Genomic DNA, 163544 nt, shown 5'->3' with positions numbered 1-163544 from the left:
TGCTGTTGTAATAACATCGGTTTTGATCTTGAAATACAACCTTAAAATACAAAAAAAAGCGAAAACAAAACTGTTTTCGCTAATCTATTTAATCAGAAAAGACTTTTTCAGTGGCCTCCAAAAAATGACCTCCTTTTTGTTATATTGAAACACTTATTTATACTTTATGCCACGTCTGCGTTTTTACCGCAATTCCCATAATGATAGCTTTAACTTTTAATGTATTACCATCCTTCTCTATTTCTGTTTTGTAACTTTTACCGTCTTTAGGGTTGGTAATAGTTCCGCCACTGAATTCGTCACCGTCTTTAGAAAGACCTCTGATGATTTCTAAACCGAGTAACGGTTTGTTTTTACGGTCGTCTTTGCATTTTACGCAGTTATTGTTTTCAGGCTTGATCAAAAGCTGAACGATTTTCCCGTAATATTTACCGTCATTTTTCTTAAAAATTTCTACGATAGATTTTGGCTTTCCGGTTTCATCGTCGATGGTTTTCCACTTTCCTTCGATCTGTGCAAAAGACATTACCCCGATAAGAGAAAACGCCAGCGTTAAAAATAATTTTTTCATATTATAAAGTTTAATTCTATTTGATAAGATTTCAAAATTGTTAATTAGTTAAAAGTATAAATTAATTTTAAACACACCAACTTTTTTGTTATCCAAAGCATAAATAGTAATACTTAACAGAATTTTCATTTTTAAACAGCTCCTGAAATCAATTGAGTTTACGGTTGATCACTCTGTTCATATAATCCTGATACCAGGCTTTTGCGACGAGCTTTCCTTTTTCAGTCTCAGGAGTTTTCAGTTTATCGATTTGGTTATTTTCAAAACCTAAATCTTCTTTAAAATAAATGCCTGTGATATCTTTACCGTCAAATCTGTACATAAAGTTTCCGTAAATAAACTGCTCTGAACTTCCGTCTGAATTTACAATTAAAGGCTGATATTGCTTTTCACTCAGCAGACTCCTCCCCCAGCTTCTGATTTTTCTGTTATAGCCAATCAAATCTGCCAGCGTTGGATAAATATCAATTTGCTGCGCCAATTCTGCATTAACGCCTTTCAACTGATAAGCAGGATTTGGCGAATAGAAAATCAGAGGAACAGCAAAACGGTTCATTAATTTCTCATATTCAGAATAAGCTGTCTGATTGGTGTGATCGCCCGTAAACACAAAGATTGTATTGTGAAACCAAGGTTGTTTTTCAGCAGTTTCAAAATACTTTTTAATCGCATAATCGGTGTATTGCATCGGCTCGTGCATTTCAATTTTTCCTTTTTTAAATTTCCCCTGATACTTTTCCGGAATTTTAAAAGGATGATGAGAAGATGCCGTAAAAACGGTTGACATAAATGGTTGTTTTTTTCCGGTGTTTTTCGCAAAATACTGCAGAAAAGGCTCGTCCCAAATTGCCCACATGCCGTCAAAATCCTTCTGGCCATTGTATTCGTTCAATCCGTAATAATTTTTAAATCCTAAAATATTTCCAAAACCTAAAAAGCCCATCGACCCGTTTGGTGCACCGTGATAGAAGGAAGTTTCGTAACCCAAATCATCACAGACAGAGACAATCGACTGTATTTTTTGATTTGAATACGGCGAACTCGTAAAAGCATCCGTCAGACTCGGAATTCCCGCCAGAATACTGCTCATCCCGTGAATCGACTGACGTCCGTTGGCAAAGGTATTCGGAAAAATCAGACTTTCATTTGCCAGACTGTCGATAAACGGCGTGTACGACACAAAATCTTTAATATTTTTATCTTTATTAAACGCACCGGAGTATTCTCGTCCAAAAGATTCTACAATGAAAATAACGATGTTGGGTTTGTTCTGAACCTGCCTGTCGTAAGTTTTATATGGAAAAATATTTTCATCAATAAATTTTTCATCCACAAAATGTACTTCCCTGAAATTGTTGCTTCCCAACGTTCTGAAAAATGAAAAAGTAGAGTTCAGAACAATATTTCCCTGAAGCGGCGTTTTCACAAATTTATTGGCATCTACCATATTGATCGGTCGTGTACTGTGCTTAAAATCGCCTCTGATTCCGCCGACAATTAAAACGGAAGAAATGCACAAAATAAGCAGTGACCAAAGAAAATAAGGAACAAGTTTTACCGGTTTTTGATATTTGATTTTAAATCTTCTGTAGAGAAAAACCCACAGAATCATCAAAACCACAAACCAGATAATCACAAACGGATGCTCTTTGCTGGATGTAGTGAAAACTTTCAGAATATTGGTTTCATGCTTAGCCACCTGAAAAGCCGCGAGCGTAAGTCTTGTCTGCGAAAACCTGTAGTAAATAAAATCGCCGAAATTCATAGCATAAGCAATTCCGTTGGTGACAAAATAGAGCCAGAAAAGAAATTTCTGGTAACCGCTTTTTGTGTTGATAACAATTGGAATTAAACTTAAAAAAATAAAAAGCATATTCACATACAGAATTGCCGTAAGGTCAAATGCAATCCCATGAAAAGCAAGATTCAGGTAATCTGAAAAGCTTTCAACCTTGATTAAATTTCTGTTGAAAAACCAGAACAAAAGTCTTGCAATCTGATAAAATACGAAAGCCAGAAAAATTCTGTAACACAAAATAAGAATTTCTTCTTTTCTCAATTCCCTGAAAAATTTCATTTCAACTAAACTGTTTTTTTAAGGGTGTAAATTTACGTTAAATTCACACTATTGTCATTTTTAGTTCATATAAATGAAGCCTGAAATCGTTAAAAAATGTAATTTTGCTGACATGAATTTCATTAAAAACAATCTTGCCAACGCCATCACATTGGGAAATCTTTTTTCAGGCTGTGTGGGTGCTGTGCATTTGATTTCGGGCGACTATCAGACGACGGCCATCTGCATTATTCTGTCTTTAGTTTTAGACTTTTTCGACGGTTTTGTTGCGAGAGCCCTGAAAGCCAATTCCAATCTCGGAGCGCAACTCGATTCTTTGGCGGACATGGTGAGTTTCGGCTTGATTCCGGGCTTGGCGATGTTTAAAATGCTCGAACCTTTTGGGAGTGAAGTTTTGGGTTTACATCTACCATTTGAAATTAAATATCTTGGATTTCTGATCACGCTTTTCTCATGTCTCAGATTGGCTATTTTTAATTTGGACGAGGACCAGAAATATTATTTTAAAGGATTGAATACGCCAAGTAATACGATTCTGATTTTTGGAATTTATCTTCTCACCCAAATTTTATTTTCTAAAAACACATTCATTCCACAGATAATTACGACGGGGGAAATGGATACTATTCATTTTTCTGCTGAAGTTTTGCTTCTTATTACAATTTTAAGCTCATGGCTTCTAATTTCACCAATCAAAATGATTGCGATGAAATTCAAATCAATGAAGCTGCAGGATAATTATCCCAAAATTGCTTTACTTATCGGAGCAGTTTTGATTTTAATAATATTTAAAACAGTCGGAATTCCTCTGATAATAATCTATTACATTATTATTTCGTTGATTTTTCAAAAGCAATTGAGATAGCATAAAATTGCATTTTCAAATTAACCCATTCTCAAATTTTCAAATTAAAATAATGAACTTAAAATTACATAAACCACTTTGCGTTTTCGACCTTGAAACTACCGGAACCAACGTGGGAAAAGACAGAATCGTTGAAATCTGCATTCTGAAAGTCAATCCTGATTCTTCAAGAGAAAGCAAAACCTGGAAAGTAAATCCCGAAATGCCAATTCCGGCAGAATCGAGCGCCGTACACGGTATTTATGATGAAGATGTAAAAGATGCGCCTACTTTCAGAGAAATTGCCTCTAAAGTAGTTGAAATGATTACCGGTGCTGATTTGGGTGGATTCAATTCCAACCGTTTTGATGTGCCTTTACTGGCCGAAGAATTACTGCGTGCTGATTATGATTTTGATTTAAGCAAATTTAAATTAGTTGATGCACAAACCATTTACCACAAAAAAGAGCCCCGAAATCTTGGTGCAGCCTACCAGTTTTACTGCGGAAAAACTCTGGAAAATGCCCATTCTGCCGAGGCTGATGTGATGGCAACATTTGAAGTTCTGGATGCTCAGGTTGGAAAATATGATGACATTCCGAATGAAATCAACGCTCTAAGCGAGTTTACGTTTCACAACAAAAATGCTGATTTGGCAGGTTTTATAGGAATTAATGATAAGAATATTCCTGTTTTTAACTTTGGAAAATACAAAGGTCAGGCTGTGAAAGATGTTTTTAATAAAGATTTAGGATATTACGGATGGCTGCAAAATGCTGATTTCCCTTTGTACACCAAGAAGGTTTTTACTAAAATTCAGTTGACGGGGAAGGTTTGATTTAACCACAAACCGAAGATTATCTCTGTACAGTCGATGAATGTTATTTCGACGAAGTCAGAAGTTACAAAAGTTTTAATTTTAGAAGTAAAGTTTAGACAGGTTTGAAAATATTTTGACACAGAAGTCACATTAGTTTTTAGTTTAAAATCTTTGTGAAGAATTAGAGCACATAAGATTGAAAATCGAAGATTTTCTTTTGATGATGTCGAAAAACTGTGGTTATATGCTTAAAAAAGTAAATTGCCACGAATCATTTTATAGGATGCATCAAAATAAAATTAGTGCACTCTTGAAAAATCTGTGGAAATCCGTGAAATCCGTGTGAACAAAACATTCGTGGCACAGAAATCTGTATAGTTTGTGGGAAACCAAAAATTAAAAAAGAATGAGTGATTTAGTTAAATTCAAATTCTACGAAACTGCTTTGGAAGCTAACCGTGACAAGCAGATTCTTGCAGAAAGTGGCATCAACAGTTTTATTGCCAACGAACAGCTGATTCAGTCGGACTGGCTGCTGTCACAGGCTGTGGGCGGAATTCAGTTGCAGGTTTTTGAAGAAGATCTGGAAAAGGCAGAGCAGGTTTTGAAAGACTATAAAGAAAACGAGGAATTTGCACTTGAAGTCGATCATACCATCGAGAATCCGGATTTCGATTTTGTCTGTCCAAAATGTGGCTCAAATCATTTATACAAAGATGACAGCTCAACAAGTTTCTTTGGAATTTCGGTTTTATCAAGCGAAAATTATGTCTGCTATTATTGCGGGAATAAGTTTAAGCATTGAGAAGTAGGAAGCTGGAAGCTGGAAGCTTGGAGTTTAAATGATTGAATGTATAAAAAATACTAAAATTTCCTCTTCAAAATAGGAGCAATAATTCCCCTCCTCTGGAGGAGTGGCGAAAAATCTTTGATTTTTTGACGGGGTGGTTTTCCACGTTTCCTGCTAAAATGATTTGAAATTTCAATTCAAAACAAAAAATTGAAAAGGATATCCCATCGTAACTAGCCCCGATTGCAGCGGCATCCTTTTTTGCTTTTGATACATTTTTCTTTTTGGATCTGAATTTCTGTAGCAAAAAAAGATACAGCGGAAAGCGGGATTAAGCTCCCAAAAATTTGGGCCATGAATAACTGGTACTAAGTAATAACTGAGGGTGAAGTGAGATTGCTTCGTTCCTCGCAATGACAAATAAATTTTATGAAAATAATCTGCATAGGAAGAAATTACAGCGAACACGCGAAAGAACTGGGAAATGCTATCCCGGATAAACCTGTAATTTTTATGAAACCCGATACAGCGGTTTTAAAAGGAAATGATTTTTACATCCCTGAGTTTTCGACTGATGTTCATTATGAACTTGAAGTGGTGGTGAAAATTTCAAAAGGCGGAAAATATATTCAGAAAGAAGCTGCCAACAAGCATTATGAAGAAATCGGTTTGGGAATTGATTTTACTGCAAGAGATCTCCAAAGTGACCTGAAATCTAAAGGCCTTCCATGGGAACTTGCGAAAGGTTTTGACGGCTCTGCTGTGGTTGGAAATTTCTTTAAAAAAGAAAATTATAATCTTGAATCCCTGAATTTTTCTCTTTTAAAAAATAAAGAAAAGGTTCAGAACGGAAATTCAAAAGATATGATTTTTACGGTCGACGACATCATTGCATTTGTTTCTCAATATTTCACGTTAAGAGTTGGTGACCTGATTTTTACGGGAACTCCTGAAGGTGTGGGGAAAGTTTCTGAGAACGATATTCTGGAAGCTTACCTTGAAGATGAGAAAGTTTTAGACCTCAGAATTCTTTAAAATTTGGGTTTCGGCATTATTTTTTGTATCTTTAAAATAACCAAAACCTCAAAATTTTAAGTTATGATCAATATAGTATTGCCTGTAGATTTCGGAGATAAAACAGAACAGCTGGTAGAAGGAGCCATAAAATTTGCCAAACAGCTTGGTGCAAAAATTAATCTAATACATGTTGCCCCAATGGAAATAGGTTTTGCCATCGGCGATATGGGTTATCAGTATTTTCCTGAGATTGAAGAAAACGAAATCAGAGAAGAACTGGTGCTTCTGAATAAAATAAATCAGAGAATTCTGTCACAGGATGTAGATTGCGAGCATCTCTTGAAACAGGGTGTTGCAAAAGACATTATTCTGGAATATGCTGATGATAAAAACGCCGACTACATCGTCATGGGATCCCACGGCAGAAGCGGAATCTATGATGTTTTCGTAGGGAGTTTAACCAAAGGAATTACGAGAGATTCTAAAATTCCGGTGCTGGTACTGCCGATACATGAATAAAAGTATAAACGTAAAAAGACCGATCAAATATAATTTGACCGGTCTTTTTCTATATAACCAATTAATTAACCTTCTTTTTTGTAAATCGTTGGATCGTAGTAAGGATGTTTTCCTTCTGTTGGAGAATAATACTCTTTGTCTTTATCGCCACCCAAGGTTACTACCAAAACATAGCACCAGTACGTGAAAAGCACGCAGCAAACGAAGAATAAGATCCAGTTTAAAACGTTTCCGAAGGTGTCGTAAAAACCGAAAGATCCTTTGAAAACTTTACTTAAGAACAGAAAGAAAGACGTCATTATTTTCCTTTTTTAAATTAACTTTGCACAAATTTATAAAAAATGTTTAAATTACTTTCAAAAGAAAGCAATATTTTTTCAATTCCTGTTTATATTGGTTTTCTTCTTTTAATTGTAATTATATTTAATATACTTGATTTCAGTACTTTAGGTGCTATCACAACGGCAATAACATTTTTGGGTGTTGCACTCGCTTATTTCTGTTTCAACAGCATTGCACTGAATTATCATACTCATTTGCCTCTTTTACTCTACACAGTTTTTATTTTTGGGCTTTATCCGGGCCATCTGGATCTTGGTGTCGCCGTGGCTTTGCTTACCAATTCTTTTCTATTGCTTTTACTGACGAGTACCAACGAAGATCTCAGAAAAAAATCCTACGTTCTGGTTGGTGCGATCATTGCGCTTAATTTTATTTTTCTTCCGACAACATGGCCAATGGCAGTTTTTGTCCTTATTCACGTGGCTGCTACTTCAGAGCGAATCGGTTTAAATATTTTCAGATTTTTGCTGGGAGTACTTTTAATTTCTTTAAGTTATTTTTCGGTGGCCTACTTTCTGAATATGAGAGAATGGAACGAAGTCTATTTTCCTTTCGGTAAATTATGGATCATTAAAGATTTCACAATACTGCTGCCGCTGATTCCAATTGCTCTGATGCTGATCTACGCAGTCTACGATCACTTTAAATATTACAATCAGAAAAGCCCCATAAGCCGATATAAGTACACCTTTTTGCTGGTTTTTTCACTGGCACAGCTGGTAACAGTAATTCTGTACATGAACAAAAATTACGAGTATCTTCTACTTCTCGCATTTCCGGTAACGATTATTCTAAGTAGAATGTTGCGTTTTATGCCTAAATACTGGATGAAAGAAGTGAGCCTTTGGATTATTATTGTAAGTCTGGTTTCTTACAGAGCTTTACTGCAGTTTAATTTGATTTAAAACTGTTTTAGAATTATTTTAATATAACAAAGACTGGTTCTAAACTAGTCTGTCTCCTTTTTTCACAATGTTTCTTTTGATACTTTTGCAGTAGAAAAAGGCTGTTTTTTTCGTTTTTACTAAATAAAAGATTATGATTCAAATAGATGATAAATTGATTTCTGAAGATATTTTTTCTGAAGAATTCGTTTGTAACCTGAGCAAATGTAAAGGTGCATGCTGCGTGGAAGGAGATGTGGGAGCGCCTTTAGATAAAGATGAACTTGAAATTTTAGACCGTATCTACGACAAAGTAAAACCTTATCTTACAGCAGAAGGTGTTAAAGCTTTAGACGAACAGGGAACCTGGACTACTGATCCACTGGATGGAATGTATGTTACCCCAATGGTAGAAAACCGCGAGTGTGCATACGTAACCTTTGATGAAAGAGGCATCACAAAATGCGGAATCGAAAAAGCCTATGAAGATGGTGCTGTTGACTGGCAAAAACCGATTTCCTGCCACCTATACCCGATCAGAATCACTGAATATTCTTCATTTTCAGCATTAAATTACCACGAATGGAAAGTCTGCAGCGATGCCTGCACTTTAGGAAAAGAACTGCAGGTTCCTGTATATAAATTTCTGAAAACTCCACTCACGAGAAAGTATGGTGAGGATTTCTACACGACGTTGAGCGATGTCGCTGAGGAGTGGAAGAAGGAATATGGTGGGTGATTGTGTGGGAGAGTTTGGGGGTTGGAGAGTCTTAGGCTTGGAGAGTTGTAGTGGTTTAGTGGTGAGATCGTGATTTCGTAGATATTAAACCTTCAAGGTTTTAAAAACCTTGAAGGTTTGGAAAGGATGAAATAAATTTGATAAATTACTGACAAAACCGCATTGGCACGAGTTTCACCAACTATTTTAAGCCATTAACTCTCTATAAAATTTAATAAAAAACAAAACCACCGCAGAAAGTTTCTGCGGTGGTTTTTTTCATTTATAATCGGACAAAAATTACTTTGCTACCGTTGCCTTTACAGCTGCCGGTGTTTCTGCTTTTGGAGCATTTTGCCATCCGTCTTCCGGCATTAGGGTTGCTACAATTCTGTTTTTAGTCAGGTATTTTTTAGCAACATCCTGAAGGTCTTTTACAGTAAGTGCTTTCACTTTTTCTGTATAGTTCATGATTTCGTATTTATCACTTCCATCAAGCTGATTTTTCGCCAGGTTGTTCATCCAGTATGAATTGTCTTTCATATTGGTTTTGTCATCATTATACTCTCCTTCCTTGTACTTGTCAAGATCTTTTTGCTCAGGGCCTTTGTCTATCAGTTTCTGAATTTCTGCAATAGCACTTTTCGTCAGTTTTTCAGCATTCTCAGGTCCACAAGGGAAATTGATGCTGAAAGAATAGCTATTGAAAGGTACTCTATTCATCGATCCTCTTGCTCCGCCACCATAGATTCCGCTCTCATCTTCTCTCAATTTTTCGATTACCTTGATGGTTGCCACTTCACCTAAAGCTTCCAAAGCCAACGCTTCTTTCTCATTGTAAGGCGCTTCACCGGAATAAGCGATGGTTACCATACTCTTAGGATCTTTTCCTTTTTTGTAGGTTTTAGAATAGTCACCCATCATTTGTCTGTAGCCGGTATCTTTATATTTGGCAGTTTTACCTGTAGAAGGTAAGCTTGCGATATACTGAAGCACTTCATTTTTAAATTTAGCCTCATCAATATTTCCTACAAAATAAAAATGGAAGTTTCCTGCATTGGCAAATTTCTCTTTGTAAACGTCATACGCTTTTTTGTAATCAGTTGCTGCCCAGTCTTTCTCCATCGGGATAATTCCGATAAATCTCGGGTTCTTCTGATTCATAAATTTAGCATGCTCACTTGAGAAATAGAATTGAGGATTAGACAACATGTTATCCAACATCGCAGACTGCTTGGTTTTGAAGGCACCAAATGCTTCAGGACTGTAATTTAAACCTGTGAAATAAGCATAAACCATTTCCATAGCAGCAGGAAGGTCTTTCTGCGTTGTTCTTCCGTTGATCCCTTCAGTAAGGTTACCGATAAAAGGATTCACACTTACCTGCTTTCCTGCAAGATAATTGGTAAGATCTCCTTTAGACAGACCATTTACACCAGCTTCAGCCAATGCAGAATAGGCAAACTGAGTCTTGTTAAAATCTGCATCATTGATTACCGAACTTCCTCCCAGACTTCTCGCCGTGAAAACAATTTCATCATCTTTGAAGTCTGTTTTCTTGAACGTTACTTTTGCTCCGTTGCTTAAAATCCAAGTTGTGGTTCCCAGTTTTGCATCAGTCTCCGTTTTAGCAATTTTACCTTCAGATTTGAAAGGTTTTACCAGATTTTTAATGGATGCTTTCTCTTCGTATGGTTTAAGATCAGCCATTTTCACATCATCAAAAGCCTTCAAAACAGCAGCTTCTGTAGGCATTGCTACATTGTCTTTTTTAGGACCTGTAACAACAATTACACGGCTGTCGTCTTTTACCATCTGCTTCATCACATCGTTGGTCTGAGCAAGAGTAACGGTTGGTAAAAATGTCTTGGTATCTTCATATTCCCAGGCAATTCCCGGCATTGGTTCTTTTTCAAGGAAGTTTCTTACGTATTCGTCCACCAGTACATCGCTTTCGGTTTTGTCGCGGTTGTTATACGTTCTTTCCATATTAGACATGATCTGAGCTTTTGCTCTGTCTAATTCTCCCTGTGTAAACCCGAATCTTTTTGCTCTTTCAGTTTCTTCCAAAAGCACTTTCAGGGCGTTGACCTGTGTACCTTCTTTCACCATCGCAAAGCCCTGTAAAGCTTCTTTGGTTCTTGCATACGTTCCGCCATGATAAACAGATCCGTAAGTGAACGGAGGATTATTTGAATTGATTAATTCTCTTAATCTGTTGTTAAGCATTGTAGTAGCAAGATTTTCTACAAGGCTCTGGTTGTACTGCTCCACAGTAACATCAGGCTGATAAGCATCAGCATCTTTCATAATGAACTGAACCATTGAGTTTGTAGCATCTGGATCAGTTTCAATAGCTACCAAAGTTTCTTTGTGGCTTGGAAGATCAAAAACCTTTCTTTCTCTTGGCTTCGAAGGATTTTTGTATTTCCCGAAGTTATCTTTAATCTTCTTTTCAACCTCATCTACATTAATATCTCCTACTACTACAATAGCCATAAGATCCGGTCTGTACCAGTCTTTGTGGAACTGTCTGATCACATCCGGTTTAAAGTTCTGAAGAACCTCTTTTGTACCGATTGGAAGTCTGTTGGCGTATTGAGATTTGTACAGCATTTTAGGAAGATATTTGTCTGACATTCTTTTGTCTGCACCTAATCCTAATCTTAATTCTTCCAGAACAACACCTCTTTCCTTGTTGATCTGCTCATCGGTAAGGGTTGCGTTGAAAGCCCAGTCTTCCATTACTTTTAAACCTGAATCAAGGTTGCCCGGTTTGTCTAATGGTACCGGAAGCATGTAAACCGTTTCGTCGAAACTTGTATAAGCATTCAAATGCTGACCGAATTTCACACCGATAGACTGTAGGAAATCTACCAGTTTGTTATCCGGGAAGTTTTTGGTTCCGTTGAAGTTCATGTGCTCCATAAAGTGAGCCAGACCTCTTTGGTTTTCGTCTTCAAGAATAGATCCGGCATTGATTGCCAGTCTGAAGTCTACTTTTTTCTCCGGTAATGTATTTTTTTTGATGTAATACTTCATTCCGTTCGGAAGAGTACCTGTTTTCACAGAAGGATCCATTGGGATGTTCTGTGCAAAAGACATAGACGACATTAGAACAACTGCCGCTACGGACGATAAAATTTTTCTCATGTTTTGAATTTTAATTCTCGTTTTGTTTAACGTGATAAAATTAAAAAAATTATTCACGCATAAAAGAAAATTGAAATCCTGATTGAGTTAAAATATAGTTAAATAAGAACCCGAAAATATTTCCGGTTCAGTATGAGCATTTTACAAAATTAAAATGAAGATTTTAATACTGTAAAACAAGTTTAGTTGATTACAAAATCAGCGTCGGAAACGCCGGAGTTTAAAACTATTTTATTCGTTTTTATAGTTACATTCTGTTTGCTGCCTTTAGCTTCAATTTCTTCAGGAAATTTGATTCCTTCCACCGTCATATAACTTTTTATCGTAGAACTGCTGCCTTCTTTGGTTTCGGATTTATAAAGAAGACCAGTGCCTGCATCAAAGAAATATCTGCCTTTAGGAGAAGTCAGAACATTGTAGTTTTTACCATCTGTTTGTTCTGATGTAACTGCTGTAAAGGTAGACGCTTCATAATTAAGAGCATCCAGCATCTTGTTACTTTTCAACTCGGCAATCTTGGTGGCTGGAATTTCCGTTTTCATTCCTTTCTGTTCCACATACCCCTTTTTACCATCAAAAATCTGACTTACCTTAGTCCCCATGATATCCTGAACTGAAATAAATTTATTTCCCATTTTCTTTGTCGTCATCGTAATCTCTGCATTTGGTGCAGATAAGGTATTCTCAATAATAACGGTCTTCACAGATTCAAGTTTAGCTCTGCCACCCAATGCTGTAATATAATTATCTATAACTTTTTGAGCGGTCATTTGAGAATTTGCAGTTGATGCTCCTGATGTAGAAGTCATCTTCTGTGCTGACAATGGTTCAGAAAACGTGAGAATCAATATAAATGAAAGAATGATTTTTTTCATTTTAAAATTAAATTTTTTGTACGGTAAAGATAGGAAATTTAAATTGGCGGACAGGAAGCTGTTTACAACCTCACATCCATCTTTCATCATTTAAAATTCCGATTGTACCAAGTCTTCATTCTTTATGCTCACCTCATTTTTTATTTTTGTTTATCGTAATTAAATTTAACCGAAATAAAATATGCTTAAATCTAAAAAATACCTGATTCTCCTGACACTTTTACTCTGTATCTTCATGCATGCTCAGGCTTCCGGATGTGCAGATTTTAAGTTTAAAGTAAAGTTTGACAAAGATATCCCTGTAGCCAAAATTGAAGTTTTACACGTCAGGAACGGTGGCAATTATTTTGAAAAAATAAATCTGAAACGAAACATCATAGCCAATGAAATTGAATTTTCAGGAAGAAATCATTATATCGTTGGGGCTCAGTTTCCCTTAATTGTATTTAGCTTTAGAGAAAGAAAGAATGATTATTACGCGCCTGAAAAAAAGATGGAAACGTTGAATTTCTTTTATCTTAAAATTGCAAGAGATAAGATTGGAGATATCGATAAAGAGATCAAATTTACCCGTATGTTTTCTGTACTGACAGTTGACTACAAATATCTAAAGGAAAAAATTGTGTATACCATTGTAGCAAAAGAATCAGATTATCTGCAGAACGAGATTCCTGTACTCAGTGAGCTGGTAAAAGTGAATGAGAATTAGAGGTTTGACAAAGCTTAAAAAAAATGTCTTTTCTGATTTATAATACATACCATAAGATTGAGGCTTTCAATTCTGTAAATAATTAAAATACAAGCCTGAATTTTAGCCTATAAAGTTTATGGGAAGTATCTTAAAATACCACTTTAGTGCTATTTTATCAATTTGCTAAATAGAATAAGTTTGTAAGAAAATAATTATAATGAAAACTAAAATTCTACTTACATTGTTCGCTTTATTCGTGATGATGACTTCTATGTCAGCACAAGAAAGTTTTAAAAGCTATGAGTTATCCATGATACAGGATATTCTAATTAATTCTTCCAAATCGTCAGTCAAGAAACTTCTGAAGAATTATGATTATAAATTTAACAGTACTGAACCGGCTGATGGTGGAACTGCTATGCATTTTCAAGGCAGCAATAATAAATTTGTTGCTGTTTTTTTTGATGAATCTGATCAGATTGACAGTGTTATTCTTTATCTCCCCACAAATTTAGTATCTATTTTAGAAGCTGACCTTAAGAACCTAAATTTTAAAAGCTCTCCAGGCGATGATTCCAATATAGTTTGGGAAAAAAGAAGTTCAGATTTATGGTGCAGCGTGCTGGAAGTAGACAGAGAAAATAAAATGAGTGCAATTACGATGTCAAGGTATTTCTAATCTACAATTCATGCCGCCAGATCCGATGTCGCGGATTTGAGATCCGTAACTTTGCATGCAATGCAAAACTAATTAAATATAATACATTCTCTTTGTAAGTTGGAAATAAGCACGGATTGCAAATCCGCGCTATCGAAATTACCGTAAGCAAGATATTTTTAAAGTATATAAATTTGTCAGCGGTCGGAATACTAAATACTGATTTCAAATCCGCACTATTGGACTCAGCACGAATTAGATTCCAATTTTATTAAAATAAATAATATCAAGAACTAATTAGACAGCCTCCACGAACAATATGAAACGGATTTTAATAGCGTTACTCTTCTCACTGACATTGTATGGTCAAAAAACCCAGCTTAAAATCATTGCGCAAAAAGACTTATCCGATTTTTGTGATTTTGAATTTCAGAAATATGAAAATGAAAAAACGCCATACAGAGCTGTATTTGTAAATGAGAATATAGGAGAATTTAAATTTTCGGCAATTCTAAAAAACAGTGGTTTAGCATTTGACCTTTCATGCAAAACGAACGACAAAATAAAGAGATTATATCAATTAAAAAAAGGAGATCACCTATTTTCCAAAGATTATCTATTGATTTACGTTGACGGAAAAAAAATTAGAGTTTCTGAAAAAATAAGTTTACTAAACATACCAAGTAATTTGATTCTTTTTAAAGATGGAAAATTCCAATTCCTTGTATTTCACATAGTGGAACTTTTTACAAATTCTAGTTATTACACAAGACCTGAAAGAACTACGATCGTTCTAAAATTTGATCAAAATAATATCTACAGAGATCAGTTTGTCTTTAAATCTTCACAATATGAATCTCTACAAAAAATACATCAACGGTATTTGAAGAAAGATAAATCGTGGAAATAAATTATCCAATGCTTTCTTCAAAACAAAGAGAAACCTTAATTATGATAACAACAAAACCCACCAAAGCGGTGGGTTCTGATATATTTAAATAGAGAAGAATTACTTCTTCAATTCTTCCAAAAACTCGTCGTGAGAGATGGCAGTTTCTTTTTTAGTCGCTTTCTCAAGGATCACGTCTTTCAACTTAGCCATAGCCACCTCAGAAGATAACTGTCTTACTTGCTCCTGGTCTTTCAACATTTCAGCAGCATATTTCTGGATTTCCTCGTCACCTAAGTGATGGATTCCGTAGATTGCCAACTGGTTTCTTACCAACTGCTCAGCCTGACCCAAAACGTCTGTGTAATCAATTTTCACATCATTTTCAGTCATTAATTTACCTTCGATGATCTGGTATTTTAACTGACTTCTTTCTGATTCAAGAATTTCTTTTGCCTGCTCTTCAGACTGGATGTTCTGGTTTGAGAATACCAACCATTTCGTTAAGAAAGTTTCAGGAAGTTTTACTTCTTCTTTCTCTGTAACCTGCTCCAACACTTTGTTTACGAAGTGTACGTCTGCATTCTGCTGGAAATATTCGTCTAACTCAGTTTTTACTTTATCTTTAAGTTCTTCCTCAGATTTAATAGCGTCTGCACCGTAAACTTTATCAAAAAGTTCCTGGTTCAGTTCAGCTAATTTCAAACTGTAGAAATCTTTTACTTTTACTTCAACTTCAGCGTGGTGCAAGTGCTCAGCTTCTTCTTTTGAGAAACCTAATTCTTTTGCAAGTTCTTCGTTTTCAGCTAAAGTTTCTTTAGATACTTTCACAGATTCGTCCATTTTCAAAGACTTCACCAATTTGAAAGCTTCTTTGTTTTCAGCGCTGATCAAAGCACTTTTTGGTGCGTGGTTGTGCTCACCTTCAGCACCTTCTTCCACTACCTGAGAGATTTCCAAAGCTACGTAAGAATCTTTACCGATCTTTTCCTGAGGCTCCTGCTCTGCGAAACGCTTCTGCATATTTTCGATGCTCTTGCTGATTTCTTTTTCTGAAGCTTCTACTTTGTAATGAGGCGCTTCATATTTAGCAAGATCGATAGAGAATTCAGGCTCGAAACCAACTTCAAAAGCCACCTCGATTTTCTCTGCGTTGTGGTTGAACTCGTTTACCGGCTGAGGAACAGGCTGACCTACCAATCTCAGTTTGTTTTCGTTTACATAATTATTAAGAGCATCAGAAACCTGCTTGTTGATTTCTTCAAAAGCAATTCCTGCTTCATATTGTCTTTTTACCATGCTCAAAGGCACTTTTCCTTTTCTGAATCCAGGAACCTGTGCATTTTTAGCATAGTTCATCAACTGCTTTTCTACTTTATCTTTGTAGTCAGATTTTTCTAATGTAACAGTAAGCAATGCACTTACATCATCATGATTTTGAGCTGTAACGTTCATTATCGATTAAAATTTTAGGTTGCAAAAATATGAATTTTTTATTAAAACAAGCGATTCCATTTGTTATAATACGTTAAAATAAAAAGACATTACCGAAATAATGTCTTTTTGTGATATTAAATTATATCCGGTTAAGATTTTAGTGCGCGTCAACTGTGATATCAACGTCAGTTTCTCCACCCTGAGTCTGCCCCAACTGGTTGGTTGCAGAAGGATAATTCTGATTAACGGCAGTAGGACCATGAACTAATTTAATATTCATTTTTCCTGTAGCCTGTGTAGAATTGATTTTCCATTCAGATTTTAAACCTAATTTTTGTCCGTCTGTTCTTACGACATCGTTTGAAGCTCTCATCACCACAATATCAGCGTTTGCCGGACCGAAAGTAATGAAATGATGATCTTTTTCTTCCACAATTTCTTCTGAAGAGTGATAATGATCGTCGTGAGCGATCTGAAAATCCAGTTCTGCCAGATAAGTATCTCCTGTATGAAGATGCAAATGACCGTCTGCCACTCCTGAAATTACGTTCACTGTCTGTACATCCGCTGCGTCGGCTTTATTGGTAAGTTTTAAAACTACTCTTCCGATTTCGTCGTGCTCGTGAACATCTTCAGGAACTGCGTCGTCGTCATTTCTACAAGAGAAAATGAATAGTGCTGCGAATAAAACCAGTGTAATATTGAATATTTTTTTCATTTTAAATTTAATTTTAAGTTTTAATAATTTGTTTAAATTTTAATTACGGACAACGCTTCGACGAGTTTGCCCGAATTTCATCAAATTAATTTCCCCGTCCCTAAAGGGCGTAATTTTGATGAAATTTTCAAGGCATTTTTCCTCCCTTTAGGGGTCGGGGTCAAGAAAAATGATTTGAAAATTTGATACGAATATTTTTTTTAATAATTTCAGATAGTTAGAAATTGTATTTAAGAGTAACCACAAAATTTCTTCCCGATTCAAACATATAATATCTGAGGCGGTTGAGATACTCGCGGTAATCTGTATTGAAAATATTGTTGATTCTGAAATTGACATTCAGATTCTTAGCCAAGTCTGCACCCACAGACGCATGAAACAGACTGAAAGCCGCCGGAGTAGAGCTGAAATCAACGATTTCACTTCTTTCCACACCATCTTTTATAAACGATACCGGAAGATTTCTGATCGGGAAACGGTTTTGCTTAAAGGTATTTTCGTTTTCCAGACTGATATAGAAATTTCTAGGTTTGTTTAAATTGAATTGAATTGAATTCCTCAGTTTCGCAGGCGTCATCAGAATCAGAGGTTCATTATTTGAAAGATCGTCACCTTTCAGAATACTGAAGCCTGATTTCCATTTTAACTGATCGGTAACCGACAATTCTGCATCGGCATCAACTCCGAAAATCCTTGCTTTGATCTGCTGATAAGACCAGACTGGAAAAACACCTCGGTTGGTATTCATAACACTGGTTGGGATCTGATTAACAAAATTATCAGACATCATCAGATACGGACTGGCTTCGATATGAAGACCTTTCAAAACATTAAATTTCGCAGCTAAAGAAAGATTGACATTATAAACAGTTTCTTTCTGAATATTTAAATTTCCTTCTTCCATAATTGCTGCAGAATGATGCAGACCGTCTGAGAAAAGCTCTGCAGGATTAGGCGTTCTTTCTGCTCTTGAAAGATTCAGTTTTAATTCTAAATTCTCAAAAGGTTTGTAATCTAAGCCAAGGTTTGCAGAGAAATTATGATAATCGAGAATTGGTCTCGTCAAAGTTCTGCTTCCCGATTCACTCACGACAAACTGAGGGAAAGTATCTGCATAATTTGCTTCCCATTTTTCTGAATCATAATATTTATAGGCATCATATCTGCTGAAATCGTATCGCACGGCTGCCTCGGCATTTAATTTAGAATTGAATCTGTATTTAAAGACCGAAAACGCTCCCGCATCATAACGGTAGTAATCAGGAATCAGACGTCTCGCTTTGGTTGCGGGATTCGGATAATTATCCTGAAAAGCTCCTGAAATTCCGCTTTCAAGACTCCAGTTTGCTCTTTCCAGAAGATGAACAAGACTGGCAGAATGCGTGATTAATCTTAAATCCATCGACGGAAGATTGCTCAGTTCACCTCTTCTGATGTCGTATTCTTTTCTTCTGTTGAGCTGAAAACTGTACTGAAAAGTGAGCTTCCCAAAATCTGCAAACCTTCTGTATGCTGAAAGTTTCGCAATGTGATGCGCCACTTCCTGCTTCGGATTGTCGATATCATAGCTGAAATTATCCAGATAATAAGACTGTCCGAAGTTCACAGCATTGTAGAAATCTTCGGGGCTAGCCAGATGTGCACCGCGGTAAATCCCAAATTCCTGATTGATGCCGCTGTATGACACATCAAACCCCTGCAGAAAACTGTGCTTCCCGAACGAGAAATTAAAAGAATTGAATTCCTGTCCGGTATTCTGCAAAGTATAGTGCGGCATGTACAGATCGCCCGTTTTTCTGTATGATCCGCCTGTTTTTACAAACCATTGGTTCTTCCATGCTTTTGCGACATTGGCACCAATCTCACCTCCTCTACCATTTGAAATTCCTGAAAGTCTGAGGCTTCCCATAATGGTATCTTTTTTGGGCAAAACTGCAGATTCCAAAACAACAACGCCACCAACTCCTTCATTTCCAAACTTCAGTGCGGAAGCACCTTTTATGACATCGATGTGCTCAAAATCGTTCACATCAATATTGGGAGCATGCTCTACTCCCCATTCCTGCTCGGCCATTCTCACACCATTGTTAATGATGGAAATACGGCTTCCGTAAAGTCCGCGGATAACGGGTTTTGTGATATTATTCCCCGTTTTCAGAGATGAAACTCCGGAAATTCTGGATAAAAGATTTCCCAGATTTTCGGTGGAATTTCTTTCTATTTCCGTTTTATCCAAAGTCGTCATAATTACGGAGCCTTTTGTTTTGTGGCTTCCGTGGATAGTGACGGTCTGAATTTCACCTTCATGATGCTCTAATATAATGGCAAGATGAATATCTCTGTCGACTCCCACATTTTCAGTATAATCATCGCAGAGCGGATGTCTGGCCACGAGCTTATAATTTCCTGCAGGAACATTTGGGAAAGAAAATTTTCCTTTTTTGTCAGTTTTAGTGGTTAAGTCCCCGATTTTAACTTCTGCATTTTCAAGCATTGTTTTATCGTGAAAATCCTGCACCGTTCCCTGAACCGTATATTTCTGCGCAGAAACCAATGTCAGTCCGAAAAAGACCAGCATTAGATTTATAATGTTTTTCATTACGTTTTTGTAAAATGTATAATGTAAAAAAGTACGTTGTACTTATGAATTTTGAATTAAATTAAGTCATGTTTTGTAACAGCGAATTGCACGCAGCCCGACTTGAACGGAGCTCTTTTTGTTATTGCGATGCTGCAACAGCTCAACAATATTACCACATCGTTCGCAATGACAAAAAAGCGGGAGTGGAAGGCGGAAAAGCTGCCCAAATCATCATTTTCACACCGACATTTCGGAGTTTCGCACCTCTTTGAAAAGGATCCGAACTTTTTCTACCAATATTTCGGAGCTTCGCACCTTGTCATAGAAAAAATGCTCTTATAACAAAATTTCGAAACTTCGCTTCTTATTTTAACTGTCGTGTTTGAATGCTGAGATTCCGGGTTCCAAAATCTGATTTGCAAGTTTGACGTTACAGTTCTACGGTTTTGAAACTTTTGTGTTACAAAAAATGGATTAAATTAATTCAGAAAAGATTTCTCAAAATTCATTGGAATATTGAGAAAAATAGAATTATGAAATTGCGGGAGGTCCGCGGAGTTGAAAGGTAAATTTAGTTTGTGACCAGATTTTTTCCTGTACAGCCAAAATCTGCTCCGCTTCATGCGTATGTTTGATCAAAGTGAAACTAAATTCCTGTGGTAAAATGGTATTTCCAGTGGCTAAAAAGTGACAGGCCAGACAGTCGCCGGCTTTTTCTTTGGCTTCTGTTTTGGAAATGGAGTTCTCTGATTTTTTGAAGTTGAAACCTGCAAAAACATCTGAAGACTCGTGACTGTGAAAGCTTGAAGAAAACAGTGCAAAAAAGTATATCCCAAACATCAGTTTGGAGATAAAACTCTTGAGTTGTCTGCTTTCCTTAAAAATCATCGCACAAAAATAAGGATAATATTTTAAAATTAAATTACAATATTATGTTAAATGAGGTTACAATGTTGCGGGAAGATTAAATTTAAAGGTAAATAATGAAAAAGATTTGCAGATGGATCACGTCTTTACAATAATTACAAGCTTTTCAGTTTTGAAAAATGAATTATCAGATCGCTCCGATGGAGCTTTAATCCATCTTAATAACGTTACTATTAACAGAAGCTCCTGTTGAGCTGTAATTTCACTATGCGTTTTTTCTACAAAGATGTTTGCTCCTCCGGAGCAATATATATTTCACAAAAAAAGATGAACCGAAGCCCATCTTTTCTTATTATTTTTTTGAAATTAATCTAACTGCGTTCCCAAATGCTCCCATTCCTGCAACGCAAGATCAAGCTCTTCTTTGGTTTTGTTGTATTTTTCCAATGTTTCTTCTGATGGATTGTCTTTTGTGAAAGAAGTTTCGTAATTTTCGATTGTCATTTCCAGTTCAGCTATCTTTTCTTCTACCTTTTTCAGTTTATTCTGAATGCTTTTCTGTTCCTTACTTACGATAACTGATGATTCTGCAGCTGCTGGTTTTTCCTCTTCCTTAGCCTTTACCTCAACCTTAGCCTCTTCTCCATGAAGTTTTGCTTTTTCAGCAGAGATTTCTCTGATCGATTCTTTCTGTCTGAATTCAAGATACTCGTTGATGTCGCCCAGGAATTCCTTCATTTTACCATCTCGGAATTCATAGATTTTATCGCAAAGTCCCTGCAAAAATTCCCTGTCGTGAGAAATTACAATTAATGTTCCTTCAAATTTCTGTAAAGCCAGTTTGATGATCTCCTTCGACTGAATATCAAGGTGATTGGTAGGCTCATCCATGATCAACGTATTGAAAGGACGTAATAATAATTTACAAAGCGCCAGACGGTTTCTTTCACCTCCGGAAAGTACTTTTGTCTTTTTATTCACCGCTTCTCCCTGAAAAAGGAAAGATCCCAATAAATCTCTAACTCTCGGTCTTGTCTCTTCGGTTGCGGAATCTTCCGCTTCCTCCTGAACGGTTTTGTTTGGCGTTAAAACTTCTTCCTGGTTTTGGGCAAAGTAACCGATATTCACATTGTGACCTAAGTTCCAGTCTCCGGAATAATCTTTAATATCTCCGGCAAGAATTTTCGCTAACGTGGTTTTTCCCTGACCGTTCTGTCCGAGAAGGGCAATTCTGTCACCCCGCTGAACGATGAAATCCACATCATCAAAAATCTGTTTCTGTCCGTAAGCTTTCCCAAGATTTTCAGCTTCGAAAATTACTTTTCCGGGAACCTGCGACTGTACGAAACGGATATTGAATTTTGAAACGTCTTCATTATCAATTTCAATACGTTCAATTTTATCTAATTTTTTGATCAAAGACTGCGCAAAAGAAGCTTTGGTAGCACTCGCACGGAATTTATTGATGTTATCTTCCATCTGCTTGATCTCCGCATCCTGATTTTTCTTGGCCTGAACCAGTTTTTCACGGCGGTCTTCACGCATCACCAGATATTTGGAATAATTGGCCTTGTAATCATCTACTTTTCTGTTGTTGACATCAAAAGTTCTGTTACAGACTGCCGTCATAAACTGCTTGTCGTGACTTACCAGAACAATTCCTCCCGGATAATCCTTCAAAAAGTTTTCGAGCCAGATGATAGATTCCATATCAAGGTGGTTGGTAGGCTCATCGAGAAGCATCAGATCGTTCTTTTGAAGAAGCAATTTTGCAAGTTCGATTCTCATTCTCCATCCTCCGGAAAATTCATCGGTGATTTTTTGGAAATCATCCGCTTTGAAACCCAGTCCAAATAATACTTTCTCAATATCTCCTTCCAGATTATATGCGTCGTGGTGCATCAAAAGGTCATTCAGATCAGTCATTCGGTTGATCAAGTCTGTGTAGCCATCGCTTTCATAATCTGTTCTAACCGTTAGTTGATGGTTGATTTCTTCTAATTCTTCTTTCCAGGCATTGATTTGCTCAAAAGCCTGCATGGTTTCGTTCCAAACTGTTCTTCCTTTAACAAAATCAAGATCCTGCTTCAGGAATCCGATGGTGATATTTCCCTCCGGAACTACATTTCCTTCGTAGAACGTAATTTCTCCGGAAAGCATTTTCAAAAGTGTGGATTTTCCGGCTCCGTTTTTACCGACCAAACCAATTTTATCATCTTTTTTGATGGTAAAATTGACGTTTTGAAATAAATAATTTCCTGAATGATGTAAGCCTAAACCTTGAACCGAAAGCATTTGAAACGAATATTAAAAAGTGAATAATGAAGATGAATCTTTTTCGGGTGCAAAAGTACGGAAAAAATAAGATTTTAATAAGAATAAAAATGAGTCGCCAAAAGACGACTCTCAAAACATTTTAACGAAACAATTAATTTTGCTGTAAAGTTGGCTCTGCATAATCTTCCGGCAACTCACTTTTTGCAAGTGTTACAATTTTTGTTACCTCAAATACCAATGGTCCCGTCTGGATAATTGCAAATCTGCTGTCGCTTGTACCAATAGAGTCATGAAAAGATTTTGCTCTGATCACTCCTTGAGGAGTCGTTACCTCTGCAGAAATATCTCTCAAGAGACAAACTCCTCTACTGGATGCGCGCCACGTTGTACCTGTAGTCACATTGTAATCGTCGTCTGAACAGAAAACACTTACATAATTTACATTACCTTTTGCATTAAAAGGTGTTGAATTGGCGATAGATACTACTGAATAAGACATAATTTTATGATTTTTGGTTATTAATTTCCTACTCTTTGGGGTTTTTCGGAATCCACCCTTGTTCATTTAATTTGAAGCTTCTGTTTTTTGAACAAGACAAAGTAACGCCACAAAAAAAACTTTTCATAGCGTATAAATTACCAAATAAAAAATTCCGCATTTCTACGGAATTACAATCTGATGTCTACGGCAAAAATATCATGAATAATAGCGTAAATCACAATGCCAATTGAGTTTTTAACCCCTAACTTTTCTATAATCCGCTGACGGTGACTTTCGACAGTTCTCGGACTGATAAATAATTTCTCAGCAATTTCTTTGTTGGTAAATTCCTGACAGATCAGCTGTACAACGTCTTTCTCACGCTCAGAAAGTTCGTCTTCTATAGTGAAAAGTGATTTCTGCTTTACCACATTATTTTTAAAGGTTGCGAGCATCTTCAGATCTTCCTCAGAAAGATAGACACCTTTGCTGTGAACACTTTTAATGGCTTCTAAAAATGTTTTCTTATCTGAGTTTTTAGGAAGAAAAGCAGAAACTCCAAGCTTGATCATGTGCCCGAACACTGAAGTTTTATAATGTGAGGAGAGAATGATTATTTTTAAATCAGGATATAGATTTTTCAGGATTTCTACCAGTTCAAAACCATCCATCGGCAACATCTGAATATCAGACAAAACGATATCAGGAAAATCTTCAGGTGAAGATTCTTCAAGCATTTTCAGAAAACCTGCACCGTCGTTTGCTGTGAAAGTTACTTTGATCTGCTTATCGCTGGAGAGCAGCATTTTTACTCCTTCCAGAATAAGTTGCTCATCGTCTACCAGTGCTAATTTTATAGTTTCATTCATTGCTGAGTGGTATTTTGATGATCAGTCTGCTGCCTTTGCCAATGACGCTTTTCCATTTGAAAGCAGCGTTGAGCGACTGTAATCTTGATTCGATATTTTTAATTCCCATTCCTTTTTTCACCAGATCATAATCAAAACCTTTTCCGTTATCTGAAATGATAACAAAAAGTTTATTTTCTGAATCTCTCAACAAAATTTTCACGTTTTCAGCTTCAGAATGTTTGATCACATTCGTGGTAAATTCCTGAATAATCCGGTAGATTTGAACTTCTGTAAAAATATTTTTAGGCTGATAAGGTTTCAGTTCAAAAAGTGATATTTCGATTTTTTTGGAAAGATTAGTAATCAGTTCTTCAACATAAAGAATAAATCCAAGTTTTTCCAAATTAACAGGATATAAATTGTGCGAGATCCTTCTTGCCGAGTCTACCAGTTCTTTGATCTGACCATTGATGACTTCAGATGCTTTTTCGTCTTCTATTTCAATATTCTGTAACCATAAAGAAAGAATATTTAAGCGATTCCCGAGGTCGTCGTGAACAGCAACAGCAATTCTTTTACGCTCCTCTTCCTGAGCTTTTACATTTTCGAGAGCCAAATCTTTCTCATGCTGAATATCTGCAAGATTTTGGGCATCTTTTTCTTTAATGATACGGTCTACAAAGGTTTTATAGGCTACCAAAATAAAGATGAGAATAACTGCGATCATCACAATTATCAAAAAGAAGAGCTTTATATTTAATGTTATTTCTTTAATTTTAAAAATGTATATAAGATTAAACTATATAAAACTGCTGCAAAAAAAGTATTGAAAATACCGATCAAAGCATAATCATCCTGCGACAGATTCTGAACCTGCTGCTGTATCACAAAATTGAATACAGAAACAGAATAATAAAAAAATATGCCTACATCTGCAAAGAAAAACCGCTCCATTTTCTCCCCGTTTCTGATCTGCGCAATTAAAAAAGTACCTGCGAGACCGATAATCAGAATGTTAGAAATTACTTTAGCGATATCCTGATTAAAATTGATTTTGAAACCAAAGATGACAATCAAAAAAACCAGAGCTAAGAGAGCGGATGTAGCGACAAAAATTTTATTTAGTTTTAATTTACTGCAAAACAAACTTGTGAGCAGAAAAAAATCTCCGGCAATATAAATTGGGTACATAAATAATGTATTTTTAAACCCTAAACCTGTGCTTAGAAACCAAACTGTCATTTCAATAAAAAAGAGGAAAAGCATATAAAAAATATAAAACTTTTCATTTTTAACAAAATAACTGTATTTTCCGAATCCTAATACTGTATTTATAAAAAGTAAGAGATAGTTTAAATATAAAAAAACTTCGTAAAAAGTATACATTGCTGTTTTTCGTTTATCCTAAATCGAATATCTGCCCATTGGGAGGACAAGGTTTTGCAAAATCAAATGTGTTTGAATCTACTGCTGTACTCTGATTGCTCAAGTTATCCGGTGCTGAGATGAAAATCAGTGCAGGGAGCTGTTTCTGGTAAATTTCTGAAAATTTCAAACCGAATACCGAGATGAACATAACCCCTTCCTGTACCTCAAATATTTTTTCTTTAGGTACATAGAATTTAGTGAAAATCTCCCTCCCTTCGTTTGCCTGCTCTGCATAAAACCAATCGAAAGCATTATTTTGCCATGATTCTATCGCATCCAAAGCTTTTTCCTGCCGTAAAACGGGTTTATTGTAAATCGGGAGAAACACATCCGAATCGCTGTCGGTCGTTCTCATACTGGTAGACAAAACAGATTTTTTCACTACCGTATAGGTCAGTTTTTCGGTAAGACAAAGATCTTCATTTAAAGTCTCAAATGAAGAATAATAATACTCACTAAGACTTACAGGATATCCTACTGCGTCCAACGGAACAGGAATCATGATCAGTTCATCGTTTTCTGTAACGCCAATCTGTACACAAAAATCATCATTATTGTTACGGTTTTTAATGATTTCAATTTGTGATTTGTAAAGATTAAAAACTGAATTTTGTTTGAAGAGCTGTTCAATTCTGATCATGTCGGGACGACAATCAGACCATCTGCTGGCAGCATCAGAGAACTGCTGCGGAGTCAATTTTTCCATGTTAAAAGTTTTGATTCGGTTTTTATCCAGTAAAAATACCTAATCTCCATTAAGTACACAAACAGCTCATATAAAAAAGAAAAATTAATAGTTTTTTACCGTCACATGAAAGCAACTTTGCTGTCTTTCTTTGATATAGTAAATGCGTCCTAAATTGTAATAGTATTTTAAAACCTTTTCCAGAGCCTCCTCCAGCTTTGGATTACTTCTGTGAACACCGTTGAAACGAATATAGGAAATATCGAATGAGTTGCCGTAATTGTGCGAACTGATCCCGAGACTTGCATTGGTATTTACTCTTCGCAGCCTGCACTGATCTTCGAGCGTTCTCGTAACAGAAGTTACTGTAAAATACGACCCACCGGTATTTTTACTGAATCTGGAACCCATTTTTTCAAGACTCTGATAAGCTTTTGAAACCAGCCAAGCCCTGCTGTAATCCAGCTTCTGAACCCTGAAACCCTTGCCTGATTTTTTTACTTTATGAAATTTTCCGTTGCTGATGTATTTCTCAACTGTAGAAGTATTCTTGAGAATTTTGATATTAAAACCTTTAGACGCATCCAAATGTGGTTTGTAAAGCATGGTAGGCTCCACTTTCATGATTTCGTTCAGGTCGTAGCAGGGCAGACTTCCTGTTTTCTTCGCCTGGCTGAAAAACAGTGTTGCAGAACTTAAAAAAACGACAAAAAACAATTTCCTCATTACGATAGTTTATCCCGGTGTACGGCAAAAATAATGCTTTTCTTTTTTATGAAATTTCAAAATGGGAACTGAAGGAGCAAAATATATTAGTTTAAAACTAAAAATAATTGAAAAAATATTTTCATTAAAACAAGAATAAATAATTATTAATAAATAAAATACCATACAAAAATCATTATGAGAATAAAATCAACAAAATAGAAATTAAAAAATATAAAAACAGACAGAATTTTGCGAATAATTAATTTTTGTACATTCGCTGCCTTAATTAAAAATACAATACTTGATGATTTCAAACACTTCAAAATTCGTTGCCGAAATGTTCGGCACCATGGTTCTCGTACTTATGGGTTGCGGAAGCGCCGTAATCGCCGGTGCAGACGGCACTACAGGCGTAGGTCTTTTAGGAATTTCCTTTGCATTTGGTCTCAGCGTTGTGGCAATGGCGTATGCAATCGGTCATATTTCAGGTTGCCATATTAATCCTGCAATATCAATCGCAATGGCTGCAGCGGGAAGAATGAAAATCAGCGAGGCAGCCCGTTACATCGTGGCACAAATTCTCGGAGCCATTATCGGAGCCGGAATTCTTTATCTGATTTTCACCAATCATCCCGGAGCGGAAATGAAAGAATGGGCTTTAGGGTCTAACGGCTGGGGAGATGGATATCTTGATGCTTACAATATGACAGCGGCTTTCGTTGCTGAATTTGTTTTCACATTTATCTTTCTGATGGTTATTTTGGGATCAACTTCCACAAAAAACATCAACGGCGGTTTTGCCGGTCTGGCCATCGGATTGGCCTTGGTTCTGATTCACATTGTTGGAATTAAAATTACTGGTGTTTCAGTAAATCCTGCTAGAAGCATCGGACCTGCGATTTTTGCAGGTGGTAAAGCAGTTTCTCAAATGTGGCTGTTTGTTGCGGCTCCGGTTTTGGGAGGTATTGCTGCAGCTTTCACTTATAATTTACTGATTGAAAAGCCTGAAGCAAAGTAATTTAACAATAATATAAAATGTAATTCCTGCTTTTTCTGGCAGGAATTTTTATTTTGGTTTCCTTATTTCGAAAGGATTTTTAAAAATAAGTTCTTCATGTTTTCCCTTGATTTCCATTTTTCTGTACAGGAGATTTAAAGCCATTTTTCTTATGAATGTATCTTTATCCGTCAGACTCCAGTAAAGGTCTTCGTGCACTTTTTGGGGTTCTCGGATGAGATAGAATTCTGTTTCCCAGGAATCGACATTGTGATAAAATTCGATAATTCCGCAATGTTCGGGAATCGTGGAATGCTCGATCATTCCCATCGGCAGTAAGAAGCTGAACGAGTTGCAGATGTAATCGCCACAGCATATTTTATCATGTTTCAGAAATTTTTCACCCGTCGAACTGTTGACATACGATTTTTTAAAATCATTTTTAAAATCACTTTTAGAAAGCTTGATTTCAATTTCATGACTGAAACCTTCGGAGTTAATAATCAAAATATCTGCTTCCCAATCTGCCTGAAAATGATTGGTCAGCACAATCTCCTTCTCAAAATCACATTGAGAATTAATGTAGGCATGAACGAGTTCTTCTATCTTTAACATGTTTGAGCGTCAGAGTGTTTTAGTGTTTTAGTGTTTTAGTGTTTTAGTGTGAAATTAAATAAAGTACTTCAGATTCAAGGAAGAAAAGTGATCATTATTGGTTTAAAATCAGATGAAAAATAAATTGGTATTAAAAAACTTAAAATTGACCGGTCTCAAACGCTCTTACTCTCAACCCTCAAACCCAATCAACTTACTAGAAGGCTGCATCCGCGGATATCAGAATGATCTATTCTTCCCAAAACCTGAAATTTATCTCCCATAATTTTTCCTAAATCCTGAGTGGCAATAAATGAACATGAATGAATATTCGCCAAATCAATTATATTGATCGCTCCCGTCCTACCCTCTTTTTCATAACTGAAAGGATCTTCCACATTTCTTACCAAAACGCGCATCCAGTTCGGACATTGATAAAGGTTTTCTCCTAAAGAATAAGCCTGCGAAAGCAGTTCTGTCATGGAATATTCTGAATAAATTTTATCGGTTTTAAAACCTTCCTGCAGAATTTTCAGCAATTCATCTTTGGTCATCTCTTCTTTTCTGCCTTTCATACCGCCGGTTTCTATCACTGTAAGAGAGTTCGAGGGTTTGAGGGTTTGAGAGTTTGAGCTGCAAAAATCCAGAAAATCTAACAGGGCGAATGAAACTCCGAAGAGAATGACTTTTTTGTCTTTCAGTTCTTGTAATAATTGAAACAAATCTTCGTGGTTGTAAAGAAAATAACCGTTTTCAGGCTTATCTGATTTTTTCATTAAAAAATCGACCATGTAAATCAGTGATGAATTTTGTTTCTCCAAATAACTTGGCAACAGACCGAGGAAAATAAAATCTTCCGGCTTGCCGATGAATTGTTCGAAGCTTCTGTAAATACTATTCTCGTACAAATCCGTATCAGCGATGAAATGTTTAGACAGATTCATCTGCGTTGTTCCCGAACTTTGAAAGTATAAATCTATGGAAACATTTTTATCTAAAATCTGATGATTTTTAAACATCTCAATCGGCAAAAACGGAATTTTTGCCACCTCATCTACATTTTCAGGACTAATTTTCAGATAGTCAACAAACTTTCTGTAGATCTCAATGTTGTCGTATTGAAATCTGAAAGTTTCGAGACAGGCTGCGACAAAATCCATGTCAGTCCTGATGTCAAATATATTTTTCAATGTATTTAAAATTTAATTTAAAGCTTAATGATTCAAAATGAAACAATTATGTTTTTAAACTTTATAATTCACATTTAATTTATCCGGAATAAGCAAAGTTGGTCGGGTATTTGCAAATCAATCCGCGGAATATGGATTAGGAATAAGGGCTGTAGAACCCTTTATTCGGAAATTACCTCTTTTAGGGGTAATTTTTTTTGTTCAGAATTTTCAAAGGTCTTCAATTCAAAATCATGCTCGAATACGCCATAGGTGAAATAGGAAATCCAGTCTCCGAGATTAACGTATTTTGAGTTATCATTTAAATTTAAAATCATTGGCAAGTGACGATGACCGTAAATAAAATAGTCGATTTTTTCTGTTTCCAATTTCTTTTTGGAGTAAATAATCAGAAATTCTTTGTCTTCGCCCAAAAACGCCTTGTCTTCATCACCGGAAATCATTTTGTTTTTCTGAGACATATGCAAAGCGATTTTCATCGCAATATCCGGATGCAGCCATCTGAAAAACCACTGCGCAATCGGGTTGGTAAAGACTTTTTTCATTCTTTTATACCCTTTATCGCCTGGCCCCAGACCATCACCGTGAGCGAGCAGAAACTGTTTTCCGCCCATTTCAAAATACTGCTTTTTATAGAAAACAGTACATCCTATTTCTTCCTCAAGATAATCTTTCATCCACAAATCGTGGTTTCCGACAAAAAAATAAACCTGAATTCCGTGGTCTTTTAATTCTGCAATTTTACCTAAAACCCGTACATAACCTTTCGGAATTACGTGATTCCATTCGTGCCAGAAATCAAATAAGTCTCCCATCAGAAATAATACCTGCGCATCTTCCTTGATCTGATTCATCCAACGGATAAATTTCTCCTCACGCAGTTTGCTTTCCTTCGGATTCGGTGCACCAAAATGCTGATCTGAAGCAAAATAAACTTTCTTTCCGGACTTGAGACTGATGGTTGTTTTAAGCACTTTTCAGAATTTAATTGAGCAAAAAAATTATTGATTGTCTTCTGCAAACCATTCTCCGTAAGAGTTTTCGGTCTCGTGAAGTTTAAGATATGCCAGAGAGATTCCTTCAGGAAGTTTGGCTTTTACTTTCGCAGCGATGGCGTACAGCATATTCTCGCAGGTTGGCTGAAAGTTGCAGTAAATCACTTTCTGGCCTTTATTTTCAAGTTCCTCTCCCATTTCCCTGTGCGGAGAAACGCCGTTAATTAAAACCGCATGATCCCAGACATCAACGATTTCAGCTTTCACGATGGTTTTTATATCTCCGAAATCCACGACCATTCCGTTCTTAGGATTCTCCAGATCGTTGATTGGTTTTCCCTTTACGGTAACGAAAAGTTTGTAGGAATGCCCGTGCATATTTTTACATTTTCCGTCATAATTGTACAAAACATGAGCAGTTTCGAATGTAAAAATTTTTGTAATACGTATCATGGTGCAAAGATAGGGAAATTCAAAATTTAAATGAATGACCTTACCCTGACTTTAAAATTTATTCCTCCCAATTAAGAGAATGCATAAAACAGCGCAGCCAACAAAAGAAAAGGAACTACAATAACACAAATGGGCAGGATCAGATTGAGAACAGCTTTCCAAACCGAAAATTTCTGTACTTCCGAAAGTCCGATCACCATAAAAACCAGCGTTGTAAGGGAAAGCACCACTTCACAAAATACTGATATCCAGAAAACAATGTCTCCGAAAGCAGTTGCAGTATCATACTCAACATCCCTGAAAACATCAACTCCGAATATTGCAATTTGCGGAATGATAAAAACCAATGCTAAGGTGGAAGGCAACAATGCATACGCCATCATTCTGAAAATGGATGTAGTATTGCCGGCACCATCCAGCCATTTACCTGTCCAGCTCGTCAGTGCAGCATAAATGAAATAGGAAATCCAGCCAAACGCTCCACCGAGTACCACACCGAAAAAAAGAATGAAGAAAAGAGAAGAATCATCACCAGTATTTTTTGTAGAAGCACGGTCTAAAGCGCGTACAACACCTGCAAAGAAAAGCAGAATATAGAAATACTTTTCGTACTGGGTATCGTTTATAAATTTAAAAACCTTTCTTGGCTGAGTCCAGATTTTTGTAAAAACGTCCTGATCAGAAAGCGCTTCGTATTTTTCGAATTCTTCAAATTGATTCTCTGTAAGTTTAGTTTCCATGGAGTTTATTAGATACGCGAAAGTAGTGATATTTATTAAAAATTACAGTAATTCGAGCCAGCCGGCATCGAGTCTTTTCACTTTTTGCGTTTCGCGGTCAATAAAAACCCAAAGCGTAAGAGAATCCACCACCAGAATATCGTTGCAGTAAAATTCCACTTTTCTTGGCTGACGGATTCCTTCAGGTGGTTTAGGATAGGTTCTGATCGTGATAACATCTCCCAGATAAACCTGTCTCTTATACTGAATGTGATGATCTAAAAGCATCCAAATGTCAAAAGGAAAACTTAAATGATCTTTCACCGTGTCCCAATGTTCCCCTGCAACTTCCTCAACCCATTTCACATACTGCACGTTGTTGACGTGATTATTGAGATCAATATGCTCTTCTGTAATTTTTATTTTCTTTTCAAAAATCAAACCCATACTCAAAGATATTGATTTTATTTTTTTTAAAATTAAACTGAAAATTTCACTTCAGGTATTTCATCTTTCGGAGAAAATTATTATTTTGGTTTCATAAAACACACAAATGATCCTGGATGTTCTTTTCCCGAACCGCTGCATTCACTGCAACCGAATTATCGACGGCAATTTACTGGTTTGCAGTCTTTGTTTTGAGCAGATTCACTTCACTCATTTTGGTTATCATTCTGAAAATAATCTGAAAGAAAAGTGCAAACTCCTCTTCCCTGTTGAAAATGCTTTTTCGCTGATGCAGTTTGAAAAGGAAAATTTAAGCCGAAAAATAATCCATGAACTGAAATACAAAAGCCGCGAAAATGCCGGAAAAGTTTTAGCTGAATGGCTCATTGACAGTCTGGAATTTAAAGAAAAGCCGGATTTACTGGTTTCCGTTCCGCTGCATCCGAAAAAACTAAAGGAAAGAGGTTATAACCAACTGCATTTGTTTACAGAATCGCTGTCGAAGTTTTATAAAATTCCTTTCAGCCATGATTTAATTAAAAGAAATCATTATTCAAAAGCTCAGGCTTTGAAAGACAAACAACACCGTCTTGAAACTCTAAATACTTTTTCTATTACAAGACCAATTTCAAATCAACATATTTTGCTGATTGATGACGTTTTTACTACCGGAAATACTTTAGCAACTGTTGCCTGGGAAATTCTGAAAGCCGGACAAAATAAAATCAGTGTTCTGGTGATGGCGATGGACGAATAAGAATGTGTAATAATTGATAGGGAATGAGTAATTATGGAAGTAAATCTGAAAGAATTATCTCTGCAACTTTTCGCCATAGCTTAAATCTCCGGCGTCGCCTAAGCCTGGTGTGATGTATCCTTTTGAAGTCAGATTTTCATCAATTGCTCCAACCCAGATTTTGGCGTTTGGATATGCTTTTTCTATGGTTTCAACGCCTTGTCTTGAAGCGATTGCTGCAACGATATGAAGTTGTGTCGGCGTTCCGTTGGTTAACAAATCCTTGATGGCTTCGATGAGAGAAGCACCAGTTGCCAGCATCGGATCTGCAACGATCAATGGTCGTCCGTCGATATTCGGACAGGTTAAATAATCCTGTTTGATTGAAAAGTAATCGTTGGCATCGTGTTTTCTGTAAGCTGCCACGAAACCGCAATCGGCTTTATCAAAATAGTTTAAAATCCCTTCAAATAAAGGAACTCCTGCTCTTAAAATGGTTGTAATGACAGGTTGTACGGCAATTTCTTTCACTCTAAGTTGATCTAAAGGAGTCTGAATTTCAACTTCCTTCGTTTCTAAATCTTTAGAAATTTCATAAGCTGCAATTTCCCCGATTCTTTCCATGTTTCTGCGGAATCTCATCCGGTCGTGCTGAACATCGACGTTTCGAAGCTCGTTGATCCATGAATTGACTAAAGAAAACTGTTGTGAAAGGATTACTGTCATAGTTTTAATTTGAAAATAAAAAATTTGAAAATGAGATAACGAATTTCGTTTCATGCAAAATAATGAATTAATTTTCAAATTAACTCATTTCCAAATTTTCAAATTAATTTATTTCTGTCTGAAATACACTTCAATCGGAACTCCGGTAAACCCGAACTGTTTTCTCAATTGGTTTTCAGTAAATCTCTTATAAGGCTCCTTTACATATTGTGGCAGGTTACAGAAAAATACAAACTGAGGAGAAGGCGTAGGAAGCTGTACACAGTATTTGATTTTGATGTACTTCCCTTTGTTTGCAGGTGGCGGCATAGCTTCAAAAATCGGAAGCATTACTTCGTTTAATTTTGAAGTTTTGATTTTCTTTTTACGGTCTTCGTAAACAATCATTGCCATTTCAACAGTCTTCAAAATTCTCTGCTTCGTTAAAGCCGAAACAAACAAAATTGGAATATCGCTGAACTGACCGATTTTATCTCTGATCGCTTTTTCGAAATCTCTTACGGTGTTTGTGTTTTTGTCTTCAACCAAATCCCATTTGTTGACAACGATCACGATTCCCTTTCTGTTTTTCTGAGCCAAACCGAAAATGTTCATATCCTGAGATTCCCATCCTATAGTAGCATCAACCATGATGATGACAACGTCAGAATATTCAATGGAACGGATAGATCTCATTACAGAATAGAACTCCAGATCTTCATTTACTTTAGATTTACGACGCATTCCGGCAGTATCTACCAACACAAACTCGTGTCCGAATTTATTGTAAAGAGTCTGAATACTGTCTCTTGTAGTTCCTGCAACGTCAGTTACGATATTTCTTTCTACATCAAGCAAAGCATTGGTCATGGTAGATTTCCCTACATTCGGACGGCCGGCAATTGTAATTTTCGGCAAACCTTCGAATGGATCTTTATAATCTGTCGTTGGGAAATCTCTTACAATATCATCCAGAATTTCTCCTGTTCCGGATCCTGTTGCAGAAGATAAAGTATAATATTTATCGATGCCTAACTGGTAAAATTCTGTTGCTGCAACTTCTTCTTTCGCAGAATCTACTTTGTTGATGACGATATAAGTCGGTTTGTTTGATCTTCTGAGCATTTCGTGGATTTCGTAATCCGTATCTGTGAGACCTTCCTCCACATTCAACATAAAAATAATCGAAGTAGCTTCGTCAATTGCAAGCTGAACCTGTTTTGAAATTTCTTCCTGAAACACGTCATCGTTATTCACATCGTAACCGCCGGTGTCGATTACAGTGAATTCTACACCATTCCAATCCGATTTACCGTAGTGACGGTCTCTGGTTACCCCTGAAGTAGAGTCTACAATAGCCTCTCTTCTTTCTAAAAAACGATTAAATAACGTGGATTTTCCTACGTTGGGACGCCCAACAATAGCAACAATATTTGACATAAAAAATGTTTAATAATCCTTCGGCAAAGCGATAGGACAAGATTATCAATGAGTTACTCCAACTTTTGGAGCTCAATTTTTTGCAAAGATAAGCTAATTTTAACTAAAAATGCTATTTAAAAAATTTCCGGCCTTGATTCTAAGATTAATTTTAAAGAATATTCTTTTAAATTCCGTAAAAATTAAATCTCTGTTTTTCAATATTTAAAGAAGATCAGACGTAAAATTTTTAAATGAAATTTTTATTTTTGAAATAAATTATATAATTTCGCACTCAGATAAAGACCTATAGTGTAACGGTAGCACTCCGGTTTTTGGTACCGTCAGTCGGGGTTCGAATCCCTGTGGGTCTACAAACCATCCTTTTTACGGGATGGTTTTGTTTTTTATCAGATTTTCCTGCAATCTTGCATTTACACCTTGTTTATTTATTTTCTAACTTTGTATTTCAAATACATCACTATGTCAATCACCAACGAAAACGAACTCGCCGGAATGCAAAATGTCAGCAAAGCTGTTGCATTAACATTGAAAGCAATGGTTGATTACGCCAAACCTGGCATGAGCACAAAGGATCTTGATGATTACGGAGCTAAAATCCTCTCAGAATATGGCGCAAAATCGGCACCCTATGTGACGTATGGCTTTCCGGGATTTACCTGCATCAGCGTAGACAACGAATTTTGTCACGGAATTCCCTCTGAAAACAGAATCCTGCAGGAAGGTGACCTCATCAACATTGATGTTTCAGCAGAACTCAATGGGTTTTGGGCAGATAACGGAAGTTCTTTTGTGGTTGGAAAAGACATTCATCAACACCAAAAACTGGTGGATGCCTCCAAGGAAATTTTAGAAAAAACCATCAGCAACATAAGTGGAGGAAAAAAGATTGCCGACATCGGACACCTAATGGAAACTGAAGCTAAAAAGAGAGGATACAAAGTTATTAAAAACCTCGGCGGTCATGGCGTTGGAAGAAGCCTTCATGAAGAACCGGATGAACTTTTGAACTACAAAAACCGTTTCGAAAACAGAAGATTTAAGAAAAATACAGTTGTTGCTATTGAAACATTTATCTCGACCGATTCAAGTATTGCCGTGGAACTGAATGATGGCTGGACGATGGTTGGAAACCGAGGCGGATACATGGCTCAGCACGAACACACCATTCTGATTACCGATGGAAGACCTGTGATTTTAACCGAAATGAACGGAATCTGGAATTAGTTTTACATTCCTTTAATAAACGCATAAATCCCAACACCAATCCCAACATAAGCTACAACAGTAATTATGTCAGCAATAGGTTGTGAGAAACGTTTTTCTGCGATCTTCTCACTATCAATCTGATCTTTATGAAATTTTAGGATTGTTTCAGGTCTTTTCACAGGATGTGCAACCAAACTGTCGCCTTGCCATTTATCTACAATAATTTTGTATGAACTTCCACCAACATTGATTCTGTAGTTTTTACCCACCGCCAGTTTTTCCTGAATATTTACCGGTAATGGTTGCGCAGGAGCTGAGCCAGGCTGCTGTCTCTGTGCCTGCATTTCAGCTGTTCCATCCGCCATTTGAACAGGTGTAGCTTCAGAATTCGCAGCACGTCTTTTTGCCTGCTCATCGCCTTGTACTGGCAACTCAACAGGTTTTTTAACCTGATAAGTGTAGCAACTTACCAAAGAAAACAACAGCGCTATGAGATAAATATTTTTTTGCATTAGCCAAATTTAAGAATTAAACGGATTATTTTGTGTTTTGTTTTGAAAGTTTTTGATTTTCAGAAAAAATCCGGCGGCTTAAAAAGACCGTTTCCTTTCAAAAACATTAAATAAAGAAGTTTGTCTTATTTTAAAAAATAAACCAAAATGCCATTATAAACACAAAGCCACCGAAACAAAATTTCAGTGGCTTTATTTTTAATGTTATTGAATTATTTTAAATCAAATCTATCCAGTTCCATTACTTTCTCCCATACTTTTACAAAGTCTTTTGCAAATTTTTCTCTGGCATCTGAAGAAGCATATACTTCAGCAATGGCTCTCAATTCAGAATTGGAACCGAAAACCAGGTCTGCACGGGTCGCCGTCCATTTTTTCTCATTTGAATTACGGTCTCTGCCCTCATACAACTCTCTGTCCTGAGACGTTGCCTTCCACTGCGTGTTCATATCAAGAAGATTCACGAAGAAATCATTACCTAAAGTTTCTGAATTCTTAGTAAAAACTCCGTGTTTTGAACCGTCAAAATTGGTATTTAAAACTCTCAAACCTCCCAGCAAAACCGTCATTTCCGGAGCTGTCAGGGTTAAAAGCTGCGCTTTATCAATTAAAAGAGATTCTGTCGAAACGTTTTTATTTCCTTTTCTGTAATTTCTGAAACCATCGGCTAAAGGCTCAAGATATCCCACAGATTCAATGTCAGTCTGATCCTGGGAAGCATCCGTTCGTCCAGCATTAAATTTTACTGAAATCTCAAAACCGCCGTTTGACGCTGCTTTTTCCACTCCCGTATTACCAGCCAGAACAATTAGATCAGCCAGTGAAACTTTTTTATTGCCGGATTGAGATTCATTGAATTTTTTCTGAATATTTTCAAGCACATCAAGAACCTTCTGAAGCTGTGAAGGATTGTTTACGGCCCAGTATTTCTGCGGAGCGAGACGAATTCGTGCACCGTTCGCGCCACCTCGCTTATCACTTCCTCTGAAAGTAGAAGCCGATGCCCAGGCAGTAGAAACCAATTCGGAAACAGATAAGCCTAAATTTAAAATTTCAGATTTCAGATTCTGAATATCATTTTCACCAATCAATTCATAATCAACTTCAGGAAGAGGATCCTGCCAAATCAACTCTTCTGACGGAACTTCCGAACCTAAATATCTTGCTTTCGGGCCCATATCTCTGTGAGTCAGTTTAAACCATGCCCTCGCGAAAGCGTCTGCAAATTCATCAGGATTTTCAAAAAACCTTCTTGAAATTTTCTCATATGCCGGATCAAGTCTCAAAGACAAATCCGTTGTCAACATTGTTGGTCTGTGTTTTTTATTGGCATCAAAAGCGTCAGGAATAATCTCCGCTCCTCCTTTTGCAACCCACTGATGAGCACCGGCAGGACTTTTCGTAAGTTCCCATTCATTTTCAAAAAGATTTTTGAAGAAATGATTGCTCCATTGCGTTGGTGTTTCCGTCCAGGTCACTTCAAGTCCGCTAGTAATGGCATCTTTTCCTTTTCCGGTATTGAAAGAGCTTTCCCATCCGAAGCCTTGAGATGCCAAATCTGCTGCCTCAGGCTCTTTTCCTACGTGGTCTGAAGGACCTGCACCATGGGTTTTTCCAAAAGTGTGTCCGCCGGCAATCAAAGCGACGGTTTCCTCATCATTCATTGCCATTCTGCCAAAGGTGTCCCTGATGTCTTTTGCCGCAGCAATCGGATCGGGATTTCCGTCCGGACCTTCAGGATTCACATAAATCAGTCCCATGTGAGCCGCTGCCAAAGGTTTTTCAAGATCTCTGCTGTGAGTTCCGCCTGTAGCATCTTCGTCGGAAGAAACTACACCGTGAGCATCCAGACCCGGTTTTCCGTCAGAATAACGTTCCTCATTTCCCAGCCAAGTGTGTTCAGAACCCCAGTATACATCCTGATCAGCCTCCCAGACATCTTCCCTACCCCCGGCAAAACCGAAAGTTTTAAAACCCATTGATTCCAACGCAACGTTTCCGGTGAGAATCAAAAGATCTGCCCACGAAATTTTATTTCCATATTTCTGTTTGATTGGCCACAGCAGCCTCCTTGCTTTATCTAAACTTACATTATCGGGCCAGCTGTTGAGCGGTGCAAATCTCTGCTGACCTCTCGCTCCGCCGCCACGACCGTCAAAAACACGGTAAGTTCCGGCACTGTGCCACGCCATTCTCACGAATAGCGGCCCGTAGTGTCCGAAATCAGCTGGCCACCAATCCTGAGAATCGGTCATTAAAGCGTGAAGATCATTTTTTAAACCCTGGTAATCTAAAGATTTGAAAGCTTCAGCATAATCAAAACTTTCATCCATCGGATCTGAGAGGTTGGAGTGCTGACGCAAAATATCAACCCTTAACTGTTTTGGCCACCAGTCGCGGTTCTCTGTTCCACCGCCTGCCACGGTCTGATTCATTTGTCCGTTGTGGAAAGGGCATTTGCTGATGTCTCCATTTTGGTTTTCCATATTTAAATTTTTAATATTTGTATTGATGTAAATTTAAGGTGTTTAAATTATAATTTTAATCTATTGATAAAATATTTATGATTTATAAAAACTATTTTCCTGTGAATTATATATTTAAAACTTTAAATGATGTTTTAAATACTATTGATTTATTTAAAATTCAAATACTTTTTCATTCTGTACTATTTAATTTTTCCAACTCATTTTTAAAATTAATAAAAAGCAGATAAAAAAACTTCCTGAATCTGAAAGTTTAACCAAAATTTAAGTTTCAGAAATAAAATTTAGATTGATTCCAATTTATAAAATGACTAATTTGTGTTTTCAAATAAATTGGTAAGAACATTGCAGTTTACTTTTCACCTTCTCAATACCCAACATTATGCTTAAAAAAATATTCGTTATCGTCCTGGTAGGATTTATCATCATCCAGTTTTTTCCGATCGATAAAACCAACCCGCCATTGGAGCCGGGCATGGATTTTTTAAGAATAAAAGACACGCCGCCGGAGATTGCCAAATTAATAAGGACATCGTGCTACGACTGTCATTCCAACGAGACGAAATATCCGTGGTATTCGAGCATTGCACCTTCATCATGGTTTGTTAAAAATCATATTAACGAAGGGAGAAAAGAATTGAATTTTTCCACTTTCGCAACGTACGAGCCATCCAGACAAATTCACAAGATGGAAGAAGCTGCAGAAATGGTTGAGAAGAAAAAAATGCCTTTAGATACTTATTTTATCGGGCATCAGGATGCAAAACTATCTGATGAAGAGCGAAAAAAACTCGCAGATTATTTTAAATTTCAAATCAAAGACACCAAAATTAAAAACAACTAAACCGTGGAAAACTGGGAAAACAAACACATTATTTTTTTTGACGGAGACTGCGGTGTATGCAATTTCTGGGTACAGTGGATTTTGCAGCGGGACAAAAAAAATCAGTTTATGTTTGCTTCTCTCCAGTCAGATTTCGGGCAGAAATTTTTAGGTGAGAGAAATTTAGACCAAAAACAGTTCAACACCCTGTATTTGTGGAAATTTGGTTCCTATTATTTAATAAAATCCAAAGCCATCATCAAAGTTTTAGACTTACTGGGCGGCTTTTACAGCATAGGAAGTTTAATCGGAAAAATATTTCCTACTTCTCTGAGTGACCGTCTGTATGACGTCATCTCAAGAAACAGAATGAAGATCAGCAATCAGAAATGCTTTTTACCGACTCCGGATGAGCGAAAGAAATTCATCGAGGTCTGAAATGCTTTAAAATATCATTAAATATTTTTAAACTTTAAAGATTTTCTGAACATTTTTTTTATTAATCCATATATTTGCAAACTATGGAATACAATACCCAAAAAACTCAGCTACTTTTGCCGGAATATGGCAGAATCATACAACAGTTGGTTGAGCGTTGCAAAGAGCTTCCTACAAAAGAAGAACGAAGCGAAATGGCAATGGCAATCATTGATTTTATGGGGCAGAGAAATCCTCACTTAAGAGACGAAGAAAACTATAAACATAAACTTTGGGATCATCTTTACATTCTGGCAGATTATAATCTGGATGCAGATTCTCCCTACCCTTTTCCTACAAGAGAAGATCTTGCGGAAAAACCTCAGAGAATGGAATATCCTAAACTTCAGGGAGATTTCAAATTTTACGGAAAAAGCATTCTTCAGCTTATCGAAAAAGCAATAGAACTGGAGCCTGGCGACGAAAAAGAAGCCCTGATCGAAGTGATTGCCAACAATATGAAGAAGTCGTACAATGTTTATAACAAAGAGCACGTAACGGATGATGTGATTTTCCGTCATTTAAAAGAACTGTCAAAAAACAGACTTGATTTAACAAATATTGAATCTCTTGAAAAAAGCAAAATCTATTACGCAACTGCCAATAGAAACAATGCTAACAAGAATAACAACAGAAATCAGGGGAATTCTAATACTAACGTCAACAAAAGAAGATTTACAAACAACAATAATAACAAGAACAGAAGGTAATGAGCGGGACTTTTCAGATAAGAGGAGGAAAAAGACTACAGGGAGAAATCACTCCACAAGGGGCAAAAAATGAGGCGCTCCAAATTTTGTGTGCAGTTTTATTAACAGATGAAGAGGTAAGAATCAAAAACATTCCCGACATTCATGATGTAAACAGACTTATTGAGATTTTAGGTGATTTTGGAGTGAAAGTCTCTAAAAATGCTCACGGAGATTACACTTTTAAGGCAGATAATGTCAATTTTGATTATATTAAATCCAACGAATTCAAAAAAGACGGTGCCAAACTGAGAGGTTCAATTATGTTGATGGGACCAATGCTTGCCCGTTATGGTGAAGCTTATATGCCAACTCCTGGCGGTGACAAAATCGGAAGAAGAAGACTGGATACGCACTTTCAGGGTTTAGTGGAACTTGGTGCGGAATTTAACTACGATGAAGAAGAATATTTCTATTCATTAAAAGCAAAAGAGCTGAACGGAAAATTCATTCTTCTGGAAGAAGCTTCTGTAACCGGAACAGCAAATATTGTGATGGCGGCGGCTCTAGCCAAAGGAAAAACCAGAATTTACAACGCAGCGTGTGAACCATACCTTCAGCAACTTTGTAAAATGCTGAACAGGATGGGTGCCAACATTTCAGGTATCGGTTCAAATTTACTGACGATTGAAGGAGTAACTCACCTGAACGGAACCGAGCACACGATGTTACCTGATATGGTAGAAATCGGTTCGTGGATTGGTCTTGCAGCCATGACGAAATCTGAAATCACCATTAAAAACGTAAACTGGAACCAACTCGGCGTTATTCCAAATACATTCAGAAAATTAGGAATTCAGCTTGAACAGAGCGGTGACGATATTTACATTCCTTCTCAGGAACATTATAAGATTCAGAAATTTATTGACGGATCTATTCTTACTGTTTCAGATGCGCCGTGGCCGGGCTTTACTCCGGATCTGCTTTCCATTATTCTGGTGGTGGCAACTCAGGCAAAAGGAAGTTTATTGGTACATCAGAAAATGTTTGAATCGAGACTGTTTTTCGTTGATAAATTAATCGATATGGGCGCTCAGATTATCCTTTGCGATCCTCACCGAGCAACAGTTATCGGTTTAAATCAGGAATCTCCGTTGAGAGGAACAACCATGGTTTCGCCAGATATCAGAGCCGGAAATGCACTTCTTATTGCAGCACTTTCTGCTGAAGGAAAGTCAATCATCCACAATATCGAGCAAATCGATAGAGGTTATGAAAACATCGATGGCAGATTAAAAGCTATTGGTGCTGATATTGAGAGAATTTAATTGAGTCGGAAGTGGGAAGATGGAAGTTTAAAACTAAATTTTTATTATTACTCATTACCAATTACTCATTACTTATACAAAACGCTTGGAAAACCTAAGCGTTTTTATGTTTAAAACAAAAACACACAACTATGAAAATTGCTATTATCGGAGCCGGAAATATGGGTCTGTCTTTCTCAAAATCATTTTTAAAGTACGAACTAATAAAACCGGAAGACCTTCATCTGATTACCCGAAATCAAAATAAAATCAACAAAATAAAAGAAGAATTTCCAAAGTCTCAAATTTCCATTTTTGAAACTGTTGATGAAATAAATGCAGATTTAATTATCATTGCCGTAAAACCTCAGGATTTCCAGCATGCAGCGGAGAATTTTAAATTTAATTTAAATGAAAACCAAATGGTTCTTTCCATCATGGCAGGAATTAAAATCGAAAAAATCCAAAGATTACTCAACCATAAAATGGTGGTAAGAGCTATGCCCAACTCGCCTACACTTTTAGGAATGGGAATCACAGGTTATACTGCTGCAGATGGCATTTCATTCAGTCAGTTAATTAATATTGAAAGATTCCTCAACTCGACCGGAAGATCAGTTTATCTGGAAAATGAAGAGCTTCTGGATGGTGTTACAGCCCTTTCAGGAAGTGGCCCGGCGTATTTTTATTATATCGTTGACGCCATGATCAAGGCGGGAACAGAAATGGGAATTGATGAAAATTTATCTAAACTCTTTGTAAAACAAACCATGCTCGGCGCTTATCACCTTATTAATAATTCCGATAAAAATCTTGAAGAACTCATCAAAGACGTTGCATCAAAAGGCGGAACAACGGAAGCTGCTTTGAAGACTTTTAATGAAAAAGATTTAAAGGAAATTTTAAAGCAAGGAATTTTAAATGCTGAAAAACGCGCTAAAGAACTAAATGGGTAAATTTTTTTTCCATAAACCTGCGAATCTGAAATCCGACAAAAACACCGAAACTGTTTAAAAGAATATCATCAATCTCGAAAATTCCGAGACGGGTAAAATACTGCATTCCTTCAACAATAAAAATGGAGGAAATAAATGCATACATTAAACTTTTAAGATCCGTCAGTTTCGGAAAAACCCAGCCCAGAAAACCAAAAGGAATAAACATCAGAACATTTCCCAGAACGATTCTCACAATATCCCACCAGCGGATTGTATTTTCAATAAAGCTCAGCGTAGAATATACCGGTTCAATCCTGATGACATTTTCATCAAACTGAAATCTGCCCATCCCCAGAAACATCAGATAAAGCAGAAATAATGTGTACGGAAAAATAGTAATTTGATAAAACTTCTTTAACATCTGCGGCAAAGATATTCATTTCAAAAAGACTAAATTTGCGTATTAAATATTTTTAATGAAACATTTACTTCTCACGCTTATTGCGGCGATGCTGCTCTCGGTTTCATGGCCTACTTACGGCGTTCCTTTCTTTATATTTATTGCTCTGGTTCCACTTTTGGTGATGGAACACGATATTTCAAAATTTTCAAAATACAGAAGAAAAAGCTGGGTGGTTTTCGGATTAACTTATATCTGTTTTGTCATCTGGAACGTAGTGACCACAGGCTGGCTTTACGGCTCAAAAAATCCTGACGGAAGCCATTCAATGATGGCGGTTCTTTTTCCGGTTCTGATCAATTCATTACTGTATTCACTCGTTTTTCAATGTTATCACTGGTATAAAAATGCGCAGGGAACGTATTGGGGGCTGGCATTTTTCGTGAGCATCTGGATGAGTTTTGAGAAATTTCACCTCAATTGGGAACTCACCTGGCCTTGGCTGAACTTAGGAAATTCTTTTTCAGAACATCCGAAACTAATTCAGTGGTACGACACACTTGGAGCCACAGGAGGAAGTTTCTGGATTCTGATTATCAATATTTTTATTTTCTATACCATCAGAATCTGGCAGGCAGGCCGTAAAAGAAAAAGTTTAATCATTAATTCATCTGTGATTGCTTTACTGATCGCTGTTCCGATGATTATTTCTATTTCGAAGTATAATAATTTTGATGAAAAACCTATCGGCGAAGTAAATGTTTTGATGCTTCAGCCTGAACTTGATCCGTACAATGAAAAATACCAGAAAGACAGCATTACCATTCAGAATGAACTCTTAGGTCTTGCCGAAGAACATTCCACCACAAAAATCGATTATTATATTGCTCCTGAAACCGCTATTCCGGGGCGGGGTTCGATTTCGGAAACCGCTTTTGAAAAGAGTCAACTATTAAATACTGTAAAATCATTTTTAACCAAACATCCAAAATCTGTTTTTGCATCAGGAATTTCTTCACATAAATATTATTTAAATTCAGAAAATCTTCCGAAAGAAGCCTACCAAACCAGTTCAGGAGCCTGGGTTGAAAGTTACAATTCGGCAGTACAGATTATTCCTAACCAAAAAGTGGAAGTCTATCACAAGGGAAAACTGGTTCCCGGTGTGGAAATATTCCCGTATATGAGTTATTTAAAGCCACTTTTGGGAGATGCAATGATTAACCTGGGAGGAACAGTAGCTTCTTTGGGAATAGACAAAGAACGGGTCGCATTTTCGAACCCTTATAACAAAGGGAAAATGGCTCCGATCATCTGCTACGAAAGCATTTACGGTGAATTTGTAACGGATTATGTAAAAAAGGGCGCCAACTTTTTTGCCATTATGACCAACGATTCCTGGTGGGGCGTTACGGAAGGGCACAGACAGCTTCTTTCTTATGCGAGAATGCGTTCTATTGAAACGAGAAGAGAGATTGCCAGAGCTGCCAACAGCGGAATTTCGGCGCATATCAATGCTTTGGGAGAGATTGAAGAAGACACTCTGTATGGCGACAAAACAGCATTGTTTGCGAAAATTAAACTGTATGAAGGCGAAACTTTTTATACCCGAACCGGAGATTTTATCTCAAGAGTCTGCATGTTTGCATTTGGGTTTTTATTGTTTTATTTAATTTTCAATCGGATTAAAACAAAAATGGATTCTAAAAAGGCTTAGGCTAAGATTTAAAGAAAGTTGTGATAAAAATTTAACAAATAATTTAATAAAAATTTGTCTGTCTAAAAAATAATCCGTTATTTTGCAACCTCAAATATTATACAAATAAGAACATCGAGATATGTCAAGAATTTGCCAGATAACAGGAAAGCGTGCAATGGTTGGTAACAACGTTTCCCACGCTAATAACAAAACGAAGCGTCGTTTTGAAATTAACTTATTGGAAAAGAAATTTTACCTTCCAGAGCAAGACAAGCACGTTACGCTGAAAGTTTCAGCTCATGGATTGAGAATCATTAACAAGATTGGAATTGAAGAGGCTATCGAAAGAGGCATCAGAGAAGGATTGATTAAAAAGAACTAAATCATGGCAAAAAAAGGAAACAGAGTTCAAGTAATTCTTGAATGTACAGAGCACAAAGAAAGCGGTATGCCAGGAATGTCAAGATACATTTCTACAAAAAACAAAAAGAACACTACAGAAAGATTGGAATTGAAAAAATACAATCCGGTTCTTAAGAGATCTACCCTTCACAAAGAAATCAAGTAATTTATAAATATAATTTACCATGGCAAAGAAAGTAGTAGCAACCCTACAAAGCGGACAGTCTAAAAAAATGACTAAAGTGGTGAAAATGGTGAAGTCTTCTAAATCAGGAGCTTACGTTTTCGAAGAGAAAGTAATGAACGCAGACGAAGTAGACGGTTTTTTGAAAAAATAATCACTTCGGTCTATCGAAATACAAAAACTATCCGGTTTTCGGGTAGTTTTTTTGTTATATTTGCTTTTCTAAGCCGGGTGCCGGATGTTGGGTGCCGGATGTCTACAAACATAAAATTTTATTTTGCAAACATCAAGATTCCAACATCCAGCTTCCGACATAATTAAAATTCCGCATTCATAAAAATGAGCTGGTTTAAAAATATTTTTAAAAAAGAAGAAAAAGAAACTCTTGACAAAGGTTTGGAAAAATCAAGTCAGGGCTTTTTCGAAAAAATGACGAAAGCCGTTGTCGGCAAAAGCAAAGTTGATGATGAAGTTCTCGATAATCTTGAGGAGATCCTAATCGCATCAGACGTAGGTGCTTCTACTACAATCAAAATCATCGGCAGAATTGAAGAGCGTGTTGCCAGAGACAAATACGTAAGTGTAGGCGAGCTCGACAAAATTTTACGTGACGAAATATCCAGCCTTTTACTGGAAAATCCACATAAGGGTACAGGAAATATTGATACCTCAAAAAAACCTTATGTCATCATGGTCGTGGGTGTAAACGGTGTCGGAAAAACTACAACGATTGGAAAACTTGCTCATCAGTTTAAATCTGAAGGTAAAAAAGTAGTTCTGGGTGCTGCAGATACCTTCCGTGCTGCAGCAGTTGATCAGTTGGTGATCTGGAGCGAAAGAGTGGGCGTACCGATCGTAAAACAGGAAATGGGATCAGATCCTGCTTCCGTTGCTTTTGACACTGTACAGAGTGCCGTAGCTCAGGATGCAGACGTGGTGATCATCGATACGGCAGGGCGACTTCATAACAAAATCAATTTAATGAACGAACTTTCTAAAATTAAGAGAGTGATGCAGAAAGTAATTCCTGATGCGCCACACGAGATTTTATTGGTTTTGGACGGTTCCACAGGTCAGAATGCTTTTGAGCAGGCAAAACAGTTTACTGCTGCTACAGAAGTGAATGCTTTGGCAGTCACCAAATTAGACGGAACAGCAAAAGGAGGCGTAGTGATCGGAATTTCAGATCAGTTTCAGATTCCTGTAAAATACATCGGCGTCGGCGAGAAAATGCACGACCTTCAGCTTTTTAATGGTACAGAGTTTGTAGATTCATTTTTCAAGAAGAGATAATTGATATCTTTCTGAACAAACACTATTAATAACATTAAAAAATTATTTTATGGGATTCATTACCTGGATTATCTTCGGGCTTTTAGCCGGAGCAATCGCTAAACTGATCATGCCTGGTAAACAAGGCGGCGGATGGCTTATCACTATCATTTTAGGAATCGTTGGTGCCTTTATCGGAGGTTTAATCGGCGTTTACGTTTTACATTGGGGAGATGTAGATTCTTTCTGGAATTTCAGAAGTTGGTTCCTTGCAATTGGTGGAGCAATCATTGTAATATGGATCTACGAAATGTTGACCAGAAAACGTTAATAACTATTCAATAAAAAAATAAATCCGGCATCTGAAATTCTGATGCCGGATTTTTTATGAAACAATATAATTTAGTCTATTCTGATCTGGAAAGGCATTTCCATTTTCACTTCAGATTTCAGCTTTTTATCTGTGAGCTGCATCAGAATCTCATAGTTTGATTTGCCGATTTTATTCTTCAGTACTCTTGCAGAAATATCGTCCTCATTCATTCCATCAAAAATCTGCTCGAAAGCAGTTTTCTCTTCAGGATAAGATTTTACTCTGTAATCTTTAAGATTTGCTTTGGCTGCGGCAAATTTCACGGCATCATTTAAAGATCCCAATTCATCTACAAGTCCGATTTCCTTGGCTCTTGTTCCGCTCCAGACTCTTCCGCCACCAACGGCATCAATCTGTTCGAAAGATTTCTTCCTGTTTTGAGTTACAAAATGCACAAATCTTTTGTAGGTACCTTCCACACTTTTTGTAATCATCGCAACACCGTGCGGACTTAAACCATTTAATGATGAATAATAAGCTGAATTGGCATTGGTCGCTACAATATCTGAGCGTACTCCATTTTTATTGGCGATTTCTTTAAAGTAAGGCAAAACTCCAAAAACACCAATAGAGCCGGTTAAGGTGTTCGGTTGGGAATAAATTTTATCCGCAGCCATTGCAATATAATAACCACCTGAAGCAGCATAATCACCGAATGAAACAATGAGTGGTTTCTTCTTTTTCAACTGCTGAAGTTCAAATAAAATCTCATCTGATGCATTAGCACTTCCTCCGGGAGAGTTAATTCTCAGAACTACCGCTTTCACTTTTTTATCTTCCTGAAGATCTTTGATATATTTTAAATATTTTTCAGAATAAATTTCATTGTATTCATCCCCGCTGTTGATTGAACCTGAGGCATAAAGTACTGCTACCCTGTCGCCAGATTTTTCTTCATTTTTGAATGAATCCACATATTTACTGAGGGAAATTTTTGACAGCTTATCTTTTTCTTTAAGGCTTAGTTTTGATCTTAGTATCTGATCATATTCTGTTTTTTGAATAAGTTTGTCAGCCAGTTTAAACTTTACACTCTCTTCCGGAATCATTCCATATAAGCTGTCTACAACAGTTTTGAATTGTGGTAGTTCAATCTTTCTTGAAGCTGCAATTTTTGAAGAAGTGCTGTTCCAGATATCATTCAAAAGTGTACTGAGCTGTTCCTTATTTTCAGGTGAAATTTCATTAGCTATAAACGGCTCAACAGCAGATTTAAACTTACCGTGCCGTATTACTTCAATTCCGATCCCGTACTTTTCAGCAAATTCTTTAAAGAAAGTCACTTCAGTAGACAGACCTTTCAGCTCGATACCACCTGAAGGATTAAGATAATACTGATCTGCTACAGAACCTAGATAATATGAAGACTGCGAAACCGTATTTCCGTAAGCGTAGACAAATTTTCCGCTCTTTTTAAAATCAGATATGGCCGCACGCAAATCGTCAATCTGGGTAATACCTGCACTAAGATCATCTGCTTCTATACTGATACCTTTAATGTTTTTATCATCCTTTGCTTTCCTGATTGCCTCTACAGCATCGTAAATAAGAATCTCTTTACTCTTATTGCTAAATGCGAAAACATCTTTTTGTACTTCTGTCGGGCTGTCTATAATCTCAGTTTTAAGATTAATAGTAAGTACCGAATTCTTCTTTACTTCTACAGACGAGCTCTCGCTGGCAGAACCCACAACAATCATTACAATAAAAAAGACGAAAAACAGGCAACATAAAATGACTACAGCCACTATATTTGCCAGAACATTTTTAAAGAAACTCTTCATAAATAATAACTTTTCCGATATGTCGCATCATAATGCCATTTTGTTACTGGGAAGTAACATTGGGAATCAAAAAAAAAATCTCGAAATTGCTTTTGAAAGCATTACCGATAAAAACATCGTTATATTACATAAAAGTAAATTTTTGTATTCTGAACCCGTGGAATTTGTCAGTTCCAATAATTTTTGTAATATTGCACTACGTATCGAAACAGATTTATCACCAATTCAGCTTCTTAACAGTTTAAAAGAAATAGAAATAAGTATGGGAAGGTTGGTAGATTCGGGTAATACCCGAAACTATTCAGACAGGGTGATGGATATTGATATTGTAAGTTATGATAATTTAGTTTTCTTGAGTAAAAGATTGGAGATCCCTCACTACAGACATCTTTACGAAAGAGAATTTTCCAGATTATTATTAGATAGTTTATTTTTAAACAGAACATAAAACATATTGTATGAAATTAGGTTTATTATTGTTGGCTGCACTTCCTATAGCTACTTACGCACAGGACAGTATTGCAATTAGTCATTCACACGAATATCCTAACACTTTTTCTTCGGGCTCTGCCAATGTGCAGACATTCACCAATACCAGTCGTAAATTTAACGATTGGTCTGTTTCAGTTGGTGGAGGTCCTGCATTCATGACATTTGCAGATGTAAAGTCATTTTACGGAGATAAAGTAAACTGGGGATGGAATGCTTATGCAAGTATTGATAAGCAAATTAACCACACCTTTGGAATTGATTTACAGTACCAAATGGGAGAAACAAAGCAACAGGCAGAATTGGCTACAAATCCAGCTGCAGGTATCGCTAATGCATGGACGAAGTACAAGCAGGTTTCATTATTAGGAGATATTAACTTTTCAAATCTATTGAGAAGAGTTGATAACAAATCACCTTACAGATGGGCACTTCACGGTTATTTAGGAGGAGGTATCATGGCTTTCAAAACGGAGCTTATTGATAACGATGCTTCAAGATGGAGCAATAACCCACCAAGAATCCCAATCAGAAACGACCAGAAATTTGAATTTTCTTCATTCTTCTACCAGGCAGCATTAGGTTTGAAATACAACGTATCAAAACTTGTAGATCTTGAAGCTAGAGTAATCTATATCAACAGTATGGATGAAGAATTTGATGGTGGTGGAGAAGGCAGATCACTCGATACACCTACAGGTGACAGAATAAACTATAACCTGATTAATGATACCTATTCAGACGGAGCGATGAGCTTTACTTTAGGTCTTTCATTTAAATTAGGTAAGCATAGTACACATCTTGCATGGCATGATCCTTTACAGGAAGTTTATGGCCGTATTTATGACCTTGAAAACACTGCAACTGAATTGGTTGTATGCGAAAAAGGAGATATGGATAACGATGGTGTATGCGACGACTGGGACAGACAACTTGATACTCCTGCAGGTGCAAGAGTCGATGGTGCTGGTGTAGCATTAGATATGGATCTTGACGGAGTTATTGATCTTTATGATAAATGTGTAACTGTAGCAGGACCACAAGAAAATAACGGTTGTCCTAAATAAAAACATCATTTACTTAGTTAAAATAATAACTGAAATGATCAAATCAAGTAATAACAAATAAAAAATACACTATGAAATTAAGTTTAGCAATTGTTGCATTTGCTTTAGCGATCCCGACACTAAACTTTGCACAGGACTCTACAGCTGTAAGTTCTGCTCAGCAATATCCAAATACATTTTCGTCCGGTTCTGCAAATGTTTCAAAATTTACTCAAGAGTCTAAAAGATTCAATGATTGGTCTATTTCTGCCGGAGTAGGCGTTCCCATGATTCAGTCTGCCGACCTTACTTCTATTAAGAATGGTAACGGTAAAAACCTTTTTGGTTACTCAATGTATGTAAGTGTTAATAAAGCAATTACACATGCGTTCGGTTTAAATTTACAGTACGACAGAGGTGAAACAAGACAAGGATGGTTCAACACAAAAGACGCTGCTCCTTCTGATGCTTCTGTTTACCAAAGAGTAGGTGCAAGAACTCAATACAACATGATCTCAATCTTAGGAGATGTTAATATATCAAATCTTCTTAGAAGAGTTGATAACAAATCTCCTTACAGATGGGCTCTTCACGGATATGGAGGTATAGGTACTTTTGGTTACAAGGCTTTTCAAAAGGATGAAAAAGGTCAGAGATTAGCTACTGAAGTTAAACCTTTCAACCTTACCAATTTATTTGCCCAGGCAGGTGCTGGTTTGAAATACAAAATCAACAGAAGACTGGATGTTGAAGGAAGATTAATGTATGTATATACAGGAGATGATGAGTTTGATGGTGGAGGTGCACAATACAGTGATATCAACAAGAGAGAAGATCAAATCTCTGATAATTTCTTTAATGCAACACTTGGTTTAACTTTAAAACTTGGTAAGCACGAATCTCACTTGATGTGGCATGACCCGTTGCAGGAAATCTACTGGAAACTTGATGTTTTAGCTGAGAAAAACCAGGAAGTTGAAGTTTGCAAAAAAGGTGACTTAGATAATGATGGAGTTTGTGACGATTGGGACAGAGAATTGAATACTCCGGCTGGTGCAAGAGTAGACGGTGCTGGTGTTGCTTTAGATGCAGACCTTGACGGTGTAATTGATCTTTACGATCAGTGTGTAACTGTTCCTGGTCCGGTTGAAAACAACGGTTGTCCTACTACACCCGTAGTTGATCCAGGTACAGTAAAAGAAGAAGAAAAGATGCTAGATGGAATCGAATTTGATTTCAATTCAGATAGAATCCTTCCAAATAATACTCCTATTCTTAACAATGCTGTAAGCTATATCAATTCTTCAACTGGTGTTTACACTGTAATCGGAGCTACTGATACCAAAGGTACTGACGAGTATAACCAAAAGCTTTCTGAAAGAAGAGCGAACAGTGTGAAAAACTACCTGATTAAAAACGGTGTTGGTAAAGAAAAAATCAACGCAGTTGGTAGAGGTGAAAAAGACCTTAAATATCCAGAATGTGAGCCAGCTGAAAAATGCCCTGAGTGGAAAAACAGAGCAAACAGAAGAGTTTACTTCGAAGCTAAATAATAAAATTTCTTATTATAAAATTTAAAGTCACGCCATGCGTGACTTTTTTTGTTTCAATACTTTCCTTACATTTACTTTATGATTTCCGCACAAGATTATAATGATTTAAAAAATAAAACCCTTAAACATTTTTGGGGACATGATCAATTCAGAGATGCTCAGGAACAGATCATTGATTCTGTGATGAACAGAAATGACACTTTGGTTCTGCTTCCCACAGGTGCCGGGAAATCATTATGTTACCAGCTTCCGGCTCTATTGAATGAAGGAACTTGTCTTGTAATTTCTCCTTTGTTGGCATTGATGAAAGATCAGGTCAATCAATTAAAATTCAGAGGGATTGAGGCGGAATATTTAAGTTCCGAACTGGATGAATTCGACGCGGAAGTTATTTACAACAGATGCAAAGAAGGTTTAACAAAACTACTATATGTTTCCCCTGAAAGACTGACCAACAAACTCTTCATTCAGCAGATGGAAGAAATTCAGTTATCGTTCATCGCGGTGGATGAAGCACATTGTATTTCAGAATGGGGACAGGATTTCAGACCAAGTTATCAGAATATAAAGGATTTCAGAAGAAATAATCCTGAAATTACATGTCTCGCTTTAACAGCTACGGCAACTCCGAAAGTTTTGGACGAAATAAAATCTAAACTGGAACTTAAAAATCCTGAGGTATTTCAGAAAAGTTTCAGAAGAGATAATATTAAAGTTTTTTCTGAAGAAATTTCAGATAAATATTCAAAGGTTTTCAATATTCTTAAATACGCTAAAGAATCAGGAATTATCTATGTGCGGACCCGAAAGGACGCGGAACTCCTTACTGAATATCTTCACAGAAATAAAATTCAGAATGTAGATTATTTTCATGCCGGGCTGACAACTAAAGAAAAGAATGAAAGACAGAATTTTTGGAACAATAGTGATCAAAATGTCTTAATTTCCACCAACGCTTTCGGGATGGGGATTGACAAAGATAATGTACGTTTCGTTATTCACTTCTCCCCTTCTCAATCGATTGAAAATTATTATCAGGAAATTGGCCGTGCGGGAAGAGACGGTAAAAAAAGTTATGCTTTCATGCTTTGGAACCAGCAGGAAATTTCAAATTTTGATCAGATTTTAAGAAATCAAATTCCCAATAAAGCAGAGTTTTTAAAAATTATAAGTTTTTTATACTCAAAATTTCAGGTAGCAGAATTTGAACTTCCGGAAAAAGTTTTTCAGTTAAATATCGCCGGAATTCAGAATTTCACTAAACTTTCAAATACAAAAATTAAAAATGTTCTTAATTTTCTTCACACTCAGGAAATTATTTACCATAACAGCAATAAAAGTCTGTCATCTCTTGAGTTGATGATTAAACCTGATGAAATCGATCAGCTTCCGGCTAAAGATGCTTATTTTATTGAATTAATGCTCAGAAGCATCTCTGGGATTACAACGCACAAAGTGATGTTCAGTGAACAGAGAGTGAGCGATAAAATTGGTGTAAGCATCCACCTGATCAAAGAAAGGTTGAAAGAACTTCAGCAAAAAAATTATCTGGAATATATTGACGGTGCTTTAGCTTCGGTAAAATTTTTGAAACCCCGTGATGAAAGGTCAAACGCCGGAACTTACTGGAAACTTTTTGAGCATATTCAGAAAAATAAAATCCAGAAATGGGAGGAAATGAAATTCTTTATTGAGGATAATCAATATTGTAAAATGAAACTGATTCTCTCGTACTTTGGTGAAAAAAACACTAAAAACTGCGGACAATGTACGGTTTGTGAGAAAAACAGACAATCTATTTTTGGAAAAAATGTTTCATCAGAAATCTTAAAGGTTTTAAGTAAAAAATCTGCGACGATTGAAGAAATTTCGGTTCAGTTACAGTTTCAGACCAAAGAAAATATTTTGGAAAATTTAATATTTCTTTTGGATTCCGGAAAAGTGAAGATGCTGAACTTCAGAACGTATGCTTTGACTTAAATTATAGGTAATAAGTAATGTGTAATTGGTAATTTTAAGTAAGGCCTCAACTCAAAACAAAAATCACTGCCTTGAATTTCTGAGTAATCATTCAAGAGTTTTATCTTTGCACCATGAAATCATTGAAAGTCGTTTTTTTAGGCACACCAGAGTTTGCAAAGACCTCACTGGAAGCCATTCATCAATCTCATCACGAAGTTGTAGGTGTTGTAACGGTTGCGGATAAAGCAAGTGGTCGCGGACAGAAAATCAATCAGTCTCCTGTAAAAATTTTTGCTGTGGAAAATAATATTCCCGTTTTGCAACCTGAAAAATTAAGAAATCCAGAATTTTTAGAAGAATTAAAAAAATTAGATGCTGATGTTTTCGTAGTCGTTGCTTTCAGAATGATGCCTAAAGTTTTGTTTGAAATGCCTGAAATGGGAACTTTCAACCTTCACGCTTCCCTACTTCCTGATTACAGAGGAGCTGCTCCAATTAATTATGCAGTCATTAACGGAGAAAAAAAAACGGGTGCCACAACATTTTTTATCAATGAAAAAATAGATGAAGGAAACATTTTATTACAGGAAGAAATTCCGGTCTTAGAAAACGAAAATGCCGGTCATCTTCACGACAGATTGATGGAAATGGGCTCAAAATTAGTTGTAAAAACTTTGAACGGATTGGCAGAAAACTCAATTATTGAAAAGCCTCAACCCGAAGTTAAACATCCGAAAAATGCTTACAAAATCTTCAAGGAAGACACCAAAATTGACTGGACAAAAACTTCGAAAGAAGTTCATCAGTTTGTTTTAGGAATGTCACCTTATCCTGCAGCTTTTACCACAATAAAAATCGGTGAAGAAGAAAAAGGACTAAAAATTTATAATGGAAAATTTGAAAATTCAGATCACGGAAAACCTGTCGAAAGTTTAGAAATTTCTAAAAATGAATTTAAAATCTATACTCAGGATGGAATTTATTATCCTCTGGAACTTCAGCTGGAAGGAAAGAAAAGAATGAATGTCAAAGATTTTCTGAACGGATTCAGAAATTTCGAAGAAATAAAAATGGCTTGAGTTGATCAAGCCATTTTTATTCTTCGAAGTTAATTGTCAAATGTGAATTAGCTACGCTGTCAATTTAATCATTTTGAAAAATTCACTTGCGAAGCAAAATTGACAATTCACAATTCATTTTTAAAGTTGAACCATCTCCGTCACCTCAACATCATAACCACCAACCTGAGGTTTTACATCAGGATTTTGAGTAATTACTCTAAATTTATTGATTCCTAAATTCTTTAAGATCTGAGTTCCGATTCCGTAATCTCTGTAATTGAATGCAGCCGTCGGATGTTTTTGCTGTCCATCCTGATAATTTAAGAACTGCTGTAATTTTCTTAAAGTATTCTCAGAATTAGAAACGTTGTTAATGAAAATAATCGCTCCTTTTCCAGCGTCATTAATCATTGAAGTTACTTTTTCCAACTGTGGTTTTTCACCGTTATTCAGTCTGGTCAAAACATCAAAGTAAGAATCTGAAGACTGAACTCTTACCAAAACAGGCTCATCAACTGTCCAAGTTCCTTTTGTTAAAGCAAAGTGAATCTGATCATTTGAAGTTTCTCTGAAAGCGCAGAAATGAAAATCACCGTACGCAGTTTTCACCTCCCTTTCCTCAATTCTCTCAATTAAGTTTCCTTTTTTAAGCTGATAATGAATCAGATCTTCGATGGAAACAATTTTCATATCATGTTTCTGAGCAAAAACCTGAAGATCCGGCAAACGCGACATAGAACCGTCTTCGTTCATGATTTCACAGATTACGCCACCTTCTTTCAGACCTGCCAGACAAGTTAAGTCGATTGCAGCTTCAGTGTGACCGGCTCTTTTCAGGACACCACCTTTTCTTGCACGTAACGGAAAAATGTGGCCCGGACGCATGAAATCTGTAGGTTTAGATTTTTCATCCATCAGAGCTAAAATCGTTTTGGCTCTGTCTCCTGCAGAAATTCCTGTAGAAGTTCCGTCACCTAAAAGGTCTACAGAAACGGTAAAAGCGGTTTCTTTAGGATCGCTGCTTCGGCTAACCATTACGTCAAGACCAAGCTCGTCACATCTTTTTTCAGGAAGCGGCATGCAGATTAAACCTCTTCCGTGAACTGCCATAAAATTGATCAACGCAGGTGTTGTAAGCTCGGCAGCACAAAGAAAATCACCTTCATTCTCTCTGTCTTCATCGTCTACCACTATGATTATTTTACCATTTTTAAGGTCTTCAATCGCCTCTGGAATAGTATTTAATTTAATATCTGACATTTTTACTTTGAATTTTCGCAAAGATACTCAATAAAATAAGCATCAACAATTATTAACTGTGGTTTATAATTTCTTTAATCTACAATAAGACTTTGACACATTAGTCACATTAGTTTAGTTGTAAATATTGAAAACATTTTAGAACACATAAGATTTGAAAATCGAAGATTTTCATTAATGACAATTGTAACAGGCTAGCCTTTAATATTAAGAAGAAATTACTTTAATTCTGTAATCTCACAAACCGAATTTAATTACTCCTGCCCAAAAAATCTTTGATTTTTCCTCTAATGCGCTCTAAAATATTTTCAAACCTGAGAAAAACTCTCTGTGACTTATGTGTTAACCAGCCAAAGAGTTTTTCGCTCTTCTAATGATTTCATAAGATTCCAATCGTTTCTGATGGTCGTAGATGTGAGAATTAATCATCAGTTCATCCACCTGATATTTTTCCTGAAAGTTTTTGATCTGCTCTGCAATTTCATTCTGGTTTCCAATAAAACTGAATTTTAATTTCTGTAAAACCATTGATTTTTCCATGGCTGACCAGATGGCATCCATATCTTCAACCGGCGCAGGAAAAGGCTTTCTGTCGTTTCTGATAATATTAATAAACGCCTGAAATAAAGTCGTGGAAAGGAAATGTGCTTCCTCAGAAGTTTCAGCCGCAACACCGTTTACACAAGCCAAAACAAAAGGTTTATCCAAATATTTCGAAGGTTCGAAATGTTCCCTGTAAATTTTAAAAGCCGTACCCATCTGTTCGGGAGCAAAATGTCCTGCAAAAGCATACGGAAGTCCGAGTTCTGCCGCCAGCCAGGCGCTGTCTGTACTCGAACCGAGAATATACATCGGAATATCCAAACCTTCTCCGGGAATCGCACGCACCAAAGCATTTGAATTTTCCGCTGAAAAATATTTTTGTAATTCTAAAATCTGTCTCGGAAACTGTTCATTGATGATCGCAGGATTTCTTCCCAAAGCCTGAGCGGTCAAACCATCGGTTCCCGGAGCCCTTCCCACACCGAGATCAATTCTTCCGGGAAAAAGTGATTCCAGTGTTCCAAACTGTTCGGCAATGACGAGCGAGCTGTGATTGGGAAGCATAATTCCGCCTGATCCAACTCTTATTTTTTTTGTTCCGTTGGCGATGTAACCGATCAGTACAGAAGTTGCAGAACTGGCAATGCTTTCCATATTGTGATGTTCGGCAAGCCAGAATCTTTTATAATTTAAATTTTCAGCAAAGTTGGCCAAGGAGAGACTGTCCTGAAAAGTATCGTGAATAGTTTTCCCCAGTTTTACCGGAGCCAAATCAAGCACTGATATATCAAAATGTTTCATTAAAATTTATTTGTACAGCAAATTTAAAATTAATAAAATTCATTAGTTACTTTTTGTAATTGATGGAATTGATTGGTATCGTGTGGCAAAAACTATGAAAAATAAAAGCTAGATATATTTCCAGGATAATATACTCTAACAATATTTCAGATCAATAATTTTTGTTTAAATGTCCCTGAAAGACACGTAATTATGATACCACATTTTACTTTAACATTTTTTAACTTTCGTTTGGCTTCATAATTGAAATTATGCTGATATAAACATTCAAATGATTTTGAATATAAAATTTGCGTTATGAAAAAGATTATAATTTCAGGTTTGTTATCAGTTTTCTTGTTCACAGCCTGTAAAAAAGATGATAAAATTGCCGAGCAAACTCTTGAACAGCAAAAACTTGAGTTCCAGGCCAGACAGTTGGATATAGAAAAGCAGAAGCTAGCTATTGAAAAAGAAAGAATGGCTTATGAGGCTCAAAAAAGAACCGACAGTCTTGCAGAAATTGAAAAACAGGAAGCAGCAGTAGCTGCTGCGGCGGCTGCAAAACCTCAGGTAATCAGAGAAACACGTACAATTTACAGAAACAGTCCATCCTCAGGATCTTCTTCAGGAGCAGTAGCCAGCAATGGTTCCGGTACTTCTTCACAGGGTACAACTCAGAAAAAAGGAATGAGTAAAGCGGCAAAAGGTACAATTATTGGTACCGTAGGTGGAGCTGCAGCAGGTGCCATCATCAGTAAGAAAAACAGAGGTCTTGGTGCTGTAATCGGCGGTGTAGTCGGTGGTGCAACAGGTTATACCATTGGTAGATCCGGAGACAGAAAAGACGGTCGTGTACAGCCAAGATAATAATACCTACCAAACACTTTTATATATTTTTTTAACTAAAGATTGCTTATTTTTAAGCAATCTTTTTTTATGCTTTTACTAATTTTATCCCTAATTCTTCTTCTACCTACGCTGATTGGATGGGGTTTGATTGCCGAGAAATCTTTTCGCTTCAATTTAACAGAAGGTATTTCAGGACTAATTTTATCGGGAATACTGTTTTTAAGTTTGATTTTAACTGTAGGTGCATTTTTTTTTGGCATCAATGTTTATGTTGAAGCAATCATTTTGTGTATCGGACTGTTATATTTTTTTAAAGAAAAATTTTATCAGAAACTATCTACTTTTTTTAAAAATGCAGGTTGGGCTTTTTATGCATCAGCAATCATTTGTGTTACCTGCGCCAGCTTCTATCCTTTCATTTTAGATCATTTTGGATATTACATTCCTACGATCAGGTGGCTCTCTGAGTTTGGTTTGATTAAAGGAATATCAAATTTAGATCTTACGCTTGGGCAAATGTCGGCATGGCATCTTTTCCAAACGGGATTTTCACATATTTCCGATCCTTTTTTGAGAATTAATTTATTGGTTACAGTCACTTATCTTATCTACATTTTCGAAAATAAAAACTGGGTTCATCTGGCATTTTTTCCAGTATTTTTATTTTTCCTCCAATCACCAAGCCCAGATCTGCCTGCGTACATTTTTTCACTTATTGTGGTTTATGAAATCTTTGCCAAACCCAAGATTAATTCAGGGTTTTTAGCTTTCAGCATTTATATTTTCAGTATTAAACCAACAATGATCTGGCTTCCTGTTTTTGTATTTTTAATTATGATTTTGAGGAAAAAAATGTCTTTGAAAATATTACTTTCAGGCACGCTTATTTTCAGTCTTTTCATCATCAAAAACATCTGGACTTTTGGCTATCCCTTTTTTCCGCTTACCATTTTCGATTTAAATATTCCATGGAAACCTAATCCTGAAATGATGAGACAAAGCTCGGAATATGCGCTTTTAAAAACGTATGATGCACAATATTCTTCAGAACAGATAAAAAATTTCAGCTTTAAGGAAAAGATCACCAACTGGCTTTTTATTTCCGGAATTAAATCAGTCTTTAACGTAGGATTGATCATTTCCCTTATTTTCTACGGAGTTTTTGCTTTTATTAAAAAAGAAAAAAAACATTATATCTTATTGGGTTCGTTACTGTTAAAATCGGCTTTAATTCTCTCATTTTCTGCCCAGTACCGTTTTTTCCTTGAAGTGTTTCCGGTGATATTCATCGCATGTTTTTACAGTGTAAATATTAAAAGGTTCTCATTCATCATATTCTCCGCCGGAAGTTTAGCCACATTAAGCTTTTTGATTCATCCTCAAATCTTAAGGTACCTCATTCCCAGTTTCAGATTGGGAAATACGATGGGACAATTTAAAATATCGCAACTGTACAAACCGGCAGAATACTTTCACACTGAATATGAAAGTTTTAAAGTGGGAAATTTAAATTATCATGTTTCAAAAAAATATCCATTTAATTACGAAACGCCTGTACCGGCCATCTCAGAAGGATTTATGTTTGACTATCAAAAACTTAGAATATTTCCACAACTCAAAAACCCTGACAGTATAAGAGAAGGATTTATCTGGAAAAAAACAGACACAAAAGAACAAAATGAATTGGATAACGCTATAAAAGTCATTAAGAACAACTATCAGCAACCTTGATCCGCCTTTTCTCATCTGAATTAATTTCGGTAATTTTGTATTATGTTTAACAGCTTAGGAAATCTTCTCAGCCTTACTTCCTTTGGGGAAAGTCACGGCGCGGCCTATGGCGGAATTATCAATAATTTTCCGGCAGGCGTAGAGATCAGTTTAGAAAAAATTCAGGCCGAACTGGATCGCAGAAAGCCAGGTCAGTCTGCAATTGTAACCCAAAGAAAAGAAAGCGATACCGTAAAATTTTTATCTGGAATTTTTGAAGGAAAATCTACAGGAACACCCATCGGCTTTACCATTGAAAACGAAAATCAAAAATCAAAAGACTACGATCATTTGGCAACAGCCTATCGTCCGAGTCATGCTGATTTTACGTACGATCAAAAATTTGGAATCAGAGATTACAGAGGCGGTGGAAAATCTTCCGCGAGGGAGACCATCAATTGGGTTGTAGCAGGAGCTTTGGCAAAACAGCTGCTGCCTGAGTTTGAAATTAATGCCTACGTTTCTTCAGTAGGAGAAATTTTCTGTGAAAAACCGTATCAGGCTTTGGACTTTTCAAAAACCGAAAGCAATGAAGTCCGTTGTCCCGATGCCGAAACTGCCGAAAAAATGATTTCAAAAATTAAAGAAATTAAAAAAGAAGGCAACACCATTGGCGGAACAATTACCTGCGTTATCAAAAATGTTCCGGCAGGAATTGGCGAGCCCGTGTTTTCAAAACTTCAGGCCGAACTGGCAAAAGCCATGCTTAACATCAATGCCTGCAAGGGTTTTGAATACGGAAGCGGTTTCTGTGGTGCAAAAATGACAGGTAAAGACCACAACGATCTTTTTAACGAAGATTTTTCAACGAAATCAAATCTTTCAGGTGGAATTCAGGGCGGGATTTCAAATGGAATGGATATTTATTTCAGAGTTGCCTTTAAACCCGTTGCTACGATCCTGCAGCCTCAGGAAAGCGTCAACAAAAACGGCGAAAAAACAACAGTTGAAGGGCGCGGAAGACATGACGCGTGCGTTCTGCCTAGAGCAGTTCCCGTGGTGGAAGCTCTGGCAGCATTCGTGCTTGCCGACCTTTATCTGATTAACAAAACAAGAAACATCAACAATTTTTAATATAAATGGTAATGAAAAATTACTGGGACAATGCCATTTCTTTCGAAGAATATGTGCAAATCGCAAAGCAAAGACTTGACAATCCTGCAAACCAACAGGAAAAAGAATACAAACAGTACTACGAACTCGGATTGCAGCGCATCGACAGGACCTGGAAAAAATATATGCCGGATGGAGATCAGCTTCACACCTTAGAATCCAAAAATTTTAAAGGAAAAATTTTGATTATCTCTGAAGCGTGGTGTGGCGATGCGAGCGCAACAGTTCCTGCTTTAGTCAAGTTTTTTGACGGAAAAAATGAGGTAAAAATCTTCCTGAGAGACAGTGATAAGAGCCTGATCAATCAATTTCTGACCAACGGCACAGAATCTATTCCGAAAGTTTTAATTTTAAATGAAGACTTTAGTGTGAAAAATTCTTGGGGACCGCGCCCGAAATTCGGACATGAACTTCTGCTTAAATTTAAAGCTGATCCTGAAGCATATCCGAGAGAAACTTTTTATAATGATCTGCAGCTTTATTACTCAAAAAACAGAGGTAAAGATGCTGTTGCAGAAATCCTCGAATTACTGTAATTTAGAGAAAAAAATATGAAAAAAAATATTATTTACATAGTCATTCTGGTAGTTCTGGGCTGTATCTTTTTTATTCCCGGCCTTCAGCTAAAACTGAAAGACGCATTTTTTCCGGTTGCTGCGATTGAAAAAGCTGTACATATCGCTCCCGAAGATTATGATGTGGAACTGAAAGGAATTAATGTGGCAAGTACCAATCTTAAAAACTTCAAAGACAGACCGATGTTTCTGAATTTTTGGGGAACCTGGTGCCCACCGTGCCGTAAAGAATGGCCATCTATTCAGAAACTGTATGACGGCAGAAAAGGCCATGTGGATTTTGTGTTGATTGCCATGAATGATCAGGAAGATGCGGTCAGAAAATTTTTAAAAGAAAACAACTATACCGTTCCTGTTTATATTGCACAAAGCCCGATTTCCGAAAAACTGCTTCCAAAAGCGTTCCCGACAACATTTTTGCTGGACAAAACCGGAAGAATTATTATAAAGGAAGATGCTGCCACAGATTGGGATGCCGAAACGGTACATCAGTTCATCGATAATATTGTTAAATAACTTTGATAATTTTCCGTTGAAAAAAGTTTTTTAATATCTAATAATGTGTATTTTAGACCCCGAATTATATCTTAACACTTTTTATTATTTGCTGGTACAGAATTTGTGAATTATAAAAGTGTTGAAATAAAAACAAACACAAAATGAAATACTCTAAACTTCATCTTGCTAAAGAAGCAATTCGCCACAAAGGCTTTATCAAAAAGATTCCGGATATTTTCCGAATGGTGAAATTCTGGAGAAAGGGAATGTATCCCATGAGATCAATTGATGTAATTTTGCCCATGCTGGGTTTACTTTACGTTATTTCTCCCATAGATTTAATTCCTGATTTTATCTTTCCTGTGGTGGGCGTAATGGATGATTTGGCGATTCTGTCGCTTGCCATTCCTAAACTGATACGTGAAGTAGATAAATTTCTGATCTGGGAAGCCGAAAGAAGACTTGGCGAAACCACAATTATCGACGCTGAGATCGTAAAATAATACCTCAGGAAAGTCATTTTCTCTAAAAAAGGAAATGACTTTTTAATTTTAAAATAAATCCTCGCGAAACTCCTTAGCTGGTCGTCATTTAAAATTCAAATCCTTAAATTTGCAGAATCTAATAGAAAATTAATGGAAAGTAAGAAAGAATTCTTTTTAGAATGCTATAAGCTGGGAATCATCAAATTTGGTAGATTTACTTTAAAAAGCGGGATTGAAAGTCCGTTTTATGTAGATTTAAGACCATTGGCTTCAGACCCGAAAATCCTTAAAAACCTCGCCAATTATCTTTTGGAAATGCTTCCGCTGGATAATTTTGATTTGATTTGTGGTGTTCCTTACGCTGCACTTCCTATGGCTACGGCGATGTCTCTTGAGAGTTATATTCCATTAATTATCAAAAGAAAAGAAGCAAAAAACTACGGTACAAAAAAACTGATCGAAGGAATTTACCAGAAAGGACAAAACTGTCTTTTGGTGGAAGATGTGATCACATCCGGAAAATCTTTAATTGAAACCATTGCAGAAGTAGAAAACGAAGACCTGAAAGTGGCCGACATTGTTGTCGTTCTGGATCGCGAGCAAGGTGGAAAACAACTTTTGGAAAGCAAAGGATTTAAAGTTCACACGCTTTTCAATATCACAGAAGTTTGTACTATTCTTCAGGAAGAAGGAGAACTTTCTGATGATGAAGTGAAAAGAATTCAGGATTTTTTAAAAGGAAATCATATTCAGTTTGATGAGAAAAAGAGACTTTCTTATCAGGAAAAATTTGAAAATGCACAGCATTCCGTATCCAAAAAATTATTGGAGACAGCTTTGGCTAAAGAATCAAATCTTATCGCCTCTGCTGATGTAACGACCACTGCCGAACTTTTGGCCTTGGCTGAAAAAGTGGGACCGCACATTATTGCATTGAAAACACACATCGACATTATTTCAGATTTCGATTACGAAAAAACCATTGTTCCATTAAAAGCTTTGGCTCAAAAACACCGTTTTCTCCTAATGGAAGACCGCAAATTTGCAGACATCGGAAACACGCAGGAACTTCAGTTTACAAGCGGTGTCTTCAAAATTACTGACTGGGCAGATTTTGTAACTTCTCAGGTTATCGGAGGTTATGAATCTCTGGACTGTTTTAAAAATGTAGGTGTTGTCGCGATTGTTGGAATGTCTTCCAAAGGAACTTTAACTACGAGTGCATACCGTGAAGAAGCTCTAAAAGTGGCAGCTTCACATCCGAACGTGATAGGTGGTGTTTCGCAAAATCAGTTGCCTGACGAAATGTTGCTTTTCACGCCAGGAGTGAATTTGGCAGACTCAGGGGATGGAAAAGGACAGCAGTACAACACGCCGGAGCACGTATTTAAAACGCTTCACACAGATTTCATCATCGTAGGAAGAGGAATTTACAAATCTGAAAATCCTGAAGAAGCTGCTTTTATCTATAAAAACGAAGGCTGGGAAGCGTATCAGAAATCTTTGTAGAAATACATTTTATATCATAAGCTCCAAATGAGCGGAATCAATAGCACAGGGTAAAGCCCTGTGTTTTTTGTATCAGTCAATTGCCAAAAAGCCCTGCAGGGGCGAGATCAAATTGCACTTTTAAAATAAATCTTTTCAACTAAACAAAATTGACTGTTACTAATAAATAACAGTTCATTTAAAGTTTAAAATAAATTTTAAATATGCTTTTTAATCACTGAATTTATATCTAAAATACATTATATTTGATGCTTTATCAGCCATTTTGAAAAAATTCAGCACCGTTATTATTTCGTTTTTAGGGTTTGTACAGATTTCTGCACAGAAAGACAGTATTTTTATTAATGCTAAGCTGTCCTCAGACCGAAAAACACTGGACGTTGAGCAAAGAATTGTTTACCATAACAACTCCCCAAAAGATCTTGACAGCCTGAAACTTCTCAACTGGATTGCTGCTTACAACAACCGCAAAACACCTTTGGTTTACAGAAAACTGGAAGACCGGAACAACAGACTTCACTTTGCCAAACAGGATGAACTGGGAAAATTGCTCGAGATAAACATTACCTCAGACAGTCAGAATTTTTTAACGGATAAAAAGGAAGCAGAAAATCTCTATTTACCGCTTGCAACTCCCCTGAAAGTTGGAGAATCGGTTGTTTTAAATTTAAAATATAAACTTCAGCTGCCCGATAAAAAATTTACAGGTTACGGAACTTCAGATATCAATACTTCCCTGAAATATTTCTTCATCGTTCCCGATCATTTTGACAAGGACAATCATCTGAACCGACATTATCTGGACATTGAAGAATCTGTCAGTTTCAATACGTTCTGGAAGATTTATTTGAGCCTTCCTGCAGAATTTCAGGCACAGGGAAACCTTGATCAGACTGCTGATAATTTATTTGAAGGTTATCTTGATTCTGATCCGGAATTTATTATATCAAAAGAAAAATTTCCGGTTATTAATGTAAATTCTGAGAGTTTTAAAACAGAAATTAAACTCGGATACAATATCAGTGAGCAGGAAAAGGAAAATCTTGAGTTTTTTCTTCCTCTGCATCTGAAGTTTATTGAAGACCGTATCGGTTCTATTCCTGAGCATCTTTTTATATCTGAAAAATTCAGAGCGAAGGAAGACTTCTTTGGAAACAATGACATCAACTTCTGGAAATTTAATTTTAAACTTTTTACAGATGCCGAAAAGGTGGATCAGGATTACTTTGGAATTATTTCAAAGAAAGTTTTAGATGAAAAAATTATTGCAGACAAACAGAATCACCACTGGTTTAAAAACGGACTGAAATCCTATCTTGAAATTCAGTATCTAAAGAAATTTTACCGTGATGCGAAACTATTGGGAAATCTCACCGAAACCAAAATTCTGGGAATTAAACCTGTGAAATTCTTCCATGCCTCAGAAGTAAAGCTTTTGGATCGCTATGGTTTGGCTTACCAGTACATTATGACGCAGAACCTTGATCAGAAGATCGGTGAAAGGTTTTCTGAGCTGAGCAATTTCAACGATATGGCGATTTCCAACTTTGAAACGGGAAGTCTTTTCAGCTATACTGCAGATAAAATGGGAGAAAATCAGTTTAATAATCTGGTTAAAAATTATATTTCCAAAAATACTGACACGCAGGTCAATCCGGAAGATTTTCTGAAAGAACTTGCTGAAGAGGAAAAATCTTCAGAGTACTTCAGTGATTTTTTGAAGCAGAAAAACCGTGACAACTTCAAACTGAAAAATTTCAGGACGAAAAATGATGCTGTCGAAGTAAGAATTGTAAAAAACACTTCCGAAAACATACCCGTAAAACTCGAAACGGAAAGCCGTGAAGGCTCAAAAAGATCCTACTGGGTGGAAACTGAGAAAAACGAAAGACTCAAAACCTTCGAAATTCCGGCAGAAGACATTCATAAAATTACGCTCAACAACGGCTACATTTTTCCTGAACCCAATTACAGAGACAATTATCTTTACACAAAAGGAATCTTTGCCAATTCGAAAAAAATTAAGTTTAAACTGATCAAAGACATTCCAAATCCCGAGTTCAATGAAATATATTTAAACCCGAGAGTCCGGTTCAGCAATGCTTATGACAAGTTTCTTCTTGGGATGAACTTTAGAAACGAATCTCTTTTCGACCAGAAATTCGCCTATTCTCTCACACCTTATTACAGTACCGGTACAGGAAAAATGGTGGGCACGGGCGGTGTCTCCTACTCTTTTTTACCTGCTGAAAGTTTTATCAGAGCTTTGACTTTTGGAGTTTCTGCAGCTCACTTTCATTACGATTACGAGTTGGCATATTCCCGTGCTTCGGCATCTGCAGGAATCAGTTTTCAGAAACCTCCGAGAAGTACGGTGAGTCGGGGGCTCTCTGTCTCTTACAACTATTATCAGAGGGATTTGAGTGCAAAAATGATTGCCAACAGAGATTATGATAAATACAATCTTTGGAGCGTGGGTTATGGATATACCGATAACCAGATGATTCATGAGAAAAGCATGAGCATCAGCACGCAGGGGATGGAAGACTACAATAAAATTACCGGCGAAGCCTTTTACCGCTGGGAATTTGCCCCGAGACAGAAACTGAGCCTGAGGCTTTTTGCGGGATATTTTGTGAGAAATGAAACCAGAAACAATACATTCAATTACGGAATTTCAAGGGTTTCAGATTATTCATTTTCTTATAATCTTTTAGGTCAGAGTGCTACGGAAGGACTTCTTTCACAGCAGTATATACTGGCGGACGGCGGTTTTAAATCATTTATTCCCGGCTCGGTCAATCAGTGGATTACTTCTTTCAATGTCGATACGAGCGTTTGGAAAATGATCCATGTTTATGCAGATGCCGGAGTTTATAAAAACAAAAACTTCGATCCAAAATTCATTTGGGATTCGGGTCTGAAAGTACGTGTGATCCCTGATTTTCTTGAAGTGTATCTTCCGGTACAGTCGAGTTTAGGATTTGAACCGGGCTTCAAAGATTATGGCAAAAGAATACGTTATACTTTGATTTTAAATCTTGGAACAATTATTAATGCTGCGAGGAGGGGTTGGTATTAAACGAAAGTTAAAAGTTATAATATCATTTTCACACGAATTTATCCCATAAGTTTCTTTACAGTTTTCAAAAAACCACCTTACCAGGCTTAAAATCAAGAAACACCCTTCCAGAAAGGTTCCCGCACCCCTGCAACAGCTTTGCCGGAAACCTTACAAGCCTGTCGCACCCTAGTAACACACTTGCCGGAACATGAGAAAGTTCAGTGCAACCGTGCAACATACTTTCTCATAAAAACGTTTGAATTTTTATGAATGCCATCTGTAAGCACAAAAAACAGCTGCATTTCTGCAGCTGTTCTGTATTTATATCTAAATGTAAAAATTAGTCTTTCAAGATTTTCTGAGAAACCGGCTCGTTGTTTACGATACCTGTTACGATATAGTTTCCTTTAGCCAATTCAGCAACGTTTAAAGTAGATCCGTTTTTCACTTCACCAGTTTTAACGATTGCTCCTGATAAAGTATAAACTTTAATATCTTTTACATCAGAACCGAAAACGATTTCGTTGTTTTTAACCAAAGTGTTTTTTACGAAGTTTGATGTTACTTTTTTGAAGTCTGAAACAGCTAAAGTAGAAGTTTGTACAGAACCTTTCACAGTTAATGTCTTACTTGTAGTAGCAGCGTTAGCATTTACAACATACCAAGTACCTCCAGATCCGCTAGCTCCGAATCCTAAAATTCTGAATGTTACGGTTGTTCCTGCTGGCACATTCTGTAATGCAGTAACAGTACTTAAATCAATTGCCGGTTGCTCATTTCCTCCTGCATTTGTAGCAGAACCCCATGTAATAACTGAACCAATATTATTGAAAGATCCAGTACCTATTTGATATTGCCACTGTCCGCTAGTTGGACCTGTAGCTGATCTTCGTACATTATAGGGATCAATGCCAGAAAAAGAAACCTGATATCCCGCGTTTGCAGTAATTGTGAAAGTCGCAAAATCTTCCGCTGAGATAGCACTCGCAATGTCAGTACTAGTAAGATCAGTTCCTCCCCACGCTAAAGCAGCTCCACTACCAGAAGCAGGTATCACATACCCAGCACCTCTAGTTAAACCTCCGATTGTCAAATTAGTGTCCGAAGTAGTTGCAGCAAATGGACTTGGTCCAAAATTTAATGACCCACCAGGTGTGTTTGTAGAATTTGGTGCCCATTCCGCAAGTGTCGTTTGAGCCAACATAGATACCGTAAAAATACAGATAGCTAATAAAGAATAGATTTTTTTCATAACTTAATTATTTAAAATTTTTAATTATTAATAATTTACGGAGCAAAATTAATGCTAAAATTCCTGATTACGCAATAAAGAGATTAAATAATTGTTAATAATGCTAAAAATCATTTGTACGTTTTTTTTAGTTATTTTTACAACATATTTCTGAGAGGGGTTGCGCAGCTATTATATCACTTTTGTGTTGGTTATTATGGGATTATTTACGGGTAATGCTCAAATTTTCACATGGAAAAATCCCAACCTCCCCAAAGATTCCATAAAATCTGACAGCGCACTGGCCGCAAAAACTGACAGTGTAATTTTCACTAGGCTCAGCCGCGATCTTTTCACAAAAGATACGATGGATTTTGTGAAAACCAAAAACAGAATTATTATTGATGAATCTGTTTTGGCGAAGAATGATAAGTCGAGATTTTTGGGAGAATTAAATTCCAAAGGTTCCATTATCCGGGGGATTACTTTCGGAAATAATCAGGGTCAATCTGTGCAGAGTTCAATGGATTTACAGATTTCGGGAAAACTGTCCAAGGATGTCACGATTCTGGCGAGTATTTCAGATCACAACCTTCCTATTCAGGCTGACGGTTATACGCAGACACTCGAAGAATTCGATAAAATCTACATGCAGCTTAATATTAAGGATAAATCTATCCTGAGAGCCGGACATCTTGATTTGGTAGACAACAAAAATTATTTTGCAAAATACCAGCGGCGAAGCATGGGACTGCAGTTTCAGACTGAGTTCGGGAAAGAAAACAAAACCTTTACCGACATTTCAATGGGTGTTGCCCGAAGTGAATTTCACAGAATCCGTTTTCAGGGTGTGGAAGGTAATCAGGGACCTTACCGTCTGACCGGAAAAAATGGTGAACAGTTTATTACTTTAATATCCGGTTCGGAGCAGGTTTTCATTGATGGGATTTTAATGAAGAGAGGTGAAAATCAGGATTACGTTATTAATTACAATACCGGTGAGGTGACTTTTACCAGTTTCCGGCCGATCTTCCAACAGAATTTTATTACCATTTCCTATAACTATACCAACCGAAATTATTCCCGACATCTATTCACCGGAAAGGTCGAACATAAAAGGGAAAAAATGCGTATCGGACTGAACTGGTTTATGGAGAATGACAATAAAAATGCTCCTTTAGCTTTAAATTTATCTAAAGAAGACGAAAAAATTCTTGCCGACGCAGGAAATGACCCCAATCTTATGTATGCGCCGTCTGCTGTACAGACTGAATATGACGTAAACAAAATTCTCTACCGTTTGGTGCAGGATCCAAACGGAAATTACTATCAGTTTTCTACCGATGTAAATGAGGTCTTGTTTACACTTTCCTTCACTTATTTCGGAGCCAATCTAGGGGATTACAAAATTGCACAAACCACCAACAACGGAAGGGTTTTCGAATACGTAGGCCCAAATATGGGAGATTACAGAGCGGTGAGAAAGCTCCCTGCTCCTGAAAAATCTCAGGTCTACACCATGAATTCTGAATTTCTTTTAAAAGACGGAAAAATAGGGGCTGACTTTTCTTTAAGCAATTACGATATCAACCTTTTTTCATCAAAAGATTCAGATAAAAATTTGGGTTATGCAGGAAGGGTTTTCGGGAACAAGACTTTCGGCAAAAAAAACTGGAAAGGTACCCCAAGCTTTGAATATCAGTACATCGATAAGCAGTTCAGAATTTTAGACCGGATTAATGATGTGGAATTCTCAAGAGATTTCAACCTTGCTCAGGAATTCAGCAACAGAACGCAAAACCGTTTCATCTTCAGCTTTTTAAACAGATGGAATAACAAATCTGTTTTAAACTACAGACTCAATTATCTCGACGAGAGAGATTCTTACAAAGGAATCAAGAATGATCTGGATTTCGGATGGATTAAAAATAAATTCTTCACAAAAGGTAGTTTGTCTTACCTGAATACGAATGCAATAATGCAGGATACCAAATTTATCCGTGGTGGCGCATCTTCTGAATACACTGGAAAAAAAGGCAGCTGGACGGTAGGCGGAAGCATGGAGCACAACGAAAAATATTACAACAACACCCAGCTGATGGACGTTACCAGTTTCAGCTGGAGAGAAGTTTTTGTGCAGAAAAAAATTGGTGACAGTGCAAGAACAAGACTTTTAACCAAAGCTTATTTAAGAGATAACGACTCTGTGCGTGACAACAGCCTTCAGAATATCAACCGGATTTTAGGTTTTATGGCGGAAAGCCAGTTGATTAAAAACGAGAAAACGACTTTAACAGCATTGGTCCATTACAGAAAATTCTTCAATTCTGCTGACCTCGCAGATTTAAGCAGAAATAATGATTTTGTAGTCGGAAATATTCTATATAATCAACAACTTTTCAGAAACGGAGCAAGATTGCAGGCTTTCTACGAACTGGGGAACGGACAGGAAGCTCAGCGGGAATTTCAGTACATCAAAGTGACCGATGGACAGGGAGTTTACAAATGGACCGATTACAACGGCGACGGCGTGCAGCAACTCGATGAATTTGAGATTGCCGAGTATTCAGATTTGGCACAATACATAAGGGTTTACACCAATTCTGTCAGGTATCTTCCTTCCAATAAAAACAAACTTCAGCTGGCTTTATTCGTTAATCCATCAATTGTTTTCGATTCTGAAAATAAGTTTCTCAAACGATGGAATTTCAATGTTTCCTTGAATTCCCAAAACTCGTATTTCAAGAGAGAAAAAGTTTTGGTTTTAAATCCTTTCGAGAAAAGTGATGACCAGATTTTAAAGAATCAGAATATTTTGACTTCGGTACAGTTTAATCCTACTGAAAAATCCGGCTGGAATGGGAATTACCGTTTTATCTCAAATAATAATCTCATCAACGCCAACTTCAGCAATGAAGAGAGAAAACAGAAGTCCCATTTCGTGAATGTTGGGTACTGGTTTAATAAAGAATTCAGAATCGATTGGGAAAACTCTGTGCATGAGCTCAAAAACTCTTCTCAGCTTTTTTCAACCAGAGATTATATTTTAAATAATTTTGAGACGAAACCAAAAGCAACCTACAAATTCACAGATGCTGTTCAGGCAGAATTCTCATCCGCCTACCGTGAAAAACAGCGCACCGACGGTGAAGAACTTCTGAAAGCCTTCGACATCACAGGAACCGTACAGTGGGAACGCAAGAAAACTTCCATCAGAGCCAATTTCTCATTCATCAATAATGATTTCATAGGAAACAGCTTCAGCATTGTCGGAAACCAGATGCTGGACGGTTTGAAGCCGGGGAAAAACCAGGTTTGGAGTGTATTTATTCAGCAGTCTTTAAATTCATTCTTACAGCTCAACCTAAATTATGAAGGCAGAAATTCCGGCGAGCGTACGATTCACATTGGAAGTATGCAGGTGAAAGCGAGTTTTTGAGTTGGAGAGTGTGTGAGTTGTAGAGTTTAAGGATTAGAGAGTCGGAGGGTTTGAGGGTTTGAGAGTTTGAGAGTTTGAGAGAATTTTGGTTTGCTGGATGTTTTGGAGTTTTCTGGTATGTGGGCAAATTACTTATTGATCATTTTTTGAAATGATTTGTGAGGAATTTAAAAGTTATTTCCGGTGAGTTTTGAAATGCTTATTGACGAGTTTTAAATTGCAGGCTTGCTTTTTTGAAAAGCTGGCGAGGATTTGATCAGGTGTACGCTAACAAGATTTCGTAGATTATATTTCCCTAATTTTAAATTTGGTTATTTTTCCTTTTTCCTTGGATCTTCTCCATGGGTTTCACCCGCGGCTATTCATATTGAACCACTCCGTGGTTCGCCGAGATCTTAAACCATAACATCTATAACCCAAATTTAAACTTGGCTCTTTTCACCTTTTACCTGGCTCTTTCCATGGGTTCCACCCACGGCTATTCATATTGAACCACTTCGTGGTTCGCCAAAATCTTAAACCTTAACATCTATAACCCAAATTTTAAACTTGGATCTTTTAACTTTTTCCTTGCCTCTTAAACCTCCTTTTCCCTATATTTGTTCAGTAATAAATACACGGGGTGCCGAAAGGCTGAGATTATACCCGATGACCTGATTTGGATAATGCCAACGTAGGGATGTCTGCTTAAAATATTTTCATTTTATGCTTTATTCGTTCGCATGCTTATCTGTGGTCTGAACTGAATAAATCAACATAAAATAAAATGGAAGTAACAAAGTATTCCGGAGAACTCATCCCAAAACAAGACAAAAACTGGCAAGGAAGACCCGAGTGGTTTTTCAACCGCGAACATACCGACACTTACGAATTGTGGTATGAAGGCCGGTACAAACGTGCCGAAATCTGGCAGAAAAAAGTCATGGAACAGCTCGTTTCCAAAGATCAGAGAGTCAAAACATTATTAGAATTCGGTTGTGGTACTACCCGATTTACTCGCTGGTGGAAAAACATAGGGATTGAAGCAACGGGCGGAGATATTTCTCCTTTAATGCTGTCGCAGGCCGTTCATCTTTTTGAAGGCGATCTGGTGATGGCCGATTCTCACTTTATGCCTTTCAAAGATCATACTTTCGATTCACTGGCATTCATCACCACATTTGAATATTACAAAGATCCTGTGAAAGTTATTCGCGAGGCGGCGCGTGTTGCGAAGTACGGAATCGCCATGGGAATGATGAACAGAAATTCCCCGAAAGTTGCAAGGAGGAGAGTTCAGCAATTGTTCGGGAAAAATCCTTTCTACGTAACTGCTACTTTTTACACACCAAAAATGCTGACTGAGATTATCGAAAGAGCTCTGGTCGGAAGAAAATATACGATCGAATGGACTTGTACAGGACTTCCGAAATGGTTTCCCGTTCAGCAGTGGAATGTTCCCATCGGTGATTTCTTTGGACTTTATATTCAGTTAAATGATGTGGAATGAGTGATACTTTAGGCAAAATAAATCATTCTCAATTTGAAGATTTTCTGAAACAGCGTTGCGGAAAAGCACGCTATGAAGTCCGTATCGGGCCTGAGTTCGGAGTCGATGTTTCCGTTGTGGATCTGCATGGCGGAAAAGCGATGGCTTTGACGAGTGATCCGCTTTCTCTGATTCCCTCTTTGGGATTGGAAGAATCGGCGTGGCTGTCGGTACATCTGATGGCTAATGATATGGCAACAACAGGTTTTGCACCGATGTTTGGACAGTTTGTTTTAAATCTTCCTGCCCAGCTTTCAAAAAATGATTTTGAAATTTATTGGAACCACATTCACCAGTTCTGTAGAGACATTAATTTAAGCATCACCGGCGGTCATACTGGATTCATCGAAGGACAGAATTCTACTATTGCAGGCGGCGGAACTTTTATAACCATTGCTCCGAAAGAAGAAATTCTGATTTCAAAATATGCAAATGTTGGCGATATAATTTTAGTTACTAAAACGAGTGCGCTTTCATCAACAGCCATTTTAGCGATGAGTTTCCCGGAAACGGTGAAAAATAAAATCGGGAAAGAGTTTTTCTATTCTGCCTCCGCTTCTTTTTATGAAACCTCATCTTTGAAAGACGCTTTGACCGCGATGCAGACTGAAAACTCAGGTGTAACTGCAATGCACGATGTGACGGAAGGTGGAGTTTTGGGAGCGATTTACGAATTAGTAATCGCATCAGGAAAAGGTGCTGAAATTTTTAATGAAAAACTTCCGCATGGCGAAGTTCAGTCTGCGGTCTGTAATCTGTTTTCGCTAGATCCGAGATATTGTATTGGAGCAGGTTCGATGATCATTACCTGTAAAAAAGAGAAAGCTTCGGAAATTATTTCGAGACTGGAAGCGAATCATATACCCTGTACAGAAGTTGGAGTGATGACCGAAAAAAATCTTGGAATTAAATTAATCGAAAACGAAAAAGCAAATGACTTAATCTACTACGTAGAAGATCCTTACTGGAAAGCTTTTTTTAACGCTTACAAAAACGGGTGGAAATAATGAGAAAATCAACCATAGACTCCGGAATTTATTTAATAATTGATCCCTCGATGGATGAGGAAATTCTTTTTTCTAAATTAAATTTAATTGTAAAGGAAAAAATAGCAGCCATTCAGATCTGGGACAATTTTAAAGACAATCAGAATCTTGAAGAACTGCTCTTAAAAATTTATGCAAAAACTTCTTTACATAACATTCCTTTACTCATTAATAACCGCTGGGAAATTTTAAAACAAATTCCGCTGGACGGAATTCACTTCGATGAAATTCCTGAAAATTTTAATAGAATTAAAAAAGAAATCAACCGTGATTTTATTACTGGAATTACCTGCAATAATGATCTTTCAACGATTGAATATGCTGAAAAACATCAGTACGAATATATTTCTTTCTGCTCAATGTTTCCGTCAAAAACAGCTAACAGTTGTGAACTGGTCAGTTTCGCAACTGTTCAGAAAGCGAAAAGTATTTTTAGCGGGAAAATTTTTCTTGCGGGAGGAATTGATTTAAATACAATTGAAAATTTAGACAAATTAGATTATGACGGAATCGCTGTGGTCTCAGGAATTATGAGTGCAGAAAATCCGTCAGAAACTATTAAAAAGTATCAACAAAAAATTAAAAAGTAAAAGATGAGAATAAAAACCATAGAAAAATTATGCTGTCCGTTTGACAAGTCAGATTTAAATTTAACCATCATTTCACAGGATGAAACCGAAAATATTATGGAAGGTTTACTGATCTGTGACAGCTGCAAAAGAGTCTACCCGATCATCAGCGGAATCCCCATCATGTCACCTGACGAATACCGTGAATTTAAACTTGAACAACCCGTTTTGGAACGTTGGGAAAAACATCTGGAAGGTAAAAAAGTGGATAATTTCAGACTGTTATAAAATAATAAAACCCGACTTATCATCGGGTTTTATTGACATTATAATTTAAAATTTACTTTTTAATTACTTTAACAGATTCAGAACCTCTATCTGAATTTACTTTTAAAAAGTAAACTCCTGAAGGTAATTTTCTCATATCAACAGTACCATTTTCTGCATTTATGCTTTCACTAATAACTTTCTGTCCGGATAAATTGAATCCTTCAACATTTTTTATTTTACTGTCGCTTCTCAGATTAAGTACATCAACAACAGGATTTGGATAATAAGAAACTGTTTGCTTGGCTGCCATAGACTGCTCACTCACCGCCAATAATTCAGTAACGAACTCGTAACCTCCCAAATCTGGCGTAGTGGCATTTCTTGCATTATTATCTGCATCTACCGTAACACCAGTGACAGGCGTACCTTTATTATCAAGAGTAGGATTTGAACCAATCAACAAACGGAAATTTGTAGCGGAAGCAAATACAGGAGCTATGCTCACAGAATTGACATTCCCGCCAAATCCTGCCTGAACATCAGCTAAAGTAGGTCTTGTTGTAGTTAAATAACCCAAAGCAGTTCCAGTAGAAAAGTAGTCGTTGTAATTAATATTAGAGAATACCGTATTTGCAGCACCAGAATAAATTGCATACCTGTCTCCTGTCTGGGTTTGAGAATTAACCAAAATATTATTTCTCAGATCAATTGCCCCCGCAGCAGTAACAGTACTTATAATGTTTAGTGCAGAAGGTCTTCCCGCATTAGTCTGATTTGTATCCAAAACAACGGTATTGTAATACAATCTGTAACCACCACCGTTTCCTACTACAATACCATTTCCGTTATCAGCAACACCTCCAGCCAAAGCGTAACCCATACCGGCAATATCGTTAATCACGTTATTGTAAGCTAATATATTAGATGCAGCTATGCTTGAGTTTAAATACAGACCAACTGCACCATACCCCGCCGGGTTTGGCTGTTTAATATCTGAAATTCTGTTTTTATAAACAACTCCGTTGGATACAGCTGCCCCAATAAGGATACCTGTAGACAAACCTGTTGATGTTGCAGGAAGCGCAACACCGGTTATTGTATTACCACTTACTTCAAAATTTTTGGCGTTCTGAACAGCTATTCCCCTGAAAAGCATTTTATCTGTTGCAACTGTAGAACCTATAACATTATCTTTAATAATCCAGCCAGTATCTGTATTAGTGGCATTTCCTACTGCAAATATTCCGTTTTGAGCTCTTACAAACGAGTTGTTAAGTGCCTGAAAATTATTATTATTGATTTCCGCTGCTCCGAGTGTAGTTCCTGATACTATAATAGCACCAACTGTACCCGATGAAGATGAACCTGCAAAATTGGTATTTTTTACCACAATATTATCTGCCCCATCTGTGGCTGTACACGATACCCACAGGACAACAGGCGTTGTTCCTGTCACAGCAACGAAAGTACTGTTAATCGATAAATTTCGGGACAAAGTACCATTATTACTTCCATCGATAGTCACGTTATCTGCTCCGTTAAATTTTATGGTAGCCACAGGATCAGCACTTGTGATTGTCGCATTTACACCAGCTGCCGGTTTTATCAAAACCGAAGTATAGTTCACCGCTCCACCGCTTGCATTGAGAATTGCAGTCGCAGTTTCTGTTGTATTTGCTGTAATGTTAATGGTAATAGCTCCCTGATGTGTTCCTGCATTAATAGCATCAAATGCACCCTTTAATGTAGTATAAGTTCCACTCGTAGTTCCTGCAGTAGAAGCGAGGCTTACCTGCGCATGAAAATTTGCAGCTGCAATTGTCGTAATAAAACATAATAGAATTTTTTTCATAAACATACTTTTTTTTTATAAATATAGCATAATTATTAATAAAAACCATACTTTAAGTAGGAATATTATATTTTAATGTAATTTAATTGTTTTACAAGTCACAAAATACGTTAAAATAAGACAGACGAAGCAAAATCAATACATTCTGTGCGAGCCTGCAAATCAATGTTTTAAAAAAAGTCGTAAATTTGCAGCATGATAAAAATAGGCAACATAGAACTGCCGGAATTTCCGCTTTTGCTTGCACCAATGGAAGATGTGAGCGATCCGCCGTACAGAAGACTGTGCAAATTGCACGGTGCAGATATGATGTATTCAGAATTTATCTCTTCTGAAGGCTTGATTCGTGATGCGATGAAGAGCAGAAAGAAGCTGGATATTTTCGATTATGAGAGACCTGTAGGAATCCAGATTTTTGGTGGCGACGAGGAAGCAATGGCGATGTCTGCAAGAATTGTAGAGACCGTAAATCCTGATTTGGTGGACATCAATTTTGGCTGTCCTGTAAAAAAAGTGGTTTGTAAAGGTGCCGGAGCCGGAGTTTTGAAAGATGTTGATATGATGGTCCGTCTGACGAAGGCTGTGGTAAGTTCAACAAGTCTTCCTGTAACCGTAAAAACCCGTTTGGGATGGGACAGCAATTCAATCAATATTGATGAGGTGGCAGAACGTCTTCAGGAAACTGGGATTAAAGCACTGACTATTCATGCAAGAACCCGCGGACAGATGTACAAAGGTGAAGCCGACTGGGAACACATCTCGAGAATTAAGCAAAACCCGAATATCGAAATTCCTATTTTTGGAAACGGTGACATTGATTCGCCGGAAAAAGCTTTGGAATATAAAAATAAATACGCCTGCGACGGAATTATGATTGGCCGTGCAGCGATTGGCTATCCTTGGATTTTTAATGAAATCAAATATTTCTTCGCAACCGGACAACATTTGGATGCACCAACCATTTCAGACCGACTTTTAGCAGTTCGTCAGCACGCAGAATGGAGCGCAGAATGGAAAGGTGAAAAATTGGGATTAATTGAAATGAGACAGCATTACAGCAATTATTTCAGAGGAATTCCACACTTTAAAGATTTCAGAAGAAAGTTTCTGGAAGTTTATTCTTTAGAGGAAATGGATGAAGTGATCAAGGAAACGCAGGAATTTTACGAGGAGTTTCAGGTTAAGGCTTAGGTAAAGGTTGAGGTTGAGGTTAATGACAATTTGAAATATTAAGGGTTATTAAGAAGTTTAGGATAGTTAAGTTGAGCTTCGCTTTAAGCATCATGCTGAATTAAAATTTTTTTGATTTTGCTTAATAGGACTTAACTTCTTAAATCATTCTTAATGGTTCAAAACAGAGATAAAAGCAAACCCATCAAAAATTTTGATGGGTTTTCCTTTTTTATTATTGCTGGAATAATTTTTTATTTCTTAATATCAGTTTTCACATCCTGATATGTTTTTTCTACAGCTTTCGCTCCTTTTTTAGCTGTTTTTTCTGTCCACTGTGCTCCCTGCTTTACACCTTTCTCAGTGGCTTTAGCACCTTTTTTGGCTGTTTCACCTGTCCATTTTGCTCCTTTCTGAACTCCTTTTTTAGTGGCCTGAGCTCCTTTTTTTGCAGTGTTTCCTACGGCTTTTGCATCTTGTTTTACTGCTTCTTTCACCGTCTGTTTTTCCTGTGCACTGGCTGTAAATGAGATCATTAAAACAGCCAGTATTGAAATTACTTTTTTCATTGTATTTTAAATTATAAATTTTACTGATAATGGTTAATGCATTTTTTAAGCCATATTCAAATGAGCTGATAGCGTTATGACTCATCTGACCCAGATGGCACAAGCGGATTTGGATTGGAAATCTGAATGCTGGTGGGCGTTACCAGCTGTACACCGTCGGCATCAAAACGGTCTTTTATTTTTGTCAGAACTTCATTTTTTACAAGTAGCATATTCGATCCAACCTTCATCCAGAATCTGACCTGTAGATTGAAAGCTCCCTGTTTTAAATCTGTATACACCACATCGACATTTTCCGGACGGTCAAGTTCTTCTATATTCTGAACAATTTCCAGAATTCCTGCCTTGGCTATATTAATGTCTTCATCAGCGGGGATTTCAAAATTTAAGATGATTCTTCTCTGTGGCGATGCTGTGATATTATAAAAAGGAGCATTAAAGATCACCTGATTGGGTATAAAAACCTTTTTCCCGTCATCTGTTGTCATCTTTGTTGTCAGAAGTCCGATATCCAAAACTGTCCCTGAATGATTCCCGATGGTAATGTAGTCCCCTACTTTGAAAGCCTTATCAATTCCGATAAGCATTCCCGAAAAAATACTTGATACCAAATCTTTTAATGCAACTCCGGCAATCACCCCGGCAACTCCCAGACTTCCGATAAACTTCCATAAGAAACTGCTGAATCCCATAATTTCCAGCGTAATGAAAATTCCTATTACTAAAATTAAAAATCTAAAAACCGAAACTGTAGTCGTTACGGAAGCCTCCGCTGTGCTTTTAGGAAAAAACTTGTGGAAAAGTTTCACTGCAAGTTTACTCAGATATTTACTGGTCAGCAGGAAAAATGTAAAAACAATTGCACCCATGATGAGCTTTGGTGTGAGCCTTGCAAATGCGATGTACCAGTTCTCGAGTACTTTATAGATGGTCGCTAAATAATTTTGAACATTTATTTCCATGAAAAAATTTGAGTTTGCAATTTAAACATATTTTTTTAACAAAAATTTTGCCAGTTAACAAAAGTCTATTAAATTTGTAGACTATTAAAACAAAATATTATGTCAATAAAACTGGGAGACACCGCACCGGATTTTACAGCAGACTCATCTTTGGGAGAAATTAATTTTTACGAATTTCTTGGAGAATCGTGGGGAATATTATTTTCACATCCAGCAGATTTCACACCGGTCTGCACTACTGAATTAGGATTTACTGCCAAACTTAAATCAGAATTTGAAAAAAGAAATACAAAGGTAATCGCACTGAGCGTTGATAAAGTGGAGGATCATCAAAAATGGATTCAGGACATCAACGAAACTCAGAATACTAAGGTCGATTTCCCGATTATTGCAGATCAGGACCGAAAAGTTTCAGAACTGTATGATTTTATTCATCCCAATGCGTCGGCAACGGCAACGGTGAGATCTTTACTCATTATTGACCCTTTAAAAAAAGTACGATTAATTATCACCTATCCTGCTTCTACCGGAAGAAATTTTGATGAAGTTCTGAGAGTTTTAGATTCACTTCAACTGGTGGATAATTATAAAGTTACAACGCCGGCGAACTGGAAAAATGGTGATGAAGTGATCGTTCCACCTACCATCTCCACAGCAGATGCTCAGGAACTTTATCCGAAAGGCGTGAGAGAAGTAAAGCCTTATTTAAGATTTACACCTCAACCTAATATTTAATTTTTGGATTTTTTATTTATTTATATAGTTTAGTTTAATTGCAAAAGCGGCCTGAAAAATTTTCAGACCGCTTTTTTATTCCGTTAAGTTTTTATGAATTAGTTTTTAACATCATTCATTACTTCTCTACCTTTTGAAGTTGGCAAGAAAATACTGAAACCTACATTAAAAGTAATCGCAGAGTTCAAACCTTCGTTCCCGAAACCTGCCTGACCCTGATATTTTACTAAACCTTCAAGACCGATGTTTGGCGTAATAAAGTAAGAATAACCTGGTCCAACACCAAAATCCAAACCTGTAGTAGAGTTTGAGTTCTCAACATTTCTACCTCCGATACCAACATTACCTTCGAAGAACCAACGACCATGGTTTAACAAGTTGTCAACACCTTTTTCACCTGGAGATAAGTAATATCTACCTAAACCACCTACTCCGTAATCGAAAGCTGTAGGGCTGCCGTTTGTCACTTTGCTGATTCCTAAATTTACATATCCACCCACTGCTACATTGTCAGCAACAAAATAAGCTGCCTTTGGAGTAAGCTGAATGTTGTAACCACCACCTGTATTCAATCCGAAATTACTTGAAAGTAAGCTACTACCTACCAACCAGTTTCCTTCCTGAATTTGTGCATTGGCACTTGATGTAAGACCTGCAACTGCCAACAGTCCTGTAAAGATCAATTTTTTCATAATATATATTTTAATAGTTAATTTTTGATATAAATTAGCTATTCCAATAAATATGCCATGAGAGCTTAATATGTTTTATATCATGGTCAGAATAATTGCAATAATAAGGCCTGCAACCGCAAATTTCACCCCGTTTTTGAAAGCCTTGGTCTTTGGATTAAACATCCAGAAACTCGATACCACAAAGAAAAACAGACAAAGTCCGAAAAACGTGTTTAGTGGCGATAACGTGTCTGCTGATTTGGCTTTGTGAAGTTTTGCCATCTTATCTAAAACAAAAGGAAGTTCCATTTTAGAATATTTGGCAACACCTGTGGCAGCATCGTAAGTGCCTTCTTTAAAATAAGAGATATTCCCCTCTGTTTTATTGATTTCAAAGTTTTTCAGTTTTAATTCTTTTTCCAGAGCTTTCTCATTAAGATCTTTGGCCAAAGTTTTTTCATACTTCTTTTCATTTTTCAGGAAATCGGTATCTCTGTAAACCAGAAGCATTCCGCTTACGGCATAAACAGCCATAATTCCCGCCATAAAATAGCCAAGATAACGGTGGATGATTCTCATAAAACTGCGCGTATCCTTTATTTTGTCCATGTAAAAATTTTAAAGTGCAAAAATGCGACAAAGCAACAGATTCTGAAAGCTTATTTTTATTAATTCTTAATTAAATTTTAGTGAATAAGGAAAAACGAAAGATTTAATTAAAGAATATTTTAATCTTATATTTGATAAAAATTAAATTATGCAACTTGTAAAAGTAGGTCTATGCGCCTTCGGAATGAGTGGAAAAGTTTTTCATGCCCCTTTCCTGAAAGAGCATCCCGGTTTTTTTATTACAGCAATTGTAGAAAGATCAAAGGAAGAATCTAAAGAAAAATATCCAGACGCGCAGATTTTTCTCTCCGTTGAAGAAATGTTGGAAAATGCAAACGTGGATTTGGTTGTTGTCAACACGCCTGTTCAGACTCATTTTGAATATGCGAAAATGGCTTTGGAGGCAGGCAAAAATGTGATTGTGGAAAAGCCTTTTACCATCAATGCAAAAGAAGCCGAAGACCTGGCAAAGCTGGCAGCAGAAAAGAATCTTTTTGTCAGCGTTTATCAGAACCGGAGATTTGACCGCGATTATCTTCAGGTGCAGAAGGTTTTAAATGAAAAAGTTTTAGGGGAAATAAAAGAAGTTGAAATCAGATTCGACAGATTCAGAACTGAAGCGAGTGCAAAACTTCATAAGGAAGATCCCAATCTTTCAGGTTCAGGTTCGGTGCACGATCTTGGTGCACACCTTATCGATCAGGCAGTTCAACTTTTCGGCTTTCCGAAAAAAGTTTTTGCCGATGTATTTTCGATGAAAGGAAATGATTTTGCCAATGATTATTTTGAAATCCTATTTTATTATGAAAACGAATTACGCATTCGTTTAAAATCATCTGTTTTCACGAAAGAAGATCATTATGCCTACAAAATTTTCGGTGACAGAGGCTGTTTTCTTCAGCAGAGATCAGACGATCAGGAAAATCAGCTGGTTGGCGGAGCAATTCCTGAGTATGGAAAAGAATGGACTGCCCCACTCGATTCTGAAGATGGAATTTTAAATATTTTTAATGAAAATTCTGAAACTGAAAGAACGCTTACATCCAGCGAGCCTGGAAATTACATGAATTATTATCAGAATATTTACGAGCATATCGTTTTCGGTTATTATCTGCCTTCGCCTGCAGAAGAAGTGGTTCAGAATATGAGAATTATTGAAGCTGTTCTGGAAAGCTCCAGACAGGGAAAGGTGATTGATTTGGTATAAGTTAAACAGGAAAAAATTAAATTATGCAGAAGCGAAGTTCGAGCTTTACAGTATTGGGTTTACTGTTTGTAATCATTGGGATTACACTGATGGAGGATAATATTTATTTAAAATACGGATTTCTTGTCCTTGGAATCGCATTTCTTTCCTACAGCATTTTTACGATGGTAAAAAAGAAATAATTTAAATGAAATACTGTTCCACTTTCCTTTTTTGTTTTTTTGGATTGATCATTGTCTGTGGACAAAAGGATTCATCTGTAGATTCCACATTAAATAAAGTATATAAAAGATTAAACAATGCGAAATTTCTAAGGTATGATCTGACGAGAGAATCTGATTTTTCGTCGGAAGATTATAAAAATACAACTTCCTGGAAATGCTATTTTGATTTTGATCAAAGAGAAAATACACCTGGGTTTCGGTTTCAGATAGAAAATTCACAATTTAAAGAAATCTACAACGGAACTGAGACTTTTCAGCTGAATAAACAAAACAGTTCACTTGAAATTGCAGAGCAGATTTCAGATAAATCTTTTGATACTAAAAGTTATTTCTACAATTCTCTTATCACATTACGGAACATTTTACCTCTGATTATTTCAGATGATCAAGCTGTAAAAACCATTAAAGATTCAGTGATTGGTAAGAATTTATATCAGGCAGTGACGGTCGATCTTGGTAAAAGAAGAATAAATAATCTAGGTACTGGTTTTGACCAGATGACCACAGAATATAATTTTATTTATGAATTGATGATTGATAAAAGCAGCAGTTTTCCGCTTCAGATCATTCAGAAGAATAATCTTAACAGAGATTTTATCAAAACGATTTTTAAAAATATTGAAACACAGCCAAAAAAACTTTCAGAATCATCCTGGTTTTATTCCACTTATAAAAATGAGTTTAAACTTCAAAAAGATGAAAAAAAGAAATTGTCAGCAGGATCTTTGGCTCCGGAATTTGAGCTTAAAGTTTTTAATGAAAACAGATTTATGTCACTAAAAAACCTGAAAGGAGATGTGATTCTGCTTGATTTCTGGATTAAAAACTGTAACGCCTGTATAGAAAGTGTTCCTCATATTAACGCTCTTCAAGAAAAATTTAAAAATAAAAAATTTAAGGTTATAAGTATTAATTCTTACGATTCCCTCGAAAAGATTGGATGGTTTTCCAATAAGTACAAAGTTAAATATCCGATATTAAGCAATGGAAAAACAGTGGCAGACACGTATGCTGTTACGGCATTTCCGAATTTCATACTGATAAATCAATCCGGCAAAATAGTGTCTGTAACCGAAGGCTTCGATGAAAAAAACGGTTTGAAAATAGAAGCTGAAATAAGAAATCTAATAAAATAAAATCAGGCTGCTCAATAATGAACAGCCCGTTTTATTATGTTTAAAATGAAATTAGTGATAGCCTACTCTTCCTGAAGTTCAAGCCATCTCATTTCATGATTTTCCAGTTTGTCTGAAAGCTTTTGAAGGTCATCTGAAAGCTTCGAAATCTTATCATAGTCTGATTCGTTGCTGAGTAAATCCAAAATTGCAGCTCTTTTTGATTCCAGTTCCGGAATTTCTTTTTCGATGGTTTCCAGTTCGCGCTGCTCTTTAAAAGAAAGTTTCCTTTTCGAAGTTTGCGGTTGCGAAACGACGGTTTCTACAGGTTTTTCTATTACTTTTTCAACGACATTTTTTGCTTTTTTATCTTCCTGCTTCTGACTTCCGTCTTCCAGTTTCTTATTTTCTCTGTATTCTGAAAAGTTTCCGATGAAATCTTTAATTTTTCCTTCGCCTTCAAATGCCAAAACATGGTCAACGATTCTGTCCATAAAATATCTGTCGTGTGAAACGATAATCAAACTTCCCTGAAAATTTAAAAGGAAATTTTCCAGAACCGTCAAAGTAGGAAGATCAAGATCATTGGTAGGCTCATCAAAAATCAAAAAGTTAGGATTTTGATAGAGAATATACATCAGATGCAGTCTTCTTTTTTCACCCCCCGAAAGTTTGGAAATCGGTGAGTACTGCGTCTGATCATCAAATAAGAATAATCTTAAAAACTGCGATGCTGTAATCGTTCTTCCGTTGGCCAAAGGGAAATTTTCAGAAATATCTTTAATGAAATCGATCACTCTTTCTTCCTCTTTATATTTTAAGCCTTTCTGAGAAAAATACCCGAATTTAATCGTTTCTCCTGTTTCAATTTCACCGGAATCTTTTGGTTCAAAGCCCTGAATGATATTCAGCAAAGTAGATTTTCCCGCACCGTTTTTTCCTACAATTCCTACCTTTTCGCCTCTCTGGAATGAATAACTGAAATCCTTTAACAATAATTTATCACCATAACTTTTAGAAATATCTTTCAGCTCCAGAATTTTATTGCCTAATCTTTTCATTTCAAAATCAAGCTCCAGTTTTTCTTTACGCGTATCGGTTTTTGCGACTTTTTCGGTTTCGTAGAAATCTTCCTGTCTTGATTTCGATTTTGTAGTTCTTGCTTTCGGCTGTCTTCTCATCCACTCCAGTTCCTTTCTGTAAAGGTTTTGAGCTTTATCGATCGTAGAGTTCATGTTATCTTCACGAATCACCTTATTTTCAAGATAAGTCGCGTAAGCACCCTGGTGAACATAGAGATTCTGATCCTCCATTTCCCAGATAATTCCGCAGACTGCGTCAAGAAAATAACGGTCATGCGTAACAAGAAGAAGGGTGATTTTTGCTTTATTCAGATAGCTTTCAAGCCATTCTACCATTTCTACATCGAGGTGGTTGGTAGGTTCATCCATAATTAAAAGCGTGTGACGGTGTTCGGCTCTGGTTTCTGTTAAAAGTTTTGCCAGTGCAACACGTTTGATCTGTCCACCGGAAAGCATTCCCATTTTTGCGGTGAGATCTGTAATTTTAAGCTGAGAAAGAATCTGGCTCATCTCATTTTCAAGGTCCCATGCTTTGTGGATTTCCATCTCAGCCAATGCAGTTTCCATTTCGTCCGGATCACCGGAAAGTAAGGCGTGATGGTATTTTTTTAAAGCCAAAATGGGTGCAGAATCTAAGGTCATCATAAATTCCTCGATCGTAAGATCAGATTCAAAATCGATTTCCTGGTCAAACAAAACCACCTGAATATCTTTATTGATCACTACAGTTCCGCTGTCTGCAATCTCTTTTCCCATTAAAATCTTGAGAAGAGTGGATTTTCCGCTTCCGTTTTTGGCAACGATGGCTATTTTGTCACCTTCGTTGATGTGAAATGAGACATTTTTAAACAAAGTTTTGATGCCATACGATTTGGTAAGGTTTTCGACAGAAACGTAATTCATTATAATGTGAAGCTTTTGATTGATATTGAATCGAGCGGCAAAAGTACAAAATTTAAACCTTAAAAATATGACAGCAAAATTACCTGCGGTTTCCAGAAAAAGATATTGGGATTATTTCATTTTGGTATCCAGATTTCTTTTGGCTTACACGTTTATTCACTACGGTTACGGTAAACTCACAAACGGTGGTCAGTTTGGAATTTCTGCTGCAGAAATGAGTAAACCTTTAAAAGATTTACAACTTTTTCAGGTAATGTGGTATCTCTTCGATCACGAACCTTTCAAAACAACTGTTGGAATTCTCCAAATTGTCACAGGCTTACTGCTGCTGTTTGAATCTACGGCAATTCTTGGCGTTATTTTTTTCATTCCTGTAGCAGCAAATATTGTATTAATGGATATCAGCTTTATGAATAACGCGATGGGAAATGCCTTTTCTTTCAGATTTTCGTTTTATTTTATTCTCTGTTTTGCTGTTTTGTGGAATGATAAAGAACGGGTGAAAATTATTTGGCATGCGATGATTAAAAAATTTGTCTGGAAACGGAAATTCCCTTGGATTATGTATGCCTTAGTTCCTGTTTTTGCAATTGTACTATCGTTAGTTTCTGCTATTCCCAACATGATATATTATTACATCATCTTCCCTGAAGATCTATTTAAAATTTTTAATTTTTTAAAATAATTTAACCTTACATGCACTGAGTCAAAATTTTTAATCAAATTTTTAACCGTACCATTTTTTAATGTAGATTTATGCCACAATCATTTAAAACACAAAATCATGTTGCCAACCAATTTTTTCGCTATTCTCACAGCTGCTTTAGTTCCTTTAATTACGGGCTATATCTGGTATCATCCAAAAGTTTTCGGAACGTTTTGGATGAGAATTGCAGGAGTAAATGAAGACAAAATAAAGAAGTCAAATATGCTCTTCATCTTTCTTTTCAGCACATTTTTGTCGATACTGATCGGCATGTTCCTGCAGTTTGTAACGATTCATCAGTTTGGTGCTTTGGGAATGATTGGTGGCGATGAAACGCTTGCCAAAACGTCTTACACGGCATTTATGAAAGAATACAGAATGGCGTACAGATCATTTGGTCATGGTGTACTGCATTCTTTTATGGCCGGAATTTTCTTTGTATTCCCACTTTTCGGAATCAACGCTGCGTTTGAAAGAAAATCATGGAAATATGTAATGCTGAATGCAGGTTACTGGACTGTCACAATTACAATTATGGGAGGAATTATCTGCGGATGGTACGCTTTGGATGGTTTTAATTTTACCACACCGAAATAATTTCAATTTAAAATTAAAGGTTACATTTGTGACCTTTTTTTATGGCGTACACTTATAAAATTTATCATTCAGCAAAAGAACTTCCTTCCCTTTGGGACAGTGTGGTTGGGAAGCAGAATATTCTCTTATCGCGCGGATATTTTGAAGTTTTGGAAGATTCGAAACCAGATAATATGGACTGCTATTTTGCGGCATTTTTTGCTGATGAAAATCTTGTGGGAGGCGCATTGTTTCAGTATCTGAGCTTTACGCAGCATCAGACATTTCAAAAAGATGAAATGTTCTGTAACGTTAAAAATTTCCTCGCAAAAAAATTCAGTAGAGATGTGATGTTTGTAGGAAACAATATGCTTACAGGCCAAAATGCTTTCTATTTTAATAATGAAAAAATAAGCACTCACGATGCGTCGGCTTTGCTTGGCGAAGCTGTACAGTTGATGCAGAAAAAGTACAGAAAATCTTCACTGATTATCTACAAAGATTTCCGAACCAAATTTATCGGTCTGTTCACCGGGGAAAATTTCAAACCCTACTTCAGGTTTTCTGTACAGCCAAATATGATGCTCAAAATAAAAGACTCATGGCAAAGTTTTGATAATTATTTGAATGATTTTTCTACAAAATACCGCAGCAGAGCAAACACAGCAAGAAAAAAATCGAAAGATATTGAGAAGAGAGAATTAGATTTAAATGATATTCAAAAGTGGAGCGGAAAAATAAATATTCTGTATCAAAATGTAGCTGATAACGCACCTTTCAACACATTCTTTCTTCCCGAAAATCATTTTTTCAGACTGAAAGAATCAATGAAAGACAATTTCAGAATTTTTGGTTATTTTCTTCATGGTGAAATGATTGGTTTTTATACATTGATTTTAAATAATTCTGATGTTGATACTTATTTTTTAGGCTACGACAAAGACCTTCAGAAAGAAAAACAAATCTATCTGAACATGCTTCTGGATATGGTAAAATTCGGTATTGAAGAAAAATTTTCAAGGATTATTTTCGGTAGGACAGCATTAGAAATCAAATCCACCATCGGCGCCGAACCTTACGAAATTTTTGGTCTGATAAAGCACAATAATTTTCTGATTAATCCTTTTATGAGCAGAATTTTCCCTTCAATTTCTCCAAAAACAGAATGGGTGCAGAGAAAACCGTTTAAGGATTAAACATATAAATTAACCACAAAAATCACAAAAGATCTAAATGATCAGAGTTGTAAATAGCAGATATTCAACAGTTCAAAAAAGGATAGCAAAATTAATTTGAATTGCTTGCGCCAAACCTTATCCTCAACCTTAATCCAGAGTCAAACTTTTTAGCGACCACAAACTTCCGTTATACAGATCCAGATCAACCTTGGTGTTGATACCGTGTACAATTCCGTTTTCGGTAAACTGCCAGAAATCAAAATGGTCATCTGGTGAAGGTGTCGGGACATCGTTGTAGTTGGCTAACCAAAGAGGATAATCATCAAATTCACCTTTAAGAAAATCTTTGTAGTAATAGTAGTACGTGTAAATAACCGGCTTTTTACCATAAGTTTCTTCCACAATTTTGCACCAAACCTTCAAATCTTCCACTAATTTTTCTTTAGATTTTTTTCTCGGAATCTTTTCTATATCCAGAATTGGAGGAAGATCTCCGCTTTCGAGCTTTACATTCTCAAGAAAATTGTTGGCCTGACGTACAGGATCTTCATCGGCACGGTAAAAATGATAAGCTCCCCGAATCAGTTCATGCTTTTTTGCCAGCTCCCAGAAATCATTGAAATGACGGTCTGCATTGGCGTTTCCCATCGTAGCCCTCATCACCACAAATTCCAGTGGAATGGTTTTGTTGCCAATGCTCAGGCTGTCCCATTTTATGTCTTCTTTATTTTGATAATGAGAAATATCAAAACCGTAAGTTTTATCTAAATTTTCGCTGATGATTTTCTGAATTCTTGCAGCTTCACGCTCAGAGTTTTTTAGTTTTTTGTGCGAGGTTTTATTAAAATACAGAGCGTAGTAATAAGAGATTTTCTGTTTCAAATAAAAACCTGTTCCCAGCAAGGCCACAGCAAGAACCACCAAAACAATAATCCTGCGCAAATTTGATTTTTTGCGTCTGTTTCTGTGTCGGTTAGTGGCAGCTTTTTTGGTGTATCTTTTCTTTGTCATTGCTATGCAAAACTAAGTTTTTGACATTAATTACTAAAATAAATCTGTAAATTTGTTACTATGGAAACAAGGGAGAAAGTTATCATTATTGGAGGAGGATTTGCCGGTTTGCAACTCGCTAAAACACTGAACAACAAAAACAAAAAGGTCATCGTTCTCGACCGCGTAAACCATCACATGTTTCAGCCTCTTTTCTATCAGGTGGCATGCGGACGGATCGAACCTTCCAACATCTCCTTCCCTTTCCGTAAAATTTTTCAGCAGTCGAGAAATACACAGTTCAGGCTAACCGAAGTGAAAGAAATTATTCCTTCCCAAAATAAAGTGATTACCGATGGCGCAGAGTTCAGTTATGATAAACTGATTATTGCGACCGGCTGCAAAACCAATTTTTTCGGCAACAAAGAAATGGAATCCAGAGCTTTCGGGATGAAAAACACTCAGGAAGCCATCAGCATCAGAAATCATGTTTTAATGACTTTCGAGAAATTAATTCTTGAAAAAAGCCGCAGTGACGACGGCAACTGGAACATCGTTATCGTTGGGAGCGGACCAACGGGCGTGGAGCTGGCCGGTGCTTTTTCTGAAATGAAAAAAGAAATTCTTCCCAGAGATTATCCTTACATGAATTTCGACAATCTTAAAATCATCCTCGTAAGTTCTACCGAAAAACCGTTGGCAGTAATGAGCGACGAAGCTCAGACTCAATCTGAAAAATATCTGAAGGATCTCGGTGTAGATTTTCTGAGTGGCGAATATGTTACCGACTATGATGGCGACAGGGTTTTTATGAAAAGCGGAAAACAAATCCCATCCAACAATGTGATCTGGGCAGCCGGAGTTACAGGAAATATCATCGACGGATTTGAGCAGGAAAAAATCATCAGAAACCGATACATCACCGACAGATTCAACAAAATCAAAGGTTTTGATAATATTTATGCCATCGGAGATATCGCTTACATGGAAACTCCGAAATATCCTCAGGGACATCCTCAGGTAGCAAATGTAGCGATCAATCAGGCAAAAAATTTAGGCAGAAATTTCCTGAAAAAAAATCAGTCAGAATGGACTGAATATGAGTACGATGACAAAGGTTCACTCGCAACCATCGGCAAACACAGAGCCGTAGTTGATCTGCCCTTTATTAAATTTCAGGGCTTTATTGCGTGGTATTTTTGGATGTTCCTTCACTTAATGCTAATTTTGAGCGTCAGAAATAAACTTGCCGTGTTCTTTAACTGGATGTGGAGTTATTTTAATAAAGATTCGTCTTTGCGACTGATCATTTTATCCAATAAGAAAAACGGAACATTACAATGAGAATTGATATTATAAGCGTACTTCCAGAGCTCATGGAAAGTCCATTTCAAACATCTATACTTAAACGGGCGGTGGATAAAGGCGTTGCCGAAGTTCATTTTCATCAGCTCAGAAACTGGTCAGTCAACAAACACCGGCAGATAGACGACGAACCGTACGGTGGCGGGGCCGGAATGGTGATGATGATTGAGCCTATTGATAAATGCATTTCTGAACTCAAAGCTCAGCGTGATTATGATGAAGTAATCTATCTTACTCCCGATGGTGTTACTTTAAACCAAAAAATCGCCAACACACTTTCTATTAAAAACAATCTGATTTTTCTTTGCGGACATTACAAAGGCATCGATCAGCGTGTAAGGGAACTTCATATTACAAAAGAAATTTCAATCGGTGATTATGTTTTAACTGGTGGCGAACTTGCTGCCTGCGTTTTGGCTGATTCTGTGATCAGACTTTTACCGGGAGTTTTAAATGATGAGCAGAGTGCTTTAACAGACAGTTTTCAGGATGATCTTCTGTCGCCACCCATCTACACGAGACCCGAGGTCTATAAAGGTCTTGAGGTTCCTAAAATTCTGCTCAGCGGAAATTCTAAAATGATTGAAGACTGGCGTTACGAAGAGGCTGTACGCATTACAACAGAGAAAAGACCTGACTTACTGTAGATTATAAAATTGAAAATTTTACCGACGTTTTTATCCGAATTTAATTTCACATTTATTTTAAAATCTAATTTTTTGTAAATCAATGAAATATCATTATGATTACATGAGTTAACCTTAAAATATCAATTAAAATACCGATTCATCAAAAAACTATTTGTATTTTTAACCACACAAATTTTTGAAAGGCTAGGTAGAATATTAATTTTTCGCAAACAAATCATGGAGATTTTTGCATTCTATAACGTTGAAAATTTGTTTTTACCGGATTCTAATGCAGGCCATAAGTCTGAGAAAACCAAAAGTGGTCTTTTCAACTGGGATTTCAGAAAGTATCAGTATAAACTTAATAAAATTGCACATGCTTTTCGGCTGATCGGAGAGCAGCATCAGCAATTGCCTTTCATGATCGGTCTTGCCGAAATTTCCGGAGATCATGTTCTGAAAGATTTGATTCAGACAGAACCTCTTCAGGGGAAATACGGTATTCTGCACTACAAATCTCTGGATGAAAGAAATGTAGACGTCGCACTTCTGTACGATCATTCCAAAATTGAAATTTTAGAATCTGAGCCTATTACTTTTTTCTTCGAAGAATCGGGCCTTGACGAAAAATATTATGACACCACACGTGATATACTTTTTGCCAAAGTAAAATTTGAGGGAGAAATCATTAACGTATTTGTACTTCACCTTCCTTCTAAAAGAGAAAAAGACGTCAATAAGCCAAAAAGATCATACATTCTTCAGGAATTAAAAAACAGAATAGAAAAAATCCAGGAAAACGCGGATGAGAAAGTAATTGTCTGCGGAGATTTTAATGAAAATCCTGATGATGAAGTGCTGGAAATCCTTTCAGACAAGACGTTTCAGAAGAATGCACTTGAAAATCCTTTTGCAGATTTATTTTTTAACAAAAAATATTCTACATTTCACTACAAAAGTGGTTTGTTATTTGATCAAATTCTACTATCAGGGAATTTTTATCATCAGGAAGATCAGCTGCAGTTTGAGATGGCAGAGGTTTTTAATCACCCTCAACTCACATTAAAGTCCAGAAATCTCTCAGGAAGACCATTCAGAACCTTTGCCGGAACACGCTATCTGGGAGGCTACAGCGATCATTTTCCTGTTCTCGTTAAACTAAAAAACTAAGATATAAATTAACATCATTTCTTTAAAAACATTAAACTAAATCAAAAATGAAGAACGCTAACAATACTGACTACTATCTGGATGCCATCGACAAGCAGATTATTTACATGCTGATGGACAATTCCAAGACTTCACTTGCACACATCTCGTCGAAAGTCGGGATCTCAACCACTGCAGTTCACCAGAGAATAAAAAAACTGGAGCATGCAGGTGTGATAGAAAGTACCATTTCTTTTTTAAATCCTAAAAAAATCGGTTTTAAAGTAGTTTCCTTTATCGGAATATTTCTTGACCAGCCAAGTCACTATGCAGATGTTGTAAAAGCCCTGAAGGAAGTGAATGAAGTAGTGGAAGCGCATTACACCACCGGAAACTATGCCGTTTTTATTAAAGTTCTGTGCAAGGATAACGACCACCTTATGCAGATTTTGAGTAAACTGCAGAAATTCAAGGGAGTAACCCGTACTGAAACATTTATTTCTCTTGAACAGAGCATTGCAAGACAGCTTAAAGTATAATTGATGAATATCGCAGATTATTTAGATTCAACTTATCTTAAAACACCGCAGCAATCCGGTCTGTCAGAGGAACAGACAGTTCAGAAAGACAGAGAGCTGGCAACCGAAGCCAACGACAACGGAATTTTTGCCGTGATGATAAGGCCCGAATATGTTTCTGAAATTAAAAAGTTTCTGACCGATAAAAATTCTGATGTGAAAATCGGAACTGTAATAGGCTTTCATGAAGGAACGGATTCAGTTGAAGAAAAACTTGCCGAAGCCCGAAAAGCCATTGACGACGGTGCTGACGAACTAGATTTTGTTATTAATTATTCAGAATACCTCAACGGAAATATTGATTTGGTAAAAACTGAATTTCTGGAGTGCACAAAACTGTGTCTTCAGCATCAGAAAATTGCCAAATGGATCATTGAAATTGCTGCATTATCTGATGATCAGATTGCAGACTTAACCGGAAAAATTTCAAACTGGGCAGAAGAAAATTTTGATGAAAATAACCTTTCAGCAATATTTGTTAAATCATCTACCGGCTTTTATGAAACCAAAGATGGAAAGCCCAACGGAGCGACTTTTAAAGGCATAAAAATCATGCTGGAGAATGCAGGAAAACTTCCTGTAAAAGCTGCAGGAGGCGTACGAAATCACTCTGATGCCGTGAAAATGATTAATCTCGGCGTAAAAAGAATCGGAACATCTTCCGCTTTGGCTTTACTGGAAGATCAGTCATCCGGTGAAGGATATTAAAAAAGCATTTAACGTAAAAGCTCCGAAGTTTTTTCTTCGGAGCTTTTTTATGGAGTATAATTTTTATTTTTTAATAATAAATTTCTCTGAGATCTTCTCACCGTTATCTAAAATCATAGTCAAAACATAATTTCCATTGGTTAAACTTCTCACATCAATTTTAGTTTCTCCTGCAAAATTTCCTTTCAAAATCAATCTTCCCGAAGCGTCATACATTTCGTAATCTGCTTTCTGAGACAGTTTTTTTAGTGAGACAGTAATAAAATCAGAAGCTGGATTTGGATAAATTGAGTAATTCTTCACTGCAGTTTCAGACGTAGAAAGTCCGTTCTGAATGCTGAAATTGGAGGAATTGAGAGCATAATAGATATTATTATCCGCTTTCACCATAATTCTCGCCGCTGCAACATTTTCGTTTGGAATCGTGACGCTCGCTGCACCGTTATTCGGGATACCTGTTGCTAAGACAGTATTAAAATTCAATCCGCCATCTTTGGAAAGATAGACCGTTACAGTTTGAGTATTGATCGATCCTGTATTTGTTCCGGCCACATTCCATGTGATGTTGAGTGGATTTGTAGAGTTATTCTGAGTATTTGTAGCCTGAGATGTCACGGTAAAAGGACCGTCGTTGGTAACACTTACAACCATTGCGTCGTTTGCAGCCTGATTACCTGTCGGTCTATTATCATTTACCAGCAATGAAAAATTCATTGTTCTGAGAACATTTGGGGTGACTTCCCATGTCGGAGTTAAATTATTAGCGACTACACTGGCCAGTGTCGGCAAATACCGCACAGGCGAAGTAGAAGGTGTGAGAGAACGATAAAGCGGACCGGTGGCAGATGCATTCACAGGAGGCTGCGTGCTGGACTGATTATCATATTGTTCCCAAAGATAAGTGATAGGATCGTTATTTGGATCAGAACCAACTCCGGTCAGCATAAACGCTGTGCCTTTCGGAATAATGTAATCCGCACCGGCGTTTGCAACAGGAACTCCGTTGTTATTGGAAGTTTTTGCGGAACAGTCGGTTGATCTTGTAATTACAGCGTACATCTGAACTACACTTGCAGCGTGAAAATAGGGATCACTATTAGGTTGGATATTATTGACACCACAAATACCGGCGTAAGCCATAATCGTTGTTCCACTTCCTGGTTCGTATGCAGTAGGAGTACTTGCATTACCTGCACAAGAACCCGTTGCTGCCCGAAATGTATGCCCCGCACCAAACTGATGGCCCAACTCATGAGCAACATAATCAATATCGAAAGGATCACCAATTGGTGCTCCGGATCCCGTTACACCTCTTGCTTTATTCCCGGCAACACAGACAACTCCTAATCCAGCCAATCCCCCGCTGTTGGTACCGAAAACATGCCCAATATCGTAATTAGCCGTGCCGATGACTGAGTTTGTGTTGGTTTGATTTTCATTGATCATCGTACCAGGCATACCGTTAGTAAAAGGATCTGTAGATGCATTTGTATATACGATAAGATTATTATTGGCAACCATAGTCATCGTAGTGGAAATTGTTTTTTCATAGATTCCATTTACTCTCGTCATTGTAGTTACCATTGCTGCCATCGCCAAAGGAACAGTGCCGCCGTGAAAGGTTGTATATTCACCTGTTGCTGATACTGCAATACGGTAATTTCTGAATTGCCCGTCCGCAACAAGTGCCGCCTTTTTTTCTGAATCACTTTGTTTAAGATTATCCAGTTCGTCTTCAACATGACATTCGAAAAGCCTGTCGTTTGGAGGAAGATCTTTTCTTTTGTACAGGATAAATGTCGATAAATCTTTGGTGTAGGGATCTAAGTAACTCACTTCATTTCCTTCGAAATACATAATATTGATTCCCGTAGAAGGTGTTACACTAAACCTGATTGAATTCAGCGGATTGCTTTTCTCCCAACCTACATAAGATTTTATTTCTGGAAATTTTGCCTGAAGTTCGGGCGCCATTACTGAGGCCTCCTGTACAACATAGTTTTTGATATTTCCCTCAGAATCCGGAAATTTCATGATTAGATTTTCATTATTTGAAAAACGCTGAGGTGCATTTACCAAATTTTTTTTAAGCTGATCAATATTTAAATTAAAAAGCTCATAACTCTTAGGCGTTACCCACCGCGGTGCAAGATCTTCCTTGGGAATATCCGCTGTCCGGGATTTTGACCAGTGATTCTGCTGAGCAAGAACCGAAGTACCGGCAAATAAGCACAGGGAGAGGATAAATGTTGATTTCATAATTATTCTATTATTGGTGATTATTAAATTTAAATATTTCAAAGGATTACTGTAAATTTAATAAATTTTTGAATTAATTAATAAAAATTAACATCATCTAAACAAAAAAACCGCTTCAAAAATTGAAACGGTTTAAATTATTTATAAAAATTTTAGGCTTATGCTAAAACTTCTTTTACTTTGTTTGCAGCTTCTTCCAAAGTAATTGCAGAGTGAATTGGTAATCCAGCTTCGTCAATTAATTTTTTAGCTTCTACAGCATTTGTTCCCTGTAATCTCACGATCAACGGTACCGGAAGGCTTCCCATTGCGTGGTAAGCATCTACAACACCCTGAGCAACTCTGTCACATCTTACGATACCACCGAAGATGTTGATCAAAATAGCCTTTACGTTTGGATCTCTTAAGATAATTCCGAAAGCAGTCTGTACTCTCTGTGCATCAGCAGTACCTCCAACGTCAAGGAAGTTTGCAGGGTTACCACCAGATAATTTGATGATATCCATAGTTGCCATTGCAAGACCGGCTCCGTTTACCATACATGCAACGTTACCGTCTAATTTTACGAAGTTAAGACCAGCTTCACCAGCTTCAACGTCCAAAGGATCCTCTTCTCTTGTATCTCTCAACGCTTCAAGATCTTTGTGACGGAACAGTGAGTTACCATCCAAAGTTACTTTAGCATCTACAGCGATAATTTTGTTATCAGAAGTTTTCAAAACCGGGTTGATTTCGAAAAGAGACGCATCAATTCCTACATAAGCATTGTATAAAGAAGAGATGAATTTTGTGAATTCCTTGAAAGCATTTCCTTCAAGACCAAGGTTGAAAGCAATTTTTCTTGCCTGGAAACCCTGAAGACCCAAAGTTGGATCAATTAATTCGTTGTGTATTAAGTGAGGCGTTACTTCAGCAACGTGCTCGATGTCCATACCACCTTCTGTAGAATATACGATTGTATTTTTACCTTCAGCTCTGTCTAAAAGAATAGAAACATAAAATTCTTTAGTCTCAGATTCTCCAGGATAATAAACGTCTTCTGCAACCAATACAGAGTTTACCAATTTACCTTCAGCAGAAGTTTGTGGAGTGATCAACTGCATTCCGATGATGTTTCCTGCGTTTTCTTTAAGTTTATCCATATTTGGAGAAAACTTTACACCACCACCTTTACCACGGCCACCTGCGTGAATCTGTGCTTTTACAACCCAAGCCTCAGCTCCGGTTTCAGCAGTCAATTTCTCTGCAGCTGCTACAGCTTCATCTACGTTGTTTGCAACGAAACCACGTTGGATAGCTACTCCATACTTTGATAAAATCTCTTTTGATTGATACTCGTGAAGATTCATATTATTTTTATTATTTTATTTTAATATTTAAAGGTTGACAAATTTAATAAAAATGAATAAGGAAGGAAAATAAATTATGATACTTTTAAATGATTTAATCCTTTTGCCATCAATTTTTTCTGATTTTACAGATAATTGTTGCTGTTCATCGGTATTAAAAGATTTTCAAATCCTGAAACATCATTTTCTAATCACATTTTAATACTATTTTAATGTATAGTAATACTATCATTAAAAATAGTTATGTATTTTTGTTGCGTTAAAAACTGCAACATTACATACATGAATTTTCAGCTGAAATTCCAGGTCAACGAAAAACTTTACCTTAAAGATCCCGAAAAAAGTGAGATCGGAAAATCCATTGTCAAAAACGCTATTGAGCTTATTTTTGAGATGGGTTTTGAGCATTTTACATTTAAAAAACTGGCTGGGAAAATCAGTTCGACCGAAGCAACGGTTTACCGTTATTTTTCATCCAAATACAAACTGCTCACCTATATTCTCAACTGGTACTGGTCTTACCTTGAGTTTATGTCTGAACTTAAAACTTCCGAAATAAAAAAACCTTTGGAGAAACTGGAAAAAATCCTTGAAATCATCACCCATCACAACAATTCCTGTGACGAGGTAGATGACTATGACATTCGTAAACTGCATTCCATCGTTATTTCAGAAAGCAGCAAATCTTATCTGGTGAAAGAAGTGGACGAGATCAGCAAGGAAATGATTTTTAATCCTCTGGAAAGTCTCTGCAAATGCATATCAAAGATTATTGCACAGTCAAAACCGGATTTCCCCTACTCGCTTTCCATGGCAAGCACGCTGCTGGAAACAGCCCACGATCAGCATTTTTTCAGCGAACACCTTCCGAATCTTACAGACAATCATCAGAACGCTGAGCATACGAATTATGTACTCGGATATTTAAAACACATCACATTTAACCTTATTAAATAAGAAAAATGGCATTACGATCAGCAAGCGATCACAGTAAAAAACTGTTTCGCTACATCACGAAAGAAAAAAAAGACGTTTCAAACATTTATTTTTACGCAATTCTCAATGGTTTGGTTTCACTGAGCATCCCGCTGGGAATTCAGTCAATCATCAGCTTCGTCATGGGAGCTACGATGGCAACTTCCATTTATTTACTTATATTTTTTGTGGTTTTGGGAACTTTTTTGGTTGGTCATTTCAGACTCAAGGTTTTCCAGATCATTGAAAAAATACAGCAGAAAATTTTTGTAGAATTTTCAATGGCTTTTGCAGAAAAACTGCCGAGAATTAATCTTTCAGATACACGAAAATACTATTTACCTGAATTGGTGAATCGTTTTTTTGATGTTCAGAATCTTCAGAAAGGAATTTCAAAAATTTTACTGGAAATCCCAACAGCGTTAATTCAGATTGTATTCGGAATTTTACTTTTGTCCTTCTATCATCCTTGGTTTTTGGCATTCGGTGCCTTGGTTATTATTCTCGTAGTTCTGATTTTCATTTACAGTATGGAAAGCGGAATTAAATCGAGTCTCGAAGAAAGTGATAAAAAGTACGAAACCGCAGCGTGGATTGAAGATATCGCAGCATCGGTAAAAACTTTCAAAATGCATTCCGGAAGAAAAACGCATCTTCAGGGTACAGATTCCAGAGTTGTAGAGTATCTGGATCACAGGACTTCACACTTTAAAATCCTGGTTTTTCAGTATAAAACTATTATTGCCTTTAAAGTCATTATCACACTGGCAATTTTAGCCATCGGAACTTACCTGATGATTAATCAACAATTGAATATCGGTGCATTTATCGCAGCAGAAATCGTGGTTCTGACGATCATGGCTGCAGTTGAAAAACTCATTGTAAGCCTTGAAAGTTACTACGACCTCATCGCCTCATTTGCCAAACTCTCTAAAGTGACAGAACTGAAAGAAGAAACAGACGGCGACATCGTACTTTCTCAGAAAGACAGAGGAATTGAAATCGAATTTAAAGATGTTGATTTCGCCTTTAACGATACGCCTGCGATTTTATCTGACGTCAATTTCAGATTAAAAGAAAACAGCCTTACGGTGATCACCGGAAAAATGGGTACCGGAAAATCTCTACTTCTCAATATGCTTGCAGGATTTTATGAGCCGAGTTCAGGAACGATTCTTTTTGACAAAATTCCACTTAAAAATTTAAACAAAACAGATTTCAGAAGCAATATCGGTTTATACCTTGAAAATATGAAAGTGATTCAGGGGAATGTTTTACAGAATATTTTGCTGGGAAACACAGACAGCAATACGGAGAGTATTCTTCAGCTTTCAGAAAAGCTTGGTATAGAAAGCATTTCGAGCAGTTTCAGCAATGGTTTTACTACAGAAATAAGTGATACAGATTCTGAACTGACCTTCAGCTCAAAAAAGAAAATTCTGATGCTCCGCTCTCTGCTGGGCGAGAAAAGACTGGTCTTACTTGAAAATCCTCTGGCAGGAATGTCTGAAAATTTTCAGGAAAAACTCAGCGCATATCTTCAGGAGCTTAAGCAAACGTGTACCATCGTTGTTGTTTCGCCGGATAAAAATCTGATTTACAATGCCGATCAGCACATTCACCTCGAAGACGGAACTTTAAGTATTATTTCATAAAATTCAGCACAAAATGAAACTACAGTCGTACGAAAAAATATATCATATCAACAAAAAATCAAGGGTTAAAAGTTGGTTCCTCTTTATTTTAATTGCAGGAATCATTACGCTCTTTCTTCCCTGGACGCAAAATATTAAGGTGAAAGGAAATGTTTCTTCACTGTATCAGTCTCAGAGACCTCAGCAGCTGAACTCACCCATTCCCGGAAGAATTATAAAATGGAATGTAAAAAACGGAGATTATGTAAAAAAAGGCGATACGCTTTTGCAGCTTTCTGAAATTAAGGAAGATTATATGGATCCGCTTTTGGTACAGAGAACCGAGCAGCAGGTAGATGCCAAAAAAGGGGTGAGAGATTATTACGAAGCCAAGGTAGGAACGGCAAAAAACCAACTCGAAGCTTTGAATGCTTCAAGGGATTTAAAATTAAATCAGGTTAAAATAAAAATCATCCAGCTCAACAGCAAACTTGTTGGTGAACAGGCAGAACTGGAAGCGGCTAAAAACGAACTCAAACTTTCTGAAGACCAGTTTGAAAGACAGAAAAGAATGTATGATGAAGGCCTTGTTTCGCTTACGCAGTTTCAGCAGAGAAGTATTTCTTATCAGAATTCAATTGCCAAAAAAACTGCTTACGAAAATAAGGTAGCTCAGACCCAGCAGGAAATTCTCAACACGCAGATTGAGCAGAACTCGGTCACTCAGGATTACAATGAGAAACTGAGCAAAATTGAAGGTGAGCGTTTCCAAAGTATGGGTCAGATTGAAGGAAGCGACGGCGATATTGCCAAACTTCAGAATCAGGTTGCCAATTACAAGGCGAGACAGGGTTTATATTTCATATTAGCCTCTCAGGACGGACAGATTGTTCAGCTTAACAAAGCCGGAATTGGTGAAGTTCTGAAAGACGGTGAAAATATCGGAACTGTAGTTCCTACAACAGTTGATTACGCTGTGGAAATTTATATCAAACCGGTTGATTTGCCTTTGATCAAAGAAGGACAGCGCGTGATGAGTATTTTTGATGGTTTCCCTGCCATTGTATTTTCCGGCTGGCCGGATTCCAGCTACGGAACGTTTGCAGGAAAAGTAGTTGCCGTGGAAAGCAATATCAGTGCAAACGGAATGTTTAAAGCATTGATTGTAGAAGATAAAAACGAAAAAAGATGGCCTCCGAAGATCAAAATGGGCACCGGAGTTCAGGGAATTGCCATTTTGAATGATGTTCCGATCTGGTATGAGTTGTGGCGAAATATCAATGGCTTCCCACCGGATTATTATGAAGTAACGAATGCAAAATCAGCTAAAGATGAAAAGACAAAATAAAATTTTTCTTCTCGTTTTTCTCCTGCTGTTCAGTTTACATTCCGCACAGGATTCTCTGAAAATATCGGCTTCTGAATTCATCAATATTGTTAAAAACTATCATCCTTTAGCATTAAGATACCAACTTCAAAACAGATTGGCAGAGGAAGAAATCAGAAGAGCACGGGGCAATTTTGACCCTGTTCTGGCAGGAAAATTAGGCGAAAAAAATATCGACGGAACGAAGTATTACGAACAGAAAAACATAGAACTTGGCATTCCTACATGGTACGGAATTGATCTCCACGGAAGCTACAATCATCTTGACGGACAAAAACTTAACAACAGCGATACACGCGGAGGTTTATATCAATTCGGAATTACGGTTCCTTTAGCTAAAAACCTGCTGTATGACCAAAGAAGAGCAATGCTCGATCAGGCAAGATTTGGATTGAGAATGACCGAAGCTGAACAGGCAGTTTTAACCAACGATCTGCTTTTAGAGGCTGAAAATACGTATTGGGAATGGGTTCAGAACTATGAAATCTATAAATTGAAAACTGAAATTGTTGAGATCAATAAAGACAGATTAAAATTAACAAGAAAAACTTTTGAGTTTGGTGAAAAACCGGCCATTGATACCATTGAAGCCCTTTCGCAACTTCAAAGTTTTGAACTTCAGCAGAGAGATGCATTTTTAAGTTTTGTGAAAAGTACACAGCAACTTCAGCTCTATCTCTGGAAAGACAACCAGCAGTTTTACGAGCTTTCGGAAATGATTTATCCGTCAGATAATCTCGCGGAACATCAGGCTTATTCTGATTTTGAATTTTTGATTAATGATGTCAATTCGCGGCAGATCAATTCCCATTTGTCTGTTTTATATTACAATCAGAAACAGAATATTCTTGAAAGTGAGAGACGTTTAAAATGGCAGAGTTTTCTTCCTAAACTCGATTTTACCTACAATTTTTTCAATAAAGAAAACTACGCTACAGATTTTCTCCCTTTGTTTGATAATAATTTTCAGTATGGTTTAAAACTGGAGATTCCTGTTTTCCAACGGCAGGCAAGAGCAAATTATCAGATGGCGAAGATTAAATTAAATCAAAACCAACTCGACACCAACATTAAGATCAGGGAACTGGATGTAAAAATTGAAACCTACAAAAACGAAATTCTGAATTACTACACTCAGATCGATTTGTCGAGAGACAATCTTCAGAATTACAGAAAACTTCTGAATGCAGAAGAAATGCGGTACAGCAACGGAGAAAGTTCACTTTTCCTGATCAATTCAAGGGAAAATAAAGTGATTGAAGCTCAGGAAAAATTTATTTCAATCCGTACTAAGTTTTTAAAAAGCTTTAATAAACTTAAGTGGATGAAGGAGAATTTCACACTATAAACTTTGCTTATTAAACACTAAGTTGAGCAATTTTTTTTAAGTTGAGTTAAGCTATGTTAGCATTCAGAAGTCTGCTTCAAAATTCTAATTGATTTTTCCTGACCAATCTTACTTTAATTGTAAACTTACCATATTACGCAGATTTTGCAAATTGAGCAGATCATAAAAAAATCTGCATAATCTCCGAAATCTGCGGGAGAATAAGAAAGTTCAGGCAAAACCTGGACTTTTTTTTATTTTATTAAAATGCGTTTACTCTTCAGCTAATTTCTCAGACTGCGAACCGATAAACGGAATTTTCGGAGCCAGAAAATATCCTGTTAAACTCGCAAAAATTATTGGGACGAAATAGGTAAAACCGGTGAGAGTTCCCAAAATAATAGTGGTGCTCATCGGCGTTCTCGTCACGCACGCATTAATTGCAGCCATACAGCTTACAATCGCTAAAGTCGTGTCAACGGTTGGGAATAAATGATGAATAATCAACCCTAAGGTAGTGCCCACAAAAAATAGCGGAATGATAAAACCTCCTCTCCAGCCTGAAGTTACAGTAATGGCAATCGCTAAAATTTTAAAAATTAAAATAATAATTAAAAAGTACAGACTGTAATTTCCATTGATGAGTTCATTCACTTCATGATGCCCGAAATATCTTGTCAGAGGAAAATAGAAGGCGATAATTCCTAATAAAATTCCACCTGTCAGCGTTTTTATGTAGATTGGAAATTTTCTGTATTCGAATGCTTTCTTGAAAAATTTAACCACAAAAATAAAAATCCAGCCAAATAATGTTCCTACAATTCCAAAAAGGGTAGCGTAGAGGAAATCGTAAACTCCGGTGTAATGATAAGCTTTCAGATCCCATGTTGCTCCAATTCCCAAATGAATAATCAAAGCAAACATCAGGTAACTGAAACAGCTTGCCACCAAAGCAGGAATAATGGCCTTGTAATATTCTACCGCGTGCTTGTGATGAAGAATTTCCAGAGAAAACAGACTTCCGCCCAGTGGTGCACCGAAAAGTGCTGTAAAACCTGAAGCCATTCCCGCAATACTTAAAGAACGCAATTCTTCACCTTTCAATCTGAACAGTTTTCCCAAATAGGTTCCTGTAGAACCTGTCACTTGTACTAAAGGAGCTTCCGGACCCAAACTTCCGCCTGATGCCACACAGAAAAGTGACGACAAAATCATGGAAGGATTATTTTTCGGCTCCAGTTTTCCTTTATTAAATCTGATGTTGTTGACGATTAAATGAATTTCCCCCGGATCGCCAATAAAGTGAATGACCAAACCAGCCAGAAGTCCGGCAATTGCCATCGTCGGAATCACCATCCAACCTTGAAACTGATGCAAAAACTCTGTGAAATGTTCGAGAACAATCCAGTATAGTCCGGCGATAATTCCGCCAACCAAACCGGTGATTGCCCACATAAAAAAAGTACGGCTGAATACGAAAGGATTGAACCTGATCGGCTGATCTAAAAGGTTAAAGGTTCGTATTAAGCGACGTCTTCTGTTGATTTTCATTTTAACTTAGTTTAAAATTACGATCATCATTTGTTGAAAGTGTGTTTTGTTTTTAGCGAAAAGGCATTTCGCCAAACTTAAAAATGCTTCGACAGGCTCAGCATGACAACTTTAGTATTAATCGTTACCATTGACGTGTCAATCTGAGCCTGTCGAAGACTTTTTATATTTAAATTTTATTTTTCACAAAATAAAAAATAAGCATCAACCAAGCTAAAATCATAAACAATCCTCCAAGCGGAGTAATCGGACCTAAAAATTTTAGGTTTAGACCAAAATGATCCTGCAAGCTTAAGCCGTAAATGCTGAAAGAAAACAGCACTGTTCCTCCAATCATTAAAATAGAGATCCATTTCTGAGATGAGGTGTCAAATTTTAAAATATAACCGGCAATCAGCAGAAAGAAAGCGGCGTACATTTGATATCTTACTCCAGTTTCAAAACTTTCCAGTCTTTCAACAGATAAAATTTTCTTTAAAGCGTGTGCTCCGAAAGCGCCTAAAATCACGGATAACATTCCGAAAGCGGCTCCGAAGACGAGGGTAATTGTTTTCATTTTTAATTTTAAATTAATTTTATTGCTTATTCAAGTCCCATCAGAACAAGCGGCATGGTGTAGGTCTCTTTTACTGCCTTCCCATCGGATTCTTTCGGTTTAAAAACATCTGAAACCGAATAAAAACTCAGAAGAATAAACATTTTTATTTCTTCATCATTTGTTCCTGTAATTTTAGCTTCTTTTGTCTGACCATCTGTATCTAAAGTAAATGTCAGCCTGAGTCTTAAAGTAGTTTCTAAACTTTCGAAAAGCGGATGACCAGCCAACCTTTCGGATAATTTCCTGCGAAGCATATCCTGAGAAAACACCTCAGGAACCGGCAGCATTGTATTTTTTGGCGGCGTGTATTCCTTTTTATTTTCCAGCTCTACCTGCGCCAGCAGAACTTTTAACTTTTCAATCCTTATCGGTTTATTTTCATCCTGACACTCGAGATAAGAACTTTTCAAGGCATCAAACTGCTTTGAATATTCTTCTTCCTCAGTTTTAGAAAGTTTCCCGTCCTGTGATTTTGCAGCGATCTCTTTGTATTTTGCATCCAGCAAACCATAGTCTCTGCCACACTCATTTTTTACATCTGAATAAATCTTACCGACTTTTTCCCGTAAAGTAAACCTTGTATTTTGAGCGAATACTGTTGCAGAACTGAAAACCACAAAAGCAATCAGATATTTTTTGTAATTCATACTTTAGTTATTGGCTCTCAATTTCTCCAGTTCCGCAATCACCTCGTGATGACTCACCGTTTTATCTTTGAAATACGTCACAAAATGTTGCTTTTCCTGTTCCGTTGCTCCAAATTGATTTAAAATATTAAACAAGTGCATTTTCATATGACCTTTCTGAATTCCTGTAGTCACCAAAGACCTTAACGCTCCAAAATTCTGAGCCAAACCTGAAACCGCCAGAATGCTCATCAGTTCCTGAGCAGACGGTTTTCCAAGTAAAGCTAAAGAGAATTTAACCAGAGGATGAAGATTCGTTAAGCCTCCCACAACGCCAACAGAAATCGGAAGATCAATCCAAAATCTGAAAATTCCATTATCGATTGTGCAGTGTGTGAGTGAAGAATATCTTCCGTCTTTTGCAGCATAGGCATGAGCACATGCCTCCGTCGCTCTGAAATCATTTCCGGTGGCAATCACTACAGCGTCTACCCCATTCATAATTCCTTTATTATGCGTCGTTGCACGAAAAGGTTCGATCTCAGCAATCGTCACTGCCTGTTTAAATTTCCTTGCAAATTCTTCGTTCGAAATTCCGCTGTCGTCTTTTAAATCTTCAATTTTGCATGAAACTTCCGCTCTCACAATGCAATCGGGAGTGAAATTGGAAAGAATATTCATCACCACCTGCAGAGAGTTTTTTTCTTCCTGAGAAAAATCTTCGCTCACTGCGATTTCCTGTTTTAAAGTTTTGCCAAACTGTTCCAGACACGAATTGATAAAATTCGCACCCATAGAATCTACTGTGTCAAAACTTGCTTTCAACTGATAATAATTCGGCATTTCAGCAGTTTTATCAATCAGTTTTATTTCTAAAATTCCACCGCCACGGTTTCGCATGTTTGCTGTGATGTCTTCGGTAGCCTCAAAAAGTTTTTTCTTTAAATTAAAATTAAAAAAATGCTGAAGCTTATGAGATTCCACATCGATGATGAAATGAGTGTGACCTAATTTTTCGGTGTTGATAATTGTAGTTTTAAAACCACCTTTATCAATCCAGAACTTTGCTGCCTTGGAAGCTGCTGCTACAACTGAACTCTCTTCAACTGCCATCGGAAGGGCAAACAATTTCCCGTCGATCAGAAAGTTTGGAGCAATTCCGTAGGGCATGTAGAAATTGGAAATCGTATTTTCGGAAAACTCATCATGAAGTTTCTGAAGATCCGCATTTTCGTTCCAGTATTGATTGAGTATATTTTGATAATCGGTATTTCCTTCAAGATATTCGCTGACAAGCCAATCGATTTTCCCTTGCTTTGTCAGTTTAGAAAAACCTTCAACGGGTTTATGATTCATAGTGTAAAATTTCAATTATTAAAAACGACAATCGTTCGTTTACGATTTCACGCATAAATTAATGACCGTAAATATAGTAAATTTGTTAGTCCCAAATGTGGATAAGTTGCTTTAAAAAAGAGTGACATTTCTCAATTTCGGACTTAGTTTTGTACACAGAACTGCAATTTTTAATCTGATTTTAAAGTAAACCTAAATGAATTTTGACCGCCTTAAAGAAAAACTGGAAATCCTTGCCGATGCTGCGAAATATGACGTATCATGTTCATCCAGTGGCGGTTCCAGAAAAAATAAAAAAGGTGCTTTGGGCGACAGTTCAGCAAGTGGAATCTGTCATACCTATACCGAAGACGGGCGGTGTGTTTCTCTTTTGAAAGTACTCTTAACCAATCACTGCATTTATGATTGTGCTTACTGTGTTTCGCGAAGTTCAAATGATATTAAAAGAGCCGCATTTACGGTAGAAGAAGTAGTGGATCTGACTATTAATTTCTACCGTAGAAATTATATTGAAGGTTTATTTTTAAGTTCAGGTATTTTCAAAAATGCCGACACCACAATGGAAAGATTAGTGCGTGTGGCTAAAAAACTTAGGCTTGAGGAAAATTTTAACGGATACATTCACTTAAAATCAATTCCGGGGGCGAGTGATATTTTGATGCAGGAGGCGGCTTTGTATGCAGACCGACTTTCCATCAATATTGAAATCCCCACCGAAAGTGGTCTGAAATTGTTAGCTCCGGAGAAAAACCGCGCTGATATGCTCAGTCCAATGAAATATATTCAAGGTGGAATTTCCCAATATAAAGAAGAGAAGAAGATTTTCAGAAAAGTTCCGAAGTTCGCTCCGGCAGGCCAGTCTACCCAGATGATTGTCGGCGCAACCAATGAAAACGATTTGCAGATCATCAAAGTTGCGGATCATTTCTATAAAAATTACAGTTTAAAAAGAGTTTATTATTCAGGATATGTTCCTGTTTTGGAGGACAATAGATTGCCGGCATTGACGACGGCAGTTCCGATGCTTCGGGAAAACCGTCTGTATCAGTCGGATTGGCTGATGCGGTTTTATGGTTTTAAAGCTGATGAAATTTTAGATCCACATATGCCGTTTCTGGATTTGGAAGTTGATCCCAAATTAAGCTGGGCTTTAAGACATTTGGATCAATTTCCGGTCAATCTTCAGTCTGCAGATTATCAGATGATTCTCAGAATTCCGGGAATTGGGGTGAAAACGGCAAAGAAAATTGTTTCAGCAAGACGTTTTCAGGTGTTGACGATTGAAAATTTGCAGAAATTAGGTGCCGCGGTAAACCGTGCGAAATATTTTATTGATTTTAATGCAGGAAATGTTTTTCTGAGACATTTGACCGATTTAAATTTGAAAAAACTTTTGGTGAGCGGAAGTACTTCAAAATTTCAGGATCAGTTTTCGCAGCAGTTGACGCTTTTCTAAATGTAATCACAAATTACACGACTTTTTACGAATTCCATAAATAGCATCAGCAAAAGTTTCAACCAATAGAAAATCCAAAAATGAAAAATTTTACTTATCTTTGACGTTAGTAACGCAAAAGGTATGATCGTTAATTTTGGAAATAAAGAAACTGAAAAGGTTTGGACAGGAGTTGTTTCCAAAAAACTTCCACGGGAAATTCAGGAAGTAGCAAGAAGAAAACTCAGAATGATTAACAACTCGATTGATATTAATGATTTAAGAATCCCACCTGCCAACCGTCTTGAAAAGTTAAAAGGAGACTTAAAAGAATTCTACAGTATTAGAATTAACAATCAATGGAGGATTATTTTTAATTGGGAAAGCGGAAATGCGTTTAACGTTGAAATTATTGATTATCATTAGAACGTAAAGAAAATGGAAAAATTAAAAAATATAACACCTGGAGAAATTTTATTGGAAGAGTTTCTAATTCCTCTTGAGATATCACAATACAGATTATCCAAAGATTTAGAAATTCCCCAAACCAGGATCTCCGAAATAGTGAAAGGCAACCGAAGAATTTCTGCTGATACCGCGGTGAGATTAAGTGCGTATTTCGGAAATTCTGCAAAGTTTTGGTTAGGACTTCAGGACGATTATGACATTGAAAATGAAATGTCTGAAAAATCAAATGAAGTAAAAAGAATTCAAAGAATAAGAAAAAATAATGACGAAAAGGTCGCCTGAGATTTTACAGTATTCTTTGAGGAATCGGAAATTCAAATAAAAATGAATTTTATATTGTTTTAAATAATTTTCAAATTATCTCATTTCCAAATTTTCAAATTAAAAAAATGACCACCCTCCTCTACGACGGCAGCTTCGACGGACTTTTCACGGCAATATTCGAGGTTTTTGAATATAAGTATAAAGAGGTGGAAATTGTGAGCAGAGAAAGATTTCATCAGGAGAATATTTTTGCCGAAATTCATGAAGTGATCACTCAGGAAACAAAATCAGAACGAGTTTTAAATAAATTAGAAGAAAACATCGGGAAGTCAGGGATTCATGAACTTGTAAAAGTTTTTTTGTCGGAAGAACCGGATTTAGAGCAAATTATTCTGTCCGCGGTAAAACAGTCGATTCAATATCCGAAAGAAAATATTCTGCAGAATTATGCAGATCCTGATATTTTAAGGATCGCTAAAATCTGTAAATCTGTAAGTCGCGAACGACATCGGATGACGGCTTTCGTTCGGTTTGAAAAAATGCAGGATGAAGTTTTTTTCGCCAAAATTGATCCGGATTTTAATGTACTTCCTTTGATCAGAAAACATTTTAATGACCGTTATCAGGATCAGAAATGGATGATCTACGATTTGCGGAGAAACTACGGTCTTCTATACGATCTGGAAACCTGCGATTTTTTTTATCCCGATGAGAAAATCGATTTAAAAAAGTATCAGGAGAAGTTTCATGATGAAGAAAACCAGTATCAAAAGCTGTGGCAGCGGTATTTTTTCAAAACCAATATTGTGGAAAGGAAAAATTTAAAACTGCATCTTCAGCACGTTCCGAGGAGGTACTGGAAATATTTGACAGAAAAGTGGTGATTTTTCCCGCGAATTTCCGCAGATTTATTTTTAAATAGTGGATTATACCGCAGATTTTTGCAGATCTTTTATTAAAATATTTAAAAAAAAATAATTCAGCTACGAAGAAATCAAATTTGCACAACCTTGTCAGTAAATCAAACCTTTACCATATTCTTTTTGTACTTGTACCCTGCACCTGGCTCTTTTTACTTTAAACTTGGTTCTTCAAAAAAAGCAGGATACTAAAGGATGAAAAGTATTGTGAAGATACTGCCGTTATCTGAACTTGTTTTTGTAAATTTGTTTTCGAAATTTTTTATTAAATGAAAGAAAGTGCTGTAAAAAAAATTGCAGTTTTAACCTCAGGAGGAGATTCTCCGGGGATGAACGCAGCATTAAGAGCGGTTGTAAGAACTGCAAATTATTATAACATCGAATGTTACGGAGTGAGAGAAGGCTACAATGGTCTTATCCACGATGATTTCCTGAAAATGGGTCCCCGTTCCGTAAAAAATATAATCAACCAGGGTGGAACTATTTTAAAATCTGCCCGTTCCAAAGAGTTTATGACCAAAGAAGGTCGCCAGAAAGCCTATGACAATTGCGTAAAACACGGAATTGAGGCTTTGGTGTGCATCGGCGGAGACGGAACTTTCACAGGAGCAAAAATTTTCAACGAAGAATTCGGAATCAGAACCATCGGCGTACCGGGAACGATCGACAATGACATTTTCGGCACAGACAACACAATTGGTTACGATACAGCGTTAAATACTGCAATGGATGCGATTGATAAAATCCGTGATACGGCAACTTCCCACAACAGGGTTTTCTTTGTGGAAGTGATGGGCCGTGATGCTGGATTTATTGCATTAAACAGTGGTTTGGCAACCGGAGCTCTGGACATCTTAATTCCTGAGAAAAAAGACAGTATCGAAGATCTGTTTGCAAATTTCAGAAAAGCGGAGAAAACAGGAAAATCTTCAAGTATCGTGGTGGTGGCAGAAGGCGAAGAGCTGGCAAACATTTATGAACTTTCTGAGAAAACAAAAAAAGAATTCCCGGAATATGACATCCGTGTTGCGATTTTGGGACACATCCAGAGAGGTGGCTCGCCAAGCTGTGCAGACAGGGTTTTGGCAAGCAGACTCGGTTTCGGTGCGGTAGTAGGTTTAATGGAAGGCCAAACCAACGTAATGGCAGGAATGCGTTCTAATGACATCGTTTATACACCGATCGAAGAAGCCATCAAAAAGCACAACGAAATCAACAAAGATCTTCTGCTGATCTCAGAAATTTTAGCAATCTAATATTATATAATTTAAATAAATCAAAACAATTATGTCAACAATCAAAGTAGGTATTAACGGGTTTGGTAGAATCGGTCGTCTTGTTTTCAGAGCAATGACTGAAAGAGACAACATCGAAGTCGTTGGTATCAATGACCTTATTAACGCAGAATACATGGCTTACATGTTAAAGTATGATTCTGTACACGGTATTTTCCCTGGAGAAGTTTCTGTAGATGGAAACGATCTTGTAGTAAACGGTAAAAAAATCAGAGTTACTGCAGAAAAAGATCCAACTAATCTTAAGTGGGACGAAATCGGTGCTGATTATGTAGTAGAATCAACTGGTTTATTTTTAGATAAAGAAAGTGCTGCAAAACACATTACTGCCGGTGCAAAAAAGGTAATTCTTTCTGCTCCTTCAAAAGACGATACGCCAATGTTCGTAATGGGTGTAAACCACAACGAACTTACAGACGACGTAAAAATCTTATCAAACGCTTCCTGTACTACAAACTGTTTAGCTCCTTTGGCTAAAGTAATTCACGATAACTTCGGAATCGTAGAAGGTTTGATGACTACAGTACACGCTACAACAGCTACTCAGAAAACGGTTGATGGTCCTTCAATGAAAGACTGGAGAGGCGGTAGAGCTGCATTAAACAACATCATCCCTTCTTCTACAGGTGCTGCAAAAGCAGTAGGAAAAGTAATTCCTTCTTTGAACGGAAAACTGACAGGTATGTCTTTCAGAGTACCAACTGTTGACGTTTCTGTAGTAGATTTAACAGTAAGACTTGAAAAAGGTGCTTCTTACGAAGAAATCTGTGCTGTAATTAAAGCGGCTTCTGAAGGCGAACTGAAAGGTATTCTTGGTTACACTGAAGACGCTGTTGTTTCTCAGGATTTCATCGGTGATAAGAGAACTTCAATCTTCGATAAAGATGCGGGTATTTCACTTTCTCCAAACTTTGTAAAGCTTGTTTCTTGGTACGACAACGAAATGGGTTACTCAAACAAGTTGGTAGATATGTTGATCCATGCTGCTTCTTTAACTAAATAAAAAGCAATCGCTTATAATAAATGAAACCTTCCGCTTTTGGAAGGTTTTTTTTGTGCATAAAAAAAACCACTGATCTTTATACAGTGGCTGCTTTAAGGATTTTTTTCTTTTTTTTCATCACCGGTGCTTTTACCTTCCCGCATTTAAAGTTTTACTGGATAATAAAACTTTAAAATAACTTCATTTTGTAAATGAGTTTTCATGATTATTGTTAATGCAAAAATTGCAAATTATTTAACATAAAAAAATACCCCTTTTGGGGTATTTTTAACAAATTTTAAGTATTTTCGTTTTAAATCTTAAGAATGGGAAATCCCGAAGACAAACATTTGCTTTCACAGATCTGGGAAAGATTTGCCGCAGAAGATAAATCTCAAGCGCTACCAAAGCCTTTTATAGAAAAAATAATAGGCGAAATGTTCACTATTGGAAATTATTACTATTATGTAATTAATCTCGCAGATTCATCAATTTCAAATCAACACAAAAACATTCTTAAAATCCATGGTCTTTCAGATTATCCCAAGCACCTCAGCGAGATCTTCAGTCTCATTCATCCGGACGACATCCCATTTGTGTTGAAGGCCGAGCATGCAGTGGTAGAAAAAATAAAACAGATCGGAACTGAACATCAGCTGTTCTTAAAACCCAGCTACTGTTTCAGAATGAAAACAAAAAAAGGAAAATATGAATTATTTCATCATCAGGCGGTTCATACCATGATGGACGAAAACCACCGTTTATTTCAGTCTGTTAATATTCATACCAATATTCAGCACATCACACCTCAAAATCCTTATACTGTTTTGATCACAGGGATTAGTCCGCGCAAAGATTTCCATCAGTTCACTGTACAGCCGACAGATGAGAAAAAAAACTCAGATCAGCCAAATCTTACCAAGAGAGAAATTGAAATTTTAATTTTAATTGCCAAAGGATATTCAGGAAAAGAAATTTCAGACCAGCTGATTCTTTCCGAGCACACCATCCGTAGCCACCGCAAAAACATCTTAAAAAAAACAAATTCCCGAAACAGCAAAGAACTCATCCGAAAAGCGTTTGAATGGGGACTGGTTTGATGGGTAATGAATAATGATTGATAATTGATAATTGATAATTGATAATTGATAATTGATAATTGATAAATAAATATTTAATTAATAATCCCAAGTCAAATCTCAAATCTCAAATCCCGAATCCCATACCCCGAATTTCAAATCTCAAATCTCAAATTTCAAATTTCAAATCAACTGACAAATCTCAAATCAACTGACAAATCTCACAGCGGCTTTTATTTAAAATTCCTTAACTTTATCCTTAATGGAAAAGCAGATTTTACAGCCAAGATTTAAGGATTCTCAACATTTTAAAGACTTTTGGACTACAGGCAACGGAAAGCAACTGATTGATCTTTCCGGAGCTGAAGTGAGTTTTGATCATTTTGAAAAGTTTTCAAAATACTTTTATCATGTGGATGAAATTGGGGATGAAGTTGTACGTGAAGTGTACTTCAGAAAAAGCTATCCCGAAGCATCAAGAGAAATTGAGGGATACATCCGAAATGGCGTTTCAGAAAATGATGACGTTCCGGAAAGCGTAAAAAGACTGTTTAACCAAACCCAAACTATTCCAGACTGGCTTGATTTAAATCTGATAAGAAGCGGCGCCGAGCTCTGCATGCGCTGCAATCTCGATTCCTTGATTTCGCTCAGAGATTACTGCCTGATCGGCGGCTACGATTATGCTTACCTCAACAAACCCCTGATCGTTACCGAAGCTCTGAAAAAAGGTGCAGTAAAAAGACTTTCAGAAACTTTGGATTTTTGGGTAAATGTTACGCGATACGACGCTCTGGAAGTTCACAAAAAAGGTTACGAGTTTGCCATTAAAACAAGACTCATCCATTCCTACGCGAGACTTTCCATCAGAAAACATTACAAAAACTGGGATACCGAAAACTGGGGCGAACCCATCAATTCATGGGATATGATGGCAACCTACATTGGATTCAGTCTGGTATTTATGCACAGTCTGAAAAAATTGGGAAACACAATTTCTGAAGAGGAAGAGAAAGGGCATTTTCATCTTTGGAAATATGTCGGTTATTTACTGGGAATTCCTGAAGAACTCCTCCCCGACAACAAAAAACAGGCAACAGAATATTTTTATTTGTGGACTTCTGTACAGCCTTCATCGGATAAAGATTCGGTTTTGCTTGCTCACTCGTTATTAAATGAATCTCTGGAAAATCCGATTTTAAAATATGAATTTCAGAGAAAAAATCTGAGGTATCTGCACATCTGCTGCACATGGTATCTACTGGGTTATGATGTCTGCAAAAGACTGCAGATTCCGGATGTTCCGTTGAAAAAAGGCTTTCCGGTGACGAAAAAAATCATCAATACAATTTATGATTCCACAGTAAGCCGTGACGCGAGAATTAAAAAAGGAAATAAGGATCAAATGAAAGTTTTGACGGATTATTTAAGAGTAACTCAGAATTCGAATTTTCATTGATTTTTTCAGGAGCTGATCCCGCTTTCTGCTGTATCTTTTTCGCCAGCGCTTTTTTGCAAGCCATTTCAGAAAAAGGATGCCGCGCCAATCGGGGCTAAAAACAAAAGCATTTTCATCTTCACTAAATTACCCATTCAAACGAAGACATTACATACTGAGTAATTCTGCAATCAAAATTTACATCTTTATTGACGAATAAAACTTTATCATTTTTTAACGTTAAAAACAATTTTCACAAACAAAATATATTAGCTTTTAATCTTAAAATTCCGTAATTTTGATAAATTATTTTAATACAATATGAGCAACATAGATGATAAGAAAAAAGCACTTGCGCTGGTGCTTGATAAACTAGATAAAACATACGGAAAAGGAACTGTAATGACTTTGGGAGACAGTGCAATTGACACTAACATCGAAGTTATTCCTTCCGGATCTTTAGGATTAGACATCGCTTTGGGCGTTGGCGGATATCCGAGAGGAAGAATTATTGAAATCTACGGTCCTGAATCTTCAGGTAAAACAACTTTAACTTTACACGCCATCGCAGAAGCTCAAAAGGCTGGCGGAATTGCAGCATTTATCGATGCCGAGCACGCTTTCGACAGAGGTTATGCAGGTAAACTGGGAATCGATCTTGAAAACCTGATTATTTCTCAGCCAGACAACGGTGAACAGGCATTGGAAATTGCCGATAACCTGATCCGTTCAGGCGCAATTGACATCGTAGTAATTGACTCGGTAGCAGCATTGACTCCAAAAGCAGAGATCGAAGGTGAAATGGGAGATTCTAAAATGGGTCTTCACGCAAGATTGATGTCTCAGGCTTTAAGAAAACTGACGGCAACCATTTCAAGAACAAAATGTACCGTAATTTTCATCAACCAGTTGAGAGAAAAAATCGGTGTAATGTTCGGAAATCCTGAAACAACTACAGGTGGTAACGCTTTGAAATTCTACGCTTCGGTAAGAGTAGACATCAGAAAAGCATCTGCACCAATTAAAAACGGTGATGAAGCTGTCGGTAGCCGTGTGAAAGTGAAAATTGTGAAAAACAAAGTAGCTCCACCTTTCAAAATGGCTGAATTTGACATTATGTATGGAGAAGGTGTTTCTAAAACCGGTGAAATCCTGGATACTGCAGTAGATATGGGAATTGTGAAGAAAAGCGGTTCTTGGTTCAGTTACGGTGAAACCAAACTTGGTCAGGGTCGTGATGCAGTAAGAGATTTACTGAAAGACAATCCTGAACTGGCAGAAGAGCTTGAAAACAAAGTAAAAGAAGAAATCATCAACAAAAAGAACTAATTTCTTTGATTGAAAATACAAAGACAGCTGATAGGCTGTCTTTTTTTGGTTAAATCTGAAATAAGCAGTTGATTTCCCACATCTAATTTAATCGTATAAAAAACCGCTCCTTTCAGAAGCGGTTTTAAAATTTAGGTTAAATCCAATTTATTACGGTTTCCAAAATGCCCATTTCTGACCATTGAAAACAATCAGACGATGTTTAGTAGAATCAGTTGGATGTTGTAAAAACGCCATCTTTCCCGGTGAAGGATTTGGAATGGATGTAAAATTTGACACGACTGGTAAAACCATAGCTTTGGTAGGAGAATCCAAAACAAGAACACCATCGGTGGTGGTAGTCTCATCACCAATCACCACTTTTGATCCAGACTGATCTGCCAGAGGTGAAGCTTGCGGTGGTTTCACTACCGCTTCAACAGCAGATGAATACCCTGACTGAACGCTCAGATCTTTCCAGCCTGCATTTTCGTTCTTTACTTTTATTTTATATTCCGTATTTGCTGAAACATCAAAAATAATAGTTCCACCTTTTGCTGTATTGATACCCGTAGGCACCGTTTCTACGTAAGGAAGAATAATCCCCTTATTGTTATCTGTTCCGAATTCCAGTAAAACGGAAGTATTAGTCACATTTCCCACTGAATTAGTCGCCCCAATTCTCACCTGCGAAAAAGCAAGTGCGGAAATAGTAAGTGATAATATAATTGCTGTTTTATACATGTTTTTTTTATTTAAAACCTTCAGGGCTTTTTAAACCCTAAAGATTGATTTAAACTAATAATAATCCGAACTTTATTTAAATTTTTCAAGTGCTTAAATATTTAAATCTAAATATTTCGGCTTAAGGACAACCCTGTGTACTGAAACATTTCCAGCCTTCACCAGCTCCCGCCCCTGTATAGATTTTCAGACATCCTGCCCCTGCATTTTCATCCGTATCAAATACCATCATTCCAACAACAGGGACTGTGATCGTAGTTTCAGGACTGCTGTTTCTGGTCACAACGAAACCTTTGGTTTTTGATTCTAACGCCGTGTAAGCTGAATTTCTGACCATAGGCCAGTCACTTGCAGAAACCGGTGCTGATACATTGATCTTGCCGGCTCTTCCAAGTAAAGTGATACCATGCTTCACAGGATAGGTTGCTCCGGCTACCAATGTGGGATCTTCGTAACAGACAGTTTGTATTGTCAGCTTTCCATCCTCCACTTCTCCTCCAAAAACAGAACCAGTAGGCAATGTGATATCAGCTGCATTTTTTGCAATTCTTAATCGGTAATAAGTATCTCCTGCCGTTAATCCTGATAATCCCGTCCAGGTCAATGAAGCACTTGTAGCACCGTTAGGAACAGTGACTGTTGCAGATTCAGATGAATCAAAAATTCCGTTTTTATTAAAATCTATCCAGCCTCTAAGAGTTGCGTTACCTCCAGTATTATTGACTACAGGAACAGCAGTTGTGTAAGAAGTCGAATTGATAAACAATGTTGTTATTGAGATGCTGTTTTCATCATTGACATTACTCAAATCATCACCGTTTGCGTTTACGTTCGGAATTCCGTCAGTTTCTAAATCAACTGTACTTCCGATCATCAGTGACGAAGTATTGGTTGTCGCATCATATTGAGAAGCGGTATGCCTTGGTCCATCCGATGCAAGGAATGTTTTATAAGTATCTGGTGCATCTCCAAAATCTGAAACCGCAAAAGGATTAACTGGAAATGCGCAACTTGCTAAATCTCCACCACCTCCAGCAGGCGATATTGTGCCAATAGCCGAAATAGTAAAGTCGTCATTCATTCTGAATAAGGTGGTAACATTGGTAATATACAGTTGTCCTGTCGGACTGAAAGCAATACCGTTAGGACTGCTTCCAATGTCCTGTTTTACGATTTGCTCTAAAACCAAGGGTGTTGACCCCATACTGGTGGTTGGAACCGTACTTTTAGCTCTGAAAACATAAGCTGTTGGGCTGGCTCCCTGCCCAGCCAAAATCCATAAATCTCCGTTACCGTCCATAGCAATATCTCCACCGGCATAGCTGCCGAGAAGTGAGTTTAGACTGACTCCGTTCTGATCTACATAAGTACTGGTTATGGTCGTCCATGTATTATTTGCAATGCTGTAATACTTTAAAATATTACCATTTGTGATAGCGTAATAACCTGCACCATCAGTCGTCACCGTACCTCTATAAATAATTCCCGTTGTTCCTGCTAAAGTTTCATACAAATTTGTTGCGGGGTCATAGCTTACAAAAGTGTTATTTCCAGGGGCAGTAGCCTGAATCTGAACATAATAGAATTTTTTGGTGAGATTGCTGTATCCCATCGCATTTGCACCATTTGCCGAACTTGCAGGTGTCTGTGGATAAGGTGTTGTGTTTACAACGGTTCCAAGAGCCCCTGAGGTAGCAGGATCGGTAAATGCTCTGATTTCTCCTGTAGCTCCTGCTAAGCTGTAGATTTTTCCTATACAGTCAAAAGCGTTGACTGTAATTGTCACCACATTAGAAGTTGATGTACAGCCACCAACACTGGTAATTATGGCTCTGTAATATCTTGTTGCAGTTAATGTTCCTGGTGCATAAGTTGCTGCTGTAGCACTCGGGATATTATTAAATGTCACATTATCTGTAGAAACCTGCCATTGAATTACTCCAGAGCTACCTGTAAGCGTTAATGCAGCAGGCGAACTTCCGGAAATAATGCTTTGATTTGAACCTGCGGTACCTGCATTTAATACCGGATTGGCCGTTTGAGAAGTTCCTATAGCCTGACCAGTTCCTGCAATTGTTGGTACACCATAGCTTTCTGATGTCACACTCGTGTTAACAGTGTTACCTAAATTCTGAATTACAGGCAAATTGTAAGCCCCACTTGTTGCACCGGTATTTCCTCCCGGTATTGCAGAATTAACTAAGTTGGCAGGTGTAATAGTTGTAGAGCTTCCTTCAATAGCATCAGGACAGCCGTCATTATCTGCATCAAGATCTAAGCGATCAGGAATTGTATCGCCATCAGTATCTTTATCTGCACAAGCTGACTGCTGAGCCACAAATGCCCAGAAATTAGCAAAAACTCTGTCGTTATTTGATGTTATAGCACTCCCGGAAGTTACACTTCCAATGGTTGTAAGAATATCAACATCAGCAATCATGATATCGTTGTAAGCACCATCTACATAAATTACCGCTCTGTTATTACCATCAACCGCAAGCGGAGAAATACTGCATACTGAATTGATACTTGAGAAATGAGCCTGGAAAGATCCTCCCTGTGTAAATGAATTAACATTACCGAAAGGTCCATTGAATATAGAAGTTTGACCTCCCAATGCAGTTGGTACATTTGGATTCAGGTTCGCTGCTGTGATGCCAGCACCCCAAGGTATGGTTTGAAATTGAGTTGCCACTACAATATTTTTAAGAGAATCATCAGACCAGTCTTTAATTGCATCAAATTCTGCTGTTGTAAGATAAGAGGTTGTAAGATCATTGATTCCACCTAAAAATATTACATTAAGATTTAATGAATTAATAAGCGTCTTTGTAATTGGAGCAGTTCCCATATTCACTAATACAAAAGTTGTATTTACAATTCCTGATGGTCCAAAATTAGCAGCATTTGTGAGTTTCAGAGCACCTGAGCCATTCATATAAGCACCATCAAAAGTATATCCATTGTCAGTATCCAAATCTCTTGCATTAGGAATATATCCTATTCTAATTGTTTGGCCGGTAAGTGCACAACTATTCTCATTGAGATCAAGAATACCGTCATTATCATCATCAAGATCACAAGCATCAGGAATACTATCCCCATCTGTATCTAAACATTCTGTAATTGTAGAAATTTGAGAAAAGCCTATTCCCTGTCCAACATCGCCTCCAGTATCAGCAGCTCCTAATAAATTAACCAAATTAGGGACACCGTTAGCATCTACACCACCTGTAATTCTTCCGTTTCCATCAACATTTCCTGCAGTGACGTTTTCATCACCTTCGATAGCATCAAAACAGTTATCACCATCAGAATCTACATCTAAATGATTAGGTACTCCATCAGAATCTGTACTGAAGGTACACGTTATAGGCTTTGGATTTGCTGATGGCTCGTACGCCAATAAATTATAGACTGCTGTAATTTCCTGAATATTTGCAGTTCCCAACGTTCCATCAGTTAAGTTACCCGCTGCTACGGTTCCTACATATCTTATCTCGTAAAAACGGTAAGATGTTGTAGAAGTTACTGCAAACGTAACAGTGGCCGAATTTAAAGCAACACCTGTTGCTGCAGAAATTGCGGTAAAATTCACCCCGTCATTCGACCCAAATAATCTACCGAATCTGTTTGCAGGTGCCATCCCACTCGCTGCCTGATTGACGCTTAATGAAGTCAAACGAATCATAGCTGGGTATGAGATTGTAAAAATAGGACTTCCCGATGTAATTGTTTGCCCCGTAAAATTAAATGGATTTACATCCGAAGAATTTCCATTAAACAATGTAGAAATGGTTTCTCCAACTAAAGGATCTCCCATAGCTCCTTCAAACGGTGAAGTTACATTTTCAATAATTGAAGCCTCAGTGCTTGAATAAAAACATGGTGGACTTTCTACTGCATCGAGAATACCGTCATTATCATCATCCCAATCGGTGTAATCATTATAAGGATCACCATCAGTATTTGGCGATACTCTGAATTTCACCTCAATATTGCTTGCCTGATTTATTAATATACCAATATCCGGGTCGGTATCAACCAATTTATAATAATAGGTATAAATTCCTGGAAGCACATCGGCAGGTATTGTAAGAGTTCCATTATTATTTATAATTGCATTGGAAGGAGTCCAAAGTTCATAGTCATATTTTGCAGTAATTGTAGATATATCTGTAATGATAAGACCATTATAGCTGTCGTTTGCAAAAATTGAAGGAAGTGTGCCTCCAACACCTGCCGTAATCGATATGCTGGTAAAATCATTATTTCTACCACAAATAGGAGCAAAAACCATAATCTCTTTAGTAGGAGAATAGCAATTGGCTACCGAGTCGAAAAATGAAGCATAATATTTAGTTGTACCTGTTAATGCAATTGTTGAGGCAATTTTGTTAGCAGTAGTAGCAGGTGTTCCCGTGTGCCAGGTTAAAGTAACAGTAGCAGGAGTCGGTTTATTATTTGATGAGATTGTACTTAAATTGGCTGTTGTAGATCCGCAGGGAATTCTGTAAGCCGAATTTGTAGCATCATAAAATCCGCCAGCAATCAGGAAAGGAGCAGCAGTGCCCGCCTGACATGCCAGTACGGTAAGGCTTGCTGTTGCTGTTGTACAAAAACTGGTTTGACCAGTAGGCGAACATATTCTATAAGTTAAAGTATAGGAACCCGGTGTAGCATTTGCAGGAATATTGATCGTTCCATTTGCATTAATGGTAGCTCCTGTTAAACCACCGAGATTGGTTAAAGAAACATCTGTATTGGCAGAAGACGAAGCTACTCCGGTTGAAGAAAAATCATTTGCAAAAACTGATGCTGTTGTCGAGCCACCTTGCGATACATTGCCCAGAGCATCATTTTGAGCACAGATTGAAACTCCGGCAATATTTGCTATTGTATATGCTCCTCCATCTTCAATATCGTAGTATTCAATGCGAACACTTGAAACATATTGATTATTAAATCTAATAGAAACCCTTCCTCTTGATTCATTTGCACTAGTAGATGATGATGCTGGAGAAGAAAATTGGTTTACTCCGTTAAAACTAATTACAGAAGAAGCATAGAGAGTGTAGTTAGATGAGCCAAAAGTTACAGGACTACCATTTTGATCAAAGGCAAAAACCCTCACGACATCACCATTATCAACATCATTAATATCAAAATTTAAATTATAAATTGGATTCGAAAAAGTTAAATTCTGTTTTAAATGATTTGCATCGGAAATCCCTCCGTTTACACTGTGGTCGGTGTAAATACCGAGAGCTGTCTGATGATTGGTGGTAATCTCACTGGTATAAGTAAAAGGTGCACCCGCATAAGAATAAGATATACCAAGTTTGGAACTTCCTATTCTATAGTTATTTGAATTGATGTGTGTGACGGCATTAGCTTGAGTGCTAAGAAATGATATACCTGTCGGACACTACGCAGAAAAAAACTGCGATATGAGTACAAAAACCAATAGTAATTGCACTTTAAAAAATTGTTTTAAAATCATATTTTTAGTTTAAAGTTTGAAATGCATTAAAAAATCAAACTCTAAAAGGTGGAGGGCGTGTGTAAAATGCTGATGAAAATATATGAGCATTAAAGAATTGCGCTGTGAGAATCCTTGTCTTTTCTAAGGAAAAGTTTCTTACTGAGAGCGACTGATGCTCTGCAATTCCTAATACTTTGTACGAATGTTCCGTGGGAAGATTAAGCGTTTTATGTGTATGTTTAACCCCGGTGAACTGATCCGGATTATCAATTGGCTTGTAATGAACTGTACTTTTCTTCAGAGGAAGAACTTGATTCCGGTTTGATGGTTTTTCTTTGAAAGCTAAAGCAGTTTTTAAAACTTTTTTCTTAATAACAACCTGTGCATTATTCTTCTTCTCAACCTTAAAAACAACAGATTCGCCTGAACTGACTAAATATCCTTCCCCGTTTACAGAAATAACAGCAGAAGAATTCTCTCCCTTTTCAGTAATTTTAATGTTTGAGCAGATCTGCTCCCGGTTTACAATCGTAGCACCACCTTCTACATAAATTTGTGCTTGTGCAAATGAATTTGCACAAAAAATAATAAATACTGTTGTAAATGCACGACGCCAAAATCCAGATTTTAAAATTAAATCCAGTAAAGATACCACATTGTTAATATGTTTCTTGACCCTCTGCAACTGTGTTTTTATTCTGCAAAAGTAGCACAATATTTAAGATAAAATTAATCCTATAACAAAAACAGTTGCTTAAATTTCTTAAATTCTCATAAATAAATGAACAATTATCACCCAAAACACCGATTAATAAACATTTTTTCAACATGAAACAAAGACAGAAAAAAAAGTCAAAAAATATCAGCAGGCCAATTAAAATTGACATTAAAAAGCTGATTTCATAAAAATTACCCCCTATTCTGTGATAAAAAAAATAATTCACAGTACACTAACAACATTTTGATTGATTAAATGGAAAAACAATAAATGTAAATCATTCATGATGACTTAATCAATTTTAAATCAATTAAGACAATCTGTCACTTTCCGTTCAATGGTATTTCTTTTGAGAATTGATAATCAAATTTAAAAATCCAAAAAAATGACAAAAGGAAATATCAATGTTTCGGTGGAAAATATTTTTCCATTGATCAAAAAGTTTTTGTACAGCGATCACGAAATATTTTTAAGAGAATTAATTTCAAATGCAACTGATGCAACTTTAAAATTAAAACATCTTACCAACATCGGCGAAGCCAAAGTAGATTACGGAAATCCGAAAATCGAGGTGAAAATCGATAAGGAAAACAAAAAACTTCATATCATCGACCAGGGATTGGGAATGACTGGCGAGGAAATTGAAAAATACATCAACCAGGTAGCATTCTCCGGAGCTGAAGAGTTTTTAGATAAATACAAAGATTCCGCAAAAGATTCAGGAATTATCGGACACTTTGGTTTGGGTTTCTATTCGGCTTTCATGGTTGCGGAAAAAGTGGAAATTATCTCCAAATCTTATAAAGACGAGCCAGCAGTTCACTGGACTTGCGACGGAAGTCCGGAATTTACCTTAGAAGAAACCACAGCAAAAACCGACAGAGGAACAGAGATCATTCTTCACATCGCAGAAGATTCTACAGAATTTTTGGAAGAAAACAGAATCCGTGAGTTGCTGACGAAATACAATAAATTCATGCCTGTTCCTATCAAATTCGGAACAAAAACTGAGACACTTCCTTTACCTGAAGGCGCTGCCGAAGATGCCGTTGCCGAAACGGTTGAGGTAGACAACATCGTAAACAACCCGACTCCGGCATGGACAAAATCTCCAAGTGAGTTGAAAGATGAAGATTATAAATCTTTCTACCACGAACTGTATCCGATGCAGTTTGAGGAGCCTTTATTTAATATTCATTTGAATGTTGATTATCCTTTCAATTTAACAGGAGTTTTGTACTTCCCGAAACTGGCGAATAATTTAAACATCGAAAAAGATAAAATCCAACTCTACCAAAATCAGGTTTTCGTAACCGATGAGGTAAAAGGAATTGTTCCTGACTTCTTGATGTTGCTTCGTGGAGTGATCGATTCTCCGGATATCCCGTTGAATGTTTCGCGTTCTTACTTACAGGCAGACGGTGCTGTGAAGAAAATTTCTTCTTACATCACGAAAAAAGTAGCCGACAAAATGGTTTCTCTGATCAATGAAAACCGCGAAGATTACGACAAAAAATGGAATGACATTAAAATCGTGATTGAATATGGAATGATTTCCGAAGATAAATTTTTCGAAAAATCTGACAAATTTGCACTCTACCCGACTACCGACGGAAAATATTTCCTTTGGAATGAGTTAGAGGAAAAAATTAAACTTAATCAAACCGACAAAGAAGGTAATTTAGTGATTCTTTATGCGACAAACGCCGATGAACAGCACTCTTATATTCAGTCTGCGAAAGATAAAGGTTACGAAGTTATTCTTTTAGATTCACCCATTGTTCCGCATCTGATTCAGAAACTGGAAACTTCAAAAGAGAAAATTTCCTTCGCAAGAGTTGATGCAGATCACGTGAATAATCTGATTAAAAAAGACGAACCTGCAATTTCTAAATTAAACGAAACTGAAAAGGAAACGCTGAAGAAGAATGTTGAAGAGTCGATTAATGATAAGAAATTTACGGTTCAGTTAGAAGATTTAGACAGCACTGACGCTCCGTTTACCATTACCCAACCGGAATTTATGCGTCGTATGAAAGATATGCAGGCAACCGGCGGTGGCGGTATGTTCGGTATGGGCGGTTTCCCTGAAATGTACAACTTGGTCGTAAACTCGAACAGCGAATTTGCAACTAAAATTTTAGCAAATGAAAATGCTGACGAGAAAAGTACACAGATTAAATACGCTTTAGATTTGGCAAAACTATCTCAGAATTTACTGAAAGGAAAAGAGCTTACCGACTTCATCCAGAGAAGCTATAAGCAGTTGGAGAAATAGTTTTTCTACAAAACCTTCAGGGTTTTAAATAAATAGATGAGCGGCGGAGTTTTTAACTTCGCCGTTTTTTTTGCTGAAAACTTATTTATCGAAGATTACTCTTACTCATTACATATTACTCATGATCAGGAGCTATTTCCCGCTATCCGCTATATCTTTTTTGCTTTAGAAATTGTTTTATCAGTAGAAAATCTCCGAAAAAGCAAAAAAGGATGTCGCTGCTATCGGGGCTAGGGAACTCGTATTACAAACAACATAATGCTCAAATCGACAACAGATTACGTCCAGAAATCCTAATATTTAAAAAAAATAACGTTAAAAGCAAATCGTAATCCGCTATAAGCCAACTAAAGTTCTTCTAAAGGATTCCAAAACAACTCTTTGAAATTTTTAATTTTAAAATTCTTCACCTCAATTCCTTCTGCTTCAAGTCGTTCCTGAAATTCCGGAACCGACAAAGTTCCCGAGCTCGAAATTACCCGATGCGCCGGCACATCTTTCGGGCAGTCACCCATTGCTTTACCAACGTGTCGGGAATGATTTGGAAAACCAACAGCTTTTGCAATCGCGCCATAAGAAGAAACTCTGCCTTTGGGAATCAGTTTTGAAATTTCCCAGACCTGTTGTTTGAAAAGTTCGTTCATTGGATTTTTTTAAAATATAAATTTATGAAAAATCACTTTACCTCTGCTCCTGCAAATTTTTGAGAAGATGTAGCTTTTTCTTGGTAATAAGATTTTTTTCAAGGGTTCATAAATTCCAAACAAACCAACAAGGTTGATTTGACCAGAAGAATTAAAGTTTTTAGATAGATGATTGCTCCAGAGGCGCGATATCTGTGTAGACAATAAATTGTTTACAATCGAATGCAGGGCGCTATGTAGGAGCGTTATTTATTCCACACCACATAATTTTAATGATATCTTCTTCTTTTACCTTTTCTTTTTCTCTTTACAAAGAATTATCTGAAATCCAATATAAATTAAATTCATGTACTAAGGAATACTTTCAATTATTTTGCTCCAGAGGAGCATTATCTGTGTAGAAAACAAATTTTGCAATAAATGGGCGTGCGCTTCGTAGGAGCGCTATCTCTTCCACGCCAAATACTCCACTTTTTTTCTCCAATACATGCAGAAAACCGCTCTCTACCCGACTTGATTTCAGCTTTTTTGTGCGGAGGTAAGACAAACGAAAAGAGAGCAATCATGAGAAAGCAAGGGTTTCATCAAAATTATGAACGCAATTCTAAACTGCTAAAAAATATTCTTGAAAATGAAGTATTTTAAATAAATCCAAAAATCATTTCTTACTCAGCTGTATCTGTTTTTTGCAGCAAATTTCTTAATGTTTTCTAAAGAGTCTTTTTTTTCCTAAAGATTAATGTCAAGTTTATATTCGCAACTATATTAATCCTAACAAGGTTTAGAGGCATTAAAATTGAAAAAAATCCACATGAGCTTTCCTGTTGAATTTAACAAAATATTACCATACATCAATACCATATAGGCATCATTGTTGTAAATTGAAGCATTAAATAAAAAAATATAATTATGTCAAATTTTAAAGGAAAAGCAGTGATCGTGACCGGTGCTGCAATGGGATTAGGATTGGCCGCAGCAGATGCATTAGCCTCTAAAGGTGCTGATCTTACATTAGTAGATTTTAACGGCGAAGCTTTAGAGAAAGCAAAAGCAGATTTACAGTCAAAATATCCGGAAAGTAAATTCCTGACTGTGACAGCCGATGTTTCGGTCGAAGAAAATGTAAAAAATTATGTCGATCAAACCGTCAAGGAGTTCGGAAAAGTAGACGGATTATATAACAACGCAGGTATAGAAGGAAAGCAAGCTCCACTAATCGATTATGATATTGAAGTTTTCAAAAAAGTAATCGACATCAATCTTTTGGGTGTTTACTACGGAATGAAATATGTAATCCCTGAAATGCAGAAAAACGGCAGCGGAAGAATCGTGAATGTAGCATCTGTAGGCGGAATCAGAGGTGTTTTAAATCAGACAGCTTATGTTGCCACCAAACATGCTGTTGCCGGAATGACCAAAAATGCAGCTTTGGAATATGGCAAGGATAATATTTTAACTAACGCCATTGCTCCGGGAGCGATTTTAACGCCGATGGTTGCAGAAGCATTCAATCAGGTAAATCCTGCAGATCCGAAAGCGGCAGAAAAAGAATACGCATCAAGAAATCCTACCAGAAGATTAGGAGATCCAAAAGATGTCGGGAATTTGGTTGCATATCTCTTAAGTGATGAAAACGGATATGTTTCAGGACAGGTGATTGCCATTGACGGCGGAGAATCGAATATGTACGGAAACCCTTAATCATGGGTAATGAGTGATGAGTAATCAGTAATCAATTGTTGAGGATATTATGTATCCGATATAATTATAAAATTGTCTTCACTTTTGAGGACAATTTTTGTTTGCAGATAACTCAAACTTCCAGCTTCCATCGCCCAGCTTCCAGCTTCCCAAAAAATGCACAGTTTTTGATTTTATTTAATCAATCTCAAAAGTTTTTACCAATGAAAAAGTCTGTTTTTAAATTTTTAAATAATATCAACAAGAAAATTTTACCGAAACTGAGTGATAAAGATCCAACCAAACTGACTAAATTTCAGAAAGGAATTTTGGCTTACAGATATTTTGTTCTGATCAACTCTATGGATTAATATTTTTAAAGAAATCAAACAGCTTTTAAAAGCTGGTTCCATTTAAATTAATTTAAAATCAAAAAAAATCTCCGTGCTTCTTAAAATATTAAATCTTAGCAATACCCTTTCTACAAAGCTCGTACAGAGGTTTCTCTATTAAAAGATAAATGATAATGGAACAGATCCAAAGTAAAACGAAATTGCGGTCGGGAAGATAAATGAAAGATTTCAGTTTCATGTTGAAATAGCTGAGATGAATCAGATAAAAAACAAACGAAGCATTTCCCAGGAGAACAAAGAATTTTGTGGAAAGAACTTTTGAGATCCATGTTTTTTCACTCATTAAACCCCAAAAGAAAATAACAATTCCAATAGGCAAAAACAATTCATGTATTAACCTTCCTTCCCACCGTTCGACACCGTGTACGAAATTGTTTCTGGCGAAAAATCTGATGGCGAAAATCAATATTAAAATGGCAAGTCCACCCCAAAGTGTTGGTTTTTTAATCTTATGTAAAAATTTAATTCCGCTTTCTTTTTTCATTAAATAAGCAAGCAACATTCCGAAGAAAAACTCTGAACTTCGTCCGAAGAACGTGCTTCCAACCATAAATTTTAAGGGAAACAGAAAGCCATTCAGATTTCCGTTTAATTCTTTAAGACCATAACCAATTCCCCATCCCAAAAGGAAAAACCCGATTAGAAACAGAATACAATATCGCCAGCTCTTTTTTAAAAGTAAAAACAATAACGGCGACAATAAATAAAAGAAGAATTCTACAGTCAATGACCAAGCCTGAACAATTCCCGAAACCGAATATTTTTCAAACAAAGAATAAAAAAGGGAATATTGAAGAAAGTAGGTTTTTACATCTTTAGAATAAGAAGTATCGAGAAAAAAAGCACTCAGCAAAATCCAGTACAGTGGAAAAATTCTTGCGATCCGCAGGAGAATATATTTTAAATATGATTTTCCAGAGTCCAATGGTTTCTCTTCATAACGATATGCTAGTAAAAATCCACTCAGCACAAAAAATACGGTAACACCAACATGCCATTCGCTGATGAAACGCATCATTTCAAACGGAAGATCATTGCGCCAGTATTTCCGGTTATGATAGACAAATACCATAATCGCAGCAACAGCACGCATTCCTGTCAGAGCATCAAATTTATTTTTCTGAAGAGTTTCCAAGGTCTGAAAATAACAAAAGGCTTATTGCTAAGCCTTTCAAATATAATTAAATTTAGTTCTGAAATTAATTTTCCAAAATGTAAGAGAACATCAATGGAGCACAGATCGTAGCATCACTTTCAACGATAAATTTCGGTGTGGTGATATCCAGTTTTCCCCATGTAATTTTCTCGTTCGGAACTGCCCCAGAATATGAACCGTAAGAAGTCGTTGAATCTGAAATCTGGCAGAAATATGACCAGAACGGAATGTCGTGCATTTCCATATCCTGATACAACATCGGCACTACACAAATCGGGAAATCACCGGCAATACCTCCACCAATCTGGAAGAAACCAACACCTTTTCCAGCTGAATTTTTTGTGTACCAGTCTGCCAAATACGTCATGTATTCGATACCGGATTTCATCGTCGTAGCCGTCAGTTCACCTTTGATACAGTAAGAAGCGAAAATATTACCCATGGTAGAATCTTCCCATCCCGGTACAACAATCGGCAGGTTTTTCTCAGCCGCAGCGATCATCCATGAATTTTCTCTCGGAATTTCGTAATACTGCTCCAAAACTCCTGACAGAATCATTTTGTACATAAATTCATGTGGAAAATATCTCTCACCTTTTGCTTCAGCATCTTTCCAGATTTCTACGATGTGCTTCTGCAATCTTCTGAAGGCTTCTTCTTCAGGAATACAGGTATCTGTAACTCTGTTTAAGCCTCTTTCCAAAAGATCCCACTCATCCTGAGCCGTCAAATCTCTGTAATGAGGAACTCTTTCGTAGTGAGAATGCGCCACCAAATTCATCAGATCTTCTTCAAGATTTGCTCCTGTACAGGAAATAAAATCAACTTTATCCTGACGGATCATTTCAGCTAAAATCTTTCCCAATTCAGCCGTAGACATTGCTCCAGCCAAAGTAATCATCATTTTTCCACCTTCTTTCAGGTGGGCAACGTACCCTTTAGATGCGTCTACCAAAGCTGCTGCATTGAAGTGCAGATAATATTTTTCTATAAATTCCGTGATCGGCTTACTCATTATTTTTTATTTTTTGCAAAGATAAAACTAAAAACGGAAAGTAGCGGCAGCACTTAAAGAAAGTCGTGACAATCCTTCTTTTTGGTCTTCTTCAAATGTTATTTTTTGCCCGTTGAATGTCATGCTTGATAAAGTTCCTCCAGAAAGACCGACTTTTGGCCCGATCAGAATATTCTTGTGAATCTGATATTGGTATGCAAAATCAACTTCCGCACCCAAACTTGCACCTTTCCCTCTCACATTTCCCGTTTTTGTGGTGTATGTAATGGCTCCAAGCGCTGCATCCAAGATGAATTTATGTTTTGTGCCTTCTTCAAAATTTGTTACTGAAAATAAAGGTCCATAGAAATTGATTGCATCATTAGTCGTTACGCTTGCACTTGCAATATTTCCCATATTGTCGATTACGCTAAGTCTTCCGCTGTGAGAAGCACTGTAATTTGAATATTTAAACCCAATATTAAATCCGTTTTTTACTTCATAACGCAAGGCAACATCGAAATTCATCCCACTTTTCAGACCTTTCGCGTAAGCTTTTTCCTGAGGGCTGAAGTTATCCGGAATTTTGTTGACTCTCCATGCATAGCCGACAGAAGGAGTTAAAGATATTTTCTGAGCGAAAGAAAGCGCGGAAACCGACAGCATAGCTGTTACCAATAAATTTTTAATCATGATGGAATATTTCCGCAAAAATAAACCTTTTCCTTAAATAGAGAATTAACTAATAATTAAAATTTAAACCGTCTGTTTTCTTTTTTGCTGGAATGCTGTTTTTTCTGCTCAATACGTTTCTCCACAGAAGATCTGGTCGGTTTTGTCTTTGCCCTGAATTTTGGAATTATTAAAGCTTTGTCTACCAATTCCAGAATTTTCTCAATGGCGATTTTCTTATTTTGAAGCTGCGTTCTACTCTCAGAAACCGTTAAAAATAAAAATCCTTCCAGATTAATTCTGTTTTTAAGTTTTTCTGAGATTAAATCTTTTTGTCTTTCATTGAAAAACTCAGAATCTGAAACTTTCCATGTGACAGTAACAGAAGTTTCCACTTTATTCACGTTTTGTCCGCCCGCACCACTGCTTCGGGAAGTTTTAAAATTCAGTTCTTTGCTAAAATCTTTCATGCTTTGGATGCTGGATGTTTGATGCTGGAAGTTTTAAATGCCGCTTATCAAATTTAGTAATTCTTTACGGTTTACTTTCCCGTTGGGCGTTCTGGGAATTTTCTTAACAAAGATCGTCTCTTTCGGCTTATGGAAAGATTTTTTAAATTTGAGATTTGAGATTTGAGATTTGACCTCTTCATCCTGAAAACCCTCAATTACCAAAACTAATTTCTGTCCCAAAATATCATCCGGAATTCCAAGAAAAACCGCTTCGTTGGGAATTTCTTTTTTTACTAAAGATTCTAATTGTTCGGGGAAAATCTTTGCTCCGCCGGAATTGATTACGTTGTCAATTCTTCCTAAATATTTAAACTGATGACCGTTAAAAATTTCCACAAGATCATTGGTCTGCAAAAGTTCAGAATTTAATTTCGGCGCCAATATTTTCAGACAGTTTCTGTCATCCACTGAAATTTCTACACCATCCAAAACAGTAAAATACTCATTTTGTTTCGGAAAAATTTCCTTCAAAGCAATGTGGGAAAGCGTTTCAGACATTCCGTAAGTTTCGTAAATTTTTGTTTGGGAGTTGGAGGATTTAAGAGTTTGACAGAGTTTGTTTTTTAAACTTTCAGAAACCGCAGCACCACCAATAATAAGATTTCTGATGAAATGAATTTTATCTAAAGAATTTTCAACCTGTAAAGGAGTCATTGCGCAAAAACCGGTTTCTTCGCTTAAATCTTCCAGAGGTGTTATGGAAGGATTTTTAATATTCAAATTTAATTTTCTCTGAAAAGCCCTCACCACCATCATTTTACCGGAAATATACTCTACAGGCAGGCAGATCAAAGCTGAATCACCCTGTTTTAAATTCAAAAAATCGCAGGTCATTTTCGCCGAATTGAGCATCTTCTGCTTTTCAATTTCAAAAACTTTCGGAACACCTGTAGAACCGGAAGTCTGCACTTTTACAGTTTCCGCAGACGATAACCACTCTTTAATAAAAAAAATAACTTTATTTTCAAACTCTGTTTGAGGGTGTAATTTATTAATTTCGAGATTATTGAAGTTGATCAGCATAGTTCCGGCGTTTTAAATCTACTGTAAATTTAAAAAAAATAAAAAAAATGATTTGCAGATAACGAAAAAAGTTTTAAATTTGCATCACCAAAATAAAACAGACCTATAGTGTAACGGTAACACTCCGGTTTTTGGTACCGTCATTCGGGGTTCGAATCCCTGTGGGTCTACAAACCACTCTTTCTCAAAGAGTGGTTTTTGTTTTATTTAACCTAAGAAAAAAGGAGGATTATTGACACGATTTTTGCGAAAGTGCAGTTACAGTTTTCTTTTTAAGTCATCTTCAAAATTAAAATTAATTCTTACAACTTCATTTTACGGCCTTGTGTTTGCTTTTCTGTTAATGGATTATCCATGGGCAGTAATTTTTGGAAGTATTTAAAGAATTTCCAAGTCCCCAACACTAAATCTTTGACTAACTTCAAAATAATTTTGAAGTACCACATTTCATTTTCACTCAATTTTTGTGATTAAACCATCGTTAATTCACGGTTTTTTCATTTAAAATGGCGTAATCATTGCAGTAGGAATTAACTATAACATTTTTGAGTGTTAAATCTCCTAAACCCACGCCTTTGAAACTAAAATTAAACTACCGAAAACTCTTCAAACGTATCGGAATATTCATTATTTCGATTATTTTACTGATCACAATACTTCTGTTGAGTTTAAGACTACCGGCTGTTCAAAACTACATAAAAGACAAACTAATCGTTTATCTCGAGAAGAAAATAAAGACCAAAGTAAGCCTAGACAGAGTCTATGTCGGTTTCCCCAACAGTTTGGTCATTGAAAACCTTTATTTAAAGGGACAAAACATTGATACTCTTCTGGCTGTAAGAAAATTTGATGTTGGCTTAGATATGTGGCAATTGATCAAATCTAAAGCAGATATTACATCCGTTGATCTTGAAGGCGTCCGCGCTAATGTTGTAAGAGATCCCAAAGGAAAATTCAATTTTGACTATATTATTGATGCGTTTGCAACTTCTGATAAAGAACAGGAGCAGAAGCCTTCAAAACCTTTCATTATTTCATTAGATAAAATTAAATTAAAAGATATTGGGATAACGTTTAATGATCAGCAGTCCCGAAATGATATCAAGGTTTATTTTAATTCATTCGACACAAGAGTAAAAACATTTGATCTTCAGAATAACAATTATGCCGTTAACGACATTAATCTTGATGGTTTAAAATTAAAACTGAAACAGGATCTGGTAGAAGAAGTGGCCAAAAATGTTGAAGAAAAAGTAGATTCTTTGAATCAGAAAAAGCCGATGAAATTGGGCTTGAACGGAATCAAACTGACCAATTTCGATATCGATTATGGTGATGATAATTCAAAGACTTTTGCTAAAGTTTTGTTTAAAGAATTAAGCACAAAAGTAAACAGTATCGACCTTGAAAATAACGATTACAATGTTGGAAATATTTATCTGAGACAGGCGAACATTAATGCCAATCTATTCCTGCCAACAGAAAATGCCAATGCAAAAAAGGATACTCAACCTGAAGTTTCTAAAGTTTCCGTGAAGGAAAAAGCGATGAAAGTGATTTTAGGAAAACTCCTTTTGGATGATGTGAAAGTGGCATACAACAACACTGCAGTCGCTCCTACCCGATCTGGAATGGACTTCAACCACTTAAATTTTGCTAAATTAAATCTTGACGTCCGCAATTTTAAAATGGAAAACAACGGTTTTGCAGGCTCTGTGAAATCAGCGGAAATACAGGAAGCGCGAGGCCTAAATGTACAGAAATTCAATACCGATTTTGTCTACGGTGAAAAACAGGCTTACCTGAAAAACCTCTATTTACAGACTCCGAAAACGATCTTGAGAGATGAAGTTGTTTTAAATTATAACTCAATTGAGCAGTTATCTTCCAATTTGGGAGCAGTACAGATTTCAACCGATATCCGCGATTCTAAAATTGGTTTTTCTGATATCTTAAATTTGGTTCCGACGTTGAGAAATACAGCGCCATTCAATAAATATCCGAATGCAACTTTAAATGTCAACGCATTTATCAGAGGGACTGTAAATGATCTTGCGATTCAGAATCTGAAAGTTTCAGGTTTGGATCAGCTGAAAGTTTTGGCTTCCGGGAAGATCAAAAATGCGATGAATCCGGATCAGTTGTATTATGATCTTAATGTTGCGGAATTATCTTCTTCATCAAAAACAATCTATAATTTAGTTCCGAAGAATACGATTCCAAATAATATTACGCTGCCATCTTTCTTCACGGTTCGTGGGACTGCGAAGGGCACGACTCAACTGGTGGATACCAATTTACGTCTGACTTCCACTTTAGGAAACGCAGCAATTATCGCCAAAGCAGATTTACGCAGAAAAAACAGAGAAACTTTTGATGTAAAAGCCAATCTTCAAAGTCTGCAGATTGGAAAACTGATTCAGAATAAAGATTTGGGAAGCATCACTGCGCAAATTAATGCCAAAGGACAAGGTTTTGATCCTAAAACGATGTCTGCGGTTCTGTCAGGCGATGTGAGATCGGCGAGCTACAACGGCTACACCTATCAGAATATGAATTTGAAAGGAAAAATCAACCGTGGCGTTTATGATATTGACCTGAATTCAAAAGATCCTAATGCCAATTTACATCTTGCGGCTTCAGGAGTTTTCAACGACAATCCGTCGGTGAAAGTAAATGGAAATATCAACAAATTAGATTTAAACAAACTCGGATTCTACAGCTCGCCAATGATTATTGCAGGAGCGATTGACGGTGATTTTAAAACTTTAGATCCTGATAATCTGAATGGATATTTAAATTTAAAAGATTTTGCAATCTCCGATACGAAGGAAGTTTATCCAATTCAGGAAGTGAATTTACTGGCGGTTTCTACAGCAGATTCTACGCAAATTAAATTCAATTCTCAGATTGCTGATGTTGAACTGAACGGAAAATATAAACTGACACAGATTTTTGGAGCATTAACGCAGACCATTAATCAGTATTATCAGTTTCAAAAACCGTCGGCTGCTCAGAAAGTTGACGCAGGACAGTTTTTTACTTTTAATGCTAAAATTAAAAATGATGATCTGATCAGAAAATTTGTTCCAGAACTGAAAGGTTTTGAGACCATTAATATCAACGGAAATTACAATGCCGATTCTCAGCAAATCCTTTTGGACGCGCAAATTCCGCAGATTTTATATGGAACCAATACTTTAGAAAATACAAGCTTAAAAATTACTAACGAAAATCAGGCATTACAATATGATTTGAGTGTGGCATCATTAGCCAGCGAAAGTTTTGCTCTGAAAAAAGTCAATATCAACGGCGATGTTGCTGAAAATGTGATCAATTATAACATTACAACGAAAGATGATAAAGATGAAACGCAGTTCCTGATTGCCGGAAATGCGAAGTCGATGAACGACATCACTGAAATTTCCTTAAATCCAAACGGTTTAAAACTGAATTATATGGATTGGACGGTTGCTGAAAATAACAAAATTTCCATTTTCAGTCAGGGAATTGTGGCGGATAATTTCACCCTTTCCAATTCGGGAGCAGAAATTTCTTTACAGTCTGAAAGCAGTTCTCCAAGCAGTCCGCTGAATGTTTCATTAAAGGATTTTAAAATCGAAACAATTACGGAAATCATTAAAAAAGATTCTCTTTTAGCCAAAGGAACCATTAACGGAACCGCTCAGCTGAGAGATTTAACGAAAAATATGACCTTCACTTCAGATATTGATGTGACAGATTTGTTTGTCTTCGGAAGTCCGGTTGGAAATTTAGATATTAAAGTCAATAACCAGTCTGCAAACCTTTTGAATGCTGATATTGCACTTTCCGGAAACAATAATGATGTGAAAATCTTGGGTAATTACAATACTTCTTCCAGCAGTTTTGATTTGAATTTAAATATGAATCAGCTTCAGATGAAAACATTACAGGGTTTCACGGCAAACGCTATTACAAATACTGAAGGTTATCTTTCGGGAGATTTAAAAATTACCGGAACGACCACTGCACCAAAGATTTTGGGCGATGTGAAAATGAATAATGTCGGATTGATGATTGCCCAGACAGGAAGTGATTTCAGGGGAATTAATGATAAAATTGGATTTACCAACCGGGGCATTGAGTTTGACGACTTCAAAATTAAAGACAAAGACGGCAATTCATTAAATATCGACGGACAGGTTCTTACACAGACCTACAGAGATTTTGCTTTCAATCTTGATTTGGATGCTAAAGATTTCAAAGTGGTAAATTCAGAGAAATCCAACGATGCAATGATGTACGGGATCTTAGCGATTGATGCGGCATTGAAGGTAAGAGGAAATCTAGACTTACCAAAAGTTGACGGAAGACTGGCGGTTTCAGAAACAACAGATTTCACATTTGTACTTCCTCAATCAAGCCCTTCTTTGCAGGAAAGAGACGGAATTGTAGAGTTTATTGACCAGGATCAGATTGCTTTAAACAAAACCATTACTGCAGATTCTGTAAAAGCTGAAAGCCCGATTAAAGGCTTGGACGTTAACGTAAATATTGAACTGAGCAAGGAAGCAAAAATGTCGATTGTGATTGACAAAGCGGCCGGAGATTTTGTTAAACTTCAGGGTGAAGCTGATCTGACGGGTGGTATTGATCCATCAGGAAAGGTAACTTTGGTCGGTGTTTATGCTGTAGAACAGGGAAGCTACGAAATGTCGGTAAGTGTTTTGAAGAGAAAATTTGACATCCAAAAGGGAAGTACAATTACATGGACCGGCGAACCGACCACGGCCAATCTTGATATTACGGCAATCTATAAAACGCAGACCGCACCGATTGATCTGGTGGAACAACAGGTCGATCAGGCAAATCTGAACCAGTATAAACAGAGAATTCCTTTCAATACTTTATTGATTTTGAAAGGTGAATTGTTGAAACCTGAAATTTCATTCGATATTACAACAGATGAAAAGAATAATGCTGTTTCTTCTGAAGTAACCCAAACGATCGATGGAAAACTGGCGCAATTGAGACAGGATCCGAATGAGATGAATAAGCAGGTTTTTGCTTTGCTTCTACTGAACAGATTTATCGGTGAGAATCCTTTCGAAAGCAACTCAGGGGTTTCTGCAGAGACGATGGCAAGACAGAGTGTGAGTAAAATTCTTTCTCAGCAGCTGAATAATTTAGCCGGAGATTTAATCAAAGGAGTTGACCTGAATTTTGATCTGGAATCAACTGAAGACTACTCCACTGGTACACAGAATACCAGAACCGATCTGAATGTTGGTTTGAGCAAAAGATTACTGAACGACCGACTGAAAGTTTCTGTGGGAAGTAATTTTGGTGTGGAAGGTGAAGCAAGACCGGATGAAAACACAACGAATATCGCCGGAGATGTACAGATAGATTACGCCCTTTCAAGAGACGGAAGATATACGCTGCGAGCATACCGTAAAAACGAATATCAGGTAGCGCTTCAGGGGCAAATCGTGGAAACGGGACTTGGTTTTGTGATAACGTTAGACTATGATAAATTCAGAGACATTTTCAGAAAATCGAGAAACAACCGTAACCGGGAAGGCGTTCAGAATAAAAGAAATAAAGACAAAGAGGTCGTAGAATTCAAATAATTTTTTACTGTTAAGCTTGGAAAAACGTTTAAAAACATTTTATCCAAAACAGAATTTTTAAAAATTGACCTGTGAAAAGACAAGTATTAAAACATGAAAAACAAACTCAATATATACTGTAAATATTTTTTGGTTTCAGGAATGACTGCGACAATAGTTTCCTGCAGCAACACCAAATTTCTAAAAGACGGCCAGCTTCTTTACACAGGAGCAGAAGTAAAGATAGAAAGTGATTCGCTGACCAAGAAGGAAAAATCTGCGCTGGAATCTGCTTTAGAAGAAAATCTTACTCCAAAACCGAACTCCTCTTTTTTAGGTTTAAGACCAAAACTTTACGCTTACAATGCTACAAAAGAACCGAAGAAAGAAAAAGGTTTGAGATACTGGCTTAAATATAAATTCGGAGAGGAACCGGTGTTATTGGGTGATGTTGACCGTGAATTTAATAAAGACATTATCGTTAATTATTCCGAGAACAAGGGCTACTTTAATGCTAAAGCAAAGTACGATACTGTTTCAAAAAATAAGAAAGCTCAGGTTATTTACACGTTGAATCCCGGTGGAAGATATTTAATCAGCAATGTTAAATTCCCTGCCGACTCAAGTCTGATCAATCGCGAGATTCAGATTTTAAAGGAGAAAACATTGCTGAAAGCCGGAAATCCTTTTGACCTTGATGTTATAAAAGCGGAAAGACAGAGAATTGATGACGGTTTGAAAGACAAAGGTTTCTATTACTTCAATCCTGACAACATTATCGTTCAGGCCGACAGTACCGTCAGCAAAAACCATAAAGTAGAGATGATTGTCAAGTTAAAAGACAACACTCCGAAACTCGCGACCGAGCAATTTACTATTGACAAAGTGGTGGTTTTCCCGAATTATAATCTCCGAGATGCGAAAAAAGGATTGTACAATATTCCGATGAGCGAAGATTCTTTGAAAGGATACGAGTACAATGATATTTATGTCGTAGACCCTAAAAAGAAATTCAAACCGAGAATGTTTGACCGTGCCCTGTATTTTGACAAGGGTGATATTTACAACAGAAAAGATCACAATTTATCGCTCAACCGACTGATCAGTTTGGGTGTTTTTAAATTTGTGAAAAATGAATTTGTGGTTTCAGATTCTTTAAATCATAAGTTCGATGCATATTATGTTTTAACACCGAGAGAACTTCAGTCTTTACGTCTTGAAGCTCTGGGAAGAACCAACTCTGCCAATTATGCAGGTAGCGAACTGAATTTAAACTGGACTCAGAGAAATTTCTTCCGTGGAGCAGAACAGTTTAAAGCTTCTGTTTATGGTGCTTTTGATGTTCAGATCGGCGGACCTGCAGAAGCCGAAAACATTTTCAGAGCGGGAGCTAACGCACAGCTTTCAATTCCGAGAATTGTGGCACCATTTAGATTTAATTCTTCGAGTGCCTTTGTCCCGAGAACCAATATTAAACTGGGATATGAGTTTCAAAACCGAACGACTTTATACACTTTGAACACATTCAATGCAACGTTTGGATATCAGTGGAAAGAAAATGTAAGAAAAGAGCACGAACTTAATGTGATTGATATTTCATACATCGACCCTGCAAATGAAACACCGAAATTTTTGGCACTTAAAGCGAACAATCCGTATCTTCAAAGAATTACCGATCAACAACTTATTTTCGGACCAACATACTCCTACACTTATTCTACCACGATGCTTCCGCAAAGAAACACTTTCTATTACAAAGGAATGCTTGATTTGGCTGGGAATATTACAGGTCTTATTACGGGAGCCAATGAGAAAGAAGGAAAACAGAAAAATATTTTTGGAGTTCCTTTCAGTCAGTACGCAAAAATTGAAAACGATGTCCGTTTTTACCATAAATTTACTGAGAAAACATCACTGGCAACAAGACTTATTGCCGGAGTTGCCCTTCCTTACGGAAATTCGAAATACATCCCTTTTTCAAAACAGTTTTTTGTGGGCGGAAGTAACAGCATCAGAGCTTTCAGAGCAAGAACTTTAGGCCCTGGAAGTTTCGATCCGAGAGGTGCTAATAATACCAGAGCAGTTTTTGATCAGGCAGGTGACATAAAATTGGAGATGAATGCAGAATACAGAGCCAATTTATATAAATTTTTAAATGTTGCAGCATTTGTGGATGCCGGAAATATCTGGTTGATCAACGATGAATTCAATGAAGCAGGAGAAAACATTAGACCAGGTGGAAAATTCTCAAAGGATTTTCTCAGCGAAGTTGCAGTTGGAGCCGGAGTCGGTTTGAGATTAGACTTTTCAATATTAATTTTAAGACTCGACCTGGCAATGCCATTGAGAGTTCCTTATTACGAAAAAGGTGACCGATGGGTTTTAGACAGGGTGAAATTTGGCGAAGGAAGCTGGAGAAGAGACAATTTAATTTTAAATATTGCGATCGGATATCCATTCTAAGTGGCTTTTGGCTGATAGCAATTGGCTATTGTCTTTTGATTGTATATAACTTCAATATGTTAAAAATATCAGTAGGAACGGGCTTTAGCCCGTTTTTTTTATTTAGAATTTGGGAGGCTTTAGCCAAAACCAACTTAGATAATGTTTAAAATTGAGTCATAGTGACCAAATTATTTTGTTCATCTTATCAGATTTTAGTAAATATTCAATCTTGAAGTTGAAAAAGAATGAACTGAGCTGAAACTGTATTTACATAAAATATTTTCACTGAAAAAAATAAGAATTTCCTTTAAGGAATAGTCTTTGCCTTAATCATACCGATCATTTTTTTTCATTCTGAAAATTTTGATTCTAAACCAAATCAAACTTTTAAACATTCAAATTATGCTAAAAGAACTAAAATTTTTCTGGGAAACCGTCAAAGAAACATTTACTGAGTACAATAGTTCATCTGCTTCCAATGATTCAGCGAGTTTGGCTTATTATGCTATTTTTTCAATTCCTGGATTGTTGATTATTATCATTTGGCTTGCAGGATATTTCTTTGGTGAAGATGCAATTCGTGGGCAGATAAGTACTCAAATCAGTGGAATGATGGGTGCTGACGCAGCAAAAAGCGTGGAAGAAATGATTGCCGGAGCGCTTATCGATAAAGAAAATATTATTATGAAAATTGTTGGTATCGGATCGTTGGTTTTTGGTGCAACAACATTATTTTTTCAGTTACAGAGATCATTAAATAATCTTTGGGATGTGGAAGCTGCGCCTAAAAAGGCCTTGGTAAAATTTTTATTGGACAGAGCGAACTCTTTAGGAATGATTCTTATTTTAGGGTTTTTGCTTGTTATAACTATGGTTCTAACTTTAGTAATCAGTATCTTAAATGATTTTATTGCCAGAACAATTGGTTTGGAAACGTACTATATTATCGAAATTATCAACTTCACAGTAGGCTTTGGAGTGACGACATTGTTGTTTGCATTGATGTATAAAGTGTTACCTGACGTAGAAATCAGCTGGAAATCAGTTTGGAAAGGAGCTATGTTGACTTCTGTATTGTTTACTTTAGGGAAATTCTTACTGAGTCTATACTTCAGCGAATTTAAACCAACTTCAGCATTTGGTACCGCTGGAACCGTCATTTTGGTAATGCTTTGGATCAATTATTCCTGTCTTATGATTTTCTTCGGCGCTGAATTTACAAAAGTGTATACATACAAAAAAGGTTACAGAATAGCTCCATCAAAACACGCCAAATGGAGCAGCGCAAAATTATATAAAGACAGCCAAGTCAAAAATGAAACTCCAGCTGTTTAATCATAAAAAAGCCTCTCAGAAATCCTGAGAGGCTTTTGTTTACATTCTGTTAACGGTTTCTATTCCTAGAAGTGACAGAGATTTCTTTATGGTTAATGCTGTGAGATTGGATAAATTTAAACGGAACTGTTTCAAATTTTCATCTTCAAGCTTTAAAATAATATTGCTCTGATAAAATGAATTGTACGTTTTCACCAAATCGTAAAGATAATTCGCAATCAAAGCCGGACTTAATGATTCAGCTGCTCTTTCAACAACAGGTTTATAGTTTGCCAACTGCATAATTAATTCTTTTTCATGCTGATTTAATTCTACATCAGTAACTGTCTTGTTCATGTAGTTCGCTTTAATCAACAGTGAATGAATACGGGCATAAGTGTATAAGATGAATGGCCCTGTATTTCCGTTAAAATCTATACTTTCTTCAGGATTGAAAAGCATTTTTTTCTTTGGGTCAACCTTCAGCATGAAATACTTCAGTGCTCCCATCCCGATATTTTCGTAATTGATATTCTTTTCCTCTTCTGTAAAATTTTCAAGTTTCCCTAACTCTTCAGATTTAGATTTAGCAATATCAAACATGTCCTGCATCAATTCATCTGCGTCAACTACAGTTCCTTCACGCGATTTCATTTTCCCGTTCGGTAGCTCGACCATTCCATACGATAAGTGGTACAACTGATCTGCCCATTCGTATCCAAGCTTTTTTAAAACTTTAAATAAAACCTGGAAATGATAATCCTGCTCGTTTCCTACCGTATAAATTAATTTCTGAAGATTATTTTCTTTAAAACGTTCTACAGCCGTCCCCAAATCCTGAGTCATGTACACAGAAGTTCCGTCTGAACGAAGCAACAATTTCTGATCTAAACCTTCATCCGTCAGATCACACCATACCGAACCATCTTCTTTCTGATACAGAACACCTTTATCCAAGCCTTCCTGAATAAGATCTTTTCCTAAAATATAAGTATTGCTTTCGTACTGAACCTGATCAAAATCTACCCCAAGTCTTTTATACGTTTCACCGAAACCTTTATAAACCCACGAGTTCATTTCGGTCCAGAGATTTCTTACTTTTTCGTCTCCATTTTCCCAATCGAGAAGCATTCGTTGAGCTTCTTTCATTAAAGGAGCATCTTTTTTAGCCTGATCTTCGGAAACTCCCTGCTCAACTAAAGCTGCAATCTCTTTTTTATATTCCTGATCAAATTTCACATAATAGTTTCCTACAAACTTATCTCCTTTCACATGATCAGTTTCCGGAGTTTCGCCTTTACCAAATTTCTCCCAAGCCAACATCGACTTGCAGATATGAATTCCTCTGTCGTTGATAATCTGGCTTTTAATCACATCGTAACCGGCTTCCTCAAGAATCTGAGCTACAGAAAAACCTAACAGATTATTTCTGATATGCCCTAAGTGAAGCGGCTTGTTGGTATTCGGTGAAGAATATTCAACCATTACAGTTTCATTTTTCTTTTCAATATTCGAAAATTGGTCTGAAACGGTCTTAAACTGATCAATAAAAAACTGATTTTTAACTTTTACATTTAAAAATCCCTTCACCACATTGAAGCTTTCCAGCAATTCAGTCTGCTCGGTTAATGCCTGACCCAATTCAACGCCAATACCTTCCGGACTTTTCTTCAGTTGCTTCACTAGAGGAAAAGTAACGATGGTAAAATCACCTTCAAACTCAGTTTTATTCTCCTGAATTTCAAGTTTTATATCTTTTAGCTGATAGACATTAAGAATTACCTCTGCCAGCTTTTGTTCTATGATATTTTTAATATTCATTATTTATCGTTTGAAATACAAATATACGGAAATAAAAAAACCGCCCGAAGGCGGTTTATAGTATAATAATTTAAATTTATAAATTACTTCATCCAGAATGGAGAGTACTGATTAACTGAATACATATCATCAATACTAGGATTTGGAACATTCGCTGTATTAGAAATATACTCAGATTGAGCATACATCAGCCTGTTCGGTCTTCTTGGATAAAAAGCTCCCAATGGCATTGGCAATTGCGGGAATCCTGTTTTGTTGTAACTAATAAAAGTTTCTGTTGGATTAATATGTGTTAGTGCAATCCATTTTTGATATTGAATAGCTTCTATCTTATTGGTAGTTGCAGCCCAACCCATTCCTGGCTTAGCAGCAATTGCAGCAAGATAAGCAGGACCAGCAGCACTGCCAAATGTTGTGAAAGACTGAGTAATCCCGTCATTAAATGAAGTCTGAGCATTAAACAACATTGTAGTAGGATATACAAGAGCAGCTTCAGCCTGTAAGAATCTAACTTCAGATAAAGTTAATACATAACCAGGAGTAGTAGCTGACGAGCTGTTGTACAACATAAATAAACCTAACATTGCGAAATCACCTTCTTCTGCACCAGCTTCCTGAAGCGCTCCCTGTACCTGACCTTTGTATGACCCTATAGCTTGGGAAGGTGCACTAAGAGCTTGACCAATAAACAATCTCTGAATTCTACCGTCAATAACGCCGGCAGTAAGAGGTGTTTGACCGGTTAATGTTTTAATAATGTGATCTGAAGCGAATGTTTGTCTCCAGGTAGGATTTAAATCATTAACATCAATATCAACTCTACCGTAAGCCTGATAGAATGGATTTCTTTGTGAAGCAGCACCAGTATTATATCCAGGATCAATTCTTACGTCAGCAGTAATAAAATTAGCAGCATTTGAAGTCAATGAAGACATCGCCTGTAATTCTGCATTTCTCCAAGAAATAACCTCAGGATCTGTAATCTTAGAAAGTCTTACTAACATCTTAAGTCTCACTGTATTTGCCATTTTTGTCCAATTACTCATATCAGCTGATGTAGCCTTAAAGATTGGATCTTCAGCAGCAGCCAAAGCAAAAGTTGAATTTTGAGGAGTTTGCGCAATTAAAACCTTTGCTTGATCTAATTCGGCCAGTAAACCTTTATAAACATCCTTACCTTTATCATACTTAGGATTTTTTAAGACCTGTCCTTTAAATGCTTGGCTGTACGGAACATCATTATAAAGATCCACAATCATTTGCATGTAATATGCTTTCATAATCTTTGCAATCGCTACATGATGTGGGAAACTCGCAGCTCTCGGATTATCAATAATAGACTGATAATTTGCTACACCCAAATATAAGTTATCCCAGATTTCATCATAGAACTGAGTATCAGCTCTCATTTTGAACTCGTCACCGTAAGGAGAAGCGTAGAAATAAACATTACCTCCCCAAGCGTTCATCATAAGATTTCCAAAACGGTTCATTGTAGTAGAATATGTTCTGTAAACCTCATGCTCTGCAGCAGCCAATCTATCTTTTGGTGAAGTCTGATCAGCATACTGCTGATTGACATTTTCATTAACATCTAAGAACTCATCGCTGCAAGAGTTGAAAAACGTCAGCAATGTCATTCCTAAAATTGGTATTAATATCTTTTTCATTATTGATTTATTTAAAAATTAATTGTCGTAGTAAAACCTACCGTTCTCGTTGATGGATATTGGTTTGAGTTTGTCAATCCACTGATATTTCCTGTAGTGAAAGATGCTTCCGGATCTGCATAACCTTTATTTTCTTTTGCAAATTTATAGAATGGATTTCTTGCATATACACTGAAGCTTAAACCTGTAAGTCCGATTGATCTGGCAGTATCACCATTAAGCGCATAAGATAATCCCAATTCTCTTACTCTGAAAGCAGTACCGCTAAGAATAAAGTTTTCACCTACTCTTGAATATACACTTCCGTAGTAATCAGGTAAACCTTCGTAAGAATCTCCTCCTGATTTTATTGAGGTATTTGCAACATATTGACCAGATGCAGCATCAAGATAAACAGAATTTGGAATGATATATCCACCTTGAGTTCTGTCATAAGATGCTGATTGCTCTAGCTGTCCACTAAATGCCATACTCTGCATTGCACCTGAGTAAATTACACCTCCATTTCTATAATCTAATACAGCATATAAACCGAAGTTTTTATATTTAAAGTTAGTATTAAACATCAAAGTATAATTTGGTGTTACACGTCCGAAATTTACATAGTTATTAGTAATGTAAGGATTTCCGTTATCAGGATTAATGATAATTCTACCCTGCTCATCTCTCATGTATGCAGTAGCTTTCAGCATAGGAAATTCTTCACCTTTTATAGCAAAAATCCCTGCGTATCCACCAGTTGAAAGGTTCACCTCGTCTTGACCGTTAGCAAGTTCCAATACTTTTGTTCTGTTGATTGACCACGCAAGGTTGAAATCCCATGTAAAATCACTCGATTTAATTGGAGTAGCTCCAAGAGTAACTTCCATACCTTTGTTTCGGATATCACCGACGTTAACTGGTGTGAATCTTATACCAGAAGCACTAGATGTGGTTTGGTTTGTGATCAAATCTTTTGTTGTCTGCAAATAAGCGCTCGCATCAAGGGTAAGTCTGTTTTTGAAGAAACCTAATCCAACACTTACTTCCTCACTGCTCACAATCTCCGGTCTGATGTTAGTATCTGTAGGAGTTCTGTTATCAATAAAGCTTAATTGTCCCGCAGCCCCGAATGGAAACCCTGGAGCCAAAGTTACCGTGTTTTCAATTGCAAAGATATTTACAGGATCGTTACCTACCTGCGTATGAGAAGCTTTCACAACAAATCTGCTGATTGTATTACTCTCAACATTGAAAGCTTTTAACGGCATGAAAGATACACCACCTGAATAGTAAAAATAGTCAGGATTACTTCCAATATTTTGATCTGAATGAAGAAGTTTAGAAGAATTTTCATATCTTGCTGTAGCATTTACAAATAAATAATCTTTATAAGCTAAATCTAAGTTTGCAAAAAATGCATATCTTCTGTCAATAAACCTATTGTTATTAAGGTTATAAGGGATTGTTAAGTTCGTAAGATTCCAATATTGGTATAATCCCGGAATTCTAAGCCCTGTACCACTTACAGAAGTGATTTTAGATTGAGTCTGTTGCACGTTATGTCCCACAGTTAATTTAAAATCTAAATTATCTGTAAGATCATAATTGATATTCGCCATTAAATCATTATAGAAGTATCTGTTTACAGAATTTGACTGTGACAATGACGATGTAACGGCTGAAACAGCTGGCGTAATAACAGGAACTGCAAGACTCGCAGCGTATCCATTATTATAGTTCAGCACATCTGTAGAAGTTAACTGTGCAGATGCATTATTTACAATGGAAATATGTTCGTTAAATTTATAACCAAGTGAGAACGTACCATTCATGATGTCAATCTTTGAACTGTTTCTCACATTTTTTATTGTCCAGTATGGATTCTTATAATATTTGCTCCATCCATATACCTGAGGACTGTTTTCAAATTCAGTAATAGGAATCTCACTCGATGTCTGAAGTACATCACCGTAAAGATCTGAAGACGTTGTAGAAACAGAGCGGTTAATATACGTAACTGATCCATCAAAAGATAGTTTACCCATTTTAAACCCTCCGTTCACAGCAACCGATGTTTTCTTTAATTTGTCATCCGCAACAATAAATTCTCTGTCTTGACGGTTGATTGACAAACCTGCGTAAGCATCTGAATTACCACCTGTAACTGTTAAACTATTGTTAAGATTTAATCCGGTTTGGAAAAACTCTTTTACATTATTTTTTCTTGGAGAGTAAGGTGCAAAAACAGAAGCTGCTGCATCCTGTGCAGGCACATCGCCATCAGGATTAACAGATATAATTCCATCACCATTAACATCATAGAAAGGTACTCCAATAGCTACCGTCTGACCAGCGTATGCAGGATCCGAAAAAGCCGGCCCCCAAGCTCCGTTCTCAACGTGAATTCTATCCCCGAACCATCCTTGTCCATATTGTTTCTGAATATGTGGGGTAAATAATACATTATCAAATTCAACGTTACTGTTGAAATTCACCCTTGCTTTTCTGGAACCACTACCTTTTTTAGTTGTTACAATAATAGCCCCATTCACACCTTGAGATCCATAAAGCGCTGCTCCTTGTAAACCTAATAATGTTGTTACTGATTCAATCATATCAGCAGGTAATGACTGAAGTATGGTCTGTGTTGATATAACACCGTCAATAACAACTAATGGTGAAGTACCTCCCGTTAATGTTCTACTACCTCTGATTTTAATATCATACGTTCCATCAACTCCACTATTTGTTTTATTGATTGTAAGACCTGGAACTTTACTTGCTAATGCTGCAATCGCATTCGGTGCTGCTGCCTGAACTAGCTTGTCTTTACCAACAACTGTAGCTGTTGAGGTCTGAGCATCAAGTTTCATCTTTCTGTTCATAGCTCCAGTCATTACTACTTCACCAATTTCTGTTACTTTTGGAATTGTATCATTAGTCCCTTGCTGAGCGTTAACTAAAGCTAAAGAAGATGATAAAACTACCAGTAGTACACTTGCTGTTAATTTCTTCATATTTAAATTGATTATTTTTTACTAAATGCAAATATGTGAAACTTTCTTAAATTAAACAAATGTTTTGTTAAAAATATTTAACACAACGTGCAGATATTATAATAATTACAAATTTTTTACAAATATACTGTCAAAGTGTTATCATTTTTATGATTTTAATAATAAAGAAATTGATTATATATTTGCACATACAATAAAGTTGTGTTAATGAATCAATTGATTAAAAAGTATTCTCAATATGTAGAAGCCGGTTGCGATGAAGTCGGAAGAGGTTGCCTGTGCGGACCGGTAGTAGCTGCAGCAGTGATCATTGATGATACTTTCGAGCAGAATTTAATTGATGATTCTAAAAAGCTGAATTTTAAAACAAGGCTTGAACTTGATTCTTATATAAAGGATCATGTAAAATGCTACGCTATTCATGAACTTCCTCCATCGCATATAGATGAATATAACATTCTAAATTCCAGCATTCATGCCATGCATGGGGCTTTAGATAAATTAACAATCAGACCTGAGTTTATTTTGGTGGATGGCAATAGATTTCATCCCTACAACTTTATTCCGCACGAATGTATTGTAAAAGGAGATTCAAAAATACTGGCGATTGCTGCCGCATCTGTTTTAGCAAAAAATTACCGGGACCGACTGATGATGGAACTACATCATGAATTTCCGGAATACGGCTGGAATACCAACTTTGGATATGCTACAAAACACCATCAGCAGGCACTTGTACAGCATGGCCCCACGATACATCACAGACAGTCTTTCAGGTTGAAGTATGACTGAATTTAATATGAACTTAATATTAACAAATTATTAAGCCAAAAAATATTATTTGAAACTGATCTAAATAAAAAAGGGAAGCATTTACTATGCTTCCCTTTATATTTTACAGTACCAGATTACTGTTATTTTCTGTTTGATTTCTGCTGACCCTGAGCTTTTTGCTGCTCCTGAGCCTTCTCCATCATTTCCCTCATTCTTTTCTGAAACTTGCTTTCGGTTTTCGGCTTTTCCTTGTTAGCCTGAATCTGTGCATGAATTTTCTTTTCATCTAAAATCAGGTATTTAATCACCAAAATAATTAAAATGTTAATTGCATTGGATACGAAATAGTACCATGATAAACCTGAAGCAGATGTGTTAAGGAAGAACAGGAATGTAATTGGGAAGATGTACATCAATACTTTCATATTCGGCATACCTTCCTGCTGTGGCTGCTGCATGTTACCTGAAGTCATTACAGTATAAATCAAGATCACAACTGTACACGCGATAGCAAATACACTTATATGTTCTCCTAATAATGGCACATTGAACGGCAATTTAATCAAATCGTCGTAAGCTGTTAAGTCTTTTGCAAACCAGAAACCTTTTCCTCTCAAATCAATAAAGTTGGGGAAGAAACGGAATAACGCGTAGAAAATCGGAATCTGAACCAACGCCGGAAGACATCCCGCCATTTGGTTTACACCGGCTTTTCTGTAGATTTCCATTGTTGCCTGCTGCTTTTTCATTGGGTCCGCATCTTTCAGTTTGGCAGTTGCTTCGTCGATTTCCGGACGGATCACTCTCATCATTGCACTCAGCTTGTGCTGCTTGTACATGATTGGAGAAAGGATCAGCTTTACGATAATCGTCATCAGGAAAATTACCCAACCAGCAGACAATCCCCACTCTGCGATGAAATTGTACATCGGCATGAAGAAATAACGGTTCATCGCTCCGATAAATGACCATCCTAAAGGTAAAATCTCATCAAAATTTTTGTCGTAAGACTTTAACAATGGTAAATCCAACGGCATAAAATACCAAGTAAAATCCTGATTCAATTCACCACCATTCATTGCTACAAAACCTTCAAAATTCAGTTTTTTAAGATATTCTCCTTCGTCGATGGTTTCCTGATTTCCTTTGCTGTTGGTGAAACCTGTTTTAGATTCAATTACGGAAGAGAAAAACTGCTGCTTTACACCAATCCAGTTAAGGGTTTCTTCATCTTCAGACATATCTGTTCTCCCGTCATAGTCATAATCCTTGTAATTATTAAACGCGTATGAAAACTCTGAATGAGACTGCTCCTGTGCTCTACCCTTTTCAAGATTTCTTACATTGTAGTCCCAGATAAAATCTGCTTTGTTCTCAGAAGAAATTTTAGATAAACCCTGAGTTCTAACTTTAAAATCTACTGTATATTTAGGCAACAGCGTATAAACAAACTGAACAATGGCTCCGTTTAGATTAGCGGTCATCGTTGCTACATTGCCAGCAACTGAAGGAGTAAAAACTAAATCTTTAGTATTGATTAATTTCCCTGCTTTGTCTTTAAACTGAAAACCATAGTTTGAATTATTTTTTGTAATCAGATAAAGCGGAAGATCTGCAACGTCAGTCTTTTGGTTGTAAGCCTTGAATTTTGCAAGCTCCACTTTAGAAACCTGACCTCCCAGACTTGAGAATTCAATTTTAAGCTCATCATTGGCAAGATTTGCACTTTGAATTGCTCCCGGAGTTACATTAGAATTAATTTGAGCTGCCTGAGTCTGCTTCACAGCGCTTTTTACCTGTTGGGTTTTTTGCTGCTCAGCTTTTACGGTTTCTTCTTTCTGCTGTTTGTCTTGAAAATAAAACATAAAACCGAAAAGAATTAAACATAAAACAGAAAAACTAATCATCTGACTTTTATCGAGTCCTTTGTTCTGTTGCATTTTATATTGATTAAAATTTTTAAATTTAATGAAGAAGCAAATATGCCCCTTTTTAGAGTCGACAAAAATACTCTTTTTTTATCAAAACTCTATACTATAATATGTTACTATATAATAAACTCAGGCTGAGAATAATCAGTCTGAGTTTATCTATGACGTCTGTAATTTCAGAATTACTTTATTTTGCAGCACATGCTTTAATGAATGCTCTGAATAAAGGATGCGGACTTGCCACCGTACTCTTGTATTCCGGGTGATACTGTACCCCAACATAGAATGGGTGATCAGTCATTTCCAGTGCTTCTACCAGACCTGTTTCAGGGTTTGTGCCCGTTGCTGCAAAACCGTTATCTTCAAATTCTGCGATATAATCACTGTTGAATTCATATCTGTGGCGGTGTCTCTCAGAAATATGTTTGCTTCCGTAGATTTCATTTAATTTTGAACCGTTCTTCAATGAACATTTCCATGCTCCAAGACGCATTGTACCTCCTTTGTCTACAACATTTTTCTGTTCTTCCATCAAAGAAATTACAGGATGTTCTGTAGAAGTATCAAATTCCATTGAATTGGCTTTTGTATAACCTAAAACATTTCTTGCAAACTCAACAGTCATAATCTGCATTCCGAGACAAATTCCCAACATCGGAACTTTGTTTTCTCTTGCATACTGAGCGGTAAGAATTTTACCTTCAATACCTCTGTCACCAAATCCAGGTGCAACAAGGATTCCGCATACACCATCTAAACTGTCTTTGATGTTTTCTTTCGTCAAATCACCACTGTAAACCCATCTTATTTTCACTTCTGTTTCAAGATCAGCACCTGCATGCTTGAAAGCTTCTGCAATTGAAATATAAGAATCCTGAAGTGAAATATATTTTCCAACCAAGGCAATCTCAACAGTTTTCTTAGGATTCTGGAATTTTTTAAGGAACGTTTTCCAGTCTTTTAAATCTGCTTCTTTATCGCTTTTTAAATCTAATTCTTTAAGAACTACATCGTCAAAGTTCTGTTTCTGAAGGTACATCGGAACTTCGTAAATCGTTTCCAAATCTTTACATTCGATCACATTATCCAAAGGTACGTTACAGAACTGAGCCAGTTTTGCTCTCTGATCTTTAGGGATTTTATGCTCGGTACGGCAAACCAATACGTCAGCCATAATTCCGCTTTCCATCAGCTGACGGACAGAGTGCTGAGAAGGTTTTGTTTTCAATTCTCCGCTTGAAGCCAGATAAGGCAGCAAAGTCAGGTGAATCACCATAGAATTTTTCTCACCTAATTCCCATTTCAGCTGGCGTACAGTTTCAATGTAAGGCAAAGACTCTATATCTCCAACAGTTCCGCCGATTTCAGTAATGATGATATCGTAGTTCTGCTTGGAAAGAATTTTAATTCTGCGTTTGATTTCGTTCGTGATATGAGGAATTACCTGAACTGTTTTCCCAAGGAAGTCTCCTTTTCTTTCTTTTTCAATTACAGTCTGGTAAATTTTCCCTGTGGTAACGTTGTTGTTCTGAGAAGTCGGCGAGTCAAGATAACGCTCGTAGTGACCTAAATCCAGATCCGTCTCTGCACCATCTTCGGTCACGTAACATTCTCCGTGCTCATAAGGATTCAAAGTACCTGGATCGATATTAATATAAGGATCAAGCTTTTGAATTGTTACATTGAAGCCGCGTGATTTTAGCAGTAGACCAAGAGAAGCTGAAACGATTCCCTTTCCCAAAGATGAAGTTACACCTCCTGTCACAAAGATGTACTTTGTATTCTTTTTACTCATTAGATTAGGTTTGTGCAAAGTTAGGACAAAAAGAAAAGCAAAGCAATTTTGTTACACTTTAAAATACGAAATGAAACAAAAAAGGTTTCCAATACTGCTATTGAAAACCTTTACCCAAACCAAATTATATAATATGAAAACTATTATTTTTTTACTAATTCGAAGTATGCATTTACTTCAACTTCTTTTGCAACACCGGCTCCGGTAGGATCATATTTAATGTTGTAATCCAAACGGTTTACTTTAAATTTTGCCTGAATACCTGCAACTTCTTTTCCCTGCTGATTTTTTGTAATTCCTCCAAAAGTTACAGGAATACTCACTTCTTTTGAAACATCTTTGATAGTTAATTTACCTCTCAGTGTGTAGGAATTATCTTTTCCTTTTGTAACCGAAGCACTTTCAAAAGTCATTTCCGGAAATTTGTCTGCATCAAAAAAATCTGCAGTTCTTAAATGCTTGTCTCTCGGCTCTACTCCGGTATTCACAGATGCTGTATGCACTGTGAAGCTAAACTGAGCATTATCCAAATTGTTTCCTTCAGTTGTCACTTTTCCGTCAAACTTATCAAACCGGCCCTGTACAAAACTGATTCCCATGTGTTTGATATTAAAATTCACAGATGAATGCATCGGATCTACGGTCCATCCTGTCTGAGCAAAAGTGAACATGCTGACCAAAGCAAAAGCAAAACTTAACAGTATTTTTTTCATTTTTAAAAATTTATACCGACAAATGTACTATTAAGTTTCAGTACGAATCATTGACCTATGTTAAGATTTTCTCTTAGATGAAATTAATCGGTTTCCGAAATAAATCATAATCAATACAATGACAGAATTTAAATAGATAAGTAAGCTGACCTGAGAATCGTCACTCCTGCCAAAAGGACATCGAGACAAAAACCTGGGCACTTTTAAGCAAAACATTTTTCATCTCCTAAAATTAAGAAAATTTCAAAAAAAATCTTCAACTTCGCAGTATGGCAAAACTTAAAACAGCATATTTCTGTCAGAACTGCGGCTCACAATATCCACAGTGGACAGGTCAATGTAAAAACTGTCTTGAATGGAACACTCTGGTAGAAGAAATTGTAGAAAAAACCTCATCTAAAACTCCACCGTTTTCGAAATCAAAGCAACACGTCATCAACATCATCGAAGTTGAAGCCGTGGAAGAACCGAGGATAAAAACACCATCTGATGAGCTTAACCGCGTTTTGGGAGGAGGAATTGTTTTAGGCTCAGTCACTTTGATCGGTGGCGAACCCGGTATAGGCAAGTCTACTCTTCTCTTACAACTTGCCTTGAAGATGAAAAAGAAAATTTTCTACGTTTCAGGTGAAGAGAGTGCGTCCCAGATCAAGATGAGAGCCGACCGTTTGGCTGAAATCAAAAACCCGAACTGCTTTCTGTACACCGAAACTTCATTGGAGAAAATTCTTCATGAAGCCAAAAAACTGGAACCCGATTTTGTGATTATTGATTCCATTCAGACATTACAGTCTCAGCTGATTGAAAGTTCGCCGGGAACCGTTTCACAAATCAGAGAATGCTCCAATGAAATTATAAAATATGCCAAAGAAAACAATGTTCCTGTATTTTTAGTGGGTCACATCACAAAAGACGGGCAGATTGCCGGACCTAAAGTTCTGGAGCACATGGTTGACGTAGTCTTAAATTTCGATGGCGACAGAAATCATCTTTTCAGATTGTTGAGAGCCAACAAAAACCGTTTTGGATCGACGGCAGAAATTGGTATTTATGAAATGGTTTCACAAGGTTTAAAAGAGATTAAAAATCCTTCTGAAATCTTAATTACCAAAAAATCTGAAGAACTTTCCGGAAATTCAGTGGCCGTAACTTTGGAGGGAAACCGACCGATGCTTCTGGAAATTCAGGCGCTGGTAAGTACGGCTGTTTACGGAACTCCGCAAAGAAGCTGTACAGGTTTTGATTCTAAAAGACTGAATATGCTTCTGGCGGTTCTGGAAAAAAGAGCAGGCTTTCAGTTGGGTGCAAAAGACGTTTTCCTGAACATAACCGGCGGAATAAAAACAGACGATCCGGCTTTGGATTTAGCGGTTGTCGCTTCCATTCTTTCATCCAATGAAGATATTGCCATTTCAGAACATTACTGTTTCGCGGGAGAGATTGGTCTTAGCGGAGAAATCCGTCCGATTGCTCAGGCCGAACAGAGAATTACGGAAGCAGAAAAACTGGGTTACGAAAAGATTTTTATCTCAAATTTAAATAAACTTCCAAAGAAAAAATTCGGGATTAAAATTGAAGAAGTGAGCAAAGTTGAAGATTTTCATGAAAGGCTGTTTTAAATAGAATTTATCTTGAAATTGTGTTTTAAAAATATTACATTTACATGATAAAACTATTACACCCAGATGATTACAAAACTAAAAACCTGTTTATTGATGCTGTTTTGCAGCTCAATATTTTTCGCTCAAAACTTGATATTTCAAAATCCCATAAGTGAAATCAATCTCAATTTGGAGGAAAAAATCAATCCGCTTTTAGCTTCTACTTACGTTAAGTCAAAATATTATCAGCAGGGCTTGTTTGATCTTAAGTCTGATTTGGAAATTCCCCTTCCTGACGGCAGAAATATCAAGGCAAAGCTTTCAAAAACATTTATCTACACCAACAAAAGCAAATCGTATTCTTATACCGTTGAAAACGAGCCTAAATCTGAATTGGTTTTATCAACTTACGATGATGTAGTGACCGGAATGTACTCTTCAAATTTGGGTGAAAAAGTAATTTTCCATCAGATTAAAAGTAATTTATTCGCAGTTTCTTTAGTCAATGAAGCCAACCTGATTACTCAGGATTCAAAAAATGATTTTATCCTTAATGAGTCTTCAATACAGCAAAAACTCAATGCGGATGTATGTCTGCAATCTACGCCAATATGTACAGCCAGCAGAATAGACGTTTTGGTGGTCTACACTACTGCTGCAAAAACTGCCTGGGGAGGCACAGCACAAAGTAATTCTTTTATAGCAACAGCAATTACCAATTTTAATAATGCATTGCTAAATTCCGGAGTATCCAATGCTACAATTAATGTGGTTTATTCCGGAGAAATAGGCTATACAGAATCCGGAAGTCTAAGCACAGATTTGCCGAGATTCAGAAACAACAATGATGGTTTTATGGATGAAGTTCATAGTTTAAGATCAACTTATGGAGCAGATGTTTGTGCTTTGGTAACCTCTACTCCTACAAATACCTGCGGATTGGGTTATGTAAATACAGTACCCGGAAACTATAGTGCAAATGCAGCATTTTCTGCAACAGTTTTCAGCTGTGTGGTTTCAAACTACTCTATGGCTCACGAAATGGGCCACAATATGGGATTGAGGCATGACTGGTTCGTAGATACAGCTACTACACCATGCAGCAATCATCACGGATACGTCAACCGAACTGCCATAATATTAGGAGCAGCAAGTGTTTCATCCCAAAGATGGAGAACCATCATGGCATATAACGACGAGTGCTCAGGTAACGGTTTTAGCTGCAGCAGAATAAACCGATGGGCAAACCCAACTGTAAATTACAACTCCGAACCCACGGGAATTGCTTCAGGAAATCCAAATCCGTCTGACGAAGCCTTCGGTTTTGCACGTTTTGCCTGTGTGGTATCGCAGTTTATGCCTACGTCAAATCTGGGTACTTTTGAAATCAAAAATCAAAATATAAAAGATTTTACAATTTATCCCAATCCTGCGAAAGAAGAAATCAATATCTGGATTAAAAACGATGAAATCTATACCTTCAAAATAATCAATGTAGTTGGGCAAATTGTTTTAACATCAGACAAAAAAACCATCGATCTGAGAGGATTGCCTTCCGGAGATTATTTTCTGAGTGTTTTTACAGACAAAAATTCCTTCATCGGAAGCAAAAAGTTTATCATTAAATAGTTTTGTTTTAAAAATATCTATCATCTGAATAGATTTATTTGGAGGATTTGTTTTTATGCTTGTTTAAATTTTTGCTGTAGTCTTGAATATTAGATGCAGTAATCACGGAGAGAATGAATTTTATGCACATTGATTTCAAATAAAAAAGATTGATTAAATAAGTCTTCAGATTCAAAATACATTTTCATTTTCGGTTCAGTTTGACGCTGTAGTAATTGAAGATGAATTGATTTTAAATATAATTTCTCATAAAAAGATAGATTTACAAAAAATTTCATTCAATTACACCGATTGCGAAAAAGGAGTTTGGGTGGAAACCATTTTAAATGGCGAAAGTTTGCTCAAAAATTTCTATATTCGTTTATGAACTTCCTCGCCCACTCTTTTCTATCATTTTCCGACGGACAGATTGTCGGGCAATTTCTGGAAGATTATATCCGGAATAAAGACCGATATTCTTTCCCGAAAGACATCCAAAACGGAATTACGATGCACCGCGCCATCGATACTTTTACAGATTCTCATCCTGCAATTCATGAAGCCAAGAAAGTTTTCAGTCCGCTGGTGAGATTATATTCGGGTGCTTTCGTCGATGTTTCTATGGATTATTTTTTAGCTAATGACTTAACAGTTAATTCATTACAAGGCTGGAAATCACACTCGCAAAATGTCTACAAGATTTTGAACCGGCACCTCCATTTATTCCCTGAAAATTTCAAAACGATGCTCTCAAGAATGGAAAGTGAAGACTGGCTGTACAATTACCGTACAGACCGCAGCATCGGGTTCAGCATGAAAAACGTTTTACACAAAGCAAAATATTTAGATAAAGACATTCCTGTTTTTGAAGCGTTTTCAGATAACAAAAAATTCCTGAAAGAATGTTATGACAACTTCTTTCAGGAACTATACTTACATGCGAAACACACCAATGATGTGATGACACAGTTTTAGATGTAAATCGAAATTTCAGTCAATTTTTCAAAACATTTTCAATATACAACATATCCTTCGACGGGCTCAGGATGACATGTCTGAAAATATCTTAAAATCTATACCCAATTGATAATCCGCTTCTGAAGCCAGCCCAAGGGCCGTCAACCTTTATTCTTGCACCTTCAGTATTGGTTTCTACAGTGTAGTCTACAAAAGGTACGTCGAGATCTTCAATTTCTTTTTTAAGCTGAGCCTGCATTTCCGGAGTAAGGAAGATGTCGCTGGTTAAAGCAAAATCTCCTTTTCCTGTCCCGTAATGTGCTCCGGCAATCCAAAAATCGAGAACTAAACTCTGAGCTTTATTAAGAAAAAACTGAGCTCCAACCATTAAGCCTCCGCTGTGACCGCCAGCTTCACCTTTTCCCATCAAAGGAATTGGATAGACAATGCCATTTACAGGCTGAAAATTGTAGTAAAAATCAAAATCATTGGATTCTACGCTGGAATAACGGTAGTACGGAGCAAAATAAAATCCTTTTCCATAGCCATGACCGATATAGAATCTTGGTTCTAATGTAAAATTGGTCGCTTTAATTTCCAGATTCTGGAACTGTCTTTCATCATCCTCATCCAGAAAAGAATTAATGAATGGAACTTTTCCTTCGGGCATTGTCCCGAATCCTATCGTTAAAGAAAACCATTGATTCAACGATCTTTCATAGGTAAGATTAAAATTTCTGAAGGCATAAGCCGTCACATTGGTTTTAATGATATTCATTTTTTCCGGAACTTCCGCAGCCGGCGGAATCGGACTTTCAATCTGTGCCTGCACGAATGGCATAGCGCTCAAGGCGATAAGCGAGATAATTTTTTTAGTCATAGCTGGTGATTTTGGTGTGAAAAATTTATATCAAAAAGCAGGCAAAATTTATTTATTTTTTGATCAGCTTTTTCGTTTCAGATAAAACTCCTCCTTTTTCAGCGGTAATGAAATAGACTCCCGACGGAAGATCTGACACCTGAACTGCTTCTGTACTCTTATTGATTTGCTTTAAAACCTTTCCTTCAGCATTGTAAATCATGATATTGGCATTGTCGCCGTTTCTAAAATGCACAACATCTGTTGCCGGATTAGGATAAAACTCAAGTTTATTTTTCAGCTGTGCATCTTTTACGGCAAGATAGACTTCATTTAATGCCTGAGCCACATTACTATTTTGAGGAGCACCTGTACCAATTGTGATAACAGCATTTGTAGTACTGAAGAGTGGTGCTTTGTGTGCGCTGTCATAATAAGCGTAAGAGGTATTAACTATTGTTCCCGCAGGAAAACCAAAAACCGTCATTGCAAAATTCTGAACAGATTTTACCCTCGTCACATTGCTATATGTTTTCGTACCTATAAGAAGCGTTCCCCACGCATCAGCAGAAATATTGATATTCCCACTCACATTTCCGTTAAAACCCTGTGCTGAAAAAGTACCTGATGCTGTATCACTTTCATTAAGCCCAAAAGAAGTTGGATAGCTGATAAATGTACCGTTATTGGTACTGAGATTAATAGTTGCATCGGTAGTTACCAAGGCCGTTATTTCAAGTTTCGCTGCAGTCTGTTTGTAATAGACCGTAGTTCCGCTATTCACATACTTCAACGTTGATCCCGGATATGTACTGATCTCCGCCGCGGTCGGTGTGGAATACGTTCCCGGACTTGCAGCACCCATAGTAAGAGCTGAATTATTGAAGACTGTGTTGGCTCCGGTTGCGGAGTGATCTGGTGTTCCGTTTAAGCTTACAAAATTACTAATATCACCGGAAACAGGATCGTGATAAGCTTTTGTGATCGTTGTTTGCGCGTTTGCCAATGAAACACAAAGCGTTAAAGAAAATAGAATTTTTTTCATGCTATAAAATTTTATCTAAAATTACGCAAAAAACCAGCCAGCTTTTAAAATTTTTTAAGAATTTTTAACATTATTAAAAAGTTACATTTTTAAAGCGGATTCATTTAAAATGACAATCTTATTTTTAAAACTTTACTTTTCTATTCACACTTTCATTATTATTCAATTTAACGACGACAATGATAACCGAATTTTCAACATGAATCTATTCATCGTTAAATTCTTGGGTATGCAACTGATGATAAAAACTGATTGTTGAAAGTAAACCAATCTAAAATCTGCTGATCGGTTCTGTTGTAAGACGTTCCCAAAGCACTGCCATCACTGATTACATGAATGATAACGGAATTTCATAGAGTGTATCTTTTTTAAATCCGCCCCTTCCATTCGCTTATCAGTTGAGACAATTTCAGATTAAAATCTTGTGTAAGTTTTTTGCGTCAGGGTTTTTGGCAAAATAGTCTGCCATTCGGATATCTGTAGTACAGGCTTCAGAAGGCTTTGTTGTTGGTGAGGTTTAGGACAGGGCAACAATGCACGGGAAAAGTGCAGAAAGTGTAGTTAAAGGTTTCAATTTAGTTTTTTTTCAAGAGAATATTATTTTTTGAAGTGGATGAAAAAAAAATTTGAATGAAATTCATACTCAAAAGTATGAACGGATTTAAACTGGAAAAAGAAACTAAAGAATCAATTAAAAATTCATGATGATCATATTATTAATAAACCTTCTGACTATAATAACAATATCTTGAGGTATGCAGATTAACGTCTTGCCAAATTAAAACTTTTCCCTGCGAATAAGATAAAATTCCCAAAATGGTAAGTAAAAAGGTAACTAATGATTTCATCCTGAAAAATATTTAAAGATAAAAGTGATACTTCTAAATCAATCAATTGATAATTTCCGCATCCGGATTTTCACGTAGCTTTGCAATCCTTTCTTTCCAGTTCTGCAGTTCTTCGTCTGTGAGTCTTACCCATTCTGTCAGTTCGCCAATGATTCTTAAAGGTTCTGTACTTCGGTAAGATCTCGTAGGGTTTCCGGGAAATTTTTTATCGGTGACATTAGAATCATTTTCAAATGCTCCGGTAGGTTCTACAATGTAAATGTGATCATAACCATTACCTTCTGCCAAAGCAGCAGCCAGCCCTGCTCCGTTTGGTAAAGCTGTGAAATAAATGTGATTCATAATTATTTCTGAGCGGTAGTTTGAATTAAAACCTGCACTGAGAAAATCTCCGATCTTCAAATCTGCCTTTGTACCGTGATAAAATGGACCTCGATCCAAAATTTGGCTGTCTTTTTTGTTTTGCATGAGAATATTTTGTTGAGATGGAAGTACCTGTAAACTTAGGAATTTGTTTTGAAATGCAAAAACCGCTTGCTGAAAGCGGTTTTTAAGTTTATGGAGAATATTTTTTTATTGACAGTTACTAACTACAAATCCGCAGTATCGGATTTTTAAAGATCTAAACCAATCTATCACTAATTACTTAATTTATAAACATCATCATACGTAAGATATTTACTCCTGCTTATCGTGTAAATCGGATTACCGCTCTCCTCTAAAATAATCCCAACACTTTCGTCATTTTTAGGGAAGAATATCTGATATTTACGACCATCTTCTAATCTTATACCATAAGTTTCGATGCCATTTTCATATTTAACAGAATTTTGAGAATAGTTAAATTCAGCAACCTTACCTATACTGTCTTTTACAGAAAAAGCTTTTGGTTTAAAAGAAATTTCAAATTTACCTCCATTTTTATCAAGTGCTTTCCAGTTACCCTGATAACTGTCAGAACCTTCACAAGAAATTAACAGAACACTCATTAGCAATGCAATGATAACATTTTTCATACTATAAATTTTGAATTAAATATTTAAATTAAGTCGTTACACTTCCCTCAATTCCTGCATCAATCCGAGAAGTGCTTTTTTCTTGAGGAAATATTTTTGGCGGAGAAAATAGGGCAGATAATTAATCGCTTTTACCAACAGCTGAATATCACGCTCCATATATTGATTATTTAGAAAATAGATGTGATTATTACTGGTGAAAAACTTCAGATCTTCCAGATCTTTATGGTCGATATTTTTTGTAAGAACCGCATTCTGATGAAAAACAGTAAGTTCAAATTTGAGTTTCTCTTCCAGAGTTTTCAGATTCTGAAAGTTCTTTTTGATCTGCTCAAAAGGCGTAACGTTACTCATAAAGTTTGTTTCGTTCAACAAGTCCAGATAAAGCTGATACTTCTCTTCATAAACCTTGTCATAGTCGGCAAAATCTTTATAGGTGTTTATAAAATTTACCTTCTGACCTTTTTCCTCTGAAATTTTTATATAATAATTGTAAATGTCTGAGTCGTTTTTCAGCACTTTTTCTTTTATGTCATCAATTTCTATCTGGATCTCAGGCAGAAGATTTTTTGCATCTTTCTGCTTATATTTTATGCCATCGTAATCAAAAGTTTTAATATCGATTTCCTTTTTTGAGATGGCTTCCAC

Annotated in this window: 142 protein-coding genes, 2 tRNA genes and 1 riboswitch (1 of these 145 only partly in view); of the genes, 80 read left to right on the top strand and 64 right to left on the bottom strand. The window is 36.7% G+C overall.

Features of this window, described 5'->3' with window-relative positions; all coding sequences use genetic code 11:
* Positions 1-157: 157 nt before the first annotated feature.
* On the bottom strand, positions 158-571 hold the full coding sequence (locus tag IC610_RS16750) for a DUF2147 domain-containing protein (RefSeq protein ID WP_056084592.1): 414 nt from the start codon (positions 569-571) through the stop codon (positions 158-160).
* A 148-nt stretch (positions 572-719) separates the two neighbouring features.
* Positions 720-2648: an LTA synthase family protein gene (locus IC610_RS16745; protein WP_191737862.1), complete on the bottom strand. Its 1929-nt coding sequence runs from the start codon at positions 2646-2648 to the stop codon at positions 720-722.
* 112 nt (positions 2649-2760) lie between these two features.
* Between IC610_RS16745 and IC610_RS16740 the strand changes: the two genes are divergently transcribed.
* The 5 genes from IC610_RS16740 (at position 2761) to IC610_RS16720 (ending at position 6638) form a co-directional block, all read left to right on the top strand.
* Complete coding sequence (locus IC610_RS16740; protein ID WP_191737861.1) at positions 2761-3513, top strand: CDP-alcohol phosphatidyltransferase family protein; 753 nt, start codon at positions 2761-2763, stop codon at positions 3511-3513.
* Positions 3514-3565: 52 nt separating this feature from the next.
* Positions 3566-4330, top strand: a complete 765-nt coding sequence (locus IC610_RS16735) for a 3'-5' exonuclease (protein ID WP_191737860.1) — start codon at positions 3566-3568, stop codon at positions 4328-4330.
* Between the two features lie 388 nt (positions 4331-4718).
* Positions 4719-5117, top strand: coding sequence for a putative signal transducing protein (locus IC610_RS16730; RefSeq protein WP_191737859.1), 399 nt, complete (start codon positions 4719-4721; stop codon positions 5115-5117).
* Between the two features lie 414 nt (positions 5118-5531).
* Positions 5532-6137, top strand: coding sequence for a fumarylacetoacetate hydrolase family protein (locus tag IC610_RS16725; RefSeq protein WP_191737858.1), 606 nt, complete (start codon positions 5532-5534; stop codon positions 6135-6137).
* A 63-nt stretch (positions 6138-6200) separates the two neighbouring features.
* Complete coding sequence (locus IC610_RS16720; RefSeq protein ID WP_191737857.1) at positions 6201-6638, top strand: universal stress protein; 438 nt, start codon at positions 6201-6203, stop codon at positions 6636-6638.
* 65 nt (positions 6639-6703) lie between these two features.
* Here the strand turns inward: IC610_RS16720 and IC610_RS16715 are convergent, their stop codons facing one another.
* A complete protein-coding gene (locus tag IC610_RS16715; protein WP_056084572.1) occupies positions 6704-6937 on the bottom strand; it encodes a DUF6341 family protein in 234 nt (77 codons plus the stop codon).
* Positions 6938-6979: 42 nt separating this feature from the next.
* Here IC610_RS16715 and IC610_RS16710 point away from each other — a divergent pair, with 42 nt between their 5' ends.
* Positions 6980-7885: a DUF6427 family protein gene (locus tag IC610_RS16710; RefSeq protein ID WP_056084569.1), complete on the top strand. Its 906-nt coding sequence runs from the start codon at positions 6980-6982 to the stop codon at positions 7883-7885.
* A gap of 133 nt (positions 7886-8018) precedes the next feature.
* On the top strand, positions 8019-8603 hold the full coding sequence (locus tag IC610_RS16705; protein WP_191737856.1) for a DUF3109 family protein: 585 nt from the start codon (positions 8019-8021) through the stop codon (positions 8601-8603).
* 279 nt (positions 8604-8882) lie between these two features.
* Here IC610_RS16705 and IC610_RS16700 read toward each other — a convergent pair whose 3' ends face one another.
* Both IC610_RS16700 and IC610_RS16695 read right to left on the bottom strand, forming a co-directional pair.
* Positions 8883-11735, bottom strand: coding sequence for a M16 family metallopeptidase (locus IC610_RS16700; protein ID WP_191737855.1), 2853 nt, complete (start codon positions 11733-11735; stop codon positions 8883-8885).
* Positions 11736-11917: 182 nt separating this feature from the next.
* Positions 11918-12610, bottom strand: coding sequence for a hypothetical protein (locus IC610_RS16695; protein WP_191737854.1), 693 nt, complete (start codon positions 12608-12610; stop codon positions 11918-11920).
* A 181-nt stretch (positions 12611-12791) separates the two neighbouring features.
* On the opposite strand from IC610_RS16695, the gene IC610_RS16690 reads away from it, so the two are divergent.
* From IC610_RS16690 to IC610_RS16680, 3 genes are all read left to right on the top strand, one after another.
* Positions 12792-13319: a hypothetical protein gene (locus IC610_RS16690; protein ID WP_191737853.1), complete on the top strand. Its 528-nt coding sequence runs from the start codon at positions 12792-12794 to the stop codon at positions 13317-13319.
* Positions 13320-13518: 199 nt separating this feature from the next.
* On the top strand, positions 13519-13980 hold the full coding sequence (locus tag IC610_RS16685; RefSeq protein ID WP_191737852.1) for a hypothetical protein: 462 nt from the start codon (positions 13519-13521) through the stop codon (positions 13978-13980).
* Positions 13981-14278: 298 nt separating this feature from the next.
* Positions 14279-14869 (top strand): hypothetical protein, encoded by a 591-nt coding sequence (locus tag IC610_RS16680; RefSeq protein ID WP_191737851.1) that lies wholly within the window; start codon positions 14279-14281, stop codon positions 14867-14869.
* Positions 14870-14968: 99 nt separating this feature from the next.
* Here IC610_RS16680 and IC610_RS16675 read toward each other — a convergent pair whose 3' ends face one another.
* The 11 genes from IC610_RS16675 to IC610_RS16625 form a co-directional block, all read right to left on the bottom strand.
* Positions 14969-16303: a trigger factor gene (locus IC610_RS16675; RefSeq protein WP_191737850.1), complete on the bottom strand. Its 1335-nt coding sequence runs from the start codon at positions 16301-16303 to the stop codon at positions 14969-14971.
* Between the two features lie 139 nt (positions 16304-16442).
* The gene (locus IC610_RS16670; RefSeq protein ID WP_056084555.1) at positions 16443-17003 is read right to left on the bottom strand and encodes a hypothetical protein; all 561 of its coding nucleotides are present in this window, start codon (positions 17001-17003) and stop codon (positions 16443-16445) included.
* Positions 17004-17220: 217 nt separating this feature from the next.
* Positions 17221-19602 (bottom strand): TonB-dependent receptor, encoded by a 2382-nt coding sequence (locus tag IC610_RS16665; protein WP_228462955.1) that lies wholly within the window; start codon positions 19600-19602, stop codon positions 17221-17223.
* A gap of 513 nt (positions 19603-20115) precedes the next feature.
* Positions 20116-20472, bottom strand: a complete 357-nt coding sequence (locus IC610_RS16660; protein ID WP_191737849.1) for a hypothetical protein — start codon at positions 20470-20472, stop codon at positions 20116-20118.
* Between the two features lie 345 nt (positions 20473-20817).
* Positions 20818-22746, bottom strand: coding sequence for an ABC-F family ATP-binding cassette domain-containing protein (locus IC610_RS16655; RefSeq protein ID WP_191737848.1), 1929 nt, complete (start codon positions 22744-22746; stop codon positions 20818-20820).
* Positions 22747-22879: 133 nt separating this feature from the next.
* Positions 22880-23227, bottom strand: coding sequence for a hypothetical protein (locus IC610_RS16650; RefSeq protein ID WP_191737847.1), 348 nt, complete (start codon positions 23225-23227; stop codon positions 22880-22882).
* Between the two features lie 170 nt (positions 23228-23397).
* The gene (locus IC610_RS16645; protein WP_191737846.1) at positions 23398-24078 is read right to left on the bottom strand and encodes a response regulator transcription factor; all 681 of its coding nucleotides are present in this window, start codon (positions 24076-24078) and stop codon (positions 23398-23400) included.
* Positions 24071-24787, bottom strand: a complete 717-nt coding sequence (locus IC610_RS16640; RefSeq protein WP_191737845.1) for a sensor histidine kinase — start codon at positions 24785-24787, stop codon at positions 24071-24073. Before IC610_RS16640 ends, IC610_RS16645 begins: the two co-directional genes overlap by 8 nt.
* A gap of 35 nt (positions 24788-24822) precedes the next feature.
* On the bottom strand, positions 24823-25251 hold the full coding sequence (locus tag IC610_RS16635) for a hypothetical protein (RefSeq protein ID WP_191737844.1): 429 nt from the start codon (positions 25249-25251) through the stop codon (positions 24823-24825).
* A gap of 208 nt (positions 25252-25459) precedes the next feature.
* The gene (locus IC610_RS16630) at positions 25460-26194 is read right to left on the bottom strand and encodes a hypothetical protein (RefSeq protein WP_191737843.1); all 735 of its coding nucleotides are present in this window, start codon (positions 26192-26194) and stop codon (positions 25460-25462) included.
* A gap of 84 nt (positions 26195-26278) precedes the next feature.
* Complete coding sequence (locus IC610_RS16625; protein ID WP_191737842.1) at positions 26279-26899, bottom strand: DUF5715 family protein; 621 nt, start codon at positions 26897-26899, stop codon at positions 26279-26281.
* Positions 26900-27185: 286 nt separating this feature from the next.
* On the opposite strand from IC610_RS16625, the gene aqpZ reads away from it, so the two are divergent.
* Positions 27186-27899: an aquaporin Z gene (gene aqpZ / locus IC610_RS16620; protein WP_191737841.1), complete on the top strand. Its 714-nt coding sequence runs from the start codon at positions 27186-27188 to the stop codon at positions 27897-27899.
* Positions 27900-27947: 48 nt separating this feature from the next.
* Here aqpZ and IC610_RS16615 read toward each other — a convergent pair whose 3' ends face one another.
* The 6 genes from IC610_RS16615 to IC610_RS16590 all read right to left on the bottom strand — a co-directional run bounded on the left by IC610_RS16615 (position 27948) and on the right by IC610_RS16590 (position 32276).
* Complete coding sequence (locus IC610_RS16615; RefSeq protein ID WP_191737840.1) at positions 27948-28493, bottom strand: hypothetical protein; 546 nt, start codon at positions 28491-28493, stop codon at positions 27948-27950.
* A gap of 188 nt (positions 28494-28681) precedes the next feature.
* Entirely contained in the window at positions 28682-29662 is a 981-nt protein-coding gene (locus IC610_RS16610; protein WP_191737839.1) for a LuxE/PaaK family acyltransferase, read from the bottom strand.
* 161 nt (positions 29663-29823) lie between these two features.
* On the bottom strand, positions 29824-30636 hold the full coding sequence (locus tag IC610_RS16605; RefSeq protein WP_191737838.1) for a UDP-2,3-diacylglucosamine diphosphatase: 813 nt from the start codon (positions 30634-30636) through the stop codon (positions 29824-29826).
* 27 nt (positions 30637-30663) lie between these two features.
* On the bottom strand, positions 30664-31110 hold the full coding sequence (locus tag IC610_RS16600) for a 6-pyruvoyl trahydropterin synthase family protein (RefSeq protein WP_056084526.1): 447 nt from the start codon (positions 31108-31110) through the stop codon (positions 30664-30666).
* Positions 31111-31181: 71 nt separating this feature from the next.
* Positions 31182-31850: a Yip1 family protein gene (locus IC610_RS16595; protein ID WP_191737837.1), complete on the bottom strand. Its 669-nt coding sequence runs from the start codon at positions 31848-31850 to the stop codon at positions 31182-31184.
* 42 nt (positions 31851-31892) lie between these two features.
* Entirely contained in the window at positions 31893-32276 is a 384-nt protein-coding gene (locus IC610_RS16590) for an acyl-CoA thioesterase (protein ID WP_191737836.1), read from the bottom strand.
* A 106-nt stretch (positions 32277-32382) separates the two neighbouring features.
* Between IC610_RS16590 and IC610_RS16585 the strand changes: the two genes are divergently transcribed.
* A complete protein-coding gene (locus IC610_RS16585; protein ID WP_191737835.1) occupies positions 32383-33033 on the top strand; it encodes a ComF family protein in 651 nt (216 codons plus the stop codon).
* Positions 33034-33087: 54 nt separating this feature from the next.
* Here IC610_RS16585 and upp read toward each other — a convergent pair whose 3' ends face one another.
* Together upp and der are read right to left on the bottom strand one after the other, a co-directional pair.
* Positions 33088-33738, bottom strand: coding sequence for a uracil phosphoribosyltransferase (upp, locus tag IC610_RS16580; RefSeq protein ID WP_191737834.1), 651 nt, complete (start codon positions 33736-33738; stop codon positions 33088-33090).
* Between the two features lie 108 nt (positions 33739-33846).
* Positions 33847-35157, bottom strand: coding sequence for a ribosome biogenesis GTPase Der (gene der / locus IC610_RS16575; RefSeq protein ID WP_191737833.1), 1311 nt, complete (start codon positions 35155-35157; stop codon positions 33847-33849).
* A 282-nt stretch (positions 35158-35439) separates the two neighbouring features.
* Here der and IC610_RS16570 point away from each other — a divergent pair.
* Both IC610_RS16570 and map read left to right on the top strand, forming a co-directional pair.
* Positions 35440-35510: transfer RNA gene (locus tag IC610_RS16570), tRNA-Gln, on the top strand.
* Positions 35511-35619: 109 nt separating this feature from the next.
* Entirely contained in the window at positions 35620-36384 is a 765-nt protein-coding gene (gene map, locus IC610_RS16565) for a type I methionyl aminopeptidase (protein WP_191737832.1), read from the top strand.
* A 2-nt stretch (positions 36385-36386) separates the two neighbouring features.
* Here the strand turns inward: map and IC610_RS16560 are convergent, their stop codons facing one another.
* Positions 36387-36878, bottom strand: a complete 492-nt coding sequence (locus IC610_RS16560) for a hypothetical protein (protein WP_191737831.1) — start codon at positions 36876-36878, stop codon at positions 36387-36389.
* Positions 36879-37090: 212 nt separating this feature from the next.
* Positions 37091-39364 (bottom strand): catalase/peroxidase HPI, encoded by a 2274-nt coding sequence (katG, locus tag IC610_RS16555; RefSeq protein ID WP_191737830.1) that lies wholly within the window; start codon positions 39362-39364, stop codon positions 37091-37093.
* A 382-nt stretch (positions 39365-39746) separates the two neighbouring features.
* On the opposite strand from katG, the gene IC610_RS16550 reads away from it, so the two are divergent.
* The 5 genes from IC610_RS16550 to proC all read left to right on the top strand — a co-directional run bounded on the left by IC610_RS16550 (position 39747) and on the right by proC (position 43616).
* Positions 39747-40208, top strand: coding sequence for a heme-binding domain-containing protein (locus IC610_RS16550; RefSeq protein WP_191737829.1), 462 nt, complete (start codon positions 39747-39749; stop codon positions 40206-40208).
* A gap of 3 nt (positions 40209-40211) precedes the next feature.
* Entirely contained in the window at positions 40212-40625 is a 414-nt protein-coding gene (locus tag IC610_RS16545; RefSeq protein ID WP_191737828.1) for a thiol-disulfide oxidoreductase DCC family protein, read from the top strand.
* A gap of 83 nt (positions 40626-40708) precedes the next feature.
* On the top strand, positions 40709-41374 hold the full coding sequence (locus IC610_RS16540; protein ID WP_191737827.1) for a DUF4290 domain-containing protein: 666 nt from the start codon (positions 40709-40711) through the stop codon (positions 41372-41374).
* Positions 41374-42681: a UDP-N-acetylglucosamine 1-carboxyvinyltransferase gene (gene murA, locus IC610_RS16535; RefSeq protein WP_191737826.1), complete on the top strand. Its 1308-nt coding sequence runs from the start codon at positions 41374-41376 to the stop codon at positions 42679-42681. The genes IC610_RS16540 and murA overlap by 1 nt, the downstream gene beginning before the upstream one ends.
* A gap of 131 nt (positions 42682-42812) precedes the next feature.
* Positions 42813-43616 (top strand): pyrroline-5-carboxylate reductase, encoded by an 804-nt coding sequence (gene proC, locus IC610_RS16530; RefSeq protein ID WP_191737825.1) that lies wholly within the window; start codon positions 42813-42815, stop codon positions 43614-43616.
* On the opposite strand, the gene IC610_RS16525 is transcribed toward proC, so the two are convergent.
* Entirely contained in the window at positions 43597-44019 is a 423-nt protein-coding gene (locus IC610_RS16525) for a VanZ family protein (protein ID WP_191737824.1), read from the bottom strand. The two genes, proC and IC610_RS16525, sit on opposite strands and share 20 nt — an antisense overlap.
* Positions 44020-44074: 55 nt before the next feature.
* On the opposite strand from IC610_RS16525, the gene lnt reads away from it, so the two are divergent.
* The 6 genes from lnt (at position 44075) to IC610_RS16495 (ending at position 47886) form a co-directional block, all read left to right on the top strand.
* The gene (gene lnt / locus IC610_RS16520) at positions 44075-45715 is read left to right on the top strand and encodes an apolipoprotein N-acyltransferase (protein ID WP_191737823.1); all 1641 of its coding nucleotides are present in this window, start codon (positions 44075-44077) and stop codon (positions 45713-45715) included.
* A 121-nt stretch (positions 45716-45836) separates the two neighbouring features.
* Positions 45837-46079 (top strand): 50S ribosomal protein L28, encoded by a 243-nt coding sequence (gene rpmB / locus IC610_RS16515; protein ID WP_034760742.1) that lies wholly within the window; start codon positions 45837-45839, stop codon positions 46077-46079.
* Between the two features lie 3 nt (positions 46080-46082).
* On the top strand, positions 46083-46265 hold the full coding sequence (gene rpmG / locus IC610_RS16510; RefSeq protein WP_027373683.1) for a 50S ribosomal protein L33: 183 nt from the start codon (positions 46083-46085) through the stop codon (positions 46263-46265).
* A 19-nt stretch (positions 46266-46284) separates the two neighbouring features.
* Entirely contained in the window at positions 46285-46437 is a 153-nt protein-coding gene (locus tag IC610_RS16505) for a DUF4295 domain-containing protein (RefSeq protein WP_065399141.1), read from the top strand.
* Between the two features lie 185 nt (positions 46438-46622).
* On the top strand, positions 46623-47576 hold the full coding sequence (ftsY, locus tag IC610_RS16500) for a signal recognition particle-docking protein FtsY (RefSeq protein ID WP_191737822.1): 954 nt from the start codon (positions 46623-46625) through the stop codon (positions 47574-47576).
* Positions 47577-47625: 49 nt separating this feature from the next.
* Positions 47626-47886 carry a GlsB/YeaQ/YmgE family stress response membrane protein gene (locus IC610_RS16495; RefSeq protein WP_056084481.1) on the top strand — a complete coding sequence of 87 codons (261 nt, stop codon included), beginning with the start codon at positions 47626-47628 and terminating at the stop codon, positions 47884-47886.
* A gap of 71 nt (positions 47887-47957) precedes the next feature.
* On the opposite strand, the gene sppA is transcribed toward IC610_RS16495, so the two are convergent.
* On the bottom strand, positions 47958-49712 hold the full coding sequence (sppA, locus tag IC610_RS16490) for a signal peptide peptidase SppA (RefSeq protein ID WP_191737821.1): 1755 nt from the start codon (positions 49710-49712) through the stop codon (positions 47958-47960).
* A gap of 19 nt (positions 49713-49731) precedes the next feature.
* Between sppA and folK the strand changes: the two genes are divergently transcribed.
* The 5 genes from folK (at position 49732) to fmt (ending at position 55841) form a co-directional block, all read left to right on the top strand.
* Positions 49732-50160 (top strand): 2-amino-4-hydroxy-6-hydroxymethyldihydropteridine diphosphokinase, encoded by a 429-nt coding sequence (gene folK / locus IC610_RS16485; RefSeq protein ID WP_191737820.1) that lies wholly within the window; start codon positions 49732-49734, stop codon positions 50158-50160.
* Positions 50161-50170: 10 nt separating this feature from the next.
* Positions 50171-51268: an outer membrane beta-barrel protein gene (locus tag IC610_RS16480; protein WP_191737819.1), complete on the top strand. Its 1098-nt coding sequence runs from the start codon at positions 50171-50173 to the stop codon at positions 51266-51268.
* 71 nt (positions 51269-51339) lie between these two features.
* Positions 51340-52800, top strand: coding sequence for an OmpA family protein (locus tag IC610_RS16475; protein ID WP_191737818.1), 1461 nt, complete (start codon positions 51340-51342; stop codon positions 52798-52800).
* 78 nt (positions 52801-52878) lie between these two features.
* Positions 52879-54780 carry a RecQ family ATP-dependent DNA helicase gene (locus tag IC610_RS16470; RefSeq protein WP_191737817.1) on the top strand — a complete coding sequence of 634 codons (1902 nt, stop codon included), beginning with the start codon at positions 52879-52881 and terminating at the stop codon, positions 54778-54780.
* Positions 54781-54893: 113 nt separating this feature from the next.
* Positions 54894-55841 (top strand): methionyl-tRNA formyltransferase, encoded by a 948-nt coding sequence (gene fmt, locus IC610_RS16465; RefSeq protein WP_191737816.1) that lies wholly within the window; start codon positions 54894-54896, stop codon positions 55839-55841.
* Between the two features lie 120 nt (positions 55842-55961).
* Here fmt and ribB read toward each other — a convergent pair whose 3' ends face one another.
* Both ribB and IC610_RS16455 read right to left on the bottom strand, forming a co-directional pair.
* On the bottom strand, positions 55962-57083 hold the full coding sequence (gene ribB, locus IC610_RS16460) for a 3,4-dihydroxy-2-butanone-4-phosphate synthase (protein WP_191737815.1): 1122 nt from the start codon (positions 57081-57083) through the stop codon (positions 55962-55964).
* A 342-nt stretch (positions 57084-57425) separates the two neighbouring features.
* Complete coding sequence (locus IC610_RS16455) at positions 57426-58427, bottom strand: LLM class flavin-dependent oxidoreductase (RefSeq protein ID WP_191737814.1); 1002 nt, start codon at positions 58425-58427, stop codon at positions 57426-57428.
* Positions 58428-58724: 297 nt separating this feature from the next.
* Here IC610_RS16455 and IC610_RS16450 point away from each other — a divergent pair, with 297 nt between their 5' ends.
* The 8 genes from IC610_RS16450 to IC610_RS16415 all read left to right on the top strand — a co-directional run bounded on the left by IC610_RS16450 (position 58725) and on the right by IC610_RS16415 (position 68290).
* Positions 58725-59276: a YMGG-like glycine zipper-containing protein gene (locus IC610_RS16450; protein ID WP_056084457.1), complete on the top strand. Its 552-nt coding sequence runs from the start codon at positions 58725-58727 to the stop codon at positions 59274-59276.
* A gap of 69 nt (positions 59277-59345) precedes the next feature.
* Positions 59346-60989, top strand: coding sequence for an LIC_10190 family membrane protein (locus IC610_RS16445; RefSeq protein WP_228462954.1), 1644 nt, complete (start codon positions 59346-59348; stop codon positions 60987-60989).
* Positions 60990-61031: 42 nt separating this feature from the next.
* Positions 61032-62102, top strand: coding sequence for a chorismate synthase (aroC, locus tag IC610_RS16440; protein WP_191737813.1), 1071 nt, complete (start codon positions 61032-61034; stop codon positions 62100-62102).
* Positions 62103-62113: 11 nt separating this feature from the next.
* Positions 62114-62677, top strand: coding sequence for a thioredoxin family protein (locus IC610_RS16435; RefSeq protein ID WP_191737812.1), 564 nt, complete (start codon positions 62114-62116; stop codon positions 62675-62677).
* A 15-nt stretch (positions 62678-62692) separates the two neighbouring features.
* Positions 62693-63232 (top strand): TlpA family protein disulfide reductase, encoded by a 540-nt coding sequence (locus IC610_RS16430; RefSeq protein WP_056084448.1) that lies wholly within the window; start codon positions 62693-62695, stop codon positions 63230-63232.
* 143 nt (positions 63233-63375) lie between these two features.
* Positions 63376-63717 carry a YkvA family protein gene (locus IC610_RS16425; protein ID WP_056084443.1) on the top strand — a complete coding sequence of 114 codons (342 nt, stop codon included), beginning with the start codon at positions 63376-63378 and terminating at the stop codon, positions 63715-63717.
* 132 nt (positions 63718-63849) lie between these two features.
* Positions 63850-65208, top strand: coding sequence for an orotidine-5'-phosphate decarboxylase (pyrF, locus tag IC610_RS16420; protein ID WP_191737811.1), 1359 nt, complete (start codon positions 63850-63852; stop codon positions 65206-65208).
* Between the two features lie 265 nt (positions 65209-65473).
* The gene (locus tag IC610_RS16415) at positions 65474-68290 is read left to right on the top strand and encodes a gluzincin family metallopeptidase (RefSeq protein ID WP_194698933.1); all 2817 of its coding nucleotides are present in this window, start codon (positions 65474-65476) and stop codon (positions 68288-68290) included.
* A 322-nt stretch (positions 68291-68612) separates the two neighbouring features.
* Here the strand turns inward: IC610_RS16415 and IC610_RS16410 are convergent, their stop codons facing one another.
* Positions 68613-69524 (bottom strand): T9SS type A sorting domain-containing protein, encoded by a 912-nt coding sequence (locus tag IC610_RS16410; protein ID WP_191737810.1) that lies wholly within the window; start codon positions 69522-69524, stop codon positions 68613-68615.
* A 196-nt stretch (positions 69525-69720) separates the two neighbouring features.
* Between IC610_RS16410 and IC610_RS16405 the strand changes: the two genes are divergently transcribed.
* The 5 genes from IC610_RS16405 to IC610_RS16385 all read left to right on the top strand — a co-directional run bounded on the left by IC610_RS16405 (position 69721) and on the right by IC610_RS16385 (position 76373).
* Positions 69721-72942, top strand: a complete 3222-nt coding sequence (locus IC610_RS16405) for a hypothetical protein (RefSeq protein WP_191737809.1) — start codon at positions 69721-69723, stop codon at positions 72940-72942.
* Between the two features lie 608 nt (positions 72943-73550).
* Positions 73551-73639: riboswitch (TPP riboswitch) on the top strand.
* Positions 73640-73708: 69 nt separating this feature from the next.
* Entirely contained in the window at positions 73709-74431 is a 723-nt protein-coding gene (locus tag IC610_RS16400) for a class I SAM-dependent methyltransferase (RefSeq protein ID WP_191737808.1), read from the top strand.
* Complete coding sequence (locus IC610_RS16395; protein WP_191737807.1) at positions 74428-75477, top strand: AIR synthase family protein; 1050 nt, start codon at positions 74428-74430, stop codon at positions 75475-75477. Before IC610_RS16400 ends, IC610_RS16395 begins: the two co-directional genes overlap by 4 nt.
* The gene (locus IC610_RS16390) at positions 75477-76106 is read left to right on the top strand and encodes a thiamine phosphate synthase (protein WP_191737806.1); all 630 of its coding nucleotides are present in this window, start codon (positions 75477-75479) and stop codon (positions 76104-76106) included. Before IC610_RS16395 ends, IC610_RS16390 begins: the two co-directional genes overlap by 1 nt.
* A 3-nt stretch (positions 76107-76109) precedes the next feature.
* Positions 76110-76373, top strand: a complete 264-nt coding sequence (locus IC610_RS16385) for a Trm112 family protein (RefSeq protein WP_191737805.1) — start codon at positions 76110-76112, stop codon at positions 76371-76373.
* A gap of 52 nt (positions 76374-76425) precedes the next feature.
* Here IC610_RS16385 and IC610_RS16380 read toward each other — a convergent pair whose 3' ends face one another.
* On the bottom strand, positions 76426-78207 hold the full coding sequence (locus IC610_RS16380) for a T9SS type A sorting domain-containing protein (protein ID WP_191737804.1): 1782 nt from the start codon (positions 78205-78207) through the stop codon (positions 76426-76428).
* A 195-nt stretch (positions 78208-78402) separates the two neighbouring features.
* On the opposite strand from IC610_RS16380, the gene dusB reads away from it, so the two are divergent.
* Entirely contained in the window at positions 78403-79398 is a 996-nt protein-coding gene (gene dusB, locus IC610_RS16375; RefSeq protein ID WP_191737803.1) for a tRNA dihydrouridine synthase DusB, read from the top strand.
* Positions 79399-79631: 233 nt separating this feature from the next.
* Here the strand turns inward: dusB and IC610_RS16370 are convergent, their stop codons facing one another.
* Both IC610_RS16370 and IC610_RS16365 read right to left on the bottom strand, forming a co-directional pair.
* Positions 79632-79946, bottom strand: coding sequence for a hypothetical protein (locus IC610_RS16370; RefSeq protein WP_191737802.1), 315 nt, complete (start codon positions 79944-79946; stop codon positions 79632-79634).
* A gap of 74 nt (positions 79947-80020) precedes the next feature.
* Complete coding sequence (locus IC610_RS16365; RefSeq protein ID WP_191737801.1) at positions 80021-80908, bottom strand: mechanosensitive ion channel family protein; 888 nt, start codon at positions 80906-80908, stop codon at positions 80021-80023.
* Between the two features lie 99 nt (positions 80909-81007).
* On the opposite strand from IC610_RS16365, the gene IC610_RS16360 reads away from it, so the two are divergent.
* Positions 81008-81643, top strand: coding sequence for a peroxiredoxin (locus tag IC610_RS16360; RefSeq protein WP_191737800.1), 636 nt, complete (start codon positions 81008-81010; stop codon positions 81641-81643).
* 98 nt (positions 81644-81741) lie between these two features.
* On the opposite strand, the gene IC610_RS16355 is transcribed toward IC610_RS16360, so the two are convergent.
* Together IC610_RS16355 and IC610_RS16350 are read right to left on the bottom strand one after the other, a co-directional pair.
* Positions 81742-82335: a hypothetical protein gene (locus tag IC610_RS16355; protein WP_056084398.1), complete on the bottom strand. Its 594-nt coding sequence runs from the start codon at positions 82333-82335 to the stop codon at positions 81742-81744.
* A gap of 75 nt (positions 82336-82410) precedes the next feature.
* The gene (locus tag IC610_RS16350) at positions 82411-82926 is read right to left on the bottom strand and encodes a hypothetical protein (RefSeq protein WP_191737799.1); all 516 of its coding nucleotides are present in this window, start codon (positions 82924-82926) and stop codon (positions 82411-82413) included.
* 148 nt (positions 82927-83074) lie between these two features.
* Between IC610_RS16350 and IC610_RS16345 the strand changes: the two genes are divergently transcribed.
* From IC610_RS16345 to IC610_RS16335, 3 genes are read left to right on the top strand one after another with little or no spacing between them, the layout of a single operon-like run.
* Positions 83075-84133: a Gfo/Idh/MocA family oxidoreductase gene (locus IC610_RS16345; protein WP_191737798.1), complete on the top strand. Its 1059-nt coding sequence runs from the start codon at positions 83075-83077 to the stop codon at positions 84131-84133.
* Positions 84134-84156: 23 nt separating this feature from the next.
* Positions 84157-84315, top strand: coding sequence for a hypothetical protein (locus tag IC610_RS16340; protein WP_157844476.1), 159 nt, complete (start codon positions 84157-84159; stop codon positions 84313-84315).
* A 5-nt stretch (positions 84316-84320) separates the two neighbouring features.
* Entirely contained in the window at positions 84321-85493 is a 1173-nt protein-coding gene (locus tag IC610_RS16335) for a TlpA family protein disulfide reductase (protein ID WP_191737797.1), read from the top strand.
* Between the two features lie 62 nt (positions 85494-85555).
* Here the strand turns inward: IC610_RS16335 and IC610_RS16330 are convergent, their stop codons facing one another.
* Positions 85556-87457: an ABC-F family ATP-binding cassette domain-containing protein gene (locus tag IC610_RS16330; protein ID WP_191737796.1), complete on the bottom strand. Its 1902-nt coding sequence runs from the start codon at positions 87455-87457 to the stop codon at positions 85556-85558.
* Between the two features lie 67 nt (positions 87458-87524).
* On the opposite strand from IC610_RS16330, the gene IC610_RS16325 reads away from it, so the two are divergent.
* From IC610_RS16325 to IC610_RS16315, 3 genes are all read left to right on the top strand, one after another.
* Positions 87525-88142: a DoxX family membrane protein gene (locus tag IC610_RS16325; RefSeq protein ID WP_191737795.1), complete on the top strand. Its 618-nt coding sequence runs from the start codon at positions 87525-87527 to the stop codon at positions 88140-88142.
* A gap of 99 nt (positions 88143-88241) precedes the next feature.
* On the top strand, positions 88242-88760 hold the full coding sequence (locus IC610_RS16320; RefSeq protein ID WP_317173444.1) for a DUF1761 domain-containing protein: 519 nt from the start codon (positions 88242-88244) through the stop codon (positions 88758-88760).
* A 41-nt stretch (positions 88761-88801) separates the two neighbouring features.
* The gene (locus IC610_RS16315) at positions 88802-89935 is read left to right on the top strand and encodes an 8-amino-7-oxononanoate synthase (protein WP_191737794.1); all 1134 of its coding nucleotides are present in this window, start codon (positions 88802-88804) and stop codon (positions 89933-89935) included.
* A gap of 129 nt (positions 89936-90064) precedes the next feature.
* Here IC610_RS16315 and IC610_RS16310 read toward each other — a convergent pair whose 3' ends face one another.
* The gene (locus IC610_RS16310; protein WP_191737793.1) at positions 90065-90928 is read right to left on the bottom strand and encodes a glycoside hydrolase family 25 protein; all 864 of its coding nucleotides are present in this window, start codon (positions 90926-90928) and stop codon (positions 90065-90067) included.
* A 60-nt stretch (positions 90929-90988) separates the two neighbouring features.
* Between IC610_RS16310 and IC610_RS16305 the strand changes: the two genes are divergently transcribed.
* From IC610_RS16305 to deoC, 5 genes are all read left to right on the top strand, one after another.
* On the top strand, positions 90989-92251 hold the full coding sequence (locus IC610_RS16305; RefSeq protein WP_191737792.1) for an NAD(P)/FAD-dependent oxidoreductase: 1263 nt from the start codon (positions 90989-90991) through the stop codon (positions 92249-92251).
* Entirely contained in the window at positions 92248-92919 is a 672-nt protein-coding gene (trmD, locus tag IC610_RS16300) for a tRNA (guanosine(37)-N1)-methyltransferase TrmD (protein ID WP_191737791.1), read from the top strand. The genes IC610_RS16305 and trmD overlap by 4 nt, the downstream gene beginning before the upstream one ends.
* Before the next feature lie 219 nt (positions 92920-93138).
* Positions 93139-94071 (top strand): endonuclease/exonuclease/phosphatase family protein, encoded by a 933-nt coding sequence (locus tag IC610_RS16295; RefSeq protein WP_191737790.1) that lies wholly within the window; start codon positions 93139-93141, stop codon positions 94069-94071.
* A 47-nt stretch (positions 94072-94118) separates the two neighbouring features.
* Entirely contained in the window at positions 94119-94589 is a 471-nt protein-coding gene (locus tag IC610_RS16290) for an Lrp/AsnC ligand binding domain-containing protein (protein ID WP_056084358.1), read from the top strand.
* The gene (gene deoC, locus IC610_RS16285) at positions 94590-95336 is read left to right on the top strand and encodes a deoxyribose-phosphate aldolase (protein WP_191737789.1); all 747 of its coding nucleotides are present in this window, start codon (positions 94590-94592) and stop codon (positions 95334-95336) included.
* A gap of 63 nt (positions 95337-95399) precedes the next feature.
* Here deoC and IC610_RS16280 read toward each other — a convergent pair whose 3' ends face one another.
* Both IC610_RS16280 and sucC read right to left on the bottom strand, forming a co-directional pair.
* Positions 95400-97595 (bottom strand): reprolysin-like metallopeptidase, encoded by a 2196-nt coding sequence (locus IC610_RS16280; RefSeq protein ID WP_191737788.1) that lies wholly within the window; start codon positions 97593-97595, stop codon positions 95400-95402.
* 158 nt (positions 97596-97753) lie between these two features.
* A complete protein-coding gene (sucC, locus tag IC610_RS16275; protein ID WP_056084345.1) occupies positions 97754-98944 on the bottom strand; it encodes an ADP-forming succinate--CoA ligase subunit beta in 1191 nt (396 codons plus the stop codon).
* Between the two features lie 282 nt (positions 98945-99226).
* Here sucC and IC610_RS16270 point away from each other — a divergent pair, with 282 nt between their 5' ends.
* From IC610_RS16270 to IC610_RS16255, 4 genes are read left to right on the top strand one after another with little or no spacing between them, the layout of a single operon-like run.
* Entirely contained in the window at positions 99227-99901 is a 675-nt protein-coding gene (locus IC610_RS16270; RefSeq protein WP_191737787.1) for a TetR/AcrR family transcriptional regulator, read from the top strand.
* Positions 99902-99906: 5 nt separating this feature from the next.
* Positions 99907-101574 (top strand): peptidase domain-containing ABC transporter, encoded by a 1668-nt coding sequence (locus IC610_RS16265; protein WP_191737786.1) that lies wholly within the window; start codon positions 99907-99909, stop codon positions 101572-101574.
* Positions 101575-101587: 13 nt separating this feature from the next.
* Positions 101588-102901, top strand: coding sequence for an HlyD family secretion protein (locus IC610_RS16260; protein WP_056084336.1), 1314 nt, complete (start codon positions 101588-101590; stop codon positions 102899-102901).
* The gene (locus tag IC610_RS16255; protein WP_191737785.1) at positions 102885-104288 is read left to right on the top strand and encodes a TolC family protein; all 1404 of its coding nucleotides are present in this window, start codon (positions 102885-102887) and stop codon (positions 104286-104288) included. The genes IC610_RS16260 and IC610_RS16255 overlap by 17 nt, the downstream gene beginning before the upstream one ends.
* A gap of 252 nt (positions 104289-104540) precedes the next feature.
* Here the strand turns inward: IC610_RS16255 and IC610_RS16250 are convergent, their stop codons facing one another.
* The 4 genes from IC610_RS16250 to IC610_RS16235 all read right to left on the bottom strand — a co-directional run bounded on the left by IC610_RS16250 (position 104541) and on the right by IC610_RS16235 (position 108398).
* Complete coding sequence (locus tag IC610_RS16250; RefSeq protein WP_191737784.1) at positions 104541-105818, bottom strand: chloride channel protein; 1278 nt, start codon at positions 105816-105818, stop codon at positions 104541-104543.
* Positions 105819-105987: 169 nt separating this feature from the next.
* Positions 105988-106374 carry a DUF423 domain-containing protein gene (locus IC610_RS16245; RefSeq protein WP_191737783.1) on the bottom strand — a complete coding sequence of 129 codons (387 nt, stop codon included), beginning with the start codon at positions 106372-106374 and terminating at the stop codon, positions 105988-105990.
* Positions 106375-106400: 26 nt separating this feature from the next.
* A complete protein-coding gene (locus tag IC610_RS16240; protein WP_191737782.1) occupies positions 106401-107063 on the bottom strand; it encodes a hypothetical protein in 663 nt (220 codons plus the stop codon).
* A gap of 3 nt (positions 107064-107066) precedes the next feature.
* Entirely contained in the window at positions 107067-108398 is a 1332-nt protein-coding gene (locus IC610_RS16235; RefSeq protein WP_191737781.1) for a hydroxymethylglutaryl-CoA reductase, degradative, read from the bottom strand.
* A 196-nt stretch (positions 108399-108594) separates the two neighbouring features.
* On the opposite strand from IC610_RS16235, the gene IC610_RS16230 reads away from it, so the two are divergent.
* From IC610_RS16230 to recA, 9 genes are all read left to right on the top strand, one after another.
* Positions 108595-109854 (top strand): putative DNA modification/repair radical SAM protein, encoded by a 1260-nt coding sequence (locus IC610_RS16230; RefSeq protein WP_191737780.1) that lies wholly within the window; start codon positions 108595-108597, stop codon positions 109852-109854.
* A gap of 123 nt (positions 109855-109977) precedes the next feature.
* Positions 109978-110259 (top strand): type II toxin-antitoxin system RelE/ParE family toxin, encoded by a 282-nt coding sequence (locus IC610_RS16225; RefSeq protein ID WP_191737779.1) that lies wholly within the window; start codon positions 109978-109980, stop codon positions 110257-110259.
* A gap of 12 nt (positions 110260-110271) precedes the next feature.
* Positions 110272-110583, top strand: a complete 312-nt coding sequence (locus IC610_RS16220; protein WP_191737778.1) for a HigA family addiction module antitoxin — start codon at positions 110272-110274, stop codon at positions 110581-110583.
* 107 nt (positions 110584-110690) lie between these two features.
* Positions 110691-111449, top strand: a complete 759-nt coding sequence (locus IC610_RS16215; protein WP_191737777.1) for a TIGR03915 family putative DNA repair protein — start codon at positions 110691-110693, stop codon at positions 111447-111449.
* A gap of 305 nt (positions 111450-111754) precedes the next feature.
* Positions 111755-112741, top strand: coding sequence for a 6-phosphofructokinase (pfkA, locus tag IC610_RS16210; protein WP_056084307.1), 987 nt, complete (start codon positions 111755-111757; stop codon positions 112739-112741).
* Positions 112742-112772: 31 nt separating this feature from the next.
* Positions 112773-113783: a type I glyceraldehyde-3-phosphate dehydrogenase gene (gap, locus tag IC610_RS16205; protein WP_056084305.1), complete on the top strand. Its 1011-nt coding sequence runs from the start codon at positions 112773-112775 to the stop codon at positions 113781-113783.
* A gap of 305 nt (positions 113784-114088) precedes the next feature.
* On the top strand, positions 114089-114862 hold the full coding sequence (locus IC610_RS16200; protein ID WP_191737776.1) for a LuxR C-terminal-related transcriptional regulator: 774 nt from the start codon (positions 114089-114091) through the stop codon (positions 114860-114862).
* A 241-nt stretch (positions 114863-115103) separates the two neighbouring features.
* Positions 115104-116300: an oxygenase MpaB family protein gene (locus IC610_RS16195; protein ID WP_191737775.1), complete on the top strand. Its 1197-nt coding sequence runs from the start codon at positions 115104-115106 to the stop codon at positions 116298-116300.
* A gap of 300 nt (positions 116301-116600) precedes the next feature.
* A complete protein-coding gene (recA, locus tag IC610_RS16190) occupies positions 116601-117608 on the top strand; it encodes a recombinase RecA (RefSeq protein WP_056084295.1) in 1008 nt (335 codons plus the stop codon).
* 150 nt (positions 117609-117758) lie between these two features.
* Here the strand turns inward: recA and IC610_RS16185 are convergent, their stop codons facing one another.
* From IC610_RS16185 to IC610_RS16175, 3 genes are all read right to left on the bottom strand, one after another.
* On the bottom strand, positions 117759-118331 hold the full coding sequence (locus IC610_RS16185) for a hypothetical protein (RefSeq protein WP_191737774.1): 573 nt from the start codon (positions 118329-118331) through the stop codon (positions 117759-117761).
* Between the two features lie 121 nt (positions 118332-118452).
* Complete coding sequence (locus tag IC610_RS20195) at positions 118453-123465, bottom strand: beta strand repeat-containing protein (protein ID WP_191737773.1); 5013 nt, start codon at positions 123463-123465, stop codon at positions 118453-118455.
* Positions 123466-123868: 403 nt separating this feature from the next.
* On the bottom strand, positions 123869-124501 hold the full coding sequence (locus IC610_RS16175) for a hypothetical protein (RefSeq protein ID WP_191737772.1): 633 nt from the start codon (positions 124499-124501) through the stop codon (positions 123869-123871).
* 418 nt (positions 124502-124919) lie between these two features.
* Between IC610_RS16175 and htpG the strand changes: the two genes are divergently transcribed.
* A complete protein-coding gene (gene htpG / locus IC610_RS16170; RefSeq protein WP_191737771.1) occupies positions 124920-126812 on the top strand; it encodes a molecular chaperone HtpG in 1893 nt (630 codons plus the stop codon).
* A gap of 347 nt (positions 126813-127159) precedes the next feature.
* On the opposite strand, the gene IC610_RS16165 is transcribed toward htpG, so the two are convergent.
* Entirely contained in the window at positions 127160-127456 is a 297-nt protein-coding gene (locus IC610_RS16165; protein ID WP_191737770.1) for an MGMT family protein, read from the bottom strand.
* 909 nt (positions 127457-128365) lie between these two features.
* Here IC610_RS16165 and IC610_RS16160 point away from each other — a divergent pair.
* Together IC610_RS16160 and IC610_RS16155 are read left to right on the top strand one after the other, a co-directional pair.
* Complete coding sequence (locus IC610_RS16160) at positions 128366-129157, top strand: glucose 1-dehydrogenase (RefSeq protein WP_191737769.1); 792 nt, start codon at positions 128366-128368, stop codon at positions 129155-129157.
* A 203-nt stretch (positions 129158-129360) separates the two neighbouring features.
* Positions 129361-129507, top strand: coding sequence for a hypothetical protein (locus IC610_RS16155; protein WP_185113747.1), 147 nt, complete (start codon positions 129361-129363; stop codon positions 129505-129507).
* Positions 129508-129595: 88 nt separating this feature from the next.
* On the opposite strand, the gene IC610_RS16150 is transcribed toward IC610_RS16155, so the two are convergent.
* The 5 genes from IC610_RS16150 to IC610_RS16130 all read right to left on the bottom strand — a co-directional run bounded on the left by IC610_RS16150 (position 129596) and on the right by IC610_RS16130 (position 133906).
* Entirely contained in the window at positions 129596-130684 is a 1089-nt protein-coding gene (locus tag IC610_RS16150) for an acyltransferase family protein (protein ID WP_228462953.1), read from the bottom strand.
* Positions 130685-130748: 64 nt separating this feature from the next.
* On the bottom strand, positions 130749-131720 hold the full coding sequence (locus IC610_RS16145; protein WP_047444737.1) for a deoxyhypusine synthase family protein: 972 nt from the start codon (positions 131718-131720) through the stop codon (positions 130749-130751).
* Positions 131721-131747: 27 nt separating this feature from the next.
* Positions 131748-132392, bottom strand: coding sequence for a hypothetical protein (locus IC610_RS16140; RefSeq protein ID WP_191737768.1), 645 nt, complete (start codon positions 132390-132392; stop codon positions 131748-131750).
* Between the two features lie 56 nt (positions 132393-132448).
* Positions 132449-132841 carry an alternative ribosome rescue aminoacyl-tRNA hydrolase ArfB gene (arfB, locus tag IC610_RS16135; RefSeq protein WP_191737767.1) on the bottom strand — a complete coding sequence of 131 codons (393 nt, stop codon included), beginning with the start codon at positions 132839-132841 and terminating at the stop codon, positions 132449-132451.
* A gap of 33 nt (positions 132842-132874) precedes the next feature.
* On the bottom strand, positions 132875-133906 hold the full coding sequence (locus tag IC610_RS16130) for an AMP-binding protein (RefSeq protein ID WP_191737766.1): 1032 nt from the start codon (positions 133904-133906) through the stop codon (positions 132875-132877).
* 99 nt (positions 133907-134005) lie between these two features.
* Here IC610_RS16130 and IC610_RS16125 point away from each other — a divergent pair.
* The 4 genes from IC610_RS16125 to IC610_RS16110 all read left to right on the top strand — a co-directional run bounded on the left by IC610_RS16125 (position 134006) and on the right by IC610_RS16110 (position 143280).
* Positions 134006-134076: transfer RNA gene (locus tag IC610_RS16125), tRNA-Gln, on the top strand.
* A 405-nt stretch (positions 134077-134481) separates the two neighbouring features.
* Positions 134482-139521, top strand: a complete 5040-nt coding sequence (locus IC610_RS16120) for a translocation/assembly module TamB domain-containing protein (RefSeq protein ID WP_191737765.1) — start codon at positions 134482-134484, stop codon at positions 139519-139521.
* 93 nt (positions 139522-139614) lie between these two features.
* Entirely contained in the window at positions 139615-141963 is a 2349-nt protein-coding gene (gene tamL / locus IC610_RS16115; protein ID WP_191737764.1) for a translocation and assembly module lipoprotein TamL, read from the top strand.
* A 384-nt stretch (positions 141964-142347) separates the two neighbouring features.
* Positions 142348-143280, top strand: coding sequence for a YihY/virulence factor BrkB family protein (locus IC610_RS16110; protein WP_191737763.1), 933 nt, complete (start codon positions 142348-142350; stop codon positions 143278-143280).
* A 39-nt stretch (positions 143281-143319) separates the two neighbouring features.
* On the opposite strand, the gene argS is transcribed toward IC610_RS16110, so the two are convergent.
* The 3 genes from argS to IC610_RS16095 all read right to left on the bottom strand — a co-directional run bounded on the left by argS (position 143320) and on the right by IC610_RS16095 (position 149749).
* Positions 143320-145080 (bottom strand): arginine--tRNA ligase, encoded by a 1761-nt coding sequence (gene argS / locus IC610_RS16105; RefSeq protein ID WP_191737762.1) that lies wholly within the window; start codon positions 145078-145080, stop codon positions 143320-143322.
* Positions 145081-145163: 83 nt separating this feature from the next.
* Positions 145164-146750 carry a SusD/RagB family nutrient-binding outer membrane lipoprotein gene (locus tag IC610_RS16100; RefSeq protein ID WP_191737761.1) on the bottom strand — a complete coding sequence of 529 codons (1587 nt, stop codon included), beginning with the start codon at positions 146748-146750 and terminating at the stop codon, positions 145164-145166.
* 11 nt (positions 146751-146761) lie between these two features.
* Entirely contained in the window at positions 146762-149749 is a 2988-nt protein-coding gene (locus IC610_RS16095) for a SusC/RagA family TonB-linked outer membrane protein (protein WP_191737760.1), read from the bottom strand.
* Between the two features lie 207 nt (positions 149750-149956).
* Here IC610_RS16095 and IC610_RS16090 point away from each other — a divergent pair, with 207 nt between their 5' ends.
* Complete coding sequence (locus tag IC610_RS16090; RefSeq protein ID WP_191737759.1) at positions 149957-150541, top strand: ribonuclease HII; 585 nt, start codon at positions 149957-149959, stop codon at positions 150539-150541.
* A gap of 122 nt (positions 150542-150663) precedes the next feature.
* Here the strand turns inward: IC610_RS16090 and yidC are convergent, their stop codons facing one another.
* The 3 genes from yidC to IC610_RS16075 form a co-directional block, all read right to left on the bottom strand.
* Positions 150664-152463 (bottom strand): membrane protein insertase YidC, encoded by a 1800-nt coding sequence (yidC, locus tag IC610_RS16085; RefSeq protein ID WP_191737758.1) that lies wholly within the window; start codon positions 152461-152463, stop codon positions 150664-150666.
* 178 nt (positions 152464-152641) lie between these two features.
* The gene (locus IC610_RS16080; RefSeq protein ID WP_056084152.1) at positions 152642-154249 is read right to left on the bottom strand and encodes a CTP synthase; all 1608 of its coding nucleotides are present in this window, start codon (positions 154247-154249) and stop codon (positions 152642-152644) included.
* Positions 154250-154392: 143 nt separating this feature from the next.
* Complete coding sequence (locus IC610_RS16075) at positions 154393-154962, bottom strand: YceI family protein (RefSeq protein WP_191737757.1); 570 nt, start codon at positions 154960-154962, stop codon at positions 154393-154395.
* Between the two features lie 269 nt (positions 154963-155231).
* Between IC610_RS16075 and radA the strand changes: the two genes are divergently transcribed.
* The 3 genes from radA to IC610_RS16060 all read left to right on the top strand — a co-directional run bounded on the left by radA (position 155232) and on the right by IC610_RS16060 (position 159146).
* Positions 155232-156581, top strand: coding sequence for a DNA repair protein RadA (gene radA / locus IC610_RS16070; protein WP_191737756.1), 1350 nt, complete (start codon positions 155232-155234; stop codon positions 156579-156581).
* Between the two features lie 171 nt (positions 156582-156752).
* Positions 156753-158192 carry a zinc-dependent metalloprotease gene (locus tag IC610_RS16065; RefSeq protein ID WP_191737755.1) on the top strand — a complete coding sequence of 480 codons (1440 nt, stop codon included), beginning with the start codon at positions 156753-156755 and terminating at the stop codon, positions 158190-158192.
* Positions 158193-158555: 363 nt separating this feature from the next.
* Positions 158556-159146 (top strand): acyl carrier protein phosphodiesterase, encoded by a 591-nt coding sequence (locus IC610_RS16060; protein WP_191737754.1) that lies wholly within the window; start codon positions 158556-158558, stop codon positions 159144-159146.
* Positions 159147-159237: 91 nt separating this feature from the next.
* Here IC610_RS16060 and IC610_RS16055 read toward each other — a convergent pair whose 3' ends face one another.
* The 5 genes from IC610_RS16055 to IC610_RS16035 all read right to left on the bottom strand — a co-directional run.
* Positions 159238-160008, bottom strand: a complete 771-nt coding sequence (locus IC610_RS16055; protein WP_228462952.1) for a DUF3575 domain-containing protein — start codon at positions 160006-160008, stop codon at positions 159238-159240.
* A gap of 52 nt (positions 160009-160060) precedes the next feature.
* Positions 160061-161032 (bottom strand): T9SS type A sorting domain-containing protein, encoded by a 972-nt coding sequence (locus IC610_RS16050; protein WP_191737753.1) that lies wholly within the window; start codon positions 161030-161032, stop codon positions 160061-160063.
* An 890-nt stretch (positions 161033-161922) separates the two neighbouring features.
* A complete protein-coding gene (gene arr, locus IC610_RS16045; RefSeq protein ID WP_191737752.1) occupies positions 161923-162348 on the bottom strand; it encodes an NAD(+)--rifampin ADP-ribosyltransferase in 426 nt (141 codons plus the stop codon).
* Positions 162349-162518: 170 nt separating this feature from the next.
* Positions 162519-162896 carry a hypothetical protein gene (locus IC610_RS16040; RefSeq protein WP_191737751.1) on the bottom strand — a complete coding sequence of 126 codons (378 nt, stop codon included), beginning with the start codon at positions 162894-162896 and terminating at the stop codon, positions 162519-162521.
* Positions 162897-162932: 36 nt separating this feature from the next.
* Positions 162933-163544: the final stretch of a M48 family metalloprotease gene (locus IC610_RS16035; protein WP_191737750.1), read on the bottom strand. It continues 1425 nt past the right edge of the window; only the last 612 of its 2037 coding nucleotides appear in the window; the start codon falls outside the window, past its right edge; its stop codon occupies positions 162933-162935.

Origin of the sequence: Chryseobacterium caseinilyticum (genome assembly GCF_014837145.1) — a bacterium.
Taxonomy (GTDB): domain Bacteria; phylum Bacteroidota; class Bacteroidia; order Flavobacteriales; family Weeksellaceae; genus Chryseobacterium; species Chryseobacterium caseinilyticum.
The sequence above is the reverse complement of the archived record's forward strand: the minus strand, read 5'-3'. Positions and strand labels throughout refer to the sequence as shown.

Coding starts and splice junctions, on each gene's coding strand:
- IC610_RS16480 (WP_191737819.1), top strand. CDS start 50,171: ATGAAATTAGGTTTATTATTGTTGGCTGCACTTCCTATAGCTACTTAC.
- IC610_RS16295 (WP_191737790.1), top strand. CDS start 93,139: ATGGAGATTTTTGCATTCTATAACGTTGAAAATTTGTTTTTACCGGAT.
- IC610_RS16450 (WP_056084457.1), top strand. CDS start 58,725: ATGAAAAAGATTATAATTTCAGGTTTGTTATCAGTTTTCTTGTTCACA.
- IC610_RS16740 (WP_191737861.1), top strand. CDS start 2,761: ATGAATTTCATTAAAAACAATCTTGCCAACGCCATCACATTGGGAAAT.
- IC610_RS16280 (WP_191737788.1), bottom strand. CDS start 97,595: ATGAAATCAACATTTATCCTCTCCCTGTGCTTATTTGCCGGTACTTCG.
- IC610_RS16130 (WP_191737766.1), bottom strand. CDS start 133,906: ATGCTGATCAACTTCAATAATCTCGAAATTAATAAATTACACCCTCAA.
- IC610_RS16685 (WP_191737852.1), top strand. CDS start 13,519: ATGAAAACTAAAATTCTACTTACATTGTTCGCTTTATTCGTGATGATG.
- IC610_RS16625 (WP_191737842.1), bottom strand. CDS start 26,899: ATGAGGAAATTGTTTTTTGTCGTTTTTTTAAGTTCTGCAACACTGTTT.
- IC610_RS16220 (WP_191737778.1), top strand. CDS start 110,272: ATGGAAAAATTAAAAAATATAACACCTGGAGAAATTTTATTGGAAGAG.
- IC610_RS16310 (WP_191737793.1), bottom strand. CDS start 90,928: ATGACAAAGAAAAGATACACCAAAAAAGCTGCCACTAACCGACACAGA.
- IC610_RS16690 (WP_191737853.1), top strand. CDS start 12,792: ATGCTTAAATCTAAAAAATACCTGATTCTCCTGACACTTTTACTCTGT.
- IC610_RS16055 (WP_228462952.1), bottom strand. CDS start 160,008: ATGACTAAAAAAATTATCTCGCTTATCGCCTTGAGCGCTATGCCATTC.
- IC610_RS16635 (WP_191737844.1), bottom strand. CDS start 25,251: ATGTACCCAATTTATATTGCCGGAGATTTTTTTCTGCTCACAAGTTTG.
- ftsY (WP_191737822.1), top strand. CDS start 46,623: ATGAGCTGGTTTAAAAATATTTTTAAAAAAGAAGAAAAAGAAACTCTT.
- IC610_RS16040 (WP_191737751.1), bottom strand. CDS start 162,896: ATGAAAAATGTTATCATTGCATTGCTAATGAGTGTTCTGTTAATTTCT.
- IC610_RS16260 (WP_056084336.1), top strand. CDS start 101,588: ATGAAACTACAGTCGTACGAAAAAATATATCATATCAACAAAAAATCA.
- IC610_RS16200 (WP_191737776.1), top strand. CDS start 114,089: ATGGGAAATCCCGAAGACAAACATTTGCTTTCACAGATCTGGGAAAGA.
- IC610_RS16630 (WP_191737843.1), bottom strand. CDS start 26,194: ATGGAAAAATTGACTCCGCAGCAGTTCTCTGATGCTGCCAGCAGATGG.
- lnt (WP_191737823.1), top strand. CDS start 44,075: ATGAAACATTTACTTCTCACGCTTATTGCGGCGATGCTGCTCTCGGTT.
- IC610_RS16355 (WP_056084398.1), bottom strand. CDS start 82,335: ATGAAAAAATTGATCTTTACAGGACTGTTGGCAGTTGCAGGTCTTACA.
- IC610_RS16390 (WP_191737806.1), top strand. CDS start 75,477: ATGAGAAAATCAACCATAGACTCCGGAATTTATTTAATAATTGATCCC.
- IC610_RS16110 (WP_191737763.1), top strand. CDS start 142,348: ATGCTAAAAGAACTAAAATTTTTCTGGGAAACCGTCAAAGAAACATTT.
- IC610_RS16710 (WP_056084569.1), top strand. CDS start 6,980: ATGTTTAAATTACTTTCAAAAGAAAGCAATATTTTTTCAATTCCTGTT.
- IC610_RS16590 (WP_191737836.1), bottom strand. CDS start 32,276: ATGGGTTTGATTTTTGAAAAGAAAATAAAAATTACAGAAGAGCATATT.
- IC610_RS16230 (WP_191737780.1), top strand. CDS start 108,595: ATGAATTTTGACCGCCTTAAAGAAAAACTGGAAATCCTTGCCGATGCT.
- arr (WP_191737752.1), bottom strand. CDS start 162,348: ATGCAAAACAAAAAAGACAGCCAAATTTTGGATCGAGGTCCATTTTAT.
- upp (WP_191737834.1), bottom strand. CDS start 33,738: ATGACAGTAATCCTTTCACAACAGTTTTCTTTAGTCAATTCATGGATC.
- IC610_RS16705 (WP_191737856.1), top strand. CDS start 8,019: ATGATTCAAATAGATGATAAATTGATTTCTGAAGATATTTTTTCTGAA.
- map (WP_191737832.1), top strand. CDS start 35,620: ATGTCAATCACCAACGAAAACGAACTCGCCGGAATGCAAAATGTCAGC.
- IC610_RS16325 (WP_191737795.1), top strand. CDS start 87,525: ATGACAGCAAAATTACCTGCGGTTTCCAGAAAAAGATATTGGGATTAT.
- IC610_RS16155 (WP_185113747.1), top strand. CDS start 129,361: ATGAAAAAGTCTGTTTTTAAATTTTTAAATAATATCAACAAGAAAATT.
- IC610_RS16315 (WP_191737794.1), top strand. CDS start 88,802: ATGGCGTACACTTATAAAATTTATCATTCAGCAAAAGAACTTCCTTCC.
- ribB (WP_191737815.1), bottom strand. CDS start 57,083: ATGTCAGATATTAAATTAAATACTATTCCAGAGGCGATTGAAGACCTT.
- IC610_RS16495 (WP_056084481.1), top strand. CDS start 47,626: ATGGGATTCATTACCTGGATTATCTTCGGGCTTTTAGCCGGAGCAATC.
- IC610_RS16585 (WP_191737835.1), top strand. CDS start 32,383: ATGATCCTGGATGTTCTTTTCCCGAACCGCTGCATTCACTGCAACCGA.
- rpmG (WP_027373683.1), top strand. CDS start 46,083: ATGGCAAAAAAAGGAAACAGAGTTCAAGTAATTCTTGAATGTACAGAG.
- katG (WP_191737830.1), bottom strand. CDS start 39,364: ATGGAAAACCAAAATGGAGACATCAGCAAATGCCCTTTCCACAACGGA.
- IC610_RS16395 (WP_191737807.1), top strand. CDS start 74,428: ATGAGTGATACTTTAGGCAAAATAAATCATTCTCAATTTGAAGATTTT.
- IC610_RS16645 (WP_191737846.1), bottom strand. CDS start 24,078: ATGAATGAAACTATAAAATTAGCACTGGTAGACGATGAGCAACTTATT.
- proC (WP_191737825.1), top strand. CDS start 42,813: ATGAAAATTGCTATTATCGGAGCCGGAAATATGGGTCTGTCTTTCTCA.
- IC610_RS16655 (WP_191737848.1), bottom strand. CDS start 22,746: ATGCTTTCGGTTCAAGGTTTAGGCTTACATCATTCAGGAAATTATTTA.
- IC610_RS16235 (WP_191737781.1), bottom strand. CDS start 108,398: ATGAATCATAAACCCGTTGAAGGTTTTTCTAAACTGACAAAGCAAGGG.
- trmD (WP_191737791.1), top strand. CDS start 92,248: ATGAGAATTGATATTATAAGCGTACTTCCAGAGCTCATGGAAAGTCCA.
- IC610_RS16100 (WP_191737761.1), bottom strand. CDS start 146,750: ATGAAAAAGATATTAATACCAATTTTAGGAATGACATTGCTGACGTTT.
- IC610_RS16350 (WP_191737799.1), bottom strand. CDS start 82,926: ATGGACAAAATAAAGGATACGCGCAGTTTTATGAGAATCATCCACCGT.
- IC610_RS16455 (WP_191737814.1), bottom strand. CDS start 58,427: ATGAAACATTTTGATATATCAGTGCTTGATTTGGCTCCGGTAAAACTG.
- IC610_RS16075 (WP_191737757.1), bottom strand. CDS start 154,962: ATGAAAAAAATACTGTTAAGTTTTGCTTTTGCTTTGGTCAGCATGTTC.
- IC610_RS16550 (WP_191737829.1), top strand. CDS start 39,747: ATGCTTAAAAAAATATTCGTTATCGTCCTGGTAGGATTTATCATCATC.
- IC610_RS16650 (WP_191737847.1), bottom strand. CDS start 23,227: ATGTCTTATTCAGTAGTATCTATCGCCAATTCAACACCTTTTAATGCA.
- murA (WP_191737826.1), top strand. CDS start 41,374: ATGAGCGGGACTTTTCAGATAAGAGGAGGAAAAAGACTACAGGGAGAA.
- IC610_RS16250 (WP_191737784.1), bottom strand. CDS start 105,818: ATGAAAATCAACAGAAGACGTCGCTTAATACGAACCTTTAACCTTTTA.
- gap (WP_056084305.1), top strand. CDS start 112,773: ATGTCAACAATCAAAGTAGGTATTAACGGGTTTGGTAGAATCGGTCGT.
- der (WP_191737833.1), bottom strand. CDS start 35,157: ATGTCAAATATTGTTGCTATTGTTGGGCGTCCCAACGTAGGAAAATCC.
- IC610_RS16540 (WP_191737827.1), top strand. CDS start 40,709: ATGGAATACAATACCCAAAAAACTCAGCTACTTTTGCCGGAATATGGC.
- IC610_RS16430 (WP_056084448.1), top strand. CDS start 62,693: ATGAAAAAAAATATTATTTACATAGTCATTCTGGTAGTTCTGGGCTGT.
- IC610_RS16695 (WP_191737854.1), bottom strand. CDS start 12,610: ATGAAAAAAATCATTCTTTCATTTATATTGATTCTCACGTTTTCTGAA.
- IC610_RS16720 (WP_191737857.1), top strand. CDS start 6,201: ATGATCAATATAGTATTGCCTGTAGATTTCGGAGATAAAACAGAACAG.
- IC610_RS16525 (WP_191737824.1), bottom strand. CDS start 44,019: ATGTTAAAGAAGTTTTATCAAATTACTATTTTTCCGTACACATTATTT.
- aroC (WP_191737813.1), top strand. CDS start 61,032: ATGTTTAACAGCTTAGGAAATCTTCTCAGCCTTACTTCCTTTGGGGAA.
- IC610_RS16370 (WP_191737802.1), bottom strand. CDS start 79,946: ATGAAAAAAGTAATTTCAATACTGGCTGTTTTAATGATCTCATTTACA.
- fmt (WP_191737816.1), top strand. CDS start 54,894: ATGAAATCATTGAAAGTCGTTTTTTTAGGCACACCAGAGTTTGCAAAG.
- pyrF (WP_191737811.1), top strand. CDS start 63,850: ATGGAAAGTAAGAAAGAATTCTTTTTAGAATGCTATAAGCTGGGAATC.
- IC610_RS16160 (WP_191737769.1), top strand. CDS start 128,366: ATGTCAAATTTTAAAGGAAAAGCAGTGATCGTGACCGGTGCTGCAATG.
- tamL (WP_191737764.1), top strand. CDS start 139,615: ATGAAAAACAAACTCAATATATACTGTAAATATTTTTTGGTTTCAGGA.
- IC610_RS16425 (WP_056084443.1), top strand. CDS start 63,376: ATGAAATACTCTAAACTTCATCTTGCTAAAGAAGCAATTCGCCACAAA.
- IC610_RS16345 (WP_191737798.1), top strand. CDS start 83,075: ATGCAACTTGTAAAAGTAGGTCTATGCGCCTTCGGAATGAGTGGAAAA.
- IC610_RS16255 (WP_191737785.1), top strand. CDS start 102,885: ATGAAAAGACAAAATAAAATTTTTCTTCTCGTTTTTCTCCTGCTGTTC.
- IC610_RS16380 (WP_191737804.1), bottom strand. CDS start 78,207: ATGAAAAAAATTCTATTATGTTTTATTACGACAATTGCAGCTGCAAAT.
- IC610_RS16225 (WP_191737779.1), top strand. CDS start 109,978: ATGATCGTTAATTTTGGAAATAAAGAAACTGAAAAGGTTTGGACAGGA.
- IC610_RS16340 (WP_157844476.1), top strand. CDS start 84,157: ATGCAGAAGCGAAGTTCGAGCTTTACAGTATTGGGTTTACTGTTTGTA.
- IC610_RS16385 (WP_191737805.1), top strand. CDS start 76,110: ATGAGAATAAAAACCATAGAAAAATTATGCTGTCCGTTTGACAAGTCA.
- IC610_RS16410 (WP_191737810.1), bottom strand. CDS start 69,524: ATGAAAAAAATCTATTCTTTATTAGCTATCTGTATTTTTACGGTATCT.
- IC610_RS16675 (WP_191737850.1), bottom strand. CDS start 16,303: ATGAACGTTACAGCTCAAAATCATGATGATGTAAGTGCATTGCTTACT.
- argS (WP_191737762.1), bottom strand. CDS start 145,080: ATGAATATTAAAAATATCATAGAACAAAAGCTGGCAGAGGTAATTCTT.
- IC610_RS16505 (WP_065399141.1), top strand. CDS start 46,285: ATGGCAAAGAAAGTAGTAGCAACCCTACAAAGCGGACAGTCTAAAAAA.
- IC610_RS16475 (WP_191737818.1), top strand. CDS start 51,340: ATGAAATTAAGTTTAGCAATTGTTGCATTTGCTTTAGCGATCCCGACA.
- IC610_RS16600 (WP_056084526.1), bottom strand. CDS start 31,110: ATGATACGTATTACAAAAATTTTTACATTCGAAACTGCTCATGTTTTG.
- radA (WP_191737756.1), top strand. CDS start 155,232: ATGGCAAAACTTAAAACAGCATATTTCTGTCAGAACTGCGGCTCACAA.
- IC610_RS16320 (WP_317173444.1), top strand. CDS start 88,242: ATGTTGCCAACCAATTTTTTCGCTATTCTCACAGCTGCTTTAGTTCCT.
- IC610_RS16445 (WP_228462954.1), top strand. CDS start 59,346: ATGCTTTTACTAATTTTATCCCTAATTCTTCTTCTACCTACGCTGATT.
- IC610_RS16240 (WP_191737782.1), bottom strand. CDS start 107,063: ATGAATTACAAAAAATATCTGATTGCTTTTGTGGTTTTCAGTTCTGCA.
- IC610_RS16560 (WP_191737831.1), bottom strand. CDS start 36,878: ATGCAAAAAAATATTTATCTCATAGCGCTGTTGTTTTCTTTGGTAAGT.
- sucC (WP_056084345.1), bottom strand. CDS start 98,944: ATGAATCTTCACGAGTATCAATCAAAAGAGATTTTATCAAAGTATGGA.
- sppA (WP_191737821.1), bottom strand. CDS start 49,712: ATGAAGAGTTTCTTTAAAAATGTTCTGGCAAATATAGTGGCTGTAGTC.
- IC610_RS16700 (WP_191737855.1), bottom strand. CDS start 11,735: ATGAGAAAAATTTTATCGTCCGTAGCGGCAGTTGTTCTAATGTCGTCT.
- IC610_RS16165 (WP_191737770.1), bottom strand. CDS start 127,456: ATGAACGAACTTTTCAAACAACAGGTCTGGGAAATTTCAAAACTGATT.
- IC610_RS16140 (WP_191737768.1), bottom strand. CDS start 132,392: ATGATTAAAAATTTATTGGTAACAGCTATGCTGTCGGTTTCCGCGCTT.
- IC610_RS16670 (WP_056084555.1), bottom strand. CDS start 17,003: ATGAAAAAAATATTCAATATTACACTGGTTTTATTCGCAGCACTATTC.
- IC610_RS16215 (WP_191737777.1), top strand. CDS start 110,691: ATGACCACCCTCCTCTACGACGGCAGCTTCGACGGACTTTTCACGGCA.
- IC610_RS16245 (WP_191737783.1), bottom strand. CDS start 106,374: ATGAAAACAATTACCCTCGTCTTCGGAGCCGCTTTCGGAATGTTATCC.
- IC610_RS16680 (WP_191737851.1), top strand. CDS start 14,279: ATGAAACGGATTTTAATAGCGTTACTCTTCTCACTGACATTGTATGGT.
- IC610_RS16060 (WP_191737754.1), top strand. CDS start 158,556: ATGAACTTCCTCGCCCACTCTTTTCTATCATTTTCCGACGGACAGATT.
- IC610_RS16360 (WP_191737800.1), top strand. CDS start 81,008: ATGTCAATAAAACTGGGAGACACCGCACCGGATTTTACAGCAGACTCA.
- IC610_RS16365 (WP_191737801.1), bottom strand. CDS start 80,908: ATGGAAATAAATGTTCAAAATTATTTAGCGACCATCTATAAAGTACTC.
- IC610_RS16095 (WP_191737760.1), bottom strand. CDS start 149,749: ATGAAGAAATTAACAGCAAGTGTACTACTGGTAGTTTTATCATCTTCT.
- IC610_RS16050 (WP_191737753.1), bottom strand. CDS start 161,032: ATGAAAAAAATTCTATTTTCTTTAACGCTTTGTGTTTCATTGGCAAAC.
- IC610_RS16615 (WP_191737840.1), bottom strand. CDS start 28,493: ATGTTAAAGATAGAAGAACTCGTTCATGCCTACATTAATTCTCAATGT.
- IC610_RS16090 (WP_191737759.1), top strand. CDS start 149,957: ATGAATCAATTGATTAAAAAGTATTCTCAATATGTAGAAGCCGGTTGC.
- IC610_RS16735 (WP_191737860.1), top strand. CDS start 3,566: ATGAACTTAAAATTACATAAACCACTTTGCGTTTTCGACCTTGAAACT.
- IC610_RS16305 (WP_191737792.1), top strand. CDS start 90,989: ATGGAAACAAGGGAGAAAGTTATCATTATTGGAGGAGGATTTGCCGGT.
- IC610_RS16435 (WP_191737812.1), top strand. CDS start 62,114: ATGAAAAATTACTGGGACAATGCCATTTCTTTCGAAGAATATGTGCAA.
- IC610_RS16725 (WP_191737858.1), top strand. CDS start 5,532: ATGAAAATAATCTGCATAGGAAGAAATTACAGCGAACACGCGAAAGAA.
- IC610_RS16730 (WP_191737859.1), top strand. CDS start 4,719: ATGAGTGATTTAGTTAAATTCAAATTCTACGAAACTGCTTTGGAAGCT.
- htpG (WP_191737771.1), top strand. CDS start 124,920: ATGACAAAAGGAAATATCAATGTTTCGGTGGAAAATATTTTTCCATTG.
- IC610_RS16335 (WP_191737797.1), top strand. CDS start 84,321: ATGAAATACTGTTCCACTTTCCTTTTTTGTTTTTTTGGATTGATCATT.
- IC610_RS16080 (WP_056084152.1), bottom strand. CDS start 154,249: ATGAGTAAAAAGAATACAAAGTACATCTTTGTGACAGGAGGTGTAACT.
- pfkA (WP_056084307.1), top strand. CDS start 111,755: ATGAAAGAAAGTGCTGTAAAAAAAATTGCAGTTTTAACCTCAGGAGGA.
- dusB (WP_191737803.1), top strand. CDS start 78,403: ATGATAAAAATAGGCAACATAGAACTGCCGGAATTTCCGCTTTTGCTT.
- IC610_RS16595 (WP_191737837.1), bottom strand. CDS start 31,850: ATGGAAACTAAACTTACAGAGAATCAATTTGAAGAATTCGAAAAATAC.
- rpmB (WP_034760742.1), top strand. CDS start 45,837: ATGTCAAGAATTTGCCAGATAACAGGAAAGCGTGCAATGGTTGGTAAC.
- IC610_RS16640 (WP_191737845.1), bottom strand. CDS start 24,787: ATGATCGCAGTTATTCTCATCTTTATTTTGGTAGCCTATAAAACCTTT.
- IC610_RS16290 (WP_056084358.1), top strand. CDS start 94,119: ATGAAGAACGCTAACAATACTGACTACTATCTGGATGCCATCGACAAG.
- IC610_RS16185 (WP_191737774.1), bottom strand. CDS start 118,331: ATGTATAAAACAGCAATTATATTATCACTTACTATTTCCGCACTTGCT.
- arfB (WP_191737767.1), bottom strand. CDS start 132,841: ATGAAAGATTTTAGCAAAGAACTGAATTTTAAAACTTCCCGAAGCAGT.
- yidC (WP_191737758.1), bottom strand. CDS start 152,463: ATGCAACAGAACAAAGGACTCGATAAAAGTCAGATGATTAGTTTTTCT.
- IC610_RS16145 (WP_047444737.1), bottom strand. CDS start 131,720: ATGAGTAAGCCGATCACGGAATTTATAGAAAAATATTATCTGCACTTC.
- IC610_RS16330 (WP_191737796.1), bottom strand. CDS start 87,457: ATGAATTACGTTTCTGTCGAAAACCTTACCAAATCGTATGGCATCAAA.
- IC610_RS16270 (WP_191737787.1), top strand. CDS start 99,227: ATGAATTTTCAGCTGAAATTCCAGGTCAACGAAAAACTTTACCTTAAA.
- IC610_RS16750 (WP_056084592.1), bottom strand. CDS start 571: ATGAAAAAATTATTTTTAACGCTGGCGTTTTCTCTTATCGGGGTAATG.
- IC610_RS16665 (WP_228462955.1), bottom strand. CDS start 19,602: ATGAAAAACATTATAAATCTAATGCTGGTCTTTTTCGGACTGACATTG.
- IC610_RS16660 (WP_191737849.1), bottom strand. CDS start 20,472: ATGATTTTTAAGGAAAGCAGACAACTCAAGAGTTTTATCTCCAAACTG.
- IC610_RS16745 (WP_191737862.1), bottom strand. CDS start 2,648: ATGAAATTTTTCAGGGAATTGAGAAAAGAAGAAATTCTTATTTTGTGT.
- IC610_RS16265 (WP_191737786.1), top strand. CDS start 99,907: ATGGCATTACGATCAGCAAGCGATCACAGTAAAAAACTGTTTCGCTAC.
- IC610_RS16715 (WP_056084572.1), bottom strand. CDS start 6,937: ATGACGTCTTTCTTTCTGTTCTTAAGTAAAGTTTTCAAAGGATCTTTC.
- IC610_RS16400 (WP_191737808.1), top strand. CDS start 73,709: ATGGAAGTAACAAAGTATTCCGGAGAACTCATCCCAAAACAAGACAAA.
- IC610_RS16405 (WP_191737809.1), top strand. CDS start 69,721: ATGGGATTATTTACGGGTAATGCTCAAATTTTCACATGGAAAAATCCC.
- aqpZ (WP_191737841.1), top strand. CDS start 27,186: ATGATTTCAAACACTTCAAAATTCGTTGCCGAAATGTTCGGCACCATG.
- recA (WP_056084295.1), top strand. CDS start 116,601: ATGAGCAACATAGATGATAAGAAAAAAGCACTTGCGCTGGTGCTTGAT.
- folK (WP_191737820.1), top strand. CDS start 49,732: ATGTCGCATCATAATGCCATTTTGTTACTGGGAAGTAACATTGGGAAT.
- IC610_RS16470 (WP_191737817.1), top strand. CDS start 52,879: ATGATTTCCGCACAAGATTATAATGATTTAAAAAATAAAACCCTTAAA.
- IC610_RS16195 (WP_191737775.1), top strand. CDS start 115,104: ATGGAAAAGCAGATTTTACAGCCAAGATTTAAGGATTCTCAACATTTT.